This window comes from Pseudomonas sp. Yb2C2 (assembly GCF_052112325.1).
In the GTDB taxonomy this organism is placed as follows: domain Bacteria; phylum Pseudomonadota; class Gammaproteobacteria; order Pseudomonadales; family Pseudomonadaceae; genus Aquipseudomonas; species Aquipseudomonas marginalis.
The window spans coordinates 1-226,030 of sequence record NZ_JAVAJK010000009.1 but is presented as its reverse complement, the minus strand read 5'-3'; the positions used below and the strand labels follow the sequence as shown (position 1 = coordinate 226,030).

The 226,030-nt window shown below is 60.5% G+C and carries 217 protein-coding genes, 1 tRNA gene, 1 pseudogene and 1 riboswitch (1 of these 220 cut by a window edge); of the genes and pseudogenes, 115 read left to right on the top strand and 104 right to left on the bottom strand.

From position 1 onward, the window contains the following. The 6 genes from Q8X51_RS15195 to Q8X51_RS15170 form a co-directional block, all read right to left on the bottom strand. On the bottom strand, positions 1-420 hold the 5' portion of the coding sequence (locus Q8X51_RS15195; protein ID WP_074844417.1) for an urea amidolyase associated protein UAAP2. The gene continues 210 nt to the left of window position 1, outside the view; 420 of the gene's 630 nt are visible here — the first part of the coding sequence; its start codon is at positions 418-420; its stop codon lies off the left edge, out of view. Positions 421-429: 9 nt separating this feature from the next. After that, positions 430-1,155 carry an urea amidolyase associated protein UAAP1 gene (locus tag Q8X51_RS15190; protein WP_315871511.1) on the bottom strand — a complete coding sequence of 242 codons (726 nt, stop codon included), beginning with the start codon at positions 1,153-1,155 and terminating at the stop codon, positions 430-432. Further along, positions 1,152-1,916 carry an ABC transporter ATP-binding protein gene (locus Q8X51_RS15185; protein ID WP_065928225.1) on the bottom strand — a complete coding sequence of 255 codons (765 nt, stop codon included), beginning with the start codon at positions 1,914-1,916 and terminating at the stop codon, positions 1,152-1,154. Before Q8X51_RS15185 ends, Q8X51_RS15190 begins: the two co-directional genes overlap by 4 nt. Next, the gene (locus Q8X51_RS15180; RefSeq protein ID WP_065928224.1) at positions 1,913-2,728 is read right to left on the bottom strand and encodes an ABC transporter permease; all 816 of its coding nucleotides are present in this window, start codon (positions 2,726-2,728) and stop codon (positions 1,913-1,915) included. Before Q8X51_RS15180 ends, Q8X51_RS15185 begins: the two co-directional genes overlap by 4 nt. 12 nt (positions 2,729-2,740) lie before the next feature. Further along, positions 2,741-3,808, bottom strand: a complete 1,068-nt coding sequence (locus Q8X51_RS15175) for a putative urea ABC transporter substrate-binding protein (RefSeq protein ID WP_065928223.1) — start codon at positions 3,806-3,808, stop codon at positions 2,741-2,743. Positions 3,809-3,868: 60 nt separating this feature from the next. After that, a riboswitch (guanidine-I (ykkC/yxkD leader) is annotated at positions 3,869-3,970 on the bottom strand. A 168-nt stretch (positions 3,971-4,138) separates the two neighbouring features. Next, a complete protein-coding gene (locus Q8X51_RS15170) occupies positions 4,139-5,761 on the bottom strand; it encodes a methyl-accepting chemotaxis protein (RefSeq protein ID WP_074844420.1) in 1,623 nt (540 codons plus the stop codon). A 314-nt stretch (positions 5,762-6,075) separates the two neighbouring features. Here Q8X51_RS15170 and Q8X51_RS15165 point away from each other — a divergent pair, with 314 nt between their 5' ends. Further along, the gene (locus Q8X51_RS15165; RefSeq protein ID WP_074844425.1) at positions 6,076-6,447 is read left to right on the top strand and encodes a hypothetical protein; all 372 of its coding nucleotides are present in this window, start codon (positions 6,076-6,078) and stop codon (positions 6,445-6,447) included. A 55-nt stretch (positions 6,448-6,502) separates the two neighbouring features. Here Q8X51_RS15165 and Q8X51_RS15160 read toward each other — a convergent pair whose 3' ends face one another. Next, positions 6,503-7,615 carry an enoyl-CoA hydratase/isomerase family protein gene (locus Q8X51_RS15160; RefSeq protein WP_065928221.1) on the bottom strand — a complete coding sequence of 371 codons (1,113 nt, stop codon included), beginning with the start codon at positions 7,613-7,615 and terminating at the stop codon, positions 6,503-6,505. A gap of 136 nt (positions 7,616-7,751) precedes the next feature. On the opposite strand from Q8X51_RS15160, the gene ung reads away from it, so the two are divergent. Beyond that, positions 7,752-8,444, top strand: coding sequence for a uracil-DNA glycosylase (gene ung, locus Q8X51_RS15155; RefSeq protein WP_027604331.1), 693 nt, complete (start codon positions 7,752-7,754; stop codon positions 8,442-8,444). Positions 8,445-8,505: 61 nt separating this feature from the next. On the opposite strand, the gene Q8X51_RS15150 is transcribed toward ung, so the two are convergent. The 5 genes from Q8X51_RS15150 to Q8X51_RS15130 all read right to left on the bottom strand — a co-directional run bounded on the left by Q8X51_RS15150 (position 8,506) and on the right by Q8X51_RS15130 (position 13,965). Beyond that, positions 8,506-9,543 carry an AbrB family transcriptional regulator gene (locus Q8X51_RS15150; protein WP_065928293.1) on the bottom strand — a complete coding sequence of 346 codons (1,038 nt, stop codon included), beginning with the start codon at positions 9,541-9,543 and terminating at the stop codon, positions 8,506-8,508. Then, entirely contained in the window at positions 9,536-11,050 is a 1,515-nt protein-coding gene (locus Q8X51_RS15145; RefSeq protein WP_032888527.1) for a tripartite tricarboxylate transporter permease, read from the bottom strand. The genes Q8X51_RS15150 and Q8X51_RS15145 overlap by 8 nt, the downstream gene beginning before the upstream one ends. 1 nt (position 11,051) lies before the next feature. Then, positions 11,052-11,510 carry a tripartite tricarboxylate transporter TctB family protein gene (locus Q8X51_RS15140; protein WP_407693296.1) on the bottom strand — a complete coding sequence of 153 codons (459 nt, stop codon included), beginning with the start codon at positions 11,508-11,510 and terminating at the stop codon, positions 11,052-11,054. A 147-nt stretch (positions 11,511-11,657) separates the two neighbouring features. Further along, a complete protein-coding gene (locus tag Q8X51_RS15135) occupies positions 11,658-12,641 on the bottom strand; it encodes a Bug family tripartite tricarboxylate transporter substrate binding protein (protein WP_027604327.1) in 984 nt (327 codons plus the stop codon). 31 nt (positions 12,642-12,672) lie between these two features. Further along, positions 12,673-13,965, bottom strand: a complete 1,293-nt coding sequence (locus Q8X51_RS15130; RefSeq protein ID WP_407693297.1) for an OprD family porin — start codon at positions 13,963-13,965, stop codon at positions 12,673-12,675. A gap of 235 nt (positions 13,966-14,200) precedes the next feature. Here Q8X51_RS15130 and Q8X51_RS15125 point away from each other — a divergent pair, with 235 nt between their 5' ends. Then, a complete protein-coding gene (locus Q8X51_RS15125) occupies positions 14,201-14,872 on the top strand; it encodes a response regulator (RefSeq protein WP_027604325.1) in 672 nt (223 codons plus the stop codon). Further along, positions 14,865-16,250: a sensor histidine kinase gene (locus tag Q8X51_RS15120; protein WP_065928218.1), complete on the top strand. Its 1,386-nt coding sequence runs from the start codon at positions 14,865-14,867 to the stop codon at positions 16,248-16,250. Before Q8X51_RS15125 ends, Q8X51_RS15120 begins: the two co-directional genes overlap by 8 nt. Here the strand turns inward: Q8X51_RS15120 and Q8X51_RS15115 are convergent, their stop codons facing one another. Together Q8X51_RS15115 and ygfZ are read right to left on the bottom strand one after the other, a co-directional pair. Then, positions 16,251-17,072: an HDOD domain-containing protein gene (locus tag Q8X51_RS15115; RefSeq protein ID WP_065928217.1), complete on the bottom strand. Its 822-nt coding sequence runs from the start codon at positions 17,070-17,072 to the stop codon at positions 16,251-16,253. A gap of 36 nt (positions 17,073-17,108) precedes the next feature. Next, the gene (gene ygfZ, locus Q8X51_RS15110) at positions 17,109-18,050 is read right to left on the bottom strand and encodes a CAF17-like 4Fe-4S cluster assembly/insertion protein YgfZ (RefSeq protein WP_065928216.1); all 942 of its coding nucleotides are present in this window, start codon (positions 18,048-18,050) and stop codon (positions 17,109-17,111) included. A 139-nt stretch (positions 18,051-18,189) separates the two neighbouring features. Here ygfZ and Q8X51_RS15105 point away from each other — a divergent pair, with 139 nt between their 5' ends. Together Q8X51_RS15105 and Q8X51_RS15100 are read left to right on the top strand one after the other, a co-directional pair. After that, positions 18,190-18,444 (top strand): FAD assembly factor SdhE, encoded by a 255-nt coding sequence (locus tag Q8X51_RS15105; RefSeq protein ID WP_027604321.1) that lies wholly within the window; start codon positions 18,190-18,192, stop codon positions 18,442-18,444. Next, a complete protein-coding gene (locus tag Q8X51_RS15100) occupies positions 18,428-18,874 on the top strand; it encodes a protein YgfX (RefSeq protein WP_065928215.1) in 447 nt (148 codons plus the stop codon). Before Q8X51_RS15105 ends, Q8X51_RS15100 begins: the two co-directional genes overlap by 17 nt. On the opposite strand, the gene nadB is transcribed toward Q8X51_RS15100, so the two are convergent. Next, positions 18,843-20,459, bottom strand: coding sequence for an L-aspartate oxidase (gene nadB, locus Q8X51_RS15095; protein ID WP_065928214.1), 1,617 nt, complete (start codon positions 20,457-20,459; stop codon positions 18,843-18,845). The genes Q8X51_RS15100 and nadB overlap by 32 nt on opposite strands. Before the next feature lie 462 nt (positions 20,460-20,921). Between nadB and rpoE the strand changes: the two genes are divergently transcribed. The 4 genes from rpoE to Q8X51_RS15075 all read left to right on the top strand — a co-directional run bounded on the left by rpoE (position 20,922) and on the right by Q8X51_RS15075 (position 24,776). Continuing rightward, on the top strand, positions 20,922-21,503 hold the full coding sequence (gene rpoE / locus Q8X51_RS15090) for an RNA polymerase sigma factor RpoE (RefSeq protein WP_003172477.1): 582 nt from the start codon (positions 20,922-20,924) through the stop codon (positions 21,501-21,503). Between the two features lie 32 nt (positions 21,504-21,535). Continuing rightward, positions 21,536-22,123: a sigma-E factor negative regulatory protein gene (locus Q8X51_RS15085; RefSeq protein WP_003172479.1), complete on the top strand. Its 588-nt coding sequence runs from the start codon at positions 21,536-21,538 to the stop codon at positions 22,121-22,123. A gap of 16 nt (positions 22,124-22,139) precedes the next feature. Next, complete coding sequence (locus Q8X51_RS15080) at positions 22,140-23,102, top strand: MucB/RseB C-terminal domain-containing protein (RefSeq protein ID WP_065928213.1); 963 nt, start codon at positions 22,140-22,142, stop codon at positions 23,100-23,102. 234 nt (positions 23,103-23,336) lie between these two features. Continuing rightward, the gene (locus Q8X51_RS15075; RefSeq protein WP_027604316.1) at positions 23,337-24,776 is read left to right on the top strand and encodes a DegQ family serine endoprotease; all 1,440 of its coding nucleotides are present in this window, start codon (positions 23,337-23,339) and stop codon (positions 24,774-24,776) included. A gap of 68 nt (positions 24,777-24,844) precedes the next feature. On the opposite strand, the gene Q8X51_RS15070 is transcribed toward Q8X51_RS15075, so the two are convergent. Next, complete coding sequence (locus Q8X51_RS15070; protein WP_027604315.1) at positions 24,845-26,278, bottom strand: M48 family metalloprotease; 1,434 nt, start codon at positions 26,276-26,278, stop codon at positions 24,845-24,847. Positions 26,279-26,373: 95 nt separating this feature from the next. Here Q8X51_RS15070 and Q8X51_RS15065 point away from each other — a divergent pair, with 95 nt between their 5' ends. Then, positions 26,374-26,613: a sulfurtransferase TusA family protein gene (locus Q8X51_RS15065; RefSeq protein WP_010212198.1), complete on the top strand. Its 240-nt coding sequence runs from the start codon at positions 26,374-26,376 to the stop codon at positions 26,611-26,613. A gap of 31 nt (positions 26,614-26,644) precedes the next feature. Beyond that, entirely contained in the window at positions 26,645-27,715 is a 1,071-nt protein-coding gene (locus Q8X51_RS15060) for an AI-2E family transporter (RefSeq protein ID WP_032888556.1), read from the top strand. A 49-nt stretch (positions 27,716-27,764) separates the two neighbouring features. On the opposite strand, the gene Q8X51_RS15055 is transcribed toward Q8X51_RS15060, so the two are convergent. Then, positions 27,765-28,238: a peroxiredoxin gene (locus Q8X51_RS15055; RefSeq protein WP_122488020.1), complete on the bottom strand. Its 474-nt coding sequence runs from the start codon at positions 28,236-28,238 to the stop codon at positions 27,765-27,767. Positions 28,239-28,248: 10 nt separating this feature from the next. Next, entirely contained in the window at positions 28,249-28,809 is a 561-nt protein-coding gene (locus tag Q8X51_RS15050; RefSeq protein WP_003172487.1) for a glycine cleavage system protein R, read from the bottom strand. Between the two features lie 273 nt (positions 28,810-29,082). On the opposite strand from Q8X51_RS15050, the gene dapA reads away from it, so the two are divergent. From dapA to Q8X51_RS15025, 5 genes are all read left to right on the top strand, one after another. Continuing rightward, positions 29,083-29,961 carry a 4-hydroxy-tetrahydrodipicolinate synthase gene (gene dapA, locus Q8X51_RS15045; RefSeq protein WP_065928210.1) on the top strand — a complete coding sequence of 293 codons (879 nt, stop codon included), beginning with the start codon at positions 29,083-29,085 and terminating at the stop codon, positions 29,959-29,961. A gap of 17 nt (positions 29,962-29,978) precedes the next feature. Next, positions 29,979-31,094, top strand: coding sequence for an outer membrane protein assembly factor BamC (gene bamC, locus Q8X51_RS15040; RefSeq protein WP_027604311.1), 1,116 nt, complete (start codon positions 29,979-29,981; stop codon positions 31,092-31,094). A 4-nt stretch (positions 31,095-31,098) separates the two neighbouring features. After that, positions 31,099-31,857: an MBL fold metallo-hydrolase gene (locus tag Q8X51_RS15035; RefSeq protein WP_027604310.1), complete on the top strand. Its 759-nt coding sequence runs from the start codon at positions 31,099-31,101 to the stop codon at positions 31,855-31,857. 27 nt (positions 31,858-31,884) lie between these two features. After that, entirely contained in the window at positions 31,885-32,598 is a 714-nt protein-coding gene (gene purC / locus Q8X51_RS15030) for a phosphoribosylaminoimidazolesuccinocarboxamide synthase (RefSeq protein WP_065928209.1), read from the top strand. Between the two features lie 83 nt (positions 32,599-32,681). After that, positions 32,682-32,771, top strand: a tRNA-Ser gene (locus Q8X51_RS15025). 139 nt (positions 32,772-32,910) lie between these two features. Here Q8X51_RS15025 and Q8X51_RS15020 read toward each other — a convergent pair. Both Q8X51_RS15020 and Q8X51_RS15015 read right to left on the bottom strand, forming a co-directional pair. After that, positions 32,911-33,282 carry a helix-turn-helix domain-containing protein gene (locus tag Q8X51_RS15020; RefSeq protein WP_027604308.1) on the bottom strand — a complete coding sequence of 124 codons (372 nt, stop codon included), beginning with the start codon at positions 33,280-33,282 and terminating at the stop codon, positions 32,911-32,913. Between the two features lie 3 nt (positions 33,283-33,285). Then, positions 33,286-33,588, bottom strand: a complete 303-nt coding sequence (locus Q8X51_RS15015; RefSeq protein ID WP_065928208.1) for a type II toxin-antitoxin system HigB family toxin — start codon at positions 33,586-33,588, stop codon at positions 33,286-33,288. A gap of 568 nt (positions 33,589-34,156) precedes the next feature. Between Q8X51_RS15015 and Q8X51_RS15010 the strand changes: the two are divergent. Continuing rightward, positions 34,157-34,924 (top strand): annotated as a pseudogene (locus Q8X51_RS15010) (MCP four helix bundle domain-containing protein); the annotation flags it as partial. After that, positions 34,919-35,782, top strand: coding sequence for a methyl-accepting chemotaxis protein (locus Q8X51_RS15005; protein ID WP_407694971.1), 864 nt, complete (start codon positions 34,919-34,921; stop codon positions 35,780-35,782). The pseudogene Q8X51_RS15010 and the gene Q8X51_RS15005, both read left to right, overlap by 6 nt. 10 nt (positions 35,783-35,792) lie before the next feature. Here the strand turns inward: Q8X51_RS15005 and Q8X51_RS15000 are convergent, their stop codons facing one another. The 4 genes from Q8X51_RS15000 to Q8X51_RS14985 form a co-directional block, all read right to left on the bottom strand. After that, the gene (locus tag Q8X51_RS15000) at positions 35,793-36,683 is read right to left on the bottom strand and encodes a hypothetical protein (RefSeq protein WP_256098131.1); all 891 of its coding nucleotides are present in this window, start codon (positions 36,681-36,683) and stop codon (positions 35,793-35,795) included. Between the two features lie 44 nt (positions 36,684-36,727). Beyond that, positions 36,728-37,570 carry a DUF6216 family protein gene (locus Q8X51_RS14995; protein WP_065928206.1) on the bottom strand — a complete coding sequence of 281 codons (843 nt, stop codon included), beginning with the start codon at positions 37,568-37,570 and terminating at the stop codon, positions 36,728-36,730. 338 nt (positions 37,571-37,908) lie between these two features. Then, complete coding sequence (locus tag Q8X51_RS14990; RefSeq protein WP_065928205.1) at positions 37,909-38,667, bottom strand: substrate-binding domain-containing protein; 759 nt, start codon at positions 38,665-38,667, stop codon at positions 37,909-37,911. After that, on the bottom strand, positions 38,667-39,971 hold the full coding sequence (locus Q8X51_RS14985) for an MFS transporter (RefSeq protein WP_065928204.1): 1,305 nt from the start codon (positions 39,969-39,971) through the stop codon (positions 38,667-38,669). The genes Q8X51_RS14990 and Q8X51_RS14985 overlap by 1 nt, the downstream gene beginning before the upstream one ends. A gap of 195 nt (positions 39,972-40,166) precedes the next feature. Between Q8X51_RS14985 and Q8X51_RS14980 the strand changes: the two genes are divergently transcribed. The 9 genes from Q8X51_RS14980 to Q8X51_RS14940 all read left to right on the top strand — a co-directional run bounded on the left by Q8X51_RS14980 (position 40,167) and on the right by Q8X51_RS14940 (position 48,113). Beyond that, complete coding sequence (locus tag Q8X51_RS14980) at positions 40,167-40,310, top strand: hypothetical protein (protein ID WP_176719690.1); 144 nt, start codon at positions 40,167-40,169, stop codon at positions 40,308-40,310. Between the two features lie 155 nt (positions 40,311-40,465). After that, on the top strand, positions 40,466-41,188 hold the full coding sequence (locus Q8X51_RS14975; RefSeq protein WP_407693298.1) for a GntR family transcriptional regulator: 723 nt from the start codon (positions 40,466-40,468) through the stop codon (positions 41,186-41,188). Further along, positions 41,185-41,973: an SDR family oxidoreductase gene (locus tag Q8X51_RS14970; RefSeq protein ID WP_407693299.1), complete on the top strand. Its 789-nt coding sequence runs from the start codon at positions 41,185-41,187 to the stop codon at positions 41,971-41,973. The genes Q8X51_RS14975 and Q8X51_RS14970 overlap by 4 nt, the downstream gene beginning before the upstream one ends. A gap of 67 nt (positions 41,974-42,040) precedes the next feature. Beyond that, on the top strand, positions 42,041-42,973 hold the full coding sequence (locus tag Q8X51_RS14965) for a 3-keto-5-aminohexanoate cleavage protein (protein ID WP_407693300.1): 933 nt from the start codon (positions 42,041-42,043) through the stop codon (positions 42,971-42,973). A 64-nt stretch (positions 42,974-43,037) separates the two neighbouring features. Then, positions 43,038-43,916, top strand: a complete 879-nt coding sequence (locus tag Q8X51_RS14960; RefSeq protein ID WP_065947372.1) for an SMP-30/gluconolactonase/LRE family protein — start codon at positions 43,038-43,040, stop codon at positions 43,914-43,916. Between the two features lie 73 nt (positions 43,917-43,989). Further along, positions 43,990-45,312 (top strand): MFS transporter, encoded by a 1,323-nt coding sequence (locus Q8X51_RS14955; RefSeq protein WP_065947373.1) that lies wholly within the window; start codon positions 43,990-43,992, stop codon positions 45,310-45,312. 56 nt (positions 45,313-45,368) lie between these two features. Next, complete coding sequence (locus tag Q8X51_RS14950; protein WP_407693301.1) at positions 45,369-46,688, top strand: MFS transporter; 1,320 nt, start codon at positions 45,369-45,371, stop codon at positions 46,686-46,688. Positions 46,689-46,771: 83 nt separating this feature from the next. Beyond that, complete coding sequence (locus Q8X51_RS14945) at positions 46,772-47,695, top strand: LysR substrate-binding domain-containing protein (protein ID WP_065928200.1); 924 nt, start codon at positions 46,772-46,774, stop codon at positions 47,693-47,695. Between the two features lie 55 nt (positions 47,696-47,750). Further along, positions 47,751-48,113, top strand: a complete 363-nt coding sequence (locus tag Q8X51_RS14940; RefSeq protein ID WP_065928199.1) for a 5-carboxymethyl-2-hydroxymuconate Delta-isomerase — start codon at positions 47,751-47,753, stop codon at positions 48,111-48,113. 15 nt (positions 48,114-48,128) lie between these two features. Here Q8X51_RS14940 and Q8X51_RS14935 read toward each other — a convergent pair whose 3' ends face one another. The 4 genes from Q8X51_RS14935 to Q8X51_RS14920 form a co-directional block, all read right to left on the bottom strand. Beyond that, the gene (locus tag Q8X51_RS14935; RefSeq protein ID WP_074844456.1) at positions 48,129-49,064 is read right to left on the bottom strand and encodes a LysR family transcriptional regulator; all 936 of its coding nucleotides are present in this window, start codon (positions 49,062-49,064) and stop codon (positions 48,129-48,131) included. Positions 49,065-49,201: 137 nt separating this feature from the next. Next, positions 49,202-50,389: a cyanate transporter gene (locus Q8X51_RS14930; protein WP_407693302.1), complete on the bottom strand. Its 1,188-nt coding sequence runs from the start codon at positions 50,387-50,389 to the stop codon at positions 49,202-49,204. A 212-nt stretch (positions 50,390-50,601) separates the two neighbouring features. Then, the gene (locus tag Q8X51_RS14925; protein ID WP_407693303.1) at positions 50,602-52,044 is read right to left on the bottom strand and encodes an aldehyde dehydrogenase family protein; all 1,443 of its coding nucleotides are present in this window, start codon (positions 52,042-52,044) and stop codon (positions 50,602-50,604) included. Next, positions 52,041-53,666 carry a 5-guanidino-2-oxopentanoate decarboxylase gene (locus Q8X51_RS14920; RefSeq protein ID WP_065928195.1) on the bottom strand — a complete coding sequence of 542 codons (1,626 nt, stop codon included), beginning with the start codon at positions 53,664-53,666 and terminating at the stop codon, positions 52,041-52,043. Before Q8X51_RS14920 ends, Q8X51_RS14925 begins: the two co-directional genes overlap by 4 nt. 111 nt (positions 53,667-53,777) lie before the next feature. Here Q8X51_RS14920 and Q8X51_RS14915 point away from each other — a divergent pair, with 111 nt between their 5' ends. Beyond that, entirely contained in the window at positions 53,778-54,650 is an 873-nt protein-coding gene (locus Q8X51_RS14915; RefSeq protein WP_065928194.1) for a LysR substrate-binding domain-containing protein, read from the top strand. A gap of 109 nt (positions 54,651-54,759) precedes the next feature. On the opposite strand, the gene Q8X51_RS14910 is transcribed toward Q8X51_RS14915, so the two are convergent. Both Q8X51_RS14910 and Q8X51_RS14905 read right to left on the bottom strand, forming a co-directional pair. Continuing rightward, positions 54,760-55,374 carry an NAD(P)-dependent oxidoreductase gene (locus Q8X51_RS14910; RefSeq protein ID WP_407693304.1) on the bottom strand — a complete coding sequence of 205 codons (615 nt, stop codon included), beginning with the start codon at positions 55,372-55,374 and terminating at the stop codon, positions 54,760-54,762. A 34-nt stretch (positions 55,375-55,408) separates the two neighbouring features. Beyond that, positions 55,409-56,272 carry an MBL fold metallo-hydrolase gene (locus Q8X51_RS14905; RefSeq protein WP_407693305.1) on the bottom strand — a complete coding sequence of 288 codons (864 nt, stop codon included), beginning with the start codon at positions 56,270-56,272 and terminating at the stop codon, positions 55,409-55,411. 107 nt (positions 56,273-56,379) lie between these two features. Here Q8X51_RS14905 and Q8X51_RS14900 point away from each other — a divergent pair, with 107 nt between their 5' ends. Together Q8X51_RS14900 and Q8X51_RS14895 are read left to right on the top strand one after the other, a co-directional pair. Then, positions 56,380-57,285 carry a LysR family transcriptional regulator gene (locus Q8X51_RS14900; RefSeq protein ID WP_407693306.1) on the top strand — a complete coding sequence of 302 codons (906 nt, stop codon included), beginning with the start codon at positions 56,380-56,382 and terminating at the stop codon, positions 57,283-57,285. A 100-nt stretch (positions 57,286-57,385) separates the two neighbouring features. Next, positions 57,386-57,562, top strand: coding sequence for a hypothetical protein (locus tag Q8X51_RS14895; protein ID WP_162844255.1), 177 nt, complete (start codon positions 57,386-57,388; stop codon positions 57,560-57,562). Here the strand turns inward: Q8X51_RS14895 and Q8X51_RS14890 are convergent. Next, positions 57,555-58,433: a helix-turn-helix domain-containing protein gene (locus Q8X51_RS14890; protein ID WP_065947382.1), complete on the bottom strand. Its 879-nt coding sequence runs from the start codon at positions 58,431-58,433 to the stop codon at positions 57,555-57,557. The genes Q8X51_RS14895 and Q8X51_RS14890 overlap by 8 nt on opposite strands. Before the next feature lie 189 nt (positions 58,434-58,622). Here Q8X51_RS14890 and pobA point away from each other — a divergent pair, with 189 nt between their 5' ends. Next, positions 58,623-59,807, top strand: coding sequence for a 4-hydroxybenzoate 3-monooxygenase (pobA, locus tag Q8X51_RS14885; RefSeq protein ID WP_174562733.1), 1,185 nt, complete (start codon positions 58,623-58,625; stop codon positions 59,805-59,807). A gap of 66 nt (positions 59,808-59,873) precedes the next feature. Next, positions 59,874-61,391, top strand: coding sequence for an MDR family MFS transporter (locus tag Q8X51_RS14880; protein ID WP_407693307.1), 1,518 nt, complete (start codon positions 59,874-59,876; stop codon positions 61,389-61,391). A 374-nt stretch (positions 61,392-61,765) separates the two neighbouring features. Here Q8X51_RS14880 and Q8X51_RS14875 read toward each other — a convergent pair whose 3' ends face one another. Together Q8X51_RS14875 and Q8X51_RS14870 are read right to left on the bottom strand one after the other, a co-directional pair. Continuing rightward, positions 61,766-62,602, bottom strand: a complete 837-nt coding sequence (locus Q8X51_RS14875) for a cache domain-containing protein (RefSeq protein ID WP_407693308.1) — start codon at positions 62,600-62,602, stop codon at positions 61,766-61,768. A gap of 50 nt (positions 62,603-62,652) precedes the next feature. Then, on the bottom strand, positions 62,653-63,441 hold the full coding sequence (locus Q8X51_RS14870) for a transporter substrate-binding domain-containing protein (protein WP_407693309.1): 789 nt from the start codon (positions 63,439-63,441) through the stop codon (positions 62,653-62,655). Between the two features lie 348 nt (positions 63,442-63,789). Here Q8X51_RS14870 and Q8X51_RS14865 point away from each other — a divergent pair, with 348 nt between their 5' ends. The 5 genes from Q8X51_RS14865 (at position 63,790) to Q8X51_RS14845 (ending at position 68,447) form a co-directional block, all read left to right on the top strand. Beyond that, positions 63,790-65,160 (top strand): glutamine synthetase family protein, encoded by a 1,371-nt coding sequence (locus Q8X51_RS14865; protein ID WP_407693310.1) that lies wholly within the window; start codon positions 63,790-63,792, stop codon positions 65,158-65,160. A 101-nt stretch (positions 65,161-65,261) separates the two neighbouring features. Then, positions 65,262-65,861 carry a class I SAM-dependent methyltransferase gene (locus Q8X51_RS14860; protein ID WP_027604278.1) on the top strand — a complete coding sequence of 200 codons (600 nt, stop codon included), beginning with the start codon at positions 65,262-65,264 and terminating at the stop codon, positions 65,859-65,861. A 122-nt stretch (positions 65,862-65,983) separates the two neighbouring features. Further along, the gene (rnd, locus tag Q8X51_RS14855) at positions 65,984-67,117 is read left to right on the top strand and encodes a ribonuclease D (RefSeq protein WP_065928184.1); all 1,134 of its coding nucleotides are present in this window, start codon (positions 65,984-65,986) and stop codon (positions 67,115-67,117) included. Next, positions 67,114-67,407 (top strand): YcgL domain-containing protein, encoded by a 294-nt coding sequence (locus Q8X51_RS14850; protein ID WP_027604276.1) that lies wholly within the window; start codon positions 67,114-67,116, stop codon positions 67,405-67,407. Before rnd ends, Q8X51_RS14850 begins: the two co-directional genes overlap by 4 nt. Before the next feature lie 107 nt (positions 67,408-67,514). Continuing rightward, positions 67,515-68,447, top strand: a complete 933-nt coding sequence (locus Q8X51_RS14845) for a D-2-hydroxyacid dehydrogenase (RefSeq protein ID WP_027604275.1) — start codon at positions 67,515-67,517, stop codon at positions 68,445-68,447. 126 nt (positions 68,448-68,573) lie between these two features. On the opposite strand, the gene Q8X51_RS14840 is transcribed toward Q8X51_RS14845, so the two are convergent. Next, complete coding sequence (locus Q8X51_RS14840; protein ID WP_027604274.1) at positions 68,574-69,158, bottom strand: nitroreductase family protein; 585 nt, start codon at positions 69,156-69,158, stop codon at positions 68,574-68,576. A gap of 153 nt (positions 69,159-69,311) precedes the next feature. On the opposite strand from Q8X51_RS14840, the gene Q8X51_RS14835 reads away from it, so the two are divergent. After that, entirely contained in the window at positions 69,312-69,761 is a 450-nt protein-coding gene (locus tag Q8X51_RS14835) for a YcgN family cysteine cluster protein (protein ID WP_003172524.1), read from the top strand. A gap of 13 nt (positions 69,762-69,774) precedes the next feature. Beyond that, positions 69,775-70,995: a hypothetical protein gene (locus Q8X51_RS14830; protein WP_407693311.1), complete on the top strand. Its 1,221-nt coding sequence runs from the start codon at positions 69,775-69,777 to the stop codon at positions 70,993-70,995. An 81-nt stretch (positions 70,996-71,076) separates the two neighbouring features. Here Q8X51_RS14830 and Q8X51_RS14825 read toward each other — a convergent pair whose 3' ends face one another. The 3 genes from Q8X51_RS14825 to Q8X51_RS14815 all read right to left on the bottom strand — a co-directional run bounded on the left by Q8X51_RS14825 (position 71,077) and on the right by Q8X51_RS14815 (position 72,505). Further along, positions 71,077-71,427: a YgaP family membrane protein gene (locus Q8X51_RS14825; RefSeq protein WP_027604272.1), complete on the bottom strand. Its 351-nt coding sequence runs from the start codon at positions 71,425-71,427 to the stop codon at positions 71,077-71,079. A gap of 67 nt (positions 71,428-71,494) precedes the next feature. After that, positions 71,495-71,962: an RNA methyltransferase gene (locus Q8X51_RS14820; RefSeq protein ID WP_065928181.1), complete on the bottom strand. Its 468-nt coding sequence runs from the start codon at positions 71,960-71,962 to the stop codon at positions 71,495-71,497. Between the two features lie 168 nt (positions 71,963-72,130). Then, positions 72,131-72,505: a YajD family HNH nuclease gene (locus tag Q8X51_RS14815; protein ID WP_003210675.1), complete on the bottom strand. Its 375-nt coding sequence runs from the start codon at positions 72,503-72,505 to the stop codon at positions 72,131-72,133. Positions 72,506-72,611: 106 nt separating this feature from the next. Here Q8X51_RS14815 and Q8X51_RS14810 point away from each other — a divergent pair, with 106 nt between their 5' ends. After that, complete coding sequence (locus Q8X51_RS14810) at positions 72,612-73,532, top strand: ParB/Srx family N-terminal domain-containing protein (protein WP_065928180.1); 921 nt, start codon at positions 72,612-72,614, stop codon at positions 73,530-73,532. 40 nt (positions 73,533-73,572) lie between these two features. Here Q8X51_RS14810 and Q8X51_RS14805 read toward each other — a convergent pair whose 3' ends face one another. After that, positions 73,573-74,259, bottom strand: coding sequence for a spermidine synthase (locus Q8X51_RS14805; RefSeq protein WP_065928179.1), 687 nt, complete (start codon positions 74,257-74,259; stop codon positions 73,573-73,575). Between the two features lie 78 nt (positions 74,260-74,337). Here Q8X51_RS14805 and Q8X51_RS14800 point away from each other — a divergent pair, with 78 nt between their 5' ends. Next, positions 74,338-74,616, top strand: coding sequence for a hypothetical protein (locus Q8X51_RS14800; RefSeq protein WP_027604268.1), 279 nt, complete (start codon positions 74,338-74,340; stop codon positions 74,614-74,616). Here Q8X51_RS14800 and Q8X51_RS14795 read toward each other — a convergent pair. Together Q8X51_RS14795 and Q8X51_RS14790 are read right to left on the bottom strand one after the other, a co-directional pair. After that, on the bottom strand, positions 74,613-75,086 hold the full coding sequence (locus tag Q8X51_RS14795) for a cyclic nucleotide-binding domain-containing protein (protein WP_027604267.1): 474 nt from the start codon (positions 75,084-75,086) through the stop codon (positions 74,613-74,615). The genes Q8X51_RS14800 and Q8X51_RS14795 overlap by 4 nt on opposite strands. A gap of 69 nt (positions 75,087-75,155) precedes the next feature. Beyond that, complete coding sequence (locus Q8X51_RS14790; RefSeq protein WP_065928178.1) at positions 75,156-77,198, bottom strand: S9 family peptidase; 2,043 nt, start codon at positions 77,196-77,198, stop codon at positions 75,156-75,158. A gap of 24 nt (positions 77,199-77,222) precedes the next feature. Here Q8X51_RS14790 and Q8X51_RS14785 point away from each other — a divergent pair, with 24 nt between their 5' ends. The 3 genes from Q8X51_RS14785 to Q8X51_RS14775 are packed head-to-tail and all read left to right on the top strand — an operon-like array spanning position 77,223 to position 79,117. Beyond that, positions 77,223-77,756, top strand: coding sequence for an MFS transporter (locus Q8X51_RS14785; protein ID WP_407693312.1), 534 nt, complete (start codon positions 77,223-77,225; stop codon positions 77,754-77,756). Between the two features lie 30 nt (positions 77,757-77,786). Beyond that, complete coding sequence (locus tag Q8X51_RS14780) at positions 77,787-78,563, top strand: class II glutamine amidotransferase (protein WP_407693313.1); 777 nt, start codon at positions 77,787-77,789, stop codon at positions 78,561-78,563. An 11-nt stretch (positions 78,564-78,574) separates the two neighbouring features. Beyond that, a complete protein-coding gene (locus tag Q8X51_RS14775; RefSeq protein WP_027604263.1) occupies positions 78,575-79,117 on the top strand; it encodes a DUF2937 family protein in 543 nt (180 codons plus the stop codon). A 60-nt stretch (positions 79,118-79,177) separates the two neighbouring features. Here Q8X51_RS14775 and Q8X51_RS14770 read toward each other — a convergent pair whose 3' ends face one another. After that, complete coding sequence (locus Q8X51_RS14770) at positions 79,178-80,092, bottom strand: LysR family transcriptional regulator (RefSeq protein ID WP_065928174.1); 915 nt, start codon at positions 80,090-80,092, stop codon at positions 79,178-79,180. A gap of 174 nt (positions 80,093-80,266) precedes the next feature. On the opposite strand from Q8X51_RS14770, the gene Q8X51_RS14765 reads away from it, so the two are divergent. From Q8X51_RS14765 to Q8X51_RS14755, 3 genes are read left to right on the top strand one after another with little or no spacing between them, the layout of a single operon-like run. Then, positions 80,267-81,007, top strand: coding sequence for a 5-oxoprolinase subunit PxpA (locus tag Q8X51_RS14765; RefSeq protein ID WP_407693314.1), 741 nt, complete (start codon positions 80,267-80,269; stop codon positions 81,005-81,007). Beyond that, on the top strand, positions 81,004-81,708 hold the full coding sequence (gene pxpB, locus Q8X51_RS14760) for a 5-oxoprolinase subunit PxpB (RefSeq protein WP_407693315.1): 705 nt from the start codon (positions 81,004-81,006) through the stop codon (positions 81,706-81,708). Before Q8X51_RS14765 ends, pxpB begins: the two co-directional genes overlap by 4 nt. After that, entirely contained in the window at positions 81,705-82,613 is a 909-nt protein-coding gene (locus tag Q8X51_RS14755; protein ID WP_407693316.1) for a biotin-dependent carboxyltransferase family protein, read from the top strand. Before pxpB ends, Q8X51_RS14755 begins: the two co-directional genes overlap by 4 nt. 165 nt (positions 82,614-82,778) lie before the next feature. Here Q8X51_RS14755 and Q8X51_RS14750 read toward each other — a convergent pair whose 3' ends face one another. From Q8X51_RS14750 to Q8X51_RS14740, 3 genes are all read right to left on the bottom strand, one after another. Then, positions 82,779-83,957 (bottom strand): vWA domain-containing protein, encoded by a 1,179-nt coding sequence (locus tag Q8X51_RS14750; protein WP_024074064.1) that lies wholly within the window; start codon positions 83,955-83,957, stop codon positions 82,779-82,781. Further along, entirely contained in the window at positions 83,957-84,802 is an 846-nt protein-coding gene (locus Q8X51_RS14745) for an AAA family ATPase (protein WP_027604257.1), read from the bottom strand. The genes Q8X51_RS14750 and Q8X51_RS14745 overlap by 1 nt, the downstream gene beginning before the upstream one ends. 185 nt (positions 84,803-84,987) lie before the next feature. Next, a complete protein-coding gene (locus Q8X51_RS14740) occupies positions 84,988-86,064 on the bottom strand; it encodes a DUF748 domain-containing protein (protein WP_065928170.1) in 1,077 nt (358 codons plus the stop codon). 129 nt (positions 86,065-86,193) lie between these two features. On the opposite strand from Q8X51_RS14740, the gene cysK reads away from it, so the two are divergent. Continuing rightward, positions 86,194-87,168 carry a cysteine synthase A gene (gene cysK, locus Q8X51_RS14735; protein ID WP_065928169.1) on the top strand — a complete coding sequence of 325 codons (975 nt, stop codon included), beginning with the start codon at positions 86,194-86,196 and terminating at the stop codon, positions 87,166-87,168. Between the two features lie 127 nt (positions 87,169-87,295). Beyond that, on the top strand, positions 87,296-88,234 hold the full coding sequence (locus tag Q8X51_RS14730) for an aspartyl/asparaginyl beta-hydroxylase domain-containing protein (RefSeq protein ID WP_074844485.1): 939 nt from the start codon (positions 87,296-87,298) through the stop codon (positions 88,232-88,234). A gap of 132 nt (positions 88,235-88,366) precedes the next feature. Here Q8X51_RS14730 and acnA read toward each other — a convergent pair whose 3' ends face one another. Then, entirely contained in the window at positions 88,367-91,108 is a 2,742-nt protein-coding gene (acnA, locus tag Q8X51_RS14725) for an aconitate hydratase AcnA (RefSeq protein WP_407693317.1), read from the bottom strand. 196 nt (positions 91,109-91,304) lie between these two features. Between acnA and rlmM the strand changes: the two genes are divergently transcribed. Both rlmM and tusA read left to right on the top strand, forming a co-directional pair. Further along, positions 91,305-92,381: a 23S rRNA (cytidine(2498)-2'-O)-methyltransferase RlmM gene (gene rlmM / locus Q8X51_RS14720; RefSeq protein WP_046490414.1), complete on the top strand. Its 1,077-nt coding sequence runs from the start codon at positions 91,305-91,307 to the stop codon at positions 92,379-92,381. A 27-nt stretch (positions 92,382-92,408) separates the two neighbouring features. Beyond that, positions 92,409-92,660: a sulfurtransferase TusA gene (tusA, locus tag Q8X51_RS14715; RefSeq protein ID WP_065928166.1), complete on the top strand. Its 252-nt coding sequence runs from the start codon at positions 92,409-92,411 to the stop codon at positions 92,658-92,660. 29 nt (positions 92,661-92,689) lie between these two features. On the opposite strand, the gene Q8X51_RS14710 is transcribed toward tusA, so the two are convergent. Beyond that, on the bottom strand, positions 92,690-94,078 hold the full coding sequence (locus Q8X51_RS14710) for an MATE family efflux transporter (protein WP_407693318.1): 1,389 nt from the start codon (positions 94,076-94,078) through the stop codon (positions 92,690-92,692). Between the two features lie 161 nt (positions 94,079-94,239). Between Q8X51_RS14710 and pdxB the strand changes: the two genes are divergently transcribed. After that, positions 94,240-95,385: a 4-phosphoerythronate dehydrogenase PdxB gene (gene pdxB, locus Q8X51_RS14705; protein ID WP_407693319.1), complete on the top strand. Its 1,146-nt coding sequence runs from the start codon at positions 94,240-94,242 to the stop codon at positions 95,383-95,385. A 54-nt stretch (positions 95,386-95,439) separates the two neighbouring features. On the opposite strand, the gene Q8X51_RS14700 is transcribed toward pdxB, so the two are convergent. After that, the gene (locus Q8X51_RS14700) at positions 95,440-95,613 is read right to left on the bottom strand and encodes a PA1571 family protein (protein ID WP_027604248.1); all 174 of its coding nucleotides are present in this window, start codon (positions 95,611-95,613) and stop codon (positions 95,440-95,442) included. A gap of 246 nt (positions 95,614-95,859) precedes the next feature. Between Q8X51_RS14700 and Q8X51_RS14695 the strand changes: the two genes are divergently transcribed. Then, on the top strand, positions 95,860-97,647 hold the full coding sequence (locus Q8X51_RS14695) for an ABC transporter transmembrane domain-containing protein (protein WP_407693320.1): 1,788 nt from the start codon (positions 95,860-95,862) through the stop codon (positions 97,645-97,647). 144 nt (positions 97,648-97,791) lie between these two features. On the opposite strand, the gene Q8X51_RS14690 is transcribed toward Q8X51_RS14695, so the two are convergent. Further along, the gene (locus Q8X51_RS14690) at positions 97,792-99,720 is read right to left on the bottom strand and encodes a transglycosylase SLT domain-containing protein (RefSeq protein ID WP_065928162.1); all 1,929 of its coding nucleotides are present in this window, start codon (positions 99,718-99,720) and stop codon (positions 97,792-97,794) included. 213 nt (positions 99,721-99,933) lie between these two features. Between Q8X51_RS14690 and Q8X51_RS14685 the strand changes: the two genes are divergently transcribed. After that, the gene (locus Q8X51_RS14685) at positions 99,934-101,853 is read left to right on the top strand and encodes an ATP-binding cassette domain-containing protein (protein WP_065947396.1); all 1,920 of its coding nucleotides are present in this window, start codon (positions 99,934-99,936) and stop codon (positions 101,851-101,853) included. 82 nt (positions 101,854-101,935) lie between these two features. Here Q8X51_RS14685 and Q8X51_RS14680 read toward each other — a convergent pair whose 3' ends face one another. Continuing rightward, positions 101,936-102,376: a universal stress protein gene (locus Q8X51_RS14680; protein WP_027604244.1), complete on the bottom strand. Its 441-nt coding sequence runs from the start codon at positions 102,374-102,376 to the stop codon at positions 101,936-101,938. 105 nt (positions 102,377-102,481) lie between these two features. Between Q8X51_RS14680 and Q8X51_RS14675 the strand changes: the two genes are divergently transcribed. From Q8X51_RS14675 to Q8X51_RS14645, 7 genes are all read left to right on the top strand, one after another. Continuing rightward, entirely contained in the window at positions 102,482-102,919 is a 438-nt protein-coding gene (locus Q8X51_RS14675) for a hypothetical protein (RefSeq protein WP_027604243.1), read from the top strand. Positions 102,920-103,530: 611 nt separating this feature from the next. Beyond that, positions 103,531-105,678: a fatty acid oxidation complex subunit alpha FadB gene (fadB, locus tag Q8X51_RS14670; protein ID WP_065947397.1), complete on the top strand. Its 2,148-nt coding sequence runs from the start codon at positions 103,531-103,533 to the stop codon at positions 105,676-105,678. Positions 105,679-105,707: 29 nt separating this feature from the next. Further along, positions 105,708-106,883, top strand: coding sequence for an acetyl-CoA C-acyltransferase FadA (fadA, locus tag Q8X51_RS14665; protein ID WP_026136849.1), 1,176 nt, complete (start codon positions 105,708-105,710; stop codon positions 106,881-106,883). Between the two features lie 96 nt (positions 106,884-106,979). Continuing rightward, a complete protein-coding gene (locus Q8X51_RS14660) occupies positions 106,980-107,216 on the top strand; it encodes a DUF1653 domain-containing protein (RefSeq protein WP_027604241.1) in 237 nt (78 codons plus the stop codon). Positions 107,217-107,330: 114 nt separating this feature from the next. After that, a complete protein-coding gene (topA, locus tag Q8X51_RS14655; protein WP_065928159.1) occupies positions 107,331-109,952 on the top strand; it encodes a type I DNA topoisomerase in 2,622 nt (873 codons plus the stop codon). 205 nt (positions 109,953-110,157) lie between these two features. Next, positions 110,158-110,679 carry a DUF6586 family protein gene (locus Q8X51_RS14650; RefSeq protein ID WP_027604239.1) on the top strand — a complete coding sequence of 174 codons (522 nt, stop codon included), beginning with the start codon at positions 110,158-110,160 and terminating at the stop codon, positions 110,677-110,679. A gap of 118 nt (positions 110,680-110,797) precedes the next feature. Further along, positions 110,798-111,031: a hypothetical protein gene (locus tag Q8X51_RS14645; protein WP_010212068.1), complete on the top strand. Its 234-nt coding sequence runs from the start codon at positions 110,798-110,800 to the stop codon at positions 111,029-111,031. A gap of 83 nt (positions 111,032-111,114) precedes the next feature. On the opposite strand, the gene sulA is transcribed toward Q8X51_RS14645, so the two are convergent. Both sulA and lexA read right to left on the bottom strand, forming a co-directional pair. Further along, positions 111,115-111,588 carry an SOS-induced cell division inhibitor SulA gene (gene sulA, locus Q8X51_RS14640; RefSeq protein ID WP_027604238.1) on the bottom strand — a complete coding sequence of 158 codons (474 nt, stop codon included), beginning with the start codon at positions 111,586-111,588 and terminating at the stop codon, positions 111,115-111,117. A gap of 10 nt (positions 111,589-111,598) precedes the next feature. Beyond that, positions 111,599-112,207 carry a transcriptional repressor LexA gene (gene lexA, locus Q8X51_RS14635; RefSeq protein ID WP_003172575.1) on the bottom strand — a complete coding sequence of 203 codons (609 nt, stop codon included), beginning with the start codon at positions 112,205-112,207 and terminating at the stop codon, positions 111,599-111,601. A gap of 263 nt (positions 112,208-112,470) precedes the next feature. On the opposite strand from lexA, the gene Q8X51_RS14630 reads away from it, so the two are divergent. Both Q8X51_RS14630 and nagZ read left to right on the top strand, forming a co-directional pair. Further along, entirely contained in the window at positions 112,471-113,178 is a 708-nt protein-coding gene (locus Q8X51_RS14630; RefSeq protein WP_027604237.1) for a TetR/AcrR family transcriptional regulator, read from the top strand. 136 nt (positions 113,179-113,314) lie between these two features. After that, positions 113,315-114,325, top strand: a complete 1,011-nt coding sequence (gene nagZ / locus Q8X51_RS14625) for a beta-N-acetylhexosaminidase (protein ID WP_407693321.1) — start codon at positions 113,315-113,317, stop codon at positions 114,323-114,325. A 225-nt stretch (positions 114,326-114,550) separates the two neighbouring features. Here nagZ and Q8X51_RS14620 read toward each other — a convergent pair whose 3' ends face one another. From Q8X51_RS14620 to mfd, 3 genes are read right to left on the bottom strand one after another with little or no spacing between them, the layout of a single operon-like run. Continuing rightward, on the bottom strand, positions 114,551-117,244 hold the full coding sequence (locus tag Q8X51_RS14620; RefSeq protein WP_407693322.1) for a DEAD/DEAH box helicase: 2,694 nt from the start codon (positions 117,242-117,244) through the stop codon (positions 114,551-114,553). A gap of 9 nt (positions 117,245-117,253) precedes the next feature. Beyond that, on the bottom strand, positions 117,254-117,820 hold the full coding sequence (locus tag Q8X51_RS14615) for a CsiV family protein (RefSeq protein WP_065928156.1): 567 nt from the start codon (positions 117,818-117,820) through the stop codon (positions 117,254-117,256). An 11-nt stretch (positions 117,821-117,831) separates the two neighbouring features. Further along, complete coding sequence (gene mfd / locus Q8X51_RS14610) at positions 117,832-121,281, bottom strand: transcription-repair coupling factor (RefSeq protein ID WP_027604233.1); 3,450 nt, start codon at positions 121,279-121,281, stop codon at positions 117,832-117,834. A 340-nt stretch (positions 121,282-121,621) separates the two neighbouring features. On the opposite strand from mfd, the gene Q8X51_RS14605 reads away from it, so the two are divergent. Beyond that, on the top strand, positions 121,622-123,085 hold the full coding sequence (locus Q8X51_RS14605; protein ID WP_027604232.1) for a glyceraldehyde-3-phosphate dehydrogenase: 1,464 nt from the start codon (positions 121,622-121,624) through the stop codon (positions 123,083-123,085). Positions 123,086-123,422: 337 nt separating this feature from the next. Here Q8X51_RS14605 and Q8X51_RS14600 read toward each other — a convergent pair whose 3' ends face one another. Then, entirely contained in the window at positions 123,423-123,956 is a 534-nt protein-coding gene (locus Q8X51_RS14600) for a chalcone isomerase family protein (protein WP_065928154.1), read from the bottom strand. Between the two features lie 234 nt (positions 123,957-124,190). On the opposite strand from Q8X51_RS14600, the gene sthA reads away from it, so the two are divergent. Further along, positions 124,191-125,585, top strand: coding sequence for a Si-specific NAD(P)(+) transhydrogenase (sthA, locus tag Q8X51_RS14595; protein ID WP_005786183.1), 1,395 nt, complete (start codon positions 124,191-124,193; stop codon positions 125,583-125,585). A gap of 42 nt (positions 125,586-125,627) precedes the next feature. On the opposite strand, the gene Q8X51_RS14590 is transcribed toward sthA, so the two are convergent. Next, positions 125,628-126,350 carry a glycerophosphodiester phosphodiesterase gene (locus tag Q8X51_RS14590; RefSeq protein ID WP_027604230.1) on the bottom strand — a complete coding sequence of 241 codons (723 nt, stop codon included), beginning with the start codon at positions 126,348-126,350 and terminating at the stop codon, positions 125,628-125,630. A gap of 44 nt (positions 126,351-126,394) precedes the next feature. Then, positions 126,395-126,979, bottom strand: coding sequence for a PilZ domain-containing protein (locus Q8X51_RS14585; RefSeq protein ID WP_065928153.1), 585 nt, complete (start codon positions 126,977-126,979; stop codon positions 126,395-126,397). Positions 126,980-127,073: 94 nt separating this feature from the next. On the opposite strand from Q8X51_RS14585, the gene Q8X51_RS14580 reads away from it, so the two are divergent. Genes Q8X51_RS14580 through Q8X51_RS14570 form a run of 3 tightly spaced genes read left to right on the top strand, consistent with a single transcriptional unit; the run spans position 127,074 to position 130,318 of the window. After that, on the top strand, positions 127,074-128,324 hold the full coding sequence (locus Q8X51_RS14580) for a lipoprotein-releasing ABC transporter permease subunit (protein ID WP_027604228.1): 1,251 nt from the start codon (positions 127,074-127,076) through the stop codon (positions 128,322-128,324). Between the two features lie 7 nt (positions 128,325-128,331). After that, positions 128,332-129,015: a lipoprotein-releasing ABC transporter ATP-binding protein LolD gene (gene lolD, locus Q8X51_RS14575; protein WP_024074097.1), complete on the top strand. Its 684-nt coding sequence runs from the start codon at positions 128,332-128,334 to the stop codon at positions 129,013-129,015. Positions 129,016-129,073: 58 nt separating this feature from the next. Further along, positions 129,074-130,318, top strand: coding sequence for a lipoprotein-releasing ABC transporter permease subunit (locus tag Q8X51_RS14570; RefSeq protein WP_407693323.1), 1,245 nt, complete (start codon positions 129,074-129,076; stop codon positions 130,316-130,318). A gap of 104 nt (positions 130,319-130,422) precedes the next feature. On the opposite strand, the gene Q8X51_RS14565 is transcribed toward Q8X51_RS14570, so the two are convergent. After that, on the bottom strand, positions 130,423-131,778 hold the full coding sequence (locus tag Q8X51_RS14565; RefSeq protein ID WP_407693324.1) for a heavy metal sensor histidine kinase: 1,356 nt from the start codon (positions 131,776-131,778) through the stop codon (positions 130,423-130,425). After that, positions 131,775-132,455 (bottom strand): heavy metal response regulator transcription factor, encoded by a 681-nt coding sequence (locus Q8X51_RS14560; RefSeq protein WP_407693325.1) that lies wholly within the window; start codon positions 132,453-132,455, stop codon positions 131,775-131,777. The genes Q8X51_RS14565 and Q8X51_RS14560 overlap by 4 nt, the downstream gene beginning before the upstream one ends. 157 nt (positions 132,456-132,612) lie before the next feature. On the opposite strand from Q8X51_RS14560, the gene copI reads away from it, so the two are divergent. Continuing rightward, complete coding sequence (gene copI / locus Q8X51_RS14555; protein ID WP_065928149.1) at positions 132,613-133,134, top strand: copper-resistant cuproprotein CopI; 522 nt, start codon at positions 132,613-132,615, stop codon at positions 133,132-133,134. 66 nt (positions 133,135-133,200) lie between these two features. Further along, the gene (gene queF / locus Q8X51_RS14550; protein WP_407693326.1) at positions 133,201-134,031 is read left to right on the top strand and encodes an NADPH-dependent 7-cyano-7-deazaguanine reductase QueF; all 831 of its coding nucleotides are present in this window, start codon (positions 133,201-133,203) and stop codon (positions 134,029-134,031) included. Between the two features lie 63 nt (positions 134,032-134,094). Here the strand turns inward: queF and Q8X51_RS14545 are convergent, their stop codons facing one another. Then, positions 134,095-134,361 (bottom strand): DUF4404 family protein, encoded by a 267-nt coding sequence (locus tag Q8X51_RS14545; protein WP_065928147.1) that lies wholly within the window; start codon positions 134,359-134,361, stop codon positions 134,095-134,097. Positions 134,362-134,471: 110 nt separating this feature from the next. Beyond that, the gene (locus tag Q8X51_RS14540; protein ID WP_065928146.1) at positions 134,472-135,080 is read right to left on the bottom strand and encodes a phosphatase; all 609 of its coding nucleotides are present in this window, start codon (positions 135,078-135,080) and stop codon (positions 134,472-134,474) included. Positions 135,081-135,274: 194 nt separating this feature from the next. On the opposite strand from Q8X51_RS14540, the gene Q8X51_RS14535 reads away from it, so the two are divergent. Beyond that, positions 135,275-135,964 carry an MlaA family lipoprotein gene (locus Q8X51_RS14535; protein ID WP_027604219.1) on the top strand — a complete coding sequence of 230 codons (690 nt, stop codon included), beginning with the start codon at positions 135,275-135,277 and terminating at the stop codon, positions 135,962-135,964. A gap of 62 nt (positions 135,965-136,026) precedes the next feature. Here Q8X51_RS14535 and Q8X51_RS14530 read toward each other — a convergent pair whose 3' ends face one another. Next, on the bottom strand, positions 136,027-136,323 hold the full coding sequence (locus Q8X51_RS14530) for a PilZ domain-containing protein (RefSeq protein WP_407693327.1): 297 nt from the start codon (positions 136,321-136,323) through the stop codon (positions 136,027-136,029). Positions 136,324-136,599: 276 nt separating this feature from the next. Here Q8X51_RS14530 and rssB point away from each other — a divergent pair, with 276 nt between their 5' ends. Both rssB and rssC read left to right on the top strand, forming a co-directional pair. Further along, positions 136,600-137,781, top strand: coding sequence for a two-component system response regulator RssB (rssB, locus tag Q8X51_RS14525; protein WP_027604216.1), 1,182 nt, complete (start codon positions 136,600-136,602; stop codon positions 137,779-137,781). Further along, positions 137,781-138,263 carry an anti-sigma factor antagonist RssC gene (gene rssC / locus Q8X51_RS14520; protein ID WP_010212025.1) on the top strand — a complete coding sequence of 161 codons (483 nt, stop codon included), beginning with the start codon at positions 137,781-137,783 and terminating at the stop codon, positions 138,261-138,263. Before rssB ends, rssC begins: the two co-directional genes overlap by 1 nt. A gap of 177 nt (positions 138,264-138,440) precedes the next feature. Here rssC and tal read toward each other — a convergent pair whose 3' ends face one another. Together tal and dusA are read right to left on the bottom strand one after the other, a co-directional pair. Beyond that, a complete protein-coding gene (gene tal, locus Q8X51_RS14515) occupies positions 138,441-139,367 on the bottom strand; it encodes a transaldolase (RefSeq protein WP_027604215.1) in 927 nt (308 codons plus the stop codon). 312 nt (positions 139,368-139,679) lie between these two features. Beyond that, entirely contained in the window at positions 139,680-140,666 is a 987-nt protein-coding gene (gene dusA / locus Q8X51_RS14510; protein WP_407693328.1) for a tRNA dihydrouridine(20/20a) synthase DusA, read from the bottom strand. Between the two features lie 348 nt (positions 140,667-141,014). Here dusA and Q8X51_RS14505 point away from each other — a divergent pair, with 348 nt between their 5' ends. Beyond that, positions 141,015-141,236 (top strand): hypothetical protein, encoded by a 222-nt coding sequence (locus Q8X51_RS14505; protein WP_083221170.1) that lies wholly within the window; start codon positions 141,015-141,017, stop codon positions 141,234-141,236. A gap of 52 nt (positions 141,237-141,288) precedes the next feature. Here Q8X51_RS14505 and Q8X51_RS14500 read toward each other — a convergent pair whose 3' ends face one another. Together Q8X51_RS14500 and Q8X51_RS14495 are read right to left on the bottom strand one after the other, a co-directional pair. Continuing rightward, on the bottom strand, positions 141,289-142,128 hold the full coding sequence (locus Q8X51_RS14500) for a lipopolysaccharide kinase InaA family protein (RefSeq protein WP_407693329.1): 840 nt from the start codon (positions 142,126-142,128) through the stop codon (positions 141,289-141,291). A 162-nt stretch (positions 142,129-142,290) separates the two neighbouring features. Beyond that, positions 142,291-143,478, bottom strand: a complete 1,188-nt coding sequence (locus Q8X51_RS14495; protein ID WP_065928141.1) for an MFS transporter — start codon at positions 143,476-143,478, stop codon at positions 142,291-142,293. Positions 143,479-143,959: 481 nt separating this feature from the next. Between Q8X51_RS14495 and mqo the strand changes: the two genes are divergently transcribed. Continuing rightward, complete coding sequence (gene mqo, locus Q8X51_RS14490) at positions 143,960-145,606, top strand: malate dehydrogenase (quinone) (protein WP_065928140.1); 1,647 nt, start codon at positions 143,960-143,962, stop codon at positions 145,604-145,606. An 88-nt stretch (positions 145,607-145,694) separates the two neighbouring features. Here the strand turns inward: mqo and Q8X51_RS14485 are convergent, their stop codons facing one another. Then, positions 145,695-146,408 (bottom strand): NADPH-dependent F420 reductase, encoded by a 714-nt coding sequence (locus Q8X51_RS14485; protein ID WP_256097801.1) that lies wholly within the window; start codon positions 146,406-146,408, stop codon positions 145,695-145,697. A gap of 71 nt (positions 146,409-146,479) precedes the next feature. On the opposite strand from Q8X51_RS14485, the gene Q8X51_RS14480 reads away from it, so the two are divergent. Both Q8X51_RS14480 and Q8X51_RS14475 read left to right on the top strand, forming a co-directional pair. Then, positions 146,480-147,355: a LysR family transcriptional regulator gene (locus tag Q8X51_RS14480; protein ID WP_065947447.1), complete on the top strand. Its 876-nt coding sequence runs from the start codon at positions 146,480-146,482 to the stop codon at positions 147,353-147,355. Between the two features lie 131 nt (positions 147,356-147,486). Continuing rightward, positions 147,487-147,816 (top strand): YXWGXW repeat-containing protein, encoded by a 330-nt coding sequence (locus tag Q8X51_RS14475; RefSeq protein WP_065928138.1) that lies wholly within the window; start codon positions 147,487-147,489, stop codon positions 147,814-147,816. Between the two features lie 7 nt (positions 147,817-147,823). Here the strand turns inward: Q8X51_RS14475 and Q8X51_RS14470 are convergent, their stop codons facing one another. The 5 genes from Q8X51_RS14470 to Q8X51_RS14450 form a co-directional block, all read right to left on the bottom strand. After that, positions 147,824-148,195: a hypothetical protein gene (locus Q8X51_RS14470; protein ID WP_065928137.1), complete on the bottom strand. Its 372-nt coding sequence runs from the start codon at positions 148,193-148,195 to the stop codon at positions 147,824-147,826. Positions 148,196-148,264: 69 nt separating this feature from the next. Then, positions 148,265-148,660, bottom strand: a complete 396-nt coding sequence (locus Q8X51_RS14465) for a PIN domain-containing protein (protein WP_053132385.1) — start codon at positions 148,658-148,660, stop codon at positions 148,265-148,267. After that, positions 148,657-148,914: an AbrB/MazE/SpoVT family DNA-binding domain-containing protein gene (locus tag Q8X51_RS14460; RefSeq protein ID WP_074845160.1), complete on the bottom strand. Its 258-nt coding sequence runs from the start codon at positions 148,912-148,914 to the stop codon at positions 148,657-148,659. Before Q8X51_RS14460 ends, Q8X51_RS14465 begins: the two co-directional genes overlap by 4 nt. 207 nt (positions 148,915-149,121) lie before the next feature. Beyond that, positions 149,122-150,495 carry a nucleotide 5'-monophosphate nucleosidase PpnN gene (gene ppnN / locus Q8X51_RS14455; RefSeq protein WP_027604203.1) on the bottom strand — a complete coding sequence of 458 codons (1,374 nt, stop codon included), beginning with the start codon at positions 150,493-150,495 and terminating at the stop codon, positions 149,122-149,124. 147 nt (positions 150,496-150,642) lie between these two features. After that, the gene (locus Q8X51_RS14450) at positions 150,643-151,467 is read right to left on the bottom strand and encodes an aspartyl/asparaginyl beta-hydroxylase domain-containing protein (RefSeq protein ID WP_027604202.1); all 825 of its coding nucleotides are present in this window, start codon (positions 151,465-151,467) and stop codon (positions 150,643-150,645) included. Positions 151,468-151,776: 309 nt separating this feature from the next. Here Q8X51_RS14450 and fabV point away from each other — a divergent pair, with 309 nt between their 5' ends. Both fabV and Q8X51_RS14440 read left to right on the top strand, forming a co-directional pair. Continuing rightward, positions 151,777-152,973: an enoyl-ACP reductase FabV gene (gene fabV, locus Q8X51_RS14445; RefSeq protein WP_065928135.1), complete on the top strand. Its 1,197-nt coding sequence runs from the start codon at positions 151,777-151,779 to the stop codon at positions 152,971-152,973. A 149-nt stretch (positions 152,974-153,122) separates the two neighbouring features. Next, positions 153,123-153,746: an HAD family hydrolase gene (locus tag Q8X51_RS14440; RefSeq protein ID WP_065928134.1), complete on the top strand. Its 624-nt coding sequence runs from the start codon at positions 153,123-153,125 to the stop codon at positions 153,744-153,746. Here the strand turns inward: Q8X51_RS14440 and Q8X51_RS14435 are convergent. Continuing rightward, positions 153,743-154,648 (bottom strand): LysR family transcriptional regulator, encoded by a 906-nt coding sequence (locus Q8X51_RS14435; RefSeq protein ID WP_065928133.1) that lies wholly within the window; start codon positions 154,646-154,648, stop codon positions 153,743-153,745. The genes Q8X51_RS14440 and Q8X51_RS14435 overlap by 4 nt on opposite strands. A 103-nt stretch (positions 154,649-154,751) precedes the next feature. Between Q8X51_RS14435 and Q8X51_RS14430 the strand changes: the two genes are divergently transcribed. Next, positions 154,752-155,921: an aspartate aminotransferase family protein gene (locus Q8X51_RS14430; RefSeq protein WP_407693330.1), complete on the top strand. Its 1,170-nt coding sequence runs from the start codon at positions 154,752-154,754 to the stop codon at positions 155,919-155,921. A 61-nt stretch (positions 155,922-155,982) separates the two neighbouring features. Here the strand turns inward: Q8X51_RS14430 and punR are convergent, their stop codons facing one another. Further along, positions 155,983-156,912, bottom strand: coding sequence for a DNA-binding transcriptional activator PunR (punR, locus tag Q8X51_RS14425; RefSeq protein ID WP_074844525.1), 930 nt, complete (start codon positions 156,910-156,912; stop codon positions 155,983-155,985). A gap of 122 nt (positions 156,913-157,034) precedes the next feature. Between punR and punC the strand changes: the two genes are divergently transcribed. Then, positions 157,035-158,219, top strand: coding sequence for a purine nucleoside transporter PunC (punC, locus tag Q8X51_RS14420; RefSeq protein ID WP_065947413.1), 1,185 nt, complete (start codon positions 157,035-157,037; stop codon positions 158,217-158,219). On the opposite strand, the gene Q8X51_RS14415 is transcribed toward punC, so the two are convergent. Continuing rightward, positions 158,216-159,049, bottom strand: coding sequence for a nucleoside-binding protein (locus tag Q8X51_RS14415; protein WP_407693331.1), 834 nt, complete (start codon positions 159,047-159,049; stop codon positions 158,216-158,218). The genes punC and Q8X51_RS14415 overlap by 4 nt on opposite strands. A 159-nt stretch (positions 159,050-159,208) precedes the next feature. On the opposite strand from Q8X51_RS14415, the gene Q8X51_RS14410 reads away from it, so the two are divergent. Next, a complete protein-coding gene (locus tag Q8X51_RS14410) occupies positions 159,209-160,711 on the top strand; it encodes a nucleobase:cation symporter-2 family protein (RefSeq protein WP_074844531.1) in 1,503 nt (500 codons plus the stop codon). Positions 160,712-160,841: 130 nt separating this feature from the next. Here Q8X51_RS14410 and Q8X51_RS14405 read toward each other — a convergent pair whose 3' ends face one another. Next, entirely contained in the window at positions 160,842-161,774 is a 933-nt protein-coding gene (locus Q8X51_RS14405; protein WP_065939304.1) for a proline iminopeptidase-family hydrolase, read from the bottom strand. Positions 161,775-161,866: 92 nt separating this feature from the next. Further along, positions 161,867-162,631 carry a LuxR family transcriptional regulator gene (locus Q8X51_RS14400; RefSeq protein WP_407693372.1) on the bottom strand — a complete coding sequence of 255 codons (765 nt, stop codon included), beginning with the start codon at positions 162,629-162,631 and terminating at the stop codon, positions 161,867-161,869. A 183-nt stretch (positions 162,632-162,814) separates the two neighbouring features. Between Q8X51_RS14400 and Q8X51_RS14395 the strand changes: the two genes are divergently transcribed. The 6 genes from Q8X51_RS14395 to Q8X51_RS14370 are packed head-to-tail and all read left to right on the top strand — an operon-like array spanning position 162,815 to position 168,972. Continuing rightward, entirely contained in the window at positions 162,815-163,702 is an 888-nt protein-coding gene (locus Q8X51_RS14395) for a proline iminopeptidase-family hydrolase (RefSeq protein WP_027604191.1), read from the top strand. A 3-nt stretch (positions 163,703-163,705) separates the two neighbouring features. Beyond that, a complete protein-coding gene (locus tag Q8X51_RS14390; protein WP_027604190.1) occupies positions 163,706-164,653 on the top strand; it encodes an ABC transporter permease in 948 nt (315 codons plus the stop codon). Further along, on the top strand, positions 164,650-165,507 hold the full coding sequence (locus tag Q8X51_RS14385) for an ABC transporter permease (protein WP_065928124.1): 858 nt from the start codon (positions 164,650-164,652) through the stop codon (positions 165,505-165,507). The genes Q8X51_RS14390 and Q8X51_RS14385 overlap by 4 nt, the downstream gene beginning before the upstream one ends. Further along, on the top strand, positions 165,504-166,460 hold the full coding sequence (locus tag Q8X51_RS14380; protein WP_065947416.1) for an ABC transporter ATP-binding protein: 957 nt from the start codon (positions 165,504-165,506) through the stop codon (positions 166,458-166,460). Before Q8X51_RS14385 ends, Q8X51_RS14380 begins: the two co-directional genes overlap by 4 nt. Then, positions 166,457-167,476: an ABC transporter ATP-binding protein gene (locus Q8X51_RS14375; RefSeq protein ID WP_065928122.1), complete on the top strand. Its 1,020-nt coding sequence runs from the start codon at positions 166,457-166,459 to the stop codon at positions 167,474-167,476. Before Q8X51_RS14380 ends, Q8X51_RS14375 begins: the two co-directional genes overlap by 4 nt. Beyond that, positions 167,458-168,972, top strand: coding sequence for an ABC transporter substrate-binding protein (locus Q8X51_RS14370; RefSeq protein ID WP_407693332.1), 1,515 nt, complete (start codon positions 167,458-167,460; stop codon positions 168,970-168,972). Before Q8X51_RS14375 ends, Q8X51_RS14370 begins: the two co-directional genes overlap by 19 nt. Positions 168,973-169,171: 199 nt before the next feature. Here the strand turns inward: Q8X51_RS14370 and Q8X51_RS14365 are convergent, their stop codons facing one another. The 4 genes from Q8X51_RS14365 to Q8X51_RS14350 form a co-directional block, all read right to left on the bottom strand. After that, positions 169,172-169,912 (bottom strand): YciK family oxidoreductase, encoded by a 741-nt coding sequence (locus Q8X51_RS14365; RefSeq protein ID WP_407693333.1) that lies wholly within the window; start codon positions 169,910-169,912, stop codon positions 169,172-169,174. A gap of 104 nt (positions 169,913-170,016) precedes the next feature. After that, positions 170,017-170,688 carry an N-acetylmuramic acid 6-phosphate phosphatase MupP gene (gene mupP, locus Q8X51_RS14360; RefSeq protein WP_065928119.1) on the bottom strand — a complete coding sequence of 224 codons (672 nt, stop codon included), beginning with the start codon at positions 170,686-170,688 and terminating at the stop codon, positions 170,017-170,019. A 4-nt stretch (positions 170,689-170,692) separates the two neighbouring features. After that, positions 170,693-171,391, bottom strand: coding sequence for a bifunctional 2-polyprenyl-6-hydroxyphenol methylase/3-demethylubiquinol 3-O-methyltransferase UbiG (gene ubiG, locus Q8X51_RS14355; protein WP_003172645.1), 699 nt, complete (start codon positions 171,389-171,391; stop codon positions 170,693-170,695). Between the two features lie 64 nt (positions 171,392-171,455). Beyond that, positions 171,456-172,787 (bottom strand): TRZ/ATZ family hydrolase, encoded by a 1,332-nt coding sequence (locus tag Q8X51_RS14350; RefSeq protein WP_330214221.1) that lies wholly within the window; start codon positions 172,785-172,787, stop codon positions 171,456-171,458. Between the two features lie 109 nt (positions 172,788-172,896). Between Q8X51_RS14350 and mtnA the strand changes: the two genes are divergently transcribed. The 11 genes from mtnA to Q8X51_RS14295 all read left to right on the top strand — a co-directional run bounded on the left by mtnA (position 172,897) and on the right by Q8X51_RS14295 (position 186,409). Then, on the top strand, positions 172,897-173,967 hold the full coding sequence (gene mtnA / locus Q8X51_RS14345) for an S-methyl-5-thioribose-1-phosphate isomerase (RefSeq protein ID WP_407693334.1): 1,071 nt from the start codon (positions 172,897-172,899) through the stop codon (positions 173,965-173,967). 422 nt (positions 173,968-174,389) lie between these two features. Continuing rightward, a complete protein-coding gene (gene gyrA, locus Q8X51_RS14340; RefSeq protein ID WP_065928116.1) occupies positions 174,390-177,044 on the top strand; it encodes a DNA gyrase subunit A in 2,655 nt (884 codons plus the stop codon). Between the two features lie 212 nt (positions 177,045-177,256). After that, positions 177,257-178,342, top strand: coding sequence for a 3-phosphoserine/phosphohydroxythreonine transaminase (serC, locus tag Q8X51_RS14335; protein WP_065939348.1), 1,086 nt, complete (start codon positions 177,257-177,259; stop codon positions 178,340-178,342). Beyond that, positions 178,342-179,436, top strand: coding sequence for a prephenate dehydratase (gene pheA, locus Q8X51_RS14330; RefSeq protein ID WP_003172650.1), 1,095 nt, complete (start codon positions 178,342-178,344; stop codon positions 179,434-179,436). Before serC ends, pheA begins: the two co-directional genes overlap by 1 nt. Before the next feature lie 9 nt (positions 179,437-179,445). Beyond that, positions 179,446-180,558, top strand: coding sequence for a histidinol-phosphate transaminase (gene hisC / locus Q8X51_RS14325; RefSeq protein ID WP_092359025.1), 1,113 nt, complete (start codon positions 179,446-179,448; stop codon positions 180,556-180,558). 28 nt (positions 180,559-180,586) lie between these two features. After that, entirely contained in the window at positions 180,587-182,797 is a 2,211-nt protein-coding gene (locus Q8X51_RS14320; protein ID WP_065928289.1) for a bifunctional prephenate dehydrogenase/3-phosphoshikimate 1-carboxyvinyltransferase, read from the top strand. Next, positions 182,794-183,483 (top strand): (d)CMP kinase, encoded by a 690-nt coding sequence (cmk, locus tag Q8X51_RS14315; RefSeq protein ID WP_003172653.1) that lies wholly within the window; start codon positions 182,794-182,796, stop codon positions 183,481-183,483. Before Q8X51_RS14320 ends, cmk begins: the two co-directional genes overlap by 4 nt. A 120-nt stretch (positions 183,484-183,603) precedes the next feature. After that, positions 183,604-185,289: a 30S ribosomal protein S1 gene (gene rpsA, locus Q8X51_RS14310; protein ID WP_027604177.1), complete on the top strand. Its 1,686-nt coding sequence runs from the start codon at positions 183,604-183,606 to the stop codon at positions 185,287-185,289. Positions 185,290-185,440: 151 nt separating this feature from the next. Continuing rightward, positions 185,441-185,725, top strand: a complete 285-nt coding sequence (locus tag Q8X51_RS14305; RefSeq protein ID WP_407693373.1) for a hypothetical protein — start codon at positions 185,441-185,443, stop codon at positions 185,723-185,725. A gap of 130 nt (positions 185,726-185,855) precedes the next feature. Continuing rightward, on the top strand, positions 185,856-186,152 hold the full coding sequence (gene ihfB / locus Q8X51_RS14300; protein WP_017848846.1) for an integration host factor subunit beta: 297 nt from the start codon (positions 185,856-185,858) through the stop codon (positions 186,150-186,152). A 23-nt stretch (positions 186,153-186,175) separates the two neighbouring features. Continuing rightward, a complete protein-coding gene (locus Q8X51_RS14295; RefSeq protein WP_407693335.1) occupies positions 186,176-186,409 on the top strand; it encodes a lipopolysaccharide assembly protein LapA domain-containing protein in 234 nt (77 codons plus the stop codon). A gap of 104 nt (positions 186,410-186,513) precedes the next feature. On the opposite strand, the gene Q8X51_RS14290 is transcribed toward Q8X51_RS14295, so the two are convergent. From Q8X51_RS14290 to rfbF, 18 genes are all read right to left on the bottom strand, one after another. Continuing rightward, positions 186,514-187,281 carry a glycosyltransferase family 2 protein gene (locus Q8X51_RS14290; RefSeq protein ID WP_407693336.1) on the bottom strand — a complete coding sequence of 256 codons (768 nt, stop codon included), beginning with the start codon at positions 187,279-187,281 and terminating at the stop codon, positions 186,514-186,516. A 9-nt stretch (positions 187,282-187,290) separates the two neighbouring features. Then, positions 187,291-188,700, bottom strand: a complete 1,410-nt coding sequence (locus tag Q8X51_RS14285; protein WP_407693337.1) for a mannose-1-phosphate guanylyltransferase/mannose-6-phosphate isomerase — start codon at positions 188,698-188,700, stop codon at positions 187,291-187,293. Further along, positions 188,701-189,825 (bottom strand): glycosyl transferase family 1, encoded by a 1,125-nt coding sequence (locus Q8X51_RS14280; protein WP_407693338.1) that lies wholly within the window; start codon positions 189,823-189,825, stop codon positions 188,701-188,703. A 6-nt stretch (positions 189,826-189,831) separates the two neighbouring features. After that, positions 189,832-190,986 (bottom strand): glycosyltransferase family 4 protein, encoded by a 1,155-nt coding sequence (locus Q8X51_RS14275; RefSeq protein WP_407693339.1) that lies wholly within the window; start codon positions 190,984-190,986, stop codon positions 189,832-189,834. Beyond that, on the bottom strand, positions 190,983-191,945 hold the full coding sequence (locus Q8X51_RS14270; RefSeq protein WP_407693340.1) for a glycosyltransferase: 963 nt from the start codon (positions 191,943-191,945) through the stop codon (positions 190,983-190,985). Before Q8X51_RS14270 ends, Q8X51_RS14275 begins: the two co-directional genes overlap by 4 nt. A gap of 218 nt (positions 191,946-192,163) precedes the next feature. Next, the gene (locus Q8X51_RS14265; protein ID WP_407694970.1) at positions 192,164-192,559 is read right to left on the bottom strand and encodes a DapH/DapD/GlmU-related protein; all 396 of its coding nucleotides are present in this window, start codon (positions 192,557-192,559) and stop codon (positions 192,164-192,166) included. A gap of 222 nt (positions 192,560-192,781) precedes the next feature. Continuing rightward, positions 192,782-193,759 (bottom strand): GDP-L-fucose synthase, encoded by a 978-nt coding sequence (fcl, locus tag Q8X51_RS14260; RefSeq protein WP_407693342.1) that lies wholly within the window; start codon positions 193,757-193,759, stop codon positions 192,782-192,784. Position 193,760: 1 nt separating this feature from the next. Then, entirely contained in the window at positions 193,761-194,885 is a 1,125-nt protein-coding gene (gene gmd, locus Q8X51_RS14255; RefSeq protein WP_407693343.1) for a GDP-mannose 4,6-dehydratase, read from the bottom strand. Between the two features lie 9 nt (positions 194,886-194,894). Then, positions 194,895-195,875, bottom strand: a complete 981-nt coding sequence (locus Q8X51_RS14250) for a GDP-mannose 4,6-dehydratase (RefSeq protein ID WP_407693344.1) — start codon at positions 195,873-195,875, stop codon at positions 194,895-194,897. Positions 195,876-195,879: 4 nt separating this feature from the next. Then, entirely contained in the window at positions 195,880-196,980 is a 1,101-nt protein-coding gene (locus Q8X51_RS14245) for a glycosyltransferase family 4 protein (RefSeq protein WP_407693345.1), read from the bottom strand. A 1-nt stretch (position 196,981) separates the two neighbouring features. Next, positions 196,982-198,220, bottom strand: a complete 1,239-nt coding sequence (locus tag Q8X51_RS14240) for a glycosyltransferase family 2 protein (RefSeq protein WP_407693346.1) — start codon at positions 198,218-198,220, stop codon at positions 196,982-196,984. Further along, entirely contained in the window at positions 198,202-199,701 is a 1,500-nt protein-coding gene (locus Q8X51_RS14235) for a lipopolysaccharide biosynthesis protein (RefSeq protein ID WP_407693347.1), read from the bottom strand. The genes Q8X51_RS14240 and Q8X51_RS14235 overlap by 19 nt, the downstream gene beginning before the upstream one ends. Before the next feature lie 54 nt (positions 199,702-199,755). Continuing rightward, positions 199,756-200,409, bottom strand: coding sequence for a hypothetical protein (locus Q8X51_RS14230; protein WP_407693348.1), 654 nt, complete (start codon positions 200,407-200,409; stop codon positions 199,756-199,758). Beyond that, a complete protein-coding gene (locus tag Q8X51_RS14225; RefSeq protein ID WP_407693349.1) occupies positions 200,396-201,271 on the bottom strand; it encodes an NAD-dependent epimerase/dehydratase family protein in 876 nt (291 codons plus the stop codon). The genes Q8X51_RS14230 and Q8X51_RS14225 overlap by 14 nt, the downstream gene beginning before the upstream one ends. Beyond that, entirely contained in the window at positions 201,268-202,494 is a 1,227-nt protein-coding gene (locus Q8X51_RS14220) for a methyltransferase domain-containing protein (protein ID WP_407693350.1), read from the bottom strand. Before Q8X51_RS14220 ends, Q8X51_RS14225 begins: the two co-directional genes overlap by 4 nt. Then, the gene (rfbC, locus tag Q8X51_RS14215) at positions 202,491-203,042 is read right to left on the bottom strand and encodes a dTDP-4-dehydrorhamnose 3,5-epimerase (RefSeq protein WP_407693351.1); all 552 of its coding nucleotides are present in this window, start codon (positions 203,040-203,042) and stop codon (positions 202,491-202,493) included. The genes Q8X51_RS14220 and rfbC overlap by 4 nt, the downstream gene beginning before the upstream one ends. Continuing rightward, positions 203,039-204,118, bottom strand: a complete 1,080-nt coding sequence (gene rfbG, locus Q8X51_RS14210) for a CDP-glucose 4,6-dehydratase (RefSeq protein ID WP_407693352.1) — start codon at positions 204,116-204,118, stop codon at positions 203,039-203,041. Before rfbG ends, rfbC begins: the two co-directional genes overlap by 4 nt. After that, a complete protein-coding gene (rfbF, locus tag Q8X51_RS14205; protein WP_407693353.1) occupies positions 204,115-204,885 on the bottom strand; it encodes a glucose-1-phosphate cytidylyltransferase in 771 nt (256 codons plus the stop codon). Before rfbF ends, rfbG begins: the two co-directional genes overlap by 4 nt. 467 nt (positions 204,886-205,352) lie before the next feature. Between rfbF and Q8X51_RS14200 the strand changes: the two genes are divergently transcribed. From Q8X51_RS14200 to Q8X51_RS14185, 4 genes are all read left to right on the top strand, one after another. After that, a complete protein-coding gene (locus tag Q8X51_RS14200; protein ID WP_407693354.1) occupies positions 205,353-206,321 on the top strand; it encodes a UDP-glucose 4-epimerase family protein in 969 nt (322 codons plus the stop codon). A gap of 38 nt (positions 206,322-206,359) precedes the next feature. Continuing rightward, on the top strand, positions 206,360-207,406 hold the full coding sequence (locus tag Q8X51_RS14195) for an MraY family glycosyltransferase (protein ID WP_407693355.1): 1,047 nt from the start codon (positions 206,360-206,362) through the stop codon (positions 207,404-207,406). 84 nt (positions 207,407-207,490) lie between these two features. Continuing rightward, positions 207,491-209,485: a polysaccharide biosynthesis protein gene (locus Q8X51_RS14190; protein WP_407693374.1), complete on the top strand. Its 1,995-nt coding sequence runs from the start codon at positions 207,491-207,493 to the stop codon at positions 209,483-209,485. A gap of 109 nt (positions 209,486-209,594) precedes the next feature. After that, positions 209,595-209,927: a ComEA family DNA-binding protein gene (locus Q8X51_RS14185; RefSeq protein ID WP_027604151.1), complete on the top strand. Its 333-nt coding sequence runs from the start codon at positions 209,595-209,597 to the stop codon at positions 209,925-209,927. Between the two features lie 17 nt (positions 209,928-209,944). Here Q8X51_RS14185 and Q8X51_RS14180 read toward each other — a convergent pair whose 3' ends face one another. Then, the gene (locus Q8X51_RS14180) at positions 209,945-210,523 is read right to left on the bottom strand and encodes a TetR/AcrR family transcriptional regulator (RefSeq protein WP_407693356.1); all 579 of its coding nucleotides are present in this window, start codon (positions 210,521-210,523) and stop codon (positions 209,945-209,947) included. 132 nt (positions 210,524-210,655) lie between these two features. Here Q8X51_RS14180 and Q8X51_RS14175 point away from each other — a divergent pair, with 132 nt between their 5' ends. Together Q8X51_RS14175 and Q8X51_RS14170 are read left to right on the top strand one after the other, a co-directional pair. Further along, complete coding sequence (locus Q8X51_RS14175) at positions 210,656-211,300, top strand: GntR family transcriptional regulator (protein ID WP_407693357.1); 645 nt, start codon at positions 210,656-210,658, stop codon at positions 211,298-211,300. Positions 211,301-211,315: 15 nt separating this feature from the next. Beyond that, the gene (locus Q8X51_RS14170; protein ID WP_027604148.1) at positions 211,316-212,164 is read left to right on the top strand and encodes an urea carboxylase-associated family protein; all 849 of its coding nucleotides are present in this window, start codon (positions 211,316-211,318) and stop codon (positions 212,162-212,164) included. A gap of 6 nt (positions 212,165-212,170) precedes the next feature. Here Q8X51_RS14170 and Q8X51_RS14165 read toward each other — a convergent pair whose 3' ends face one another. Further along, the gene (locus tag Q8X51_RS14165) at positions 212,171-212,338 is read right to left on the bottom strand and encodes a DUF2897 family protein (protein ID WP_003172675.1); all 168 of its coding nucleotides are present in this window, start codon (positions 212,336-212,338) and stop codon (positions 212,171-212,173) included. 110 nt (positions 212,339-212,448) lie between these two features. Continuing rightward, on the bottom strand, positions 212,449-213,813 hold the full coding sequence (gene eat, locus Q8X51_RS14160) for an ethanolamine permease (protein WP_407693358.1): 1,365 nt from the start codon (positions 213,811-213,813) through the stop codon (positions 212,449-212,451). Positions 213,814-214,227: 414 nt separating this feature from the next. On the opposite strand from eat, the gene kdpF reads away from it, so the two are divergent. The 6 genes from kdpF to Q8X51_RS14130 all read left to right on the top strand — a co-directional run bounded on the left by kdpF (position 214,228) and on the right by Q8X51_RS14130 (position 222,113). Continuing rightward, complete coding sequence (gene kdpF / locus Q8X51_RS14155) at positions 214,228-214,317, top strand: K(+)-transporting ATPase subunit F (RefSeq protein ID WP_003218754.1); 90 nt, start codon at positions 214,228-214,230, stop codon at positions 214,315-214,317. Positions 214,318-214,326: 9 nt separating this feature from the next. Further along, positions 214,327-216,021 (top strand): potassium-transporting ATPase subunit KdpA, encoded by a 1,695-nt coding sequence (gene kdpA, locus Q8X51_RS14150; protein ID WP_065928096.1) that lies wholly within the window; start codon positions 214,327-214,329, stop codon positions 216,019-216,021. A 9-nt stretch (positions 216,022-216,030) separates the two neighbouring features. Beyond that, the gene (gene kdpB, locus Q8X51_RS14145; protein WP_407693359.1) at positions 216,031-218,094 is read left to right on the top strand and encodes a potassium-transporting ATPase subunit KdpB; all 2,064 of its coding nucleotides are present in this window, start codon (positions 216,031-216,033) and stop codon (positions 218,092-218,094) included. Between the two features lie 64 nt (positions 218,095-218,158). Continuing rightward, the gene (kdpC, locus tag Q8X51_RS14140; RefSeq protein ID WP_065928287.1) at positions 218,159-218,704 is read left to right on the top strand and encodes a potassium-transporting ATPase subunit KdpC; all 546 of its coding nucleotides are present in this window, start codon (positions 218,159-218,161) and stop codon (positions 218,702-218,704) included. A gap of 30 nt (positions 218,705-218,734) precedes the next feature. Continuing rightward, the gene (locus tag Q8X51_RS14135; protein ID WP_065928094.1) at positions 218,735-221,386 is read left to right on the top strand and encodes a sensor histidine kinase; all 2,652 of its coding nucleotides are present in this window, start codon (positions 218,735-218,737) and stop codon (positions 221,384-221,386) included. A gap of 37 nt (positions 221,387-221,423) precedes the next feature. Beyond that, positions 221,424-222,113 (top strand): response regulator, encoded by a 690-nt coding sequence (locus Q8X51_RS14130; protein WP_027604142.1) that lies wholly within the window; start codon positions 221,424-221,426, stop codon positions 222,111-222,113. A gap of 276 nt (positions 222,114-222,389) precedes the next feature. Here the strand turns inward: Q8X51_RS14130 and Q8X51_RS14125 are convergent, their stop codons facing one another. Beyond that, positions 222,390-223,427 (bottom strand): patatin-like phospholipase family protein, encoded by a 1,038-nt coding sequence (locus Q8X51_RS14125; RefSeq protein WP_065947440.1) that lies wholly within the window; start codon positions 223,425-223,427, stop codon positions 222,390-222,392. Positions 223,428-223,643: 216 nt separating this feature from the next. Between Q8X51_RS14125 and Q8X51_RS14120 the strand changes: the two genes are divergently transcribed. From Q8X51_RS14120 to Q8X51_RS14110, 3 genes are all read left to right on the top strand, one after another. Beyond that, positions 223,644-223,922, top strand: a complete 279-nt coding sequence (locus Q8X51_RS14120) for a hypothetical protein (protein ID WP_003172685.1) — start codon at positions 223,644-223,646, stop codon at positions 223,920-223,922. Positions 223,923-223,966: 44 nt separating this feature from the next. Beyond that, positions 223,967-224,728, top strand: coding sequence for a CHAD domain-containing protein (locus Q8X51_RS14115; protein ID WP_407693360.1), 762 nt, complete (start codon positions 223,967-223,969; stop codon positions 224,726-224,728). Positions 224,729-224,818: 90 nt separating this feature from the next. Next, positions 224,819-225,616: an acyl-CoA thioesterase gene (locus tag Q8X51_RS14110; protein WP_407693361.1), complete on the top strand. Its 798-nt coding sequence runs from the start codon at positions 224,819-224,821 to the stop codon at positions 225,614-225,616. Between the two features lie 3 nt (positions 225,617-225,619). Here Q8X51_RS14110 and Q8X51_RS14105 read toward each other — a convergent pair whose 3' ends face one another. Then, the gene (locus tag Q8X51_RS14105) at positions 225,620-225,982 is read right to left on the bottom strand and encodes an Mpo1-like protein (protein WP_027604139.1); all 363 of its coding nucleotides are present in this window, start codon (positions 225,980-225,982) and stop codon (positions 225,620-225,622) included. Between the last annotated feature and the right edge of the window lie 48 nt (positions 225,983-226,030).

Sequence of the window (226,030 nt, the reverse complement as noted above, 5' to 3'; positions counted from 1 at the left end):
GCCTTTGCCCAGGCGGCCGTCGTGGGCACAGGCGCGCAGGTAGTTGTCGCGGCAGCTGTGCATGTAGCGTTTTTCCAGGGCGTAGCGCACGGTGTTGCTCTCTTGGGCGCAGGCGCCGCCGAGGGTATCGTGGCGCCCGCAGGTGTCATCGACGATGGTCAGCATCGGCTGGCCGAGGTTGGAATACAGCACGCTGCCGGTGCCCAGGTACACGCTGTTCTGCCGGCGCAACGTGCGCTGCACGTCGTAGCGTTCACGCGGGTTTTTCACGCTGTAGAACAACGTGTCGACGGCCTGGTTGCCCTCCAGGTCGAGGATGCGCAGGGTCTGCCCGGCCTTGACCTCCATCAGCCACGGCTCGCCGGCGGGGATGGTTGCGCGGTACACGGCCGCGTCCGGTTGTTTCAGTGCGATAGACATGGCAGCTCCTCAGGCGAACAGGCGGTCGGTGTTGATAAAGCCGCGCTCGTTTTCCGGGCGCGAGGTGCGGCAGTGTTCGGCGACGCTTTTGTCGGCGTTCATCCAGCTCAGTTTCAGCGGTTGCGGCGCGTAGTGCGGGTTCGGGTCCATGGGGTGTTGCAGCGCGGTGAGCACCACCAGGGTGTCCATCGGCGCGTAGAGCTCGATGTAGTCGCCGGCCCTGGAATTACCAGCTACAAAGTGCAGGCCACCGTCGCCATCCACCGCGACTTTGCTGAACAGGTTGAGGGTCATCAGCAGGTCGGACAGGCCCAGCCCCCACTTGCCCAACTCCACAAGCAGGTTGTCGGTGCCGTTGCGGAAGAAGCCGTTGCGCAGTTCCTGATAGCGGCCCTGGCCGTACTTCTCGGCGACTTCGGCGGCGCACAGCACACCGCCGATGCTGTCGCTCCAGCCGCAGGTGTCGGCGGTGATCGCGGCCAGTACGCGGCCCATGTCCGAGTACAGGCAATGGCCGGTGGTGAGCTTGGCGGTGTGTTGGCATTTGAGGCTGTCGGGCAGGTTCAGGCGCTCGGTTTTTTCGTTGGCGTTGAGCAGGGTCAGGCTGACGTTGGCGCCGCCGCGCAGGTCGGTCAGGCGCAGCAGTTGGCCGCGCTTGAGCACGAACGAGCGGTGGCCGCCGCCGGGCAGCATTTCTTCGGCGAAGGGTGGGAACAGTTGGGTGGAATCGGTCATTTGGACGTGGCTCCAAGTTCGGCGGCGAGCGCCTTGCGGCGTTCGCTGTTCAAAGGGATGTCGTAGGTGATGCGCGCGCCATAGGCGCCGGGGGCGTGGGGATCGACGCGAACCTTGTCGAACACCAGCAGGCGCGTGCCGAGGCTGAAGCCTTCGCTCAGGTCATGGGTGACCATGAACACCGTCAGCCGGGTTTCGCGCCACAGTTCCAGCAGCAGCTGGTGCATGTCTTTGCGAATGCCCGGGTCGAGGGCGCCGAAGGGTTCGTCCAGCAGCAACACGCGGGGTTTCATGATCAGGGCCTGGGCGATGGCCAGGCGTTGTTGCATGCCGCCGGAGAGCTGCGCGGGGTACTTGTCCAGGGCGTGGCCGAGGCCGACCTTGTGCAGCAGCGCGGCAGCCTGTTCGCGGGCGTCCTTCCTGGCTTTACCGAACAGCCGGCCCAGCAGGCGAGAATGTGGCAGTTCCAGGCCGAGGGCGACGTTGTCGAGCACAGTCAGATGTGGGAACACCGAATAGCGCTGGAACACCACGCCACGGCTGGCATCCGGCTCGGCGGCGAGGGCCTGGCCGTCCAGCAGGATCTGGCCCTTGCTCGCAGTTTCCTGGCCCAGCAGCAGGCGCAGGAAGGTCGACTTGCCACACCCGGACGTACCCACCAGCGTGCAAAACTCACCCTCGGCGACGTGCAGGTTGAGGCCTTCGAGCACCACCTGATCGCCATAGCGCTGCCACACATTATTGACGCTGATAAAGCTCATGCCCGCGCTCCTTCGTACCAGGGGAACGCACGCCGGGTCAGGGCCTTGAGGCCCCAGTCCATCAGCCACGCCAGCAGCGTGATCCACACCACGTAAGGCAGGATCACGTCCATCGCCAGGTAGCGTCGTACCAGGAAGATCCGGTAGCCCAAACCGTCGGTGGAGGCGATGGCTTCGGCGGCGATCAAAAACAACCACGCCGAGCCGAGCATCAGCCGCAGCGAGATCAACAGGCGCGGCAGCAATTGCGGCAATACCACACGCAGCATCAGGGTCCAGGTGGAGGCGCCGAGGGTCTGCGCCTTCACCAGCAGCTCGAGCGGAATTTCCCGCGCGCGCTGTTCCAGGTCTCGGGCCAGGCAGGGGGTGACGCCGATGACGATCAGCATCACCTTGGACAATTCCCCCAGCCCGAACACGATGAACAGAATCGGCAGGATCGCCAGCGGCGGCACCATCGACAGCACCGTCAGCAACGGTGACAACGGCGCGCCAAACAGCGGCAGCGTGCCGGCGGCGATCCCCAGGCACAGGCCGGCGAGGGCGCTGATCCCCAGACCGATGGCGAGGCGCCGCAGGCTGGCAGCGCTGTCCTGCCACAGCACGTATTCGCCGGTGCGGGTGTCGGCGTTGAAGGCCAGGCGCTTTACCGCGTCAAGCATTTGCCCGGCACCGGGCAGCAGCTTGTCGTTGGGGTTGTCCGCCAGGCGCTCGGCCGAGCCCACGAAGTAGGCGAACAGCAGCAGGGCGAACGGCAGCAGCACCAGCAACAGGCGGCTGGAACGGTCCGGGTGACGGTTGATCAGGCGCATGGCCGGGTCCTCTTACAGCTTGCCGTCGGCGGCCATCTGTACGTAGCTGGGGTCGAACTGCAGCTTGAGGTTGGCCTTGTCGCCGCTGGTCACACCATTGGCGAAGCGCATGCCCACGGCGCTGCTGTCCTTGGCGCCTTCACCCAGCAGGCCGTGTTTAAACGAGAACTCGGCGACTTTGCCCATGGTGGCGGGCAACTGTGGGCTGGTGGCGAAGGCCAGGGCTTCCTGGGGCGTGGCGAACAACTGGGTGGTGTCCAGTTGCGACTGGAAGCCCGCAAGGTCAGTGCCCGAGGCCTTGGCCATATGTTCGAGGGCTGCGGTGCTGGCGGGGCCCTTGGCGTTCATCAGCGCGACCACTTCGAACCAGGCGCCGGTCAGCGCTTTGCCCAGCTTGGGGTTGTCTTTGAGGACCTGGGTGTTGACCACCATCATGTCCATGATTTCGCCGGGTACTTTGCTCGAGTCGAACACTTGGCTCACCCCAGGCTTGGCCTTGATCTCCGAGAGCATCGGGTTCCAGGTGGTGACGGCCTGGACCTGGTCGGTGTTGAAGGCCGCCGCGATGTCGGCATCGGAGGTGTTGACCACCTTCAGGTCTTTTTCCGTCAAGTCCGCCGACTCCAGCGCGCGGGCCAGCAGGTAGTGAGACACCGAGAGTTCCACCAGGTTGACGTTCATGCCCTTGAGGTCGGCCACGGTCTTGCCGGTGCCCTTGATTACCACGCCGTCGTTGCCGTTGGAGAAGTCGCTGACCACCAGCGCGGTGCTGTCCACGCCACCGGCGGCGGGGATGGTCAGGGCGTCCATGTTGGTCATGGTGCAGCCGTCGAACTGGCCGGCGGTGTACTGGTTGATGGATTCGACGTAGTCATTGAGCTGCACCATGTCGATGGTGATGCCGTACTTCTTCGCCCACTTGTCGAGGATGCCTTGGCTGCCGGCGTACTCCCATGGCATCCAGCCGGCGTAGATCGTCCAGCACACGCTGAAGTGGTTTTTCGTGGCGGCTTGGGCCTGGACGCTCAGCACGGCGGCAAAGACGGCGGCGAGCAGGGCGGGTAAACGGATTGAGGGCATGGGGCTTCTCCAGTTGATCAAGGGCGAGCAGGAGCAACGCGGCACCGTGAACGGTGGCTTGTCTCCCGGGCTTTTATCCCGCCGTGTAACCTCAACTGGAGGTCGCCAACTCTCGGACCAGCCACTCGCTTTCGGCGAGCCGGAACCCTAGTCGGCCATTGCAAATTGTGGTGCCGCGAACCTGTTATCAATCCTGCACGCAAGAGACAAAGCGAGAGTCGTGCCAAGTGGCTTCGATGCCCGGCGGTTCAGCCGGGCGAGCGGGAGAGGAGGGTGTAGACGAGGGCGGTGTGCGCCACGCAGGTGCGCCGGCGCACTGTGATGAGGCGCTTACAGCTGGAACTTGCTGACCAGCATAGTGAACGAGGTGGCCAGGCGCGACAGGTCCTGGCTGGAGGCGTTGGTCTGGTGGGCACCGGCGGCGGTCTGGGTCGACAGGTCCTGAATGTTGAGCAGGTTGCGATCCACTTCGCGGGCCACCTGGGCCTGTTCCTCGGACGCCGAGGCGATCACCAGGTTGCGCTCGTTGATACTGGCCACGCTGGCGGTGATGCGCTCCAGCGCCTGGCCGGCGTTTTGCGCCAGGGTCTGGGTGTTGTTGGCCCAGTTCAGGCTCTTGTTCATGGCGGCCACGGCGCCATCGGCGCCTGCCTGCACTTCACCGATCATTTTCTCGATGTCGACCGTGGAGGTCTGGGTGCGATGGGCCAGCGCGCGCACCTCATCGGCCACCACCGCAAAACCGCGACCTTGCTCACCGGCACGGGCGGCTTCGATGGCGGCATTGAGGGCCAGCAGGTTGGTCTGGTCGGCAATGCCGCGGATCACATCAATCACCTTGCCGATTTCGCGCACCTGGTTGGCGAGGTCAGCGACCGATTGGGTCGAATCGTTGATCTCCACCACCATCGACGACATGCCCGACACTGCCTGCTCCACCTGCTGGCGGCCGTCCTCGGCTTCGGCGGTGGCCTGGCGCGACGCCTCGGAGGTCGACACGGCGTTGCTCGCCACTTCGTCGACCGCTGCGGTCATCTGGTTGACGGCGGTGGCCGCTTGCTGGATTTCGTCGTTCTGGCGGGTCAGGCCACGGGTGCTTTCATCGGTGACGGCACTCAGCTCTTCGGCTGCCGACGCGAGCTGGTCGGAGGCATTGGCGATTTCCATCAGCGTGCTTTTCAGGCCGCCCTGCATATCGGACAACGCCATCAGCAGTTGCCCGGCTTCGTCGGTGCGGTCGGTCGTGATGGCTTGGGTCAGGTCACCCTTGGCAATGCGCTGTGCGTTCTCAACCGCTTGTGCGATAGGACGGGTGATCAGGCGCGTGATCAGCACACCGATGATAATCGCAATGATGAAGGCCAGGACAATGCCGCTGATCATCCAGGTCAATGCGCTGCTGCGAAGGTCCTCGGCGGCGAGGGCGCCTTCCTTGATCTGGCGGTTATTGGACTCGATCATCACACGGATCAACTCGCGCGCCTGGCGGAACAGTTCATTGTTGGTGCTGTTGAGCTGGGCGCGGGCCTGCTCGACCTGGCCACTGTCGAGCATCGACATGATGCGTTCGGAGCTGCTGGTGTAAGTTGGCCAGATCTGGTCGAGCTTGTCGCCTGCTGCCCGTTCGTCGTCTTCCAGGGGCGTGGCGCGGTAGGTGGCGTAGGCGCTCTGGCTGCGTTTGAGTTCGTTGGCGATGTCCTGGCGTACACGGTCGCGGTCTTGTTGGGATACGTCGCCGTTGCTCGCATCCATCAAACGGTACAAACCACGGTTGTGGGCGACCAGGCTGTTGAGGGTGGCGGCTGTGGTGCTGACGGACACCAGGTTATTGGAGAACGTCAGTTCCAATGCATTGGCGAGGCGGACCACGCTTTTGATACCCAGCAGGCCGACCCCGAGGGTGACCAGTGCACACAATAGAAATGAAAGCAGCAGTTTGGTTGAGATTTTCATGGCTCGGATCCGGCGAAAGTGGCGAAGGGCGCACGTTAGAGCCTCCCTGGCTTATGCGATGTCATAGTGACATCATCGCAATCGGGAAAGTTTCGAGCCAGAAAAATTTACTGAATCGATAAACCTGGGGGTTGTTAAGTGCTATACCGCAGTGCGTCTGACGGGATGTGGCTGCCCTTGGCATTGATGTATCAAGTTGTTACCAAAACGCACCAGATTCGGTTTTTGATGTCAGATGTTTCGTCATTCAGTGAAAGCTGAATGCCGCCCCCCAGCGTCGCTGGAGGTGCTCTTCCGCGGTCCAGGAGGCCGCCATGTATCGACGACTGCTGCTCAGCGCTTTACTCGGTCTGACCCTTTGCGCTTGTGTGCCCTACTACGATGGAGGCCAGAGCTACTACCGTTCCGAGGTCTACACCTCACCGGCGCCGGCTTATTACTATGGCGGCGGCACGGCGTATCAATATCGCCGTGATTACTACCCGTCGCCGCGTTACTACGCTCCGGCACCGCGTTACTACTCGGCACCGCGTTATTACCAGCCGGCGCCTCGCTATTACCCGTCAGGGCCAAGGGCCGGTTACCGGCCTTACCCGAACCAGGGCTGGGGGGATCGTTGGAACAATGGCGGGCATGGACGCGGTGGTGATCATGACCGTGGAGGTGGCCGTGGCGGTCACCGTTGACCGGCCTGTATGACAAGCGGCGCATGAAGCGCCGCTTTTTTATGGGCGCAAAACCTCAGTAATCGGACAAGTCCGCCAGCGGGTGCCGGCCTTCCCACGCCTTGGTGAAGTGCGCCTGCACCACGGCGTCCGGGACCGTATTGATGTCTGGCCAATGCCAATGGGGCTTCTGGTCCTTGTCGATCAACCGCGCGCGCACCCCCTCGCTGAATTCCGGATGGCGGCAGCAGTTCAGGCTCAGGGTGTATTCCATCTGGAACACCTCGGCCAGGGACAGGTGGCGGGCCCGCTGGATCTGTTCCCACACCAGGTGCGCGGTCAGCGGGCAGCCTTCGCTCAATGTCTTGCCGGCGCGATTGAACAGTGGGTCCGCGTGGTCACGCAGCGGGCTCAAGGCGCGCCAGGCGCTGCGCACATCGCCGACGTCCAGCCATTCGTCGATCTGTGCCCGGCGCGGCAGCCATTGCGCCTCGGGTTGCTGGGCCACGGCTTCCTGGGCCATGGCCTTGAGAAGGCTGTTGAGCTGTATCGCGGTCTGCTCCTGCCAGTTCAGTTGCAGCAAGCCATCGAGCAACTCGTCTTGTTGATCGTCACGCAGGAAACGGTCGGCCAGGCCCAGGTCCAGGGCGTCACGGCCGTTGATATGGGCGCCGGTGAGGCCAAGGAATAAGCCCAGCTTGCCGGGCAGGCGCGACAGGAACCAGCTGGCGCCCACGTCCGGGTACAGGCCGATGCTGATCTCGGGCATGGCCAGGCGGCTGCTCGGCGTGACAATCCGTATGGCCGCGCTTTGCAGCAGGCCCATGCCTCCGCCCAGCACGTAACCGTGGCCCCAGCAGATCAGCGGCTTAGGGTAAGTGTGCAAGCGGTAGTCGAGGCGGTATTCCGCGGCAAAAAACTGTGCGGCCAGGGCCGGCACTTCACCTGGCTGCTCGCGGCAGGCTTGGGCCAGGCTGCGCACTTCGCCCCCGGCGCAAAACGCCTTGGGCCCGTTGCCACGCAGCAGCACACAGACGATGGCCGGGTCTTTGGCCCAAGCCTCCAGGCGATCTGTCAGGGCCAGGATCATCGGCAAAGAGAGGGCGTTGAGGGACTTTTCAGCGTCGAGGCTGGCGATGCCGACGCGGGCGCCGCCACTGCCGGTCAGTTCTTCGAAGTGCAGATTCATCGTGACCTCAATCGAGAAGGTGAAGGATCAGTATGATCGCTTCGTGGGAAAGTGCCGGTGGTGTGTCAGATCAATTGACAAGCAGGGACGGCTTTCCTAGGGTTCGCCTCATTCTTTTCTACAAGACATTTCAACTATGACCGAAGGCGACCGTATCAAACTCGAACCCAGCTGGAAACACGCCCTGCGTGATGAGTTCGATAAGCCCTACATGGGCCAGTTGCGCGAGTTCCTGCGCCAGGAACATGCCGCCGGCAAAGAGATCTACCCGCCCGGCCCGCTGATCTTCAATGCGCTTAACTCAACGCCGCTGGACAAGGTCAAGGTGGTGATCCTCGGCCAGGACCCGTACCACGGCCCCGGCCAGGCCCACGGCCTGTGCTTCTCGGTACAACCGGGCGTGCCGGCGCCGCCGTCCCTGGTCAATATCTACAAAGAGCTCAAGCGCGACCTGAACATCGACATCCCCAACCACGGCTGCCTGCAGAGCTGGGCCGACCAGGGCGTATTGCTGCTCAACACCACCATGACCGTGGAACGCGCCAACGCCAATGCCCATGCGGGCAAGGGCTGGCAATTCTTTACCGATCGGATTATCGAAGTGGTCAGCGAACACCAGCCGCATTTGGTGTTCCTGTTGTGGGGCGCCCATGCCCAGGGCAAGCAGAAGCTGGTCGATGCCACCAAGCATTTGGTGCTGACGTCGGTGCATCCGTCGCCGTTGTCGGCGTATCGCGGGTTCCTGGGGTGCGGGCATTTCAGCCGCACCAACAAGTTTCTTGAGCAGAACGGCGAGACGCCGATTGAGTGGCGGTTGCCGCCGCTCTAAGGCCAGGCACATTCAAATGTGGGAGGGACAAGCCCCCCACAGGTTGAACTGTGCCGAAGGTTTAGATTTTTTCCGGCTGACGGTTCCAATGCCGAAACAACGGCTCCGCCAGAAACAGCACAAACAACAAGCGCATCACCTGCATCGCCGTCACCAACGGCACCGACAGTTGCAGGGTCTCGGCCGTAAGGCTCATCTCGGCAATCCCGCCGGGCATCATGCCCAGGGTCAGCGAGCGCAGGTCCAGGTGGGTGAGGGCGCTCAAGCCCACCGCCGCCAACGTTGCCAACGCCATGGTCAAGGCCGTGCCGATCAAGGTGCGGCCCATGAACGACGGTGCTCGACGAAAGAACTGCCGGTTGAAGTGGCAGCCCAACCCGCTGCCGATCAACCACTGGCCGATCTGGCTGCCGCCTTCGGGCAGGCCGATATGCAGGTCCCACACCACGCTGGCCGTCGCACTGACCAGCAAGGGGCCGAACAACCACGGGTTAGGCTGGCGCAAGCGCTGCCAGCCCCAGGCCACCAGTGCACCGAGTGGAAACAGCAGCGCCAGCCACGCCCAACTGACAGGCGCCGGATGAAACTGCGGCGCACCGCCGCCCAACAGATACTTGAAGATCGCCGGCACACACAGCACCACCACCAGCACGCGCAGACTTTGCCCAGCCGCGACACGGCTGAGTACCGCGCCATTGCGCGAGCCGAGGTTGACCATTTCCCCGGAACCGCCCGGCATGCTCGAGAAGAACGCGGTGGCGCGGTCTTCACCACTGCGGCGCATCAACCACACGCCCACCACGCTCGACAGGCTGGTGACCAGCGCCCCGAAGAAAATCAGGCCGAAGTGGCTCATCACCTGTTCGATCACCACCGGGGTGAAGTGCAGGCCGATGCCGATGCCCACCACCCATTGGCCGCATTTGCGCCCGCCGGGAATCTCCGCTAACTGCCAGGGCGTTAGGCAACGCACGAGGATGATCGCCAGTAAGGAGCCGACCATGTACGGCAAAGGCCAGCCAACCAGGCTGGCCAGGTAACCGCCGGCCAGGCCGACCAGCGGTGTTCCCCACCAATGTTTAAAGATGACCTCAGACATCGGCCACGGCACGACGCTGTTGGGCACGTTTACGCCAGATACGCAGCAACGGTACAAACAGCATGATGGCGGTCAGCACCCAGACGCCAAAGGTAATCGGGCTCGACCACAGGATTTCCAGCGCACCGTTGGAGATCGACAGCGCACGGCGCAGGTTTTGTTCCATCAGCCCACCGAGGATAAAGCCCAGCAGCACCGGCGACAGCGGGAAGTCCAGCTTGCGCAGGATGTAGCCGAAGATGCCGATACCGACCATCAGGAACAGGTCGAAGGTGGTGGCGTGCACCGCGTACACACCGATCGCGGTGATGATCGCGATCACCGGCACCAGCGCCCAGTTCGGCACGGCGAGGATGCGCGTGAAGATGCGGATCATCGGGATGTTGAGGATCACCAGCATGATGTTGGCGATAAACAACGAGGCGATCAGGCCCCAGACGATGTCCGGTTGCTGTTGGAACAGCAGCGGGCCGGGGGTGATGTTGTACAGCGACAGGGCGCCGATCATCACGGCGGTGGTGCCCGACCCGGGAACGCCGAGGGTCAGCATCGGTACCAGGGCACCGCAGGCGGACGCGCCGATGGCGGTTTCCGGTGCAGCCAGGCCGCGCATGTCGCCCTGGCCGAATTTGCCGCTGGCACCGGCCAGGCGTTTCTCGGTCATGTAGGCCACCGCCGAGGCCAGGGTCGCGCCCGCGCCGGGCAGCACGCCCATGATGAAACCGAGCAGGCCGCAACGAATGTTCACCACGAACACCGAACCTGCTTCTTTCAGGTTGAACATCATCCGCCCGGTGGCTTTTACCGCTTCCTGGCCACGGTGGGTTTTTTCCAGCAGCAACAGGATCTCGCTGATGGAGAACAAGCCCAGCACCAACACCACAAACTGGATGCCGTCGGTGAGGTGGATGTTATCGCCGGTGAACCGGTACACGCCGCTGTTGGCGTCGATGCCCACGGCGGAAAGGAACAGGCCGATCAGCGCCGCCACAAAGGTCTTCAACGGTTTGTCACCGGCCATGCCGCCCAGGCAGACAATCGCGAACACCATCAGCACGAAATATTCCGCCGGGCCGAAGGCAATCGCCCATTTGGCCAGCAGCGGCGCGAACAGCACCATGCCGCAGGTGGCGATAAACGCGCCGATGAACGAACTCCACGCGGACAACGACAGCGCCACACCGGCCAGGCCTTTGCGGGCCATCGGGTAGCCGTCGAGGGTGGTCATCACGGTGGAGGCTTCGCCCGGGATGTTCAGCAGGATCGAGCTGATACGCCCGCCGTATTCGCAGCCCAGGTACACGGCGGCCAGCAGGATCAGCGCCGATTCCGGCGGCAGGCCCAGGGCGAACGCGATGGGGATCAACAGCGCCACGCCGTTGATCGGGCCCAGGCCCGGCAACAGCCCGACCACGGTGCCGATCAAGGTGCCGCACAGGGCGGTCACCAGGTTGTAGGGGGACAGTGCAACGCCGAAGCCCTGGCCCAAATAGCCGAAAGTATCCATATCAGTTCTCCAGAACGTCGAGCAGGCCGAGGGGCAACGGAACATCCATGGCTTTATCGAACAGCAGATAAAGACCGATGGCCATCAGGCTGACGATCACCACACTGGGCACCCAGCGGCCGCCATACAGGCGCGCCATGGGGATGCCGATCAGCATGCTGCTGAGGATGAAACCCAGGGGCTCGAAGGTGCCGGCAAACACGATCAACAGCGCCACGCAGATGCTGATCTTGATCAGTGTCTGGCGGTCGAGCGCGGGTTCTTCTTCGGTGTGCTGGGTGGGTTGCGGGCGGAACAGCATGTAGATCAGCGCCAGGCTCATCAGCCCGAGCATCAGCAATGGGTAGGCCCGAGGCCCCACGGGCTCGTAGGAAAACGCCGCCTGATACGGCCAGGCCATCAGTGCCAGGCCGGCACAGGCCAGCAACAGCACAGCGGCAAAAATGCGTTGTAAGAGCATAGGAAACTCCAAGGCCCCTCTTGTAGGAGCGAGCTTGCTCGCGAAAAACGTCAACGATAACGCGTGCTGTCTGGATGCACGTGGATGTCCTTGGGTTCTTCGCGAGCAAGCTCGCTCCTACAGGGGCATTACACAAAAGAGGGGCGTTTACTGGATCAGGCCGAACTCTTTGGCCAGCACTTTGTAGTCAGCCACCTGTTTCTTCACGTAGGTGTCCAGCTCCGGGCCAGTCATGGCGAACGGGAACAGCTCGCGCTGGTCACGCAGCTTGGCGAACTCGTCGGAGGCCAGCAGTTTATCGAAGGCCTCCTTCCACCAGGCGTAGTCGGCATCGCTGACTTTTGGCCCGAGGTAGAAGCCACGCACCACCGGCCAGACGATGTCGTAGCCTTGCTCTTTGGCGGTCGGAATATTCTTCATTTCCGGCTCGTCCAGGCGCTCCTCGGAGAACACCGCCAGCAGGCGCATGTCACCGCTGAGGATGTGCGGCATGGAGTCGGAGATGTCGGTACTGCCGACCTGGATATGCCCGCCGAGCAGGGCGGTGGCGATTTCACCGCCGCCTTCGAGCGCCACATAGCGCAGCTCGCGCGGGTTGATCCCGGCGGCCTTGGCGATCAGGGCGGTTTGCATCCAGTCCTGGCTGCCCACGGTGCCGCCGGAACCGATCACCACGCTGCCCGGATCTTTCTTCAGGGCTTTAACCAGGTCGTCGAGGGTCTTGTAGGGCGAATCGGCTTTAACGGCGATGGCACCGTAGCTGGTACCCACGGCGGCCAGCCAGCGTACGGCGCTCTCATCGAAGCGTCCGAACTTGCCCTGGGCCAGGTTCAGCAGCGAACCGCTGGACCAGGCCACCAACGTACCGCCGTCCGCAGGACGCTGGGCCACCACGGCGTTATAGGCCACCGCGCCCACGCCGCCCGGCATGTAGGTCACGCGCATTGGTTTGCTCAGCAGTTTCTCGTTGACCAGCGCGCTTTGCGCCAGTTTGCAGGTCAGGTCAAAACCACCGCCGGGGGAGGCCGGGGCGATGCATTCCGGGCGCTTGGGTTCGTCGGCGGCCAGCAGTTGGCCGGCGAACAGCATGCAGCCGGCGGCGAGGGCCAATTTACGCAATGAAGGGGTCATGGTGATCTCCGTCTTTGTTGTTATGAGTGGCTTACCAGAGCGCAACGCTGTAGCTGACCAGCAGGCGCATTTCATCCGCATCACGGGCTGAATAGTTGGAACGGTAGATGGCATTGCGCAGACGCACGGCGACATCCTTGAATGTGCCGCTTTGCACCACGTACTTGATCTCGCTGTTGCGCTCCCATTCCTTGCCGGTGTCGCCGTTCCTGAGCTTGATATTGTCACCCGAGAGGTAACGGCTCATGAAACTCAGGCCGGGAATGCCCAGCTTGGCGAAGTCGTAGTCGTAGCGCGCCTGCCAGGAGCGCTCTTCGGCGCCGGCAAAGTCGTTGATCTGCACGAAGTTGACCAGGTACGGGTCGCTGCCATCCACATAGGGAAAGGCGCTGTCGCCGGACATATGCTGGTAGCCGGCGCTGAGCTTATGGCCATTGAGGGCATAGCTGAACAGGCCGTTGAGGGAGGTGTTGTCGATCTTGCCGCCACGGGCTGCGCCTGCGTCATCGCTGATCGCCAGGCGCAGGTCGGTGGCGAAGGTGCCGGGGCCCATCGGGCGTGCGGCGACCAGGCCGAGGAAGTGCTGGCGGTACACGTCGTCGAGTTGGGCGAAGTGGTAGCTGCCGGTGATCTTGTCGGCGAACTTGTAGTCGACGCCGCCGAAGTTGAAATGCTTGCCGGTGGCACCGCTGAGGAAGCGGCTGTTCTTGTTATTGAGGGCGATGTCTTCGTAGTTGCTGTCGTCGCGGTCCTTGGCTTTGTCGAGACGGCCGCCGGTGAAGACCAGGTTCTTGAATTCCTTGGAGGTGATCAGGCCACCGTTGAAGGTCTGCGGCAGGATACGACCGTCGTTGGGCTTGAGGATCGGCAGCTCGGGCATCAGCGAACCGATCTTCAGCTCGGTAGCGGAAATCTTCACTTTGCCGGTCAGGCCCAGCTTGGAGTACTCGTTGGCGGCGCGGCCATCGTCGTGGGTAGGCAGCAGGCCGGTGCCGGTGCGGTCGGGGCTGGAGTCGAGCTTGACCCCGAGCATGCCCAGCGCATCCACGCCAAAGCCGACGGTGCCGTCTGTGTAGCCCGATTGCAGGTTGAGCATGAAGCCCTGAGCCCACTCGTCGCGCTTGGACTGCTGGGCGCTGGTGCCGTCGCGAAAGTCGCGGTTGAAGTACATGTTGCGGGTTTCCAGGGTCGCGCTGCTGTCTTCGAAGAAGGCAGCCTGGCCAAGCGGCGAAAAGCCGGCAAGGGCAGCGGCACTGGCAAGGGCGGTGTGGGTCAGGCGGGAAATACGAACAGGCGGGCAAGCCTGGGGCTGTGTCGACAGCATCGTGGTGCACTCCGTTATTGTTCTTATTTTGGCGAAAACGCTTCGAGGCGTTTTTCGGGCGCGACCCATCAGGTCGCTCGGCAGGCATGACCTACCGTGGCTGGATGCTAAAGGGCGAAGCTTTCACTAACCTTTCAGCTGTCTTTCAATGTTTTCAGGCTTCACAGGGCAGTCGGCGCCTGTAAACTGCCCGGCAAAGCGTGGCGCCGACCACGTCCGAATAAGGTGGAAATCCATGCGTGTCCTTCTGGTTGAAGACCATCTGCAACTCGCCGAAAGCGTCGCCCAAGCGCTCAAGAGCACAGGTTTGACCGTCGACGTATTGCATGACGGTGTGGCCGCCGACCTGGCCTTGAGCAGCGAGGATTACGCGGTGGCCATCCTCGATGTGGGCCTGCCGCGCATGGACGGTTTCGAGGTACTGGCGCGCTTGCGGGCGCGTGGGAAAAACCTGCCGGTGCTGATGTTGACCGCGCGCAGCGATGTGAAGGACCGCGTGCATGGCCTGAACCTGGGCGCCGATGACTACCTGGCCAAACCGTTCGAACTGACCGAGCTGGAAGCCCGGGTCAAGGCGCTGCTGCGCCGCAGTGTGTTGGGCGGCGAGCGTCAGCAGGCGTGTGGTGTGCTGGTTTATGACCTCGACACCCGTCGTTTCACCGTGGGCGGCGAGTTGATGACGTTGACCTCCCGCGAGCAAGCCGTGCTTGAAGCGCTGATTGCCCGCCCAGGCCGGGTGATGAGCAAGGAGCAACTGGCTTCACAGGTGTTCGGCCTGGACGAAGAGGCCAGCCCCGACGCCATCGAAATCTACGTGCACCGCCTGCGCAAGAAGCTCGATGGCCAACCCATCGCCATCGTGACGTTCCGCGGTCTCGGCTACCTGCTGGAAGCCCGCGATGCATAAGCCCAGCAGCCTGCGCTGGCGCCTGCTGTGGAACCTGGCGCTGCTGCTGGTGCTGTTGATGCTCGCCAGTGGCATGAGCGCCTACTGGAACGGTCGCGAAGCGGCCGACACCGCCTATGACCGCACGTTGCTGGCCTCGGCGCGTACCATTGCCGCCGGCCTGACCCAGGTGGACGGCACCCTCAGCGCCAACGTGCCCTATGTCGCCCTCGACACCTTTGCCTACGACAGCGCCGGGCGCATCTATTACCAGGTCAATGACATTGATCAGAAGCTGATTTCCGGCTACGAAAACCTCCCCGGCCCGCCCCCCGGCACTCCGCGCACCGACGACTACCCGGCGCTGGCGCGCTTCTACAACGCCAAGTACCAGGGCCAGGAAGTGCGGGTGGTCAGCCTGCTCAAGGCGGTCTCCGAACCGAACATGAACGGCATGGCGGAAATCCGCGTGGCCGAAACCGATGAGGCACGGGTGAGCATGGCCCGCAGCCTGATGGCCGACACCTTGCTGCGCCTGGGCATGCTCGCCATCGGTGCCTTGTTGCTGGTGTGGTTTGCCGTCAGCGCCGCATTGCGCCCGCTGGAGCGCCTGCGCACCGCGGTGGAAGAGCGCCAGCCCGACGACTTGCGGCCGTTGCCGTTGGTGGAAGTGCAGCATGAGTTCGGCCCGCTGGTGCGTTCCCTCAACCACTTCACCGAACGCCTGCGCGGCCAGTTCGAGCGTCAGGCGCAGTTTATTGCCGATGCATCCCATGAACTGCGTACCCCGTTGGCGGCGCTCAAGGCACGCCTGGAGCTGGGCCTGCGTGCCGAAGACCCCGCGACCTGGCGCAGTACCCTGGAAACCGCCGCCCAAGGCACCGATCGGTTGACCCACCTGGCCAATCAGTTGCTGTCCCTGGCGCGCATCGAAAACGGTGCCCGGGCGATTGCCGAAGGCGGCGCGCAGTTGCTCGACCTCAGCCAATTGGCCCGTGAGCTGGGCATGGCCATGGCGCCGTTGGCCCATGCGCGTGGCGTGGCACTGGCGCTGGAGGCGGATGAACCGGTGTGGTTGCGTGGCGAGCCGACGCTGCTCAACGAACTGTTGAGCAACCTGGTGGACAACGCCCTGGCGCACACGCCACCGGGCGGCAACGTGATCCTGCGGGTCACGGCGCCGGCGGTACTGGAGGTGGAAGATGATGGCCCAGGTATTCCGCAGGAGGAGCGCGACCGGGTGTTCGAGCGCTTCTACCGCCGTAGCCAGCAAGGCATGGGCTCAGGCCTGGGGTTGGCGATCGTGGGCGAAATCTGTCGTGCGCATCTGGCCCAGATCAGCCTGCATGACGGCGAGCACGCGGGGTTGAAGGTGCGTGTGAGTTTTATCGCCGGTTGATCAATCGAACATGGCGCGCGCTTCATCCAGCTCTGCGCGCAGTTTTTCGCTGTAGGGATCAACCCGCAGTTTTTTCATCGCAGGCACGCTGGAGACGTCCACCTTGGCCAGGGGGTGATCGGTGCCGTGATGGCAATACAGCATGGCAATCTGCACCACGTCAATGTAGTCGAGGCAGGCTGAGTCCCGGTCCAGGTTCAGGTACTGGCCCGGCAGTTTCGCCAGCATTTCCGGGAAGTCCCAACCACTCAGCAACTTGTCGCCCAGCACCGGGTGGATGCTGTCGATCACGTGGTTGAGGCTGACCGGATCTGACAACAGCTCGTAGTGGTCTTCGGCGTAGGTCAGGATCGGCAGCACGCCGATCTGGTGCACCAGGCCGCCCAGCGCTGCCTGGTCCGGCTTGAGCTGGCTGTGGTTGCGGCACAGGGCGTAGCTGACGCCCGCCACTTCCAGGCTGCGGCGCCACACATCGCGCATTTTCTGTTCGACCACTTCGGAACGGGCGTGGAAGATCTGTTCCATCACCAGGCCGATGGCCAGGTTGCTGCTGTAGTTGGTGCCCAGCCGGGTGATGGCGGTGTGCAGGTCGGTGACTTCCTGGGTGGCGCGCAACAGCGGGCTGTTGACCACTTTGATCAGGCGCGCCGACAACGCAGTGTCGCGGCCGATCACTTTACTCAAGTGGCTGATGCTGATTTCCGGGTCTTCAGCGGCCTGACGGATGTTCAGGGCCACTTCCGGCAATGTCGGCAGAACCAGGTCATCGTTGTCGATGGCCTTAACCAACGCCTGTTGGACTTTTTCCGCCAGTTTGTTCATTCATGCTCTCTAGGGTGTTGCAGGAAAATACGGCGACTAACGCTGGATCTCACGATCGCGGTCAAGGGTGTAAGGCAGGTCAAGCAGTTGCAAACCGGGGCCTTCCAGCGTGCCTAGGTGCACATCGCCACTATCGGCAGCTTCGGCTTGCAATACCGCCAGAAGTTCAATCACCTGGTCAGCTTTTGCTGCAATCACCACTTCGCCGATCGAGCTGTTGTGGCTGGGGGAAAACAACGGGGTGCCTGGCTCGGGCATTTCAGCCGCGTTCAGGCTCAAGCGGTACAGGCGACGCTTGAGTTTGCCCAGGTACTGCATGCGCGCGACGATTTCCTGGCCGGTGTAGCAGCCTTTCTTGAAGCTGACGCCGCCCACGGCCTGCAGGTTGAGCATCTGCGGGATGAACAGTTCGCGGGTCTGGGGCATGACCTGGCCGATACCGGCGCGGATCTGGCCCAGTAGCCAGTGATTCAAGTCGGTTTGTGTCAACTGTGCGGCCAATTGGCCGCGCACGCCGTCGGCTTGCTCGGCAGGTACCCAGAGTTCGGCGCGGGCGGGAGACACGCGGACGGCGATCAGGTGTTCGGTACGGGCAACGCTGTCCGTTTCGGTGGGCAGCTCAAGGCCAAGGCCGGTCAGCGCCTGATCGCCATCGATCACACCGAAACGCACCCAGGCGGCGCTTTCGTCGGTGAGCTTGGACTTGGAGAACACTGCATATTTCTTCAGGTCCGCCAGTTGCGGTTCGAGCAGCTCGGTGGCCATGGCCAGGAGTACGCCGTCGCCCTGCAACAGGATGCGGAAGCTCGACTGCATGCGGCCTTTTTGTGTGCAGCGCGCACCGAGGCTGGCCTGGGTGTCGCTCAGGTAATTGAGGTTGCAGGTGAGTTGTCCCTGCAGGAACTTGGCAGCGTCGGAGCCGCGGACGGCGAGAACGCCTTCGTGGGACAGGGGGCAGAAGAAAGCAGAGTCAGCCATGGGTCATCGCAGGTCAAAAAGTCATGGGTGCATCATAGAGGGGCGCCCGGCAAATGGATAGTTTCCGTAGGGGCGACCAAAGCCGACTGTTCCGGTGCCGTCGGGCCTGTATACTTGCGCTCTATTTGAGGAGCGCTCCATGGTCGAAGATGTAGAAATCAATCGTCTCTACTGGCACAGCCGTCGTGGCATGCTTGAGCTTGATGTGTTGCTGGTGCCTTTTACCAAAGAGGTGTATGCGACGCTCAATAAGGAAGATCGCGATCTCTACGTCAGGCTGCTGACTTGCGAAGATCAGGACATGTTCGGCTGGTTCATGGAGCGGGCCGAATCCGAAGATCCTGAACTGCAGCGCATGGTCCGGATGATCCTGGATCGTGTCCAGCCCAAGTAATCGTTTCGAATGCCGCTGGCAGGCCTCACGGCTGCTGCTGGCGGCGTATCTCCTTGCCCAGCTGTTCGCGCTGGGTGCGCTGATGGTCCTCGACTCTCCCTTTGCTGTCCTCGGCGTGCTGGCGTGCCTGGCCCATGCTGCCTGGGTATTGCCGCGTTATGTCCTGCTGACTCACCGTTCGTCGATTCGTGGCCTGCGACGGGATGAAGAGGGCTGGCAATTATTCAGCAGTGAGCGCGGCTGGCATCGCGTGCAGCTGCGGCCCGACAGCCTGGCGTTGCCGCTGATTGTGGTGTTGCGCTATCGCGTACCGGGGGAATGGCGGGTGCGCTCGGTCTGCGTGCCGACGGATTCGCAGGCCGCCGATGTGCACCGGCGCCTGCGGGTTCGCTTGAAGTTCAGCCGCCGTAGGTGGTTGGCACCAGAATAGTGTCGCGGGCCTCGGGCAACATCTGCGGGTAGTCGAGGGTGTAGTGCAGGCCCCGGCTTTCCTTGCGTTCCATGGCTGAACGGATCATCAACTCCGCGACTTGGGCAAGGTTGCGCAGTTCGATCAGGTCACGGCTGACCTTATAGTTGCTGTAGAACTCATCAATCTCATCCAGCAGCAGTCGCACCCGGTGTTGCGCCCGTTGCAGGCGCTTGTTGGTGCGCACGATCCCCACGTAATCCCACATGAAGCGCCGCAGCTCGTCCCAGTTGTGGGCGATGATCACGTCTTCGTCCGAATCGGTAACCTGGCTGGCATCCCAGCGGGGCAGGGCGGCCGGCACCGGGATGCGCGGCAGTTGTTCGAGAATGTCGGCTGCGGCCGAGCGGGCGTAGACGAAGCATTCGAGCAGTGAGTTGCTGGCCATGCGGTTGGCGCCGTGCAGGCCGGTGAAGCTGGTTTCGCCAATCGCGTACAGGCCGGGTACATCGGTACGCCCATGTTGGTCGACCATCACACCGCCGCAGGTGTAGTGCGCCGCCGGTACCACCGGGATCGGGCCTTTGGTGATGTCGATGTTGAACGCCAGGCAGCGCTCGTAGACGGTCGGGAAGTGGGTCTTGATGAACGCTTCGGGCTTGTGGCTGATGTCCAGGTAGACGCAGTCGATGCCCAGGCGCTTCATTTCATGGTCGATGGCGCGGGCGACAATATCCCGTGGAGCCAGCTCGGCGCGCGGGTCGAAACGCTGCATGAAGCGCTCACCGTTCGGCAGCTTGAGGTGTGCACCTTCGCCGCGCAGGGCTTCGGTGATCAGGAAGCTCTTGGCCTGTGGGTGATACAGGCAGGTGGGGTGGAACTGGTTGAATTCCAGGTTGGCCACCCGGCAGCCCGAGCGCCATGCCATGGCAATGCCGTCGCCGCAGGCGCCGTCGGGGTTGCTGGTATAGAGGTAGACCTTGGCGGCGCCGCCTGAGGCGAGGATGGTGAAGCGCGCACCATAAGTATCCACTTCGCCGCTGGCGCGGTTGAGCACATAGGCGCCGAGGCAGCGTTCGCCCGGCAGGCCCAGGCGCTTTTCGGTGATCAGGTCGACAGCGACGCGTTGTTCCAGCAGTTCGATGTTGGGGCGTTGGCGGGCCTGGTCGAGCAAGGTCCTGAAGATCGCGGCACCGGTGGCATCGGCGGCGTGGATGATACGCCGATGGCTGTGGCCGCCTTCGCGGGTCAGATGGAACTCGAAGCCGCCGTCATCGCTGCCTGCGTGTTCGTCGCGGGTGAAGGGCACGCCCTGGTCGATCAGCCATTGGATCGCCTCGCGGCTATGCTCGACGGTGAAGCGCACCGCGTCTTCGTTGCACAGGCCACCGCCGGCGTTGAGGGTGTCTTCAACGTGGGATTGCACCGTATCGGTGTCGTCCAGCACCGCGGCGACACCGCCCTGGGCCCAGAATGTCGAACCGTTGGCCAGGTCGCCTTTGCTCAGGACGGCAATTCGCAGGTGGCTGGGAAGGGTCAGCGCAAGGCTCAAGCCGGCCGCGCCGCTACCGATCACCAGGACATCGTGTTGAAACTGTTGGCTCATTTGAAGGATTCCGCAAAAAGCGATCCACAGGGCTGGCGCAAACAGGACGCCTGGATCGGCGAATCAAAGGGTCACACGGGCCACTAGTATATAGAGGGGGGGAGCGGCACAATAGCCGGGCATTCGTGGCAATGTGAGATTACGGTGCACGGCTCGGGTAAAATCGGCAGGTTATTGAGGTGGGAACTTTTTGCATAAGCCTCGACTCAATAGCAGGTTGCCCGAAAGCTGGGAAACGTTGAGTTTATTGGCCCGTCGGGAGCATTGGACGCGTCAGAAAACCGACGACAAGATTATTCGCGCAGCCGGCGTTGCCCGCGCTGCGTTTTTCGTGTGTGCCAAATCAGTGCGTGCCGGAAACTTGCTTGAAGGGGGAGAACTTTTGCGAAAAGTCCGAGTCTATGTTTGCAAGCCTGATCGTTTAGTTATGCAAGCCTCCTTCAAGTACAACGAGGAGTGTTCATGCTAACCCAGGAAGAGGATCAGCAGCTGGTCGAGCGCGTTCAACGCGGTGACAAGCGAGCATTTGATCTGCTAGTGCTGAAATACCAGCACAAAATTCTCGGGTTGATCGTGCGGTTTGTGCACGACACCCATGAAGCGCAGGACGTTGCACAGGAAGCCTTTATCAAGGCGTACCGTGCACTGGGCAATTTCCGCGGTGATAGTGCGTTTTACACGTGGCTCTACCGCATCGCCATCAACACGGCGAAGAACTATCTGGTGTCTCGCGGACGCCGCCCGCCGGATAGTGATGTAAGTTCAGAAGATGCAGAATTTTACGATGGTGATCACGGCCTCAAAGATCTCGAGTCGCCGGAGCGTGCATTGCTGCGCGACGAGATCGAAGGCACCGTTCATCGCACAATTCAGCAACTGCCAGAAGATTTGCGTACGGCGTTAACTTTACGTGAATTCGATGGTCTGAGTTACGAAGACATTGCGAGCGTCATGCAGTGTCCGGTGGGGACTGTAAGGTCACGGATTTTCCGGGCCCGGGAAGCCATCGATAAAGCCTTGCAACCGTTGTTGCAGGAAAACTAAAGACAGCGGCGACAGCCAAGAGAGGAACCGCCATGAGTCGTGATGCCCTGCAGGAATCGCTGTCCGCAGTGATGGATAACGAAGCGGATGAACTGGAACTTCGTCGAGTGCTCAACGCATTTGATGATGCCGAAACCCGTGATACCTGGTCTCGTTACCAAGTCGCTCGGGCGGTGATGCACAAGGATCTTCTAATCCCTCGTCTGGATATTGCTGCGGCCGTTTCTGCCGCGCTGGCTGATGAAGCCGTTCCGGCAAAAGCTGCTCGTGGCCCTTGGCGCAGCCTGGGTCGCCTGGCAGTGGCTGCCTCGGTGACTGTTGCAGTGCTGGCCGGTGTTCGCCTGTACAACCAGGACGAAATCGCCGGGGCCGAACTGGCCCAGCAGACTCAGCAACCGGTCATGGCCGGTCCGCAAGTCAAAGGCCCAGCGGTACTGGCCGGCTACAAGGAAAGCTCCGACACCACCGGCCCTATGGCCAACGGTGTGCTGCAAGGGCAATCCGGCTGGCAGGACCAGCGTCTTCCAGGCTACCTGCGCCAACACGCACAGGAATCCGCCTTGAAAGGCACTGAAAGCGCTCTGCCATACGCTCGCGCTGCAAGCCTGGAAAACCGCTGATCCGTTAAGGAGCCCTATGCGCGCCATACCGCTCCTTACGTTATTGCTCAGTGGTTGGTTTGCACTCCCCGCCCATGCCGACGAAGCCCAAGACTGGCTGACTCGACTTGGGCGTGCAGAGCAGCAGCAAAGTTTCCAAGGTACGTTTGTCTACGAACGTAATGGCAGTTTTTCTACCCACGACATCTGGCATCGCGCCCAGAATGGCCAGGTCCGTGAGCGGCTCTTGCAGCTTGATGGTTCTGCCCAGGAAGTCGTTCGCGTAGATGGCCGCACTCAGTGCGTCAGCGGCACTCTTGTCGCCGGCCTGGGCAATTCGCGTGATGCGCCCTCGCGCGCCCTCGATCCGCAAAGACTCAATCAATTCTACGAACTGGCCGTTATCGGAAAGTCTCGCGTGGCCGGTCGTAATGCAGTGATTGTGTCGATTACACCCCGTGATCAATACCGCTACGGTTTTGAGCTGCACCTTGATCGTGAAACTGCGCTGCCGCTCAAGTCCTTGTTGCTGAATGATCAAGGGCAGTTGCTGGAGCGCTTTCAGTTCACTCGATTGGACACCTCCACCACGCCTAATGATCGCGACTTGCAGCCTAGCGGCGAATGCACCTCCATCGCCGTCGGCGATACCAAGGCAGCGGCCGTAGAGGCCACCGAGGCGTGGCACTTGGAGTGGTTGCCGCCAGGCTTTCAGCTGACCAATAGCAGTGCCCGCAAGGATCCCCATACCAAGGCCACGGTCGACAGCCTGATGTATGAAGATGGACTGGCGCGCTTCTCGGTGTTTCTCGAACCGATCAGCGATGTGAGCGTGACCGAGACTCGCACCCAATTAGGCCCTACGGTTGCTGTATCTCGTCGCTTGAATACGGTGGATGGCGAAATGATGGTGACTGTGGTCGGCGAAATACCTATTGGCACCGCCGAACGCATCGCACTGTCGGTGCGCGGTGAAAAAAAGGCCACCCCCAAGCCGTGAGTCGTTAATCCTATGTTCATCCAGATCTTTCACAGTACGTCCATGCCAGGTTGGCTGCCGAGAGCATGAAATGTCTGGATCAGCATTTTCACTTGCAAAAATCTCCCATGTTTTTTATAGGTCAGGGCTTGTTGGCCCTGGCCTTGTTTAGTTCGCGGAACAAAGATGTCGTTCGCAGTTTTCGGCGTTTCTTGAACCCTGTCGCTCAACCCTGCTCGTCGTAACGGGAGCTGTATGTCGATACCACGTTTGAAGTCTTACCTATCCATAGTCGCCACGGTATTGGTGCTGGGTCAGGCCGTGCCCGCGCAAGCGGTCGAGTTGCCTGACTTCACCCAATTGGTTGAGCAAGCCTCGCCTGCCGTGGTGAACATCAGTACCACCCAGAAGCTGCCGGATCGCAAAGTCTCCAACCAGCAGATGCCTGACCTGGAAGGCCTGCCGCCGATGCTGCGCGAGTTCTTCGAGCGTGGTATGCCACAACCGCGTGCGCCCCGTGGTGGCGGTGGTGGCCAGCGTGAAGCGCAGTCCCTGGGGTCGGGCTTCATCATCTCGCCAGATGGCTACATCCTCACCAATAACCATGTGATTGCCGACGCCGACGAGATCCTCGTGCGCCTGGCTGATCGCAGTGAGCTGAAAGCCAAATTGGTCGGCACCGATCCGCGTTCCGACGTGGCCTTGCTGAAGATCGAGGGCAAGGACCTGCCGGTGCTGAAGCTGGGCAAGTCCCAGGACCTGAAGGCGGGGCAGTGGGTGGTAGCCATAGGCTCGCCGTTTGGTTTTGACCATACCGTTACCCAGGGTATCGTCAGTGCCATTGGTCGCAGCCTGCCGAACGAGAACTATGTGCCGTTCATCCAGACCGACGTGCCGATCAACCCGGGCAACTCCGGTGGCCCGTTGTTCAACCTGGCGGGCGAAGTGGTGGGGATCAACTCGCAGATCTACACCCGTTCCGGTGGCTTCATGGGGGTCTCGTTCGCCATTCCTATCGACGTGGCCATGGATGTTTCCAATCAGCTGAAAAGTGGTGGCAAGGTCAGCCGTGGCTGGTTGGGTGTGGTCATCCAGGAAGTGAACAAGGACCTGGCTGAATCCTTCGGCCTCGACAAGCCGGCGGGCGCCCTGGTCGCGCAAATCCAGGATGACGGCCCGGCTGCCAAAGGCGGTCTGCAAGTGGGCGACGTGATCCTGAGCATGAACGGTCAACCGATCGTTATGTCGGCCGACCTGCCGCACCTGGTTGGCGCACTCAAGGCCGGCAGCAAGGCCAAGCTGGAAGTGATTCGTGATGGCAAGCGCCAGAATGTCGAGCTGACCGTGGGTGCGATCCCTGAAGAGGGCGCGACCCTGGATGCCCTGGGTAACACCAAGCCGGGCGCCGAGCGCAGCAGCAATCGCCTGGGCATTGCCGTGGCCGAGCTGACTGACGAGCAGAAGAAAGCCTTCGATCTCAAGAGCGGCGTGGTGATCAAGGAAGTGCAGGACGGCCCGGCAGCGTTGATCGGCCTGCAGCCTGGCGACGTGATCACTCACCTGAACAATCAGGCGATTGAGACTACCAAGCAGTTCACCGACATCGCCAAGGCGTTGCCGAAGAACCGCTCGGTATCGATGCGCGTGCTTCGCCAGGGGCGTGCCAGCTTCATTACCTTCAAGCTGGCCGAGTAACCCACCCGGCCAATAAAAAGCCCCCGCCTTCGTGTTACGAGGGCGGGGCTTTTTTGTGGGCGATGGGTTTAGCCCATCATGCCTTTAACCAGGCGCTCCTGTTCGATCAACTCACGCTGACGTGCATCGATGCGTGACGACAACGGGAAATTGCTGCCGGCGCGACGTTTGGCAAAGTCCAACTGCTGAATCGCCTGCTGGAAGTCGCCCACCAAAGCAAAGTATTCGGCGCGAGCCTGATGCAGGCCGATGATATTGCCCGACAAGCCACGAGTCTCGGCGACCTGGTACCACACATCCGGATCGTCCGGGCGAGACTTGAGCAAGCCATCCAGGGCCTTTTCCGCATCGGCGGTGCGATTCTGTTTAAGCAGCAGATCTACCCGAATCTGATTCAGCGGGTAGTTGCCGGGGTATTGGGTCAGCATCCGATCCGTGCGTTGCTGGGCATCGGGCAGGTGGTTGTTGTCGATGTCCAACTGGATTTGCGCCAGGTTGTAGGTGATGTCGTTGGGCGCCTTGGCCAGCAAGGGTTGCAGGCTTTCCCGTGCCTGCTTGAACTGGGAGGCTTTGATCTGGGCGATGGCCAGGCCATAGCGCGCCACGTCGTTTTTAGGATTTTCGTCCAGTTGCGCCTGGAAGCGCTTGGCGGCGAGTCCGGAGGTGTCTTCGTATTGCAGCTGTACCCGCGCGCGAATCAATTGGTAGCGCAGGCTGTCTTCCTTGCCGCCGGCCTTGGCTTGTTCCGCGCGGTTGCGGGTGTCGGCGATACGCGATTCGGTCACCGGGTGAGTCAGCAGGAATTCCGGCGGCTTGGCGTCGAAGCGATACTGACGCATCAGGCGTTCGAACATGGTTGGCATGGAGCGCGGGTCGTAGCCGGCTTTCTCCAGGTTGACGATGCCGATACGGTCCGCCTCCTGTTCATTCTGGCGAGAGAATCGTCGTTGTTCCTGGATGGCCGCGGCCTGTGTGCCGGCGATTGCGGCGATCCCGGCATCCCCGGCACCGGCGGCGGCCGCAATGATGCCGCCGAGGAGGGCGGCCATCATCGGGATCTGCATGCGCTGCTGCGCCTCGACACCACGGGCGAAGTGACGCTGGGACAAGTGAGCCAGTTCGTGGGCCAGCACCGACGCGTATTCCCCTTCGGTCTGGGCATTGAGAAACAGGCCGCCGTTCACGCCGACGATACCGCCGGGTGCGGCGAAGGCGTTCAGTTGCGGGCTGTTGATCAGGATGAATTCCAGGCGCCGGTCATTCACCTGGCTGGTTTCCACCAGCTTGTACACGCTGGTTTCGACGTAATCCTTGAGCTGCGGGTCGTTCAACTGCGAGACCTGGCCCCGTAGGTAGGCCAGCCAGGCGCGGCCCAGCTGATATTCCTGTTGCGGCGAGACAATGGCAGAACTGGCGTCGCCAAGTGACGGCAGGTCGTCAGCGAAGCCTGGGGAGGCCAGCAGGCAAGCCAGCGTCAGCAGGGTAGGGCGCAAAAAAGTCATGCACAGAGCCTTTCGACAAAGAGCTTACTGTAGCCGGACACTGAGCTTCGGACCAGATATTCTAAGCACCCCGAATGCGTGCCCGGAGTAAAACCATGACCGACGCTGTAGCCTTTGATGCCGAACTCGATGCCAGCGGCCTCAATTGCCCGTTGCCTCTGCTCAAGGCCAAGCTGGAACTCAATCGATTGGCCAGTGGCGCTGTGCTCAAGGTGATCGCCACCGACGCAGGTTCCCAGCGTGATTTTCGTACCTTCGCCAAGCTGGCCGGCCATACCCTGCTGCATGAAGAAGACGCCGCCGGTGTGTACCGTTACTGGTTGCGCAAGGCCTGAACCGTTTGCCCCTACCACCCGAGGTTGATTGATGTTCAAAGTGTTACGAGACTGGATCCAGCGCTACTTCTCCGATGAAGAAGCCGTGGTGCTGGCGGTCCTGCTGTTTCTGGCCTTTACGGCCGTACTCACCTTGGGAGGCATGCTGGCGCCGGTACTGGCGGGGATGGTGCTGGCTTACCTGATGCAGGGCCTGGTCACCACCCTGGAGCGTTTACGCTTGCCGGGCGGCGCAGCTGTGGGCCTGGTATTTGCCTTGTTCATGGGGCTGCTGGTGGTGTTTATTGTCGTGGTGTTACCGCTGCTGTGGCACCAACTGATCACGTTGTTCAACGAGTTGCCGGGCATGCTCGCCAAGTGGCAGTCGCTGTTGCTGCTGCTGCCGGAGCGCTACCCGCATCTGGTGTCGGACGAGCAAGTGCTGCAGGCGATAGAAGTGGCACGGGGCGAAATCGGAAAGTTCGGGCAATGGGCGCTGACCTTTTCCCTGTCCAGCCTGCCGCTGCTGGTCAACATCATGATCTACCTGGTGCTCGTACCGATCCTGGTGTTCTTCTTCCTCAAGGACCGCGCCATGATCGGGCGTTGGGTGAGCGGCTATCTGCCGCGCGAACGAGCGCTGATCACCCGGGTGGCCGAAGAAATGAACCGACAGATCGCCAACTACATTCGTGGCAAGGTCATCGAGATCATTATCTGCGGGGGCGTTACCTACATTGCGTTTATCGCACTGGACCTCAACTACGCCGCCTTGCTGGCACTGCTGGTGGGGATTTCGGTGGTGGTGCCGTATGTCGGTGCCGTGGTGGTGACGGTGCCGGTGACCTTGATCGCCTTGTTCCAGTGGGGCTGGAGCGACCAGTTCATCTACTTGATGGCGGTCTACGGCATCATCCAGACCCTGGATGGCAACGTGCTGGTGCCGCTGCTGTTCTCGGAGGCGGTCAACCTGCACCCAGTGGCGATCATCTGTGCAGTGCTGTTGTTTGGTGGACTGTGGGGATTCTGGGGGGTGTTCTTTGCGATTCCCCTGGCGACGCTGTTCAAGGCCGTGCTGGATGCGTGGCCGCGGCAGGAGCCGGTGGTGGCACCTTTGTTGTAAGGGTAGGCGCGAATCACTGCTTCATCGCTGCAGTGATCCGCGCTACAGATCAGGCCTTGTTCAATGCCTGGGCTGCGGCCAGAACGGCGTCCACATGGCCCGGCACTTTCACGCCGCGCCATTCCTGGCGCAGCACACCGTCCTTGTCGATCAGGAAGGTGCTGCGATCCACACCCAGGTATTCCTTGCCGTACAGCTTCTTCAGCTTGATGACGTCGAACAGTTGGCAGACCGCCTCATCCTTGTCGCTGATCAGCTCGAACGGGAATTCCTGCTTGCCCTTGAAGTTCTCATGGGACTTCACGCTGTCGCGCGACACGCCAAACACTTCGGTGTTGGCGGCCTTGAATGCTGCGTACTGGTCACGGAAACCCTGGCCTTCGGTGGTGCAGCCCGGGGTGCTGTCCTTCGGGTAGAAGTAGATCACCACTTGCTTGCCCTTGAGGGCGGCAAGGTTGAAGGTCTGGCCGCTGGTGGCCTGGGCTTCGAAATCGGCGACCGGTTTATCGATGACTACCGCCATGATGACTTCCTTACATTGGGTTCTGTGGGCGCCACGGCTCGATCAGCGCGTCGAGGTTCAGGGCATCGGCGAAATCCAGGAACTGGTCGCGCAGCCAACTGATCTGCACGCCGGCCGGCAGGGTCACGGTGAAGGTGGCATTGAGCATGGTTCCGCCGGTTTGCGGGGCCTGGTAGGTGTCGCAGGTCAGGTTCTCCAGTTCGACGTTATGGTCGATGAAGAACTGGCACAGCTCATTGACGATGTCCGAGCGGTAGGCCGAGCTGACATACGCCACATAAGGAAGCGCCTGCGGGCGATTTTCCAGGGCGGCGCTGCGCACCACGTTGACGGTGAAGTCGTGCTTCTTGGCCAGGCCCGGCAGGCCGGTCTCCAGGCGCGCCAGGGCATCCCAGGTGCCGGAAATCTGCAGGACCAGCGCACTGCACTCGCCATGGCGGGTCAGGCGGGAGGTCACCACGGCACAGCGGTTTTCATGGCTGGCGCGGCACAGGACGTTGGTCAGCTCCATGGGGTTGGCGCCGAGGGCACTGATAACAAGGAATTGTTCGCGAACTGTGGGGGTGGACATGCAGCCTTCCTAAAACGATGAGCGGTCGATACTGTGAGGGCTGTATCGATCAAAGCATGAAGGGTAGCGAAAAGCGTCGCCAAGGGATAGGAGGTGGCGTTTTCATTGCGTGATCCGCCTGATTTTGCCCAGCCTCAACCCGTGCTTTGGCCCAATGATGGCATTGCCCGTCGTTTAGTTGCGCCAGAACGCATCCTCAGGCGGTACTTCGCTTGTACAAGCATCTTGGCGCCAGTACCATTACGGCTCTCTTTTTCCGGCAGGAGCGGTTGCATGATTGCGGGCAGTATGGTGGCACTGGTCACACCCATGGATGCACAAGGTCATCTCGACTGGGACAGCCTGGGCAAACTGGTGGACTTCCACCTGCAAGAAGGCACCAACGCCATCGTGGCGGTCGGCACCACAGGTGAATCGGCCACCCTCGATGTGGAAGAACACATCCAAGTGATCGAATTCGTGGTCAAGCGTGTCGCGGGGCGTATTGCCGTGATCGCCGGCACGGGCGCCAACTCGACGCGCGAAGCCATCGAGCTGACCCGAAACGCCAAGAAAGCCGGCGCCGACGCTTGCCTGCTGGTGACCCCGTACTACAACAAGCCGACCCAGGAAGGCCTGTACCAGCACTTCCGCACCATTGCCGAAGCCGTCGACATCCCGCAGATCCTCTATAACGTGCCGGGTCGTACCGCGTGCGACATGAAGGCCGAGACCGTGATCCGCCTCTCTACCGTGCCGAACATCATCGGCATCAAGGAAGCCACCGGCGACCTGCAGCGCGCCAAGGACATCCTGGCTGGGGTGAGCAGCGACTTCCTGCTGTATTCCGGTGACGACGCCACGGCTGTCGAGCTGATCCTGCTGGGCGGCAAGGGCAATATCTCCGTGACCGCCAACGTGGCCCCGCGCGCCATGAGCGACCTGTGTGCCGCCGCCATCGCTGGCGACGCCGTGACCGCCCGTGCGATCCACGAGAAGCTGATGCCGCTCAACAAGACACTGTTTATCGAATCCAACCCTATTCCCGTGAAGTGGGCGCTGTTCGAGATGGGCCTGATGCCGGACGGTATCCGTCTGCCGCTCACCCGCCTCAGCGAAGCCTGTCACGAACCGCTGCGACAGGCCCTGCGCCAGTCCGGCGTCCTGGTTTAATTGAGGAAGCACTACGCATGAAGCGATTGGCCGGACTTTCCGCACTTGCCTTGATTATCTCCAGCACCAGTGGCTGCGGTTGGATCTGGGGCCCGGAAGGCTACTTCCGTGACCGCGGCAGCGATTACCTGGAAGCACAAGCAACCAAACCGATGCAACTGCCGCCGGACGTCAACGTCGCCAAGCGCCTTGACCCGTTGCTGCCGATTCCACGCAACGTTGCCGACGACACCACCAAGGGTGAATACGTCGTGCCACGTCCACAGCCGATCTCGGCCGTGGCGGATGCCAGCGACTACAGCCTGCAGAAGAGCGGTGATTCGCGTTGGATCGTGGCGCAGCGTCCACCTGCCGAAGTCTGGCCGGTAGCGGTGCAGTTCTTCCAGGACAACGGTTTCCGCATCGACGAGCAGCGCCCGCAGACCGGTGAATTCACCACGGCATGGCAGCAAGGCAGCGAGCTGTCCGCCACTATGGCCAAGCGCCTGCAGGCCGGCGGTGTCGCCGCCGACAGCGAAGCCCGTGTGCGTGTGCGCATCGAGCCGGGCGTGCAGCGCAACACCAGTGAAGTCTACGTGGTCAGCGCCGAGCGTCCTGCCGGCAGCACCGCCAACGTCGACTTCACCAACCGCTCGGTCAACACCGGTGTCGACTCGGCATTGGTCGACGAGATGCTGGCCAGCATGAGCCGTATCTCCGAGAAGGGCGGTTCCGTTTCCCTGCTCGCCGCCCGTGATTACGACACCCCGAGCCGCGTCAGCCTCACCGAGGACGGCAGCGGCAACGTGGTGCTGAACCTGGGTGAAGACCTGGATCGCGCCTGGGCCAGCGTCGGCCGCGCGTTGGAACAAGGCCCTTGGCGTGTTGAAGACATCAACCGCAGCCTGGGCCTGTACTACATCAACGTGGCTGAAAAGGCCGAGCGCAAAGACGAAGAGCCTGGTTTCTTCGGCAAACTGTTCGGCAGCAAGCCGACCAAGGAAGAAATCGAGACCCGCGCCGAGCGTTATCAGGTGCGTTTGAGCAAGGTTGGCGAGACTGTGCAGGTCACCGTCGAGAAGAACATCAACACCGTCGCGCCGGCTGAAACGGCGCGCAAAGTGTTGGGCGTGATTCAGGACAACCTGGGCTGATCCGATGCGTTTTGCCGTTCTCGGCAGCGGTAGCCAAGGGAACGGCACGCTGGTCGCCCATGACGACACGTACGTGCTGGTGGATTGTGGTTTCTCGTTAAAGGAAACCGAGCGGCGCCTGCTGCGCCTGGGGGTTCACCCCTCGCAGCTGAGCGCGATTCTGGTGACCCACGAACATGCCGACCACGTGCATGGCGTGGGTTTGCTGTCTCGGCGCTACAATCTTCCGGTGTACCTCAGTCGCGGCACACTGCGCGGGATGCGCAAACCTATAGAACCCGCAGGTTTCCTGGCCGGTGGCGAGCAGCTGCAAATCGGTGCCCTGAGCATCGATGTGATTGCCGTGGCGCACGACGCCCAGGAACCGACGCAGTATGTATTCAGTGACGGAGAGCGGCGTTTCGGCGTGCTCACCGACCTGGGCTCCTACTGCGCCAAGGTACTGGACGGATACCGGAACCTCGATGCCTTGATGATCGAGTCCAACCACTGCCGGGACCTGTTGGCTCGCGGTCACTATCCGTACTTTCTCAAGCAACGGGTCGGCGGCGAACTGGGACATTTGAACAACCATCAGGCGGCGTACCTGGTGTATGAGTTGGGCTGGCAAGACCTGCAACACCTGGTCCTGGCCCACTTGAGCAGCAAGAACAACCTGCCGACGCTTGCCCGGCAATGTTTTGTCGACACCCTCGGGTGCGACCCGGACTGGCTGCAACTGGCCGATCAAGATTCAGGGCTCGACTGGCGACATATCGCCTAGCCCACCTCACTCAAAGCGGAGCCCATCATGGAAAAACGTGAAGAACTCTACCGCGGCAAAGCCAAGTCGGTTTACAAGACCGACGACGCCAACCGCCTGATCCTGCTGTTTCGCAACGACACCTCGGCGTTCGACGGCAAGCGCATCGAACAACTTGATCGCAAGGGCATGGTGAACAACAAGTTCAACGCCTTCATCATGCAGAAACTAGAAGCGGCCGGTATTCCGACCCAATTCGACCAACTGCTGGGCGACAACGAGTGCCTGGTGAAGAAGCTGGACATGATCCCGGTGGAATGCGTCGTGCGTAACTACGCCGCCGGCAGCCTGGTCAAGCGCCTGGGCGTGGAAGAGGGCCTCAAGCTCAATCCTTACACGTTCGAACTGTTCCTGAAGGACGACGCCAAGGGCGACCCGTTCATCAACGAATCCCACGTCGTGGCATTCGGCTGGGGCACCGCCGAGCAACTGGCACGCATGAAGGAGTTGTCCCTCAAGGTCAACGACGTGCTGAGCAAGCTGTTCGACGACGCAGGCCTGCTGTTGGTGGACTTCAAGCTGGAATTCGGCGTGTTCCACGATGGCTCCATCGTCCTGGGCGACGAATTCAGCCCGGACGGTTGCCGCCTGTGGGACAAGGACACCAAGAAGAAGATGGACAAGGACCGCTTCCGCCAAGGCCTCGGTGATGTGATCGAAGCCTACGAAGAAGTCGCCAAGCGTCTCGGCGTACCGCTTTAATCGACGCAAGCATCTGATAGCACGGAAAAAAATCGCTTCTGCGCTTTGCTTCCACGAAACAGGCTGTTATGATGCGCGCCGTTGGAGAGATGCCAGAGTGGCCGAATGGGACGGATTCGAAATCCGTTGTACCTTCACCGGTACCTAGGGTTCGAATCCCTATCTCTCCGCCATTACATAGAAAAAGCCCCGTAGCTGAATAAGCTACGGGGCTTTTTCGTTTCTGAGATTTGGGGGCAAGCTACTCGTTCCGAGCAGCAAAAAGGGCCGCAGTGGTTGTTTCCAGCAGGCACAACCAACCGTATTCCGTCTTCAAGCATGCCTTACTGGCTTGATCAGGCTTTCTGCTGGAATTCCAAACATCTCATGCAGCTTCCAAATCATTGGCAAGGTCAGCGCTCGTTTTCCATTCAGCACTTCATAAACACGATTCTGGCGGCCAATGGCGGGAATAAGATCAGCCGCTGACAGGCCAGACTGTTCCATTCTGAAGCGAATGGCATCGATTGGGTTGGGCAGGTCCATGGGAAAGTGTTTGGCTTCATAGGCCTCGATCAGCGTGATCATTACGTCAAAGTAATCACCTTCCGGGGTGCCGGGTTCTGGTTCGTTGTCGAACAGCGCAGAGACAGACTTGAGTGCGTCCTTGTAATCCTGTTCGGTGTGGATAGGTCGGATGTTCATGGGTTACTCCGTTTCGACGGTATCGGCGTCAATTGCGTCGTACTGCTTATGTGTACCGACAAACTTGATGTAGACAGCGCCATAGCGATAGGCCACGGCGACCACGAGCCTGTAGTCGTTACCTTTGATGTTGAAGACGACCCTTCGACTTTTGAGAATGCTAGCGCTGCGAAAGTGTTCCTTGATGTCAGCCGGGTTTGACCAGTCGGCGTTTTTTACTTCGTCTATCCAGGCCAGGAACGGTTGCTCCGAATCCGGGTACTTGTGCCAAAAGGTTTTGAGTTGACTGAGTGCGACTATTCTCATGGGAAAATCCTAGTCCCGCCTTGGGACTTTTGCAAGTGGGCACATGGGAACAAGCAGTTTTCCAGACGGGTGTCATGGGCTCTCAAGGCATTTCTCCACATAAGGCATTCCCCTTGTAACCGTGCATGATCGGTCCCAGGAACATGAAAGGACCACAGGCATATAAGGGCGAGGGAGCGGGATGTGAGCGGCACACGGGGAGCTTCAGGGGTATTGGAACTACAGCCCAAAGCGTCACGCCGCACCATGCTCGTTCAGGCGGGTTCTGTTGAGGGGTGGTGCGTACGTTTTTCTGTTCAGGAAGTGAAAGTTGTGCGCCGATGCAGCCGTATAGGCAAGAAATCAGTGCCAGAGTAATGACGGCTTTTTCCATGTCAGACCTGCTGGTGGGGTAATCCTTTGATGTTCCCAGTATTGTCGTTGGTGGGCGCCGTGCTCGTCGATACTGCAAATAACTCACTGATATTTATAACTTCCCATTTCCTGGGTGTACGTCCCTCAAGTCTTTATCCAAACGGCCGAAACACTCTCGTACGACATCGTATCCCCAATAAGAGAGTCCCCCCTAATGTCCCTTCGCAGCCTGTCCATCGCCCGCCGTGCGGGTCTGGGTTTTGCCCTGATTGCTTTGCTCGTGGCCCTGCTGGGTTTTTTTGCACTGTCGAACATGGCAAGCATCCGCGCCAGCGCGGTGCAGGTGGAAAGCGGGCTGGTGCCGAAGATGCGACTGGTGGCGGACATTCGCGAAATCATGCTGCGCATTCGTACGATCTCTTTGCGCATGGCCCTGGACCCGAACCCGGCGAGCATCCCGCAATACCGTAGCCAGATGGACACCCGCAGCCAGGACCTGAGCAAACGGCTGGCCGACCTCGATGCAGTGATCGACACCCCCGAAGTACGCACGCTCTATGATCAGTTCCAGGTCTCGCTGCGCCAATACCAGCAAGGGCTGGCGCAATCATTCATCCTCGCCGACAAGCAGCAGGGCGCCGAACTCAACAAGCTGTTGCTGGTGGATATGAAAACCGTGGTCGATGGCTCCGGGGCCCAACTCAATGCCCTGGCCGACTACTACAACGCCCAGATCAACCAGCAAGGCCAGGCGGCCGAGTCGCAGTACGGCCGTTCGCGCACCATGGTGTTCGGCTTTGTGATCGTGGCCGGGTTGAGCACCGTGCTGCTGGCCTGGTTGCTCACGCGCAGCATTGTCGGCCCGCTCAGTCATGCCGTACGGGCTGCCGAGAACGTTGCCCAAGGTGACCTGACCCAAACGGTGGACGTGAGCGGCGACGACGAAGTGACGCGCCTGCTCGTGGCACTCAAGACCATGCAGGCCAACCTGCGCGGGACCTTGCAACTGATTCGCCAGTCGGCCGGGCAGATGGCGTCATCGGCCACCGACCTCAACGGCGTCACCGACCAGAGCAGCCGCAGCCTGCAAAAGCAGACCGCTGAAATCGAGCAGGCCGCCACCGCCGTCAACGAGATGACCTCGGCGGCGGATGAGGTAGCGCGCAATGCGGTGTCTACCTCCGAGTCCACTCGCCTTTCCAATGAAACCGCGCGCGAAGGCCAGCACCGTGTGGGTGAAACGGTCAGCGCCATTCAAGCCCTGAGCACCAACATCGGCGAAACCTCGACCCTGGTGCAGAACCTCGCCGAGCAATCGCGGGATATCGGCAAGGTGCTCGATGTGATCCGCTCCATCGCCGAGCAGACCAACTTGCTGGCACTCAACGCCGCGATCGAGGCGGCGCGGGCCGGTGAGTCCGGGCGCGGCTTTGCGGTGGTGGCTGACGAAGTCCGTGCACTGGCCCACCGTACCCAGCAATCGACCCTGGAAATCGACCAGATGGTGACCGCGATGCGCACGGGGTCCAACGAGGCGTTGAGCTCGATGCAGTCGAGTACCCAGCGTGCCACCGACACCCTGGCCCTGGCTGAGGGGGCGGGGGGCGCATTGAGCCAGATCACCGACTCCATCGACCAGATCCACCAGCGCAACCTGGTCATCGCCAGCGCCGCCGAGGAGCAGGCCCAGGTGGCCAAGGAAGTCGATCGCAATATCGTCAATATTCGCGACCTGTCTGCACAATCCTCTTCCGGCGCCGGGCAGATCAATGGATCAAGCCGCGAACTGGCGCAATTGGCGGTCTCGCTGAACGAGGCGGTTGCGCGGTTTCAGCTGTAGTGCAGCGCGCTTATTCCTGCGCGATAACGGGCTGGGGCGGGGTCAGCTCCAGCACGCGATCACGCCCACCTTCGGCCAGCAGATAAGTCCCACGCCCGGTCGGCACAATCGACTGTGGCGCCTTCAAGAACGACAAAATCGTCTGCTGGCGCCCCTGTTTATCGATCAGCAACAACCGCGCGCGGTGGGTGGCGTCTTCGTTGATCCATAACCCGCGCTCATCGCACATCAAAAAGGTCGGCTGGTTCAGCTTGGCCAGTACCACCGGGTCGCTGCCGTCTTCGGTCAGCTCACGGACCATGCCTTCTTTCTTCTTCGTGTAGAGCATGCGGCCATCGGTGCAGCGGATGATCGATTCGCCCTCGTCGAGGCCTTTGCGAACGACGCTTAAGGTCTGGTCGCTCCAGCGATAACGCAGGATGCGCCCCTCGTCGCGACGGTCCTCCATGGCATAGAGGTAGTCACCGTCGTCCCACAGGCCTTGCACGTTTTCGCCCCTGAACAATTCGGTGACGGTACCGTCCTTGAGGAAGCTGACGGGGGAGTCGAGTGCTTCTTGGCTGAACACCCAGCCGCCACGGGTGGCGAACATACCGTCGGGTTTGGACAGGTTGCCCACCACCACTTCGCGTGTTCCGTCCGGATGAATGCGCACGATGCTGCCCTTGGCGTCGTCGAGCTCCAGGCTGACCATCAGCGCGCCGTCCGGCAACGGCATCAGCGAGGCGGCTTTTGGCACGTCGCGGTGTACGACCTGAACGCTCCAGCCGGCAGCGGCGCTCACCGGGTAGAAGCTTTGCCAGGTGAAGAAACCCAGCGCGGCGAGGCAAGGCAGGCCCACCAGGCAGGCCGCCCATTTCAGCGCGCGGTGAAGCGTTTTTCTGTCAGATGCCTTGCTCATTGAACTCTCAGTCGAAAAGGGGCGGCTAGCAGGCACTTGTTTTTTCAAGGCTGGTTGGCCTGCCATTGTTTATAGAGTTTGCGGGCGACTTCCATTCGCGCGATCAGGATCACCAGGTAAATCATCCATGCCATCGACACGAGCACCAGCGAGAACAGCAGCCCGCGTTGTTGGCCCAGGCCTTCTCGTACGTATTTGTTGTAGGTCTTGTCGAGGAAGAATGAGCAAATGATGTCGAGTTTATCTTCCGGTAATCCTGGGCGCAGGAACGCCTGGAGCGACTCGGACGAGCGACAGTGCTCGACCTTGAGGACGGTGTCAGACCAGATACCGAACTTCACGTTATCTTCCGATAAATAGAACGAGGGGGCATCCGGGGCGTTTTTGAGGGACACCATCAGATACTTGGATTCAATCAGCGGAACCGCAATGGCTACGCCCGCCAGAAGCGCGATGGCAAGAAAGAAAAAGCAGTTGATACGCCACTGTGCGAACCGCTTGGTGATGAAGCTCAGTGCTGTAAAGTCGCTCCACTCGATGTAGCGCTTCACGCGACCGAAGTCGCGTGGGGTGAAGTCATTGCTGTACATCCAATCCTCAGCCAAGTCGGCCTCGCGCAGCGTATTGGCGGGGATGTTGAATTCATAGCGATAATATTCCAGCTCGCGCAAGTCCTTGCGCATGCGTTCAAAACGGTCTGTTTCGAAGCGCGTTTTGCCACCAAAAAACCGCCATATCCAATCCCGTAGAAACAGCAGCGATCCAGAGCGCCGGTAGATAAATATCAACAGCCCCGCGATAGCGAGAAAGGTGAAAGCCCCGCTGAAGACGGCGAAATGCTCCACATACCAGGTCAGCGGTGTGCTTTTTACGATCGGTTCGGCCATGCCTGGGTCCTTAGTCATAGAGTCGAACGCGGGATTCTAGGGAACCCGAGCAACCGTGTCTTTACGTCAGGAAAAACAAGAAGCAACTGACTGGCCTCTCGGAAACAGGCTAAGCCTCAGCGGCAGTTTTTCTGGCAGTTCTACTCCATAGCTTCCCACTGGCGCTTGTACGATATTGCTCTACATCCCGCTATTCACGATGGGCACCAGCAACGTCGCGTCCACGCATGGGCAACGTCACCATTGCGATGGGGGCTTGAAGGAACAAGCGCCGCGGGCGGACTTTGCCGCCAGCGGCGCTGGAATTGGAGTGGTGGGCGCGGGAGATACCGTTTCGGTCAGCGCGCCACCGAGTCCAGGCCGGTGGATTGCACCACCGGTTGTGCCTGGGGCGAGGCCAGGAACTGCAACAGCGCCCTGGCCTGCGCAGGGTGTTCGGCATTGACCGGAATGCCCGCCGCAAAGCGCGTCACCGATTGCACGTCTTCCGGGATCTTGCCGACGTACGTCACACCCGCCACCGGCAATAACTCCGCCACCTGCTGCAAGCCCACTTCGTAATCGCCCTTGGCGACCTGTTCGGCCACCGGCAGGCGTTCGATCATGGTGCCTTTGGCGGGCATGCCGAGCTTCTTGAACAGCTCTTTCTCGACATACACACCGCTGGCGCTGTCCGAATACGCCACGGACTTGGCCTTGCTCAGTACGGCCTTGAGTTCGGCATCGGTGCCGATCGCGGGTTTGGTCGCACCTGCCTTCACCACCAGGCCGATGCGCGAATCCGCCAGTTCCACGCGGGACGCCGGGTCGACCTTGCCTTGTTTGATCAAGTCATCCAGGGCATAACCGACCATGATCACCACGTCGGCATGTTCGCCACGGGCCAGACGGTTGGGAATCGCTTCCGGCGCCTTGCCCATGGAGGGGCCGAGGACGGTATCGAGGGTGTCGCCGCTGTACTGCGCGTATTGCGGGCCCAGCAGTTTATAGGCGGCGGTGAAGCCACCGGAGGTCATCACCTTGAGTTCCTCGGCCTGGGCCGTCAGCGCCAGGGCACCGAGGGCCAGGGCCGTCAGGGTCTTGAACAAAGGCCCCATCACGCCGCCCCCTGCATCACCTGCCCGCGTGCGTTGGCGCGACGATACAGCGCCAGGGTCGAACACAGCGCGCACAACGCAGCGAACATCATCCAGTAGGCCGGCGAGGCCTTGTCTTCGGTGATGTGGATGAACCAGGTGGAGATCGCCGGGGTAAACCCACCGAAGATCGCGGTCGCCAGGCTGTAGGCCAGGGAGAAGCCCGCCACGCGCACTTCCACCGGCATGATTTCCGTGAGCGCCGGGATCATCGCGCCGTTGTACATGCCGTACAGGAACGAGAACCACAGCAGCGTCTCCAGCATATGGGCGAAGCTCGGTGCATTCACCACGTAGGACAGTGCCGGATAAGCCGTGAGCACCGTCAACGCGGTCATGGCGATCAGCACCGGCTTGCGGCCGAAGCGGTCGCTCAGGGTGCCGCCGATCGGCAGCCAGACAAAGTTCGACACCGCCACCAGCAAGGTCACCAGCAGCGCGTCGGAGGTGCTCAGTTGCAGCACGGTCTTGCCGAAGGTCGGCGCGTACACGGTGATCAGGTAGAACGCGGTGGTGGTCATGGCCACCATCAGCATGCCGCCGATGACCACGGTCCAGTTTTTCACCAGTGTGGCCAGCACCTCGCGCATGGTCGGGCGATGCTTGCGGTTGGCGAATTCTTCGGTTTCCTGCAGGTTACGGCGCAGCACAAAGATGAACGGGATGATCACGCAACCAATGGCGAACGGAATGCGCCAGCCCCAGTCGGCAACCACCGCTGGTTCCATCCACACGTTCAAGCCATAGCCCAGGGCGGCGGCGACCACGATGGAGATCTGTTGGCTGCCGGATTGCCAGCTGGTGTAGAACCCCTTGCGGCCTGGGGTGGCCATTTCAGACAGGTATACCGACACACCGCCCAGCTCCGCGCCGGCCGAGAAACCTTGCAACAGGCGACCCAGCAGCACCAGCAGCGGCGCCCACAGGCCAATGGTGTGATAACCCGGCACCAGCACGATCAACAGCGTGCCGCTGGCCATGATCGACAAGGTCACGATCAACCCTTTGCGGCGACCGACGTCATCGATATAAGCGCCGAGGATGATGGCGCCCAGTGGGCGCATCAGGAAGCCCGCGCCGAACACGGCGAAGGTCATCATTAATGAGGCAAATTCATTGGCGGCAGGGAAGAACGCGGCAGCAATGTAGGTGGCGTAGAAGCCGAACAGAAAGAAGTCGAACTGTTCAAGGAAGTTGCCCGAAGTAACGCGGAATACCGCACCTACTTTCGAACGGGCAGAATCGGGCCGGGAAGGGCTAGTCATGGTTTTGTGTCTCCAGCGTTCTTTTAAGTGCTTGTTTCGCGTAAGACCGAGGATAGTGGCTGACACATTTAGAAATGATAAGTGAAAAATTTGGATTGATTAATTTTAATTGGCTATCACTCTCCGGGTCCGTCAAAAATCCTGCGCTGTTCTATTCTGGTAGATGTGACCAATTCTTACGGAGGGGAGGTGGCTATGGGCAACGAACAGAAGCGCCAGGATGAGCCGCAGCGCGAGCAGACCCGGCAACGGGAAGAGGAAAAACCGCAAACCTGGAAACACCCGGACGACGGTACGGAGCTTTCCGAACGAGATCAGGAGCGCCCGTTGAAGCCTTGATTCATGCCCGGGCTAAGTTTGGCCAAGGCGCGATCCCCGTGGGAGCTGTTGATGTGAGATTCGACAGCTCCCTTTTTTCACCGGGAAACTATTTGACATATTTGATTTGTGATCACATATTGGAGCCATAAGAACGACAACACAGGTTTTGACTCATGACAGACGGTCCGCTGCTCCTGCCCACCCTGCGCCAGGTCTCCCGCGATACTTTGCAAGACCAAGTCTATCGCCAGATCCGTGAAGCCTTGATGAGTGGCCGTTTCCAGCCCGGCCAGAAACTCACCATCCGTGGCCTCGCCGAAGCGCTCGGCTCCAGCCCCATGCCGGTACGCGAAGCGCTGCAACGCCTCAGCGCCGAAAATGCCTTTGAAGTCACCGAGACCTCCCGTCTGCGCGTACGCCTGATGACCGTCGAACGCCTGCGCGAAATTCGTGATGCGCGCGTCGCCCTCGAAGGGTTGCTGGCGGAAAAAGCCGTGTTGCTCCTGCAAAAAACCGACCTCGACGAAATCACCGACCTGTGCCAGCAGATGCAACACGCCGCCGATGAAGTCGACGTGTCCCGCTACCTGTGGACCAACTTCGCTTTTCACCGGCGAATCTACGCGGTGGCCCAGGCCGAATTGACCATGGCTGCCGTGGAAAACTTCTGGCTGCACATGGGCCCGTGCTTTGCCTTGGTCGCCCCGGATAAAGCTCACCTGCAACGCTCGATGGAAGCGCACACGCGCATCGTTGACGCCCTGGCCGCCCGCGATGGCGCCGGAGCGCGCGCGGCGGTGACCGACGACATCATGCAGGCCGCCGACTCCCTGGCGCGCCTGCTCGTCAAGAGCGACCGTGCGCGGTCGTCTGTTTCAGGAGGTAAACGTGCATGAGTTTCCTACAACGGCTGCAGCCCTATCCTGGGTTACGTGTGTTGATCTCCGGCGGGGCTGCCGGGATTGGTGAAGTGTTGGCGGCGGCGTATCTGGAAGCCGGCGCCCAGGTGCATGTGTGTGACGTGAGCGAACCGGCCCTGGCGGCGTTCCGTGACAAGTACCCGGGCAGCATCGCCACCCGTGCCGACGTCAGCGATGCCGCGCAGATCGAGGCGGTCTTCAAGGTACAGCACGAGCATTTCGGCGGCCTTGATGTGCTGGTCAACAACGCCGGGATCGCTGGGCCCACCGGCGGTATCGATGCGATCAGCGACGCCGAGTGGCAAGCCACCATCAATATCAACCTGACGGCGCAGTACCGATTTGCCCACCATGCAGTGCCGATGCTCAGGGAATCGTCCCACGGCCACTTGCTGCATATCGCCTCGGTGGCAGGACGCCTCGGCTACGCCTGGCGTACGCCGTATGCGGCGACCAAGTGGGCCATTGTCGGCCTGATGAAATCCCTGGCGTCGGAGCTGGGCGAGAGCGACATCCGCGTCAACGCCTTGCTGCCCGGTATCGTCGAAGGCCCGCGCATGGACGGGGTGATCCGTGCCCGTGCCGAACAGGTCGGCGTGCCCGAAGCCGAGATGCGCCAGGAATACCTCAACAAGATCTCCCTCAAGCGCATGGTCACCGCCGAAGACGTCGCGGCCATGGCCTTGTTCCTCTGTTCGCCCGCCGCCCGCAACGTGACCGGCCAGGCGATCAGCGTCGACGGTAACGTCGAGTACCTGTAAGCCACGGAAGAACACACAGCGCTGGACCCAGGATTTTTTTCATAAGAATAAAAGTCGGAGAATCGTCATGTCCAAAAAACGCCCCGTCATCATTACCTGCGCCGTCACCGGTGCGATTCATACACCGTCGATGTCGCCGCATTTGCCCATCACCGCCCAGGAAATTGCCGCTGCCGCCATTGGCGCCGCCGAAGCCGGCGCGGCCATTGTTCACCTGCACGCCCGTGACCCGATTGACGGCCGCCCCAGCCAGGCCCCGGCGTTGTTCGCCGAATTCCTGCCGCACATCAAGGCCGCCAGTGACGTGGTGATCAACATCACCACCGGCGGCGCACCCACGATGGGTGTGGAAGAACGCCTGCAACCGGTGATGCAGTTCAAGCCGGAACTGGCCTCGCTGAACATTGGCTCGATGAACTTCGGCCTGTACGAAATGCTTAACCGCTTTACCGAGTTCAAGCACGACTGGGAGCGCCCTTACCTGGAAGAGAGCGACGACCGGATCTTTCGCAATACCTTCCGCGACATCACCCACATCCTTAATGCCTGCGCCGAGAACCGCACCCGCTTTGAAATCGAGTGCTACGACATCGGCCACCTCTACACCGCGGCACATTTCCTGGAACGCGGCCTGCTCAAGCCGCCGTTGTTTATCCAGTCGGTGTTCGGCCTGCGCGGCGGCATCGGCAGCCACCCCGAAGACCTGGCGCACATGCGGCGCACCGCCGACCGCCTGTTTGGCGACGACTACGTGTGGTCGATCCTCGGTGCGGGGCGTGGGCAAATTCCGCTGGCGACCATGGGCTTGTCCATGGGCAGTAACGCCCGTGTCGGTCTGGAGGATTCATTGTGGGACGGCCCAGGCAAGCTGGCGGCCTCGAATGCCGACCAGGTGCGGCGCATTCGTACGGTGATCGAAGCCCTCGGCCATCGTGTCGCCACACCGGATGAGGCGCGGGAAATCCTCGGGCTTAAGGGGCGTGACCAGGTCAACTTCTAATCAGCGAAAGGTCGCGTGATCGCGCGGCCTGCATCCCGCACAACAACAATAAGGGGATCACACCATGCGTATCGAAGTGCTTGTGGACGTCAAGACCACCCTGGGCGAAGGCCCGGTGTGGGACGTCGAACAACAACGGTTGTACTGGATCGACAGTGCCGACGGCCGCATCCTGCGTTGCACCGACGACGGTCGCGAGCTGCGTGCCTGGGACGTGGGCCAGAAGATCGGCTCCATGGCCCTGCGCCATAACGGCGAGGCGGCCATCGTCGCCCTGCAAAACGGCGTGCACACCCTGGACCTGGCCAGCGGCGAACTGGCGCTGATCCAGGACCCGGAGCCGAACCTGCCAAGCAACCGCCTCAATGACGGTAAGGTCGACCGCCAGGGCCGCTTTGTGTTTGGCTCCATGGACACTCTGGAAGACAGCGCCAGCGCCAAACTCTACCGTCTCGACGCTGACTTGAGCCTGCACACCCTGGACGAAGGCATCATCGTCTCCAACGGGCCGTGCTGGAGCCCGTCGGGGGAGACCTTCTACTTTTGCGACACCTGGTCCGGCGAGATCTGGGCATATGACTACGACCTCACCACCGGCGCCGTGAGCAACCGACGCACTTTCGCCAAGGTTGATACCGCCAGTGGCGGCGCGGCGGACGGTTGCACCGTGGACGCCGAAGGTTGCCTGTGGCAGGCGCTGGTCTACGCCGGGAAACTGGTGCGCTACACGCCGGACGGCGACGTCGACCGCATCATTGAAATGCCGGTGAAAAAGGTCACCAGCCTGACCTTCGGCGGGCCGAACCTCGACACCCTGTTTGTGACCTCCATGGCCAAGCCGCCGCTGCCGCGTTTTCCGGCCGACGGCCAGCAGCGCGGGGCGCTGTTCGCCATTACCGGGTTGGGCGTGCAAGGAATAGCTGAGCGACGATTCGCCAGCTAGCGCGTTGGATTAATACGGCACCTTCCTTTGCAACCTTGTGTCAGTGCGCGCCCTCGCGCGCCTGGAGAGGCCCATGGCAACTTTAAAAAAAGCGTCGCTGCGCAGCATTCACCGGCATTCCTGGGTATCGCTGCTGGTCTGCTGGCTGATCTGGATCCTCAACGCCTACGACCGTGAGATCGTATTGCGCCTGGGGCCGACCATCTCCAAGCATTTCGATTTATCCGCCGATCAATGGGGCACCGTGGCCACGGTGGTCATGCTCGCGCTGGCCCTGCTGGATATTCCCGGTTCGATGTGGAGTGACCGCTACGGCGGCGGCTGGAAACGTGCACGGTTCCAGGTGCCATTGGTGCTCGGCTACACGGCGATCTCGTTTCTGTCCGGCTTCAAAGCCTTGAGCGGCAACCTCGCGACCTTTATCGCCCTGCGCGTCGGCGTCAACCTCGGTGCCGGCTGGGGCGAACCGGTGGGCGTGAGCAACACCGCCGAGTGGTGGCCGGTGGAGCGTCGCGGGTTCGCCTTGGGGGCGCACCATACCGGTTACCCGATTGGCGCAATGCTCAGCGGCATCGTCGCCAGTTTTGTCATCACCGTGTTCGGCGAGGACAACTGGCGCTATGTGTTCTTCTTCGCCTTCGTGGTGGCGCTGCCGCTGATGATCTTCTGGGCGCGTTACTCCACGGCCGAGCGCATCACCGCGCTGTACGTCGACATCGCCGCCAAGGGCATGACCCCACCGGACAACGCCCCGGCCAGCACCGTGAAGGGCGAGGCCTGGCGCACGTTTGTCGCCACCTTGCGCAACCGCAATATTGCCCTCACGGCGGGCAATACGATGCTCACCCAAGTGGTGTACATGGGCGTCAACATCGTGCTGCCGGCCTACCTCTACAACATCGCCGGGCTGTCGCTGGCGGAGTCGGCGGGGATGAGCGTGGTGTTCACCCTCACCGGCATTCTCGGGCAACTGGTGTGGCCGTCGCTGTCGGACATCATCGGCCGGCGCACCACCCTGATCATCTGCGGGCTGTGGATGGCGGTGAGTGTCGGCGCGTTCTACTTCGCCAACACCCTGACGTTGATCGTCGTCGTGCAACTGCTGTTCGGCCTGGTGGCCAACGCGGTGTGGCCGATCTACTACGCGGTGGCCTGCGACTCGGCCGAGCCGTCGGCGACGTCCACCGCCAACGGCATCATCACCACCGCGATGTTTATCGGCGGCGGCCTGGCGCCGGTACTGATGGGCAGCCTGATCGCCATGGGGGGCGGCTGGACCACCTTGCATGGCTACACCGTGTGTTTCTTCGTGATGGCCGGCTGCGCCCTGGGCGGCGCGCTGCTGCAACTGTTTTCCCATCGCCCGCAGGCCCTGGTTGTGCAACTCGAACCCTAGAACAACAGTGATGCGTCCCCCAGCCAGGCTGGCGGGGCGCCAAGAGGAATTGCCCGATGACTACCGCCACTTCGGCCCGCGATCCGCAGGCGCTGAATAAACTGATGTTCGCCAAGTTGATGCCCTTGCTGATCATCGCCTACATCCTGAGTTTTCTGGACCGTACCAACATCGCCCTGGCCAAGCATCACCTGGATGTCGACCTGGGCATTTCCGCTGCGGCCTACGGGCTGGGTGCGGGGCTGTTTTTCCTCACGTATGCACTGTCGGAAATCCCTAGCAACCTGATCATGCACAAGGTCGGCGCGCGGTTCTGGATCGCCCGCATCATGGTGACTTGGGGCCTGATCTCGGCGGCCATGGCGTTTGTGCAGGGCGATACGTCGTTCTACGTGTTGCGCCTGCTGCTGGGCATCGCCGAGGCTGGGTTGTTTCCCGGCGTCATGCTCTATCTGACTTATTGGTTCAACCGTGAACAGCGGGCGCGGGCCACTGGCTATTTCCTGCTCGGCGTGTGCTTTGCCAACATCATCGGCGGCCCGGTGGGCGCGGCCTTGATGCGCATGGACGGCATGCTCGGCTGGCACGGCTGGCAGTGGATGTTCCTGCTCGAAGGCCTGCCGGCCGTGGCGTTTGCCTGGGTGGTATGGCGCAAGTTGCCGGACCGCCCGAGCAAGGCGCCGTGGCTGACGGCTGAAGAGGCACGCGGCATCGAACAGCGCATCGCGGTGGAAACCGAGGAAGGTGCCGGGGAGGGCGGTCACGCGTTGAAAAACTGGCTGACCCCGCAAATCCTGCTGGCGATCTTTGTGTACTTTTGCCATCAGATCACCGTCTACACCGTGATTTTTTTCCTGCCGAGCATCATCAGCAAGTATGGCGAACTGAGCACCATGAGCGTCGGTTTGCTGACCTCATTGCCGTGGATCGCGGCGGCACTCGGTGCGGTACTGATCCCGCGTTTTGCCACGACGCCCGAGCGTTGTCGTCGACTGTTGGTCACGGGGTTGCTGACCATGGCGCTGGGCTTGGGCATTGCGTCGGTGTCGGGGCCGGTGTTCAGTCTGTTGGGCTTTTGCCTGTCGGCGGTGATGTTCTTTGTGGTGCAGTCGATCATTTTTCTGTACCCGGCCTCGCGCCTCAAAGGCGTGGCGCTGGCGGGTGGCTTGGGCTTCGTTAACGCCTGCGGGCTGTTGGGTGGGTTTGTCGGCCCTTCGGTGATGGGTGCGATTGAAATGAGCACCGGCAATGCCATGAACGGCTTGAAAGTCATCGCCGTGGTGCTGGTGGTCGCCGCGCTGGCGGCGTTGCGATTGCGTCAGGGCCAGGAGCAGGCACCTGCCACTCAGGGGGTGATGAAACCGGCGACGAAATAGGCAGCCCCATGCGTCCACCGGCATAGACGCAGCCCTATTGCCTTTCTAAACTGCGGCTTGTCTTGGGCTAGGGGCAGGCGCCGATGAATCGCAATGAATTACGCAAGGCCGACATCAACCTGATGGTGGTCTTCGAAGCACTGATGCTCGAGCGCAATGTGACGCGAGTGGCCGAGAAGCTGTTTCTCGGCCAGCCGACCATCAGTTCGGCCCTCAACCGTCTGCGTACCTTGTTCAACGACCCGCTGTTCATTCGCGTCGGCCATCGCATGGAACCTACCGCGCGCGCCGAGGAAATCATCCAGCACCTGTCGCCCGCCCTGGACTCACTGTCGTCGGCCTTGAGCCTGACCCACGATTTCGACCCGTCCGTCAGCACCATGACCTTTCGCATCGGACTGTCCGACGACGTCGAGTTCGGCCTGTTGCCACCGTTGCTGCGCGCCTTGCGCCAGGAAGCGCCGCAGGTGGTGTTCGTGGTGCAGCACGTGGACTATTGGCGGATTCCCGATCTGCTGGCGTCCGGCGATATTACCGTCGGCATCACCCAGACCCGTGGCCTGCCGGCGAATGCCAAGCGCAAGTTGCTGCGCCACATTCGTCCGCGACTGCTGCGCGCCGATGCCTCGGACACCCCGCTGACCCTCGATGAATATTGCTCGCGCCCCCATGTGCTGGTGTCCCACACCGCCAACGTGTCCGGGTTTGCCGATGAGTGGCTGGCGGAAATCGGCCGCAAGCGCCATGTGGTGTTGTCGGTGCCGCAATACAGCGCATTGCCCGCGCTGCTGGCCGGGACCGACTTGATTGCCAGCCTGCCGGACTACACGGCCGAGGCCATGGCGGTGTCGGGCAACCTGTTCTGCGAGCCGTTTCCGTTCGAGACGCCGACCCTGGATTTGTCCATGGTCTGGCTCAGTCATGTGGACACCGACCCGGCCGAACGCTGGGTGCGTTCGCGGCTGGAAGCGTTCATGAGCGATCGAGGTCAGGCGAACAAGGCCTGAGGCTTTTATCCGTGCTATATCTACAGACTTTCCTACGAATGACTCGGAGTCATCCATGCCACACCTGCACTTGGAATACACCGCCAACCTGACAAGCCTGGCCGTCGAGAAAACCCTGTTGCGGCTCAACAATGTGCTGATGGCGTCCGGGCAGTTCGGTTCCGAGTTCGATATCAAAAGCCGCGCTGTGAAGCTCGAGAGTTTTCAGGTGGGCACCTCCCTCAACCCACGCGGTTTCATCGCGGTGAAGCTGTCACTGCTCAGCGGGCGGTCGCCGCAGGTCAAGCAACAATTGTCGCAAAGTCTGCTGGCAGCGTTGCAGGATCTGGGCGACTGGCCGGCGGATCTACAGGTTCAGCTCAGCGTCCAGCTGGTCGACATGGATCGCGACTCCTACAGCAAAGTCGCCATCGGCTAATCCTCGCCACAGAAGTTAGAGTAATCCCTGATCCGCACACACCTTCACCACCTGTTCACGAAACCAGGTATTGGCACTGTCCTGTTCACTGCTTTCACTCCACTGCATATCCAGGGTGAACCCCGGCAATCCGTTGGGGGCCTCGCAGTGGCCGAACACCGTCGCCGGTGCCAGCAGTTTCTGCACGCGGCGCGGCAGGGTGACGATGAAGTCGGTGCCGGTGATCATCTTCAGCGCCGCGCTGTAGCTGTTGGCGCGGGCGATCACCTGGCGCTTGTGGGCCTGGCGCGCCAGCCAGCCGTCGATCATGTTGGTGTCGGAGGTCCATGGCGTGGGGAACACGTGGCGCCGCTCGACGAACGATTGCAGGCTGAATGCCGGCTCGCGCGGTGCCGAGCGTTTATCGAAGACGCACACCAGATCGTCCTCCAGCAGCATCTGGGTCTTGAAGTCTTTATGGGCGCGGTGAAAGTGCGGTCCGAAGCAGATCACCAGATCCAGACGGCCCTCGCGCAGGTCGTCGGCGGGGATGTCGGCTTCCAGTTTCTGCACATTGACGATCACCGGCAGGTCGGCGCGGTCGAAATGCTTCAACAGGCGCGGCAGGATCAGTTGTTCGAAGTACTCCGGCGCGCAGACATTGAAGGTCACGGCCTTCTGGGTCGGGTCGAAGGCCTGGCCACCGGCATGGCACAGGTTGATGCTTTCGAGGATCTTCTGCACATGGGCGTACATGGTGGTGGCCTTGTACGTAGGCCGCATGCCCGCCCGCGTGTTGATAAACAGCTCGTCTTCAAAACTGGTCCGCAGTTTCTTCAGGCTGTAGCTCACGGTGGACTGGCTGACGAACAGCGTTTCTGACACGTCGGTAACGCTGCTCTGGTCATAGACGGCGATAAACACCATCAAGTCCTGCATATCGAGTTTTCTGAGCAAGTTACTGTTTAACATCGGTTTCGTCCGTAAACCCCATGTACCGAAGTCAGTACAAGACAGCGCGAAAGCTTAACGGAACGGCCGTGCCAATAGAAAGCTCTGTAGGGCGTTTCAATGTTTTGCGTGGGACAAATACTGTTTGCAACACGACGTCAGCGAATATGTTGTGCGTAATGCCTTGGGTTGAAGCGCGTGACGATCAGCAGCATCACCACGATCACCGCCGTCAGCGACCACCAGGCCCATTCGAAGCTGCCCAGCTGGTCGCGGATCATCCCGGCGATCAGCGGCGACAGGCCGGCAATCAGGTAGCCGATGCCCTGCACGAATGCGGTAAGGCTCCCCGCGCGACGCGGGTTGTCGAGGTGGTCGAGGGACAGGATCAGGCTCATCGGGAACAACCCGCCGATACCCAGCCCCAGCAGGCACGGCCACAGCAAACTGAGGTATTGCGGGCTGAGGATCAGGCCGCAGAACCCGAGGATGATCAGCCCCAGCAACACCGCCACCACCCCGCGTTTATCCCGGCGGCGGTTGGCGATGGCCGGCGTGACCAGGCCGGACACCACCTCCATCGCGGTCAGGAAACCCAGCAACAAACCGGCATTCTGTTCGCTCCAGCCTTGCTCCACGTAGTACGGCGCCAGCCACGCCAGCACGCAGGTGTAGGACGCCGTACCGAGGCCGAAAAAGATCGCCAGCAACCAGGCGCGGCCGTTGCCGAAAAACGATTCCTGAGGGCCGGCGGCGGCTTGGGGCAACGGTGGCAACACCGAGCGCTGGGCGTACCAGAACACCAGGGCCAGCAGCGCCAGAAACGCCCAGATCGCCAGGCCGATGCGCCAGCTGCCGGTCTGCACCTGCACGAAGGGGGAGAACGCTGCCGCCAGCGCCGCGCCGCCCATGATAGCGGTGACGTAGAGGCCCATGAACAACGACACGTTTTCGCTGAACCGCGACTTGATCAGCGCCGGCATCAACGCCTGGATCATGGCGATGCCCACACCGGCGGCAATCGCGCTGACGATCAATTCCAGGGCCGAATCCAGGAACAGCCGCGACAACGTCGCCACGCCAATCACCAGCAGTGACAGCACAATGCTGCGGTGCTCGCCAAAACGCTTGGCCAGGCCCATGCCAAAGAACATCGCCAGGCCCATGGCCATGACCGGCAACATGGTCAGCAACGCCGCGCTGCTGAAACTCAACGGCACGTCGCCGCGAATCGACGACAACAACGGCCCCACGGCGGCCATCGACGGCCGCAGGTTAAGGGCGACCAGCACGACGCTGATCATCAGCCACACGGCGGTGGTGGGTTTTGCCTGAACGTTTTCCATGGGCCTGCCTTGAATGAACAAGGGCGAATCAGGCCACGCATGGGGGAGGGGGGCAAATGAGAAAGTCGCAGGGGCTATCTAAAAATTGCGGTTAACTGAAACACCGCAAGTCAAAGTGTGAGAGCGGGCAAGCCCGCTCACCACAGTTACAGTGTTCCTCCTTAACTGACTGGCATTAGGTGCAAGCTCCCTCCCATATTTGTTCTGCGTCGTCAGTTGGACCGGATCACGTGCTTGATTTCCTGAAACGCCGCCAGGCCCCACGGCCCCAGCTCACGGCCGATACTGCTCTGCTTGTAACCACCCCACGCCGTCTGCGGGAAGATCACCTGCGGGGCGTTGATCCACACCAACCCGGCCTGCAAGGCATTCGCCACGCGTTCGGTGGTCTCGACGCTACGGCTGACCACGCTGGCCACCAGGCCGAAATCGCTGTCGTTGGCCAGGGCAATGGCCTCTTCCTCAGTGGTAAAAGGTCGTACACACAGCACCGGGCCGAAGATTTCTTCGTTCCACAATGCACTGTCCAATGGCACGTCGGTAAACACGGTTGGGCGAATGAAGTAGCCCTTCGCCAGGTTCGCCGGGCGTTCGCCGCCACACACCAATCGCGCGCCAGCCTCAATGCCCCGTTGGATATGCCCCAGCACCCGCTGATACTGCACGCGGTTGATCAACGCGCCCATTTCCACGTCGTCGGCAAATGGGTCGGCGACGCGAATTGCTTCAGCCCGTGCCTGCAAGCGTTGCAGGAATTCATCCGCCAGGCTGTCGGCCACCAGCACGCGGCTGGTGGCGGAACACATTTGCCCGGCGTTGAAAAAACCACCGCCACACGCCAGCTCCACCGCCAGGTCGAGGTCGGCATCCGCCAGTACCAGCAGCGAAGATTTACCGCCTAATTCCAGGCTCACGCCCTTGATGGTTTCCGCTGCACGTTGCATCACCTGCACCCCCACGGCGTTGCTGCCGGTGAAGGAAATCTTCGCCACGCGACGGTCTGCCGCCAGCGGTGCACCAACGGCCAAGCCGGTGCCGCAGACCAGGTTGAACACCCCCGCCGGGCAGCCCGCGTCAGCGATGATTTGCGCCAACTGCAACTCCGCCAAGGGCGTGACTTCCGAGGGCTTGAGCACCACGCAGCAACCGGCGGCAAGGGCCGGGGCGAGTTTCCAGGCGGTGGTGACCATCGGGAAATTCCACGGCACGATCAACCCCACCACGCCGCACGGCTCACGGCGCAGGCGCGCGCTGAAGTCATCGCTGGGCAGCGCCACCGGGCGATCCTGTCCGGCGTCCATGTCGTCGGCGATACCGGCGTAGTACTCGAACGTGGCGATCACGTCGTCCACATCGATGCCGGCTTCAAACAGCGGCTTGCCGTTGTTGCTCGATTGCAGGTGCATCAACTGTTCGCGCTGCGCGCTGACGCCTTGGGCGATTTTGCGCAGCAGGCTGGCGCGATCACGGCCGCTACTTTTCGACCAGTCGATAAAGGCCGCGCTGGCTGCATCCACGGCCTGGGTCACGGCCTGCCCATCGCCGACGCTGACACGGGCCAGGGTCGCCTCGGTGGCCGGGTTGATCACCTCCAGCACGTCATGGCCGGCACGCCATGCGCCGTCGATATACACACCGTTCATTACTGCGCTCATACCGCTGGCTCCTGCATCCATAGGTCCTGGTCGATCTCAATCAGCGTCGGCCCCGGGCGATCGGCGGCGGCGCGCAAGGCGTTGCGCAGCTGTGCAACGCTGTGAGCGCTGTCGGCAGCACTGCCGAGGGCCTTGGCCACGCCGATAAAATCCGGGGTGTAGATGTCTACGCCGACCGGTTCGATGGCGCGGTTGAGCATGTATTTCTTGATCTCTTCATATCCCTGGTTATTCCACAGCAGCACGATGATCGGCGTGCGCGCTTCCACTGCGCTGGCCAGTTCCGGCAGGGTGAATTGCAGCCCGCCGTCGCCGATCAAACACACCACCGGTTGCCCATCGCCACGGCCCAACCAGGCGCCAATGGCGGCCGGCAGGGCGTAGCCCAAGGTGCCGTAGCCGGTGGAGGAGTTGAACCAGCGGCGCGGGTGGTCGAGGTTCAGGGTCAGGTTGCCGCTGTACACCGGTTGGGTCGAATCGCCCACCAGCACGGCGCCCGGCAGTGCCTCCAGCACCGTATTGAGGAACAGGGTTTGCGCGCGGGTGGCGGCGTCCCAGGTGGGGGCCAGTTCGGCCCACAACCGGGCGACGCGCTGAGCGCCCCAGTCGATGTGGCGGGGGCCCAGCGGCGTGCGGTTCAAGTCGGCCAGCAAGGCATCGGCGGCGATCCTTGCGTCGGCCACCAAGGCGAGATGCGGCGGGTAGTTGCGCACGGTCTGGTCGGGGTCGATATCAATGCGTAGCAGCGCACCGGGTATCTCGAAGCCACCGGCGAAGGTCACGTCGTAGTCGGTCTCGGCCAGCTCGGTGCCGATGGCCAGCACCACATCGGCCTCGGCCACCAGCGCGCGGGTAGCGACCAGGGACTGAGTCGAGCCGATCAGCAGCGGATGCTCGGAAGGCAGCATGCCCTTCGCATTGATGGTCAGGGCCACCGGCGCGCCGAGGGCTTCGGCCAGGCGGGTCAATTCGGCGGCCGCTTCAATCGCGCCGCCACCGGCCAGGATCAGCGGGCGTTTGGCGGCGGCGAGCAACTGGCTCATCTGCTTGACCGCCGCCGGTGCCGCACCGGCACGGGCGATGCTGACCGGTTGACTGCCGAGCAGTGCATCGGCGTTTTCCACCAGCACATCCAATGGAATCTCGATATGCACCGGGCGCGGCCTGCCGGCCTGGAACAACGCAAACGCCCGCGCCAGCACGGCGGGCAACTCCGCTGCCGACATCAAGGTATGGGAGAACGCCGCCACGCCGGCCATCATCGCGCCCTGGTTCGGCAGCTCATGCAGTTTGCCGCGCCCGCCGCCCAACTGGCTGCGCGATTGCACGCTGGAAATCACCAGCATCGGGATCGAGTCGGCGTAGGCCTGGCCCATGGCGGTGGTGATATTGGTCATGCCCGGGCCGGTGATGATGAAACACACGCCCGGTTTGCCACGGGTGCGCGCGTAGCCGTCGGCCATAAAGCCGGCGCCCTGTTCGTGGCGCGGGGTGACGTGGCGGATGCTCGAGCGGGCCAGGCCGCGATACAGCTCCACGGTGTGCACGCCGGGAATACCAAACACCTGGTCCACGCCGTAGCTTTCCAGGAGGTTGACCAATACTTCGCCACAGGTCGCCATAGGTGTCGCTCTTGTTATGGATTCGTGGCGGTATTGGAACGGCTGGCCCGTAGCGGCAACAATCGATAAAAAGTCATACTAGCCATGTCCTCACGTCATGGCTGCGCCCTTATGAAACGCCTTCCGCCCCTGCCCGCGCTGCATACCTTCTGGGTCACGGCCCAGTGCTGCAACTTCACCCGCGCCGCCGAGCAACTGCATATCACACAAGGTGCGGTGAGCCGGCAGATCGCCGGGCTGGAGAGCCATTTGGGCTACGCCTTGTTCCAGCGCCAGGCACGGGGGTTGAGCCTGACCGAAGAAGGTCGCGAGTGGTCGCAACGGGTGCAGCAGGTGTTTGGCCTGCTCGGTGACGCGGTGGAGCAGATCGGCAATCGCCGCCATACCCTGCAAATCAAGGCCTCCACCTGCGTAATGCGCTGGTTGTTGCCGCGCCTGATGCAATGGCAGCGGGAGCGCCCGGACGTTCCGGTGGAACTCACCACCACCGTGGCCTACAGCGTGGATTTTCGTCGCGAGCAATTCGACGCGGCGGTGATCTATGCGCCCATCGCCGAGCAATCGGCCGAGGCGCGGCATTTGTTCGATGAGCAACTCACCCCGGTCTGCGCACCGGCGCTGCTCGCCGGTTTGCACACCCCGGCGGACTTGCAGCAACAGGTGCTGTTGCACCCCACGCGGGATGAGCGCGATTGGGCGCGCTGGCTCCAGGCGGCGGATACGCGGTTGAGCAACGTGAGCCAGGGGCATCATTTCGAGACGTTGGACTTGGCGATGAACGTGGCCTCCCAGGGCTCCGGGGTGGCGATGGGCGACAGTGCGTTGATGGGCGAGGATCTCAAGGCGGGGCGCTTGGCGATGCCGTTTGAACTGCGGGTACCGACGGGGAAGGGGTACTACCTGGTGTATCCGCCGGGGACGGTGCCGTCGGCAGGGCTTGAAGCGCTGATGGATTGGTTAGTGAGCCAGGCGCAGCAGTCGTAGGCGCTGAAGATCCAAATGTGGGAGGGGGCTTGCTCCCGATAGCGGTGTGTCAGTCAAAGAGGCTCCAACTGAACTACCGCTATCGGGAGCAAGCCCCCTCCCACAGGTGTCAGTAACCGACGGTGAAGCGCTGGCGCGAGTGCTTCGGTGTTTCCACTTCATCGAGCATGGCGATGGCGTAGTCGGCAAAGCTGATCGAGCTGCTACCGTCACTGCTCACCAGCAAGTCATCCTGGCCCAGGCGGAATTTACCGGTGCGCTGGGTGCCATCGAACAAGGCCGACGGCGACAGGAACGTCCAATCCAGGTCCTTTTCCTGACGCAGCACGTCGAGAAACGCGGCCCCTGCACTGGCTTCGGCTTTGTATTCCGCCGGGAAGCCCTCGCTGTCGATTACACGCCCGCCACCGGGCAGCAGCAACGAACCGGCGCCGCCCACCACCAGCAGGCGTTTCACCCCGGCTTTTTTTACCGGGCCGATCACGGCGCTGGCGGGCAGGGTGGCGAAATGTGCCGCGCTGATCACCACATCGCTGCCGCTGATGGCTTGTTCCAGGGCATTGGCATCCAGTGCATCAACCTGCTTGACGGTGACGCCGGGGCGTACAGCCAGCTTGTCGGTGTTACGCGCGATAGCCACCACGCTATGCCCACGACGCAGGGCTTCTTCCAGCAATTGGCTGCCGACACGGCCGGTGGCCCCAATGATTGCGATCTTGCTCATGATGTTCTCCAGTACGGTCAGGGTTTAAAGGCATTCACCACTTCATTTCGCCCTTGGCGACTTTGGCGCTCAGTTCCAGCGAGCTTTCGTCGGCGAGGCTGGGGTAGCGCTTTTTCATGGCCGCGATCAGGGCGGCGGCGTCCTTGGCCTTGGCGGTTTCTACGTCGAAGGCCTTGATGTAGTCGGCAGTAAAGGCCACGGCTTGCGGTGACGGCGTGCCCAGGTAGTGGCCAGGAATCACCGTGCGTGGCTTCAACTGTTCGATGCGTTGCAGGGTCGCAAGCCAGTCTTTATGGGATTGCGCGCTTTGAGTGTCGGCCATCCACAGGTGAATGTTTTGCGCGACCACCACGCCCCCGACCACGGCCTTGATCGACGGGATCCACACGAAGCTGCGGTCCGGCTGCGGGCCATCCAGGCCGATCACCTCCAACTGCTGCCCTTCAAGGGTCAGGCTATGGCCTTGCAGCACCTGGGGCACGATGGTTTTGCCCGGTTTGTCGGCACCCATTTTCGGGCCCCAGAACTCAAGTTTGCCGGCCACGGTGGCGTTGATATGGTCGACCACCGGTTGTGGCGCCAGCACCTTGGCGTCGGGGAACGCGGCCGTCAGGGTGTCGAGGCCGAAGTAGTAATCCGGGTCGCCATGGCTGATGTAGATGGTGGTCAGGTGTTTGCCGCTGGCGCGGATCTTCTGCACCAGTTGCTCGGCCTGGCCCTTGCCGAATTGCGCGTCCACCAGGATCGCGTCTTTGGCACCGCTGACCAGCACCGAGCTGACCGGGAAGATCGCCGCCTCGCCCGGGTTGTAGACATCCAGAGTCAGGTCGGCCGCCGCTGCATGGCCGGCAAACGCCAAGGCAGCGGTGAAGGTCAAGCGCTTGAGGGTTGAGAACATCGGGCAGCTCCAGCAGTGGATTCAAAGGATGCACAGAGCTTAGTTGCACTAAACCGAACTAAAAATGCGATGCTGGGACATAGTTTGTTTCTGAAATCGGGCAAATCATGGATCGTCTTCAAGCAATGCGCGTGTTTGTCACGGTGGTGGACCTGGGCAGTCAGTCCGCCGCCGCCGACCATCTGGACCTGTCGCGCCCGGTGGTGTCGCGTTACCTGGCCGAGCTGGAAGACTGGGTCGGCGCGCGCCTGTTGCACCGCACCACCCGCAAGCTCAGCCTCACGGCGGCCGGTGGCGAAACCCTGCCACGCTGTCGGCAACTCCTGGAGTTGTGCGGTGATATGCAGGCCGCCGTCAGTGAGCCTGATAAGGCGCCCCGTGGCCTGTTGCGCCTGAGTGTCAGCACCTCGTTCGGCCAGGCGCAATTGGCCGAGGCCATTGCCGAGTACGTCAAGCGCTATCCCCTGGTGACCATTGACCTGCAAATGCTCGACCGCACGGTGAACCTGGTGGGCGAGCGCATCGACCTGGCCATCCGCACCAGCAACGACCTGGACCCCAACCTGATCGCCCGGCGCCTGACGGTCTGTCGCTCCGTGGTGTGCGCAACCCCGGCCTACCTGTTGGAGCACCCGGCGCCGCAGAAAGTCGAAGACTTGGCCCGGCACAACTGCCTGACCCATTCGTACTTCGGCAAAAGCCTGTGGCATTTCGAGGAGCACGGCGAGCACGTCTCGGTGCCGGTGCACGGCAATATCACCGCTAACGAAGCCAGTACGTTGTTACGCGTGACGCTGGCCGGCGCGGGTGTGGCGATGCTGCCCAGCTACCAGGCCGGCGATCACATCCGCCGTGGTGAACTGGTACGTCTGCTACCCGAGGCCGAACCCCGGCAGATGAACATCTACGCGGTCTATGCGTCACGCAAACACATGCCTTCGGCGCTGCGCAGCCTGCTGGATTTCCTGGTGGTGAGGTTCCCCGAGGAGCCGGTGTGGGATAGGTGTCTTTAGGGCGACATAACCCTGTTGAATGTCGCCCAATAATGGCAACTCGCCCTGGTTGACCTATGCTTTAAACAGCACCCTGTAGATCCGCTCAGAGGTCTGTGCCATGAGCATTAAAACCCGCAAATACCTGATGATTTTCTTCCTCTGCGCCTTGGCGACCGGCCTGTATGGCACCGCCGCCTACCGCGTGGAGCAGACCCGGATGCAGCCGACCTTTGCGATCAGCTGCCATCAGGACCAATGCGTTCCCCACACCGGCAGTTTCAGTGCACTCAGGTAGACGGCTGTTCGGCCTTGAGTTGCTCGCGAAACGCCTTGGGTGAGAACCCGACCCGTCGGCGGAACAGCCGAGAGAAGTTGGTCGGGTCGGAAAAACCCAGTACTTCCGACATTTCGTTGATGGTCATGCTGGTGTAGGTCAGCAGGCGCTTGGCCTCGAGTAATTGACGGTCATGCATGATCTGCAAGGCAGGCTGCCCGCCCAGTTCCCGACACGTCCCATTCAGGTGTGAGACCGAGATACCCAGTTTGTGGGCCAGATCCTCAATCTTCGGGTGTTCCCGATAGTGCTGTTCAACCAATTGCGTAAAGCGCCGGAAATACTCGCGGCCCCTTGGCGCGCGCGGGTGGCGACGCTGGATGGCCTGGCGGCTGATCCACACCAGCAGCACACTGACCAGCGCGTGCATCAGCATGTCCCGGGCCGGTTGGTCGTCGGCGTATTCGTCCTGCAGGCGGGCGAACTGGCTGTTGAGGTAATCACTGTCCTTGCCCGCCGGGTAGCTGCCCAGGGTCTGCAAACCGCCTGCCGTTGCGCCCAGTTGGGCTTGCAAGTGGCTGACCAGCGGTGCCGCCAGGGTGACTACATAGCCTTCCACATCTTCGGCAAAGCGAAACCCATGCACGCACAACGGCGGCAATACCTGCAGCGTGGCTTCGTTGAGGGTGGTGCGCTGGCCTTCGATTTCCAACTCGGCCTGGCCTTTGTGCACGTACAGCAGTTGGCACAGATCCGCGTGCCGGTGGGGCTGGATTTCCCACTGGTATTCCCGACTGCGCCGGGAAATGGTTTCGCAGTGCAACAAATCGGGGGTCGGCCATTGCTGGCTTTCTCCGTAAAGCTTGAAGACCGGAATCGCGGTGTTGGTCATGGTTTCAATCCGATACTCAGGACAGTGGTGCGGTAATCGCCCAAATTGGCAAAAAGCGCAGGTTTTGTCGCAGTTTTCACCTTCTTATACTGCGCACTCAAGTGAAAACTGTCAGCCACAAGATCAATGACAACTCTTTCACTCGATCCGTTCGGGTGGAACTTGCGGGCGATAAAAATAATGAAAACCCTGAAAACCCAAGTCGCCATTATCGGCGCCGGTCCCTCCGGACTCTTGCTCGGCCAGCTGTTGCACAACGCCGGTATCCAGACCCTGATCCTGGAGCGCCAGAGTGCCGACTACGTACAAGGCCGTATCCGCGCCGGGGTGCTGGAACAAGGCATGGTCAACCTGCTGCGCGAGGCGGGCGTGAGCCAGCGCATGGATGCCGAAGGCCTGGTACATGATGGCTTCGAGCTGGCGCTGGACGGTCAACTGACCCACATCGACCTCAAGGCGCTGACCGGCGGCCAATCGGTGATGATCTACGGCCAGACCGAAGTCACCCGCGACCTCATGGCCGCCCGCGCCGCCGCTGGCGCCACCACGCTGTATGAAGCGCGCGACGTGCAGCCCCATGATCTTAAAAGTGATCGACCCTGGCTGACGTTCGAGCATCAGGGCCAGGCGTTTCGCCTGGAGTGCGACTACATCGCCGGTTGTGATGGGTTCCACGGTGTGGCGCGCCAGTCGATCCCGGCTGAATCGCTGAAGGTGTTCGAGCGTGTCTACCCCTTCGGTTGGCTGGGCATCCTTGCCGACACCCCGCCGGTGCACGCGGAACTGGTGTACGCCAAGCATTCACGGGGCTTTGCGCTGTGCAGCATGCGTTCACCGACGCGCAGCCGCTATTACCTGCAAGTGCCGGCCGAGGAGCCGGTGGGCGAATGGTCGGACGAACGCTTCTGGGCGGAACTGAAAACCCGGCTGCCCAACGCTTTGGCTGAACAACTGGTCACCGGCCCCTCCATCGAAAAAAGCATCGCGCCCCTGCGCAGTTTTGTGGTGGAACCGATGCAGTACGGGCGCCTGTTCCTGCTCGGCGATGCGGCCCATATCGTGCCGCCCACCGGGGCCAAGGGCTTGAACCTGGCGGCCAGCGACGTGAGCACCCTGTTCCGGATTTTGCTCAAGGTGTATGGCGAGGGGCGCGTGGACTTGCTCGAACGTTATTCCGCCATCTGCCTGCGCCGGGTGTGGAAGGCCGAACGGTTTTCCTGGTGGATGACCTCGATGTTGCATCAATTCCCTGAGTCCGACGGATTCAGCCAGCGCATTGCCCAGAGCGAGCTGGAGTACTTCATCCACTCCGAAGCCGGGCGCCAGACCATCGCGGAAAATTACGTCGGACTTCCTTACGAGCCTATCGAATAGCCTGCTATCGTATCGAGCATTCCCGCGGGCTGCCTTTTCCCGCGGGCCCTGCTCGAAGGTTCTGCCGTGACTCAGCTCAATCAGCCCGCGCCACCGCTCCCCGCGGTGCGCAGTATTCTCGCCTCGTTGATGATGGCGATCTTCCTCGGTGCCCTGGACCAGACCATTGTCGCCGTGTCCATGCCCGCCATCTCCGCGCAATTCCACGACGTCAACCTGCTGGCCTGGGTCATCTCCGGTTATATGGTGGCGATGACGGTGGCGGTGCCGATCTACGGCAAGCTCGGCGACCTCTACGGGCGGCGGCCGATGATGCTGATCGGCATGGGCCTGTTCACCGTCGCTTCGTTGTTCTGCGGCATGGCCCAGAGCATGGAGCAACTGGTGCTGGCGCGGGTGCTGCAGGGCATCGGCGCCGGCGGAATGATCTCGGTGAGCCAGGCGATCATCGGCGACATCATCCCGCCCCGTGAGCGCGGGCGCTATCAGGGCTATTTCAGCAGCATGTACGCAGTGGCCAGCGTGGCCGGGCCGGTGTTGGGCGGCTACATGACCGAGTATTTATCCTGGCGCTGGGTGTTCCTGATCAACCTGCCGCTGGGCGCCGGTGCCTGGTACGTGGCCCATCGCACCCTGGTGGGGCTGCCGGCGCCGCAACGCAAGCCGATCATCGATTACCTCGGCACGGTGCTGATGATCATCGGCCTCACCGCCTTGCTGTTGGGCATTACCGAAATCGGCCAGGGCCATCATTGGCGTGACAGCCAGGTGTTGGGGCTGCTGGCCTGTGCCCTGGTGGCATTGACCCTGTTCGTCTGGCACGAGCGCCGCGCCCGCGAGCCCTTGCTGCCGATGCACCTGTTTGCCAACCGCAGCGCGGTGCTGTGCTGGTGCACGATTTTCTTCACCAGCTTCCAGGCGATCTCCCTGACGGTGCTGATGCCCCTGCGCTTTCAGACAGTGACCAGCGGCGGTGCCGACAGCGCCGCCTTGCATTTGCTGCCCCTGGCGATGGGCCTGCCCATCGGCGCCTATTGCGCCGGGCGCATGACCTCGGTGACCGGGCGTTACAAACCGATGATTCTCAGCGGCGCGCTGTTAAGCCCGCTGGCGATCCTGGGCATGGCCTACAGTGCGCCCCAGGATATGCTGCTGACCGGCGTATTCATGTTGCTGTGCGGGATCGCCGCGGGCATGCAGTTCCCCACCTCCCTGGTGGGGGCGCAGAACTCGGTGGAGCAACGGGACATCGGCGTTGCTACCAGCACCACCAACCTGTTCCGCTCCCTGGGCGGCGCGGTGGGGGTGGCGTGCATGTCGGCGTTGCTGCTGGCGTTGTTGCAGGACTCCAGCTTCGCCCATCTGGCCAGCGGTGCGCTGGTGGCCGAAGGCGGTTCCGGCAACGTGCTGCTTGACGGCCTGAACGCCGCGCCAGGCCCGGCGCAGGATGCCCTGCGCGGGGAGCTGGGGGTGACGTTCCGGCATTTGCTGCTGGTGAGTGCGGGGGTGTCGCTGCTGGGGTTGGCGGCGGCGATCGCGATGCCCAATCGCGTGCTGCGCGGGCGGGAAGACAAAACCCGCTGACTGACACAATAGAGACCTAATGTGGGAGGGGGCTTGCCCCCGGAGGCCATGGGTATCTACACAACTTTTCAGCCCCTGACAAATCTCCTTGTGGCGAGCGGGCTTGTCCCGCGTTGGGCTGCGTAGCAGCCCCAGTAAAGCAGAATGCGGTGTATCAGACACTCTGTAGAGGCTGGTTTTGGGGCTGCTTCGCAGCCCAACGCGGGACAAGCCCGCTCGCCACAGGGGAACTCGCCAGTCTCTGAAAATTGTGTAGATACCCATGCCCTGATGGCGGTGGTTCAGTTGGAACATCTTCGACTGACACACTGCCATCGGGGGCAAGTCGAATCGTCGCACCGCCCCTCCCACATTTGAATGCATTCCAGTTCAGATCAGGGGCTGTAGTAACCCACCGCAACCATGAAATGCCCGCTCTTGCGGATATACGCATGCTTGTTCTCGACCTTGCCCGTCACCGGGTTCTTCCAACGGTATTTGTATTCTCCCTGGTCCTGCTCGGCCATCAGCTTGAGGATCGGCTCGCCCACCGGCTTGCCGTCGGGGTCCTTGATCTTGCTGAAATCGGTGTTGATCAGTCGCAGGTTGGTGCCATGGGCCACGTAACGCTGGGTGTTCAAGTCCACCACAAACACATAGAGGTCATCCTGCAGGAAACCGCCCTGCAATGAGTTGATGGCCTTGAGCGTGCCGGCTTCATCCTTCACCAACGCGTTCACCGCCTTGTTGCGCAGGGCCCGGGCCTGTTCCGGGGTGGCGCGCGGCAGGTAATAACCCACAGCGAGGATGCGCTGGCCGACGCGCTGGTAAAACACATGCTTGTGCTCGACCTTGCCGTCGTTCCAGTTCTGCCAGCGGTAGTCGGCCTGTTGGATACCCTGGCCTTCCGGCACCTTGAGCGCGTCCTTGAATGACTGGCGCAACTCCGGCCCGAGTACCTCGGACACATCGCGGCCGATCAGGGCGGAGGAGGGCCCGCCACTGGCCAGCAGCACGCCCTGGGTATCGACCACGAACACATAGCGGTCGTGGTCGATGAACTCGCCCTGGCGGCTGAACGCCGCAAAGGCCTTGTCACCGTTGGTCTGGTAGTAGGCCAGGGCTTTTCCCAGCAAGGCCTTGGCGGCCTGGGCGTCCTCACCCGGCGTGTCGGCGTGCACCTGGCTGAAACACAACAGCAGCAGCCAGGTGATGCGGAGCAGTCCCTTCATGTTCCGTCCCTCGTTCTTATTGATGTGAGCACAGCGTAGACGGCTCTGGCTCAGGGCGCCGCCAACCATTGGCTGACGATGCCGTCGTAGACGCCGGTGGCCACGCTCAGGTGCAACCACTGGTCGACATAGCTCTTCCACGCCACATCATCGCGGGGCAGCAGGAAGGCTTTTTCGCTGTACTGCATCTGCCGCTCCGGGTTGACCGCGCACAACCCGGGCTTTTGCTTCTGCTGGTAACGCGCCTCGCTGGCGTCGGTGATCATCACGTCGGCCTTGCCGGCCAGCAGTTCGTCGAAGATGGTCACGTTGTCGTGCAGGCGGATTTGCGCCTGGCCCAGATGGGCGCGAGCGAAGACTTCGTTGGTGCCGCCCGCCGGTTCGATCACGCGCACCTGGGGCTGGTTGATCTGCTCCACGGTCTGGTAACGCTTGACGTCGGCGCAACGCACCAGCGGAATCTTGCCGTCGACCCCGAGGGACTGGCTGAAGAAGGCTTTTTTCTGGCGTTCCAGGGACACCGAAATCCCGCCCACGGCAATGTCGCAGCGCTGGGCGAGGAAGTCCGGCATCAGGGTTTTCCAGGTGGTGGGCACCCACTGGATCCTGGCATTAAGGCTCTTGGCCAGGGACTCGGCCATGGCAATGTCGATGCCTTCATAGCCGCCATCGGCGCGCAACGAGGTGTAGGGCTTGTAGTCGCCGGTGGTGCAGACGCTGAGGGTGCCGCGCTCAAGCACCTGGTCAAGGCGCGAGGGGGCGGTGTCGGCCAGGGCGGAGGTGGCCAGGGCGGAGGTGGCCAGGCTTACCAGTACGCACAGGGTTATCGTTGTTTTCATGCGATCGAGTCCTTGGGGCATGCTCGCGGGCGGTCATTATTTCCAGCAGCAAGGCCAGGTAGCAAGGGGGCGTTGAATGTTTAGCCAAGTCGCAACCAAACTCCATCAACCCTGAATTTAAACACCTATGCGGGCGTGTGACGCTGGGCGCATCTCTATCATTGTGATCCACCCATGGGCGGCTCTTCCGACACTCACCCTGCGACACTGCCCTCCGAGCTCGCCTTCTGGGCCCTGTTCCACTGCCGCCACGCGCGCCCGCCAGACTCCCTTCTTCTACGCTGATTTACCCCACGGATGACGCACCCTTGCGCGCGCCTGCCTGAAACAAACGTACGAGAACCCCCCATGAGTGTTTTTGCCAGCCTGCACGAAGCCCACGCCTTCCTTGAACAGCATCCGGACATCGAGATGTTCGAGCTGTTTATCCTCGACAACAACGGCGTGCCGCGCGGCAAGTTGCTGCACCGCGACGAATTGCTGGCGGTGTATGAAAGCGGGCGGCCGCTGCCCAGCACCATCCTCGGCCTGACCATCAATGGCGACGATGTGGAAAATTCCGGGCTGGTGTGGGAAGTGGGCGATATCGACTGCCGCGCCTACCCGATCAGCGGCAGTTTGCAGCGCATGCCGTGGCGGCTGATCCCGACCGCTGCGGTGCAGGTCAGCATGCACCCCACCGAAGGCCTGCCCGCCACCGTGGCCGACCCCCGGCATTTGCTGGCCAAGGTGATCGAGGGTCTGAACGCCGACGGTTATTACCCGGTAATGGCGGCGGAGCTGGAGTTCTACCTGCTCGACCAGAAGCCCGACGGCAATGGCCGCCCGCAACCCGCACGGGACGTGGACGGCGGGCGCCCACGCGCAAACCAGGTCTACGGCCTGCGTGAGCTGGAGCAGATCGAACCGTTCCTCGCCGACCTTTACAGCGCCTGCAAACTGCAAGGCATTCCGGCGCGCACGGCGATCTCCGAATACGCCCCGGGCCAGGTGGAAATCACCCTGGAACACCGCGCCGACGCCCTGCAAGCCATGGACGAAGCGGTGCGCTACAAGCGCCTGGTCAAGGGCGTGGCGCACAAACACGGCATGGCTGCGTGCTTCATGGCCAAGCCGTTCGATGACCTGGCGGGCACCGGCATGCACATGCACGTCAGCCTGGCCGACGCCGAGGGCAACAACCTGTTCGCCAGTGAAGCCGCCGACGGCACGCCACTGCTGCGCCACGCAGTGGGGGGCATGCTCAGCACCCTGCTCGATTCACTGCTGATGTTCTGCCCCAACGCCAACTCCTATCGCCGTTTCCAAACCAACAGCTATGCGCCGCTGGCCGCCACCTGGGGCGTGGACAACCGCACCGTCAGCCTGCGGGTGCCGGGTGGTCCGGCCCATTCCCGGCATATCGAACACCGCATTTGCGGCGCCGATGCCAACCCTTACCTGGCGGCGGCCGCGATCCTGGCGGGCATCCACCGTGGCCTTCGCGAACAACTCGACCCCGGTGCCCCGGTGGAAGGCAACGGCTACGCCCAGGCCAAGGAATTGCTGCCCACCGATTGGCTTACCACCCTGCGCGCACTGGAGGCTTCAAGCTGGGCGCGGGAGGCGTTCGGCAGCGAGTTCCTGGGCGTGTACCTGGCGGTGAAACATGCTGAATACCGCCAGTTCATGGGCGAGGTGGGCGAGCAGGACTGGCGTTGGTATCTGCATCAGGCGTGATGGTTTTTACGCTGGTGAGGGCTTCGACCTTTTTTTCACGTTGCAAGGGTTAAGCTGCGAATCAAGGTCGTTCACTACCGTTTCAGTCACATGAGCCTGCGATGTCGCCACAACCTCCTTCTTCCATCGAGATCGAATACGCCGAACGCTGTGGCCTTGAGCACGCCAGGGTCTGCGGTGACACGCGCCCGCCCGGTCTGCGCCAGCGCCTGGCGTCATGGCGCGACGAGTGGTTGGTGCGCCAGGCGCTCAAGGTCGCTGGCGAGCCGGGGCTTATCCTGGACCTGGCCTGCGGCTCGGGGCGCTTCTGGCCGGTGTTGGCCGAGCACGTCAACCGCGTGATCCTGGCCTCGGACAATTCCCAGGACATGCTCGACCACGCCCGTAGCCACCATCCGCCGTCATTGCTCAAGCGCGTCAAGACCTTTCAGGGCTCGGCATTTTCCATCGGTTTGTCGGCGAATGCGGTGGATTGCATTTTCTGCCTGGAGTTGTTTCGTCATGTGCCCAGCAGCGAGGGGCGCATGGCGTTGCTGCGCGAGTTTCACCGGGTCAGCCGCGACACGGTGATTGTGTCGGTACCCTCGCGTACCGCCGTGGAAGAGGAATTTCGCCAGGCCGGGTTCAAGGTCTTGAGTCAGCAGGAATTCATGCCGGGCTCCAGCCTGTGGCGGGTCTACGTTCTTCGTAAGAAAGGATAACTCCCACTTGTCGGACTATTCTTCATCTCCTGTCTGAGTTTTCATGGTTGCCTGTGCACTGCGGATGCTCGCTAGCTCCGTTCGCGATATATACTGCGCGCCATTCTTCAAGGGAGAGCCGTGTGGCCATCGATATTCACTGGATCTGCGACAACGATAGCCTCGGCCAGCATTGCGCCGAATGGCAGCAGTTGCCATTCGTCGCCCTCGACACCGAATTCATGCGGGTCGACACCTTTTATCCCATTGCCGGGCTGATCCAGATCGGTGATGGCGTACGCGCTTACCTGATCGATCCCCTGACCATCGACAACTGGCAACCCCTGGCCGCGTTGCTGGAGAACCCGGCGGTGATCAAGGTGGTGCACGCCTGCAGCGAAGACCTTGAGGTGTTGCTGCGCCTGACCGGCAGCCTGCCGGTGCCGTTGTTCGACACCCAATTGGCCGCCGCCTACCTGAACCTCGGCTTCTCCATGGGCTACTCGCGCCTGGTGCAAGCCGTGCTCGATATCGAGTTGCCCAAGGGCGAGACCCGCTCGGACTGGCTGCAGCGGCCGTTGTCCGAGACCCAGGTGAGCTACGCCGCCGAAGACGCCGTGCACCTGGCCGAGGTCTACATTCGCCTGCGCCCGCGCTTGTCGGATGATAAATACGCCTGGGTCCTGGAAGACGGTGCCGAACTGGTTGCCAACCTGCGCCGCGAAGTCGACCCGTACGAGGTCTACCGTGACGCCAAGCTGGCGTGGAAACTCTCCCGTGCCCAGCTTGCCGTATTGCGTGAACTCTGCGCCTGGCGCGAGCAGCAGGCCCGCGCCCGCGACCTGCCGCGCAACCGCATCATTCGCGAACACTCGCTGTGGCCCCTGGCCAAGTCCCAGCCGGACAACCTCGCCGCCCTGGGCAAGATCGAAGACATGCACCCGCGTACCGTGCGCCAGGATGGCCAGTTCCTGTTGGACCTGATCAAGCGTGCCGGCAGCGTGTCCATGGACCAGTGGCCGCCGGCCGTGGCTGAACCGCTGCCGGTGGACGCCGCCACGTTGATCAAGCAACTGCGCGCCCTCGGCCAGACATTTGCCGAGCGCCTGGAGATGGCGCCGGAACTGATGCTGCGCAAGAAAACCCTCGAAGCCCTGGTTAAAAGTGGCTTCCCCGATGGGCCTTACCAATTGCCAGACTCGCTGCGTGGCTGGCGCCGCGAGTTGATGGGCCAGGCGCTGCTCGACAGCCTGGCCCCTGCCGGAGAACAGCCTTGAAACGTATTTGCTCGATCTATCGCAGCCTGAAAAAAGACGGCATGTACCTCTACGTGCTCAAAAGCGACGCCCTGGAGCGCGTGCCGGAGCCCTTGATGGCGGCGTTCGGCAAACCGCACCACGCCTTCGACATGGTGCTGACGCCGGAGCGCAAGTTGTCCCGCGAAGACATCATCGTGGTGCTGGAAAACCTCGACAAGCAGGGCTATCACCTGCAAATGCCGCCGGCCGAGGACGAGTACATCGAGCACCTGCCCGAAGAGCTGCTGCGTCGCAACGACCCGATGTGATCGGGCAGTGCCCCGCCCGGGGCACAGGTTTCAATGGAATCGTATTAGTGGGCGGTGGCCGTAGGGAAGCGGGCGGCCGTCTGCACTGTTTTTGAAAGGTTTGAACCATGCGTGTTCTGATTGCTGAACAGGATCACCCGCTCTACGCCCAATTGCTCAATGACGCGGCGCCGGACCTGGAGGTGCTCACCAGCGGCGACTCGGCCGAGCTGTCGCGCCTGGCCGCCGATTGCCCGGTATGGCTGGGCCAGCCGGACCTGTTGGCGACGCTGTTGCGCCAGGGACACCAGCCGCAGTGGCTGCAATCGACCTGGGCCGGCATTACGCCGCTGCTGGCCGAAGGCTTGCCCCGCGACTATCGCCTGACCCGCGCCGTCGGTATTTTTGGCCAGGTCATGGCCGAATTTGTCCTCACCTACATGCTGGGCCACGAGCGCGAAGTACTGGCGCGACTGGTCAGCCAGGTCGAGCGCAAGTGGGACAGCCGCACCGGCCAGAGCCTGGCGGGGCGCAAGGCGTTGATCGTGGGTACCGGTGACATCGGCCAGCGTGTCGCCGAGTTTCTCGTGCCGTTCGGCGTCAAGCTGTACGGCATCGCCAGCACTGCGCGAGAACAAGCGCCGTTTATCGAAGTGGCCGGGCTCGACCAACTGGGCCGGTTGGTGGGGGAGGTGGACTACGTGATCAACCTGCTGCCCAACACACCGAACACCCATGACCTGTACGACGCAGCGCTGTTCAAGCAGTTCAAGCCGACCGGTTTGTTCATCAACGTCGGGCGCGGGGTGGCGGTGGTGGATGCCGATCTGGTCGAGGCCCTGAAAGAAGGGCACCTGGCCGGCGCGGTGATCGACGTGTGCCGCCAGGAACCGTTGCCGCAGCGCCACCCGTTCTGGACCGCCTGGGGCCTGCTGTTGACCGGGCACAGCTCCGCGCCGACCTCGCCGCCGATGATGGTGGAGCTGTTCCTGGAAAACCTGCGCGCGTACAAGGCCAAGCAAGCCTTGCGCGGGGAAGTGGATTTCGAGCGCGGTTACTGAGGCGGCGCGGGGAGAAAGTGTGGGAGGGGGCTTGCTCCCGATAGCAGAGTGTCAGTCACTGTATCTATTGACTGAACCACCGCTATCGGGGCAAGCCCCCTCCCACATTTTGAGATTGCGTCAGTTTCAGAGGCTGAAATCACCTTCTGACACCAGCTCGCTCAGCGGCTTGCGCGGGCTTGGCGCTTCACGGCCTTGCAGGTACTCCGGCAAGGTCGATTTGTCGCCCAGCTTGCCCACCGCAACGGCGGCATGCAGCGCATAACCCTGTGGAATCTTCAGCTCCTTGCGCGTCAGTTCCTGATCGAAGCCGGCCATGCCGTGGGTGTGCCAGCCGCTGAGGCTGGCTTGCAGCGCCAGGTGGCCCCAGGCCGAGCCGGTGTCGAAGGTGTGCCACAGTGCCGGGGTTTCTTCCGTGGCACCGGGGGCGATGAAGTCGGTTTTCGAGGCAATGATCACCAGGGCCGACGCATGCTGTGCCCAACCACGGTTGAATTCATTCAGCAGGCCCAGGAAGCGCTCCCAGTCCGGCGTGTCACGGCGTGCGTAGAGAAAACGCCAAGGCTGCGAGTTGTAGGCCGACGGTGCCCAGCGTGCGGCTTCGAAGAAGCTCAGCAGGGTTTCCTGCGGGATGCTCTCGCCGGTAAAGGCACGGGGCGACCAGCGTTCGGTGAACTGGGTATGGATCGGGTAATCGGCAACGCGTGTCATGGGCAGCTCCTGATCGTCAATTCGGCGCTCAAAGCTACTGCGCCCCCGCTAGACTGACAAGTCTTGTCATACCGACAGTCGTAAGCGCTTGGCCCCAGGGGCCTTGGGCACTAGACTGGCGGCCTTTTCACCTACCGATACCGATGTAGAGCCATGGCCGCCAAAGTCGAACCTTTCTGGATACGCAAAACCCTTGAACACCTCGACCAGGAGGAGTGGGAGTCGTTGTGCGACGGCTGTGGCCTGTGCTGCCTGCAAAAGCTTGAGGATGAAGACGATAACAGCGTCTATTACACGCGCATCGCCTGCAAGCTGCTGGACCTGAAAACCTGCCAGTGCACCGACTACCCCAACCGCCGTGCCTCGGTACCCGACTGCATCCAGCTCACCCCGGGCCAGGCCGACCAGTTCAAATGGCTGCCGCCCACCTGCGGCTACCGCCTGGTCAGCGAGCGCAAGGACCTGCCGTTGTGGCACCACCTGGTCTGCGGCGACCGCGATGCCGTGCACCACGAACGCATTTCCCAGTCCGGGCGCATGCTCAGCGAAGGCAGCGTGCCCGAGGACGACTGGGAGGATTACCTGATCTTCCGCGCGGGCTGAACAAGGAGTGTGTATGAGGGCGGGAACCAAGCTGGCGGCAAGCCTGGTGTTGCTGGCGTTGAGCATGCCTGCGTGGTGCGCGAAGAAAGTCGACCTGGATTATCACGTCAAGCTGCTGCCCCAGGACGATCAGGCCGAGGTGCGGGTGAGCCTGTCCCAGGGTTCGGCGGTGCGCAGCCTTAACTTCGACCTGGGCCGCGCCGGCGACTACAGCGACTTCAAGGCCGATGGCCAGTGGAGTGTCAATGACCACCGTGGCCTGTGGCAACCCAGCGCCAACAAGGCCAGCCTGACCTATCGGGTGCGCCTGAGCCACGCGCGCAAACCGGGTATTTACGAAGCTCGGATGACCCCGAGCTGGGCGCTGTTTCGCGGCGAAGACCTGGTGCCGCCCGCACGCCTCGACCAGCAGGACGGTGTCGAACTGGTCTCGCGCCTGGTGTTCGAACTGCCGGCCGGCTGGAAAAGCATCGAAACCGCCTGGCCGCGCATCGGCAAGAACAAGTTCCGCATCGACAACGTCTCGCGCCTGTTTGACCGGCCCACCGGCTGGATGCTCGCCGGCACCCTGGGCAGCCGCCGCGTGCGCCTGGGCGAGACCGAAGTGACCATCGCCTCGCCCAAGGGGCAAGCCATGCGGCGGATGGATGTGCTGACACTGCTGACCTTTGTCTGGCCGCAGGTCGAAGCGGCGTTCCCACGTCATCCGGCCAAGCTGCTGGTGGTGGGCGCCAGCGATCCGATGCGCCGTGGTGCGGTCTCGTCGCGCGACTCGATCTACCTCAACAGCCGCACGCCGCTGGTCAGCGAGAACGGCAGCAGCCCGTTGATCCGTGAAGTGGTGCAGGCGATTGGCCGCTTCAACGACCACGACACCAGCGACTGGATCAGCGAGGGACTGGCGGAGTACTACGCCATTGAGCTGGTGCGCCGTGCCGGCGGGGTGACCGATGAGCGCTATCAGGCGATACAGGCGCGCTTGGCCAAGGAAGGCAAGGACGTGACCAGCCTGCGCGGCGACCACGTCAGCGGTGCGACGGTGTCACGGGCGGTGGTGGTGTTGCAGGAGCTGGATCGCGAGATCCGCGTAAAGACTCACAACAAGCGCTCCCTGGATGATCTCGCGCAGGCGGTGATGCGCGCCAACAGCATCACCACCGCCGAGTTTGTGCAGTTGGCCGAGAGCATCATCGGCGAATCGTCGGTGGTGCTCGACAGCAAGTTGTTACGCTGAGTCTTCGCCATACACAAAACAAAAGGTGGGAGGGGGCAAGCTCTAATGCCATGTAGGACTTGCCCCCTCCCACATTTGAATCTAACCAGTGGTCTTAACGGCCTTCTCAGCCGCCACTTCCGCCTTGGTCTTCAGGTTTTTCAGCTCTGCACCGGCACGCTCGATCTTCGTGCGTACGCTGTTCATTTCCTGGCGGCCCTGTTCCAGCTTGTCTTTAAGCGCACTGTGCCCGGTAAACCCGCGCGCCAGTGCCACGCCGCCGATCGCCACCTGAATCAGGCCGAAAATCCCGCCACGGCGCAGGCCTTTGCCCACCATCATCACGCCACCGGCCACTGAGCCGATACGTTCCCAGCCGTGCACGTTCTGGGTGGGCTGATTCTGGAAGGGGGTGTGTTCGATGATAGGTCGCAAGGTTGTGCTGTCGCTCATGATCTGTCTCCAACAAGGTCAAGTGTATGCAGCTGACTGCGTGCAGGCGCCGGATGTTCCCAAAAGATCAGTACTTGGGGCCCGAACGGGTGTTGTTGCCCTTGGCCATTCGGTCGTAGAGCACCACGTTGACGGTGGCGGCCAGGTTCATGCAGCCGGTAGTGGGGATGTACACGACGTCTTCGCACCAATCGCGGATGTCTTTATCCAGCGACCCGTCTTCAGGGCCGAAGATGTACAGCGCGCGGTCGGGGTGAGTGTATTCGGGCAGCGGGCGGGCACCGTCCACCAGCTCCACGGCGACCGGGATGCAGCCCAGGGGCAGGATCTTCTTCAGGTCATCGATGCCGATCAGCGGAATGTCGTGGTGGACCTTCTTGGTGTCGGTGATGAAGTCCCGGGCGCGCTCGTAGCGCACGCCGGTGTAGAACACCGAGGCCACGCCGTAGCAGCCGGCGGCACGCATGACCGAGCCAACGTTTTCGGGGGATTTGGGGTTATACAGACCGATGCAGCTGTAGCGTTTATTGGCCACGGGGAAGGGTGCCTTGGAGAAAAGCGGCGATTATACGGCCTCAAGGCGGTGTATTGCTTGGGCTAACGCTATCGGGAGCAAGCCCCCTCCCACATTTGAAAGTGTTCACAACTCAAAATGTGGGAGGGGGCTTGCTCCCGATGAGGCCAGGACAGGCGACGACACTCTTCAGTCGTCTTTCTTCATCAACCCCGCCAACGCCGCAAACGGGTTATGCGTGGCCTTGGCGATCGTCGGGCTGCTGGTGGAGCCTTCGCCGAAGTACTGCTGGTCGGTGTAGCGCGAGTGTTCGTTGTCGTGGCAGTACAGGCACAGCAACTCCCAGTTCGAGCCGTCCTGGGGATTGTCATCATGATTGTGGTTACGGTGGTGTACGGTGAGTTCGCTCAAGCGCTTGCCGGCGAACTCACGGGCGCAGCGGCCGCACACGTGGGGGTACATCTTCAGGGCTTTGTCGCGGTAGCCCATTTCCCGGTCGCGCTGGGCATCGGCAAGGATGCGGTCCAGCTTGGCGGTGTGGGAGGGCGGGTTGGTCGAGCTCATCATGGCTCCTGGCTGTTTGGTGGTCACGGATAGCGTTGATTCTAGCCGCTTGCGCCGCAAATGACTGCTGGGATCGATTTACTTTACTCATAAGGATCTGAAAAACATGCGTCTGCTTTCATGGACTGTTGCACTGCTGCTGTGTGTCGTTACCCTTCAGGCCCAGGCGTTCTCGACGCCCAAGCCCGGGCAGGTGATCGAGGTTGCCCTTGAACAGTTGCATCCGACCCAGGCGGTGGTGGGCTTCGACCAGATCTACTACAGCCTGGGCCTGTTCGCCGACAAACCCGCCAAGGTCTTCGATGAATACTGCGAAACCAACGGCCAGGGTGAGGCCGGCAAAGTGCCCGACAAGGCTGACCTGCACCAGCCCGACAGCTTCACCTGCAAGGACCCGGTGGGCACCCATCCCGAGGACATGAAAACCGTGGTGGTCGGCCCTGCCGGCCAGCTGTACCTGACCGACGGTCACCACAGTTTCACCACCTTGTGGGAAGTGCCCGGCGGCGGCCCGCGCTTGAAGATGTGGGTCAAGGTCACCGACGACTTCAGCAACAGCCCGAACATGGCGAGCTTCTGGCAGCGCATGGAAGCGGCCCGCAAGGTCTGGCTCAAGGACAACCAGGGCCAGGCCCTGCCGCCGGAACAACTGCCGGCGCACCTGGGCTTCAAGAACCTGCAGGACGACACCTTCCGCAGCCTGGTGTACTTCACCCGCAAGGCCGCCTATGGCAAGCCGAATGACGGGCAGATCGCCCCGGAGTTCCTGGAGTTCTATTGGGGTAACTGGCTGCGCACGCAGATTGATCTGGGCCAGTACAACCTGAACAAGAAAGGCGGCTACAAGGATGCTATCGAAGCGGTCGCCAAGCGCATGGTCAGCCTGGCGCCGGGCTCGCAGGTGGGGGACAGCGGTTTTACCGCCCATCAACTGGGCGGCATGACCCGGCTGGACCGCGATGAGCTGGAGAAGACCTTCGACAAAAAAGTGCCGTACGTGATCGACTACCGCAAATCCCACAACTGACAGGGATCAACATGTGGGAGGGGCGTCTTGGGAAGCGTGCTCAGCCCTTGAGCTTCTCCGCTATCCAGATGGTATGCCGGGTGCCCTTGTTGCCATGGGCAAACACCTGCACTTCCTCGGCTTTGAAACCGGCCTTGCGCAGTTTGTCGCTGAACAGTTTGTCGGCGCTGGCGGACCACACCGCCAGCACGCCCTTGGGCCGCAAGGCCTTGGCGCAGGCAGCCAGGCCACCGGCGGAATAGAGCCAGCTGTTGGCCTTCTGCGTCAGGCCTTCGGGGCCGTTGTCGACGTCGAGCATGATCGCGTCAAAGCCCTGGGGCTCGGCCTGCAGCACCTTGGCCACGTCTTCCATGCGGATCACCGTGCGTGGGTCCAGCAGTGGGCGGCCGGACTTTTCCCCCAGGGGCCCACGGTTCCATTCCACGACACCGGGCACCAGTTCCGCCACCACCACTTCGGCGCTCTTGCCCAGGTGCTTGAGCGCCGACGCCAGGGTAAAGCCCATGCCCAACCCACCGATCAATACCCGTGAGCCCGGGCGCCCCGCGACCTTGCGGCAAGGGATTTGCGCCAGCGCGTCTTCGGAGCCGTGCATGCGCGTGTTCATCAACTGGCCGCCGTCACCGCCCTGGATCTTGATGACAAAGTCTTCACCGTATTCGAACAGGCACAAGGCACCGCCGTTGTCGGGGATCGGGGTGGTGTCCAGCAGAACGAAACGTTTCATGGAAATCTCATTGGGAAGGGCATTCTTGCGCGGTTGGGAGTAGCCTTACGACATTCCGGTCAGGCCATGGAGCCATCGATGAAGTGCAGCATTCTAACGGTCATTGTGTTGAGCGCGCTCGCATTGGGTGCGGCGCAGGCTCAGGAGTTGCAAACCGTACCGGTGGCGCCGGCACCTAGCCCCGGCGCACCGGGCACGCCAACGCCGACGCTGTATCCGCAGATCACCCCGCCGGCCGTGCCGAAGACGAACGGTTCACCGCCGTTGGTGCCCATCGTATTGCCGACGCCGCCGAAGGACCAGACGGTGCCTGGCCTGCAGCAGAACGACAGCAAGCCGAAGACGCCCGGCGGTTAAAACTGTTGGGAGAGTAATTGCCCATCGGCCATGCGCAGGCGCTTGGACAACGCGATGGCGATTGCGCGGATGATCTTCGCCGCCACACGCGGCGTTTCATTGAGCATCTTTTCCAGGGCGTCCTTGCCCAGGTTCAACAACACACAGTCGCTGGCGGCCACGCAACTGGCGGAGCGTCGCTCGCCGTCAAGCACGGCCATCTCCCCAAAGGCCCGGCCGCTGCGCAGGGTGGCGATGGTCAGGCGCTGGCCGGTGTGGTTGGTTTTCTGCACCGCCACCTGGCCGCTGTGGATGATGCACATGAAGGTGCCGGCATCGCCCTCGAGGAAAATCACCTCGCCCTCGGCAATGCTGCTGATATTGAAGTAGCCGGCGGCGACGTAAAAGTCTTCCGGCAACAACGGGTCGAACAGGCCGCAGTCCATGAGCATGTCGCGGATTTCGGTATTCATTAAAGTCGGGAGTGCCATGGCTGCAATCTTGGTCCATCAATCAGGAGGCGGTCTGAATGTTCAGACAGGACCGCCCCGCTAAGTTCCTTAAACCAGCCCCAGCGCCTTGAACACAAATGCATATTCGAGTGCTACGTCACGTAATCCCTGGTAGCGACCGCTCATCCCGCCGTGGCCGGCACCCAGTTCGGTCTTGAGCAACAGCAGGTTGTCGTCCGTCTTGGTTGCGCGCAACTTGGCCACCCACTTGGCCGCTTCCCAGTACTGCACGCGGCTGTCGTTGTAGCCGGCGATCACCAGGGTGGCCGGGTAGGCCTGGGCGCTGACGTTTTCGTACGGTGCGTAGGCCTTGATGCGTTCATACACCGCGGGCTCTTCGGGGTTGCCCCACTCGTCGTACTCGGTGATGGTCAGCGGCAATTCCGGGTCGAGCATGGTGTTGAGCACGTCGACAAACGGCACTTCGGCAATCGCCGCCTGGAACAACTCCGGACGCTGGTTGAGCACCGCGCCGATCAACAGGCCGCCGGCACTGCCGCCGCTGATGACCAGTTGCCTGGAGGTGGTCAGGCCCTCGGCGATCAGGTGTTCGGCACACGCGATAAAGTCGCTGAAGGTGTTCTGCTTGTGTTCCTGCTTGCCATTGCGATACCAGGCTTCACCCAGTTCGCCACCGCCGCGCACATGCGCAATGGCGAAGGCCACGCCACGGTCCAGCAGGCTCAGGCGTGCATGGGAGAACCACGGGTCGAGGCTTGAGCCATAGGCGCCGTAGCCATACAGGTACAACGGTGTTGGCTTGCCGAGCTGGTCGCGTTTGACCACCAGGCTGATCGGCACCTGGGTGCCATCGGCGGAGGTGGCCCACAGGCGCTGGCTGACGTAGTCATCGGCATTGAACACGCCGAGTACCGGGGTTTCCTTGAGCACCTGTTGCGCGCCGCTGGCCAGTTCCAGCTGGCGCACCTGGGCCGGGCGGTTCAGGGCTTCATAGCGCAGGCGGATCTTGTCGCTGACGAATTCCAGGCTGTTTTGCACGTAGAGGCTGTAGGCGGCATCGGGCAGCTCCACGCGATACGGCGGCAAGCCCTGGGGGTGTACTTCGATCACCGGCAGGCCGCCGATGCGCAGGCTCAGGGTCATGGCACCGGTGTTCAGGCTGACGCCGTCGAGCATCACGTCATCGCTGTGGGGGATCAGGTTCTGCCACTCATCCTCGGTTGGCACGTCGCCAATGTCGGTCGCCACAAACAGGGCGTAGTTGATGCCATCACGGTTGCTACGGATAAACCAGGTCCACGCGCCATTCAGTTGGCCGTGGTCGACATCGTATTCATGGTCCTCGACCCGTGGCGCCAGGCAGGTGAAGTCCAGGTGCGGCTGGTCGGCATCCAGCGCCCAGACCTCGCTGGTGGTCTTGCTGCCGAGCGAGAGCAGCAACTGGCGCTCGGAGCTGGAGCGGTAGCAGTGCAGGAAGAAACGCCCGTCGGGCTCGTGGAACACTTCCTGCGCCGCCGTGCCATCCAGGCGGTAGCGATACAGCTTGTGCGGGCGGTGGGTGTCGTCCAGCTCGCCGAAGAACAGGGTCAGGCTGTCATTGGCCCAGGTCATGCTGCCGTCGCAGTTCTCGAACGCCAGTTCGCTGACTTTGTCGGTGGCCAATTCCTTCACGAACAAGGTATAGATCTCTTCGCCACTGGTATCGAGGCTGTAGGCCAGGCGCTGGTGGTCGGGGCTGATGCTGAATGCGCCGAGGGAAAAGAAGCCGCCGTTGGCCAGCACGTTCGGGTCCAGCAACAGCTCTTCGCTGCTGTCGTCCACCTGGTTGCCGTCGTCGGCCGGGCGGCGGCAGCGGTAGTGGCGGGCGTATTCGTCACCGGCGGTGGTGCGCGTGTAATACAGATACGGGCCCCAGGGAGAGGGCAGGGACAGGTCGGTTTCGAGGATGCGGCCCTTGATCTCCTCGAACAGGGTTTCGCGCAGGGCCTGCTGGTCGGCGAGCTGGGCTTCCTGGAAGGCATTTTCGGCCTTCAGGTAATCAAGGACTTCAACGCTGTCGCGCTCTTGCAGCCAGGCGTACGGGTCCTGGCCTGGGGCTTTACGGGCAATCGGGGCGGTCGATGAAGGCATGGAGCACTCTCTGTCTGGCGGAAGGTGGCAGGCATTGCAGCCGCGACACGCAAAAGCCGTTATCATAGCCGCCTGTTTGCCTACCTTGCCATGGACACCATGACCGAGAACGACTATCTGACCGCTTGGGGCCTTTACGCCTTCGCTGCCTTGGGCTGCCTGTTGGTGTGGTGGCGCATGACCCGCTGGATCTGGCGCTGGCTGCGCGAACCGCTGCAATTGCTGATGGCCGTGCTGTTGTTGAGCCCGACCATCGTCGACCCGGTCAAGACTCAGTTCGCGCCGGCCGTGGCCATCACGGCCCTGGACCTGGTGCTCAAGGTCGGCAATAACGCCTGGCGGGCGATTTCCGATTTGTTCATGTACACCCTGATCGCCTTTGGTGTGTACCTCGTGTTTGTGCTGATCCGCTGGCCCATCGAGCGCGCCGCCAACGCCCGCCGTGAGCGCAAGGCCGCCACCGACGCCGCCTTGGCCGCCGAGCCTGTGGATGAAGGCGACGAGCCGTTCCGTCGTCCTGCACCGGTGAGCGGTATGCGGGTCGAACCGCGCCTTTAACGTTGTCCGCCCTGCAGCGAGAGCCCTGGCATGTGTGAATTATTGGGCATGAGTGCCAACGTCCCCACCGATATCGTGTTCAGCTTTACCGGGCTGATGCAGCGCGGTGGACGTACGGGCCCCCACCGCGACGGTTGGGGCATCGCTTTCTACGAAGGTCGTGGCCTGCGCCTGTTCCAGGACCCGGCCGCCAGCAGTGAGTCGGAAGTCGCCCTGCTGGTGCAGCGTTACCCCATCAAGAGTGAAGTGGTGATCGGCCATATCCGCCAGGCCAACGTCGGCAAGGTGAGCCTGGCCAACACCCACCCGTTCGTGCGCGAACTGTGGGGCCGCAACTGGTGTTTCGCCCACAACGGCCAGTTGGCAGACTTCCACACCCGCGCCACGTTCTATCGGCCAGTCGGCGATACCGACAGCGAAGCGGCCTTCTGCGACCTGCTCAACCGCGTGCGCGAGGCCTTCCCCGAGCCGGTGGACATCGAACAGATGCTGCCGGACCTGATCGCCGCCTGTGCCGAATACCGCAGCAAAGGTGTGTTCAACTGCCTGCTCAGCGACGGTGACTGGCTGTTTTGCTATTGCTCGACCAAACTGGCGCAGATCACCCGGCGTGCGCCGTTTGGTCCGGCGCGCCTGAAGGATGTCGACGTGATCGTCGATTTTCAGGCCGAAACCACCCCCAACGATGTGGTGACGGTGATCGCCACCGAGCCGTTGACCGACAACGAAAACTGGACCCGCTACGAACCGGGCCAATGGAGCCTGTGGCGACGCGGTGAATGCGTCAGCCAGGGCGTTACCGAGTAAGGATATCGACCATGTTGCTCAGCTATCTGCGGTTGGTGCTGTTTGCCATTGGCCTGTTGGTCGGCGTGCAAGTGCCGGGGTTTATCAACGACTACGCCAAGCGCGTCGAAGCCCACCTGATCGAGGCGCAGACCGGCCTGAGCGGGTTTGAAACCACCGCACGACAGTTCTTCAACGGTGACTTGAAGGCCTTGGTGGCGCATTACCGCGCCAGCGACGACCCGGTGTTCCAGAGCGACGCCAACAGCCTGGGCGCCATGCTTGACCGCCAGGTGGCGTTGGACAAGCAATTCCAGGCCATGCAAGGCCCGTGGTACATCCGTGCCCTGCAAGTGGCGGTGGCCGCCGACCCGGATATCCGCCTGGAGACCTGGAACGGCTACAGCTACCAGATCCTGCTGACCCCCGAAGCCATGGGCTGGGGCCTGGGCGGGGCGATGCTGCTGTCGTTTGGCCTGGAGTGTCTGTTCCGCCTGATCGACTGGGTGGTGCTGGGTGGCAAGCGCTTGCGCCAGAGCCGGCCAATCGAAGAGCGGGACCTGAAAGGTCTCTAACCCACACCTCGGTCTAATGTGGGAGGGGGCTTGCCTCCTCCCACATTTGTACCGGTTTATTCAGTTGCTCAGCACCATCCGCTCTTCGCCGACTTCCTCGGCATAGCGGGCAACGACCTGTTGGCACAACCCCACGATCTCCTCCACCAATTCCACCCCCACGCGCCACGACACCACCACCTGCAGGTTCGGCAGTTTCTGCGCCATCGGCAACATCACCAATTCGCCCCGCGCCAGTTCTTCCCTGACCAGCACCGGCGGCAACGCACCAATCCCGAAGCCATCGCGCAACAACCGGGTAATCGCCGACACCGAGTTCACGCAGTTCATCCGTGGCGCGGCCACGCCGTTGGCCTGCATCAGGCTGATGACGTCCTGGTGCGGGTGGGAGTTTTTCGAGTAGGTGATGATGCGCTCCTGGGCCAGTTCGGCGAGGGAGGCGTAGTCGCGGTTGTAGATCGACTGGCTGGCGACGATCCAGGCCATGGGGTGGCTGGCCAGCTCCAGGCTGCGCACGGTTTCCAGGCGCAGCAGGTCGGTTTGCAGGATCAGGTCGAGAAAGCCTTTTTGCAGCTGATCGCTGAGGTTAAGCGCGGTGTCGGCGATCAATTCGATTTCCACCAGGGGGAAATGATCCATCAGTTCCGCCACCAACGGGCTGAGCCAGGTATGGATCACCGTGTCCATCGCACCGATGCGAATGCGCCCGACCTTGCTGCTGGTGGTTTCCAGGGACTGTTTCAGGCCCTGCATGGTCACCATCATCTGCTCGGCGTAATCGAGCACCTTCAAGCCTTCCGGGGTCAGGCTGACGCCCCGGGAGTCGCGCAGGAACAGCTTTACCCCCAGCTCGCTTTCCAGCACGGCGATGCGGCTGGAAATCGAGGCCTGGGTGGTGAACAGCTTCTCCGCAGTCAGGCGGAAGCTCTTGAGCTTGGCCACCCAGACGAAGGTTTCGAGGAACTTCAAATTCATGGGATCAACTTTTTCTTATGCATGGATCGGTTTTTATTAGTTGGACGCCGCACCGGGCAAACGCCAAAAATCAGGCTATTCCACGATAAGCGCCGTTGGGGTATCAGGACAAGTTGCGAGTTCTGCGTAAAAAATCCCACACTACAAAAAACAAAGCCTACAGGAGCAACCACCGTGAGCCGTCTGCTATTGAATTGCGACATCGGCGAGAGCTTTGGCAACTGGACCATGGGTCTGGACGCCGAGGTGATGCCGTTCATCGATTGCGCCAACGTGGCCTGCGGCTTTCATGCCGGCGATCCGAGCATCATGCGCAAGACCGTCAGCCTGGCCCTCAAGCACGGTGTACAGGTGGGCGCACACCCGGCGTACCAGGACCTGCAAGGCTTCGGCCGCCGCTCCATGGCCTACACCCCCCAGGAAATCCAGGACCTGCTGCATTACCAGATCGGCGCCCTCGACGGCATCTGCCGTGCCCAGGGCGGACGTGTCAGTTACGTCAAGCCCCATGGCGCGATGTACAACGACATGATGGCCAACCCGGCGCAACTGCGTGCGGTGATCGAGGCCGTGGCCGCGTATGGCGACCTGCCGCTGATGCTGTTGGCGACCCGCGACAACAGCGCGGCCCAGGCACTGGGCGACGAATACGGGGTGATCCTGTGGTTCGAGGCCTTTGCCGACCGTGCCTACGACGCCAACGGCCATCTGGTTTCCCGTCAATTGCCAGGGGCGGTGCACCATGATCCAGAGGTCATCGTCCAACAGTCCTTGACCCTTTCCCGTGGTCAACCCCTGACCGCCAGCGATGGCAGCTCGTTGTTATTGCGCGCCAATACCCTGTGCGTGCATGGCGACAATGCCAGCTCGGTCGCCGCCGTAAAGCGTATCCGCGAGGCATTGAAGCCAGCATGAAGCCACGGATTGAAGTGGTGGCGATCGACTGCCTGATGGTGCGTCTGTTCGAGGTGATCGCCGAAGCCAATATGCCGTGGATGCTCGCCGCCACCCAGCGCCTGCGCAGCGGTTTTGGCGCAGCCCTGGTGGATCTGGTGCCTTCCTACACCACCTTGATGGTGCATTACGACCTCACGGCGTTGAGCCCGGCCCAGGCGCGGGAATTGATCGACCAGGCCCTGACCGACCTGCAACCCCAGGCCCAGGGCAGCGGCCAGTGCCATGTGCTGCCGGTGTGGTACGACCTGAGTGTCGGCCCTGAACTGACATTGCTCGCCCAGCGCAGTGGCCTGGCCGTCGACGACGTGATCCGCCGCCACAGCGCCCACGAATACCAGGTATTCGCCCTCGGCTTCGCCCCCGGTTTTGCCTTTATGGGGCTGGTGGATGAAATCCTCGCCACACCGCGCCTGAGCACCCCGCGCCAGCGCGTGGCGGCCGGCAGTGTCGGTATCGCCGAGCGACAGACCGCTGCCTATCCGGTGGTGTCCCCCGGTGGCTGGAATCTCATTGGCCGTACCCCGGCCAAGCTGTTTGATCGCGAGCGCGACGGCTACAGCCTGATGCAGCCTGGCGACACGGTACGCTTTGAGTCAGTCAGCCACGCCGAATTTATCAATCTGGGTGGCGATGACACGCCGTTGGAGGCGCAGGCATGAGCCGCTTGATCATCGAGGCCAGCACGCCGCTGTGCCTGTTGCAGGACGCCGGTCGTTTTGGCGTGCGTCACCTGGGCGTGACCCAGGGCGGCGCGCTGGATTGGGTGTCGATGTCCTGGGCCAACTGGCTGCTGGGCAATGCGCTGGACGCGCCGGTGGTGGAAATCACCCTCGGCGGCTTTACTGTGCAGGCCGAGGCGTATTGCCTGCTGGCGTTGGCCGGTGCGGATCTGGGCGCGTATATCGACGAGCGCGCCCTCAGCCCCGGGCGCAGTTTTATCCTGCAAAAGGGCCAGCGCCTGCGCTTCACCCAGCCGTTCAGCGGCGCGCGGGCTTACCTGGCGGCGCCCGGCGGGTTTGATGCGCCGGATGTGCTGGGCAGCTGCGCCACGGTGGTACGTGAGGCGCTGGGCGGGCCGGACGGTTTCGGCAAGGCCTTGGCCGAAAACGGGCGCTTGGCCTATTCCGGTACCGGCGGTGCGATGAAAGTGCTGAGCGAACAGGCGTTGCCGGCCAAGGTGCCGCTGGAGGTGATCGTCGGCGCCCAAATTGGTCGGTTCAGCGGCCAGAGCCTGTTCGATGCCTTCAACACCGACTGGGCCCTGGACAGCCGCGCCGACCGTATGGGCATGCGCTTGCTCGGTACGCCGTTGCAGTACCAGGGGCCCTCGCTGATTTCCGAAGGGACCCCGTTGGGTGGCATCCAAGTGCCGCCGGATGGGCAGCCGATTGTGTTGCTCAATGATCGCCAGACCATTGGCGGGTACCCGCGTCTAGGGGCGTTGACGCCATTGGCGCTGGCGCGGCTGGCGCAGTGTTTGCCGGGAGAAAAGGTGAGGTTGGCGCCGGTGGTACAGGAAACGGCGCATCGGCAGCATGTCGAGTATTTGCGCCGCTTTACATAACACCGCAATTTAAAATGTGGGAGGGGGCGGTGCGACGATTCGACTTGCTCCCGATAGCAGTGTGTCAGCCAACACATCAGTGACTGAACCACCGCCATCGGGAGCAAGTCGAATCGTCGCACCGCCCCTCCCACATTAGATTTCCTACATGATTGGGACCGGCGTTTATTTCGAAAGGAAGCGCATCCCTTCCTCAAGCCCGCGCAACGTCAGCGGGTACATCTGATCCTCCACCAACTCCCGCACAATCCCCGTCGAGGCCGTATAACCCCAGGTATCCTTGGGATACGGGTTAATCCAGATCAGTTTCTTGTACTTGGCCATGAAGCGCTGCATCCACACATACCCCGGCTCTTCATTCCAATGCTCGACGCTGCCGCCGGCCTGGGTGATTTCATAGGGCGCCATCGACGCATCGCCGATAAAGATCACTTTGTAATCGGCACCGTACTTGTGCAGCAGGTCCTGGGTGGAGGTGCGCTCGGAGGTGCGGCGCTGGTTGTTCTTCCACACCGACTCGTACACGAAGTTGTGGAAGTAGAAGTACTCCAGGTGCTTGAACTCGGTCTTGCAGGCCGAGAACAGTTCTTCGCAGATCTTCACGTGGGCATCCATCGAGCCGCCGATATCGAACAGCAACAGCAGCTTGATGGTGTTGCGCCGTTCCGGGCGCATCTGGATATTCAGCAGCCCGGCATCGCGAGCGGTGTGGTCGATGGTGCCGTCGATGTCCAACTCTTCGGCCGCACCCTGGCGGGCGAACTTGCGCAGGCGGCGCAGGGCGATCTTGATATTGCGGGTGCCCAGTTCCACCTGGTCATCGAGGTTCTTGTATTCGCGCTGGTCCCAGACTTTTACCGCCTTGCCCTGGCGTTTGCCGGCGTCGCCGACGCGAATGCCTTCGGGGTTGTAGCCGCCGGAGCCAAACGGGCTGGTACCGCCGGTGCCGATCCATTTGTTGCCGCCGGCGTGGCGTTCCTTCTGTTCTTCCAGGCGTTTCTTGAATGCCTCGATCAGCTTGTCGAGGCCGCCCAGGGACTGGATCTGTGCGCGCTCTTCATCGCTCAGCGAGCGCTCGAACTCCTTGCGCAGCCAGTCTTCGGGGATCAGCGCCTGCAGGTGATCGTCGAGCTTTTCCAGGCCATTGAAGTAGGCGCTGAAGGCGCGGTCGAACTTGTCGAAATGCCGTTCGTCCTTGACCAGGATCGCCCGGGCCAAGTAGTAGAACTCGTCCATGTCGGCAAAGGTCACGCGCTGTTTCAGCGCGTTGATCAGGTCGAGCAGCTCGCGCACCGACACCGGGACCTTGGCTGCGCGCATTTCATTGAACAGGTTGAGCAACATTATCGATTACCGCGACGGCTCATGAATGCCAGGCGTTCGAGCAACTGCACGTCTTGCTCGTTCTTGACCAAGGCACCGGCCAGAGGCGGGATGGCCTTGGTGGGGTCGCGCTCGCGCAGCACCGCTTCGCCGATATTGTCGGCCATCAGCAACTTGAGCCAGTCAACCAGCTCGGAGGTGGACGGTTTTTTCTTCAGGCCGGGGACTTTGCGCACGTCGAAAAACACGTCCAGCGCCTCGCTGACCAGCTCCTTCTTGATGTCCGGGTAGTGCACGTCGACGATTTTTTGCAGGGTGGTGCGGTCGGGGAAGGCGATGTAGTGGAAGAAGCAGCGGCGCAGGAACGCGTCCGGCAGCTCTTTTTCGTTGTTGGAGGTAATGATGATGATCGGGCGCTTCCTGGCCTTGATGGTCTCGTCGATTTCGTAGACGTAGAACTCCATCTTGTCGAGCTCTTGCAGCAGGTCGTTGGGGAACTCGATGTCGGCCTTGTCGATTTCATCGATCAGCAGGATCACCCGCTCCTCGGACTCGAATGCTTCCCAGAGCTTGCCCTTCTTCAGGTAGTTGCGCACGTCGTGCACCTTGTCCACTCCCAGTTGCGAGTCGCGCAGGCGGCTGACCGCGTCGTACTCGTACAGGCCCTGGTGGGCCTTGGTAGTGGACTTGATGTGCCAGGTAATCAGCCTGGCGCCGAAGGACTCGGCCAGTTGTTCGGCGAGCATGGTCTTGCCGGTGCCGGGCTCACCCTTGACCAGCAGCGGACGCTCCAGGGTGATGGCAGCGTTGACGGCCAGTTTCAGGTCATCAGTGGCAACGTAGGCCTGGGTGCCTTCGAACTTCATCGGTCATTCCTCGAATTCATCAATGCCCTGACTATACCTCGCGGCCCCGGCGACTGTGAACGCAGACGGGTTATTCAGTCCCTGAATGACCAATGTGGGAGGGGGCTTGCTCCCGATGACGGCGGATCAGCCAATGAATCTGTTGGCTGAAACATTGCCATCGGGAGCAAGCCCCCTCCCACATTTTAATCTGCGCTGGGCTTGGGCTGCTCATAGCGCGCATTGAACGCCTGGATAAAACCATTACGCAAAATCGCCAAAAATGCGGAGAACGCGCTGACATTTTGCTGGTGCACGCTGCCACTGAGTTCCACGCGGGTGGCGAACTGGTTCTTTGCCTGGTTCTTCAATACGGTCTCGCTGGCGCCCACCACGGCCTCCCAGATCGAACGAAAGATGTTCTTGTCCTTGTTCTCCACGTCCTGCTGCCAGTCGAAGACTTCCACGTCGCGCAGCAGCGGCTTGATGTACCCGGTCAATTGACCTTTTTCCGCCTGGGCTTCGATCACCACGTCCCCGGTGCCGGCCTTGAAGTCGAACTTGCCATAGGCGGCGGCGAAGTCGTTCATGCGCTTGAGCTGCAAGTCCCTGGCGCGGAAGCGAAACTCGAAGTTCTCGAAATTGCTCAGCGGGTCGAAGGTGGCGGTGGCTTCCAGCGGGGCCTGGCCTTGCAGCAGGGCCTTGCCGTCGAAGCGCGCGTCGCGCCGGCCTTTGACGTCGACCACATTGGTCAGGTTGTAGAAGCTGGCGTTGACGTCGGTCGCGTCGATCTTCACCACGGGCTTGGAGCTGAAGTTGTGGAAGGCGATCTTGCCGTCTTCGATGCGTACTTCGTCGAGGGTGATGGGGGCCAACTTACTCAACTGCTCGCGCCAGTCGGTACCCTTACCGGTCTGGGAGGCTTGTTTGTTGGCGCCGCCGTCGACGAAGTTAACCTCGGGCTGGATAAACAGCACTTTGGCCACCACCGCGTGGTCGTACCAAAGAGAGTGCCAGCTCACCGCCAGGTCGATCAGCGGCGCCTTGACGAACGGGACGGGCACCTTGCCGTCGACCTTGACGATCTCCAGGCCGTTGATCCGGTACGCACCCCGCCACAGCGCGAGGTCCACGTCGGTCACCTGGCCGCGGTAATCGCCCATGTCGGCGAGCTTGTCATTCAGGTAGTTACGCACCAGGTAAGGGAGCGCGATGCTCACGGCGACCAGGACCACCAGCAATCCGGCAATGGTCCATAGTGGCCAGCTGTAGCGACGTTTCATGGGGAGAGTCCTCTGTCCATACTGGTGCGGTGGACCCCTGCGGCAGGTGCAACGTTCCTTCGACTGGACGCTTTGCAGCACGAGGCATACCCTTGGAGCCTTTCTGAAAACCGCCTAATAGGACCCGCCATGAGCCGCATTTTTGCAGACAACGCGCACTCCATCGGTAACACGCCCCTGGTTCAGATCAACCGTATCGCACCGCGTGGCGTGACCATCCTGGCCAAGATCGAGGGGCGTAACCCGGGTTATTCGGTGAAGTGCCGCATTGGCGCAAACATGATCTGGGACGCCGAAAGCACCGGCAAGCTCAAGCCGGGCATGACCATCGTGGAACCGACTTCCGGCAATACCGGTATCGGCCTGGCCTTTGTCGCCGCCGCCCGTGGCTACAAGTTGCTGCTGACCATGCCGGCGTCCATGAGTATCGAACGCCGCAAGGTGCTCAAGGCCCTCGGCGCCGAATTGGTCCTGACCGAGCCGGCCAAGGGCATGAAGGGTGCCATCGACAAGGCCGGCGAAATCGTTGCCAGTGACCCGGCCACCTACTTTATGCCGGCCCAGTTCGAAAACCCGGCCAACCCGGCCATCCACGAAAAAACCACCGGCCCGGAAATCTGGAACGACACCGATGGCGCCGTGGACGTGCTGGTGGCGGGCGTGGGCACGGGGGGCACCATCACCGGTGTGTCGCGCTACATCAAGAACACTGCAGGCAAGCCGATCCTGTCGGTGGCTGTCGAGCCGATGGTGTCGCCGGTGATCACCCAGGCCCTGGCCGGTGCAGAGATCAAGCCCAGCCCCCACAAGATCCAGGGGATTGGCGCCGGGTTCGTGCCGAAAAACCTCGACCTGTCGATGGTCGACCGCGTGGAACTGGTGACCGACGAGGAATCCAAGGCCATGGCCCTGCGCCTGATGCAGGAAGAGGGCATCCTGTGCGGTATCTCCTGCGGTGCCGCCATGGCCGTGGCCGTACGCCTGGCCGAGAAGCCGGAAATGCAGGGCAAGACCATTGTGGTGATCCTGCCGGACTCCGGTGAACGCTACCTGTCGAGCATGCTGTTCAGCGATTTGTTTACCGAGCAGGAAAACCAGGCTTGATTTATGTCAGCCGGTCAGCCTGGGCCTTCTGCATAATGGCCCAACTGTTTATCATGGCCGGCTGTCACGTCTGGTCTCCCGTCTCCGGGAGGCTGTTGGCCAGGCGCTTATTTCCAGGAGTTGCTGCATGACCTTTTCTTTGGCCGCCAAACTGTCGGTGTTGTTGCTGTTTATCGGCAGCACGCTGTATGTGCACCTGCGCGGCAAGGCCCGTTTGCCGATGTTGCGCCAGTTCGTCAACCATTCGGCGCTGTTCGCCCCCTATAACGCCTTGATGTACCTGTTTTCGGCCGTGCCGTCCAAGCCGTACCTGGACCGCAGCAAGTTCCCGGAACTGGACGTGCTCAAGGACAACTGGGAGGTGATCCGCGAAGAGGCCATGCACCTGTTCGACGAGGGTTACATCCGCGCCGCCGAAAAGAACAACGACGCCGGTTTCGGTTCGTTCTTCAAGAAGGGCTGGAAGCGTTTCTACCTCAAGTGGTACGACAAACCCCTGCCATCGGCCGAGGCGCTGTGCCCGAAAACCGTGGCCTTGGTGAGCAGCATCCCCAACGTCAAGGGCGCGATGTTCGCGCTGTTGCCGGGCGGCAGCCACCTCAACCCGCACCGTGACCCGTTTGCCGGTTCCCTGCGTTATCACCTGGGCTTGTCCACGCCGAACTCCGACGACTGCCGCATCTTCGTCGACGGCCAGGTGTATGCCTGGCGCGACGGTGAAGACGTGATGTTCGACGAAACCTATGTGCACTGGGTGAAGAACGAAACCGAGAAGACCCGCGTGATCCTGTTCTGCGACATCGAGCGTCCGCTGAGCAACCGCCTGATGACCCGGGTCAATCGCTGGGTCAGCAAGCAGTTGGGCCGCGCCACCGCACCGCAGAACCTGGATGACGAGCGCGTCGGCGGCATCAACCAGGCGTATGCCTGGAGCAAGACCTTCAGCGACAAGTTCAGCGGCGTGGTCAAGCAGTGGAAGCGCAAGCATCCGAAGGCTTACCGCATTGCGCGGCCGGTGCTGGCGGTAGTGGTGCTGGTACTGCTGTGGAAGTGGTTGTTCGGCTGATCTGAAGCGTTAAACGCGATCAAAATGTGGGAGGGGGCTTTCTCCCGATGGCAGTGGATCAGTCATAGATGTTTTGACTGACATACCGTCATCGGGAGCAAGCCCCCTCCCACATTTGATCTCCAGCGACCCTTAGCTGGCAATCAACTGCCGCAGCACATAGTGCAGAATCCCCCCCGACTTGAAGTACTCCACTTCATTCAAGGTATCGATCCGGCACAGCACCTCGACCTTCTCGCTGCTGCCATCCTCGCGGGTAATCACCAGCGTCAGGTTCATCCGCGGCACGATCTCTACCTCGGTCAGGCCGAGAATATCGATCTTCTCCTTGCCCGTAAGCTTCAGCGCCTTGCGGTTCTGATCCAGCTTGAACTGCAGCGGCAGCACGCCCATGCCCACCAGGTTGGAACGGTGAATCCGCTCGAAACTCTCGGCGATCACCGCCTTGACCCCCAGCAGGTTGGTGCCCTTGGCGGCCCAGTCGCGGCTGGAGCCGGTGCCGTACTCCTGACCGGCGATCACCACCAGCGGTGTGCCCGAGGCCTGGTACTTCATGGCCGCATCGTAGATCGGCATTTTCTCGCCGGTGGGGATGTACAGCGTATTGCCGCCTTCCTCGCCGCCAAGCATTTCGTTGCGAATGCGTATATTGGCGAAGGTGCCGCGCATCATCACTTCATGGTTGCCCCGACGTGAGCCGTAGGAGTTGAAGTCACGCGGCTCCACGCCTTGCTCGCGCAGGTAGCGGCCGGCGGGGCTGTCGGTCTTGATGTTGCCGGCGGGGGAAATGTGGTCGGTGGTCACCGAGTCCCCCAGCAACGCCAGTACGTGGGCGCCCTTGACGTCTTTGATCACCGGCAGAGGCCCGGCGATGTCGTCGAAGAATGGCGGGTGCTGGATGTAGGTGGAGTCTTTCTGCCACACATAGGTCGCGGCCTGTGGCACTTCAATGGCTTGCCACTGTTCGTCACCGGCAAACACCTCGGCGTATTCCTTGTGGAACATTCCGGTGCTGACCTGCGCAACGGCGTCGGCGATCTCCTGGCTGCTCGGCCAGATGTCCTTCAAATACACCGGATTACCCTGTTGATCGTTACCCAGCGGTTCGCTGCTGATATCGATGCGTACGGTCCCCGCCAAAGCGTAGGCCACCACCAGCGGCGGCGAGGCCAGCCAGTTGGTTTTCACCAGGGGGTGCACGCGGCCTTCAAAGTTGCGGTTGCCGGACAGCACCGACGCTACGGCGAGGTCGGCCTTCTGGATGGCTTTTTCAATCGGCTCGGGCAACGGCCCGGAGTTGCCGATGCAGGTGGTGCAGCCATAGCCCACGAGGTCGAAGCCAATTTTATCCAGATACTGGGTGAGGCCCGCGGCCTTGTAGTAGTCGGTGACCACTTTGGAGCCAGGCGCCAGGGAGGTTTTCACCCAGGGTTTGCGCGTGAGGCCTTTCTCCACGGCTTTTTTCGCCACCAGCCCGGCGGCCATCATCACGCTGGGGTTGGACGTGTTGGTACAGGAGGTGATGGCGGCGATCACCACGGCGCCGTTTTTCAGGCGATAGGTCTGGCCTTCGTATTCATAGTCGGTTTCGCCCACCAGGTCGGCGTTGCCCACGGCCACACCGCCGCCGCCTTCACTTTCCAGGCGGCCTTCTTCCTTGGTGGTGGGTTTGAACTGCAGGTCGAGGAAGTCGCTGAACGCCTGGCCGACGTTGGGCAGGGACACACGGTCCTGTGGGCGTTTCGGCCCGGCGAGGCTGGCTTCGACGCTGCCCATGTCGAGGGCCAGGCTGTCGGTGAACACTGGCTCCTGACCAGCGTTGCGCCACAGGCCCTGGGCCTTGGTGTAGGCCTCGACCAGCTTCACAGTGGCAGCCGGGCGACCGGAGAGGCGCAGGTAGTCCAGGGTCACCTCATCCACCGGGAAAAAGCCGCAGGTGGCGCCGTATTCCGGGGCCATGTTGGCGATGGTCGCGCGGTCCGCCAGGGGCAGGTCGGCCAGGCCGTCGCCGTAGAACTCGACGAACTTACCCACCACGCCTTTTTTACGCAGCATCTGGGTGACGGTCAGCACCAGGTCGGTGGCGGTGATGCCTTCTTTCAATTTGCCGGTGAGCTTGAAGCCGATCACTTCCGGGATCAGCATCGACACCGGTTGGCCGAGCATCGCCGCTTCCGCTTCGATCCCGCCCACGCCCCAGCCGAGCACGCCGAGGCCGTTGATCATGGTGGTGTGGGAGTCGGTGCCCACCAGGGTGTCTGGGAAGGCGTAGGTGCGGCCGTCCTCGTCCTTGGTCCACACGGTGCGGCCCAGGTATTCGAGGTTGACCTGGTGGCAGATGCCGGTGCCCGGCGGTACCACACTGAAGTTGTCGAAGGCGCTCTGTCCCCAGCGCAGGAAGGCGTAGCGTTCGCCGTTGCGCTGCATTTCGATGTCGACGTTCTGCTCGAAGGCGTCGGCGTTGCCGAACTTGTCGACCATCACCGAGTGGTCGATTACCAGGTCCACGGGCGAGAGCGGGTTGATGCGCTGCGGGTCGCCGCCGGCCTTGGCCACGGCGGCGCGCATGGCGGCCAGGTCGACCACGGCGGGTACGCCGGTAAAGTCCTGCATCAGGACGCGGGCGGGGCGGTACTGGATCTCGCGGTCGGACTGGCGCTCTTTGAGCCAGGCGGCAATGGCCTTGAGGTCGGCGCCGGTGACGGTCTTGTTGTCTTCCCAGCGCAGCAGGTTCTCCAGCAGCACCTTGAGGGACATCGGCAGCTTATCCAGGTCACCCAGGCTCTTGGCGGCCTCGGGCAGGCTGAAATAGTGGTAGGTCTTGTCGTCGATTTCTAAAGTTTTAAGGGTTCTCAGGCTATCAAGGGATGACATTACATGACTCCTTATGGTCCGCACGGCTACGGACCTGACGGGACGAACAGAGCTTTCAAACTAGCGCTGTTTTCAGTAGCTGGCTAATTACTGGACTCTATGGACAGAACCAAGGTTCCGAACTCGGCTATCATGCGCGCGTTTTCATGACAGGCATTGCGATAGCGCAACTTCAGTTGAGTCACCAGGAGAGTCGATGAACACCCTTTTTATGCACTGCCGCCCGGGGTTTGAGGGCGAAGTCTGTTCCGAGATCGCGGAACACGCCGCGCGCCTGAACGTTTCCGGCTACGCCAAGGCCAAGACCGGCAGCGCCTGCGCCGAATTTGTCTGCACCGAAGAAGACGGCGCCCAGCGCCTGATGCACGGCCAGCGCTTTGCCGAGCTGATCTTCCCGCGGCAGTGGGCGCGCGGGGTGTTTATCGACCTGCCGGAAACCGACCGTATCAGCGTGATCCTCGCTCACCTGCGTGAATTCCCGGTGTGCGGCAGCCTGTGGCTGGAGATGGTCGACACCAATGACGGCAAGGAACTCTCGAACTTCTGCAAGAAATTCGAAGTGCACCTGCGCAAAGCCTTGTTGAACGCCGGCAAGCTGGTGGACGACCCGAGCAAGCCGCGCCTGCTGCTGACCTTCAAAAGCGGCCGCGAAGTGTTCATGGGCCTGGCCGAGTCGAATAACTCGGCGATGTGGCCGATGGGCATCCCGCGGTTGAAATTCCCCCGGGACGCGCCCAGCCGCTCGACCCTGAAGCTGGAAGAGGCCTGGCACCACTTTATCCCCCGCGACCAGTGGGACGAGCGCCTGCATGGCGACATGACCGGCGTCGATCTGGGCGCGGCCCCTGGTGGCTGGACCTGGCAACTGGTCAACCGTGGCATGTTGGTGACCGCCATCGACAACGGTCCCATGGCCGAAAGCCTGATGGACACCGGCCTGGTGCAGCACCTGATGGCCGACGGCTTTACTTTCGTGCCCAAGCAGCCGGTGGACTGGATGGTGTGCGACATCGTCGAAAAGCCGGCGCGCAACGCGGCGCTGCTTGAGACCTGGATCGGCGAAGGGTATTGCCGCGAGGCGGTGGTGAACCTGAAGTTGCCGATGAAACAGCGTTACGCCGAGGTCAAGCGCCTGCTGGAACGTATCGAGGACGGTTTCAAGGCGCGCGGCATTCGGGTGGAGATCGGCTGCAAGCAGCTGTATCACGACCGTGAAGAAGTGACCTGCCACCTGCGTCGGCTGGTGGATGTGAAGAAAACCAAGGCCCGCTAAACTGAGCGCCGGTTTCAGGAGTAGACAATGAGCGATATTTTCGACACCGCCGTGGATGGCACCCTCGACGCAACGGGCCTCAACTGCCCTGAGCCGGTGATGATGCTGCACCAGCACATCCGCGACCTGCCGCCCGGCGGCTTGCTCAAGGTGATCGCGACCGACCCGTCGACGCGCCGCGATATCCCCAAGTTCTGCGTGTTCCTTGACCATGAACTGGTGGATCAACAGGAGCAGGCCGGTACCTATCTGTACTGGATCCGCAAAAAACTCGACTAACACCGCTCCTACAGGGGTACGCGTTGTGCTTATGCCTTGTTGGCGCGAATGCGCCGGCGTGCACTGCGCGCCAGGCGCACCAGCAGCATCCCCGCCGCACAGCTCAAGCCCACGATCAGCCCTTGCCACAAACCGCTCGGGCCGCTGGGTTCGCCCAGCCAGTTGCTCAGCCCCAGGGCGTACCCCACCGGCAGCCCCACGCCCCAATAGGCAAACAGGGTCAGCACCATGGTGACACGGGTGTCCTGGTAGCCACGCAGGGCGCCAGCGGCGGTGACCTGGATCGAGTCACTGAACTGAAACAGCGCTGAAAACACGATCAGCGTCGAGGCCAGGTGTATGACGATGGGGTCCGGGGTGTAGATCGCCGCAATCTGCTCGCGAAACACCAGCATCAGGCTGCACGACAGACAGGCGTACGCCAGCGCCGTGCCCATGCCGACCCCGGCGGCGAAGCGTGCTTCACGCGCCTCGCCACGCCCCAGGGCCTGGCCGACGCGCACGGTGACGGCCATGCTCAGGGAGTAGGGGATCATGAACACCAGTGAGCTGACGTTCAGCGCGATCTGGTGCCCCGACACAACGGTGGCGCCCAGGCTGCCGAGCAGCAGGGCGATGACGGCAAAGATGCTCGATTCGGCAAAGATCGCGATGCCGATCGGCAGGCCAATCCCCAGTACGCGCTTGATCACCGACCACTGCGGCCAGTCGAAGCGCTTGAACAGTTCGCTGCTCTGGTAGGCCGCCCCCCAGCGGGTCCAGGCGGCCATGCCGAGCATCATCACCCACATCGCAATGGCCGTGGCCCAGCCGCAGCCTACGCCGCCCATGGCCGGCACGCCCAGGTGGCCGTAGATGAAGATGTAGTTCAGTGGAATATTCAGCGCCAGCCCGCACAGGCCCATGGCCATGCTGGGCAGGGTGCGGCCCAGGCCATCACTGAAACAGCGCAGCACGTAGTAGAGGGCGATGGCCGGCATCCCGGCGGCGATGCCATGCAGGTAGCCCATGGTGGGGGCGATAAGGTCCGGCTCGACCTTCATGGCATGCAGGATCGGCTCGGCGCAAAGCAACAGCAGTGCGCCGATGATGCCGACCACCACCGCCAGCCACAGTGACTGACGCACCAATGGCCCGATTTCGCCGTAGTGGCCCGCACCGTAGCGCTGGGCGACTTTCGGCGTGGTGGCCAGCAGCGTACCGGTCATCAGCAGGTACACCGGAATCCAGATCGAATTGCCCAGGCCCACCGCCGCCAGGTCCTGGGGGCTGACGCGCCCGGCCATCACCGCATCGACGAAGCTCATGGCCGTGGTTGCCAGTTGGCCGATCATGATCGGCAGCGCGAGCGTCAGCAGGCCACCCACTTCCCGGCTGATGCGGGTGGGGCGGGTGAGGGGGGCAGTGGCAGTGTTCACGTACGCAAGTCCAGTCAAGAGGGTGCAAGGCCGCGGATTCTACGCCTTGACGTAACGGTCAGGAAAAAACCTGTGTTAGGGATTTGTAAGCGACCTGCCAGCCCCCTCCCACATTGAAGATCGCATCCCTGTACACTGCTGATCCGCCAAAGGAGCCTGCCATGCTGATTGTTGCCGACGAAAATATCCCGCTGCTCGATGAGTTCTTCCAAGGATTTGGCGAGATTCGCCGAGTGTCCGGCCGTTCCATCGACCGCGCCACCGTCGAACAGGCCGATGTGCTGCTGGTGCGCTCGGTGACCAACGTCAACCGCGCCCTGCTGGACGGCACGCAGGTGCGTTTTGTCGGCACCTGCACCATCGGCACCGACCACCTCGACCTCGATTACTTCAAGCAGGCCGGTATCCAGTGGTCCAGCGCCCCAGGCTGCAATGCGCGTGGCGTGGTGGACTATGTGCTGGGCAGCCTGCAAACCCTGGCCGAGATCGAAGGCGCCGACCTCAATCAGCGTACCTATGGCGTGGTCGGCGCCGGTGAAGTGGGCGGGCGGCTGATCAAAGTGCTCAAGGGCCTGGGCTGGAACGTGCTGGTCTGCGACCCGCCGCGGCAGATCGCCGAAGACGGCGATTACGTCAGCCTCGAGCAGATCATCGAGCAATGCGATGTGATCAGCCTGCACACGCCGCTGACCAAGTCCGGCCATGGTTCCACCTGGCACCTGTTTGATCGCGACCGCCTCAACCGCCTCAAGCCCGGCGCCTGGCTGATCAACGCCAGCCGTGGCCCGGTGGTGGACAACGCGGCCCTGCGCGATGTGCTGCTGGCGCGTGAAGACCTGCAAGCGGTGCTGGACGTTTGGGAAGGCGAGCCCGAGGTGGACGTCGACCTGGCCGACCTGTGTGTGTTGGCCACCCCGCATATCGCCGGTTACAGCCTGGACGGCAAGCAGCGCGGTACGGCGCAGATCTATCAGGCGTTCTGCGGGCACCTGGGCCAGGAGCCGAGCATTCAGTTGGGCGACTTGTTGCCGCAACCGTGGCTGGCCGAAGTGCACTTGAACGCATCGACCGATCCGGCCTGGGCGCTGGCGACGTTGTGCCGCAGCGTGTACGACCCGCGCCGTGATGATGCGGATTTCCGCCGCAGCCTGGTGGGTACCGTCGAAGAACAACGCAAGGCGTTCGACGTGCTGCGCAAGCATTATCCGGAGCGTCGTGAAATCGACGGCTTGAAGGTGCGCATTGTGAATGGGGAGTCAGCGGTGTTGGCGCGCATCGTGTCCGCATTGGGCGCGGCAACCGTTTAAACACCGAATAAAAAACCCGGCCACCGGGGCCGGGTTTGAAAGAGCGTAGGCCCTTCAGCCTTGCTGGGCAGGCTTGACCAGTCGCTGTTCCAGCTCGCGGCACGCTTGCTGGATCATCTCTTCGGTAATCTGCACTTCGCGGCCCTGGGCGTCGATCACGGAGCAAGGCAAGTGCTGCGGTTGGCGGATCACTTCAATCTTGGCATCGCTGCTGTTTTGCAAGGTCATGGCCTGTCTCCTCATCAGGTTGTGTACCTACTGTATAACCCCCGAGTGACCGCGCTGTTACAACTCCTTACGAGATCACCGGTTCGAACACCCAGTCCACCAGAAACCGCTGTGGATTTCCAGCCGGGTGTTAGACCGATAGCCTCTAGGGGCCAGCATCGGCGGGCATAATTAACCTGACTCATTGTTATTCGCGCAAGTTCCCCCCATGTAAGCAGGCAGGTACCAACCCTTTCCGATCAGGTGATGCCCTCCATGCTCTCAGTCCGTCAACGCCGTGCAATTCGCCTGGCCAGTCGTTTCATCGCGCCCTACCGCTGGCAGGCCCTCGGTGCTCTGGTCGCGCTGATCGTCACCGCCGGCATCACCTTGTCCATGGGGCAGGGCATTCGCCTGCTGGTGGACCAGGGCTTCATGACCCAATCGCCGCACCTGCTCAACCAGTCCATCGGCCTGTTCATGGTGCTGGTGCTGGGCTTGGCCGTGGGCACGTTTGCGCGGTTTTACCTGGTGTCGTGGATCGGTGAGCGGGTGGTGGCGGATATTCGCCGGCAGGTCTTCAACCACCTGATCTACCTGCACCCAGGTTTCTACGAGAACAACCGCAGCTCGGAAATCCAATCGCGGCTGACCACCGACACCACCTTGCTGCAATCGGTGATCGGTTCGTCGCTGTCGCTGTTCCTGCGCAATGCCTTGATGGTGATCGGCGGCATCGTACTGCTGTTCATCACCAACCCCAAGCTCACCAGCATCGTGGTGGTGGCGCTGCCGCTGGTGCTGGCGCCGATCCTGATCTTCGGCCGTCGCGTGCGCAGCCTGTCGCGCCTGAGCCAGGACCGTATTGCTGATGTGGGCAGCTACGTGTCCGAGACCCTTGGCCAGATCAAGACCGTGCAAGCCTATAACCACCAGGTCCAGGACGAGCAACGCTTTGCCGTGACCGTGGAAGAGGCGTTCACCACCGCACGCAAACGCATCGCCCAGCGCGCCTGGTTGATTACCCTGGTGATCATGCTGGTGCTGGGTGCGGTGGGCGTGATGCTGTGGGTCGGCGGCATGGATGTGATCAGCGGGCGCATTTCCGGCGGCGAGCTGGCTGCGTTCGTGTTCTACAGCCTGATCGTCGGCAGCGCCGTCGGTACCCTGAGCGAAGTCCTCGGTGAACTGCAACGTGCCGCCGGTGCAGCGGAGCGCATTGGTGAGCTGTTGCAGTCGAGCAACGAGATCCAGGCGCCGGCCACGGGTAAAGTGCAGTTGCCCGAGCGCGTCAGCGGCCGTATGGAGCTGCAGGACCTGCGTTTTTCCTACCCTTCGCGGCCGGACAGCTACGCCATCGACGGCCTGAACCTGACCATCAACCCCGGCGAAACCCTGGCACTGGTGGGGCCGTCCGGCGCGGGCAAATCGACGCTTTTCGACCTGCTGCTGCGCTTCTACGATCCCCAGCAAGGCCGCATCCTGATTGAAGGCCAGGCGCTGACCGATCTGGACCCCCTGGACCTGCGTCGCCACTTCGCCCTGGTGTCCCAGAGCCCGGCGCTGTTCTTCGGCAGCGTCGAGGAGAACATCCGCTACGGCAACCCAGCGGCCACGCGCGAGCAAGTCGAAGCCGCCGCCCGCATCGCCCACGCCCACGATTTCATCCTGCAAATGCCCGACGGCTACCAGACCCACCTCGGCGACGGCGGCATGGGCCTCTCCGGCGGCCAGCGCCAACGATTGGCGATTGCTCGTGCGTTGCTGGTGGACGCGCCGATCCTGCTGCTGGACGAAGCCACCAGTGCCCTGGATGCCCAGAGTGAACACCTGATCCAGCAAGCGTTGCCGCAATTGATGCAAGGGCGTACCACGCTGGTTATCGCCCATCGACTGGCGACGGTGAAGAACGCTGACCGTATCGCGGTGATGGATCAGGGCAGGCTGGTGGCGGTGGGGACGCACCAGCAACTGATTGCGAGCAACCCGCTGTATGCGCGGTTGGCGGCGTTGCAGTTCAGCGACGCCGCAGAGGTTGCAAAAAACCAGGCCTAGCACGAGATATGTGGCGAGCGGGCTTGCCCCGCGTTGGGCTGCGTAGCAGCCCCCAAAAACTATCAGTTGCACCGCAACGACTGGCTCAGGAGCGCTTCGCACTCCAACGCGGGGCAAGCCCGCTCGCCACAGGGATGTGGTGCGTCATTGGTCGTCAAAATACCGCTCATGCCAGTCCACCAACGGCTGTGGCGAGTTGAGCTTCTGCCCGTAGATCACCGAATAAGACAGCACGTTCTGCACATACTGGCGGGTTTCGTCGAACGGGATGCTTTCCACCCATACGTCGAAACTCAGGTGGTCGGCGCCACGTAGCCACTGGCGCACGCGGCCGGGACCGGCGTTGTAGGCGGCGGAGGCGAGGACACGGTTGCCGTTGAACTGACTGTGCACCTGGCTCAGGTAAGCCGCGCCGAGCTGGATGTTTTTGTCCGGGTCCAGCACCTGGGCGGGTGAGGCCAGGGGGATGCTGAACTTGCGCGCAGTGTCCTTGGCGGTGCCGGGCATCAGTTGCATCAGGCCGCTGGCGCCGACCCCGGAGCGGGCGTCGTCCATGAATGCGCTTTCCTGGCGGGTGATGGCGAATACCCAGCTGGAATGCAGGCCACGGACCTTGGCTTCGCGCACCAGGGTGTCGCGGTGGGCCATCGGGAAGCGGATGTCCAGGTCATCCCAGTACTGGGCCTGGCTGATGGTGCGGATCGCTGGGAAGTACCACTTCATGTCGTAGGCCAGCTTGGCCTGGGCGACCATTTCGTCACGGTTGAAATGGCGGCTGACGTGGTACCACTCGCGGCGGCCATCCACGATCTGGCCACGGGCGTAGAACTCAAGGGCACGGCGCACCCCCGGGGTGTTACGCACTTTGTTGACCAGCGCCTGGCTCATCAGCAGCGGCTTGTTCTTCAACTGGTACGGAGCCTTGGAGCGATCGGCGGCCAGGAAGCCATAGAAGTCACGTTCCTGCGCGAGATTCTTGTACAGCACCAGGGCTTGCGGGTTTTTCGGCTCGGCCAGTTCCAGGCTCCGGGCCTGCCAGTAGCGCCAGCGGTTGGTGGTGGCCAAATCCTGCGGGAGTTTGCGCGTCAGTTGGTAGGCATCTTCCCAGCGGGCCAGGCGCAACAGCAGGCGCAGGCGCCATTCGGACACGGTGTTGTCGCGCAACTCGGGGTCGTACTTGGTCATCACCTCAAGCGCTCGCGGGTCGAAGCGCTTGGCCAGGGTCAGGCCGATTTCACGGGCGATTGCCACTTTTTCGTCACGGGAGAAGTGCATGCTGCTGGCGTAACCGTCGAGCAGGGCCATGGCCTTGTCCGGATCCTGGCGTGCCAGGCGGCGCAGGCCCAGGCCGACGGCGTCAGACATCGCCTCGGTGGCCGGCAGGAAGCGCGACGGGTCGCCGAGCATGTCGGGCTTCTGTGCTACGTCCACCATCAGGCGGCCCTGGGCGCCCAGGGTCGGCAGGGTTTTTACCAGGCTGTTGGCCAGCGGGTAATTGCGTGCTTCGGCGGCGAGTTTGGCGCGGTCCCAGATTTTTTGTTCAGTGAGTTGGCCGTCGGCGGCCCATTGGCTGAAGGTGGCATCACAGGCGGCCGGCTGGGATTTGCCGGTCATCCAGAGTTTTTCGGTGGTTTTGTAGCCTTCAGCCTTCAAGTTGTGGGTCAGTTGGAACTGGCCATGCAGGCAGTCCAGCTCGACGAAATTGAGCTTGGGGTCGTAGTACTTTTCAAAGGTCTGCCAGTCGCCACGCTCGGCCAACCAGCGCAACCAACGCAGTTTCATCCAGTTGGCCTGGGGCAGGTCGCCGTTTTTGGCAAGGAATTGTTCGATTTCCTCGTTGCTGGCGGTCTTCAGCCGGGCGGTCAGTTCGTCGTAGGCCAGGTAAGGCGTCAGCGGGTAGTCGGCCAGGGCCTGGCTGTATTGCATGTAGGGGCCGGTATCGCCCTTGGCCAGGGCACGTTTGGCTTCATCGTAATATTGACGTTGGGTGGTGAGGTCCACGGCCTGGGCGGATTGAACGGCGGTGGCGGAAAAAAGCAGACAAGATAAAAAGTTGAAAAGGCGACTGCGCATGAGACGTCCGTGCAGAGAAATCACGACTAGCACCGGCACCGCCGACACTGATTGCCCCTAGCTTAGCCTTTTGCCAGCGACCGGCGAAAGCTTTGCCGGGTGGTTCGTTCAAGTTCTCCGGAAATGTCCTACAGAACGTGTCGGTAGCGAAAATGCTGGCCGCATCCCACCCTCAAGTCAGGTAGAATGCGCGCCCAGTTTTTGGAGAAGCGTATGACCCTGCTCAAATTCAGCGATGTGTCCCTTGCTTTCGGCGCTATGCCGTTGTTGGACAAGGTGTCCTGGCAGATCGCCCGTGGTGAGCGGGTGTGCATCATCGGCCGCAACGGCACCGGCAAGTCCAGCATGATGAAGCTGGTAAAGGGCGACCAGAAGCCCGATGACGGCTCTGTCTGGCGCGCCCCAGGCCTCAAGATTGGCGAATTGCCGCAGGAATTGCCGGTTGCCGACGGACGGACTGTGTTCGACGTGGTTGCCGAAGGCCTGGACGGTGTCGGTGAGTTGCTTGCGCAATACCATCACCTGGCCCAGAACTGCGTCACCGAAGCCGACCTGGACAAGCTGATGCACGTCCAGCAGGACCTCGAAGCCCGTGACGGCTGGCGCCTGCAGCAACTGGTGGACAGCACCTTGAGCCGCCTGCAGCTGCCGGCCGACAAGACCCTCGCCGAGTTGTCCGGCGGCTGGCGTCGTCGTGTGCTGCTGGCCCAGGCCCTGGTGTCCGAGCCCGACCTGCTGCTGCTTGACGAGCCAACCAACCACCTGGACATCGGCGCCATCGCCTGGCTGGAAGAAGCCCTCAAGGATTTCCAGGGCGCCGTGCTGTTTATCACGCACGACCGTTCCTTCCTGCAAAACCTGGCGACGCGGATCCTTGAGCTGGATCGTGGCGGCCTGATCGACTGGAACGGCGACTACGCCAGCTTCCTGGTGCACAAGGAAGCTGCGCTGTCCGCCGAAGAAACCGCCAACGCCCTGTTCGACAAGAAACTGGCCCAGGAAGAAGTCTGGATCCGCCAGGGCATCAAGGCGCGCCGTACCCGTAACGAAGGCCGCGTGCGTGCCCTCAAGGCCCTGCGCGTCGAGCGCAGCGAACGTCGCGAGCGCACCGGCAAGGCCAATATCCAGCTGGATACCGCCGATAAGTCGGGCAAGCAGGTCATGGTGCTCGAGAACGTCAGCTTCCATCACCCGGATGGCCCGTTCCTGATCAAGGACTTCTCCATGGTCCTGCAACGCGGCGACCGTATCGGCCTGTTGGGTGCCAACGGTACCGGCAAGACCACCTTGCTCAAGCTGATGCTCAATGGTCTGCAACCGACCAGCGGCACGGTGGAAGAGGGCACGCGCATCGACGTGGCCTACTTCGACCAGTTGCGCCATCAGTTGGACCTGGAAAAGACCGTGATCGACAACGTCGCCGAAGGCCGCGACTTTATCGATATCGACGGCCAGAGCCGCCACGTACTCAGCTACCTGGGTGATTTCCTGTTCAGCCCGCAACGTGCGCGTACGCCCGTGAAGGCCTTGTCCGGTGGCGAGCGTGCGCGCCTGCTGCTGGCCAAGTTGTTCAGCAAGCCGGCCAACCTGCTGGTGCTCGACGAACCGACCAACGACCTCGACGTGGAAACCCTCGAGCTGCTGGAAGAGGTCCTGCTGACCTTCAACGGCACTGTGCTGATGGTCAGCCACGACCGGGCATTCCTCGACAACGTGGTCACCAGCACCCTGGTCTTCGAAGGTGAAGGCAAGGTGCGCGAATACGTCGGTGGTTACCAGGACTGGCTGCGTCAGGGCGGCTCGCCGCGCCTGTTGGGCGTGACCGAGAGCAAGTCCGGCAAGGCCGACCTGACCTCCGCTGTGGTGGCTCCGGTGGAAGCGGCTGCACCGGCCCAGGAAGCGGCACCGGCGGCCAAGAAGAAACTCAGCTACAAGCTGCAGCGTGAGCTGGAAGCCTTGCCGGGTGATATCGACGCCAAGGAACAGCAGATCGCCGCAGTAGAAGCGGAAATGGCTGACGCGGGTTTCTACCTGCGTCCGGCAGCGGAAACCGCCAAGGTCATCGCCTCCCTGGAGACGTTGAACCAGGAGCTGGAAGTGCTGGTCGAGCGTTGGGCCGAGCTGGATGCCTGAGTGACCTTCGTGCAATAAAAAAGCCCGGCGCCCTAATATGGGCGCCGGGCTTTTTCATATGAAATGCGGTTCAAATGTGGCCTTAAGAGGTTTTTACCAGTCTGACGGCCAATACATCGCACGGCGCACCGTGCAGCACATCATTGGCAGTAGAACCCAGCAGCAACGCCAAACCATGACGGCCATGGCTGCCGACCACGATCAGGTCGCAATGCTGCTCCTTGGCCAGGTGGTGGATTTCCTGGCGCGGTTGGCCGTAGGTGAGGTGGGAGTTTTCCTTGGTCACTTCGGGGTATTTGACGATCAGGCGGTCAAGGCGCTCCTTGGCCTGGTCGAACTGTTGTTGCTGCAATTGGGAAAGGTCCATGGGCACGTCGCCGCCAAAGGCCATCGCCATGGGCTCGACGATATGCACCAGTGACAGTTTTGCGCCACTGGCAACGGCAAACGCTCGGGCGCGCTTGATCACTGGATCGCACTCTTCGGTCAGGTCTACGGCGACCAGAATATGTTCGTAGGACATGGGGCGTTCCTCCAGGGGACTGCAATAGATTCAGTATGGCTGCTTTCAAGCGGATAGGGTTGCGTCAGGTCAAATCCGCTCATCAGAAAAATCGGGAGTACACATATGACGGTCTGGATAGTGGTGTCAATCCTTGTCGTGGTTCTGAGCCCCCTGGCATGGCTGCGCCCATCACGCCATCAGAGCGGGCGCATGGCCCTGCGCATGGAGGCACGCCGCATCGGCCTGGCCATGCAACTGGCGCCCCAGGAGTGGCCGCACTGGCTCAAGCAAGAGCCGCCGAGCCCCTGTGCGCAGTACTGCCGACCCCGGCGCGGCAGTATGCCGGCCGTTTGGAGCTACTGGCAGCTGGAGCCTGGCGTGTGGGTCAATCAGTGGCGCGAAGTGTGTGTGGACGAGAAGTTGTTGCCGCATTTTGCAACGCTGCCGGCGAATGTCTACAAGGTCGAGGCCGACAAGCAAATGATCGCCCTTTACTGGGGCGAGAAGGGCGAGGCGAGCGACCTGCTCGCCATTGATACATTGCTCAAGGCCCTGGCCTGATGCTGCCCTCTGCCGCTCTCTGTAGGAGCGAGCTTGCTCGCGAAAATCGTCAACGATAACGCGGGTATTCAGGTTATACGCGGCGCCCTTGAATTTTTCGCGAGCAAGCTCGCTCCTACAAAAATACCAAACGCCAGGCAATAAAAAGCCCGAAAGCATCATCGGGCTGGAGTTGGCCAGGCAGGCCGGTAAATCTGGGTTTTCCGCGTCGGATGTTCATCCAGGCGCGTTACGGTTGTCGCTAGCCTAGCGGCATATCCGGTTCTGTACAGCGGTTTTCCCTATCTTTTTCATTATTGATTTCGTGAATAGTTGAATATTGACGAATCGCGGGCCTGGCCCCGGGGTTCTGAAATGACTGGAAAGTCGCGTTTTTCCTAGCCTTTCGAGCGATTGACAATTGCTCGGAATTGGATGAAGGTGGCGTACCCAAATCAAACGGGCGTATGAATTGAGCGTTTGTCTGTCAGACCGCTCATACAGAAACCCGACTATCGCATTGGCGGGTGTGCCTGGCGGATTGGCCTGAGCATTGACGAAATTATCAATGTCCAAGCATAGGCCAGCGTCCAATGTGTACTGTTCAGCTTCCATATCGTGGAGATCAGTTGATGATTTACGAAGGTAAAGCCATCACGGTTAAGGCTCTTGAAAGTGGCATCGTCGAACTGAAGTTCGACCTCAAGGGTGAGTCCGTCAACAAGTTCAACCGTCTAACCCTGAACGAACTGCGTCAGGCCGTAGACACCATCAAGGCTGATGCATCGATCAAAGGCGTGATCGTCTCCAGCGGCAAGGACGTGTTTATCGTCGGCGCTGACATCACCGAATTCGTCGACAACTTCAAGCTGCCCGATGCCGAGCTGGTGGCTGGCAACCTCGAAGCCAACAAGATTTTCAGCGATTTCGAAGACCTCAACGTACCGACCGTTGCCGCGATCAATGGCATCGCGCTGGGCGGCGGCCTGGAAATGTGCCTGGCGGCGGACTTCCGCGTCATGGCGGCCACCGCCAAGATCGGCCTGCCTGAAGTCAAGCTGGGCATCTACCCGGGCTTCGGCGGCACCGTGCGCCTGCCGCGCATCATTGGTGCCGACAACGCCATCGAGTGGATTGCCGCCGGCAAGGAAAACCGTGCCGAAGACGCACTGAAAGTCGGTGCCGTCGACGCCGTGGTGGCTCCGGACAAGCTGGCCGAAGCCGCGTTGAACCTGATCAAGGGCGCCATCAGCGGCGAATTTGACTACAAGGCCAAGCGTCAGCCGAAGCTGGAAAAACTCAAGCTCAACGCCATCGAACAAATGATGTCGTTCGAAACCGCCAAGGGTTTCGTGGCTGGCCAGGCCGGCCCGAACTACCCGGCGCCGGTTGAAGCGATCAAGACCATCCAGAAGGCCGCGAACTTCGGTCGCGACAAAGCCCTGGAAGTGGAAGCAGCAGGCTTCGTCAAGCTGGCCAAGACCTCGGCGGCCCAGAGCCTGATCGGCCTGTTCCTGAACGACCAGGAACTGAAGAAAAAGGCCAAGGCCTACGACGAAATCGCCAAGGACGTGAAACAGGCTGCCGTGCTCGGCGCCGGTATCATGGGCGGCGGTATCGCCTATCAGTCGGCGTCCAAAGGCACGCCGATCCTGATGAAGGACATCAACGAACACGGTATCGAGCAGGGCCTGGCCGAAGCCGCCAAACTGCTGGTCGGCCGCGTTGATAAAGGTCGTATGACTGCGGCGAAGATGGCTGAAGTGCTTAACGGTATTCGTCCTACGCTGTCCTACGGCGATTTCGGCCATGTCGACCTGGTGGTCGAAGCGGTTGTCGAGAATCCGAAGGTCAAGCAGGCGGTACTGGCTGAAGTTGAAGGCCACGTCAAAGACGACACCATCCTGGCCTCGAACACCTCGACCATTTCCATTTCGCTGCTGGCCAAGGCCCTCAAGCGTCCGGAAAACTTCGTCGGCATGCACTTCTTCAACCCGGTGCACATGATGCCGCTGGTGGAAGTGATCCGTGGCGAGAAGTCCAGCGAGCTGGCGATTGCCACCACCGTTGCCTACGCCAAGAAAATGGGCAAGAACCCGATCGTGGTCAACGACTGCCCGGGCTTCCTGGTCAACCGCGTGCTGTTCCCGTACTTCGGTGGTTTCGCCAAGCTGGTGAGTGCCGGTGTGGACTTCGTGCGCATCGACAAGGTCATGGAAAAATTCGGCTGGCCAATGGGCCCTGCGTACCTGATGGACGTGGTCGGCATCGACACCGGCCACCACGGTCGTGACGTGATGGCTGAAGGCTTCCCGGACCGCATGAAAGACGACCGCCGCTCGGCGATCGACGCGCTCTACGAGGCCAAGCGCCTGGGCCAGAAGAACGGCAAGGGTTTCTACGCCTACGAGGCGGACAAGAAGGGCAAGCAGAAGAAAGTGGCCGACCCGTCGGTGCACGAAGTGCTGGCTCCGGTCATCTACGAACAGCGTGAGGTGTCGGATGAGGACATCATCAACTGGATGATGATCGCCCTGTGCCTGGAAACCGTGCGTTGCCTGGAAGACGGCATCGTTGAAACCGCCGCCGAGGCCGATATGGGCCTGGTGTACGGTATTGGCTTCCCTCCATTCCGTGGTGGTGCGCTGCGTTACATCGACTCGATCGGTGTGGCCGAGTTCGTTGCCCTGGCTGATCAATACGCTGATCTGGGCCCGCTGTACCACCCGACCGCGAAGCTGCGTGAGATGGCCAAGAACGGCCAGCGCTTCTTCGGTTAAGTGCCCAGACGACTAGAGCGAGAATATTTATGAGCTTGAATCCAAGAGACGTCGTGATTGTCGACTTCGGTCGTACGCCGATGGGCCGCTCCAAGGGCGGCATGCACCGCAACACCCGCGCTGAAGACATGTCGGCGCACCTGATCAGCAAGCTGCTGGAACGCAACGTCAAGGTCGACCCGAACGAAGTCGAGGACGTGATCTGGGGCTGCGTCAACCAGACCCTGGAGCAGGGCTGGAACATCGCGCGCATGGCGTCGCTGATGACGCAGATCCCGCACACGGCAGCCGGCCAGACCGTCAGCCGCCTGTGTGGCTCGTCCATGAGTGCGCTGCATACCGCCGCCCAGGCGATCATGACCGGCAACGGTGATGTATTCGTGGTTGGTGGCGTGGAGCACATGGGCCACGTCAGCATGATGCACGGCGTCGATCCTAACCCGCACATGTCGCTGTACGCGGCAAAAGCCTCGGGCATGATGGGCCTGACCGCGGAAATGCTCGGCAAGATGCACGGCATTACCCGTGAAGCCCAGGACGCGTTCGGCGTGCGTTCCCACCAGCTCGCCCACAAGGCGACCGTGGAAGGCAAGTTCAAGGATGAAATCATCCCGATGAACGGCTACGACGAGAACGGTTTCCTCAAGCTGTTCGACTACGACGAAACCATTCGTCCGGATACCACCCTGGAAAGCCTGGCGGCCCTCAAGCCTGCCTTCAATCCGAAGGGCGGCACCGTGACGGCGGGTACTTCGTCGCAAATCACCGACGGCGCCTCGTGCATGATCGTGATGTCGGCGCAGCGTGCCCAGGACCTCGGCATCCAGCCGCTGGCAGTGATTCGTTCGATGGCGGTGGCGGGTGTGGACCCGGCAATCATGGGCTATGGTCCAGTACCGGCGACACAAAAAGCCTTGAAGCGCGCGGGCCTGACCATCTCCGATATCGACTTCTTCGAACTCAACGAAGCTTTCGCTGCACAGGCCCTGCCGGTGCTGAAAGATTTGAAAGTGCTCGACAAGATGAACGAGAAGGTTAACCTGCACGGCGGTGCGATTGCCCTGGGCCACCCATTCGGTTGCTCCGGTGCGCGTATTTCCGGCACTTTGCTTAACGTGATGAAGCAAAATGGCGGTAACCTTGGGGTTGCAACCATGTGCATTGGTCTCGGCCAAGGCATCTCCACCGTCTTCGAACGCGTCTAAGCGTTGAGTCGACGGAAGCCGGGGCCCAGTGCCCCGGTTTTTGTTTTTTGGAATTTTTAATTTTTTTTTCAACAAATTTTGTAAGGGGGCCAGAGCATGAAAGTCGAACCAGGGCTCTACCAACATTATAAAGGTCCGCAGTACCGCGTTTTCAGCGTGGCACGGCATTCCGAGACCGAAGAAGAAGTGGTGTTCTACCAAGCACTGTATGGCGATTACGGCTTTTGGGTGCGCCCCTTGAGCATGTTCCTGGAGACCGTCGAAGTTGACGGCGAGCAGGTCCCGCGCTTTGCTTTGGTCCAGGTCGAACCCAGTCTTTTTTCAGGGCAATAACGGCAGGTCGCGCAGAATGCTGCGCTTGACCTCACCTTGTTGCCACTATATATAGCGTTGCCGCGTCAGGCGCCAACTGCCTTTCACTTCTCGAATTCAGGAATTTTCCGATCCATGGGCAAATCGCTGGTCATTGTGGAATCCCCGGCTAAGGCCAAGACCATCAACAAGTACTTGGGCAACGAGTACGTGGTGAAGTCGAGTATCGGCCATATCCGAGACCTGCCCACCAGCGGTTCGGCTAGCGCCAGCAAGGAGCCTGCCGCCAAGCGCGGCAAGGCGGCTGCGGGCGAAGGTCCGGTGCTCACGCCTAAAGAGAAAGCGCGCAAGCAGCTGGTCTCGCGCATGGGTGTGGACCCGGATCATGGCTGGAAGGCCAAGTACGAAATCCTTCCGGGCAAGGAAAAGGTCATCGAAGAGCTGCGCCGGCTCGCCAAGGATGCCGACACCATCTATCTCGCAACGGACTTGGACCGCGAAGGGGAAGCCATTGCCTGGCACCTGCGGGAAGCCATCGGCGGTGATGACAGCCGCTACAAGCGTGTGGTGTTTAACGAAATCACCAAGAAAGCCATCCAGGAAGCCTTCTCCAAGCCGGGCGAGCTGGACATCGATCGTGTCAACGCCCAGCAGGCCCGTCGTTTCCTCGACCGCGTGGTGGGTTACATGGTCTCGCCGCTGCTGTGGGCCAAGATCGCCCGTGGCCTGTCCGCCGGCCGTGTGCAATCGGTAGCGGTCAAGCTGGTGGTGGAGCGCGAGCGTGAGATCCGTGCGTTCAACCCCGAGGAATACTGGGAAGTCCACGCCGACCTGGGCACCGCCAAGGGCGCCAACGTGCGCTTCGAAGTGGCCCGTGAGAAAGGCGAGGCGTTCAAGCCGCTGAACGAAGCCCAGGCCATGGCCGCGCTGGAGAAGCTCAAGGCCTCCAGCTACAGCATCGTCAAGCGTGAAGACAAACCGACCAGCAGCAAGCCGTCGGCGCCGTTCATCACCTCCACCCTGCAACAGGCCGCAAGTAACCGCCTGGGCTTCGGGGTGAAGAAAACCATGATGATGGCCCAGCGTCTGTACGAAGCCGGCTACATCACTTATATGCGTACCGACTCCACCAACCTGTCGCAAGACGCGGTGGCGATGGCGCGTACCTATATTGAAAGCGAATTCGGCAAGAAGTACCTGCCGGAGAAGCCGAACGTCTACAGCAGCAAAGAAGGCGCCCAGGAGGCTCACGAAGCGATTCGTCCTTCCGATGCCAACACCGAGCCAAGCAAGCTGAGTGGCATGGAGCGCGACGCTGAGCGCCTCTACGAGCTGATCTGGCGCCAGTTCCTGGCTTGCCAGATGCTGCCGGCGCAATACCTGTCCACTACTGTCAGCGTGGGTGCGGGCGATTTCGAGTTGCGTGCCAAGGGCCGTATCCTCAAGTTCGACGGCTACACCCGTGTGATGCCGCAGATCGCCAAGCCTGGCGATGACGATGTGCTGCCGGACATGGCCCAGGGCGACACGCTGAAGCTGATCAAGCTCGACCCGTCCCAGCACTTCACCAAGCCGCCGGCGCGTTATTCGGAAGCCAGCCTGGTGAAAGAGATGGAGAAGCGCGGTATCGGTCGTCCGTCGACCTACGCGGCGATCATCTCCACCATCCAGGACCGTGGCTACGTCGCGCTGCACAACCGTCGTTTCTATTCGGAAAAGATGGGCGATATCGTTACCGAGCGCCTGTCCGAGAGCTTCTCCAACCTGATGGACTACGGCTTTACCGCCGGTATGGAAGAGAACCTCGATGACGTGGCCCAGGGCGAGCGCGACTGGAAAAACGTGCTCGACGAGTTCTACGGCGACTTCAAGAAAAAACTCGAAGTGGCTGAAAGCCCCGAGAGCGGCATGCGTGCCAACCAGCCGGTGATGACCGACATCCCGTGCCTGACCTGTGGCCGTCCGATGCAGATTCGTACCGCATCCACCGGCGTGTTCCTCGGTTGCTCGGGCTACAGCCTGCCGCCGAAAGAACGCTGCAAGGCCACCGTCAACCTGGTGCCGGGTGATGAAATCGCCGCCGACGACGAGGGTGAATCCGAGTCGCTGGTACTGCGTGGCAAGCACCGCTGCCCCATCTGCAGCACGGCGATGGACGCCTACCTGCTGGACGAGAAGCACAAGCTGCACATCTGCGGTAACAACCCGGATTGCGACGGCTACGAGATCGAAGAGGGCAGCTACCGCATCAAGGGCTATGAAGGCCCGAGCCTGGAATGCGACAAGTGCGGCAGCGAGATGCAGCTCAAGACCGGTCGCTTCGGCAAGTTTTTCGGTTGCACCAACCCGACCTGCAAGAACACGCGCAAACTGCTGAAAAGCGGTGACGCGGCGCCGCCGAAGATGGACCCGGTGAAGATGCCGGAACTCAAGTGCGAGAAGGTCAACGACACCTACATCCTGCGTGACGGCGCCTCGGGCCTGTTCCTGGCGGCCAGCCAGTTCCCGAAAAATCGCGAGACCCGAGCGCCGTTGGTGCTGGAGATCGTGCCGCACAAGGACGAGATCGATCCGAAGTACCACTTCCTGTGTGACGCGCCGAAGAAGGACCCGGATGGTCGCCCAGCCGTGATCCGCTACAGCCGCAAGACCAAGGAGCAGTACGTGCAGACCGAAGTGGACGGCAAGCCAACCGGCTGGAAAGCGTTCTACGACGGTGGCAAGTGGAAGGTCGAGGACAAGCGCCAGGGCGCTTGACCCGCTAGTCTGTTAACGTTAGAAGCCGTCTGTATAGACGGCTTTTGCTTGCTGTGGGAACGAGGAGGACGCCTGGTCCTCGCTCGCGAAGGTTGTTAACGATTACGCGAAAAACCTGGCACCGAACGGTGCTCTGAAGTTTTTCGCGAGCAAGCTCGCTCCTACATAGCCAGCATCACGCTTATTCGTTGTGGAGATTGCCGTTATGGCCAACGAGCTCTATACCCGTACCAATCAGAAAATTTATTTTGCGGGTTTGTCCCTGGAAGCCCTTGGCCGTGCCGAGGAGGGGAAGGAGATGAACGCGATTGCGCTGGTCCAGGCCGGGCGTGAAGCCGCGTTGTTCCACCTGTATGGTGCGTTACTGGGCTTGTGTCATGAGATCGCCGGGTTCTACCGCTTGCCCCAGGCCGGTTCGCCCCGTGCGGAAATGATCATGAATCGTGAGGTGCTGGAAAGCATGGCGATCCCTGAGCTGGCCGAGTTGGTGGAAATGGCGCAGAGCCCTGACAGCTGGGTCGCGCGTCTGCTTAAGGCCCATGCGGATATGTTTCAGCCGCCCCGTGTTCCCCATGTGCCCAAGGGCGATGTGACCCAGCCCTTGATCGTGGCGGTGGCGCTGGAAGAGGAAGAGCCCGAGCCACTGAGTCGCGAAGAGTTGGAAGGCTGGCGTCAGGCGCTGAAAAAGATGGCATTGCGCTTTCGTGAAGGTTTGAACGAGTGCTGAACGTTGGTCGGATTCACATGGCACCGTTCATCAAGCCGTAAAGAAACCTCTTCAGATCCTCAGCGAGGCCGGGCGGATGACTGATATAATCCCGGCCTTTCGTGGAGAACAGACTTTTATGCCGACGTCCTTTCTGGAAATTGTTGAGTTGCCTGACGGCCGAATCGAGCTGCGCCGGGCCGAGGACGAAGGTTCTCTGGTTATCCTGGATTTTTCCGAGGACGCCAAGGTGTTCCTGCAGGGCCAGCACGTGGAAGTGGCAAAAGCCATGTTGAGCGTTGGTGTGCAGATGGCCGGTCGCCTGGCAGAAGGCGAGCCCGAGAAAGAAGACGGCCCGCGCGTTCTTCACTGAGTGTGGCAAGTGGGTTCGCTGTTGTGGCAAGCCCGCTCACCACAACAGGCCCCCTCCACAGGGATAGCCTGCGGCACACAGAATTAACCCAATCGAATATTCAAGCTCTGTGCATCGCCGGTACGCGCTGCGCTGATCAGCTGTGCCTTGGCAGTGGCATTCAGCGGGTTGAGCCAGCTCACCACGGTGTGGCTACGGCCCAGGCGCAAGGCTTCACAGGTCAACTGCTGAGCACTTTGCGCACCGCGCGGTTGCAGCAGCAGGATGCGCTCGCGATTAAGGCCGGCATCCCGCAGCCAGGCCTGGGTCAGGCTGGCGGGCGGGGCGATCAGCGTCAACCAGCGTGCATCCTGTTCCTCGCTCAGTTCACGAAGGATCGGCGCCAGCAGGCTCAGGCAGCTCCCGGCCGCACCGCGCAACGACAGTTCACTGAACGCCTCAGGTTCGGCGCTCCAGGGCGCCTCGACCGTTTCCTTGAGGATGGGCGCAAGGGGTTGGGCCATAAAGGCCTCGAACAGCGACAGTTGTGTGTGTTGGGGGGTGTGCACGAGCTGCATGATGCCTCCTTTAGCGGCGAATGACGCCGACGCTCAGGCCTTCGATCACCAGGTCCTGATCTTTCAGGTTCACTTCAATCGGGGCGAACTCAGGGTTCTCGGCCAGGAGCCAGACCTTGCTGCCTTCGCGCTTGAAGCGTTTGACGGTGACTTCATCGCCGATACGGGCGACGACGATCTGGCCGTTACGGGCTTCTCGGGTGGTGTGGACGGCCAGCAGGTCGCCATCGAAGATACCCACGTCCTTCATGCTCATGCCATGTACCCGCAACAGGTAGTCGGCGCGAGGGTGGAAGAAGGTCGGGTTGATGTTGCAGGATTCCTCGACGTGCTGCTGCGCCAGGATGGGCGCGCCGGCGGCGACGCGACCGATGATCGGCAGTGTCGATTCGTCGGCCTTGGCTTCGAAGCCAGGGATGCGAATACCCCGTGAAGCACCGGGGGTCATCTCGATCGCGCCTTTGCGAGCGAGGGCCTTGAGGTGTTCTTCGGCGGCGTTGGGGGACTTGAACCCCAGTTCCAGCGCAATTTCGGCTCGTGTCGGCGGGTAGCCGTTGTCATCGAGGCAGCGCTTGATAAAAGCCAGAATCTCAGCTTGGCGTGGCGTCAGTTTTAGCATGTTGATCGCTCTGTCTTTTTATACAGTGACTGGTATTATATACAGTGGACTGCGCTTGGCAATCATCCTTTTCTACGCCTCCGCTGGACGGTCATTCGTTAACTGTCCTACAAGGCAGAGATAGCGCTGCCTACAGACCTGGGAGTATGTGATTAAATAGCGATGAAATAGATGACTGCCCGGCCGGAAAGCGAACTTGCAGGCTTGACAAGACACACCCTGAAACGTATGTTTCAAACAAGTGTTTGTCAGGCGGAGTATCCATGGCCCAGTCGGAAACCGTTGAACGCATTCTCGATGCTGCCGAGCAATTGTTCGCGGAAAAAGGATTTGCTGAAACTTCATTGCGGCTGATCACCAGCAAGGCCGGGGTCAACCTCGCCGCGGTGAACTACCATTTCGGCTCGAAAAAGGCCCTGATCCAGGCGGTATTCTCGCGCTTCCTGGGGCCGTTCTGTGCCAGCCTCGACCGTGAACTCGAGCGCCGCCAGGCCAAGGCCGACCACAAGCCGACCCTGGAAGACCTGCTGGAAATGCTCGTGGAGCAGGCGCTGGTGGTTCAGCCACGCAGCGGCAATGACCTGTCGATCTTCATGCGCCTGTTGGGCCTGGCATTCAGCCAGAGCCAGGGCCACTTGCGCCGTTACCTGGAAGACATGTACGGCAAGGTATTCCGCCGCTATATGTTGCTGGTCAACGAAGCCGCCCCGCGTATTCCGCCGATCGAACTGTTCTGGCGCGTGCACTTCATGCTCGGTGCAGCCGCATTCAGCATGTCCGGGATCAAGGCGTTGCGTGCGATTGCCGAGACCGATTTCGGCGTGAACACTTCCATTGAGCAGGTCATGCGCCTGATGGTGCCATTCCTTGCCGCCGGTATGCGCGCTGAAACCGGCGTGACCGACTCGGCCATGGCTGCCGCCCAGTTGCGCCCACGCAGCAAATCCACGCCAGCTGCCGCCAAGGTTTGACCGCTCCGGGTGTGCGCGGCCGCTTGCATCCGCTAAGCTAGCCGCCCATGCCGAATTCAGCTATTTACTCGCAACCTGTTGTCCTCACTGCGCCTGGTGAGGACAACGGGTTGCGTGCGTTATTTAAGGAAGGTTTATGACTGCTGCCCTGCAAGGTTCTTTGATGGTCGACGTGGCCGGTACTTGGCTGACGGCCGAGGATCGCCACCTGTTGCGCCAGCCTGAGGTCGGTGGCCTGATCATTTTTGCGCGCAATATCGAGCATCCGCGCCAGGTGCGGGAATTGAGCGCGGCGATTCGTGCGGTGCGCCCGGACCTGCTGCTGGCGGTCGACCAGGAAGGCGGTCGCGTACAGCGCCTGCGCCAAGGCTTTGTGCGCCTGCCGGCCATGCGCGCGTTGGCGGACAACCCCAACGCCGAGTACCTGGCCGAGCAGTGCGGCTGGATCATGGCCACTGAAGTGCTGGCGGTCGGCCTCGACCTGAGCTTCGCCCCGGTACTGGACCTGGACTACCAGCGCAGCGCCGTGGTCGGCACCCGTTCCTTCGAGGGCGATCCCGAGCGCGCCGCCGTGCTTGCCGGTGCCTTTATCCGTGGCATGAACAGCGCCGGCATGGCCGCCACCGGTAAGCACTTCCCGGGCCATGGCTGGGCCGAGGCCGACTCTCACGTCGCGATTCCCAATGACGAACGCAGCCTGGAACAGATTCGCGCCAATGACCTGGTGCCTTTCGCACGCCTGAGCAAGCAGTTGGCGGCAGTGATGCCGGCGCATGTTATCTACCCGCAGGTGGATGCGCATCCTGCCGGCTTCTCACGCCGCTGGTTGCAGGACATCCTGCGCGGCGAGTTGCAGTTCGATGGGGTGATTTTCAGCGATGACCTGTCGATGGCCGGTGCCCATGTGGTCGGCGACGCGGCCAGTCGGATCGAGGCGGCGCTGACCGCAGGTTGCGACATGGGGCTGGTGTGCAACGACCGCGCGGCGGCTGAGCTGGCGCTGAGTGCGGCGCAGCGCATGAAGGTCACGCCGTCGGCCCGCATCGCGCGTATGCGTGGGCAGGCGATTGCTTCGACTGACTATAAACAGGACCCACGTTGGTTAACGGCCCTGGCTGCTCTGAGAGCCGCTCAACTCATCGACTAATGCGTAGCAGCTGTCGAGCGCAAGCGAGGCTGCGTAGGCCGCGCTGATGATCCAGGACCGAGTCGCGGCCTACGCAGCCTCGCCGGGGCTCGACAGCTGCTACGAATGCCATGGCCTCACCCCCCCCGTAGCAGCTGCCGAGCGCAAGCGAGGCTCGACAGCTGCTACGGATTTGCGTGGTGTTGGATAAGGCGGTATCTACGGGGGCGCGTCAGGTATGTTTTTTCAGCGCTTTTCCTGCTTATTGGGCAACGGCGCAAACAACGCCTCGATATCGTCGTTGCCCAACTGCCAATCCCCCGTGGTACGCCCATCCAGCACACCCGCTGCCAGGTCGGATTTTTCCTTTTGCAGGTGCTGGATTTTCTCCTCCACCGTGCCCCGCGCGATCATCTTGTACACGAACACCGGCTTCTCCTGGCCAATGCGGTATGCGCGGTCGGTGGCCTGGTTTTCCGTGGCCGGGTTCCACCAAGGGTCGTAGTGAATCACGGTATCGGCTTCGGTCAGGTTCAGCCCTACACCGCCGGCCTTCAGGCTGATAAGGAAAATCTGCAACTTGCCGCTCTGGAAATCCTTCACCGGTGTGCGCCGGTCGCGGGTCTGGCCCGTCAACAGGGCGTAGGCGACACCGCGCTTTTTCAGCTCCACTTCGATCAGGCTCAACATCGAGGTGAACTGGGAAAACAACAGGATCCGGCGACCTTCCTCAAACAGCTCTTCGAGCATTTCCATCAGGCTGTCGAGCTTGCCCGAGCTGCTGCCACGGGTGGGCAGGGTCGCATCGTTGACCAGGCGCAGATCGCAGCACACCTGGCGTAGCTTCAGCAGTGCTTCAAGGATGATGATCTGGCTGCGCGCCACGCCTTTGCGGGTGATTTCGTCGCGGACCTTTTTGTCCATGGCCAGGCGCATGGTCTCGTACACATCGCGCTGGGCCTCATTGAGGTCGACCCAGTGAATGATCTCGGTCTTGGGCGGCAGCTCCGTGGCCACCTGCTCCTTGGTGCGGCGCAGCAGGAAGGGTTTGATCCGACCGTTGAGGTGCTGCAGTCGTACTTCGCTGGCGCGCTTTTCGATGGGGACGCGGTAGTCGCGGTTGAAGCTTTTGACGTCGCCCAGCCAGCCCGGCAGCAGGAAGTGGAACAGCGACCACAACTCGCCCAGGTGATTTTCCAGCGGTGTGCCGCTCAGGCACAGGCGCTGCCGGGCATTCAGCTCGCGCGCGGCCTGGGCAGCCTTGCTGGAAGGGTTCTTGATGTACTGGGCTTCATCGAGGATCAGCACATGCAAGGGCAGGGCGGCCAGGTGCTCGATGTCCTTGGGCAGCAGCGCGTAGGTGGTCAACAGCAGGTCGTAGTCCTGCAGGCTGGCGAAGTGTTTTTTGCGCGTGGCCCCGTACAGCGCCAGCACCTTGAGTTGCGGGGTGAAGTGCGCCGCTTCGTCCAACCAGTTGGGGATCAGGCTGGTGGGCATCACCACCATGCACGGCCGGTCCAGGCGTCCGGCGATCTTTTCACTGAGGATATGCGCCAGGGTCTGCAGGGTTTTGCCCAGGCCCATGTCATCCGCAAGAATGCCGCCCACCTCCAGCTGGCGCAGCGACTGCATCCAGCTCAACCCTTCCAGTTGATAAGGCCGCAAGGTCGCGTTCAGGCCTTCGGGTGCCACACAGGTGAAGTCCTTGATGTCCCGCAGGCGCTGGGCAAAGTTGCGGATCTCCTCGCCGCCCTCCCATTGCAGGGGCAGGTCTTCCAGCGGGTTGAGGCGAATCGCATCGGCCTTGGCCAGGCGCAGCGCGGTGGTGCCCGGCTCCTGCAGGTAAAACTCACCGAGGGTGGCCAGTACCGGTTTCAGGCGGCCGTAGGGCAGGGCCACTTGCAGCGGGCCATGACCGCCATTGGGCAGGCCGGGGATATTCACCAGGATCAGCTCGTCATCGCGGCGCCGCGCGAGTTTTTCCGGGTTGAGGATCTCGGTGTGGGAGCGCATCAGGTTGAGCAGGATCGGCAGCAGGCTCAGGCGCTCACCGTTGACGATAATCCCCAGTTCCAGGTCGAACCAGTCGCGCTCGGGGCCTTCATCGACAGTGGCGTACCAGTCGTCGACCGCGCTCAGGTCAAACCCGAAGTCTTCGTCGATCTGCAACTCCCAACCCTCGGCCCGCAGGGTCGGCGAGGCATTGAGTGTGAAGTTCAGCCAGGCACTGTCATTAACCATCTCGAACAGCTCGCCGGCGCTTTCCGGCAAGGCCTTGCTCTGGCGCGTGGCGATCTTGAAACCGAGCAGGCGCAGTTGCTCGCGATAGGGCTGCTCCAGCTCGGGATGACGCTTGATGCGCAGGCTCTGGGTTTCCTGGCGCACGATGATGTCGGCGTTTTTCTGCCCGCTGACATAGTTGCCCAAATAGTTGAACGACAGCGCCGCACGGTGCTGGATATAGCGCTGCATCTTGCCGTTGCGCGGTTCAAATGCGCTGAACTCGACGCTGGCCAGCCACAGGCGCGGCACGGGCACCACATCCTCCATCACCACCTGCGGCAACACCGCACGGTTATCCAGCACGGCCTGGAGTTTTTCCAGCAACTCGGCATCCTGGGCGGCCGCCGGGTAGGCCAGGGTTTCCTGGACCTTGAGCAGCACCGCCGCGATGTGTTTGCAGTTGGTGTGCACCGGGCAGGTACAGCGGCTGTCCACCAGGATCAGCGCGCCCTTGGCCGATTCGCGCAAGGAGATGGTCTGCCGGTAAACGTTGCCCCCCGAGCCTTCGCAACTGGCGACGATGGTGCTGTCGCCGGATTCGACGATGCGCACGCGGTTCTCCAGGGCATAGCGCCGCCCGCGCTCCAGGCTTTGCTCTTTGAAGCGATTGGCCCATGAAGGGGCCAGGGGTTTGGTCAACGGCGACGTCAGGGGCATGGCGCTGGATCAGTCCTGAATGTCGGGCGGGGGTGCGCTGGGTGGCTTGGCGGTCAGCGAAGTGATCTTGATCAGCAGTGCCAGATGGCCGCCATCCAGGTAGTTGAGCTGGTTGTTCTTGGTGCGCACGTCTTTCTGGCTCAGGTGTTCGCTGGCCACCACGCTGCCGTTGCTGTCGAACGTGTTGAGCCAGAAGTCCGCATCGATATCCGTGAAACGCCCCAGTTGCAGGCTTAACACGCCCTCGATGGGGAACTGGCCGAACTGCTCCTGGCCGTCGGTGATCGCGATCCTGACCGGCTGCTCGCCGAGGTTCTGTTCCCAGGCCTTGTGCGCCAGCACGGTGAAGCTGTTATCGGCGTTGAGTTTGTCGACGATATTGTTCAGGCGCGGCGGGCTCAGCCTGTCGCCCAACCGCTGCGCGCCCGCATCCCAGTTTTCCGGCGCCGCGCGGCTGTTGAGCGCCGGCTCCGCGTTCTGGCGTACCAGGATCATTTCCACCTGGTACGGACTGTCGGCAAATGCCGAAGGCGCGAGTACCACCAACAACAGGCTCAGAATGCGGAACAGGCGCATTGGGGCGTCCTTCAAGCAGATTTCGGGATGAGGCGCTCGAACAACGCCTCCAATGTATTAAAGCGTTCTTCGGCACGTTCCATCGGCACCATGAACTTGAACAGCGTAGCCCCTTCGAACTTGTAGCGATTGGGCTGGCCCTGGATCAGCTTGATCAGCACCAGTGGGTCCACCGGTGTCTGCGCTTCGAACTCGATACGCCCGCCTTGCGGCCCGGCGTCGACTTTCTTGATCCCAAGCTGCTCGGCCTGCAATTTGAGCAGGGTCAGGCGCACCAGGTTCTTGGTCGGCTCGGGCAGCAGGCCGAAGCGGTCGATCATCTCCACCTGCAGGTCCTTGAGGCCCTCTTCGTCGGTGGCCGAGGCGATGCGTTTGTACAGGATCAACCGTGCATGCACATCCGGCAGGTAGTCTTCGGGGATCAACGCCGGCAAGCGCAGGTTGATTTCCGGACCGCCGCCCAGGGGCTGGTCGAGGTTTGGCTGCTCGCCCTTGCGGATGGCTTTCACCGCGCGTTCGAGCATCTCCATATACAGGGTGAAGCCGACGGCCTGGATCTGCCCGCTCTGGCCATCGCCCAGCAGTTCGCCGGCACCGCGGATTTCCAGGTCGTTGGTGGCCAGCACAAAACCGGCGCCCAGGTCCTGGGTGTTGGCGATCGCTTCCAGGCGCTTTTCGGCGTCCCCGGTGATCTGCTGGCGGGGCGGCGTCAGCAGGTAGGCATACGCCTGGTGGTGACTGCGCCCAACCCGGCCGCGCAGCTGATGCAGCTGGGCCAGGCCGAACTTGTCCGCCCGCTCGATGATGATGGTGTTGGCGCTAGGCACGTCGATGCCGGTCTCGATGATGGTCGAGGCGATCAGCACGTTGAAGCGCTTGTGATAGAAGTCGCTCATCACCTGTTCGAGATCGCGTTCGCGCATCTGCCCGTGGCCGATGGCGATGCGTGCTTCCGGCACCAGTTCGGCGAGGTCGGCGGCGCATTTCTCGATGGTTTTTACGTCGTTGTGCAGGTAGTACACCTGGCCGCCGCGCAGCAATTCCCGCAGCAGCGCTTCCTTGACTGTGCTTTTGTTCTGCTCCATCACGAACGTGCGCACCGACAGGCGCCGCGCCGGCGGCGTGGCGATGATCGACAGGTCGCGCATGCCCGACACCGCCATGTTCAGCGTGCGCGGAATCGGCGTGGCGGTGAGGGTAAGAATGTCGACTTCACTGCGCAGGGCCTTGAGCTGTTCTTTCTGACGCACACCGAAGCGGTGTTCTTCGTCGATGATCACCAGGCCCAGGTTCTTGATCTTTACATCGTCCGACAGCAGCTTGTGCGTGCCGATCACGATGTCGATCTTGCCTTCGGCGAGGTCGGCGACGGCGGCATTCACTTCCTTGGCGGACTTGAAGCGGCTCATCACTTCCACGGTCACCGGCCAGTCGGCAAAGCGGTCGCGGAAGCTGTTGTAGTGTTGTTGGGCGAGCAGGGTAGTCGGCACCAGGATCGCCACTTGCTTGCCGCCGTGTACCGCAATAAAGGCCGCGCGCATGGCCACTTCGGTCTTGCCGAAGCCCACGTCGCCGCACACCAGGCGGTCCATCGGCTTGGGCGCGAGCATGTCGGCGCGCACCGCTTCGATGGTGGTTTGCTGGTCCGGGGTTTCTTCGAAGGCGAAGCCGGCACTGAAGGTGGCGTAGTCGGCTTTCGGGTCGGCGAAGGCATACCCTTCGCGCGCCGCACGACGGGCATAGATGTCGAGCAGTTCGGCGGCGACATCGCGCACCTGTTCGGCGGCCTTGCGCTTGGCTTTCTGCCAGGTCTCGGAGCCCAGGCGGTGCAACGGCGCCAGGGCGTCGTCGCTGCCGGTGTAGCGGGCGATCAGGTGCAGGTTGGCCACCGGCACGTAGAGCTTGGCGCCCTCGGCGTATTCCATGGTGAGGAATTCGGCGGCCTGGTTGTCGATCTCCAGGGTCTGCAGGCCCAGGTAGCGGCCGACACCGTGGTCGATATGCACCACCGGCGCGCCTTCGCGCAGTTCCGTGAGGTTTTTGATCACCGCATCGTTGTTGGCGTCGGCGCGTTTTTCACGGCGGCGACGCTGCATCACGCGCTGGCCGAACAGCGGGCTTTCGGCGATCAGCGCGAGCGCCGGGTCATCCAGCAGCAGGCCTTCGTCCAGTGGCGCGATGGTGATCGCCAGGCGCTCTTTGCTGGCGACAAAATCCGGCCAGCTGTCGACGGTTTTCGGCCGCAGCTTCAGGCGTTCCAGCAGCTCCAGCAGCACTTCACGGCGCCCGGCGGACTCTGCGGTGAACAGCACGCGGCCGGGGAAGTCGCCGAGGAAGTTCGAGAGTGCTTCCAGGGGTTGCGTGGCTTTGGCCTGGATCGCCAGGTCCGGCAGCGTCGCCGCCGGGAAACGCTCGCGACCGCTGCCGGTATCCACATCCTGTTGGCTGGCGACCACGCGCGGCCAGTTTTTCAGGCGGGCGAAGCAGTCTTCCACCGGCAGGAACAGCTCGGCGGGCGGCAATAAAGGCCGGGAAGGATCGACGCGGCGCTCTTCATAGCGGTTGCGCACGTCGTTCCAGAAGTTTTCCGCCGCCTGTTCGATGCCCGGCAACGAGAACACCTGGGTGTCCTGGGGCAGGTAGTCGAACAGGGTCGAGGTTTCGTCGAAGAACAGCGGCAGGTAGTACTCGATACCGGCCGGGGTAATCCCGCTGCTCAAGTCCTGGAAGATCGGGCAGCGGCGGAAGTCCACATCAAAGCGTTCACGGAAGCGCGCCTTGAAGCGCGTGACCGCGTCCTTTTGCAGCGGGAACTCCCGCGCCGGCAGCAGCTTGATCGACTCGACCTTGTCGATGGACCGCTGGTTTTCCGGATCGAAGGTGCGCAGGGTCTCGATTTCGTCATCGAACAGGTCGATGCGGTACGGCAACTTGCTGCCCATGGGGAACAGGTCGATCAGCGCACCACGCACGGCGAATTCACCGTGCTCATACACCGTGTCGACACAGCGGTAGCCGCTGGCTTCGAGGCGCGTGCGCATCTGTTCCACGTCGAGTTTCTGGCCGATATCCAGCACCAGGCTGCTGCCCAGCAGGAACTTGGTCGGCGCCAGGCGGTGCAGGGCGGTGGTGATCGGCACCACCAATACACCGTGGGCCAGTTCCGGCAGGCGGTACAGGCTGGCGATGCGCTGGGAGATGATGTCCTGGTGCGGCGAGAACAGGTCGTAGGGCAGGGTTTCCCAGTCGGGAAAATGCAGCACCGGCAAATCGGGGGCGAAGAAGCTCAGCTCCTGCTCCAACCGTTCGGCGCTTTGGCTGTCGGCGGTAAGCAGCAGGGTAAAGCGCTTGGCTGCGCTGGCAGCCTCGGCAATGGCCAGGCTCAGGGCGGCACCGGGCAGGTTGCCCCAGTGCTGTTTACCTGCCGCGGCAGGGAGAAGCGGTAGACGCAGAACGGGCACGGAAGGTTGAGCTCCAAGCGTTGCGACAAAGTCGGTAATTGTAACGGCCCGAGGTGCCGCCTGTCAGTTGCTGACTGAGCCTATTACGGTTTGTAGGAAATGTAGTGGCTAAGACAAACAAAGCAGCCTTTTGACTCATTATGTAGTGCCGTTTTGCACGGATGTTTCGGAGAGTTACGGACAAGTTGGCGGCACTGCGCCATTGGTGGCCTTCTGAAACCCGCGTGTTTCCTGGCCTGTAGCGGGGTGGTATTTTTTTGCAAGGGCTTTTTGTTGTGGTTGGCGCATTGCTCAACGGGCGGTCGGACGACATAATGTAGCCCCTTTTTTCAGCCCCTACATGTGGAAGGTTCCCGTGACTCAGAAGCCCGACCAGTGTCTTGGTGAATGGATCGACCGTGAAGCACTCGCAGAAGCGATGATCCCGCTTATCGGTCAGCTGTACCGCAATAACAATGTGGTGAGCTCGATCTATGGCCGCAGCCTGATCAACCAATCAGTCATCGCGATTCTCAAGGCGCATCGCTTTGCTCGCCATCGTTCCGCCGACGACAGCGAACTCTCCGTCCACGAAACATTCCCCCTGCTCAAGGCCATGAGCGAGCTCAAGCTCGGCGCGGCTTCGGTAGACCTGGGCAAGCTGGCCTACAAATTCCGCAAGGAAGGTGCCGGCCGCAGCGCCGAGCAGTTCGTGCGTGAAGAAATGGCCGATGTGGTGGGCCAGCAAAACGCCGCTGCCCGCAAAGGCACCGACGTTGTCCTGTACGGTTTCGGTCGTATCGGCCGCCTGCTGGCGCGCATCCTGATCGAAAAAACCGGTGGCGGCGACGGCCTGCGCCTGCGTGCCATCGTGGTGCGCAAAGGCGCCGAGAACGACCTGACCAAACGCGCCAGCCTGCTGCGTCGCGATTCGGTACACGGTTCGTTCAACGGCACCATCACCATCGACGAAGAAAACAACACCATCACCGCCAACGGTAACCTGATCCAGGTGATCTACGCGAAGAACCCGACCGAGGTGGATTACACCCAGTACGGCATCAAGGACGCCCTGCTGGTGGACAACACCGGCGTATGGCGTGATGCCGAAGGCCTGGGCCAGCACCTGGCCTGCCCGGGTATCGACCGCGTCGTGCTGACCGCGCCTGGCAAAGGCAAGCTCAAGAACATCGTGCACGGCATCAACCACGGTGAAATCACCGCTGACGACAAGATCGTGTCCGCCGCCTCCTGCACCACCAACGCCATCGTGCCGGTGCTCAAGGCTGTGAATGACAAGTTCGGCATCGTCAACGGCCACGTTGAAACCGTTCACTCGTACACCAACGACCAGAACCTGATCGACAACTTCCACAAGGGCGATCGCCGTGGTCGCAGCGCTGCGCTGAATATGGTCATCACCGAGACCGGTGCCGCCACCGCCGCTGCCAAGGCCCTGCCGGAGCTGGCCGGCAAGCTGACCGGTAACGCGATCCGTGTGCCGACGCCGAACGTGTCGATGGCCATTCTCAACCTGAACCTTGAGAAAGCCGCTACCCGCGAAGAGATGAACGAGTACCTGCGCTACATGGCGCTGCACTCCGACCTGCATAAGCAAATCGACTTCGTCAATTCCCAGGAAGTGGTGTCCACCGACTTCGTTGGCTCGCGCCACGCCGGTGTGGTGGACGCGGAAGCGACCATTACCCAGGACAACCGCGTTGTGCTGTACGTCTGGTACGACAACGAGTTCGGCTACAGCTGCCAGGTGGTTCGCGTGATGGAAGACATGGCCGGGGTCAACCCGCCTGCGTTCCCGCGCTAAGCCTTAGCACTGAATGAAAAAGCCCCGACTGGTTCGGGGCTTTTTCATGGCAGCGGGTTTTGTGTTGTCGAGCTGGGCCTCATCGGCAGCAGGCTCCCTCCCACATTTGAATGTATTCACAAGTCGACATGTGGGAGGGGGCTAATGCCAGTCAGTTACGGCTTTTTGTAGGAGCGAGCTTGCTCGCGAAAAACTCACAGGCGCCGCGTTCATTCAGGAAGCACGCGTTATCGTTGGCGTTTTTCGCGAGCAAGCTCGCTCCTACAGGAGGCGATGTACGCTTAACTGACTGGCATTAGGGCTTGCCCCCGATAGCGATCGTTCAGAGGATGCATACTCATTTCAGCAGTTTGCCGCGCAAATCATCGGACAAACCCTTGGGCGCCAGCCAAATACCCAGGTAGGCCCTTGCCAGCGCGTCATTGCGGCTGCTGAACACCACCTGCCCATTGATCTCCAGATTCAGGCCACGGCCGGGGCGAAAGTCCAGGGCGTAGCGATCACCGCTGCGGATGTTACGAAAGCTGGCGTGCAACTGGTCGACTTCAATCCTCAGGCGAGGGCTGGCTTGCTGGCGCTCCAAGGTGGCCGTCGCCGCCTTGATCACATCGTTGCGGTCGATGTCGCGAAAGTAATACAGCACAAGGCGCAGCGGCTGTTGCGAGTCCCATGCCTGCCTGGCGCTCACAGTCTGCGGGGCATACAGCGCAGCCGCGTACACATCCGCCCAGAGGTAGGTGAACACCGTCTGGTTTTTCAGCGCCAGTCCATGGGCTTGCGCAGGAAAATCGGCTTGCCGGAGCCGGTCTGCCTCACTTGCATGCACCACAACCGAAAAAATCATCATTAAACAGAAAACGACATGCCGCATAATGGCCCGTCCTGCAAAGGTGCGTGTCAGCAGTGTAATGCCCGTTTCCTGTTCCTGTAGTAAAGGCAAAACTGGCCTACGACGCGACCAAGGGTTAATGTGCGCGGCGTTGAGCCTTATATAGACTGTGCCCCGGTTCACACACTTGAGCCAAATTGTCCTTCATGACCGCTGGCCGCGGCATGATTTAGCCAGGCGTCCAACCGTGCGCCTGGCCTGTTCTGAGGAGTACGCATGGCTGTCTACAACTACGACGTGGTGGTACTGGGTTCCGGCCCGGCTGGAGAAGGTGCGGCGATGAACGCCGCGAAGGCAGGGCGCAAGGTGGCGATGGTCGATAGCCGTCGCCAGGTCGGCGGTAACTGCACCCACCTGGGTACCATCCCGTCCAAGGCTTTGCGTCACTCGGTGCGCCAGATCATGCAGTTCAACACCAACCCGATGTTCCGGGCCATTGGTGAGCCGCGCTGGTTCTCGTTCCCGGACGTGTTGAAAAGCGCCGAGAAGGTCATCTCCAAGCAAGTCGCTTCGCGCACCGGGTACTACGCCCGTAACCGTGTCGACCTGTTCTTCGGCACCGGCAGCTTCGCCGACGAGCAAACCGTCGAAGTGGTGTGCGCCAACGGCGTGGTCGAGAAGCTGGTGGCCAAGCACATCATCATCGCCACCGGTTCGCGCCCGTATCGCCCGGCGGATATCGATTTCCACCACCCGCGTATCTACGATAGCGACACCATCCTCAGCCTGGGCCATACCCCGCGCAAGTTGATCATCTACGGCGCCGGCGTGATCGGCTGTGAATACGCCTCGATCTTCAGCGGCCTGGGCGTGCTGGTGGAGCTGGTGGACAACCGCGACCAGTTGCTGAGCTTCCTCGACTCGGAAATTTCCCAGGCGTTGAGCTACCACTTCAGCAACAACAACATCACCGTGCGTCACAACGAAGAATACGAGCGGGTCGAAGGCCTGGACAACGGCGTGATCCTGCACCTCAAGTCCGGCAAGAAGATCAAGGCCGATGCCTTGCTGTGGTGCAACGGCCGTACCGGCAACACCGACAAGCTCGGCATGGAAAACATCGGGGTCAAGGTCAACAGCCGTGGCCAGATCGAAGTGGACGAGAACTATCGCACCTGCGTGACCAACATCTACGGTGCCGGTGACGTGATCGGCTGGCCAAGCCTGGCCAGTGCGGCGCATGACCAGGGCCGTTCGGCCGCTGGCAGCATTGTCGACAACGGCAGCTGGCGTTATGTGAACGACGTGCCGACCGGGATCTACACGATTCCCGAGATCAGCTCGATCGGCAAGAACGAGCACGAACTGACCAAGGCCAAGGTGCCTTACGAAGTGGGCAAGGCGTTCTTCAAGAGCATGGCGCGTGCGCAGATCGCCGGTGAGCCGCAAGGCATGCTCAAGATCCTGTTCCACCGCGAAACCCTGGAAGTCCTCGGCGTGCATTGCTTCGGCTACCAGGCTTCGGAGATCGTGCACATCGGCCAGGCGATCATGAACCAGCCGGGTGAGCAAAATACCCTCAAGTATTTCGTCAACACCACGTTCAACTACCCGACCATGGCCGAAGCCTATCGGGTAGCGGCCTACGACGGCCTCAACCGGCTTTTTTGAGCGGCTCCGGCCGGTGGCCTGAGCCGGCCGGGGAGACCGATTTCAGTAATTCTCGAGGGTGGCAGTGGCCAAACCGGGAAAGTCTGTAATCAGGCTATCTACGCCGAAGTCGGCGAGCCTGCGCATCAGCGCAGGTTCGTTGACTGTCCACACGGACACGTGCAGGCCCTGGCGCTGGGCTTTTTCCAGGCGTTCGGGGGTGCACAACGTCCAGTTCAACGCCAGCATCTCACAGCCGTAGTTTTGCGCGACCTTCAGCGGGTCGAGCCACGCATATTCGGCGACCAGCCCGCGTGACAGGTCGGGGGTGAGTTCAACCGCCGCCTTCAACACTTCCCGCGAGCTTGAGGTCACGGTGACCTTGTCCATCAGGCCGAAACGCACGGCCATCTCACGAATGGCCAGCACGGTGGTCGCGGCGCGGGTGCGCGAGGCGCTTTTGACTTCCAGTTGCCAGTGATCGAAGTCGCACTGTTCGAACAGCTCTTCCAGGCGCGGAATCGGGCAAGGCTTGACCCAGCCCGGGCCGCCTTTGCGCGCGTCCATCTTCACCAGGTCTGCCGCCGAATACTCGACGACTTTGCCGCGCCGGTCGGTGGTGCGCTTGAGGGTCGGGTCGTGGATGACCATCAGTTCGCCGTCCATGGACAGGTGCAAATCCAGTTCGCAGCGGCGTACACCGTGCTTGAGACACGCCTGGAAGCTGGTCAGGGTGTTTTCCGGTGCTTCGCCTTTGGCACCGCGGTGGCCGTAGATCAGGGTCACAGTTGCTCCTTTACGCCAGGTTGTCTGGCAGGGTAAATACGAATTCAGGTGTCTTGGGCGTCGCTCTGTTCCCGTGCCAGGCGCCGTTCCTGCGCCTGTTTCTGCAGGATGTAGCGCGCCAGGAGCTGGCGTTGGGCATCGGTCATGGCTTCGAATTCCGTGCCGACGTCGAAGCCTGTGCCCTTGGAATCGCAATGGGTGACCCGCGCGCGCAGCAGCAGGCCGAGCGCCTGGGGCATCAGCACCAGCTTGACCGCCAGGTGCGCACCCACCGTCAGGGGGGAGGGGTGTTGGAAATCGATGCCGCCTTCGGAAATGATCACCGGCTGCGGGGCGCCGACCTCATCCAGCAGGCCGCGGGCCATGATTTGGCTGAGCAAATCCAGGCGTTTGTTCTGCACGCGGAGAAAGGCGACGAGGGTGCGATCCTTCTCGCTGAGCTGGCGCAGCAGGTGCTGGGCTTCAAATTCGCTCAGGTGCAGTTCACTGAGCAGATTGAACAGCGGTGAATCATCCAGCAACACTTCCTTGCTCGCCGCTTCGGGGGCAGACAGGCTTTTGATTTGGAGTGCGATCATGTCGTCGATACGGTAGTATTCGCGGCGCTCTTCTTCATCTAATGTCGACATGGCGAACCCCAGGTAACGGTAATGGTCTGAGTGTAAAGCTGCTTACCAGACCCCGCCACCGGGACGTCTTCTTTTCCTCCGAACAAGCCCCGACATGTTCAGACCTCTCTTCGTATTTATTGGCACGCGTTATACCCGTGCAAAGCGTCGCAATCATTTTGTGTCGTTCATTTCCTTGACCTCGATGATCGGTCTCGCCCTTGGTGTGGTCGTGATGATCGTGGTGCTGTCGGTGATGAACGGCTTCGATCATGAAATGCGCACCCGCGTGCTGGGCATGGTGCCCCACGCGACCATCGAGGGCGATGCGCCCATCAGCGACTGGCAAAGCCTGGCCGCCAAGGTCAAGCAGAACCCCAAGGTAGTGGCCGTGGCGCCGTTTACCCAGATGCAGGGGCTGCTGACCAACGACGGCAAGGTGCAGAAAATCCTGCTCAATGCCATCGATCCGGCCCAGGAACGCAACGTCTCGATCATCGACAAGTTCATGTTGCAGGGCAAGCTCGACGATCTGGCCCCCGGCAGTTTTGGCATTGTCATCGGTGACAAGGCGGCGGCCAAGCTCGGCGTAGGCATCGGCGACAAACTGACCTTCGTCGCGCCGGAAGTCACCGTGACGCCGGCCGGCATGTTCCCGCGCATGAAGCGCTTTACCGTGGTCGGCACCTTCCACGTCGGCGCCGGCGAGATCGACGGCTACCTCGGCCTGACCAACCTCACCGACCTGGCCCGCCTGCATCGCTGGCAGCCGGACCAGGTGCAAGGCCTGCGCCTGAAGTTCAACGACCTGTTCGATGCCCCGCGTGGCGCCTGGGAAATCGCCCAGCACCTGGGTGAAAGCCAGTACTACGCCCGCGACTGGACCCGCACCCACGGCAACCTGTACCAGGCCATCCGCATGGAAAAAGCCATGATCGGCCTGCTGTTGCTGCTGATCGTCGCGGTCGCGGCCTTCAACATCATCTCCACGCTGGTGATGGTGGTGAATGACAAGAAGGGCGACATCGCCATCCTGCGCACCCTCGGCGCCACGCCGGGGCAGATCATGGCGATCTTCATGGTGCAGGGCACCGTGATCGGCGTGGTCGGCACCTTGATCGGCACCGCGGTAGGCATTTTGGCCGCGCTGAACGTCAGTGCCGCCATCGCCTTGCTTGAAAAGGTGATCGGCCACAAGTTCCTCAACGCCGACGTCTACTTCATCGATTACCTGCCGTCCCAGGTGCAAGCCCAGGACGTGCTGATGGTGGGCGGCGCCGCGTTGGTCCTGAGTTTTCTTGCCACCCTGTATCCAGCCTGGCGCGCGGCACGTACCCAGCCAGCACAGGCCTTACGTTATGAGTGAATCGGGCATGAGTGAAAAAGCAATCCTGAGCTGCCGCAACCTGGGCAAATCCTACGAGGAAGGCCCGGAGTCGGTCGTGGTGCTGTCCAACCTGCAACTGGAACTGCATCCCGGCGAGCGCGTGGCGATCGTCGGCAGTTCCGGTTCCGGCAAAAGTACCTTGCTCAACCTGTTGGGCGGCCTCGATACGCCGTCCCAGGGCAGCGTATGGCTGGCCGGTGAAGAACTGTCGGCCCTGAATGAAAAGGCCCGTGGCCAGTTGCGCAACCGCTCGTTGGGCTTTGTGTACCAGTTCCACCACCTGTTGCCGGAATTCACCGCCCTGGAAAACGTGTGCATGCCGCTGTTGATCGGCAAGACCGCGATCCCGGAAGCGCGCCAGCGTGCCAAGGCGTTGCTCGAGCGCGTCGGCCTCGGCCATCGCCTGGAACACAAGCCGGCCGAACTGTCCGGCGGTGAGCGCCAGCGTGTGGCGATTGCCCGTGCCCTGGTGAACAACCCGGGCCTGGTGATGCTCGACGAGCCCACCGGCAACCTCGACTCCCACACCGCCCAGGGCATCAAGGACTTGATGCTGGAACTGAGCACCCAGATGCGCACCGCGTTCCTGGTGGTGACCCATGACATGAGCATGGCCCGCCAGATGGACCGCGTGCTGCACCTGCAGGAAGGTCATCTGGTCGCCATCTGACCTGTTTCAAGCCCGGTGCCTGACGCCGGGTTTTCTATTTTTCCAACGGTGCCCGCGAATGTTCAGACCGTTATCGATTTTCATCGGCACGCGCTATACCCGCGCCAAGCGCCGCAACCGTTTTGTTTCGTTCATCTCGATGACCTCGATGATTGGCCTCGCCTTGGGCGTGCTGGCGATGATCGTGGTGCTGTCGGTGATGAACGGCTTCCAGCGTGAAATGAGCTCGCGCATCCTTGGCATGGTGCCCCACGCCACTATCGTCGGGGTGAACCCGATCGACGATTGGCAGCCGCTGGCCGCTGCGGCGATGAAAAATCCGCAAGTGACTGCCGCCGTACCGTTCACGCAGATGGACGGCATGTTCTCCTACAAGGGCGCGATGCAGCCGATTGAGATCAGCGGTGTTGACCCGGCCCAGGAAGGCAAGGTGTCGATCGTGGCCCAGCATATCGTGCAGGGCAAACTGGAAGACCTGAAGCCCGGTGAGTTCGGCGTGGTGGTCGGCGAAATCACCGCCCGGCGTTTTCGCCTGAATGTGGGCGACAAATTGACCCTGATCGTCCCGGAGATCAGCAGTGCACCCGGTGGTATCACCCCGCGCATGCAGCGTCTGAACGTAGTGGGTATCTTCAAGGTCGGCGCCGAGCTGGATGGCTCCATGGCCTTGATCCACATGGCTGACGCCGCCGAGATACAGCATTGGCAGCCGAACCAGGTGCAGAGCGTGCGCCTGGCGTTGAAAGACCTGTACGCAGCGCCCAAGGTCTCGGCGGACATCGCCGCCAGCCTCGGCAGCGGCTACAAGCCCGATGACTGGACCCACACCCAGGGCAGCCTGTTCAGCGCGATGAAGATGGAAAAGACCATGATCGGCCTGTTGTTGCTGATGATCGTCGCCGTCGCGGCGTTCAACATCATCGCCACGCTGATCATGGTGGTGAACGACAAGGGCGCGGACATCGCGATCCTGCGTACCATCGGCGCCACGCCACGGCAGATCATGGCGATCTTCATGGTGCAGGGCACGGTGATCGGCATTGTCGGCACCTTGATCGGCGGTGTGCTGGGGGTGATTGCGGCGCTGAACGTGAGTGAGCTGGTGGGCTGGCTGGAACGGGTGAGCGGGCAGCATATCTTCAGTTCGGATGTGTACTTCGTCAGCAACCTGCCTTCCGAGCTGCAAAGTGGCGATGTGGTGCTGATTTGTACGGCCGGGTTTGTGTTGAGCTTCATGGCGACGATTTACCCGGCGTATCGGGCGGCGAAGATTGAGCCGGCGCATGCCCTTAGGTATTCGTAGTCTTTAAGACCGCTATCGGGGGCAAGCCCCTCCCACATGTGAATGTATTCACGGATCAAAGTGTGGGAGGGGGCTTGCCCCCGATAGGGCCGGCCCGGCTTGCATCAATTTCCCCTGGGCAACTCAATCACAAACCTTGTCCACCCCGCCGCGGATTCACAAAAAATCCTCCCCCCATGGGCTCGCACAATCGACTGGGTAATCGCCAATCCCAGCCCCGCATGCTCGCTGCTGCCCTCATGGCGCGCCGGGTCGGCTCGGTAGAACCGGTCGAACAGCCTCGGCAACACGTGCGCTGGAATACCTTCCCCGCTGTTTTCTACCGTCAGTGTCACGCCCCGTGCGCCTTCAACCATCCGCACGCGCACTTGGCCGCCGGCCGGGGTGAACCTGAGGGCGTTATCCAGCAGGTTCGACAGGGCCCGGCGCAGCATGCCGCGATCGCCGGCGGTTTGCGCGCCGCCTTCGCGTACCAGCGAGACCTGTGCGTCTTCTGCCAGCAACGCGAAAAACTCCAGCAACGTCTCCACTTCATCCGCCAGTACCAACGGCTCGCGCTTGGGCACCAGCAAGCCGTGGTCCGCCTTGGCCAGGTACAGCATGTCATTCACCAACTGCGCCATCCATTGCAGCTCTTCCAGGTTGCTGTGCAGCGCTTCGCGGTAATCCTCCAGGGGGCGCGGTTGGGTCAGGATGACCTGGGTCTGGGTCAGCAGGTTCGACAGGGGCGTGCGCAGTTCATGGGCAATGTCGGCGGAGAAGGCCGACAGGCGTTGGAAGGCGTCGTCCAATCGCCCGAGCATGGCATTGAAGGCCTGGGCCAGTTCGGCCAATTCCGCCGGCATTTGCTGGTGAGGCAGGCGCTGGGTCAAGGAGTGGGCCGACACGCTGGCAGCCACTTCGCCCATGCGCCGCAACGGCCGCAAGCCACTGCGTGCAGCCCAGGCGCCCAGCAGCGCGGTGGCCAGGGCCGACAGGCCGACGGTGAGCCAGATCAAATGTTGCATGCGTTGCAGGAAGTGCTGGTGATGGGTGATGTCGAGCATCAGGGTCAGTTGCGGTGAGGCGGGCTGGCCGGGCCTCAAGGGGGCGTTGTAGACGCGGTAGTCGGTGCCGGCGTTCTGCAGGGTGTGCAGGCCAGGCGCCTCGGGCAGGCTGACGCTTGGTGCATCGTCCAGCCAGCGCTGGCCGGCGGCGGTGATGCGCAATGTCAGGTCAGGCTGGCGATTGAGTTCGGCTCGCAGTTGCGCTTCGCGTTGGGCGAATGAGTCCAGTGATTCGACGCCCTGCAAGGTGCTGCGCAGCGCCACCAGCTTGCTGTCGAGTTGCTGTTGGTCCAGCTCAATGAAGTGCGCCTCGCTGGCACGGTTGAACAGCACGCCGGCGAACAACGAGACCACCGCGGTGCACGCCGCAAACAGCAGGGCCAGGCGGCTGGCCAGGGACAGACGCTGGATCAATGGCTGCGCTCCTCCAGCACATAACCCATGCCGCGCACGGTATGGATCAGCTTGGTGGGGAAAGGATCGTCGACTTTCAGGCGCAGGCGTCGGATCGCGACTTCGATGATGTTGGTGTCACTGTCGAAATTCATGTCCCACACCTGGGAGGCAATCAGCGACTTGGGCAGGACTTCGCCCTGGCGGCGCAGCAGCAGTTCCAGCAGGGAGAACTCCTTGGCGGTGAGGTCGATGCGCTGGCCGTCCCGTTCGACGCGGCGGCGGAGCAGGTCCAGGCGCAGGTCGGCCAGTTGCAGGGCGGTTTCCTGCGGCGTGCTGCTGCCACGGCGCAACAGGCTGCGTACCCGCGCCATCAGTTCGGAGAAGGCAAAGGGCTTGACCAGGTAATCGTCGGCACCCAGTTCCAGGCCGTGCACTCGGTCTTCCACGGCATCCCGGGCGGTCAGAAACAGCACCGGGATCTCCAGGCCGGCACTGCGCACTGCTTGCAGGATTTGCCAACCGTCGCGACCGGGCAGCATCACATCCAGGATCAACAGGTCATAATCGCCGGTCAGCGCCAGGTGCTGGCCGCTGGTGCCGTCGGCCACCAGTTCGGTGGTAAAGCCCGCCTCGGCCAGGCCTTGGCGCAGATAGTGGCCGGTTTTCGGTTGGTCTTCGACGATCAGCAATTTCATGGGCGGCTCTTGGCAACAGTTCACGAGGGGCTTTATACCCTGGGTGCCAGGGGAAGGGCGCAACCTGACAAAGTTGTAATCTAGCAGTCAGCTGGCTGGCAGCGGCGCACTCTTAGAGTGCTGTCCAAGCAGGTTGCACACTTTTTGGAGAATCGAGATGGCATTGCGTACACCCCTCTTGTTGGCGGGCTGCCTGTTGGCGTTGAGTTTCAATGCAATGGCGGATGCGGCCCATACCTACGCGTTCGGCCAGCCGGCACCGGCGGATAAGGCCACACGCACCGTGGAAGTGACGCTGCAGGACATTTCCTTTTCGCCCAAGTCCCTGGACGTCAAGGCCGGTGAGACGGTGCGCTTTGTACTGGTCAACAAAGGCCAGTTGCTGCATGAATTCAACCTCGGTGACGCGGCGATGCACGCCGAACACCAGAAGGAAATGCTGCAGATGCAGGCCAGCGGCATGCTCACCTCCACGGGTATGGGCAAGATGGATCACAGCGCCATGGGCCACGGTGAAATGGGCGGCATGAAACACGACGATCCCAACAGCGTGCTGGTGGAACCCGGCAAGACTGCTGAGCTGACCTGGACGTTCACCAAGGCCACCGGCCTGGAGTTTGCCTGCAACCTCCCCGGGCATTACCAGGCGGGCATGGTCGGCAAGCTGACCGTTGAGTAAGGCGTTTCTTAAGGGCGGGGGCAAAGGCTGGTAGACTGGCGCGGTTTATTTAGCCAGGTTTCCGCCATGCATCCCGCAGCCGAACATTCGCCGCTGGGCAAGTCCAGTGAATACATTTCCACCTACACCCCTTCGTTGCTGTTCCCGATTCCACGCGCCGCCAAGTGGGCCGAGCTGGGCCTGAGCGCCGAGACCCTGCCGTACAAGGGCGTGGACTTCTGGAACTGCTTCGAGTTGTCCTGGCTGCTGCCGTCGGGCAAGCCGGTGGTAGCCATCGGTGAGTTCAGCATCCCCGCCGACTCGCCGAACATCATCGAGTCCAAGTCGTTCAAGCTGTACCTCAACTCGCTGAACCAGACCGCGTTCACCGATACACCAAGCCTGGAAGCGACCCTGCGCACCGACCTCAGCGCCGCCGCCGGCAAGCCTGTTACCGTGCGTATCCGCAGCTTGGCCGACATTGAGGCCGAAGGCGTGATGGCGTTGCCGGGCACGTGTGTTGACGATCTGGATATCAGTGTCAGCAACTACGAACACCCGCGCCCGGAGCTGCTGCGTTGCGATGACTCGCGCATTGTCGAGGAGAGCGTGCACAGCCACCTGCTCAAGTCCAACTGCCCGGTGACCAGCCAGCCCGACTGGGGCAGCGTGGTGGTGGCGTACCGTGGTTCGGCGTTGGATCACGGGAGTTTGCTGGAATACCTGGTGAGCTTTCGCCAGCACTCGGATTTCCATGAACAGTGCGTGGAGCGCATCTTCCTTGACCTGCAGCGTTTGCTGAAGCCGGAAAAGTTGACGGTGTATGCGCGCTATGTGCGGCGCGGCGGGTTGGATATCAACCCTTACCGCAGCACTGAAGATGTGGCGTTCCAGAACGTGCGCCTGGCCCGTCAGTAAACAAAGATGGGAGGGGGCGAGCCCTCTCCTACCTTTTGGTTCTGCGCCTGGCTTGGGCTCGGGTCAGATCCCCATATTGCCCAAGGTGATCATGATATTGCGCAGTGTCCCGGAAATCACCGGGTGCTCAGCGTCGAACTCTATGGCTGCTTGGCTCACATCGTCGGAAATACTCGGCGTCTGAGTGGCCGGTTCAAGTTCAAGTTGCAATTCAAACTTGGCAATCAAGGCTTGCAGCGCTTCACGTTTTTCTTCCGACAGCGGCGGTTCCTGTTCCAGCTGCCCGCGCAGGATCTCGACCTGTTCTTCCAGTTTTTTGCGATCAGGCATGACGTTCTTCCTTTTATCGATAGGCACTGGCATAGACCACGGCACGCCGTGAAAGGTCTACGGACTGACCTGTAGATTAATCCACGGGCGCCGACTGTGCATGATCTCGATCAGGGCTTCTCGCCTTTGAGCTGACGCAGGCTGATGTCGGCCAGGCAGGTGCCGAGTTCACCGAGGTGATCGATCACCGAGTGGACCCCCAGGCCATAGAGCTCAACGGTGGCTTTGCCGCGCTTGTGCTCGCGTTCCTTGTCGCTCAGCGCCTGCCACTGCTCAGGCGCCAGGCCGCACAGCGAACCACAGGAGGCCAGGCCAATGGTCCACAAGCCGGCATTCAGGCCCGATTGCAACAGGCGCGGCTCGCCGCTGACCAGTACGCAACCTTCCAGGCGTTCAATGTTGAGTTCCATCAAGGCTTGCCAGCAGGCATGAGGGGCGGGCCAGCGGATGGAGGAGGGGGATGCGGCCTTGAGCCAGTTGGGCAGTACGGCGGCCAGTGGTGTGGTTACCGAAGGCGGCAGTTCATCCAGCCAGGCACAGGGGACGCCTTGTTCCTTGAGGCTGCGCAGGATTTTCAGGGCGCCGGGTGTGGCTTGGGAGTCCGGGGAGGGGGAATCGGTGCGCGCCCGGGAACCAAAGTCCACCAGGCAACCACTCAGGCCAAACAGAACAGCAGTCAAGGCGGGCGCGTTGGCGATGGCTATCTCGGCGTGAGGCATGTCGACATCCCTGAAATAGCTGTGACGCTATCGGGGCAGGATGACAAGCAGATGACAGCGGGGTAATTGTAGGAAAATTGTCCATTTGTGTTAGGACGATTCCTGGCAGCTGCCTAATTGGGTACTTCCGTCATATACTGACGGCCTTATTCAGGGCATAGCGCCCATGACAGACCATTCAAGGAGCAAAAGCTATGCGCTGGAGCCACTACTTCGCTCAGCTATCGGTGTGTGCCACTGTCCTGCTGGCGCCTTTCGCTGCACAGGCTGCATCGGAAGATGATCCATGGGAAAGCGTCAACCGCCCGATCTTCACCTTCAACGACACCGTTGATACCTATGCCCTCAAGCCATTGGCCCAAGGCTATCAGTGGATCACTCCGCAATTTGTCGAAGACGGTATCCACAACTTCTTCCGCAATATCGGCGATGTCGGCAACCTGGCCAACAACGTGCTGCAGCTCAAACCCCACAATGCCGGGGTCGACACTGCGCGCTTGCTGGTTAACACCACGTTCGGCGTGCTGGGCTTTATCGACGTCGGCACCAAAATGGGGCTGCAACGCAGTGATGAAGACTTTGGCCAGACCCTCGGTTACTGGGGCGTGGGCAGCGGTCCCTACGTGATGATCCCGCTGCTGGGCCCGAGCACCTTGCGTGATGCACCGTCCAAATACGTGGACAGCTACACCCAACCGTACCGCTATATGAACGATATCGGCTGGCGCAACAGCACCATGGGCCTGAACATCGTTGACACCCGTGCCAGCCTGCTCGACAGCGAGAAACTGATCACCGGCGACAAGTACACCTTTATCCGCAATGCCTACCTGCAGAACCGCGAGTTCAAGGTCAAGGATGGCAAGGTCGTCGACGACTTTTAGGCTGTGATGTTTTGAAATGAAAAAAAGGCGACCCTGGCGGTCGCCTTTTTTATGCGCGGGTTTCAGCGCATTTTCAGGATCCTAAGCCCGAGTTGTTGCTCGTCGCCCGTGGTTTTGGTCCAGACCACTTCCGTGTCAGCCTCCAGGCCCTTGAGCGCCGCGTGCTCTGAATCAATGCGCACGGTGAGCAGGTCTCCCACGGCGAACTGGCGCGGTGCCTGCACCTGCATCCCGGAGCTGGAAAGGTCCACGCAAACGCCGGCAAACTCCTGGCCTTCGTGGAGCAAAGATACTTCGGCATCCACCCGCATGCGGATGAAATCGCGTTTTTCGGCGTAGTCGCGCTCGTGTTCGCCCATCGGTTCCATCCTTACTTTGTGTTGTGGTCTTGGCTGTTCTTATAACTCCCGGTGATTTGCGATGTAAAGACGCCCGGCGACCATCGGCATGAGCTTGAAACCCCCGGCGGATGGGAGTACCGTCTGCGCCTTAGAAGGGCACCTCTGCTTTACAGTTGTGCATGGGAAAAATCCCATTGCGTTGTAGTACAGAGAGGCTAGAAAGCGAATCCAGTACGTGAGCCCGGCCATTGCCGAGCCACCTACGCCAACCTAATTCTGGCGCCGTTTGCCCACATGCAAAAAACCAGTGCCACGCTGCTGATAATCGATGACGACGAAGTAGTGCGCGCGAGCCTTGCGGCCTATTTGGAAGACAGTGGCTTCAGCGTCCTGCAGGCCAGTAATGGCCAACAGGGTCTCCAGGTATTCGAGCGCGACCAGCCCGACCTCGTGATCTGCGACCTGCGCATGCCCCAGATGGGCGGCCTGGAGCTGATTCGCCAGGTGACCGAGCTTGCCCCGCAGACGCCGGTGATTGTCGTGTCCGGTGCCGGCGTCATGAACGATGCCGTCGAGGCCTTGCGTCTGGGCGCTGCCGACTACCTGATCAAGCCCCTCGAAGACCTGGCGGTACTGGAGCACTCTGTGCGCCGCGCCTTGGATCGTGCGCGCCTGCTGGTCGAGAACCAGCGCTACCGCGAAAAGCTCGAAACCGCCAACCGCGAACTCGAAGCCAGCCTTAACCTGCTCCAGGAAGACCAGAACGCCGGTCGCCAGGTGCAGATGAACATGCTGCCGGTCAGCCCCTGGACCATCGACGAATTCCAGTTTGCCCACCAAATCATCCCGTCGCTGTACCTGTCGGGTGATTTTGTCGACTATTTCCGCGTAGACGAGCGGCGTGTCGCGTTCTACCTGGCCGATGTCTCCGGCCATGGTGCTTCCTCTGCTTTTGTCACCGTGTTGTTGAAGTTCATGACCACACGGCTGTTGTTCGAATCCAAGCGCAATGGCACCTTGCCGGAGTTCACCCCCTCCGAGGTGCTGGGTCACATCAACCGTGGCTTGATCAGCTGCAAGCTGGGCAAGCACGTGACGATGGTGGGTGGCGTGATTGATGAAGAAACCGGTCTTTTGACCTACAGCATCGGCGGCCACCTGCCGATGCCTGTTTTATACACTCCCGACAGTGTGCGTTACCTGGAAGGGCGTGGCCTACCCGTAGGCTTGTTCAATGAAGCCACCTACGAAGACCACATCCTGGAGCTGCCGCCGACGTTCAGCCTGACGCTGATGTCCGACGGCATCCTGGACCTTCTTCCAGAGCCTACACTCAAAGAGAAAGAAGCCGCCTTGCCCCAGAAGGTCAAGTCGGCGGGCGGCAGCCTGGATGGCCTGCGGCAGGTTTTTGGATTGGCCACGCTAGGGGAGATGCCGGATGATATCGCCCTATTGGTGTTGAGCAGGAATCTTTGATGAGTACCGGAAGAATCCAATTCGCCGAGCAAGACGGGACCTTCGTCCTGAAGTTTGTCGGTGAAGTGCGCCTGACCTTGTGTTCGGCGCTGGATGCGACGATTGAGCGGATTTTCACGGCGTTGAATTTCTCGGCGATCGTGATCGATCTGACCGAAACCCGCAGCATCGATAGCACCACCCTTGGGCTGTTGGCCAAGTTGTCCATTCTGTCCCGGCAGAAGGTCGGCCTGTTGCCGACCGTCGTCACCACCCACGAAGACATCACCCGTCTGTTGCAGTCCATGGGCTTCGACCAGGTGTTCAACATCGTTGATCGCCCGATCCCGTGCCCGGAATGCCTCACCGACCTGCCGTCCCAGGACCAGTCCGAGGAAATCGTACGGGTCAAGGTGCTGGAAGCGCACAAGATCCTGATGGGCCTCAACGAGTCCAACCGCGAAGCCTTCCACGACCTCGTCAACGCCCTCGAGCGTCACTGATCCCAGGGATCGCCTGCACGTAGCAGCTGCCGAGCGCAAGCGAGGCTGCGTCAGCGGCCTGCCTGACACATCGCAGACGCAGCTTCGCTTGCGCTCGGCAGCTGCTACTTAGGGGACAAACAGAGCAAAAAAGGGCGGTACCCTCACAGGTACCGCCCTTTTTGCCGCCTGCGCCGTTTACAGCTTGGCGGACAACAGTGCCTCAAGCTTCTCCTGGTCCCGGGCAAACTGACGAATCCCCTCCGCCAGCTTCTCAGTCGCCATCGCATCCTCGTTGGACTCCCAACGGAACTGCGCTTCAGTCAGATGCACTCGCGCTTCTCCGGCGTGCCCTGGCGACAACTTGCGTTCCAGCTTGCCGTCATCCGCCGCCAGCTTCTCCAGCAGGTCCGGGCTGATGGTCAGGCGATCACAGCCGGCCAGCTCTTCAATCTGGCTCAGGTTGCGGAAACTCGCACCCATCACCACGGTCTTGTAGCCATTAGCCTTGTAGTAGTTGTAGATGCGCGTCACCGACTGCACGCCGGGATCATCAGCGCCGGTGTAGTCGTTGCCATTGGCTTTCTTGTACCAGTCGTAGATACGGCCTACGAACGGTGAAATCAGGAACACGCCGGCTTCTGCGCACGCCACCGCCTGGGCAAACGAGAACAGCAGGGTCAGGTTGGTCTGGATGCCTTCTTTTTCCAGCTTCTCCGCCGCGCGGATGCCTTCCCAGGTGGACGCGATCTTGATCAGCACGCGGTCACGGCTAACCCCAGCTTTGTCGTACAGGTCGATCAGACGGTGCGCGCGCTTGAGTACGGCATCAGTGTCGAACGACAGGCGGGCATCCACCTCGGTGGAGATGCGTCCTGGCACGACCTTAAGGATCTCCTGGCCCACGGCCACTGCGAAACGGTCGCTGGCCAGGCCGACATCACCGTTGCAATCCTGCACGCACTCATCCAGCAGCTTGGCATAGCCTGGAATCGACGCGGCCTTGAGCAGGAGGGAAGGGTTGGTCGTGGCGTCTTGGGGCTTGAGCTTGGCGAGGGTAGAAAAATCGCCGGTATCGGCTACGACAGTAGTGAATTGCTTGAGTTGTTCCAGCTTGGAAGTCATGGGCGTGCTCTGTCCTATGGGTCTGATGACATTACCCGAGCGCTGGCAGGCGCTCAAGGGCGCAAATGCGTTCGATCGTTTGCGAGGGCAACAACCTGAAAACAGCCGTTTGAATGCCCGGCGGTACTGCTGAATAGGAGGCCAGAACGGCCGACAGGTTCAACCCGACTGCCCGATGACACTTGGATAGCGCCTTCATGCCAACTGACTCCTTCCCTGGCAGACACCGCACCAAATGTGGGAGGGGGCTTGCCCCCGATGGTAGTGTGTCGGCTCATCCAATAACCAACTGACCCCCTGCAAGCTATCCAATCAACGCCCTTCCAACAAAGCCCCAGCCTGATCCAGCAATGCCAATGGATCCGCAGCCTTATGAATATCCACCGACAACAACTGCCTGAATCTGCGCGCCCCAGGGAAACCGGTGCCCAACCCCAACACATGCCGCGTAATGTGATGCATCGTCCCGCCAGTCGCCAAATGCTCAGCAATATAAGGCCGCAACTGCGCCAACGCCGCAGCCCGACTGATCACCGGCGCTTCACTGCCAAACAACTGCTGATCCACCTCCGCCAGCAGATACGGATTGTGATAAGCCTCGCGGCCCAGCATCACCCCGTCAAACGTCTGCAAATGCTCATGGCATTGCTCCAACGTCTTGATCCCGCCATTGAGAATAAACTCCAGCTCAGGGAAATCCTGCTTCAACTGCGCCGCCACGTCATACCGCAACGGCGGAATGTCGCGGTTTTCCTTCGGCGACAAGCCCTCAAGAATCGCAATCCGCGCATGCACGGTGAAACTGGTGCAGCCGGCGTCCTTCACCGTCCCGACGAAATCACACAACTGGGCATAACTGTCCCTGCCGTTGATGCCGATACGGTGCTTCACCGTTACCGGAATCGACACCGCATCACGCATCGCCTTCACACAATCGGCCACCAGGGCCGGGTGAGCCATCAGGATCGCGCCGATCATGTTGTTCTGGACGCGGTCGCTCGGGCAGCCGACGTTCAGGTTCACTTCGTCGTAACCGGCAGCCTCGGCCATACGGGCGCAGGCGGCCAGGTCTGCGGGGACACTGCCGCCGAGCTGGAGCGCGAGCGGGTGCTCGGCTTCGTTGTGGCGCAGGAAGCGGTCATGGTCGCCGTGGAGGATTGCGCCGGTGGTGACCATCTCGGTGTAGAGCAGGGCGCGTTTGGAGAGCAGGCGCAGGAAGAACCGGCAGTGGCGGTCGGTCCAATCCATCATCGGGGCGACGGAGAAGCGGCGGGAGAAAGTAGCAGTGTGTAGGGACATTGGGGATCTGAGTCAACGAGGCGAATTGGGCGCAGTTTATCAGGGATGGATCTAGGCTGTGGGAGACGCTTGTTTTGCGGTATTCACCACTTCGAACGCGGACATTGCCGTGTATGGAATATGCCGAGGATTTACAGGCGATCACTGCGAGCCCGACATGCGATCAGGTAGGACCAGTTGGCTACTGCCCATTCGCGGTTGTGTTTGACCCGGCCTCCGTCGATCAACCAGCCGGCAACCTGAACCCTCCCTGTCCCCCAGCAAAGTTTCATAATTCCTTCCGCCGTTGAGGTCTACGATCTTTCTCAAGAGAAGCCCCCACGGTCCAGTCCACAGGGAACTGAAAAAATGATTTCGAACCTCGTCAAAGTCGTGATGATTACGAGCACGTTGCTGTTGGGCGCTTGTTCTTCGGGTGCGCCGGGCATGAGTGGCGACCCTTGCTTTTCAGGCGGATGCCAGGCGTTTGGTGACCACAGCTCCAGCAAGGCTGCCAAAACCAATTTTGGCGGCAGTGGCCTGGGGAGTAGTTATGGGGAATATGGGACGGGGTTGTTGCATGATGATTGATGGCGCATATGGCCCGGCGGGGGGCAGGCGCCCTTGTCGCCGGGGAGGTGAGTCAGCTCGTTACCACAACCCCATTATGGAAAATCTCGCGCCTGGCGCGGCGGCTGATGTTCTCATGTTTGCTTGAGGTGTAGATTTCGTCAAAACGACGGCGATCAATGCCGTCGTAGTTGCCAAGTTCTTGCAGCACCCTCCGGTCGTAATCCTCTTCGATCATGAACCGGAAAATTTCCCGCCGATAATAGAACCCAAATTGAAACGCCAGTACCTCGGTCAAGTAGTCCGTTGGCGTGAGAAAGCAGTTTTCCAGGTCGATGGCCTTGGCGTGCGTCGGCTGCTCCAGGTTGATCATCACATTGTTTGCCCAGAAGTCCATATGCACCACGCCTTTGCTGTGCAGGCAGTGCAACAGTTTGAACGACGCGGTGATCAGGCTCTGGATGTCACGCTCCTGCTTGAGCCATTCCAGGCCATTGAGGTGGCCCTCCAGCATCTCGGTAAAGATGAAGAATTCCTGGATCAGGCCAAGCGCTGACTTTCGATAACCGAACCCATATATGCCAGCAACCGGCGCACCGCGTTTCTGGGCGCCGAGGGTGTTGATGACTTCTTCGACCGGCCAGTCAAACGCACCGTCCCGCTTGGCGCGCCCGAAGGTCACGCGCAATTTGGGCCTGAGGCTGTCCAGCGGCTGGGATTTAGCGAACAGGTTGGCTTCCATCCCTTTGAGCGGTGCGCTGATGCGATCTGTCAGTTGGTGGCGCGTGTCGATCAGGTCCTGAATCGCCTGTTGCGTTTTGTGGTCGGCGGTGTCGGTGGTGAAGATCGTTGCATTGCGATGAGTGAGGGTCGTCGGAAAACTTTGCAATACACCTGTGTCAGGAAAGCTCAAAACACGTCCTTGTCATTGGGAATAAATATGACGGATATGTTACAGCTTGTGCTTATTGGATCCAACCTGAACTTTACCTGAACGGAAATGAAATAGTCTCATTGCGCCGATTCTTAACTGTTCATGGCGATTGAAATGTGCTGGTAGCCCTGGGGCTTGAGCTTAATGCCCTCCCTGCATCCGCCGTGCTATCAGGTAAATGCCCAGCCCGACCAGTGCCGTCGCCGCGCCGATGTAGCCGGTGCTGGTCCAGCCAAACCCAGCCGTAATCGCCATCCCGCCAAACCATGGTCCCAGCGCATTGGCCAGGTTGAACGCCGCATGGTTGGACGCTGCCGCCAGGCTCGGTGCTTCGTGGGCGATGTCCATCAGGCGGATCTGCAGCGGTGCGGCCAACGAGACCATGGTGCCGACCAGGCCCATGCTCAGCAGCACGCCCCATAGCGAGGCCGCCGCGAAGGGGAAGAACAGCAACACGGCCATCGACCACACCAATATCCAGCCCACGGCGCGAAACTGCATGCGATCAAACAGCTTGCCGCCGGCGATGTTGCCGATAATCCCGCCCACGCCGAATGCTGCCAGCCCAAATGGAATCCACTGGGGGGATACCTTGGTTACTTCCAGCATGGTCGGTGCCAGGTAACTGAACACGCAGAACATACCGGCAAAGCCGATGGCGCCAATGGACAGCGCCATCCACACCTGGGGTTTGGTGAAGGCGCGCAGTTCCTTGCGCGGGTCGCTGCGTTGTTCGTCGTGGCGATGGGGCACAAATTGCCAGACCAGGGCGATGGTGCACAGGGCGATCACGCTCACCAGTGCAAACGCCGAGCGCCAGCCCAGGTGCTGGCCGAGGAAGGTGGCGATAGGATTGCCGAGCAGCATCGCGAGGGTCAGGCCCATCATTACCCGCGCCACGGCGCCGGCGCGTTTGTCGTTGGGCACCATGCTCGAGGCGACCACGGCAGCAATGCCGAAGTAGGCGCCGTGGGGCAGGCCGCTGATAAAGCGGAACGCCACCAACGAGCCGAAGGTCGGGGTGAACGCAGTGGCGAGGTTGCCCAGGGCATACAGGCCCATCAGCAACAGCAGCATGTGTTTGCGCAGCAGCTTGGCGCCGAGGATGGCCAGCAGTGGGGCGCCGACCATGACGCCGAGGGCATAGGCGCTGATGGCGTGGCCAACCTGGGGTTCGCTTAAACCCAGGTTTTGCGCGATGTCGGGCATCAGGCCCATGATGGCGAATTCGCCGGTACCGATCGCGAAGGCGCCCACGGCCATGGCGGCTTCCATTTTGGCGGCGCTGCGCGCGGGCAGTACGTGCCCGGGAGTTTGGTGGATAGACATGGATCGCTCTGTGATGAAAGGTGGTACGAGGGAGTGCGTCGATGCTACGCAAGCAGCGACGAAGGAGTCTAGAACAGCCTTTTGCCCGAGAGTTCCTGCCCTGTGACCTCAGGTCGCGCTTGCCACACTTGACACTCGCGCGTTAAAACCGGCGATTTAGAGTTGTCAATTGGTCAAACGACGCATAAACGCCGTGTGGCGTGATATTCTGCGCGCCGTCTTGGTCTGGTCTTTCCCCGGTACGTACACCCGTATACGTCCCGGCGTTTGGCTGTCGCCCAGGTAGCTGAAGCCAATAATGATAAGAAGTCAGCGCAGAAGGGACATAAAAGTGAGGTCGATACGTCGGCCTTGTGTGCCCACCCTGCGGTCCCCGAGTGAATGTGCAAACCCCGCGGTGCGTTGCCTGGCGCAGCGTGATTGAGGGTTGCCCATGATCAGGGGCGGTGGGGCGGATGGCGTTTTATCATAGGTGCTACTGATGTTTAAAAAAGTAAACACTGCCCTGCTGGGGCTGGCTTTGTCGATGGGGATCACGTCCGTTCACGCGGAAGAGACAAAGAAAGTCGATGTGCTGCTGATCGGCGGCGGCATCATGAGTGCAACCCTGGGTGTCTGGCTCAATGAGCTGGAGCCGGGCTGGTCGATGGAAATGGTCGAGCGCCTCGATGGCGTCGCCGAAGAAAGCTCCAACGGCTGGAACAACGCCGGTACCGGTCACTCGGCCCTGGCTGAGCTGAACTACACCCCGGAAGACAAGAACGGCAACGTTGAGATCCCGAAAGCGGTCGAGATCAACGAAGCGTTCCAGATCTCCCGTCAGTTCTGGTCCTGGCAGGTCCAGCAGGGCGTGCTGAAGAACCCGCGTTCGTTCATCAACTCCACGCCGCACATGAGCTTTGTGTGGGGCGATGACAACATCAAGTTCCTCAAGAAGCGCTACGAAGCCCTGCAAGCGAGCCCGCTGTTCGCCGGCATGCAGTACTCCGAAGACCCGGCGCAGATCGCCAAGTGGGTTCCGCTGATGATGGAAGGGCGTGACCCGAACCAGAAAATCGCGGCCACCTGGAGCCCGCTGGGTACCGACATGAACTTCGGCGAGATCACCCGCCAGTTCGTCGCTCACCTGCAAACCACGCCTAAGTTCGACCTGAAACTGTCGAGCGAAGTGCAGGACATCACCAAGAACGCCGACGGTTCGTGGCGTGTCAGCTACAAAAACCTGAAAGACGGCACCAAGACTGAAACCGACGCCAAGTTCGTGTTCATCGGCGCGGGCGGCGGTGCACTGCACCTGCTGCAAAAGTCGGGCATTCCTGAAGCCAAGGAATACGCTGGCTTCCCGGTCGGCGGCTCGTTCCTGGTGACCGATAACCCAACCGTCGCCGAGCAGCACCTGGCCAAGGCCTACGGCAAGGCTTCGGTTGGCGCGCCACCGATGTCGGTTCCGCACCTGGACACCCGCGTGCTGGATGGCAAGCGCGTGATTCTGTTTGGCCCATTCGCCACCTTCTCGACCAAGTTCCTGAAAGAAGGCTCGTACCTGGACCTGCTGACCAGCACCACCACCCACAACATCTGGCCAATGACCAAAGTCGGTATTCGTGAATACCCACTGGTCGAGTACCTCGCCGGCCAACTGATGCTGTCGGATGACGACCGCTTCAAGGCGCTGCAGGAGTACTTCCCGAACGCCAAGCAATCCGACTGGCGCCTGTGGCAGGCCGGCCAGCGCGTGCAGATCATCAAGCGTGACGAAGAGCAGGGCGGCGTCCTGAAACTCGGTACCGAGGTGGTCAGCTCCGCCGACAACACCATTGCAGGCCTGTTGGGTGCATCGCCAGGCGCGTCCACCGCGGCTCCGATCATGCTGACCGTGCTGCAGAAAGTGTTCAAGGACAAGGTTGCGACCCCTGAGTGGCAGGCAAAACTGCACCAGATCGTGCCTAGCTACGGCACCAAGCTGAACGACAGTCCTGAGGCTGTTGCCAAGGAATGGGCCTACACCGCCAATATCCTGCAACTGCCTGCACCGCCTGTGATTCCGCAAAAGGCTGCTGTCAAGGCGCCCGAGGCTGCCAAGCCTGCGGCTGAGCCGAGCAAGCCGGCGTCTGACCTGGCGCTGTAAGCCGCTGGGGAGGTCCTGGGTCAGGACCTTGCCGGTAACAAAAAGCCCGCTGAACCGGTAACGGTCAGCGGGCTTTTTCGATGCGTGTCTAACGGCGGGTGCGTTCGACAGGCGGCAGTTCAACCGTACGCTCGGCGGCGGCCAGCGCTGCTTTCAAGCCAGCCTGGTCCAGCGGGACGCAATAGGCAGGCTTGCCGCGTTCCAGCCGCCAGCTGTCATCCAGGCTGCCGGCATCCACGGCGTCGAAACCCAATTCGTCGAGTAGCGTGATGACGCGTGCCTTCGCTGCGGCGTCATCCGCTGCCACCGGCAACGCCCGGCGGTCGGGGGCACCGTGGGGGCGCGCGTCCTGCGTCAGGTCGGGAGCGAAGATCGCGTTGAACACTTTCACCACATGTGAATGGGGCAGATGCTCGGCGAGCAACCGGCTGGTGGTGGATTCGAAGCGATCCAGTACCGGGATATGGCCGTCGCGGTTCGGGTAGTAATTATTCGCATCCATCACAGTCTTGCCCTCCAGCCATTGCGCCGGGACGCTGCGGTAATGCTCCAGGGGGATCGCCACGAGCACCACATCGCCGAATTTGGCGGCGTCGTCGGCACTGCCCACCTGCACGCCGAGTATGCCGCTCACTACGCTGCTCATGGTGTGGGGGCCACGGGAGTTGCTCAACATCACTTCGTGCCCGGCCGCCAGCGCCAGTTGGGCCACGGCGCGGCCGATAAAGCCTGCTCCAATAACACCAATCTTCATGGTCTTGCTCCAATGAATGGGGGAGCGGTTATGATGATTGGCAACCAATCGGCGATAAATCGTCGTTTTAGTGTGGATGTTGTTACTGGGAGTAGGGAGTGATGGATCGCCTGTCGAGCATGAATGCCTTTGTGATAGCTGCTGAGTTGGGCTCGTACGCGCGGGCTGCCGAACGCTTGGGCATGTCGCCGCAGATGGTGGCCAAACATGTCACCGCGCTGGAGCAGCGCCTGGGCGCTCGCTTGCTTAACCGCACCACACGAAGGCAAAGCCTGACGGAGCTGGGGAGCGCGTACTACGAGCGTTGCAAACATATCCTGGTAGAAGCCGAGGCTGCCGATTCACTGGCGCAGATCATGAACGACACGCCGCGCGGCAAGCTGAAAATCACCGCGCCCGTCACCTTCGGATCCTACAGCCTGATGCCGTTGATTACCGGGTTCCTGCGCGACAACCCGGATGTGGAAATCGACCTGCACTTGACCGACCGTTTCGTGGACCTGGTGGAGGAGGGCTATGAAGCCGCTTTTCGTATCGGCCCCCTGGCGACCACCGGCCTGACAGCCAGGCCACTGGCACCTTACCGCCTGGTGGTCTGCGCGTCGCCGGAGTACCTGGCGGCACGCGGTACCCCGCAGGCCCCGGCGGACCTTGAACATCACGAATGTCTCGGCTACGCCTTCTGGTCGCGGCCGGCGGATCGCGAGTGGGTGTTCTACCAGGCTTCGACGCCTTATAAGGTGCAGGTTGCCAGTCGCTTGCAGATCAATGAAAGCAGGGCCTTGATGTCCGCCGCGCTGGATGGTTTTGGCATCGTGCTCGGTCCGGAAGACTTCTTGCGCCGGGCATTGGCCGGGGGCGAATTGGTGAGAGTGCTGCCGAACTTTGAAGCGCCGAGCCGGCCGATGCACCTTGTCTACACGGCGAACCGCCAGCGTACGGCCAAGTTGAGACGCTTTGTCGAAGCGGTGTTGGGACGCTTCGGTCACCCTTGATGCGTGCTGCTTCAGCAATCCGACAGACACAACCTGTTAAAAAAGTACCCAGGCCTGAGCAGGAGCACGGCTGAAACACGGGGGCATTTTTACCGGTGCAGGTGTTGGGCGATAACGCCCGAGGGGGTTGTATGTTGTTACGTTACGCGGCATTAGCGGCCGTTGTGGTCGCGGCGTCCGGGTGTGTGCAGGAGCGCGTGGTGCATGAGCGCCGGCCTGTACAGCGTGAATATGTCGAGGTGGTCGCGCCACAACCGCCGCCGACCCAGATCATCGAAGTCGAGCCTGCCGTACGTGAAGGTTACATATGGTCACGTGGTTACTGGCGCTGGGAAGGCGGGCGCTACGTTGCCGTACACGGCCATTGGGAGCCGGTGCGAGAAGGCTATCGTTATGTGCATCCGCATTGGGTGCAGCGCAATGATGGCTATCACTGGCAGGTGGGGGGCTGGGTTCGTTGAGCCCCGACTAGGAGGGCTTTTTTGTACCCAGGAGCCGTACTTCCCGCAGCAGCGCGGCACCGAGTTGATCGGTGCCCAGTTCCTTGTATCCCACGGCCTTGACCTCTCCGTTCTCTTCGGCCTGGATGATGATCACCGGTGTCTCTTTGCCGCTGGCTTCGTCGATGTGAAAAGCATATTGGGGAATATCCACCTTGATCGGCGTACCTGCGGCCTTGCCTTGCACATTGATCAGGAACGCTGCGCAGCCGGCGTCCACATCCACACTAGTGGCAGAACGCCCGCTGACGAAGCAGCTCTTTGGCAGGTCGGGCCAGATGATCTCGGCCAGGGCGAGGGACGGCGTCAGGGCCAGGGCAGCAAGAAGAAGCGTGCGCACGTGGGGCGTTCTCTCGTTCAGGGATTAGCGACTTTTACCAAAGCCTGCCCCTTGCCGCAATGTTGCCGCTCAGCCCAGACGCTTCATACCCGCTGCCTTGGCCGCACCGAGGTCAAAGGTAGCGGTGTATTCGCACCCGGCCGCGTGGGCGCAGCGCTCTATCAGGCAATCGGCAAAATCGGCGTTGTTGGCCGTGAACCGTCGAAGCGCCTGCCAGATGACCTCGGCATGTTCGACGGTCAATTCACGGGTGCGCAGCAGTGTTTCCAGAACGACGACAATGTCATTTTTGGCACATTGGTAGCAGCTCTGTAATACCCATACCAACTCCACCACGGACACCAGGCTGACAAACCCTGGCGAAAGCGTGGTGAGGGATTCGATCAATTCGCAGGCCTTGGGGGATTGAACGGGATCATCCTGGGTGACGTAGCGCACCAGTACATTGGTATCCAGTCCGATCATCCAGCCTTCGCTCCCTGTGCTGCGATGGCGCGGTTCATGTCGTCAATGGACACGACCCTTGCAGGCTTCCGGACCAGCCCCTTGAGGTCATGGACAGTCTTGCTCGCTGCAATGATGGAAAACTTGCCATCTTCCGTTTCGACGAACTCGACGCGGTCGCCTGTTTCCAGGCCAAGTGCGGTCCTGACTTGGACGGGGATGGTGATTTGCCCTTTTGAGGTAAGTGTGGCGGTCGCCATGGTAAAGATCTCCAACATGATGCTCCTTACCTTAGGGTAAGGAGTGGTGGAGGACAATATCCGTTGGTCCATAGGTCGCTCTTCAGGTGGAGGATGAGTCGGGGTCATGAAAACCTAGTCCGAACTCAGCCCGCCCGCACGCTTACCCATGGCGCAAAGAGATACAAACTATGACCGACCGCCAGTAAAGCCTGGCGGCTGTAAGCAAATTACCTGGCGAGCTCACTGCACTACGCGATAACACGGCACATACGCCGCGCCACCCGGCAACTTCATGCGATGCTGGGCAACGAACGCCTGCAACAGCTCATCCAGTGGCTTCATGATGGCCGGATCGCCGTGGATCTCGTACGGGCCATGTTCTTCGATCAGGCGAATGCCCTTGTCCTTCACGTTACCCGCCACGATTCCCGAAAACGCACGGCGCAGGTTAGCTGCCAGTTCATGGGGCGGCAGTGCGTGGCTCAGTTGCAGGCTGGCCATGTTTTCGTGGGTCGGGTCGAACGGGCGCTGGAAGCCTTCGTCGATCTTCAGCAGCCAGTTGAAGTGAAACGCGTCGTTGCGCTCACGGCGGAACTGCTTCACCGCCTTGAGGCCGGCAGTCATCTGGCGGGCCACCTCGGCCGGGTCGTCGATGATGATCTGGTAGTGCGCCTGCGCGGCTTCGCCGAGGGTGGCGCCGACGAAGGCATGCAATTGTTGCAGGTACGGCGCGGCTTGTTTCGGCCCGGTGAGAATGACCGGGAAGGGCACGTCGCGGTTGTCCGGGTGCATCAGGATGCCCAGCAGGTACAGGAACTCTTCGGCCGTACCGGCGCCGCCGGGGAAGATGATGATGCCGTGGCCCACGCGCACGAAGGCTTCAAGGCGTTTTTCGATGTCCGGCAGGATCACCAGTTCGTTGACGATCGGGTTCGGCGCTTCGGCGGCGATGATGCCCGGCTCGGTCAGGCCCAGGTAGCGCCCGCCGGTAATGCGTTGTTTGGCGTGGGAAATGGTCGCGCCCTTCATCGGGCCTTTCATCACGCCCGGGCCGCAACCGGTGCACACGTCGAGGCTGCGCAGGCCGAGTTCGTGGCCGACTTTCTTGGTGTATTTGTACTCTTCGGTATTGATCGAATGCCCGCCCCAGCACACCACGATCTTCGGTTCCACGCCCGGACGCAGGGTGCGGGCATTGCGCAGCAGGTGGAATACGTAGTCGGTGATGCCCTGGGAGTTGCTCAGGTCGATGCGCTGGCTGTCCAGCTCGTTCTCGGTGTAGACGATGTCCCGCAGGGCGCTGAACAGCATTTCGCGGGTGCTGGCAATCATTTCGCCATCGACGAAAGCATCGGCGGGGGCGTTCAACAGCTCCAGGCGCACGCCGCGGTCCTGCTGGTGGATGCGCACTTCAAAGTTCTTGTAGGCGTCGAGGATGGTCTTGGCGTTATCGATATGGGCGCCGGTGTTGAGGATCGCCAGGGCGCACTGGCGAAACAGGGTGTAGATGCTGCCGGTACCGGCTTCGCTCAGTTGCTGGACTTCACGTTGGGACAGGGTTTCGAGGCTGCCCTTGGGGCTGACGGAGGCATTGATGACTTGGCGTTGGGGCATTCTGATTCCTTGAAAACGCAGCCACCGCACCTGTCGAGGTGCGATGACGTGAGAATGGTGGGCGCAGGTTAGGGCGCACGAGCCGGATATTTACCTCAGGCGCAGGGCCGAGCGCAAATACCGTCCAACACCATCATGCCGCAGAACTTACTCAATCAGCTTCCAGTTTTTGTAGAAAACCCGACGCAGGGTAAAGACCAGCCCGGCAAAACCCGCGATGACGGCGTTAAGCACCGACGGCAGCGGCGTTGGCCGTACGATGTCGATAAACAGGCAGTAGCGCTTGGCGTCGTTCTTGTTGAAGGACGCATGCATCAGCGTGTCATCAAAGATAAACAGCGGGTCGTCGTGCCAGTAGTGCTTGTGCTTGCCGACCTGGATGTACACGCCATCGTGATGGGGCGCCGGTGCCATGTTGTAGAGCACGCGGAACATCATGCGCAGGGGGCCGAAGTGAAAGGACGTCGAGCGGTTCTCGTTGAACACCGACACGCCGATGGTTTTCACGAACGGCAGTTTTTTGCGCAGTTCAGGAATATCCAGGGTGGTTTCGATCGGTCGCCCGTACCACTGGAAAAACAACATGCCGCGCTTCTTCTCGGCCATGCGTTCATCCAGGTAGCCGATGATTTCATCCTTGTGGGCCATGGCGTCATCGAGCACCTGTTGCAGGTCTGTGCGCCAGGCCGGTGGCAGGTCGCCCATCGTGTAGACGTGACGGTTACGCGCGCTCAACAGGTCGAAGAGGGTGTTGAACGGGGCCAGCAGCCAAGTGTTGCGACCGCTGCCGATAAAGTATTTCTTGACGGTCGGCTTGTCATACAGGCCGTTACGCAGGAAGTCGTAAACGCCGCACACCAGTACCAGGCAGAGGAACACCAGCGTGGTTTCGGGGAACACATCGATAATCAGCAACACGCCGAGTACCCAGGCGACCGATACCGCTTTCTTACGCAAAGCAGACTTGTTCATGCAACTCAGCTCCAGAAGGACGCCATTCGACAGGTCCGGATCCGTGGCCGCGAGTGGTGGGGTTTTGAAACATAATGAAACATCTTCGTCATGATAAGGCGTCCAGCAGCGGATTGGCGTTTTAAATAGTGCAAAATTGTGAAGGCTCGACACAGTCTTTAAACCTGGTGGGCTCGTGTGGATTGGATTTTGTAAACAGAAGATTTGCGACTATCGTGACGCTTCGGTTTTTCGGACGTCATAGACCGGTACGATTGAAGTTGAATGGCCACCATTGGCCTTCGGCACCTTGGAAGAGGCAGAAATTTTATGATCATCAAACCGCGGGTTCGTGGCTTTATCTGTGTGACCGCTCACCCTGTTGGCTGTGAAGCGAACGTCAAGGAACAGATCGACTACGTAACTGAGCACGGCGCCATCAAAGACGGCCCGAAGAAGGTGCTGGTCCTTGGCGCTTCCACCGGCTACGGCCTGGCCGCGCGCATCAGTGCAGCGTTTGGCTGCGGCGCCGACACCCTGGGCGTGTTTTTTGAGAAAGAAGGCGAAGAAGGCAAGCTGAGCTCCGCCGGCTGGTACAACAGCGCTGCGTTCGAGAAGTTTGCCGTTGAAAAAGGCCTGTACGCCAAGAGCATCAACGGCGACGCGTTTTCCGACGAGATCAAGCGCCTGACGATCGAAACCATCAAGAAAGACCTGGGCAAGATCGACCTGGTCGTCTACAGCCTGGCCGCGCCACGGCGTACTGATCCAAAAACCGGTGAAGTCTACAACTCCACCCTCAAGCCAATCGGCAAGGCTGTGACCCTGCGCGGTATCAATACCGACAAAGGCGTTGTGGTCGACACTACCCTCGAGCCTGCAACCCAGGAAGAAATCGACGGCACCGTCAATGTCATGGGCGGCGCCGACTGGCAGCTGTGGATCGACGCCCTGCGTGATGCCGACGTACTGGCCGAAGGCGCCAAGACTACCGCGTTCACCTACCTCGGTGAGAAGCTGACCCAGGACATCTACTGGAATGGCTCCATCGGCGAAGCCAAGAAAGACCTGGACAAGAAAGTCCTGACCCTGCGCGACAACCTCGCTGCACTGAAGGGCGACGCCCGCGTATCGGTTCTCAAGGCGGTGGTCACCCAGGCCAGCTCCGCGATCCCGATCATGCCGCTGTACTTGTCGTTGCTGTTCAAAGTGATGAAAGAGCAGGGCACCCACGAAGGCTGCATCGAGCAGGTCTACGGCCTGTTCAAGGACAGCCTGTACGGCAGCGAACCGAAGCTTGACGCCGACGGCCGCCTGCGCGCCGACCTGGCCGAACTGGAACCGAAGGTCCAGGACGCCGTGGCGGCACTGTGGAACCAGGTCACCGACGAGAACGTCGACGAGATCAGTGATTTCGCCGGCTACAAGGCTGAGTTCCTGCGCTTGTTCGGCTTTGAAATCGATGGTGTGGACTACGAGGCTGATGTGAACCCGACCGTGAAGATCAAGGGTCTGGTCCAAGCCTAAACGCGGTTAAAAATGTGGGAGGAGGCGTGTCCCCCTCCCATATTTGTTTTTTTGGTTTTTCAGATCCGTCTTACGCTCCGGCGCGCACCTCCCTCCTTGTAAATCTGCCAGACTCCCTCAGCTCTCAAACCATGCTAACGGAGGATCTGATGACGATTCGTGCAGTCGTTTTTGATTTCGGCGGTGTTCTCTTCGATTGGAACCCGCAGCACCTCTATCGCAAACTGATTGCCGACGATCAAGAGCGGCAATGGTTCCTCGATAACATCTGTACCCAGGCCTGGAACACCGAGCAGGATGCGGGGCGGCCGCTGGCCGAAGCCACACAGATCCTGATCGATCAATACCCCGAGCATGAACCCTTGATCACGGCCTATTACGGCCGCTGGCACGAAATGCTGCGTGGCCCGTTGCCCGAAGGCGTGGCGATTCTCAACGCGCTGCATCAGGCCAACATGCCACTGTTCGGGCTCACAAACTGGTCGGCCGAGACCTTTCCCTATGCGCTCGCCAATTACCCCTTCCTTCGGAAATTTCGCAACATCGTGGTGTCTGGCGAGTTGAAGCTGATCAAGCCCGACGCGGCGATCTACCACGCGAGCCTCAGCCAGGTACGGGTGTACCTGCCGGATATCCAGCCGGGGGAGGTGGTGTTTATCGATGATGTCGCCGGCAATATCGAAGCGGCCGTCGCCCTCGGCTGGCAAGGCATTCACCACGTGTCTGCCGAGCAGACGGCGGCGCGATTGCGCGAGTTGGGCGTGGGCTTCTAGCGCGCCCACTTTTCCATGGCGAAGTCCACAAAGGCGCGCAGCTTCGGCAAGCGATAACGGTCCTGGCCGTACAGCAAATGCATGGGCCGGCTGGGCAGTTGATAGGTGGTCAGCAAGGCCACCAGCTTGCCGGTTTGCAGGTCGGGCTGCACCAGGGCATCCGGCAGCATGACGATCCCCATGCCTTGCACGGCGGCCTGGCGCAAGGCCTGGGAGCTATTGATGGTCAGCGAGCCGGACACCGGGATTTCCACTTCGCCTTCTGCGCCGGTCATGCGCCACAGCTTGTCGGCGTTGCGCCAGTCATCGGTGGAAGGGTAGGCGAATGCCAGGCAGTCGTGCTGTTGCAGGTCCTCGGGTGTCTGGGGTGTACCACGTCGGGCCAGGTAGTCCGGTGAGGCGCACAGGGTGATGGTGTAGTCCTGCATTGGTCGGGCGATCAGGCTTGAGGGTTCCAGCTCGCCCAGGCGGATAGCCACGTCAAAGCCGCTGTCGACCATGTCCATGCGCTGGTTGCTGAGCACCACGTACAGCTTGATCAGCGGGTAGCGTTGGGAAAACTCGCTCAAGGCCGGCGCCAGGCGTTCAGTGCCGAACGCCGGTGGCGCGGTGATGCGCAGGGTACCTTTGGGGATGTCGCCGTGGGCCTGTTCGGCCCATTGCTCGGAGTCTGCCACCAGCCCGAGTACTTCCAGGCAACGCTGGTAATACTGGCCGCCGAACTCCGTGAGGCTCTGTTTGCGGGTGGTGCGCTTGAGCAGGCTGACGCCCAGGCGTTGTTCGAGGGCGCGCAGGTGGTTGCCGACCATGGTGGTCGACATCCCGCAGGCGTGGGCGGCGGCGGTCATGCTGCCGCTCTCCACCACTTTCACGTACACCGACATCGCTTGGAACAGGTCCATTATCAAGTCCTGGTTTAAAGTCATTGCAGGAGGGCGCAGTTTATCCAGCTGGGATGGCTAACGATACTGTTGCTATCTCAACGATGCACTGGAGTCCGCCACCATGACCGCCGCCTGCCTGATGACCACCTATCAACCCCTGGCCCTGAGCTTCACCCGTGGCCTCGGCACGCGCCTGTGGGACCAGCAGGGGCGCGAATACCTGGACGCAGTGGCGGGTGTGGCGGTGACTAACGTCGGGCATTCCCACCCGAAACTGGTGACGGCCATCAGCGAGCAGGCCGGCCTGTTGTTGCACACCTCCAACCTCTACAGCATCGACTGGCAACAACGTCTGGGCCAGCGCCTGACGCGGCTGTCCGGCCTGGACCGTGCCTTCTTCAATAATTCCGGCGCCGAAGCCAACGAGACGGCGCTGAAACTGGCGCGGTTGCATGGCTGGAAAAAAGGCATCGAAGAGCCCTTGGTGGTGGTGATGGAGAATGCCTTTCATGGTCGTACGCTGGGTACCATGGCGGCCAGCGATGGCCCCTCGGTGCGCTTGGGTTTCCAACGTTTGCCGGGGGATTTTCTCAAGGTCAGGTTTGGTGATCTGGCGGCGATCGAGGCAATCACCCAGACGTTTGGCACACGTATCGCGGCGGTCTTGTTGGAGCCCATCCAGGGCGAAAGTGGTGTACTGCCAGCGCCGCCGGGTTACCTGCAAGCCCTGCGTGACCACTGCACACGGCACGGCTGGCTGATGATGCTCGACGAAATCCAGACCGGCATCGGCCGCACCGGCGCCTGGTTTGCCTTCCAGCATGAAGGCATTGTCCCGGATGTGATGACCCTGGCCAAAGGCCTCGGCAATGGCGTGCCCATCGGTGCGTGCCTGGCCAGGGCAGCGGTAGCCGCACTTTTCACGCCGGGCAGTCATGGCAGCACCTTTGGCGGCAACCCGCTGGCGTGCCGGGTGGGCTGCACGGTGTTGGACATTATCGAAGAGCAAGGCTTGTTGCAGAACGCTGCACAACAGGGCGAGCGCTTGCTGGCGCGGTTACGCATGGAATTGGAAGAGCATCCGCAGGTGCTGGCGATTCGGGGGCAGGGCCTGATGATCGGTGTTGAGTTGGCCAGCCCCTATCGCGACCTGGCCCAGCGTGCTGCCCAGGAGCATGGGCTGCTGATCAACGTGACGCGGGGCAAGGTCATTCGCCTGCTGCCGCCGTTGACCCTGGATGCCAAGGAGGTGGAGATGATCGTGCGGGCCCTCACTCGGCTATTGAACTAGATTCCTGACCGCAACTGTCGAGCCTCGGGCTTGAATCGGCAGTGCGTCTGACGCAGCCTCGCTAGGGCTCGACAGCTGCTACGGCAGGACCGTTGAGCCACTCCTGGTTCATGGTTTCGGTATCCCCCAGGTATTCCAGCAACCACGCCATGGCCGGGGACAGTTTGCTCTGTGCCCAGGCCACGCACGATGGGCTGGCCGGGAACGGGCGCGTCAGTTGCAGCGCCACCAATTCACCGCGTTCGATCCACGGCAATACCTGATGCGCCGGTGCCATGCCGACGCACAGGCCATCGCGCAGGCAATCGATGGCAGAGGCCCAGTTGGGGACTACCAACCGGCGTTGGTTATCCAGGGTCCAGGTGTCGCGCTTGGGCAGGTTGCGCGAGGTGTCGGTCATGCACAGCGAGGCGAAGGGGCGCAGTTGGTCGTCATTGAGCAACCCTTCCATGGCCGCCAACGGGTGCCGTGCGCTGACCACGCACAGCCAATTCAATAAGCCCATATCGCGAAAGGTGAAGTGACTGGCCACTGGCACGGCGCTGGTGGCACCGATGACAATATCGGTGCGCTCATCCGCCAGGGCATCCCACACACCGTTGTACACCTCGTATTCCAGCAGCAATTCCACCTCGGGAAACTGTCGATAGAAATCCAGCACCAACTGTCGGCAGCGCTGGGGTTTGACGATGGAATCCACGGCCACCTTCAACTGGCCACTCCAGCCATTGGCCACCTGCTGGCACAGGCGCCGTGTGCCGAGCATTTTTTTCATTACCCCGCGGGCCTCGTCGATAAACAGACGGCCGGCGGGTGTCAGCTCCACATCACGATGCCGGCGCACAAACAACGGCACCGCCAGCCACTCTTCAAGTTGACGTACGGTATAACTGATGGCTGACGGCACGCGGTGCAATTCCTGGGCGGCGGCGCTGAAGCTGCCATGGCGCGCTACCGCATCGACGACATCCAGGGAGTATTCGGACCACATGAGGGTTGCCTTCAAAATTATTGATAACAGCCGCCAATTATTATCGCTTCACAGCAAAACTGTCAGCTTCATAATGGGCGGCAGTCAGCAAATAGTTTGATGGCAGGATTAACAAGGTTTCAATGAAAAATTCTTTTGGTTTCACCTGGTATCTGGCGGGGCTGAGCATGCTCGGTTACCTTGCCATGGACATGTATTTGCCGGCGTTCGGCGCCATGGGCGAGCAGTTGCAGATTGGTGCGGGCGCGGTGGGCGCCAGCCTGAGTATCTTCCTCGCGGGTTTTGCCGTGGGGCAGTTGCTGTGGGGGCCGTTGTCCGACCGCCTGGGGCGCAAGCCGATCCTGCTCGCAGGCTTGAGCCTGTTTGTGGTGGGTTGCGCGGGGATGTTTTGGGTCGAGACCGCGCCGCAGTTGCTGGCCTTGCGCTTTATGCAGGCGATTGGCGTGTGTTCTGCGGCCGTGAGCTGGCAGGCGCTGGTGATCGACCGCTACCCGGCCGACAAGGCCCACCGCGTGTTCGCCAGCATCATGCCGTTGATGTCGTTGTCACCGGCGCTGGCGCCGCTGCTGGGTGCGATGGTGCTGAACCACTTCGGTTGGCAAGCCATCTTTGGCGTATTGCTGGGGGTGTCGTTGCTGTTGTTGCTGCCGACGTTGTTCCTGCGCTCCGTGTCGAAACCTCAGACGCGGGAAGACGAACCTTCGCGCCTTGGCTATTGGCAGTTGCTCACCTCCCGGGTGTTTACCGGCAATGTGATGATCTTCGCCGCCTGCTCGGCCAGTTTCTTCGCTTGGCTGACCGCTTCACCCTTCATCCTCGGCGACATGGGCTATAGCCCGAATGACATCGGCCTGAGCTACGTGCTGCCGACATTGGCGTTTCTGGTGGGTGGCTACAGTTGCCGTAGCGCTTTGCAGCGTTTCCAGGGCAAGACGCTGTTGCCGTGGTTGCTGCTGGCCTATTGCATCAGCATGGTGGCGCTGTACCTGGTCGCCACCTTGACCGTGCCGACGCTCACCACCTTGCTGATTCCGTTCTGCCTGATGGCGCTGGTCAACGGCGCCAGCTACCCGATCGTGGTGGCGAATGCGCTGATGCCGTTTGCAGAACATTCCGGCAAGGCGGCGGCACTGCAAAACACCCTGCAATTGGGCCTGTGCTTTCTCAGCAGCCTGTTGGTGTCATCGATGATCGAGCAACCGTTGCTGATCACGGCGATCGTGATGCTGGCGACCGCGCCCTTGGCCGTCTTGGGCTATTGGCTGGCGCGGCCGAAAGCAGACAAGTCGGAACTGGCCGCCGCCTAGAACGTCACTTCCATGTTCACCGTCGGCGTTGACGTACGGCTGCCCAGGCCGCCGTCCACGCCGAACTTGTTGTGCCAGTACTCGTAACCCACCCCGAGGTACAGGTTCGGCTTCACGCTCTTGCCCGGTCGCACCGCGACCATCAGCGCGCTGCGCATCAGGGTTTCCGGTGCCGTGTCACGGCCATGGTAGTCCGCGCCTTTTTCCCCGACGTAGTTCACAAAGCCCTGGAATTTCGCCGCATGGTTGGCGATCTCGAAAGGGCGCATCCACGTCAGGTTGAGCATGTAGGTGTCGTCAAACGTGTGGTTCGACTCCCGTGCACCGGGGATGCCGGTGTGGTTGCGCTCCTTGTAGTACAGAAGGCTCAGGTCCAGCACGCCCACGGTGTTGAACTTCAATGTCGGGCCGAGCACCAGTGCGCGTTTTTTCGCCGACGCGACGTTGTTGTTGCGGTTCGCATCAAAGCCCAGGGTCAGCGCGTAATCCTTGATCAGCCCGGTGCCCAGTGGCACATCCAGCACCCGTGACGCATACAACTGATGCCGGTACACCGCGTACACCTCGCTGCCACCGTGGTCGGTGCCCTTGCGCGGGTCGCGGCTGTCGGACAGGAACACGTCCAGGTTCAGGAAGTTGCTGCCATACCGGTAGCCGCTGGCGTGGGTAACGCTGTAGATGCGCTTGCTGAATTCGTCGGGGTTATTCGGATTGGTGAATTGCTGGCCGTAGCGAAAACCTACGCTGTTGTTCATCCATTCCACCGCGACGGCCTCCCCGCCGCCGAGGAGGGTGAGTGCAACGGTGGCTCCCTGTAATGCCTTTTTCATGGTTTCTGTGTCCTTTGGCGTTCTGGCTCATCACGGCCAGATTGTTTTTGTAACGCCGATGGAGGGTATCTTGTTCGATTGATTGTATACAACTCTATGGACATCCAGTCTAAACATTGCATACAGTGTCACCACAACAAAAACAGAGAACCCCTCACCATGACTATCCCGAAGGCGTCACCGCAACGGCCGGAAGATGAGAATCTAGGCGTCGCCGCCAACATGGCTTACGGCCTGCAGCATGTGCTCACCATGTACGGCGGCATCGTCGCGGTACCGTTGATCGTGGGCCAGGCGGCCGGGTTGTCACCGGCGGATATCGGCCTGTTGATCGCCGCGTCGCTGTTTGCCGGTGGCCTTGCCACCCTGTTGCAAACCCTTGGCCTGCCGTTCTTTGGCTGTCAGTTGCCGCTGGTGCAGGGCGTGTCGTTTGCCGGTGTGGCAACCATGGTGGCGATTGTAGGCAGCGATGGCGCCGGCGGGGTACCGGCGATTCTCGGCGCGGTGATGGCCGCGTCGTTTATCGGGCTGTTGATCACCCCGGTGTTCTCGCGGATCACCCAGTTTTTCCCGCCGTTGGTGACCGGTATTGTGATCACCACAATCGGCCTGACCCTGATGCCCGTGGCGGCGCGCTGGGCCATGGGCGGTAACAGCCGCGCGGCGGATTTCGGCAGCATGCCCAATATCGGCCTGGCGGCGTTGACCCTGGTGCTGGTGCTGCTATTGAGCAAGATCGGCAGCGCGACCATCTCGCGCCTGTCGATCCTGCTGGCGATGGTGATCGGCACGGTGATCGCGGTGTTCCTCGGCATGGCGGATTTTTCCGGGGTCAGCCAGGGGCCCATGTTCGGTTTCCCTGCGCCGTTCCATTTCGGTATGCCGACCTTTCACATCGCGGCGATCATTTCCATGTGCATCGTGGTGATGGTGACACTGGTGGAAACCTCGGCCGACATCCTGGCGGTGGGGGAAATCATCGATACCAAGGTCGACTCCAAGCGCCTGGGTAACGGCCTGCGCGCCGATATGCTGTCGAGCATGTTCGCGCCGATCTTCGGTTCGTTCACCCAGAGTGCCTTCGCCCAGAACGTTGGCCTGGTGGCGGTGACCGGAGTGAAGAGTCGTTTTGTGGTGGCAACCGGCGGCTTGTTCCTGGTAATCCTCGGATTGCTGCCATTTATGGGGCGGGTGATCGCGGCGGTGCCGACCTCGGTACTGGGCGGTGCCGGGATTGTGCTGTTCGGTACCGTGGCGGCCAGTGGTATTCGCACCTTGTCCAAGGTGGATTACCGCAACAACATGAACCTGATCATCGTCGCCACGTCCATCGGGTTTGGCATGATCCCGATTGCCGCACCGAGTTTCTACGACCAGTTCCCCAGCTGGTTCGCGACCATTTTCCATTCGGGTATCAGTTCGTCGGCGATCATGGCGATCCTGCTGAACCTGGCGTTCAACCATTTCACCGTAGGCAATTCGGACCAGCAGTCGGTGTTTGTAGCGGGGACTGAGCGCAGTTTGTGTTTCCACGACGTAGCGGCGTTGCGTGATGGGGACTATTTCAGGGGTGGCAAGTTATTTGATGCCGAGGGCAAGGAAATTCCATTGGTGGCGCAGGAGCCAAGGAAAGCCGCACACGCTGAAACCACAGAGGTCTGAAAATGTGGGAGGGGCGGTGCGACGATTCGACTTGCTCCCGATAGCGGTGGGTCAGTCACAAATACAGTGGCTGAAACTCTGCTATCGGGAGCAAGTCGAATCGTCGCACCGCCCCTCCCACATTAGGAACTCAACCAGCCTTGCGGACTGTGTGCGGAACAGAGCACGCCTCATCCAGAAACTTCACCACGGTGCCCATGCACGCCTGGCGTTCTTCCACGTGGGGCATGTGGCTGGAGTCTTCGAACAGCGCCCAGCGCACATCCGCGATCTCATCCAGGAACGGCTTGACCACCAGTGGCGTGGCCTCGTCATGCCGGCCGGAAATCACCAGGGTCGGCACCTTGATCGCCGACAGGCGGCCAATGGATTTCCAGTCTTTCAGGCTGCCGATCACGTGAAACTCGGTCGGGCCGCTCATGGCGTGATACACCGTGGGGTCCGAGTCGACCTGGGCGAAGGTGCGCGCCACTTCTTCCGGCCATGGGTTCACCCGGCACACATGCTGGTCATAGAACACCCGCGAGGCGGCGAGGTATTCCGGGTCGAGGTAGGTGCCGGCGGCTTCATGCTTGAGCAGGGTTTCATGCACGCCTTGGGGCAGCAGCTTGCGCAGGCGGTTGGCTTCGCTGACCCAGGTGCGCATGCAGGTCGGTGAATTGGCCGGGATAAACGCACGCAGGCCCTTGGGTTGCAGGATTGCGTGCTCGCTGCCGAGCATGCCGCCCCAGGACTGACCAAGGATCGCGTAGTTATCGCTGATCTGCAGGTGGTCCAGTAGGTTGTCCAGTTCTTTAAGGAACAGATCGACGGTCCAGAAGGATGGGGCTTTCTCAGGCAAGTGCGTGGAGCGGCCGTTGCCCAGTTGGTCGTAGTGGATGACCGCATGACCGCTGGCCGCGACGTCCTTGAACGCGTCGACATAATCATGGGTACAGCCCGGGCCACCGTGGATGACCACCAGCGGCGTGCGGCCGCTGGCCAGGTCGCCAGTGACGCGGTACCAGGTCTGGTAGTCGCCAAACGCGGCATACCCTTCGCGGATTTTTTCGATGAAGTCCATTTCCTGCCCTGCCCTGAAAAAATGATCAGGGACACGATAGTCTGCGGACGAGATTTAGGTAACTAGCAAAACAGCTAGGTTTTGCCGGGGGATCAGTCTTCCAGCAGGCGGTAATGGGTGGCGCGGACCACCGCCTGCACACGGTTCTTGGCGCCCAGTTTGTGCATCGCCGAGGCCAGGTGCAGGGTGACGACGGCCAGTGAGCGGCTCAGTTGCGTGGCGATTTCGGCGGCGGTCAGGCCGTCGGCGGCCCATTTGAGGCATTCGCGTTCACGTTTGGTCAGGTGAATGTGCGGGTAGGTGCGCAGCTCCTTGCCGAACAGCGGGTAGGCCGCTTCCTGCAACGCGTGGGAAATCAGGCTGAAGTCCGACAAGGTCTGCTGCGCGTCCTGCAGCACGGCAGGCGTTTTGCCAGTGCGCAAGCCGGTCAGTGACGCGAAGCCGCCACGGGGCAGATGCATCGGCACGCTGACGCCGCAGGTCAGTTGCTGGTCGTGCAGGTAGGACGAAACGGGGGCGTGGCAGGGGTCGATGATGGTTTGCAGGGCCGTGTCAGCCTTGGCTTCGTAGGACCACACGAACGGCGATACCGTGCGCAGAGCCAGGTGTTGCACCGGGTCGATCTGGTAGAAACCCTTGCTGCACCACAGCGCATGCCAATCGGTCGGCGTGTTGCGCAGCTCCAGCACCGAGGGGGTGATCAATGCACCATCCTGGTCGATCGGCACCGGGGTGTAGTCGTATACCAGTGCATCGAAGCCCAATTGCTGGGCGAGGATAAAAGTGTTGTCCATCTGCTCATCCAGGCTCCTGCCCGGCATCAGACGTTGATTGAAGGCAGTTAGCTTGGCCAGCATCCGTTCTGCTCCCGAATTCATTTGAATCTCCACTTCCTGCAAGTAGAATGCCACGCCCCGGCGAAGGACTGCCAGGCCAAACCTATAAGAAATACCAGGTTATGGACGCGCGGCATCCTCGGTAGTGTTGGCCTGATAAACGGCCGCTGCCCGCCAGGCCGATACAACACAAGGAATGTATGCATGTGGCGTGAAATTGCCCCCGACCAGCAGTACAACGTGCAAGTCGATGGCCACAACCTCGTGGTCTACAGCTTCGGCGAAGGCGATGAGGTGCTCTTGTGTCTCAACGGCGGGCCGGGCCTGCCGTGTGACTACTTGCGCGACGCCCATGGCTGGCTCAAGGACCATGACCTGCGAGTGGTTGCATTCGACCAGCTTGGCACAGGCGCATCAGCCAGACCGACCGATGTTTCCCTGTGGGAAATCCGCCGTTATGTCGAAGAAGTCGAAACCGTACGCCAAGCCCTTGGCCTCGGCCGCGTGCACCTGCTCGGGCATTCCTGGGGCGGCTGGCTGGGCATCGAATACGCCATCCATTACCCCGACAGGCTGAAAAGCCTGATCCTCGAGAACACCGTCGGCGACATCCCGCATCTTTCTCAAGAACTCGAACGCCTGCGCGGCGCGCTGGGCAGTGAGACCGTGGCGATGATGCAACGCCACGAAGCCATGGGTACCCTGGATCACCCGCAGTACCAGGCCGCGATCACCTTGCTCAACTATCGCCACGTCTGCCGCCTGGACGAATGGCCCGAACCGGTCAAGCGCTCCCTCGGCGACTGGAACATGGGCCCCTACGAAACCATGCAGGGTCCCAACGAATTCCTCTACGTCGGCAACCTCAAGGACTGGAACCGCATCCCCGAGATGGCCGCTTTCAACATGCCGATCCTGATCACCACCGGCCAGCACGACGAACTCACCCCAGCCTGCGCCATGCGCATGAAGATGGCGGCCAGACACGCCGAACTGCATGTATTTCCCAACAGTAGCCATATGCCGTTCTATGAAGAGCCACAGGCTTATTTTCCGGTACTGTTGGACTTTCTCGCTCGCCACCGAGGCTGACAGATGAACCTGGCGCGCTACCGTTTTGTACTGTCCCGGCCACTGCAATTGCTGCCGGTACTGTTTGGCATCAGCCTGATCACGTTTGTGCTGGTGCGCTCGATTCCTGGCGACCCGGCGCGGGCCCTGCTGGGCTCGCGCAGCACGCCGGATGCCTTGCTGAAAATCCGCGCCCAGTACGGCCTCGACCAGCCTTTGTGGCAGCAGTATTTCTATTTCCTGAAGAACCTGCTCAAGGGCGATCTCGGCCAATCACTGCTGTACAAAGTCGACGCCTTGAAATTGATCGTCACCCGCATCGAACCCACCCTGGTGCTGGTGCTTGGCAGTGTGGTGCTGGCACTGCTGATTGCGGTGCCGCTGGCGACGTGGGCGGCGCGCAATAAAGGCGGGTGGGCGGACAACCTGATCCGCGTGTTCACCACCGTGGGCCTGGGCATGCCGGCGTTCTGGCTGGGCCTGATGCTGATCCTGCTGCTCAGTGTGCAATGGGGCCTGTTCCCGGTGTCCGGCTACGGCCGTACCTGGCTGGACAAGGCGCACCATATGGTCTTGCCGTGCCTGACCATCGCCCTGGCGCTGTCGGCGGTGCTGGTCCGCAACCTGCGGGCGAGCATGTTGATGGAGCTGCAGGCCGACCACGTCACTGCCGCGCGGGCCCGTGGGCTGTCGGAAGCTGCGGTGTTCCGTCGCCATGTGTTGCCCAATTCCCTGGTGCCGGCGGTCAACCTGCTGGCGGTGAATATTGGCTGGCTGATCAGCGGCACCGTCGTGATCGAAAGCCTGTTCGCCATTCCCGGCATCGGCCAGTTGCTGGTGCGCGGCATTTTTACCCGCGACTACATGGTGGTGCAGGGCGTGGCGATGGTGCTGGCGTGCGCGACGGTGGTGGTCAACTTTATCGCCGACGTGGTCACGGTGGCCCTCGACCCTCGGGTGAAAATGCAATGAGCAGCCGTCCACTGATTGCCCCATGGCGCCTGCGTCTGCGGTTTGGCTTTCGCAATGGCCGCCTGACGGCCGCGTGGGGGCTGTTGATCCTGCTGGTATGGTTGGTCCTGGCGCTATGTGCGCCGTGGATCGCGCCCTATGACCCGATCGCGCAGAACACCGACATCAGCTTGCTGGGGCCGAGCCTGGCCCATCCATTCGGTACGGATAACTACGGTCGAGACATCCTTTCGAGGGTGATCTGGGGCGCGCGCGTCGATCTGCAACTGGCCATTATCGGGGTGATTTTCCCGTTCATGATCGGCACGTTTGTCGGCGCGGTTTCCGGCTATATCGGCGGGCGCTTCGACAGTTTCTGCATGCGCGTGATCGATGTGATCCTGGCGTTCCCGTTCCTGGTGTTGATGCTGGCGATCATGGCTATCCTCGGTCCGGGCCTGAAGAGTTTTTATATCGCCATGGCGCTGGTGGGCTGGGTGTCGTATGCGCGGCTGATCCGCTCACAGATCCTGGTGCTCAAGGAAAGCGACTTCGCCCTGGCGGCCAAGAGCCTGGGCTTTGGCCATGGGCGCATTCTGTTCCGACATTTGCTGCCGAATGCGATGTTTGGCTCGATTGTGTTTTCCATGTCTGACGCGGTGCTGGTACTGCTCAACGGTGCCGCCGTGAGCTACCTGGGCCTGGGCGTGCAACCGCCGACGGCGGAGTGGGGGACGATGATTGCCGAAGGGCAGGCGTTTATCACCACGGCCTGGTGGATCTGCACCTTTCCGGGGCTGGCCATCGTGACCCTGGCCATGGGCTTCAGCCTGCTGGCCGATGGTGTGGCGCAAGTGCTGGGGGATCGCTCATGAGCCTGCTGCAGGTGCAAGACCTCAGCGTGATCGCCAACAACGCCGGGCGCGATGTGACCTTGGTCGACCGCGTGTCCTTTGACCTGGCCGAAGGCGAGATCCTCGGCCTGGTGGGTGAAAGCGGCTCGGGCAAGACCATGGCCTGCCGTGGCTTGATGCGCCTGTTGCCGTCGCCCAACCTGCGCGTGCAGGGCGGTGCGGTACGCCTGGCGGGCCAGGACCTGCTGCAACTGGATGACGCCGGCATGCGGGCGGTGCGTGGCGGGCAGTTGGGCATGATCTTCCAGAACCCCAGCAGCCACCTCGACCCCTTGATGCGCATCGGCGATCAGATCGCCGAAGGCATCCGCCTGCATCAGGGCGCGTCGAAAAAAGACGCGCGCCGACAAGCCATCGAAGTGTTGCGCCAGGTGGGCATTCCCGATCCCCAGGCACGGGTCGACAACTATCCCCATGAATTTTCCGGTGGCATGCGCCAGCGCGCGATGATCGCCGTGGCCCTGGGCTGCAACCCGAACGTATTGATTGCCGACGAGCCGACCACGGCGTTGGACGTGACCGTGCAGGCGCAGATCCTGCGCCTGCTGCTGGACCTGCGTGACCAGCGCGGCCTGTCGCTCATCATGATCACCCACGACCTCGGCGTGGTTGCGCAAACCTGTGATTCCATCGCCGTGATGTACGCCGGGCGCCTGTGCGAGCACGGCAGCAAGTACGACGTGCTCGCCCATCCGCAACACCCCTACACAGCCGGCCTGATTGATTGCCAGCCGACCCACGGCAGTGGTCCTGGGTTGCTGCGTACCATCCCCGGCCAGCCGCCCTTGCTCGATGCGTTACCCGACGGCTGCCGCTTCAACCCGCGTTGCCCGCAGGTCGGCGCGTTGTGCACCGAACGGTTGCCCGAAGGCGCGCGCGTGGCCTGTCACTACCCGTTGGGAGCACGCCCATGAGCCTGTTGCAGATCAAGAACCTCGAGGTGCGGTTCGCCGCGTCCGGCACGGGGGTGTTCGGCCTGAACAAGCAGTGGGTGAAGGCGGTGAACGGTGTGTCGCTGAACCTTGCAGCCGGTGAAACCCTGGGGTTGGTGGGGGAGTCCGGCAGCGGCAAAAGCACCCTGGGCCGCGCGATCCTGCACCTCAACCCGATCAGTGCCGGGCAGGTGCTATTCGATGGCATCGACATGGCCCATGGCAGCGCGATCGACATCGTGCGCCTGCGCCAGGAAACGGCGATGATCTTCCAGGATCCCTACGCCGCGTTGAACCCGCGCCACACCATCGGCGAAACCATCGCCGAGGTGCTGCGGGTGCAGCGCAAAGTCCCGGCAGAGCGTATCCCGGCTCGCGTCAACGAACTGCTTGACCTGGTCGGCCTGCGCCCCGAACTGGCCAGTCGCAAACCCGGCGCCCTCAGTGGTGGCCAATGCCAGCGTGTCGGTATTGCCCGGGCGCTGGCGGTGGAGCCGCGCTTGATCATCGCCGATGAATGCGTGGCGGCCCTGGATGTATCGATCCAGGGCCAGATCATCAACCTGCTGTTGGAACTGCAACAGCGCATGAACCTGGCGATCCTGTTTATCGCCCACGATTTGGCCATCGTGCGGCGCCTGTGCGACCGCGTGGCGGTGATGTACTTGGGCAAGATCGTCGAGGAAGGGCCGGTGGAAGCGGTCTTCACCTCGCCGCGCCATCCGTATACGGCGGCGTTGATCGAGGCGATTCCGGAGATCGATCCGCACCGGCCCTTGCCGACGCAGCCGTTGCCTGGCGAGCCGCCGAGCCCGCTGAATTTGCCTACGGGCTGTGCCTTCCACCCGCGTTGCCGGTACGCCCGGACGATGTGTTCCGTGGTATTGCCGCCTACCCATTCCCTGCACGAGCATCGATACAGTTGCGTGCTTGAAGAACCGTTGACCCTACCTGCCCATCATGAACAAGGAGTTATGACATGCAATCGCGCCACTTGAAGTTGCTCGCCGCTGCTACGTTGACCGCGTGGTCCCTCACTGCCGGATTGGCGCAAGCCGCCGGCGTCCTGACCATCGGCTGCCGTGAAGACAGCACCACGTTCGACCCGATCAAAAGCGCGCAAAACCGCGATACCTGGGTATTTGCCAACGTCTACGACACCCTGGTACGCGTGGACAACCTGGGCACCAAGATGGAGCCGGGCCTGGCTGAAAGCTGGGATATTTCCAAGGACGGCCTGACCTACACCTTCAAGCTGCGCGATGCGAAGTTCTCCGACGGTTCGGCGATCACCGCCGAGGATGCAGCGTTCAGCCTGTTGCGCATCCGCGATAACAAGGCTTCGTTGTGGGCTGACCCCTTCAACCTGATCAACACAGCCAAGGCATCAGACCCGCACACCCTGGTCGTCACGCTGAAGACTCCGGCGGTGGCTTTCCTCTCGCAACTGGCCTCGCCGACGGTCTCGATCCTGTCGGAAAAAGCCATGACCAAAATGGGTGAAGACGCCTACTCGGAAAATCCGGTGACCTCCGGCGCGTTTACCGTGGACGAATGGCGCAAGGGCGACCGGGTCATCCTGAAGAAGAACCCGAACTTCTGGCAGGCCAAGAAGGTCAGCCTGGATGGCGTGGAGTGGGTCTCCGTGACCGACGACAATACGCGGATGCGCATGGTGCAGAACAACGAGCTGGACACGGCGATCTTCGTACCGTTTTCCCGGGTTGAAGAGCTGAAGAAAGACAAGAACGTGGTGATCCACTCCGACCCGTCCACCCGTGAAGATCACCTGCTGATCAATCACGCCCACGGTCTGCTGGCCAAGCAGGAAGTACGCGAGGCGCTGGACATGGCCATCGACAAGCAGTCGCTGGTGAAAACCGCGACCTACGGTCAGGGCACGGTGGCCTATTCCTACATTCCGAAAGGCTCGTTGTTCCACTACGCCAACAACCTGCAACGCCCGTATGACCCGACCGCCGCCAAGAAACTGTTGGAAAAGGCTGGCGCGAAGGACTTGAAGCTCAACTATGTGGTCAACGCCGGCAACGAAGCCGACGAGCAGATCGCGGTGATCATCAAGGACCAGTTGGCCAAGGTCGGCGTGACCGCCAACCTGCAGAAGGTCGATCCGACCCAAAGCTGGCAGATGCTGGTGGACGGTGAGTACGATATTTCGGTGATGTACTGGACCAACGACATCCTCGACCCGGACCAGAAGACCACCTTCGTGCTGGGCCATGACACCAACCAGAACTACATGACCCGTTACAAGAACGACAAGGTCAAGGCACTGGTGGCGCAAGCGCGCATCGAGGCGGACCCGGTCAAGCGTGAGCAGATGTATGTGGAACTGCAGAAGCTGGCGAAACAGGACGTAAACTGGATCGACTTGTACTACAGCCCGTACATCAACATCTCACGCAAGAACGTGAGCAACTTCCTGCAAAACCCGCTGGGCCGTTTCACCCTCGAAGAAGTGGTGAAAAACTAACCCTGCGCACCTGATGTGGGACGGGACCTGTGGTGAGCGGGCTTGCCCCGCGTTGGGCTGCGAAGCGGCCCCATAGAGTCACCGCGATCTAACAGAAAGACCGCGGTGTCAGATTTTAGGGCCGCTTCGCAGCCCAGCGCGGGGCAAGCCCGCTCACCACAAAAGCCCGCTTCCACAGCGGCTTCGCGGTGTTCAGGGCCTATTGCGCGTCGAACGCCTGGCCGTTGATGCCCGTACTGTCCGGCCCCATCAGGTACAGGTACACCGGCATGATCTCTTCCGGAGCAGGCCGCTCCATCGGGTTTTCCCCGGGATACGCCTGGGCGCGCATGCTGGTGCGCGTGCCACCTGGATTGATGCTGTTGGAGCGAACCGCTGCCACATCCTCAAGCTCATCGGCCAAGGTTTGCATCAAGCCTTCGGTCGCAAACTTCGACACGCCATAAGCGCCCCAGTAAGCCCGACCCTTGCGCCCGACGCTGCTGGAGGTGAACACCACCGACGCATCCTGGGACAGCTTGAGCAGCGGCAACAACGTGCTGGTGAGCATGAACATCGCATTGACGTTGATGTGCATCACCCGCATGAAGTTCTCGCCGGACAACTGCTCGATCGGCGTACGTGGGCCGATGATCGAGGCGTTGTGCAGCAGGCCGTCGAGGTGGCCGAATTCCTTTTCGATCATCGCGGCCAGCTCATCGTATTGATGAGGCAGGGCGGTCTCCAGGTTGAACGGAATCACCACCGGTTGCGGCTGGCCGGCCGCTTCGATTTCGTCATACACCTTGGCCAGGTTGGCTTCGGTCTTGCCCAGCAACAGCACGGTGGCGCCATGGGCGGCGTAGGTTTTCGCCGCCGCCGCGCCAATGCCGCGACCGGCGCCGGTCACCAGGATCACCCGGCCTTTGAGCAGTTCTGGACGTGCAGAGTAATCAAACATAAAAAGCCTCGACAGAGTTCAACATGTTTCAGCACCAAACTTGAGACCGGTGGAGATCCCCTGTGGGAGGGGGATCTTCATAGGTCAACTGGGTTGGCGAACCATCAGCAACTGCACAGCGCGTTATCCAGCACCTTGCGCAGTTCCAGTGGATGATCCACCACCACATCCGCGCCCCAGTGGCGCGGGTTGTCGTCCGGGTGGATGTAGCCATAGGTGACCGCCGCCGTGCGGGTGCCGGCGTCGCGGCCGGACTCGATGTCGCGCAGGTCATCGCCCACGAACAGCACGCTGGCCGGGTCCAGGCCGAGCATCTTGCACGCCAGGATCATCGGCTCCGGATCCGGCTTGCTGTTTTTCACGTGGTCCGGGCAGATCAGCAGCGCCGAACGCTCGGCCAGGCCCAGTTGCTGCATGATCGGCTCGGCAAAGCGCAGTGGCTTGTTGGTGACCACGCCCCAGATCAGCTTGGATTTCTCGATGTCTTCCAGCAGTTCGGCCATGCCGTCGAACAGTGTGCTGTGGACCGCACAACCCTTCAGGTAACGCTCGAGGAATTCCAGGCGCAACTCTTCAAAGCCGGGGGATTCCGGGTCCATCGAGAAGGTCACGGCCACCATCGCCCGCGCACCGCCGGAGATTTCATCGCGGATATGCTGTGGGTTGATCGGTGGCAGGTCGCGGTCGGCGCGCATCGCCTGGCAGATGGCGATAAAGTCCGGCGCAGTGTCCAGCAGGGTACCGTCCATGTCGAAGAGAACCGCTCGCAACTTCACAGGCTTACTCCTCGCGCAGGGTCTGGATCATGTAGTTGACGTCAACGTCGCTGGCCAGTTTGTAGTGCTTGGTCAGCGGGTTGTAGGTCAGGCCGATGATGTCCTTGACGGTCAGCCCGGCCTGGCGGCTCCACGCACCCAGTTCGGACGGGCGGATGAATTTCTTGAAATCGTGGGTGCCGCGCGGCAGCAGCTTCATGATGTATTCGGCGCCGATGATCGCGAACAGGTAGGCCTTGGGGTTGCGGTTGATGGTGGAGAAGAACACCTGGCCGCCCGGCTTGACCATGCGGAAGCAGGCGCGGATCACCGACGATGGGTCTGGCACGTGCTCCAGCATTTCCAGGCAGGTGACCACGTCGAACTGCTCAGGCATTTCCTCGGCCAGGGCTTCGGCGGTGATCTGGCGATATTCCACGCTCACGCCGGATTCCAGCTGGTGCAACTGGGCCACGGCCAGCGGCGCTTCGCCCATGTCGATCCCCATCACGGTGGCGCCGCGCTGGGCCATGGCTTCGCTGAGGATGCCGCCGCCGCAACCAACGTCCAGCACCTTCTTGCCGGCCAGGTTGACGCGTTCGTCAATCCAGTTGACCCGCAGCGGGTTGATGTCGTGCAGGGGTTTGAACTCGCTTTCGCGGTCCCACCAGCGGTGGGCCAGGGCTTCAAACTTGGCGATTTCGGCGTGGTCGACGTTGCTCATGGTGAATCCTCTAAATCTGATAAATCGGTTTGTCGGTCCTGAACACGCAGGTTCAGAGCCAGCGTTATTCGGTGTGCCCGCCGATGCGTTTTCCCCAGGCAATGGCCGTGGTGGTCAACTGTTGCTCATCCATGCGGGTGAGTTGCCGGTCGTCGAGCAACTGCTTGCCGGCGACCCAAAGGTGTTTCACGCAATCGCGTCCGGTGGCATATATAAGCTGTGAGACCGGATCGTAGATCGGTTGTTGCGCCAGCCCCGTCAGATCGAAGGCGACCATATCCGCCGCCTTGCCCACTTCCAGGGAGCCGATTTCACTTTCCAGGCCCATGGCACGCGCACCGTTGAGCGTAGCCATGCGCAGCGCACGGTGGGCGTCCAGGGCGGTGGCCGAACCCGCGACGGCCTTGGCCAGCATCGCGGCGGTACGGGTTTCACCCAGCAGGTCCAGGTCGTTGTTACTGGCGGCGCCGTCGGTGCCGATGGCCACATTGACGCCCGCCTGCCATAGACGCTCCACCGGGCAGAAGCCACTGGCCAGTTTCAGGTTCGATTCCGGGCAATGGATCACGCTGGTGTTGCTTTCTACCAGCAAAGCCAGGTCGTCCTCGCTGATTTGGGTCATATGAACGGCCTGGAAGCGCGGGCCCAGCAAGCCGAGGCGTCCCAGGCGCGCCAACGGCCGCTCGCCGGTCTGTTCGACGGCCTGTTGTACCTCGAAAGCGGTTTCATGCACATGCATATGGATCGCGGCGTCCAGCTCTTCGGCGATGACCCGGATCTTTTCCAGGTTGGCATCGCACACCGTGTAGGGCGCGTGGGGGCCGAAGGTGATCTTGATGCGCGGATGGTGCTTGAGGTCGCCGAACAGCTCGATGCCCTGGCGGATCGCCTCATCGGCGGTGCCGGCGCCGGGAATCGGGAAGTCGAGGATCGGAATCGCGATCTGCGCACGCATGCCGCTGTTGTGCACGCAATCGCTGGCGACCTTGGGGTAGAAGTACATGTCCGAGAAGCAGGTGATACCGCCCTTGAGCTGCTCGGCAATGGCCAGGTCGGTGCCGTCACGCACGAAGGCCTCGTCGACCCACTTGGCTTCGGCGGGCCAGATGTGTTTTTCCAGCCAGGTCATCAAGGGCAGGTCATCGGCCAGGCCGCGAAACAGGCTCATCGCCGCATGCCCGTGGGCGTTGATCAGGCCGGGACTGAGCAGCATGCCCGGCAGTTCGCGCACTTCAGCGGCCGACAGCTTCAACGCCGCAGCCCGTGGACCGATAAAGGCGATACGCCCATTGCGGATGCCCACGCCATGGTCCTTGAGCACCACGCCGGCGGGTTCGACAGGTACCAGCCAGGTTGGCAGTAGCAATAAGTCGAGCGGGGCGGCAGTGGAGGTCATCGCAGGCTTCTTCCCGGGCAGCTATAAAAGAAGCGCGAAGTATACCCGAGCGTCCTGGCTGGCGGATCGCTATAATCGGCGGCTTTTGTTGATGAGTACGGGGTGACGGATGCGCGATCGACTGTTGGCAGCGGAGAAAGTGAAGGCCATCGATTGGCGTGATGGCACGCTGCACCTGCTCGATCAACGCGCCCTGCCGTCCCAGGAGCGCTGGGTGGCCTGCTCCACGGTCGATGCAGTGGCTGCGGCCATTCGCGCCATGGTGGTGCGTGGCGCATCGGCGATCGGCATCAGCGCGGCCTATGGCCTGGTGCTCGCCGCTCGCGAGCGTATCGCCGAGGGCGGTGACTGGCAGGCCGCCTGGGAAGAGGACTACGCACTACTGGCCGATACCCGTCCGACCGCCTCGAACCTGTTCTGGGCGCTCAAGCGCATGCGCGATCGCCTGGATCGCGTCAAGAAGCACGCCGATCCGCTGGCGGTGCTGGAGGCCGAAGCGATCGCTATCCATGAAAGCGACCGGGAAGCCAACCTCGTCATGGCCCAGTTGGGCGTTGAGCGGATTCGCAAGCATCAGGGCAATGCCCAGGCGATCTTGACCCATGGCAACTCCGGCGCCTTGGCAACCGGCGGTGTCGGCACGGCCCTCGGGGTGATTCGCGCGGCGTTCCTGGAAGGCTTGGTCGAGCACGTCTACGCCAATGAAACCCGCCCATGGCTGCAAGGCTCGCGGCTGACCGCCTGGGAACTGGCGGGCGAGGGGATCCCGGTCACCGTGAATGCCGACTCCGCCGGCGCGCATCTCCTCAAGACCAAGGGCATCACCTGGGTGATCGTCGGCGCCGATTGCATTGCCGCCAATGGCGATGTGATCAGCAAGATCGGCACCTATCAATTGGCGGTGTGCGCCATGCACCACGGCGTGCGTTTCATGGTGGTGGCGCCGAGTTCGAGCCTGGACCTGATGATGGCCACGGGTGACGATGTGGCCTTGGAGGAGCGCGATCCCGGTGAACTGCTGGAGGTCATGGGGCAGCGCTTGGAGGTCAATGCGTTTAATCCGGTATTTGATGTGACCCCGGCCGACCTGATCGATGTGATCGTGACTGAGAAGGGCGTGGTTGAGCGGCCGGATACGGCGAAATTGGCCAAGCTGATGTGCCGTAAGCGGCTGCATTGAGGGCTGTGGTGTCTGTGAAATGGCTATCGTGGGCAAGCCCCCTGCCACATTTTGACTGTTCACAATTAAAGTGTGGGAGGGGGCTTGCCCCCGATTGGCCCGGAAAGTCAATAAAACCCTCGGATCCGCCCTCAAAAAAAAGCACCACCCCATCTCTGAGCCCCTCTGGTCCTCTTCAAGCCTGTCATCCGTCAAATTACTAGTCTCCATGCGCATCAGGGGGATAGGTGCGTGGCGGCGATTGTGATAACATCCGGCGGTTTCCAGGGCCGCCCCCAGGGGTTGTCCATAACGTGCAGATCCGTGTCATAACTCGTTGATTTGTCGTAAGTCGTTGTCAGGCAGTGTGCCGGCGACGGCGAGCTTCGTTCGTCCCATATGGATGCGACGAGGTTTCACCCGAAAAAGGAATCAGGCTTCTCATGGGCGAACTGGCCAAAGAAATCCTCCCGGTCAATATCGAAGACGAGCTGAAACAGTCCTACCTCGACTACGCGATGAGCGTAATTGTCGGTCGGGCACTGCCTGATGCGCGCGATGGCTTGAAGCCCGTGCACCGGCGTGTGCTGTTCGCAATGAGCGAGCTGGGTAACGACTGGAACAAGCCGTACAAGAAATCTGCCCGTGTTGTCGGTGACGTGATCGGTAAGTATCACCCTCACGGCGACACTGCGGTGTACGACACCATCGTTCGGATGGCCCAGCCGTTTTCCCTGCGCTACCTGCTGGTAGACGGCCAGGGCAACTTCGGTTCGGTCGACGGCGACAACGCCGCGGCCATGCGATACACCGAAGTGCGCATGACCAAGCTGGCGCACGAGCTGCTGGCCGACCTGCATAAAGAAACCGTGGACTGGGTGCCGAACTACGACGGCACCGAAATGATCCCGGCGGTCATGCCGACCCGGATCCCCAACCTGCTGGTCAACGGTTCCAGCGGTATCGCCGTGGGCATGGCCACCAACATCCCGCCGCACAACCTCGGTGAAGTCATCGACGGTTGCCTGGCCCTTATCGACAACCCTGAGCTGACCGTCGATGAGCTGATGCAATACATCCCGGGCCCGGACTTCCCGACCGCCGCGATCATCAACGGTCGCGCCGGCATCATCGAAGCCTACCGCACCGGTCGCGGCCGCATTTACATGCGCGCCCGCTCGATCATCGAGGACATCGACAAGGTCGGTGGCCGCCAGCAGATCGTCATCACCGAACTCCCGTACCAGTTGAACAAGGCGCGTCTGATCGAGAAGATCGCCGAGCTGGTTAAAGAGAAGAAACTCGAAGGCATCACCGAACTGCGCGACGAATCCGACAAAGACGGTATGCGCGTGGTGATCGAGCTGCGTCGTGGCGAAGTGCCTGAGGTGATCCTCAACAACCTCTACGCCCAGACCCAGCTGCAAAGCGTGTTTGGTATCAACGTGGTTGCACTGATCGACGGCCGCCCACGCATCCTGAACCTCAAGGACCTGCTGGAAGCCTTCGTGCGTCACCGTCGCGAAGTGGTGACCCGCCGTACCGTGTTCGAATTGCGCAAGGCCCGTGAACGCGGTCACATCCTGGAAGGCCAGGCTGTAGCGCTGTCGAACATCGACCCGGTCATCGCCCTGATCAAGGCCTCGCCGACCCCGTCGGAAGCCAAGGAAGCCCTGATCAAGATGCCATGGGAATCCAGCGCCGTCGTGGCGATGGTTGAACGTGCCGGTGCCGACTCGTGCCGCCCGGAGACCCTGGACCCGCAATACGGCCTGCGTGACGGCAAGTACTTCCTGTCGCCGGAACAGGCTCAGGCCATCCTGGAACTGCGCCTGCACCGCCTGACCGGCCTGGAACACGAGAAGCTGCTGGCCGAGTACCAGGAGATCCTCAACCAGATCGGCGAGCTGATCCGCATCCTCAACAGCGCCGTGCGCCTGATGGAAGTGATCCGCGAAGAACTGGAAGTGATCCGCGCCGAATACGGCGACGTGCGCCGCACCGAAATCCTCGATGCGCGCCTCGACCTGACCCTGGGTGACATGATCCCGGAAGAAGAGCGCGTGGTGACCATCTCCCACGGTGGCTATGCCAAGACCCAGCCATTGGCTGCGTACCAGGCCCAGCGTCGTGGCGGTAAAGGTAAATCGGCTACCGGCGTGAAGGATGAGGACTACATCGCCCACCTGCTGGTCGCCAACAGCCACACCACGCTGCTGCTGTTCTCCAGCAAGGGCAAGGTGTACTGGCTCAAGACCTACGAAATCCCGGAAGCCTCCCGCGCTGCCCGTGGTCGTCCGTTGGTCAACCTGCTGCCGCTGGACAGTGATGAATACATCACCACCATGCTGCCGGTCGAGGAATACACAGAAGGTCACTTCATCTTCATGGCCACCGCCAAAGGCACCGTGAAGAAGACCCCGCTGGAATCCTTCAGCCGCCAGCGCAGCGTGGGCCTGATCGCCCTGGAGCTGGACGAAGGCGACGTGCTGATCAGCGCGGCCATTACCGATGGCGAGCGTGAAGTCATGCTGTTCTCCGACGGCGGCAAGGTCACTCGCTTCAAGGAATCCGACGTTCGCGCCATGGGCCGTACCGCCCGCGGTGTGCGCGGCATGCGCCTGCCGGAAGGGCAGAAGCTGATTTCGATGCTGATCCCGGAAGAAGGCAGCCAGATCCTCACCGCTTCCGAGCGTGGTTATGGCAAACGCACCGCCATCAGCGAGTTCCCGGAGTACAAGCGTGGCGGCCAGGGCGTTATCGCCATGGTCAGCAACGACCGCAACGGCCGTCTGGTCGGCGCGGTCCAGGTGCTCGATGGCGAGGAAATCATGCTGATTTCCGACCAGGGCACCCTGGTGCGTACCCGTGTGGCCGAAGTGTCGAGCCTGGGCCGTAACACCCAGGGTGTGACCTTGATCAAGCTGGCCAAGGACGAAAAACTGGTCGGCCTGGAGCGTGTCCAGGAACCATCGGAAGTCGAAGGCGAAGAGCTGGAAGGTGAGGAGTTCGAAGGCGAGGTGATCGCAACCGGCGATGACAGCGTCGACGAGCCAACCCTCGATGCTGCCGCAGACGAAGAAGAACCGCAGGAATAAGCGGACACACAGGGGGCGGATGAAGATTCGCCCCCTTGTTGTTTGTCCCCTTTGAAAGAACAACGCCGCCCCCTGTAGGAGCGAGCTTGCTCGCGAAAATCGTCAACGATAACGCGAGCTGCCTGATGCGCCCTTGCGCTCTCGGGTTTTTCGCGAGCAAGCTCGCTCCTACCGTGTTTGATTTCAGTCCCACCAGATCAGAGAGATTGGATGTGAGCAAGAGAGCCTATAACTTCTGTGCCGGTCCCGCGGCGCTTCCTGAAGCAGTCCTGCAGCGTGCGCAGGGTGAACTCCTCGACTGGCATGGAAAAGGCCTCTCCGTGATGGAAATGAGCCATCGCAGCGATGAGTTCGTGTCCATTGCCACCAAGGCCGAGCAGGATCTGCGCGACTTGCTCGACATCCCATCCAACTACAAAGTGCTGTTCCTGCAAGGCGGTGCGAGCCAGCAGTTCGCCCAGATCCCGCTGAACCTGCTGCCGGAAGACGGCACTGCCGACTACATCGACACCGGTATCTGGGGGCAGAAGGCTATTGAAGAGGCTTCGCGCTACGGTCATGTCAATGTGGCCGGCACCGCCAAGCCCTACGACTACTTCGCCATTCCCGGTCAGAACGAATGGAAGCTGTCCAAGGACGCGGCCTACGTGCACTACGTCGCGAACGAAACCATTGGCGGCCTGGAGTTCGACTGGGTGCCGGAAGTCGGCGACGTTCCGCTGGTGTGCGACATGTCCTCGGACATCCTCTCGCGGCCTATCGATGTGTCGCGCTACGGCATGATCTACGCCGGCGCGCAGAAGAACATCGGCCCGAGCGGCATCCTGGTCAATATCGTGCGTGAGGACCTGCTGGGTCGCGCCCGTTCACTGTGCCCGACCATGCTCAACTACAAGGTCGCGGCCGACAACGGCTCGATGTACAACACCCCGCCGGCCTTCGCCTGGTACCTGTCGGGCCTGGTGTTCGAGTGGTTGAAGGAGCAAGGCGGTGTCGCCGCCATGGGCAAGCTCAACGAAGAGAAGAAGCGCACCCTGTACGACTTCATCGACGCCAGCGGTCTGTACAGCAACCCGATCAACCTCACCGACCGCTCGTGGATGAACGTGCCGTTCCGCCTGGCCGATGACCGCCTGGACAAGCCATTCCTGGCCGGTGCCGACGCCCGTGGCCTGCTGAACCTCAAGGGTCACCGTTCGGTAGGTGGCATGCGCGCCTCCATCTATAACGCTGTGGACATTCACGCGATCAACGCGCTGGTTGCCTACATGGCAGAGTTCGAAAAGGAACACGGCTAATGTCTGAACAAGAACTCAAGGCCCTGCGTGTACGCATTGACAGCCTGGACGAGAAAGTCCTGGAGCTGATCAGTGAGCGTGCGCGCTGCGCCCAGGAAGTGGCACGGGTGAAGATGGCGTCCCTGGCGGAGGGCGAAGTGCCGGTGTTCTACCGGCCGGAGCGTGAAGCCCAGGTGCTCAAGCGCGTCATGGAGCGTAACAAGGGCCCGCTGGGCAACGAAGAGATGGCGCGGTTGTTCCGTGAAATCATGTCGTCGTGCCTGGCGCTCGAGCAGCCGCTGAAAGTGGCCTACCTCGGCCCGGAAGGCACCTTCACCCAGGCGGCGGCCATGAAGCACTTCGGCCACGCGGTGATCAGCAAGCCCATGGCGGCCATCGACGAGGTGTTCCGTGAAGTGGCGGCCGGCGCGGTGAACTTTGGCGTGGTGCCGGTGGAAAACTCCACCGAAGGCGCGGTCAACCACACGCTGGACAGCTTCCTTGAGCACGACATGGTGATCTGCGGCGAAGTCGAGCTGCGCATCCACCATCACCTGCTGGTGGGTGAAAACACCAAGACCGACAGCATCAGCCGCATCTATTCCCACGCGCAGTCCCTGGCCCAGTGCCGCAAGTGGCTGGATGCGCATTACCCGAATGTGGAGCGCGTGGCGGTGTCCAGCAACGCCGAAGCGGCCAAGCGGGTCAAGGGTGAATGGAATTCGGCGGCGATCGCCGGTGATATGGCGGCAGGCCTGTATGGCCTGACGCGCCTGGCCGAGAAAATCGAGGATCGCCCGGACAACTCCACGCGCTTCCTGATGATCGGCAGCCAGGAAGTGCCGCCGACCGGCGACGACAAGACTTCGATCATCGTCTCCATGAGCAACAAGCCCGGCGCGCTGCATGAGCTGCTGGTGCCGTTCCACGACAACGGGATTGACCTGACGCGCATCGAGACGCGTCCTTCGCGCAGCGGTAAATGGACTTACGTGTTCTTTATCGACTTCATTGGCCACCACCGCGATCCGCTGGTCAAGGGCGTGCTGGAGAAGATCAGTCAGGAAGCCGTGGCACTCAAGGTGCTGGGCTCTTACCCGAAAGCGGTTTTGTGAGGCTTTAACATGAGTGGCAACTTCCTCGCCCTGGCCCAGCCGGGCGTGCAACAACTGTCGCCTTACGTTCCGGGCAAGCCTGTGGACGAGCTGGCGCGTGAGTTGAACCTGGATCCTTCCAAAATCGTCAAGCTGGCGAGTAACGAGAATCCACTGGGCCCAAGCCCCAAGGTATTGGCGGCGATTCGCGAAGAATTGGCCGAGTTGACGCGTTACCCGGACGGCAATGGCTTCGCCCTCAAGTCCCTGTTGGCAGAAACATGCCGGGTCGAGCTGAACCAGGTCACCCTGGGCAACGGTTCCAATGACATACTCGAGCTGGTCGGGCGTGCCTACCTGGCGCCGGGCCTGAACGCCGTGTTCAGCGAGCACGCGTTTGCGGTCTACCCGATCGTCACCCAGGCGGTCGGTGCCGACGCCCGTGTGATTCCTGCCAAGGACTGGGGCCATGACCTGCCGGCCATGCTGGCCGCCATCGACGCCCAGACCCGCGTCGTGTTTATCGCCAACCCGAACAACCCGACCGGCACCTGGTTCGATGCGCAGGCGCTCAACGACTTCCTGCAGGACGTGCCTGAGCATGTACTGGTGGTGTTGGACGAGGCCTACATCGAGTACGCCGAAGGCAGCGACCTGCCGAACGGCCTGGATTTCCTGGCGGCCTACCCGAACCTGCTGGTGTCGCGCACCTTCTCCAAGGCCTATGGCCTGGCCTCGCTGCGGGTCGGCTATGGCTTGTCGACAGCGGTGGTGGCCGATGTGCTGAACCGCGTACGCCAGCCGTTCAACGTCAACAGCCTCGCCCTGGCGGCAGCCTGTGCGGCGGTGAAGGATGCCGAGTACCTGGAAGAAGGTCGCCGCATCAACGCAAGCGGCATGCTGCAGTTGCAGGATGGCTTCCGTGCGTTGGGCCTGGGCTGGATTCCCTCCAAGGGCAACTTCATCTGTGTCGACCTTGGTCAAGTGGCCGCCCCGGTATTCCAGGGGCTGCTGCGCGAAGGTGTGATCGTGCGGCCGGTGGCCAACTACGGCATGCCGAACCACCTGCGGATCACCATCGGCTTGCCGGCTGAAAACAGCCGCTTCCTGGAGGCGCTGGCCAAGGTCCTGGCTCGTGGTTGATGTCACTGCATTGCAACCTGCCGTGCCTATGATCGGTCGCCTGGTGGTGGTCGGCCTGGGCTTGATCGGTGGCTCCTTCGCCAAAGGCCTGCGCGAAAGCGGGCTGTGCGGCGAAGTAGTCGGTGTGGACCTGGACCCGCAATCGCGCAAGCTGGCGGTGGAGTTGGGTGTGGTGGATCGCTGCGAGGCGGACTTGGCGCTGGCGTGCCAGGGGGCTGACGTCATCCAGCTCGCTGTGCCGATCCTGGCCATGGAGAAACTGCTGGCGGTATTGGCCGGCATGGACCTGGGCCAGGCGATCCTGACCGACGTCGGCAGTGCCAAGGGCAATGTGGTGCGGGCCGCGCAACAGGCTTTTGGCGGCATGCCGTCGCGTTTTGTGCCGGGCCATCCGATTGCCGGTTCCGAGCAGAGCGGGGTGGAAGCGTCCAATGCGCAGCTGTTCCGCCGCCATAAAGTGATCCTGACGCCGCTGGAACAAACCGATCCGGCCGCGCTGGCGGTGGTGGATCGTCTTTGGCGTGAGCTGGGGGCGGACGTGGAGCATATGCAGGTCGAACGCCACGACGAAGTGCTGGCGGCGACCAGCCATTTGCCCCATCTGTTGGCATTCGGCCTGGTGGACTCCCTGGCCAAGCGCAACGAAAACCTCGAGATTTTCCGTTACGCCGCCGGTGGCTTCCGCGATTTCACGCGGATTGCCGGCAGCGATCCGGTGATGTGGCACGACATCTTTCTCGCCAATCGCGAAGCGGTGTTGCGCACCCTGGACACCTTCCGCAGTGACCTCGACGCCTTGCGCGACGCGGTCGATGCCGGGGATGGCCATCAATTATTGGGCGTGTTCACCCGTGCGCGTGTGGCGCGTGAGCATTTCAGCAAGATCCTGGCTCGCCGGGCCTATATGGAAACCGCTGTGAACGCCGATGACCTGACTTTCCTCGCCAACCCGGGCGGCCGCTTGAGCGGGCGTATCCGGGTGCCGGGTGACAAGTCGATCTCCCATCGCTCGATCATGCTCGGCTCGTTGGCCGAGGGCGTGACGGAGGTGGAAGGGTTCCTTGAGGGTGAAGACGCCCTGGCGACCCTGCAGGCGTTTCGCGACATGGGCGTGGTGATTGAAGGGCCGCACCATGGGCGCGTGACCATTCATGGTGTGGGCTTGCACGGCTTGAAGCCGGCGCCGGGGCCGATCTACCTGGGTAATTCCGGTACGTCCATGCGCCTGCTGTCCGGTTTGTTGGCGGCACAACGCTTTGACAGCGTGTTGACCGGCGATGCTTCCCTGTCCAAGCGCCCGATGAACCGCGTGGCCAAGCCATTGCGGGACATGGGTGCGGTGATCGAGACCGGGCCGGAAGGGCGTCCGCCGCTGACCATTCGTGGCGGCCAGGCGCTCAAAGGCATGAGCTATGCAATGCCGATGGCCAGTGCCCAGGTCAAATCCTGTCTGTTGCTGGCGGGGCTGTATGCCGAAGGTCAAACCGCAGTGACCGAGCCTGCGCCGACCCGTGACCATACCGAGCGTATGTTGCGCGGTTTTGGTTACCCGGTTGCGGTGGAGGGCGCTACCGCATCGGTGGAATCGGGTCATGTACTGACGGCTGCCCATATTGAAGTGCCGGGGGACATCTCCTCTTCGGCATTCTTCCTGGTGGCGGCTTCGATTGCCGCGGGCTCCGAGTTGTTGCTGGAGCATGTCGGCATCAACCCGACCCGCACCGGGGTGATCGATATCCTGCGGTTGATGGGGGCCGATATCACCTTGGAAAACCCGCGCGAAGTGGGTGGCGAGCCTGTCGCTGACCTGCGGGTGCGGGCAGCTGTATTGAAGGGTATCGAGATTCCAGAAGCGCTGGTGCCCCTGGCTATTGATGAATTCCCGGTGTTGTTCGTCGCGGCCGCCTGCGCTGAAGGCCGGACCATTTTGCGGGGCGCCGAAGAGTTGCGTGTTAAGGAGTCCGACCGTATCCAGGTCATGGCCGACGGTCTGCAGGTGTTGGGAGTGAAGTGTGAACCGACCGCCGATGGGATTATCATTGACGGTGGCCTGATGGGCGGTGGTGAAGTCCATGCCCATGGCGATCACCGGATTGCCATGGCCTTCAGCGTGGCTTCCCTGCGGGCGGCTGCGCCGATTCGTATCCATGACTGCGCCAATGTTGCTACGTCTTTTCCGAACTTTCTTACACTGTGTGCCCAAGTCGGCATCCGTGTTGCCCAAGAGGCTCAATTGTGAATATCAAAGCACCGGTGATTACCATCGACGGGCCAAGCGGCTCGGGCAAAGGCACGATCGCCGGCATCCTGGCCAAGCGCCTGGGCTGGTGCCTGCTGGATTCCGGCGCGTTGTACCGCCTGCTGGCGTTTGCCGCACGCAACCATGGCGTCGACCTGACCAACGAAGAATCCCTGAAGCTGCTGGCCGCGCACCTCGATGTGCAGTTCGTCGGCGCGACGGAAGGTCATCCCCAGCGCATCATCCTGGAAGGGGACGATGTGACCGATGACCTGCGTAACGAGCAGGTCGGCTCCTGGGCCTCCCAGGTTGCCGCGCTGCCGGCGGTGCGTGATGCGCTGTTGCAGCGCCAGCGGGCTTTTCAGGAGCCGCCGGGCCTTGTAGCCGATGGTCGCGACATGGGCACGGTGGTGTTTCCCGAGGCGCCTCTGAAGATTTTCCTGACCGCCAGCGCCGAGGAGCGGGCTCGTCGCCGCTACTTGCAGTTGAAGGGCAAAGTCGATGGTGTTAGTCTGTCGAGTCTGCTAGATGAGATCCGTGCACGCGATGAGCGTGATACCCAGCGCGCAGTAGCCCCGCTCAAGCCGGCGGCTGATGCTATACAGCTGGATTCCACGGAGTTGTCCATCGAGCAGGTGCTGGAACGCATCTTGAGTGAAATCGCCATTCGCGATATCGCCGGGTGATCAAGAAGGCCGCAGGGGACCAGTCATAGTCCTGCGGTGGCTTCTTTTAACTGAAACTGACCCACACCGTCTGGGGTGTGGAGATGGGCGTATTCTTCGCCCTTATCAACAGGAATTAAAATGAGCGAAAGCTTTGCGGAACTCTTTGAAGAAAGCCTAAAAACCCTGAACCTTCAGGCAGGCTCCATCATCACCGGTGTTATCGTTGATATCGATTACCAAGCTCGCTGGGTAACCGTTCACGCTGGTCTGAAGTCTGAAGCTCTGATCCCGCTGGAACAGTTCTACAACGATGCTGGTGATCTGACAATCAATGTCGGTGACGAAGTTCACGTTGCTCTGGACTCGGTTGAAGACGGTTTCGGTGAAACCAAGCTGTCCCGTGAAAAAGCCAAGCGCGCTGAATGCTGGATTGTTCTCGAAGCAGCCTTCGCAGCTGAAGAAGTGGTCAAGGGCGTTATCAACGGTAAGGTTAAAGGCGGCTTCACTGTCGACGTTAACGGCATCCGTGCGTTCCTGCCAGGTTCTTTGGTCGACGTTCGTCCTGTGCGCGACACCACGCACCTGGAAGGCAAGGAACTCGAATTCAAGGTCATCAAGCTCGACCAGAAGCGCAACAACGTTGTCGTTTCCCGTCGCAGCGTCCTGGAAGCAGAGAACTCCGCCGAGCGTGAAGCTCTGCTGGAATCCCTGCAGGAAGGCCAACAAGTCAAAGGTATCGTCAAGAACCTCACCGATTACGGCGCATTCGTCGATCTGGGTGGCGTCGATGGCCTGCTGCACATTACCGACATGGCTTGGAAGCGTATCAAGCATCCTTCCGAAATCGTCAATGTTGGCGACGAGATCGATGTCAAGGTTCTGAAATACGATCGCGAGCGCAACCGTGTTTCCCTGGGCCTGAAGCAACTGGGTGAAGATCCATGGGTCGCTATCAAAGCCCGTTACCCAGAAAGCACTCGCGTCACCGCGCGTGTTACCAACCTGACCGACTACGGCTGCTTCGCTGAGCTGGAAGAAGGCGTTGAAGGCCTGGTACACGTTTCCGAAATGGACTGGACCAACAAGAACATCCACCCTTCGAAAGTCGTACAAGTCGGCGACGAAGTGGAAGTCATGGTTCTGGACATCGACGAAGAGCGTCGTCGTATCTCCTTGGGCATCAAGCAGTGCAAATCTAACCCATGGGAAGATTTCTCTGGCCAGTTCAACAAGGGCGATAAAATCTCCGGCACCATCAAGTCGATCACCGATTTCGGTATCTTCATTGGTCTGGACGGCGGCATCGACGGCCTGGTTCACCTGTCCGACATCTCCTGGAACGAAGTTGGCGAAGAAGCTGTTCGTCGTTTCAAGAAGGGCGACGAGCTGGACACCGTTATCCTGTCGGTTGACCCAGAGCGCGAGCGCATCTCCCTGGGTATCAAGCAACTGGAAAGCGATCCGTTCTCCGAGTACGTTCAAGAGAACGACAAAGGCGCAATCGTTAAAGGCACTGTGAAAGAAGTTGACGCCAAAGGCGCCATCATCGTTCTGGCCGACGATATCGAAGCGACTCTGAAAGCCTCCGAAATCAGCCGTGACCGCGTTGAAGACGCGCGCAACGTTCTGAAAGAAGGCCAGGAAGTAGAAGCCAAGATCATCAGCGTCGATCGCAAGAGCCGCGTGATCCAACTCTCCATCAAGTCGAAAGACGAAGTGGAAGAGAAAGAAGCCATCCAGAGCCTGAAATCGGCTCCGGAAGCTGCAACAGGCGAGACCACCATGGCCTCCCTGCTGCGCGAAGCAATGGCTAAACAGAACTAAGTTCTGTAAGGCTGTAAAAAAGGGCGACTTCGGTCGCCCTTTTTTGCGCCTGAAATTCGCTGAATCAACACGCAAGAACCAAGGCAGACGCCTTGGTGTCAGAGCTGAATAGAGTATTGATAAAGGCGCTCCCGTGTTTTTAAGGATTTCGATTAACAGGCTTGTCGTGGTGTTCGCAGTGGTAATGCTTGCAGGCTGTTCCGTTACCAGCGCCAAAACTCACGCGAGGCGCGGTGTCAGCGGCATTGAGGTCGATTGCTCGGGGTTGGGCAACAACTGGGATAAGTGCGAGAAACGCGCCGCCCGCGAATGCAGGATGCAGGGCTATAAGGTCATCACCAAGTCCAGCGACGCCAAGGACGAAGAGGGTGATTACTTGTTCGGTTGGAACCCTGCAGGAGCGGTCACTCGTACCATGCTCGTGATCTGCAATTGAGAGTGTGGGTCGCTCATGGCGGCGTTATTCAAACGGCAGATAAGTTGGTAGATGGGCTGTTCAAATTCATCAAGTCATGCTAAAACCTTCGAAGCGCTTTTCCTAGCTGCTTGAAAAAGAAGGGAAAAATATGACGAAGTCGGAGTTGATCGAACGAATTGTCACCCATCAAGGGCTGCTTTCATCCAAGGATGTGGAGCTGGCTATCAAGACCATGCTTGAGCAAATGTCCCAGTGCCTCGCGACCGGGGATCGAATAGAGATCCGTGGGTTTGGCAGTTTTTCGCTGCACTACCGCGCGCCAAGGGTAGGGCGGAATCCTAAGACTGGGCAGTCGGTGAGCCTGGATGGGAAATTTGTGCCTCACTTTAAGCCAGGCAAGGAGCTGCGCGATAGAGTGAACGAAGACGAAGAAGAAAACGTCTGATTGGTTTTGGGTAGGAGAAGGTTATGCGTGGGGTTAAGCGCGTTTCACTGGTGTTGGTCATTCTGGCATTGGTTTTGGTGACTTTGGCGTTTGTGCTGGAAAATCAGCAGGGCGTTACGTTGTCGTTTCTGGGGTGGAGCACTGCGCAACTCCCTGTGGCGGTGTTTATTACGCTTGCACTGATCTTGGGAATGCTCATTAGTCCATTACTTGGAGGAGTGATCAGGCTCGCTGGGCGCCGTAAACCAAACCTATAGATTACGCCGCCTCCGATTTCTATTCCCCCTCCAAATAAAACAACTGGCCTGGCCCGTAACCATTCTTACTGATCGTTATGCCGTTACGTTCGGGTTGTGCCGATTCATGATGCCTCTGTCGGCCGCTTGCGTAATTCGTAGAGTTTGAACGGTAACTTAAGTGCGAGCATGAGTATGTTGGTGTAGACGCCGTTCGTTCGGCAAGCCTTAACGATTTCCAAGTTCAGCTTTAAGCTACTCCTTAGCCCTGCCGTACTGGCGCCTCCCGATCGCATGCGTACTAACACCTGATCAAGGTACGAATACTTGAGTCGATGCACCATAAATAGCCGCACAAAAAACTCATAATCAGCAGAAATTCTGTACTTCAAGGAGTACATGCCCACGGTATCGTAGGCCAATTTTCGAACGAATGTCGCCGGATGAGGAGGCATCCACCCGAAGCGTAACTTCCATGGGGCGAACCGGTTCCCACGATAAAAGCGTGTCACTTTACGCAAGTCAGCAGGGTTAACAAAAACAACGTCGCCAAATACCGCATCACTTTCCGGGCAATGCTTAAATGCTTTCACCACAGAAGAGAGGCTGGTAGTGCTCTCATAGAAGTCATCGGAGTTTAGAATTCCGATCACTGCACCCGTTGCTAAGGCGACACCCTTATTCATCGCATCGTAGAGGCCCTTGTCCGGTTCGCTGACAAACCGGTTGATACGCGCTCCGTACGATTCCACAATGGCCTGTGTCCCATCTTTCGAGCCTCCATCCACAATGATGTATTCAATGTCGGTATGGTCTTGCGATAGAACTGACTCAATCGTGTCGCGAATGGTGCTTGCGCTGTTAAAGCAGACCGTGATAATTGATAACTTCAAATCAACCCCTTAAGTACGCCCATACAAGTCTTCGAATCGTACGATATCGTCTTCACCCAAATAGGACCCGGACTGTACTTCAATCAATTCCAGCGGGATTACTCCTGGATTCTCCAAGGTGTGGACTTGGCCGATAGGGATGTACGTCGACTGGTTTTCGGTGACCAGATACGTTTTTTCACCATTGGTAACCCGCGCGGTACCACTCACGACGATCCAGTGTTCGGCTCGGTGATGGTGCATCTGCAATGACAGTTTCGCACCAGGGTTAACGGTTATTCGCTTCACTTGGTAGCGGCTGCCATTATCAATCGAGTCATACATGCCCCAGGGCCGATAGACTTCGCGATGATCCCGCGACTCGCCACGGCCTTCCATTTTCAAGCGATCAACGATTTTCTTTACGTTCTGTACTTGGCTTTTATGGGCTACGAGTACTGCATCCTTGGTTTCCACTATCACCAGATCCTCAACACCCACGGTGGTCACCAGGCGACTATGGGAGTGCACAAACGTATTGCTGGTCTGTTCGACCAAGACGTCACCGTGGCATACATTACCTTGTGCATCCTTGTCGCCGACTTCCCATAGTGCGGCCCATGAGCCTATATCGCTCCAGCCAGCATCGAGTGGTACGACTACGGCATCAGCGGTTTTTTCCATCACCGCATAGTCTATCGACTCGGCGGGACAGTCTGAGAAAGCCTCTTTACCGACACGGGTGAAGTGCATGTCTTGAGTGCCCGCCGCGATCGCATTGCGACAGGCGTCGAGGATGTCTGGACGGAATTTCCCTAACTCTTCCAGGTAGCGGCCGGCGCGGAACATGAACATGCCACTGTTCCAAAGGTACTTTCCGCTGGCCAAGTAGGCGAGGGCCGTATCTTCATTAGGTTTTTCGACAAACCGGGCAACTTCAAATCCGCCGTCTTTGAGGTCCTCACCCTTTTCGATATAGCCATAACCGGTTTCCGGCTGGGTCGCGACAATACCAAAGGTGACCAGCTTGCCAGCAAGTGCCATGGGAAGCGCTTTGTGGATAGACTCTTGGAAGGCGGTTACATTCTGGATCAGGTGATCAGCTGCCAGTACCAGCAGGAGTGGGTCCTGCTCGTCGACGCACGCTTGCAGGGCGGTCAGCGCCACGGCGGGGGCGGTATTGCGGCCCACCGGCTCCAGCAGGATGTTGGCACTTTCCAGGCCCAGTTGTCGAAGTTGTTCGGCAGCCAGAAATCGATGTTCTTCGTTGCAAATCAAGCGCGGTACAGCGACGTCAAGCCCGTTCAGGCGCTTTATCGTGGCCTGTAACATGGAAAACTCGCTGTCAGCCAGGCAGAGAAACTGCTTGGGGTTGAGCTGACGCGAAAGCGGCCAGAGGCGTGATCCAGAACCGCCGGCCATAATTACCGGAATCAACATTTAATCTTCCCTTGCATTCAATTCGTTGGTCGCGCCAGCAGGTGGCTGAGCGGCGATATCCAGCATGGTTTTCGCGACGGTCTCCCAATCCTTGGGGATCGCTTTCAACTGTTCGCCCCAGTCGGGCCAATAGCCACCGGCGAGCCTTTCATGCAGTTCGTTTACGGCGATTCTCAGCGAGTCGGTACTACCCACATCAAAGTATATCGCCTGGTCCCCGCATAGAACTCGAGCATAAGGCAGGTCCGGACAAATGATCGGCAAACCTACAAACATGGCTTCTACAAGCGGAAATCCGTAACTCTCGTCTGTGGAGAGAAAAAGCATCGCATCCATCTCACGATAGGCATCCAGCATCTCTTGAGAAGAAAGAATGCCTCGGCATTGCAGCCATGGAAGATCGGGAGCAGGATTGCTTTCTTCGTCGAGGGTCAGGTCCAAGCTCGCAATGGGCCATTGTGTCATATCGCTATTATTAATGGCTGCCAACAATTTGTGATTTTTGTGCGGATAGCCAGCTGCGGGGTAGACCAGCCGTAAAAGTTCGCTTGCGGTTGCGACGCGGCCTGTACGTCGAATTCCGGAGTTCAATAGCCAGGCGGGAACTGGCTGCGGCACAACTTGTACGCGCGACTGCAATGAAGGGTATGACTCGATCAGCGCGTCACGCATGAGTGTGGTTTGAACAATGTACGTTTGTGCATATCGCAGGTTTGAGCGGAATACATATCTAAGCAGCGCCAGCTTAAGGCTGGCTCTATCCCATGCGCGCTTTGATGGGCGCAACAGGTGAGAATTCTGAACAAAGACTGTTTGCCGTGTAGTGCAACGAATGGGCAGGTCTCCCATGACCAATAAAGGTACTTCTCCACTGAAGCGCCGGCCCAGGTAAAGGCATTCCATCAAGCGCGAAAGGGCGTTAGATACTTGACGTCGATAGATCGTTACTTTTATAGACTGATCCGCACTTCGGTAGGATGAAAGCTCACCTTTGTCGGGTAGGTAAACTTCAACAACACGTACGGATTTGTTTTGCTCCAGGGCCGGCAGCAATGACTTGAGTAGCTGCACGGCACCCAGGCCAGCAATGTTGGTCAGGTGGAGGCGGACAGAGTTTGAGGTCATGGGCGGTTATTCCGAATACCACGGAGAGACAACGCTGGCCTTGTCCTCGGGTTTTGCACGAAGCACCGCCAACATGTATCTTGCGGCAACCTCGGGCTGGATGGCTGCGGCAGCAGGCTGCGCCGCAGCACGCATAGCTAACAGGTGCTCTGGCTCGGAAGATAGTCTATTGAGGAGCGACTCAAGTGCATTCGGATCCGCCGAGTCGTAGACCGCACCGGCACCAAATTTCTCGATCAATACGCTTGCACCGACCTGGTCACTGCAAACTACCGGAACTCCGGCGCACAATGCTTCATTCACCACCACTCCCCAACCGTCATAACGACTGGGTAGAACAAGCAGATCATACGTAGCGACAGTTTTTTGCGTGCTGCCGAACGGTAGGGGCCCGCGGAAACAGACGTTGTCGCTGTCAGTATCAAATGGCGCAGGGTCGCCAGGCCCATAAACATCTAATGTCATTGACGTTTTTGAGCGAGTGACAGCCTCTATCAGTAGATCTAGGCCTTTGCGGGCAATCAGCGCGCCGACAAAAATAATCCTTAAAGAGTCGCGAGGCTCCTGTCTTGCTGAAGGGAGTCGCGAGTGGCTATCGACGGTGGGGACAAAGTAGCCGAATGGAAAAAGCTTGGCGATGTCTACGCCAGAGTCTGAAAATTGCGAGATCGCTTTAGAAGAAATAGAAAACATACCGGACATACGTCGCTTGAGTAGCGTCATATAAAGTCTGTAAAGAATAGGGCGCAATATCGCCTTGAGTCTTTGGCGCGTTAACTTGCCATCGCTGAAGTAACCTTCGGCAATCGGTGAGTAGGGTTCAGAAACGATATAGAACTCGACACGAAATACCGTCGCCAACAACAGGCAATAGAGCATCGTTGAATTCTGAAAAGCGCTACCGAATAAATGTGTATCACCTCGGTGTTCTCGCATTTTTTTGTAGCAATACAGCAGTCCCCCCCTCCCTGGAATAAGCCTGCGCTCTATCGACGCTACCTGGGTATCTTTCCAACCCTGAGCGCGGCGGGTCGCATCCTCCAGTGTCATTACGTAGGCTAGAACAGGTGTTTGAGCCTCTTGAGACAGTGCTTCATACGTAAATGCCTGATGGTCCGTCAGTACGGGCTGCCAGGTAATAAACAATGGCTGTTTTGTCATGGACGCTCACCAAATATAAAGCCACATACTGCCTGGCCGGCCATTTTTGGAGCGCATTGCGCAATGACAGCTTGCTGACCTTGCCGGGCGCAAGCCAGTATTTCTTCAGGCTCCTCGACGACTCTCTGGAGCAGGCTTGCCAACTCCTGCGGGGCGCTACTTGTCAGATACAAGGCGCCTGAGCCCAATACAGCCCTTACATCGCTGATATCCGTACTCAGGACCAGCAGGCCAGCCTCTGCAAACTCAATGACCTTGGAGGGAAACGTCGTGTCAGCCAAAGGTCCGCCCGCCGGTTTCAGCGCTAGACCAACAGTACATCGGTTGAGTACCTCTGCGTACTGAGCATCCGTGGTGCGCCCATGTACTATCACTTTTGGTATTCCGTCTTCATTTGCCAGCGCCTGCAGGGTGTTGAGCGATTCGCCTTTCCCGGTCACTTCAAACTGCAAGTTATGCAGCCAATTGCAGGATTTCTGGCGAAGCAGGCGGATTGTTGCAGCCAGCAGATCTGCACCGGTATCTGCATTGAGTGTTCCAGCCATCAAGACTGAAAGGGGTGCTGTATTTGGCTTGACGTCAAAGACCTTTGTAGAGGTGGCTCCGTAGTAACAATGCACAGGACGAATACTGGTCATATTTGCCAGTGCACTGCATGCGAGCAAAGCCCCATCTGGGCACATCCGGTCATATATCCAGGTTATTGAACGGCCCAACAATGCTTTCAGCGAGCCGCTGTTTTGCCCCGCGACCTCTCCGTCCTCAAGGTCCAGGAAGCGCTTGTAGCCAGTAATGGATGCTGTGAACAGCAAAGGCAAGTAGGCACTCATGCGATTGTAAAAAATCACCGCTTTTTTCGGCCGGGATGAAAGACGAAGCAGCGCCCCTATTAAAAAGAACAATGAGAGAAACTGAGAAAAAAAACGAACATGTGAAAAGGGCGCGTACACGATCGGCACGCCCCCCACACGCCTGACTGTACGGGGAAAATAGCTGAAGGAGCCGTTAGCACGTCCTCGCCCCAGGCTCAGGATGCAGGGGCGCGCACCCGCTTCGCGTAGCGCCTGGCACAACATGAGGACCTTGCGAGAGGCTGCTGGGCTATCGCTGACAATTCCCCTCTCGAGGCGAGTCTTGTCGTCCAGTGCATTACACACTACCAGGACTAGTGGCCTCGTCATGGAAGTTGTCTCTTCACGACTGCCGGTACGCCAGCGACCAGCGTATGGGCGGGAACATCACGAGTGACTACGGCACCCGAAGCAACTACGGCGCCATCGCCAATGCTAACGCCGGCCAGGATGACACTTTTGGCTCCAATCCAGCAGCCGTCCCCGACCACGATGGAGCGCGCTGTTCCTTTACCTGCGCGTCGCTCCTGCGGGCCAAGCTCGTGGCTGCCTACGATGAATTCAATACCAGGTCCCAAGTCACAGCGGCAGCCGATCCGGATATCCGCCTCTTGATGGGTATGAAAGACCACCCCGGGGCTGAGCCAGGTGCCTTCACCGATGATCAGGCGTCCTCGGCCGTAGATCCATCCGCGCCCGCAAAACTTGACGTCCGGCTGCATCTCTATACCCGCTGCGCGCAGGAGAGCCGATCTGGCAGCAAACAATCGGGAGGGTGGGAGGAGAGACAGAATAATGTTGATTAGGTGTCTGATCATAAATACCGACTAAGCCTCAACCGGGGACGCCCCGGCGGGGTGAGGTTGCTTCCTGCAGCGTAGGAATTGAAATGAGAAGGGCGCACAGAATGGTCTCCGGGTGGAGCCATTCCATGCGCCTTGTCGCTAGCGCGAACGCGCGTGCAAGGCATTCTCAGAAAACCAGGAGTAGGCGTCCCGCAGCCCATCCTCGAGGCTGATGGTCGCTCGCCAGCCTAACTGCTGCAACCGGGAGACGTTCATCAGCTTTCTCGGCGCCCCGTCTGGTTTACTCGCATCAAAGCCCAGGCGACCTTTGAATCCGGTGACCTTTGCGATGGTTTGAGCCAGTTCCCGGATAGTGCAATCTTCCCCGGTACCTACGTTGATGTGAGAGAGCATCGGCTGGGTATGGGCGCCATACTGCTCGGGGCTCAGTTCCATTATATGCACTGAGGCGCTGGCCATATCATCGACATGCAGGAATTCACGCATCGGCGAGCCGCTGCCCCAGATCACAACCTCCTCGACATTCTGTTCGACTGCATCATGGAATCGACGCAAGAGGGCTGGAATGACGTGGGAATTCTCCGGATGGAAGTTGTCATTAGGCCCATACAAGTTGGTGGGCATGGCACTACGGTAATCACGACCATACTGACGGTTATAACTCTCGCACAACTTGATCCCTGCGATCTTTGCAATTGCGTAAGGCTCATTGGTTGGCTCGAGCACGCCGGTCAGCAAAGCCTCCTCAGCCATCGGCTGTTGGACCTTGATCGGGTAAATACAAGAAGACCCCAGAAACAACATCTTCTGCACATCATGTTGATGTGCCGCGTGGACGATGTTTGCCTGCATCATCAGGTTTTCGTAAATGAACTCTGCCGGATAGGTGTTATTGGCGTGAATACCACCCACCTTGGCGGCGGCCATATACACCTGCTCAATCTTGGTTTCGGCAAAAAACGCCGTAACCGAATGTTGATCCAGCAGGTTCAATTGAGCCCTGTCTCGAGTCACAATATTCGTGTAACCCAACGCTTGCAGGCGACGGACGATGGCAGATCCGACCATTCCCTTATGGCCAGCAACAAACACACACTCGCTCAAGTGGCGTGACATCCTAGTTCTCCAGCGATACCGGCAAGTCGTAACCATGGTTCTTCAGCAGCGCATGACGCTGAGCGACTTTCAGGTCTTCGCGAACCATTTCAGCGCACATTTCCTGCGCGGTGATTTCCGGTACCCAGCCCAGCTTGGTTTTTGCTTTAGTCGGGTCGCCAAGAAGGGTTTCAACCTCGGCAGGACGGAAGTAGCGGGGGTCGACACGAACCAGCGTATCGCCAACCTTAAGCGCAGGGGCCTTGTCGCCAACAATGGATTCAATGATGCCGCGCTCTTCCACGCCAGCGCCTTCAAAATGCAGGGTGAGGCCGAGCTCAGCAGCAGACCAGCGAATGAAGTCTCGAACGGAATACTGTACGCCGGTTGCGATTACGAAATCTTCAGGGACGTCTTGTTGCAGCATCATCCACTGCATGCGAACGTAATCCTTGGCGTGCCCCCAATCGCGCAACGCATCCATGTTGCCCATGTAGAGGCACTGTTCCAGCCCCTGCGCGATGTTGGCCAGCCCACGAGTAATCTTGCGCGTCACGAATGTCTCGCCACGTCGTGGAGATTCGTGGTTGAACAGAATTCCGTTGCAGGCATGCATGCCATAGGCTTCACGGTAGTTGACTACGATCCAATAGGCGTAAAGCTTTGCCACCGCGTACGGCGAGCGCGGATAAAACGGCGTAGTTTCTTTTTGAGGGGTTTCCTGAACCAGGCCGTAGAGCTCGGAAGTGGAAGCCTGGTAGAACCGGGTCTTTTTCTCAAGTCCGAGCAGGCGGATAGCTTCAAGAATGCGCAAGGTGCCCATTGCATCGACATCGGCCGTGTACTCAGGCGACTCGAAGCTTACGGCCACGTGAGACTGCGCACCGAGGTTGTAGACCTCGTCAGGCTGGACTTCCTGAATAATACGGGTCAGGTTGGACGAGTCGGACAAGTCGCCATAATGAAGGATGAAACGCTGGTTATCTACATGTGGATCCTGGTAGATGTGATCGACACGCTGGGTGTTGAAAGACGATGCACGTCGCTTGATACCGTGGACCTCATAGCCCTTTTCCAGCAGCAGTTCAGCCAAATAGGAGCCGTCCTGGCCGGTGATCCCGGTAATTAGCGCTTTTTTCAGGGTCATGTCTACGTCCTAGAATTCTTTGAATATGTAGTTAGATTGATTCAGCATGCTGGTGATGACGTCTGTCATCGTAGATTGAGCTTTCCATCCCAGAACACGTTCGGCCTTGGCTGGGTCCGCGCGGCTGATCAACAGATCTGTGGGGCGGAAGAACTCTTGCGATTGGTCGACATGCACCTTCCAGTCCAGGCCTAACTGTGTAAACGTTTCATCGACGAATGCTTCCAGTGTATGTGTCTGGCCAGTTGCGATCACGAAATCACTCGGTTCCTCGCACTGCAGCATCCGCCACATCGCATCGACATACTCTGGCGCGGAGCCCCAATCACGAGCAATATCCAGACGCCCGAGCGTCAACCGCTCGCCCGAACCAGCAGCGATACGTTTGGCTGTAGTCACAATTTTTTGTGTCACAAACCTGGAAGGGCGCAATGCGGATTCATGATTGAACAGAATGCCGGTACAAGCGAAAAGATTATAAGCCTCACGATAATTATCGACCAGCCAGAAAGCGGAGGATTTAGCCACTGCATAAGGGCTGCGAGGGTGAAAATTCGTGCTCTCGGAGGCCGGTTCGCCATTGGTATCACCGAAGCACTCGCTGGAACCTGCTTGATAAAATCTAATCGGCCGCTCGGTCATGCGGCAGGCCTCAAGCATGTTCAGTGTCCCAAGCGTGATGCTTTGGATTGTTTCGGCGGGTTGCTCGAATGACAGCCCGACAGAAGATTGTCCAGCGAGGAAATACACTTCATCTGGTTGACTGCGTTTGAGTGCCATGAAAACGCTGCGAAAGTCCTCAGGCACCATCGATAGCAATTTAACTTTCGAGAGAATGTCCAGTCGTTTCAGATTGGTGAACGAGGAGCCTTGAGCATCCCTCGACGTGCCCCATACGGTGTAGCCTTTATCGAGTAGGAGCTTGGCGAGATAGGCCCCGTCCTGGCCGCTTACACCGCAAATCAGGGCTGTTTTTTCTGAATATTCCAAAACATTACCTTTGTAGGGACTGGTAGATCGATAGTGTTTCCTGAGTGCAGCGCTGCCATGAGAAATTTTTCAGGCGATCATGGCCGAGCCCAACCAGTCGTGCGGTTTCATTGTCAGAGTAAACCACTCTTTCTATCGCTCCGGTCATTTCCTCGTCATTGGTTGGATCGAAAAGGATGCCCGCATCGCCGATAACCTCTGGCATTGAGCTGGTACCGCTGCTGATGACAGGGCAGGAGTGCGCCATGGCCTCTAGGGGAGGGAGGCCGAACCCTTCATAAAGAGAGGGATAGATGAATGCCTTGGCGCCGTCGTAGAGTTGGCCAAGAACGGCATCATCACCACCGATTTGACGCACCTGATCTACAGAAAAGCCAAGTTGTTTGACCTTCTCCAGCTCGCTGTCAGAAAAGGCACCGCCTCCAAAAGCGACAATGTCAACGTCAGCTTTCAATCGACGTGAACTTGATACGGCCTTCAGCAACCCGAAAAAGTTTTTGTAGCCATGTCGGCTTCCGACATACAGCAAGTAAGGCTTGGACGATGCTGTGCCACGTTGCTCTGAAGTTGGTTGGAACTGTTCGAAACCGAGATGTACAACGGACAGTTTACTTTCGGGTACGCCAAACAAATTCATGAGGTCTCGGCGGGTGCTCTCCGAGATACAAATGACGTGGTCCGCGCGCTCGACCGCACGCCGTTTTAATGAGGTGGTTTGATCCTTGGGTGAAAAGTTTTCCGGGAAGAGCTCGTGGATCATATCGTAGACGGTCAGGACAACCGGGCACCCTTTAGGCGTGGCACTGAAGCGCGAGAAGTAGGTTTCATGCGCAACTTGAGGTTTCCAACCTCGCATCGCCTGTTGGCCCAAGAGGTGGTTGTATATTAACGCCAGCCTTGTCGTACGCGGAGGATACGTCTGCACCGCGCGACCATGGACGATGCCTTCGGACATGGACTTCAAATAAACGTTGCGATGGAGGGGGGCGAAGATGCCGACCTCATGACCTGTGGCGAACATCTGCTCGGCAATGCACGAAAAATAGCGAGAGATGCCACCGTAGTTTTGCAGGCAAAATATTTGGTGATCAAAGGCAATACGCATATTATTTTCCGACTCGAGAGATGTAAGAGTTCAGTCGGTTGAAAAATTGACTCTGCACGGTCTCAAATTTAACACCATTATTTATTTGAACAAAAAGGCCCAGTACGGTGCTGGCTTCGCTGATATCATTAATATATATATCCTGAGATTTTCTAATTCCAACATAGTCCGAAAAGCCCGATGCCATAACTTTTAAGTGGGGAATTATTTTCCTTGCTTTTAATATTAATCCATCTCTTTGCAATTGAGTGGCCATCGGTAGGGAAAGTTTATGCTGCGCCGCCATCTGCTCAACGGCGCGGAGTACCTCTTCCTTGGTTTTAGAGTTTATGCTCGAGAGCGCCTTCTTCAACATCAACTCATAGTTCACGCGCAGCTGTTCTGTTTTTTCTGGGAAGGCATCTGAAAATTGAGAAAACGCCTCCGCAATAATGACTTCCAGAGAGGGACAGTAAACAATGTCTTTGTGAATGGGTAATGTGTTCTCAGCTGAGAATTTTTGAGACTCGTCGGCTTTCGATTTTTCATGAAAAGCCGATGCGCCATTACTCTTTCCGGAAGCACCGCAAATGCAAAAGGGCCTATAGGAGAAAGCATAGGAGTCTAAGTTCGATGTGGTTGCAAAGGCAGCGTAGGCATCAGGCGTTACAGATCTGAAGTAAATACCATCTTTGATCGATTTATTGATGATGCTTCTATGAACAAAACCATAGTACAAATTGGCAAGTTCGTAAATGTAATGAGTGTTAAAATCGAGTGTTTTACGAAGCCACTCCGCCGGCTCTCTCATCTCAATGCCACCGTTCAGGTGAGTATTGTGACCAAAGCCACAGACTTTGATGCTTCCGCTGAGTTCTGCGTCCGGAAAATTTGGCCAGATATAATGAGACCAGCGACCTGAAACTGCTTTGGCTCCCGTTCGGGTGACGATGTCGTTCACATACTCGATTGCGCCGGGCATCAAGCCATCATCGCCGCCGATAAACATTATATAGCCATCTTCGACATGCGATAATGCAAAGTCAAAATTTTCAGACATGCTGACCCTGCGGCCCGTATTTATATACCTGATTCGGTGATCTTTTACTGATTCTATAATCGAGCGCGTATCGTCTGAGCTAAAATTGTCGCTAACAACAATTTCGAAATTTTCATAGTTCTGACGAAGGCATGTTTCAAGCGTGTACCTTATTGTTTCAGCACTGTCGCGAACTGGTATTATTACAGTGTATTTCTCCACTGGAGCCTCCGAGCATCAAAACGAAAAACAAATAAGCGAAGCGCGACAAAAAGATAGCTGACCCCGAGGGATAAAGTCATCGTGAAAATATTGCTGAAGTTAAAAGTTTCAAAAAAAACCTTTAATGTGAGTAATGAAGTCAATGCGATAGCCGTTGGTATAAGTATTGCTTCAGCATACCATGTTCTCGCGGGCTTAATTTTAAGCTTGAAAAAAATGATTGGTGAGCATAGCGCAACGTACCCCAGATTCAGAATTAACCAAGGCCAGGCACTTCCATTCAGTCCATAGTGAGTTGCCAAGTAGTACGTCAGAGGTACCAAAAAAACAGCGGCTGTCGCATTTTGCCACACGCTAAACCGAGTCCAGCCGTGCGCCAGTTGCAGTGCATAGGGCATATGCATAAAAGAGTGGACCATCGTTCCGAGAGCTAAAATCATTAGTGGTCCACTCGCCACGGCCGCAATGTTCTCGTCCCGAGTCCAGAGCAGTAGCAGTTTGTCGCTGTACAGCGCGACCCATAGAGAGAAGGGTATAATCAGCATCGAGAGCAACTGGCTTGCATTGATGTACACCCGGAACGTGTCAGCGGTATTTTTAGAGGCAACAAGTGAAACAATTTTTGGATAGAATGCATTGAATACTGGCGAGATCAAGCGAAATGCAATTGTCCCGATTGTCCAGGCAAGCATGTAAAAGCCAAAGTCTTTGAGTGGTAAGACTTTTGACAAAATAACTTTATCAATTTGCATCAGTAAAAACGCAAGAACATTAGTGATTCCGACGCCTGCCGCAAAACCGCCAAGACGTTGAAGTGCGCTCATGGAAAATCTCTTAGCCTCTCTCCAGTCTGGAAGGCCTTCAATCAGTTTTATGCGTAGAACGAGCACGGTGGCAAGACTGATTATGCATTGCCAAATAAAGAATCCTTCAACGGTCGGTGAAATGAGCCATAGCACCATGACGGCACCCGCCGAGCGAACGGTAGCAAAAGCTGAACTCACAATATTGAGGGTGACTTGTCGTTGAAGTCCAATCAAGCCGCCGTAATAGAACGCGATAGGGAACTGCATGAGCAATGCGATGCCCATGATTCTAATTGATCGAGTGGCTGATTCGATTTTTTCTGGTTGAACCGTGAGCCAATAATTTGATATTAAGGGCGCTAAAAATATTACGGCTACACCGACCGTTATTGCGACGCCCCAGAAGAGCCATTCAATGCTTTTTAATAGGATAATTATATTTGGCTTTTCCTCCTTCGAGGAACTCTCATATATTGATGCTTCTCTGGTTGCTACTGCGCCAAAGCCACCGTCAAACATCGCCATTGCTGAGGAGAGAATTACGAAAAAACCAACTAATCCATATCCTTCGATGCCGATGAATTTAAGATATAGTGGGACAAAGCAAACTCCCATCAAGGCGATCCAGCCTTGTCCAACAAAATTGGCTGAGATGTTTTTAAGCAAACCACTCATGCGCTTCAACCCTCAATGCACTCGCCAGGAAAGCGTGATGCATTTGAAAAATTACTAAAATCTAAAAAAATCTTCGATTATATTCCGCGTCAGCTGTTTATGAGTGATCGCCCCGTCGCGGCCATTGAATGCCATGCATTTTCCTGGAGTGTCATTGTTTACGACACTCACCCCCTGAGCTATTATTGAATAATCACCGACAATGCTCCTGCCTATGATTGCCGAGTTAGGATACATGATCACACCTTCGCCAAGGCTAGGTGCGATGCCGTGATTTTTTCCAACGGTTGAGTTCTGGTAAATGACGAAGTAGTTGCCGTAATCGGCTTTCGCCAAAACGATGCCGGTGGAGTGCCCGATGAAAAAAATATCCGGCATTTTTATCTCATAGAACATATCGATGCCATTCAGCATTTTATTCAACAGAAATAATTTTGTGGCAGTATCGGTTTCTTGAGTATTACGCCAGATGGTGTTAGCTAAAAAATAAAGATACGTACAGTATTGAGATGAGTGCAAATAGTTGAAGCTATTCTTTTCCCAAGTTTTAACCGCGTTCACACACACCATTAAGCGGCTCAAGGCCTCGTCAATGTGTTGTTCAATCGTGTGTTTTATAGGTGCGCTTTTTCCGTCGGGGAAAAAAGCACTCAACTGCGCGGTTGTATAGTCAATTAATTCGCTGCGACTAAAGTTAACGAGGTTCATGGTCAGTTTCACCACCGGCATGAAGTCCTAGTGCCTGGTCGAGTTTTTTCGGCGAACCCCAAAAGGCTAGGGGTTCGAGTGGAGAGTAGGGGTGGTGGCCAAGCTTCAATTTGATCGCACCACCTCTTTTTAGTGCGTGCTCTTCAACCAGGCGCCTCACGGAGATGGGATTGCCGCTGCAAATATTGAAGACGCCTTGGCATTGTGGGTTCTCAATCAAGGCGACAAGGCGTTCAGCCACGGCCTCTACAGGTAAATAATCTCTCAACTGCTCGCCCTGTGACATGGGGAACTCTGCATCACCCGCCAACAACGCACGGTCGAGGAGCGCTAGAAGGCTTCCCGGATTCTGCCCTTCACCGTAGGTATAAAACAGTCGGGCCCATTGCAAGGTAAACGGCGATTCGGCCATTAACGACTGCAGGTTGCGGCGCAGGGTGTCCTTGGCTAAGGCGTATGCGTTGTTGGGGGAGGTCACCGTCGCTTCCTCTAGGCTTCCCGACTGCATGCCGTACTCGAAACACGTGCCGGTGATCAGAAGGTGCTTATAACCTGCGGCCACAAGCGCTTTCAGGAATCCATAATCCGCGGGGAGTGTTTGCTCGAAATGGTAGAGCGCTTTGTAGTTCGGCAGGCCCGGCCATGCTAAGTGAATGACTGCATCAATTTCACCAAACACAGTTACATCAAGAAGCGGGTTGTGAATATCGCAGGCCACAAAGCGCACCGTGTCCGGCCAGTTCAGGGGCTCGGCCCGCGCGGCATTGCGAGCGACTGCCGTCACGCTATGGCCTCGCTCCAGCAAACGAGCTACAACGTGGCGGCCGATAAATCCGCTGGCACCGGTTACGAGAACCTTCAAGATAAGCTCCGTATTTGGGGGATGGCCACAACAAAAGTCGTTCCGCTTTCCTGAAGCGCGCGATTTTGTTCCAGTACTTCTTTTGCGATATTCCACGGCAGGATGAGCACAGTATCCGGCTGGGTTTGCGCTAGCTTTTGTGGTGAGAAAATAGGGATATGGCTACCAGGCAGGTATTTGCCTTGTTTCGATGGTGCCGCATCACAGACATAACTCAACAGGTCGGGCTTGATGCCCGCATAATTCAATAGAGTGTTGCCCTTGGCAGCAGCGCCATATGCAACAACCTGCTTGCCTGCGCGCTTCTGTTCTATCAGGAAGCTGACCAAGCCATTCTTGACTTCATCGGCTCGCTGCTGAAAGCCACGATACACATCAAGATCCTGCAGGCCGAATCGCAGTTCGTCCGCTAATACGCGTTCGACATTCGCACTGTCTTCACGACGGTCGTCCATATGGCAACCGAAGATCCTCAGGCTGCCACCATGTGTCGGCAGTTCCTCTACATCGCAGATCCGTAGGCCGGCTGCGGCGAAGACCCCTTTTACCGTATAGAGGGAGAGGTAGGAAAAGTGCTCGTGATAAACAGTATCGAACTGTATGTGTTCAATCAGTTGCTTGAGATGCGGGAACTCGAGCGTAATAGTGCCGCCGGGTTTCAATGCTGCCTTAAGGCCCAGGGTGAAATCATTGATATCCGGAACATGGGCGAAGACATTGTTGCCGGCAATGAGGTCGGCTTGCCGCCCCTCTTCGGTCAATCGGCGCCCCAGCGTCTCACCAAAGAACTCTCCTACTACCGGGATGCCTAGCTTCTCCGCTGCCGCCGCGGTACTCGCAGTGGGTTCGATCCCCAAACAAGGGATGTTGGCCGCCACAAAGTTCTTCAGCAAGTAGCCGTCATTCGAGGCAACCTCAATAACAAAGCTGTTACTTCCCAGCGCGAGACGCGTGATCATGTCCTTCGAATAAGCCGCTGCGTGTTCCAGCCAGCTCGTTGAAGTCGACGAGAAATAGGCATAGTCCTTGGAGAAAAAAAGGTCTGCCTGAGCGTAGTCTTCGGTCTGCACAAGCCAGCAGTGGTCACACACTTTCAACTTGAGCGGAAAATAGACTTCCGGCGCGCTCAGATCTGACTCGTTCAGATATGAGTTGGAAGGAGGGGCAAACCCGAGGTCAAGAAATGTGTGTTGCAGTGGCTTGCAGCAGTGGCGACAGTTCATACATGAAGTCCGGCGAATTCGTTGGAAAGCAAAGCGTGATTCTTGTCGCGCTCTGAAAGATCGATAACGGGAAGTGGCCAGGTAATCCCAATTCGGGGGTCATCGTAACGCACTGCGCCCTCCGCGCCGGGTTCGTAAAAGGCGGTATGGAGGTAAAGTAGCTCACTCTCGGCTTCCAATACCTGAAAACCATGGGCGCAGCCTTGAGGAATAACCAGCATGCGGCCGGTTTCCGGGCTCAGTTCTTCCGCGTGCCACTGCAGAAACGTCTTGGAGTGCGCGCGCAAATCAACGACTACGTCCCATACTCGACCTGTGAGGCAGCGCACAAGCTTCATTTCCGCGTGCGGGGCATACTGGAAATGCAGCCCGCGGACGGCGCCGAGGGTGGTTGTGCGGGAGTGATTGATCTGTACGATTCGTTGCTCGCCAATAATGTCCGAAAGGCTTCTCTCGCAGAATAGTCGACTGAATGCCCCACGATGATCCTGAAAAGGTTGCGTTTCTACCACTACAGCGCCGACGATGGGCGTATTTCTGATATTCATTCTTGAATCCAGACACAGCCTGCACGGGACGCGGCATCGATGTATCGGGTCAATTGCTCAAGTGTGATGGCCTGTCCAGTGGAGGCTTGATGGCGATACCAATCAGCCGTCATCTTCAGGCCTTCTTCCAGGCTCCATACCGGCTGCCAATTCAATCGGCTTCTCGCTTGGGCGCAATCGAGATAGAGCAGGTTGGCTTCATGGGGTTGGGCCGTGGCGGTAGTGTGCCAGGCCAGCTCAGGCCAGTACGTCTGCAAGCCGCATAACACCTGAGCAACGGTGCGATTATCTTGTGCCGCCGGGCCAAAATTCCAGGCAGTTGCCACGGCTTTATCGGCTTGCAGAAGGTGCTGGCCCAGTAACAGGTATCCAGACAAGCATTCGAGTACGTGTTGCCAAGGGCGAGTGGACTCGGGAGAGCGGATCTCCAGCGGGCTGCTTGCCGTTATCGACCTCACCAGATCCGGCACCAGACGATCCTCGGACCAGTCGCCGCCGCCAATTACGTTTCCTGCACGTGCTGAAGCGATCAAAGGTCCATTTGTGCCACTGCAGAAAGATTTTCGATAGCTTTCGACGACCAGCTCACTGGCTGCTTTTGAGGCGCTATAGGGGTCATGACCACCGAGGGGGTCATTTTCACGATAGCCCCAAGGCCACTCTTTGTTGGCGTAGACCTTGTCCGTGGTAATGACGACAACTGCTTGCACGCTGGGTGTCAGGCGACAAGCCTCAAGTACGTTGGCAGTGCCCATCACATTGGTGGACCAGCTTTCAAGGGGGGAGCGATAGGAGCGGCGGACAAGGGCTTGGGCGGCTAGGTGGAAAACGATCTCAGGCTGCGACTGATCAAAGGCTGCCCGCACGCACGCGGCATCGCGAATATCGCCGCGCAGGTCAAGGGCGGGGGTATTTAACAGGCTCCAGTGGTCTGGTGAACTCTCGGGGTTCAGGCCCAGGCCGGTAACTTCTGCGCCGAGTTCTGCAAGCCATGCAGCCATCCAGCTGCCTTTGAATCCCGTGTGTCCGGTGAGCAGGATCCTGCGACCTCTGTATACATCACCAAACTGTTTCATGCCCAGTGCTTCCAGGGCGGATTGCCCTTGGCCCAAAGATCTTCGAGATGATTTTTATCGCGCAGCGTATCCATCGCCTGCCAGAAACCACGATGCTCGTAGGACATGAGGTCCCCCTCACGCGCAAGGCGCATCAATGGTTCTGCCTCCCAGATGGACTGGTCTCCATCAATGTAGTCAATCACTTTGGGATCGAGTACAAAATATCCACCGTTGATCCATGCGCCGTCACCGGCTGGCTTTTCTTGAAAACTGCCAACCTGGTTGCCCTGTATGTTCAAGGCACCATAGCGACCAGGGGGCTGGATTGCCGTCACCGTTGCGAGTTTGCCGTGTGTCTTATGGAAATCGATCAGCTGGCGGATATTCAGGTCCGCAACACCATCGCCATAGGTAAAGCAAAACGGTTCGTCACCCAAGTGCTCTCGTACACGCTTGAGGCGTCCACCGGTCATGGTTTCTTCACCGGTATTGACCAGAGTGACCCGCCAAGGCTCTACATAGCGTTGGTGAACTTCCATGGTGTTGTTGGACATGTCGAAGGTGACATCTGACATGTGCAGGAAGTAGTTGGCGAAGTATTCCTTGATGACATACCCCTTATAGCCACAGCAAATGACGAAATCGTTGATTCCGTAATAAGAGTAGATTTTCATGATATGCCAGAGAATGGGCTTACCGCCTATCTCGATCATCGGTTTGGGACGTAAATGAGATTCTTCAGAAATACGCGTGCCCAGCCCGCCCGCCAAAATTACCGCCTTCATGGGAAACCTTACCTGTTAACGCCTATGAAAACCGCTCAATCAATCTGATGGTCACGGTTGTGACCCATAATACACGAGCGCTATAGATGGATTGGCAGACTGACGGATTTTAGCATGGCCTTGAGTCATTAAATAGTCCTTGACATGTGCAGGCTCTTGAATTTACACGTAAAAAGTTGAGCTGGTTTAGTGAGCTTGCACACCTGTGTTGATTGTGGTTATGCAGCCCTAATCGCAGTTCGGCTGTATGATTCAGGAGGGGGAGTCTAAAACGGTGCTGTAACATTCAGAACGAGGCTGCCAAAATGACGGCAATTGCACGACCCGTTTGCATTGCCCAGCGATGACCCGCTATTGCATTTCTCAGGGTGCGACGGGTGCGACCGGGTCGCGGGCGTTTCATATATCACAAACACAACGATGATGTCGAGATATTTGGATGTTTTTATGCGGTTGGAGAGTGTGGATTGAGTGATAAGAAAACAGTCCTCGTGACCGGTGCAAGCGGCTTCGTGGGCGCTGCTGTGATAGAGCATCTGGTGTCAACTGGTAGTTGTCAGGTACTGGCGCTTGTCCGTCGCGACGGTATGGTTCTGCCTGCAACCGCCATTCCGGTACGAGTAAGTGAAGACTATCTCGCCGGAGAGGCCCTTCCTCTTGCTGGGGTGGACACACTTGTTCATTGCGGCGCGCGCGTTCACGTCATGTCTGATACCGCGAGTGATCCGCTGGCGGAGTATCGCAAAGTCAACGTACGCGGGACTCTGAGGCTGGCTGCGCAAGCCGCGCACGCGGGTGTCAAACGCTTTATTTTTATCAGTTCAATCAAAGTCAACGGAGAAGCCACTCAATTGGGCCAGCCTTACACGGCGGACGATCTTCCTGCTCCTTGTGATCCCTACGGGATTTCCAAGATGGAGGCCGAGCAGCAGCTTCGGCTACTTTCACAGGAAACCGGTATGGAGGTCGTTATTATTCGTCCTGTTCTGGTTTATGGGCCAGGCGTCAAGGCGAACTTTCGCAGAATGATGGCGTGGCTGAACAAAGGGGTTGCCCTGCCATTGGGGGCAATTCACAACCGACGTAGTCTGGTAGCGCTGGATAATCTGGTTGATCTGATTGTTACGTGCATACACCATCCCGCTGCAGCCAATCAGACGTTCCTGGTCAGCGATGATGATGATATGTCTACGTCGGAACTATTGACTCGTATCGGGGAGGTATTAGCCAAGCCGGCTCGACTTATCCCTGTCCCCACCGCCTTGCTGCAATGGTGCATGATACTGATTGGGCGCAGGGGGGCTGGTCAGCGTTTGTGTGGGTCTTTACAGGTTGATATCAAGAAAACCCGTGATCTTCTTGGGTGGACGCCGCCTTCCACGGTGGCTGTTGCTTTACGCAAGACCGTTGAACGTTTTAAGGGGAATTTGAAGTAGTTGGTTCGTTTGAATATGAGCCTGAATTGGAGCCGTTGATGAACCACTTACTTTGGCTTGCGCCTATCGTCGCAGCCCTTGCACTTGTATTGACTTGGTTTTTGCGGCGCTATGCGCTATCCCGAAGTTTGATCGATATACCTAACATGCGCAGCTCTCACTCGATTCCAACTCCCAGGGGAGGTGGTGTTGCTATTGTTGTGAGCTTTCTAGTAGCGCTGCCGGTTTTGTTTACAAACGGTACGGCCGCCCCATCGGTCATCTGGGCGCTTCTGGGTGGAGGCGTCGCGGTCGCGGTCCTCGGGTTTCTAGACGATCATGGCCACATTGCAGCTCGTTGGCGCTTATTGGGGCATTTCAGTGCCGCGTTGTGGGCACTTTTCTGGATCGACGGCCTGCCCGCTATCACTTTTCCGGGGGGAATGATCAATCTCAGTTGGTTTGGTCATGTCGCTGCTGTTTTTTATCTGGTATGGCTACTCAATCTTTACAATTTCATGGACGGAATTGACGGTTTGGCCAGTGTTGAGGCGATGTGTGTATGTCTGGGAGCCTGTCTAGTCTATCTATTGGGTGGTTATTCAATGCTAATTTGGTTACCGCTATTGTTAAGCATGGCAGTGCTTGGATTTCTCTACTGGAATTTTCCGCCCGCGAGGATATTCATGGGCGATGCCGGTAGTGGTTTCCTTGGGTTCATCCTTGGTGTGCTGTCCTTGGTGGCGGCATGGAAAAACTCAGATCTGCTGTGGGTATGGTTGATTCTTCTAGGCGTTTTTATTGTCGATGCAACCTTCACGTTAGTCCGTCGACTGGTGCGAGGTGACAAGATATATGAGGCGCATCGCAGTCATGCCTATCAGTTTGCATCCCGTAAAGTAGGGGGGCATCTGCCAGTGACGCTTTCGATCCTGGCGATCAACCTATTGTGGTTGACACCCATCGCAATCGGCGTAGGTGTATTAGGTCTAAATGGACTGCTGGCATTGGTCATAGCGTATACGCCGTTGATCGCTCTAGCCATCAAGTACAAAGCCGGCGAACTAGAAAAACGCGATGTTATTTTTCCAGTGAGTGAGCTATAGAAGCAGTAAGCCGTGCAAGTTATTTAAGTTACGTATTGCAGAGTTGGGACAGGTATAGGAGCGGCAGAGGTGTCTGAAGGGTTTGTGGGTAGCATTCGGTCGTATCTGGTAGGCCTTCCTCGGCGAAGGAAGCGTTTCCTGCAAGTGATTACAGACGTTTTTCTCGTCTGGTTAGCCTTGTGGCTGGCGTTTGTCGTTCGTTTGGGCTTGGACGATTTGATCAACCCTGTAGCGCAACATTTTTGGCTGTTTCTGAGCGCACCAGTAGTGGCTATCCCACTCTTCGTTCGTTTTGGAATGTATCGCGCTGTTATGCGTTACTTCGGTAACGACGCCTTGATCGTGATTATCAAAGCGGTCAGCCTTTCAGCGCTGATACTCGGTGTGGTGGTTTATTTATACAGCAATCATCAGGCCGTGGTACCTCGCTCCATCATTTTCAACTATTGGTGGCTCAGCCTGGTAATGGTCGGCGGATTGCGGCTGGCTATGCGGCAGTATTTTTTGGGCGATTGGTTCACGGCGGCGCAGCATGTGCCTTTTACCAGTAGAGAAGACGGTCTGCCGCGCGTTGCCATTTATGGCGCGGGGGCTGCAGGAAATCAGTTGGTAGCGGCTTTGCGCATGGGGCGTCTCATGAGGCCAGTGGCCTTCATCGACGATGACGATGGTATATCTGATCGCGTCATTTCAGGTCTGCAAGTTTACAAACCTAAACATATTCAGCGGATGATCGGTGCGACAGGAGCCCAGGAAATCCTGTTGGCCATTCCCTCGTCCAACAGAGGTCGGCGTCGGGAAATTTTAGGGTTCCTTGAAGGTTTTCCGTTGCATGTACGTAGTGTGCCCGGCTTCATGGACCTTGCCAGCGGGCGGGTAAAGGTAGATGACATTCAGGAGGTCGATATCGCTGACTTGCTGGGGCGGGATGCGGTTCCGGCGCAAGCACAGCTCCTGGAACGTTGCATTATGCGGCAGAGCGTCCTCGTGACGGGGGCCGGCGGCTCTATAGGCTCTGAGTTATGTCGTCAGATTCTGACATTGAATCCGACGACATTGTTATTACTGGAACATAGCGAATTCAATCTCTACAGCATTATGTCTGAGCTTGAGCAGCGTATCGCTCGCGAGTCGCTCTCCGTTCGACTGTTACCGATCCTAGGCTCGGTACGTAACCAGAAAAAGTTACTGGATGTAATGAAAACTTGGCACGTCGATACTGTCTATCACGCAGCGGCGTATAAACATGTGCCCATGGTCGAGCACAACATCGCAGAGGGTGTATTGAACAATGTGATCGGTACGTTGAACACTGCTCAAGCTGCTCTACAATCCGGTGTTTCTAACTTCGTACTTATTTCAACCGACAAGGCCGTACGCCCCACGAACGTCATGGGTAGCACCAAGCGTCTTGCAGAATTGACTCTTCAAGCCCTCAGCCGAGAACTGGCGCCTGTGTTGTTCGGCGAAAAAACCAATATTTCTCACGTCAACAAAACCCGTTTCACTATGGTTCGCTTCGGTAATGTGCTGGGTTCTTCCGGTTCCGTAATCCCACTTTTTCACAAACAGATCAAGTCGGGAGGGCCTATCACGGTTACTCATCCGAAAATCACCCGCTACTTCATGACGATCCCCGAAGCCGCACAGTTGGTGATTCAGGCCGGTTCCATGGGCCAGGGGGGGGATGTTTTCGTGTTGGACATGGGTGAACCAGTAAAAATCGTCGAACTCGCCGAGAGGCTGATCCACCTCTCCGGTTTAAGCGTGCGCTCTGATAGAAATCCCCAGGGCGATATTGCCATCGAGTTCACCGGCTTACGCCCTGGTGAAAAGCTTTACGAAGAGCTACTGATTGGCGATCACGTTGTCGCTACTCAGCACCCGATGATCATGAGCGCCAACGAAGACTACCTGTCTTGGGATGTGCTCAAAGGCAAGTTGACAGAGTTGTTGACTGCTGTGGATCAGGACGACTACACCCGCGTCCGCCAACTCCTGCGCGACACCGTCAGCGGCTACTCCCCCGATGGCGAAATCGTCGATTGGATCTATCAGCAGCGCCGGCTCGAGCCTTGATTTAACACTCTGTTACTCAAGCATTTTTGACGAATCTCCAACATCACCTAAGTTAGAAAAGCAGCCTCGGAAAGCTGCTTTTCTCTCACACTGTCATGGAGCGTCACCAATGCAAAACACCTACCTCACCTCCCTAATCTTCGCCTTCCTCACGACCCTCTCAGTCACCACCACCGCAGCCCCGTCCATCAAACCCGAAGCTCCAACCCCTATCACCGCCCAGATGACCAAGGTCGAGCAGTCCACCAAGGTCAACCTGAACACCGCCGACGCCGAAACCCTGCGTCGTGACCTCTTCGGTATCGGTGCCGCTAAAGCCCAGGCGATCATCGCCTATCGCGAAAGCAATGGTCCGTTCACGGCGGTGGATGAGTTGTTGGAAGTGAAGGGGATTGGCAAGGCGCTGCTGGAGAAGAATCGCGATAGGCTGGCCATCAACTGATTCATCCAGGAGGCCGGTCATTGATCGGCCTTTTTGCCCTCCGGGTTCTGCGTTTTCAGGCGTTCGCGCACCACGGCCATGATCTGTCTTGCCAATTGAGGGGCTTCAGCACTCCTGGCCAGTACCAATGCGCCCACCAGTGTCGACATCATCACCAGGCTCTTTGCATCGCAACGCTCATCTCCCAATGCCGTTTCTATTTGCTTGAGCCTTGCGTTGAGTACCTGGTCTGTAGTCGCACTGGGCTGGCCTCGGAGCCCCAGTTCTGAACACATCGTTGGCAGCGGGCAGCCTTGGTCCGGGGAGGCCAGGTGCCATTCCGACAGGTAACTGTCGATAAACGCGCCCAGCGGCTGCTCCTGGCTGAACAGCATGTCGCAATGGGCGTCCAGGTCTGCGGCGGCCGCCTGCAGGGCTGTCTCCACCAGTTCGTCCTTGGATTTGAAATGCGCGTAAAAGCCGCCATGGGTCAGGTTCAACGCTTTCATCAGTGGCTGTAGGCCGGTGGCGTCGATGCCATCGCGGCGAAAGCGCGCAGAGGCTTCCGTGATGATGCGTTGGTGGGTCTGGGCTTTGTGGTTTTGTGAATAACGCATGGGGCATGCCTCGGTTACAGGCGGGCATTTTAACCAACTTGACCTTTTTTACACACTCGTCGGCATGCAAGGCGTTGGCATGAAATGTGATTACATCTAGACGGAGGATTGTTCAACAATCGTGAGGTGGTCATGACGCTCAGTTTGTCTTTAGCCGACCAGATTGCCCTGGAGCTGCGTGCCGACATCATTGCGGGGCGGTTATTGCCAGGCATGGCTTTGGTCGAGGTGGATCTGGTCAAGGCCTACAGTGCGTCGCGCAATACGATTCGCGAAGCCTTGCACCGTTTGGGGCAGGAGGGGTTGACCCGTTATGTGCGTAACAAGGGCGTTATGGTGCGGCGGTTGGAGCGGGAGGAAGTCCGCGATCTGTTTGTCGTCCGCCGTACCCTGGAGTTGCAGGCCATCGCCGGAAGCGATGCCTTGACGCACGAGCAATCCGAACGCCTGCAAAACGCCATTGACGCCACCACCCTGGCCCGTGAGCGCGAGGATTGGCGTGCGGTGGCCACCCACAGTTTGCTGTTCCATCAGCACATCGTCGGGTTGATGGGCAGCCCGTTGTTCGATGAGTTTTTTGCCCAGGTCATCGCCCAGTTGCGCCTGGTGTTTTGCGCCGCGCCTGATGAGCAACGTTTCCAGTCGCCCTGGCTGGAGCGTGACCGTGAGATTTATCAATGGCTGGTCGAGCAGGACAAACCGGCGGCAGGGGAGGCGATGAACCTGTACCTGGATGATTCGGAACGCCTGTCCTTGGCCCTGTTTACCCACCCCTGATCGAGGATCTGCATCATGTACAAAGACTATCCGGCCGCTTATCAGGTCAGCAAGGGTTCGGCGTTGCAGGTCGACGCGGCATTTTACGAGCGCATTCGTGACCGAAAAGATCAGCGCAGCTTGATCGAGCAGTTCGAGGTACCGATTCGCACGGGCAGGGCGTGGAAGGTGCCCGCCGGGCATGTGTTTCGTGTTACCACGCCCGTGGGCCCGCAGGTGGGGGACTTCAATGTGTGGAACGCCAATGACCCCCGCGAACGTCTTTGGGCAGCACGTACCCGTCAGTTGCAGGGGGCGCATGTGAGCACTCATGACCGGCTATGGTCGAATCTGCCATTTCTAAGGCCACTGGTGACCATCACCGATGACAGCCTGGCCAGTTACGGCATCGATGAGCACGGCGGGCGTCTGCATGACTTGCTGGGGACACGGTGCGATCCCTATGTGAACCGCATGCTCACCGGCGAGGACTTCCATCACCATTGCCACTCCAACCTGACCCGCGCGGTATTACCCCACGGTCTGACGGAATTCGACGTGCATGACGTGCTGAATATTTTCCAGTGTACGGGCCTCAATCACGACGACATGTATTTCATGAAAGCCTGCCCGGCGCAGAAGGGCGATTACCTGGAGTTCTTTGCCGAGATTGATTTGCTCTGCGCGCTGTCGACGTGCCCGGGCGGGGATTTGTCGCTGCCGATGTGGGGGCCGGATGCGCAGGATCCGCTGACGGTGTGCCGTCCGTTGGGGGTTGAGATCTATCGGCTGGAGGACGAGTTGCTGGACGGCTGGAGCCAGCCGGAGCGTGCTGCCTATAAAGGGCAGCACGGGTTGCAAATTGCCAAAGCGGATTGGGAGTAAGCGGTCCTAGCGGTCCTGCGCGTCCTTGGCGTCCGCCTGGGCGTTGCGTTCGGCCACGCGTTTGCGTTGTTCGTCGGTGAGTTCCACCTTGTTGGCGCTGTCACGCAGCATCATCAGCCCTCCGACGATCGACCCGATCGCAACCACCATAATCAACCACGCATACCACGGCATAAGGCTCTCCTTGAGGCAGATTACCGTCGGAGAATTTTCCCACGGCAATAACTACTTTGAGTGACGGGCTTTCTGAGTAGTTCAGTGTAGGCCCGTTCTGCCTCGAAACCTTAGAGCCCGGTCAACATTGCGTCTGCCGGTGCATCGGCACGATCCTGTGCGGTCATCTGGAAGTAGATGAAACCCACGGCCATAAAGCCGAGGAAGATCAGCCCGATCAGCGTGTTGAACCACGCCATGGCCACCAGGCACACCACGGCCAGCGCCAGCGCAATGCCGGGCACGATCGGATAACCCGGCGCGCGGAAGGTACGTTCCAGCAGCGGCTCGGTCTTACGCAGTTTGAACAGGCTGAGCATGCTCATGATGTACATCACGATGGCACCGAACACCGCCATGGTGATCATCGCCGCGGTCAATGTCATGCCACCCAGGTTGATCAGGCCATCGCTGTAGATGGCGGCGATGCCGACCACGCCACCGGCGATGATTGCCCGGTGTGGTGTCTGAAAGCGCGATAATTTGGCGAGGAAGGAGGGCAGGTAACCGGCGCGGGCCAGGGCAAAGAACTGGCGCGAGTAGCCCAGGATAATGCCGTGGAAGCTCGCCACCAGGCCGAACAGGCCGATCCAGACCAGCATGTGCAGCCAGCCGGAGTTGTCGCCCACCACGGTTTTCATCGCCTGCGGCAGTGGATCGTTGATGTTCGACAGGGTGCGCCAGTCGCCCACGCCGCCGGCGAAGAACATCACGCCCATGGCCAGGATCACCAGGGTCAGGATGCCGCTGATGTAGGCCTTTGGAATGGTGCGCTTAGGATCTTTCGCTTCCTCGGCCGCCATGGCCGCGCCTTCGATGGCCAGGAAAAACCAGATGGCAAACGGAATCGCCGCAAACATCCCGGCAACCGCCGGGGCGCCGAAGGTATCGGAACCGGCCCAACCGTTCAGGGCAAACTTGCTGAAGCTGAACGCGGGCGCGACCACGCCCATGAACACCAGCAGCTCGGCGACGGCGAGCACGCACACCACCAGCTCGAAGGTCGCGGCCAGTTTCACGCCGAGAATATTCAGCCCCATGAATACGATGTAGGCACCGACGGCCGCATGCTTGGGGTCCAGGGCCGGGAACTGCACATTCAGATACGCGCCGATCGCCAGGGCGATGGCAGGCGGGGCGAAGACAAATTCGATCAGGGTGGCGAGGCCTGCGATCAAGCCGCCTTTCTCCCCAAAGGCGCGACGACTGTAGGCAAACGGCCCGCCTGCGTGAGGAATGGCGGTAGTCAGCTCGGTGAAACTGAAGATAAAGCAGGTGTACATCGCGGCGACCATCAGCGAGGTCACCAGGAAGCCCAAGGTCCCGGCCACGCCCCAGCCGTAGCTCCAGCCGAAGTATTCCCCGGAAATCACCAGCCCGACGGCAATGCCCCATAAATGCAGGGTGCCCAAGGTGGGTTTGAGTTGTGTGTTCATCGTGCTGCGCTCCCTGAACGGTTTGGAATGATTCAAGGTGTTGCAGCGGCCATGCCAGCCTGAGAATCATTGTCGTAAAGCGGCGCAACTGTCGTGTGGGGGATGGTTTGGCGTTTGAAATTTGCCGGCGTCGCACCAGATAGGTGCGGCGGTGACGGTGCCGGCGCTATCGGGAGCAAGCCCCCTCCCACAGAAGCCTAATTGCCATAGATTCCGTATTCACTGGAAGTTGTGTAGATACCCATGCCCCGATAGCGCCCGCCCAGACGCTGGAACCCCCAGTGTAAACCCCGCATAAACCCACTCTTTACGCCATCTTTACGCCCCGTCCACCCCCTCGCTCTCGTTCCTTTACGCCACTCCTGCGGACAATTGCCCCACACGCGGCACTCGCCGCTAAACGGAGAGACTTCCATGAGCGTTCTGGACGGGGTGTCACTGCTATTGGCCGTGGCGCTGTTCATTTATCTGCTGGTTGCGCTGTTACGCGCGGATCGGAACTAGGAGCTGGCCATGCACAGTTATGACTATTGGCTGATCATTGCCTTCTTTGCCGTGGTACTGGTGCCGGCGCCGTTCCTGGGGCGGTTCTACTACAAGGTGATGGAAGGCCAGCGCACGTGGCTGAGCCCGGTGCTGGGGCCTGTCGAAAAAGCCTGTTATCGCCTGTCGGGGGTGGATGAACATCAGGAACAAAGCTGGCAGAAATACATGCTGGCCTTGCTCGCGTTCAACCTCGCGGGCTTTTTGCTGTTGTTCGCGATCCTGCTGTTCCAGGACTATCTCCCACTGAACCCGCAGAAATTGCCGGGCCAGGAATGGACCCTGGCCTTCAATACCGCGGTCAGTTTCATGACCAACACCAACTGGCAGTCCTACAGCGGTGAGGCGTCCCTGAGCTACCTCAGCCAGATGGCTGGCCTGACCGTGCAGAACTTCGTCAGTGCGGCCACCGGCCTGGCCGTCCTGGTCGCGCTGTGCCGTGGGATCGGGCGCAAATCCGCCAGGACCCTGGGTAACTTCTGGGTCGACATGACCCGCGCCACGCTCTACGGCCTGCTGCCGTTGTGCCTGGTGCTGGCGCTGTTCCTGGTGTGGCAGGGCGTACCGCAAACCTTCGCGCACTATGTGGATGCCGTGACCCTGCAAGGCGTGGATCAAGTGATCCCCTTGGGCCCGGCAGCCAGCCAGATTGCGATCAAACAACTGGGCACCAACGGCGGCGGCTTCTTCGGCGTCAATTCGGCGCACCCGTTTGAAGACCCGACCGCCTGGGCCAACCTGTTCGAAGTGGCTTCGATCATCCTGATCCCGGTGGCGTTGGTATTCACCTTCGGCCACTACGTGAAAGACCTGCGCCAGAGCCGCGCGATCCTTGGCTGCATGCTGGCGCTGTTCCTGATCGGCGGCGCCACTTCCCTGTGGTCCGAATACCAGCCCAACCCGACCTTGAACAACCCGGCCGTCGAGCAGACCGCACCGCTGGAAGGCAAGGAAGCGCGCTTCGGCACCACCGGCACGGTGTTGTGGTCGGTGACCACCACGGCGGCGTCCAACGGTTCGGTCAACGGCATGCAAGACAGCCTCAACCCCCTCAGTGGGATGGTGGCGCTGGTCAACATGATGGTCGGCGAAGTGATCTTCGGCGGCGTCGGCGCCGGTATGTACGGCATGTTGCTCAACGTGTTGATCGCGGTGTTCCTGGCCGGCCTGATGATCGGGCGCACCCCGGAATACCTGGGCAAGAAACTCCAGGCCAAGGAAGTGCAGCTGCTGGTCGTGACCCTGTTGGTGATGCCGGTGGGCGTGCTGGTACTGGGTGCCATCGCCGCGAGCCTGCCCGGCCCAGCCGGCGCGATCAGTAACCCTGGCCCTCATGGTTTCAGCCAGTTGCTGTACGCCTACACCTCGGCCAGCGCCAACAACGGCTCGGCGTTCGGCGGTTTCAGTGCCAACACGCCGTTCCACAACCTGATGCTGGGCCTGGGCATGTTGATCGGCCGCTTCGGCTACATCCTCCCGGTACTGGCCCTGGCCGGCAGCCTGGCGATGAAGAAGACCGCACCGATTGGCCAGAACAGCTTCCCGACCCATGGTCCGCTGTTCGTGACCCTGTTGACCGTGACTATTTTGCTGGTGGGCGGCCTGACTTTCCTGCCGACGCTGGCGCTGGGGCCCATCGCTGAACACTTGAGCATGGGCTTCTAAAAAGGGGATATGAACATGAATATGCCTGCAAAAAACGCGGCCCCGGTCAAAACCCAGGAACCCGCCAAAACCGCCGTCTCTGCCCTGTGGCGCCCGGCGCTGGTCCAGGCGTTCGTCAAGCTGGACCCGCGCCAGCTGCAACGCTCGCCGGTGATGCTGGTGGTCGAGCTGACCGCCATCCTCACCACCGTGCTGTGCTTTGTGCCCGACACCGCCGTACCGACGTATGTGGCCGTGCAAATCGCCGTGTGGCTGTGGTTCACCGTGCTGTTCGCCAACTTCGCCGAAGCCTTGGCCGAAGGACGCGGCAAGGCCCGTGCCGACAGCCTCAAGGCCGGCAGCGAAGGCCTGAGCGCGCGGCGTAAGGAAGCCGATGGCAGCTTCAAGGTCGTGCCGGCCACCAGTCTGCGTAAAGGTGATGTGGTGCGTGTGGCCGCCGGGGAAATGATTCCCGGCGACGGCGAGGTCGTCGAAGGCATCGCAGCGGTCAACGAAGCGGCGATCACCGGTGAGTCCGCGCCGGTGATCCGCGAGTCCGGCGGCGATCGCTCGGCCGTCACCGGCAACACGCGGCTGGTGTCGGACTGGCTGCTGATCCGCATCACCGCCAACCCCGGCGAGTCCACCCTGGACCGCATGATCGCCCTGGTCGAAGGCGCCAAGCGTCAGAAAACTCCCAACGAAGTCGCGCTGGATATCCTGCTGATCGGCCTGACCCTGATCTTCCTGATGGTGGTCGTGACCTTGCAGCCCTTCGCCCACTTCGCCAACGGCAGCTTGCCGCTGGTGTTTTTGGTCGCACTGCTGGTGACGCTGATTCCTACCACCATCGGTGGCTTGTTGTCGGCCATCGGTATTGCCGGTATGGACCGTCTGGTGCGCCTTAATGTGATCGCGAAGTCCGGTCGTGCCGTGGAGGCGGCCGGTGACGTGCATGTGTTGCTGCTGGACAAGACCGGCACCATCACCTTCGGTAACCGTCGGTGCGCGGCGGTGGTTGCGGCGCCTGGCGTCAGCGGCAAGGAAGTGGCCGAAGGTGCGTTGTTTGCTTCTTTGGCCGATGACACGGCAGAAGGCAAATCCATCGTCGAATACCTGCGGGCTCTGCACCCGCAGGCCGAGCCATCCCTGGATGAACTGACCGCGGTACCGTTCAGCGCCGAGACCCGCTTGTCCGGTGTCGACTACCAGGGCCGCGTGTTCCGCAAAGGCGCAGTGGATTCGTTGCTGGCGTTTATCGGCCAGCCACGCGGCGACCTGCAACCGGCATTGGCGCGGGAAATCGACAAGATCGCCCAGAGCGGCGGCACGCCCTTGCTGGTGTGTGCCGACGGCAAATTGCTCGGTGCGATCCACCTCAAGGACGTGGTCAAGCCTGGTATCCGCGAACGTTTCGCCGAGCTGCGCAAGCTGGGCATTCGCACGGTGATGGTCACCGGTGACAACCCGCTGACGGCCGCTGCGATTGCTGCCGAAGCCGGTGTGGATGACGTGCTGGCCGAAGCGACCCCGGAGAAAAAACTCGCGCGCATCCGTCACGAGCAAAACGACGGCCGCCTGGTGGCGATGTGCGGCGACGGTGCCAACGACGCCCCGGCACTGGCCCAGGCGGACGTCGGCATGGCGATGAACGACGGCACCCAGGCCGCCCGCGAGGCCGCCAACATGGTCGACCTCGACAGCGACCCTACCAAGCTGCTGGACGTGGTGCAGATCGGCAAGGAGTTGCTGGTGACCCGTGGTGCGTTGACCACCTTTTCCATCGCCAACGACGTGGCCAAGTACTTCGCGATCCTGCCGGCGTTGTTCGCCTCGATCTATCCGCAGTTGGGCGTGCTTAACGTGATGCACTTACAGAGCCCCCAGAGCGCGATTCTCTCGGCCATCGTGTTCAACGCGCTGATCATCGTGGTGCTGATTCCCCTGGCGCTGCGCGGTGTGCGTGTGCAGGCCGCGAGTGCGGCGGCGTTGCTGCGGCGCAACCTGCTGATCTATGGCCTGGGCGGGTTGCTGGTGCCGTTCGTGGGCATCAAGGCGATCGACATGCTGCTGACCGCGCTGCACCTGGTGTGACCCGATGCCTGTGGGCGCCACCCCGGTGCCCACAGGTTGCAAAGACCGAATTGAGGAATTTGAAATGTCCAACATAATCCGCCCGGCCCTGAGCCTGCTGGTGCTCATGACCCTGATCACCGGCGTGGCCTACCCACTGGTGGTGACCGGTGTCGCCCAAGTCGCCTTCCCGGACCAGGCCAACGGCAGCCTGGTGCGCGATGCCGGCGGCAAAGTGCGTGGCTCCAGCCTGATCGCCCAGGACTTTACCGGTGACAGCTGGTTCCATCCGCGCCCTTCGGCGGGTGCCTTTGCGACGGTTTCCAGCAGCGCCAGTAACCTCGGCCCCAGCAACCCGGCCTTGGCCACCCGCGTGTTCGATGACGCGAACAAACAGTTGGTGCCCGGCCAGGGCCCGGTGCCTTTGGTGTCGCTGACTACCTCCGGCAGCGGTCTTGATCCACACTTGCCACCCCAGGCGATTGCCTATCAACTCGCACGGGTGGCTGCCGCGCGAAATGTGCCGGTATCGACCCTGCAACGGTTGATGGATGAACATATCGAAAGCCCGCTGGTGGGGCCGCCAGTGGTGAATGTGCTGGCGCTGAACATGGCGTTGGAAAAGCTGTAACCCGATCAATATCTGAAGGACACTGCCCGCATGAGCGACTCCGGCCGCGCCGATGCCCTGCTAGCCGATCTACCCCGGGACGGCCGTGGCCGGCTCAAAGTTTTCCTCGGCGCTGCGCCGGGTGTGGGCAAGACCTACGCCATGCTCCAGGCTGCCCACACCCAATTGCGCCAGGGCGTCAAACTGATCGCCGGCGTGGTTGAAACCCACGGCCGAGCCGAGACCGAAGCCTTGCTCAGCGGCCTGCCGCAACAACCGCTGTTGCGCAGTGAATACCGTGGCGTGATGCTCGAAGAAATGGACCTCGACGGCCTGCTCGCCGCCAAGCCCAAGCTGGTGCTGGTGGACGAACTGGCCCACAGCAACGCCCCCGGCAGCCGCCATGAAAAGCGTTGGCAAGACATTCAGGAACTGCTCGCCGCCGGCATCGACGTGTTTACCACGGTCAACGTCCAGCACCTGGAAAGCCTGAATGACCAGGTCCGCGGCATCACCGGTGTGCAGGTTCGCGAAACCTTGCCGGATTGGGTGTTGCAGGAGGCCGACGAACTGCTGTTGATCGACCTGCCGTCCCGCGAACTGCTCGAGCGTCTGCGCGACGGCAAGGTGTATGTGCCGGAGCAGGCCCGCGCCGCCATCGATGCGTTCTTTACCCAGACCAACCTGATGGCCCTGCGCGAGCTGGCGATGCAGACCGCCGCCGCCCATGTCGACGACGATTTGGCCCAGGGTTATCGCCAGCTCGGCCAGGCGGCGCCGGCGGTGCGTGGGCGTTTGTTGGTGGGCGTGGATGGCGATGCGCAGGCCGAACGCCTGGTGCGCCATGCCAGTCGCGTCGCCCAGCGTCGGCATTTGCCGTGGAGCCTGGTGCATATCGACAACGGCCGTGCGCGGGATGAGCAGGCCCGCCTGCGCCTGCAAAACGCCCAGCAACTGGCCGAGCGCCTTGGCGGCGAAGTGGTGCTGCTGCGGGCGGGGGAGGTGGCCAAGACCTTGATCCAGCATGCCGCCGAACGCCGTGCCAGCCTGCTGTTGGTGGGGCAGTCGCGAATGCGTTGGCGGCGTCGCCTGTTCGGTGGCGGTTTGGCGGCGCGCCTGTTGCGTAATGCCCGGGGCTTGGAAATCAACGTCCTCGACAGTGACGATGTGCCCGCAGCCCCACGCCTGCCGGATGTGCGCGGCCTGGTGTGGTTCGATTACGCCTTGGCCGTGGTTGCGACCATCGTCGCCGCCGCTGTGGCCTGGGCAGTGGCAAGCGCGCTGCCGTTGCCCAATATCTCGCTGGTGTTTCTTGCCGCCGTGTTGCTGGTGGCGGTGCGCAGCAGCCTGGGGCCGTCCCTGGTGTGTGCGGCGTTGTCGTTCCTGACCTATGACTTCCTGTTTATCCCGCCGAATTTCTCCTTCGCCATCCAGCGCGAGGAGGACGTGCTGACGCTGTTGTTCTTCCTGCTGATGGCGGCGCTCACCGGCAATCTTGCCGCACGCCAGCGCCGTCAGTTGCAGGCATTGCGCGACACCCAGGAAGAAACCGGCGAACTGCTCGACCTGTCGCGCAAACTCACCGCCGCCACCGACCGCCAGGCGGTGATCAGTGCCGCCGCCCACCATCTGGAAGGTTGGAGCGACCTGGATCTGTGCCTGGTCAATCGCGACGGCCAGGGTGGCTGGAAGGTCGAGACCGGCGGCCCGCTGACCTTCACCGAAGCCGAGCGTGCTGCGGCCGATTGGGCCTGGCAGCATGACCAGCCGGCAGGCATGGGCACCGGCACCTTGCCGTTCGGGCGCTGGTGGTGGTGGCCGTTGTCGGGCGAAGAAGGCCCGCTCGGGTTGCTCGGCGTCAGTGCCAAGCCGGGCCTGGAATTGAGCGGCCAACGCCGTCGCTTGCTGACCGCCTTGAGCCAGCCCCTGGCCCAGGCCCTGGCGCGGGCACAGTTGGCCCAGGAGCTGGAGTCCGCCCGTTTGCATGGCGAAACCGAGCAACTGCGCAGCGCCTTGCTGGCGTCGGTGTCCCACGATTTGCGCACACCGTTGACCTCCATGCGCGGCAGTATCGACAGCCTGCTGGCGCTCGGCGAAGCCATCCCCCTGGAGGATCGTCGCGAGCTGCTCGAAGGCACCCGCGATGAGGCCGAGCGCCTGGACCGCTATATCCAGAACCTGCTGGACATGACGCGACTGGGCCATGGCGCGCTGAAGCTGGCGCGGGACTGGGTGTCGCCCGGCGATATTGTCGGCAGTGCGCTCGGGCGTTTGCGCGCGGTGTTGGCACCTCTGCAGGTGAGCACCAATGTGCCGGCGGAGTTGCCGTTGCTCTATGTCCATGCTGCGTTGATCGAACAGGCACTGGTCAATGTGCTGGAAAATGCCGCGCGCTTTTCACCGCCCCACGGTCGATTGCAACTGAGCGCCGGCGTCTCGGATAACCGATTGTTTTTCGCCGTGGCGGATGAGGGGCCCGGTATTCCTGAGGATGAGCGGGCGAAGATCTTCGACATGTTCTACACCGCCGCACGCGGTGATCGAGGCGGGCAGGGAACCGGCCTCGGCCTGGCGATCTGCCAGGGCATGGTCGGCGCCCATGGTGGGCATATCAGCGTGGCCGATGGCATTGAGGGGCGCGGTACCTGTATCACGCTGTTCCTGCCATTGCCGACACAGCCTGGTCTGGAAGGCGAGGCGTGAGCTACCCTGTTTTCTCTACGGATGTTGATTGGACGCCATGAGCCAGACCGCGACGATTTTAGTCATTGATGACGAACCGCAGATCCGCAAATTCCTGCGCATCAGCCTGGCCTCCCAGGGCTACAAAGTGATCGAGGCCGGTACCGGCAACGAAGGCCTGGCCCAGGCTGCGTTGAGCAAACCCGACTTGCTGGTGCTCGACCTGGGCCTGCCGGACATGGACGGCCAGCAGGTGTTGCGCGAGTTTCGTGAGTGGTCGACGGTGCCGGTACTGGTGCTGTCGGTGCGGGCCAGCGAAGGACAGAAGGTCGAAGCCCTAGACGGTGGCGCCAATGATTATGTCACCAAGCCCTTCGGCATCCAGGAGTTCCTGGCCCGCGTGCGCGCCTTGTTGCGCCAGGCGCCGGTGGGCGAGACCCAGGAAGCGGCGTTGCAGTTTGGCCCGTTGACGGTGGACCTGGCCTATCGCCGCGTGCTGCTGGACGGCGCCGAGGTGGCACTGACCCGCAAGGAATACGCGGTGCTGGCACAACTGGCGCGGCATCCGGGACGGGTGATCACCCAACAGCAACTGCTCAAGGACATCTGGGGCCCGACCCACACCGACGACAGTCACTACCTGCGGATTGTGGTGGGGCATCTGCGCCAGAAGCTGGCGGATGATCCGACCCAGCCGAGGTTTATCGTGACCGAGGCGGGAGTGGGGTATCGGTTGTTGAGCGCCTGAGGCGATCTGTCAGCCTCTCTGTGGTTCTGTGGTTCTGTGGTTCTGTGGTTCTGTGGTTCTGTGGGTTCTGTGGGTTCTGTGGTTCTGTGGTTCTGTGGGTTCTGTGGGTTATGTGGATTCTGTGGTGAGCGGGCTTGCCCCGCGCTGGGCTGCGTAGCAGCCCCAAAACCAGGCCCAAAGGAGTACCTGACACTGCGCGTTCCTCATCGAGTGGGGCCGCTGCGCAGCCCAACGCGGGGCAAGCCCGCTCACCACGGCTCTAGCGACACGGCTGTCTCAGCGCTGCTCACTCTCATAGCGATCCAGGGTATCACTGGCAATTTCCCGCCCAAGTGCGATCAACTCCGGCGCCTTGTAGAACTCGAAAAACCGGCACACCCGCTTCGGCACGTTGATCAGTACATCCGGCGGGTAGCCAGCGATCTTGTATTGCGCCAGCGAAGTCTGCATCACCTCGAAACTCTGGTTGATCAGATCCAGCAATGACGCCGGCCCGACGTTATCGATGATGAATGAACCGGTGGCCGACTTTGGCGCCCCCGGCTTTTCCGGTGCGGCGGCAGGTTGCTGGGATTCGGGTTCGGCCGACTCCAGCCACGGATTGATCTCGGCCGCCTGGGCCTGCAAGGCTTCCTGCTCAAGTTTCATCAACTGCTCGGCCTGCTTGCGGCGAAACGGCAGGTGCGAACCCAGTGATTTCGCCAGGCTGTTGAAGCGGCTCTTGAACGCCGGCGGGCGCTGGATCACAGGCAACTGGTAGTGTTTCTGGTTGGTGGCGTTGAGGTTGACCGCGATGATCAAGTCACAATGGCTCGACACCACCGGCACGATCGGCAGCGGGTTGAGCAGGCCGCCGTCCACCAGCATGCGGTTGCCTTGCATCACCGGGGTGAACAGGCTGGGAATCGCTGCCGAGGCGCGCATGGCCTGGTGCAGGCAGCCTTCCTGGAACCAGATTTCCTGTTGGTTGGTCAGGTCGGTGGCAACGGCGGTGTAGGGGATGCGCAGCTCTTCGATATTGATCTCGCCGACGATCTTGCGGATCTGCCCGAAGACCTTTTCGCCACGAATCGCCCCAAGGCGGAAACTCACGTCCACCAGGCGCAGCACGTCGAGGTAGTCGAGGCTTTCAATCCAGTTTCGATACTCGTCCAGTTTGCCGGCGGCGTAGATCCCGCCCACCACGGCACCCATGGAGCAACCGGCGATACAGGCGATGTCGTAGCCGCGCCGTTCGATTTCCTCGATCACCCCGATATGGGCGTAGCCCCGGGCCCCGCCGGAACCCAACACCAAGGCAACACGTTTCTTCATGGCCGATGTCCTTCATAAACGGGGGCCCACAATGCGCCTATTTTGGGGGCCGCTTCAATCTTCGTTGCGCCTGGCAATATTTTTCAAGAATAGCGCCCAGGCTCGGGTATGCTCTGGCAATAGGTACTACCGATTTCAGGCTAAGGACAAGGCACTTTTTCTTGTAGGCAACGTCTACAGCGTACGACTGTTTTTCTTTATTTTGAGGTGTCATCGATGAAAGCCTGGATGTGTGTGCCTGTGATCATGTTGGCCCTGGCGGGTTGTGCCGGGAAAACCGCATACCGCGACAGCTGTGGCTCGCAATTGGATGCCGCCTGGAAAGAACTCGACCTGGCCAAGGCCGAAGGTTTTGCCGGCACCGTCAGCTACTCCAAGGCTTTGTCGTTACTGACGGGCGCCAAGACCCAGCAGCAATTCGAGGCGTTTGAAGGCTGCTCCAACAAGGCCGAAAAAGCTCGGTTCTATATTCGTGAGTCGCGCGCCGGGCGTTAACGTGCAGCGCAGAGTGGGATTTTTCATCTGAGAGTGAGGGCAGGATGTCAGCTTTGGTCGATCAGTTAGTCGCTCAGGTCATTGGCCTGGAAGTAGGGTTACTGAGCTGCCAGGCTCGCCTCGCTGCCGTTACCGATGATGAAGCCCTGCATGATCTGCGCACCACCGTGCGCCGCCTGCGCAGTCTGTTGCGTCCTTTGCGCGGGCTGCCGGGTGTGGAACAGCTTGAATTGGCCGCCGGCACGGTCGGCCAGTTGACGACGCCGCTGCGCGACCGAGAGGTGCTGGCGGCGTATTTGCATCAGCATGGTTATCACGAGGCCGCAGATCGACGCCTGCGCCTGCAACCCGACGCCTATCGCCAGGTGGCGCAAGGCCCGGAAGTTGCGCATCTGCTGCTGATCCTTGATGCATTCCCGCGCTTTATCCGCGCCTCGGAGCACCAGAAATTGCTCAAGGGTTTGCGACCGCGCATTGAGAAGCGCCTGGCCAAGCAATGGCAGAAACTCGATCAAGCGCTGAAAGATCCAGACCATGATCGCCACCGTTTGCGCTTGTTGATCAAGCGTGTGCGCTATGCCGCCGAGGCTTACCCCCAGCTGGATAAGTTGCCCGCCAATGCCCTGCCACGCCTGAAGAAAGCCCAAGCGGCACTGGGTGATTGGCATGACTGCTGGCAATGGTTGGCCCAGGCCGAACATCAAGTCGATCTGCAGCCCTGTGTTGCGATATGGCATCGCACCATGGCCAAGGCCGAAGGGCAGGCGGATCGCGTGCTGGACAAACTCAGCGCGGATTTTTTCTAAATCGGTCCGGCTTTTGGCCGGAATAAGCGCTGTACCTTGGCTGCTCGCTGGTTAAGATCGCACATCCGTTTTTTTTGATGTGAGGTCGCCATGCGCTTTAGTGATTTGCTCGACGCTGCCCGAAGCAACCCGCTGGATGTCACCATTCCCGCTGAATGGGCCCAGGGCCGTGCCACGTTCGGTGGCCTGGTTGCTGCGTTGCAATACGAAGCCTTGCGCGCCCAGGTGCCGACGGACCGCCCATTGCGCTCGCTCGCGATCACCTTCGTTGGCCCGGTCGCGCCCGATGTACCCGCCAGCTATCAAGTCGAAGTGTTGCGTGAAGGCAAGGCGGTCAGCCAGTTGCTCGGCCGTGTCGTGCAGAACGGTGAGGTCGCGACCCTGGTACAGGCCAGTTTTGGCGCATCCCGCGAGTCGGAAATCGATGTGGCCAGCGAGCCGCCGCCGACGTTCAAGCACTGGGATGAGTGCCAGGAACTGCCCTATATCAAAGGCGTCACGCCTGAATTCATGCGCCACCTGGCGATGCGTTGGAGTGTTGGCGGTTTGCCGTTTACCGGTAATAAATCCCGCGAGATGGGCGGGTGGGTTCGCTTGCGCGGGGATGTGAAGGAGGAACCGCTGAGCGAAGCGCATATCCTCGCCCTGGTCGACGCCTGGCCCCCGGCGTTGCTGCCGCACCTGAAAAAGCCCGCTCCGGGCAGCACCCTGACCTGGACCATCGAATTCATCCAACCGTTGCAGGAATTGACGACCCTGGACTGGTGCCAGTACCACGTCAGCATCGAACATGCGCGCGACGGCTACGGTCACGCCGCCGCCGCGCTGTGGAGCCCAACCGGCGCGTTGATCGCCCTTAGCCGCCAGACCGTGGTGGTCTTCGCCTGATCGTCAGTGACGGTGGCGCAGCCGCCAGGCACGCCACCAGCCACCGCTCAACACAAAGCGCGGGAACGTCAGGAACTGCTCGACCACCAGGCGCTGTACTGCGTCTTTACGATCACTGAACGGCTCACCGGCCTCGGCTTCCAGGCTATGGCCATGACGCTGCAACGCCAGGCCAGCGAGGATGCCGACTACGCCAATGGCGAAACTGGCCAGGCTCAGGCTGAACACTCCGGACACAATCAACAGAAACCCGATGATAAACAGCGGCACGGCAATCAGGTGCAACGCCAGGTTGGTCGGGTGCTGATGGTTTTGCGGGTAGTTACGCCATTGCCAGGCGGGGAGATTGGGATGACGTTTGCCCATGATGGTGAACCCTCTGTCCGTTGAAATAACATGGGGAGAGTTTAGGTG

Bases quoted from the DNA above. Each gene is read 5' to 3' on its own strand.
- Q8X51_RS15190 (WP_315871511.1), bottom strand. From the start codon at position 1,155: ATGACCGATTCCACCCAACTGTTCCCACCCTTCGCCGAAGAAATGCTG.
- Q8X51_RS15185 (WP_065928225.1), bottom strand. From the start codon at position 1,916: ATGAGCTTTATCAGCGTCAATAATGTGTGGCAGCGCTATGGCGATCAG.
- Q8X51_RS15180 (WP_065928224.1), bottom strand. From the start codon at position 2,728: ATGCGCCTGATCAACCGTCACCCGGACCGTTCCAGCCGCCTGTTGCTG.
- Q8X51_RS15175 (WP_065928223.1), bottom strand. From the start codon at position 3,808: ATGCCCTCAATCCGTTTACCCGCCCTGCTCGCCGCCGTCTTTGCCGCC.
- Q8X51_RS15170 (WP_074844420.1), bottom strand. From the start codon at position 5,761: ATGAAAATCTCAACCAAACTGCTGCTTTCATTTCTATTGTGTGCACTG.
- Q8X51_RS15165 (WP_074844425.1), top strand. From the start codon at position 6,076: ATGTATCGACGACTGCTGCTCAGCGCTTTACTCGGTCTGACCCTTTGC.
- Q8X51_RS15160 (WP_065928221.1), bottom strand. From the start codon at position 7,615: ATGAATCTGCACTTCGAAGAACTGACCGGCAGTGGCGGCGCCCGCGTC.
- ung (WP_027604331.1), top strand. From the start codon at position 7,752: ATGACCGAAGGCGACCGTATCAAACTCGAACCCAGCTGGAAACACGCC.
- Q8X51_RS15150 (WP_065928293.1), bottom strand. From the start codon at position 9,543: ATGTCTGAGGTCATCTTTAAACATTGGTGGGGAACACCGCTGGTCGGC.
- Q8X51_RS15145 (WP_032888527.1), bottom strand. From the start codon at position 11,050: ATGGATACTTTCGGCTATTTGGGCCAGGGCTTCGGCGTTGCACTGTCC.
- Q8X51_RS15140 (WP_407693296.1), bottom strand. From the start codon at position 11,510: ATGCTCTTACAACGCATTTTTGCCGCTGTGCTGTTGCTGGCCTGTGCC.
- Q8X51_RS15135 (WP_027604327.1), bottom strand. From the start codon at position 12,641: ATGACCCCTTCATTGCGTAAATTGGCCCTCGCCGCCGGCTGCATGCTG.
- Q8X51_RS15130 (WP_407693297.1), bottom strand. From the start codon at position 13,965: ATGCTGTCGACACAGCCCCAGGCTTGCCCGCCTGTTCGTATTTCCCGC.
- Q8X51_RS15125 (WP_027604325.1), top strand. From the start codon at position 14,201: ATGCGTGTCCTTCTGGTTGAAGACCATCTGCAACTCGCCGAAAGCGTC.
- Q8X51_RS15120 (WP_065928218.1), top strand. From the start codon at position 14,865: ATGCATAAGCCCAGCAGCCTGCGCTGGCGCCTGCTGTGGAACCTGGCG.
- Q8X51_RS15115 (WP_065928217.1), bottom strand. From the start codon at position 17,072: ATGAACAAACTGGCGGAAAAAGTCCAACAGGCGTTGGTTAAGGCCATC.
- ygfZ (WP_065928216.1), bottom strand. From the start codon at position 18,050: ATGGCTGACTCTGCTTTCTTCTGCCCCCTGTCCCACGAAGGCGTTCTC.
- Q8X51_RS15105 (WP_027604321.1), top strand. From the start codon at position 18,190: ATGGTCGAAGATGTAGAAATCAATCGTCTCTACTGGCACAGCCGTCGT.
- nadB (WP_065928214.1), bottom strand. From the start codon at position 20,459: ATGAGCCAACAGTTTCAACACGATGTCCTGGTGATCGGTAGCGGCGCG.
- rpoE (WP_003172477.1), top strand. From the start codon at position 20,922: ATGCTAACCCAGGAAGAGGATCAGCAGCTGGTCGAGCGCGTTCAACGC.
- Q8X51_RS15085 (WP_003172479.1), top strand. From the start codon at position 21,536: ATGAGTCGTGATGCCCTGCAGGAATCGCTGTCCGCAGTGATGGATAAC.
- Q8X51_RS15080 (WP_065928213.1), top strand. From the start codon at position 22,140: ATGCGCGCCATACCGCTCCTTACGTTATTGCTCAGTGGTTGGTTTGCA.
- Q8X51_RS15075 (WP_027604316.1), top strand. From the start codon at position 23,337: ATGTCGATACCACGTTTGAAGTCTTACCTATCCATAGTCGCCACGGTA.
- Q8X51_RS15070 (WP_027604315.1), bottom strand. From the start codon at position 26,278: ATGACTTTTTTGCGCCCTACCCTGCTGACGCTGGCTTGCCTGCTGGCC.
- Q8X51_RS15065 (WP_010212198.1), top strand. From the start codon at position 26,374: ATGACCGACGCTGTAGCCTTTGATGCCGAACTCGATGCCAGCGGCCTC.
- Q8X51_RS15060 (WP_032888556.1), top strand. From the start codon at position 26,645: ATGTTCAAAGTGTTACGAGACTGGATCCAGCGCTACTTCTCCGATGAA.
- Q8X51_RS15055 (WP_122488020.1), bottom strand. From the start codon at position 28,238: ATGGCGGTAGTCATCGATAAACCGGTCGCCGATTTCGAAGCCCAGGCC.
- Q8X51_RS15050 (WP_003172487.1), bottom strand. From the start codon at position 28,809: ATGTCCACCCCCACAGTTCGCGAACAATTCCTTGTTATCAGTGCCCTC.
- dapA (WP_065928210.1), top strand. From the start codon at position 29,083: ATGATTGCGGGCAGTATGGTGGCACTGGTCACACCCATGGATGCACAA.
- bamC (WP_027604311.1), top strand. From the start codon at position 29,979: ATGAAGCGATTGGCCGGACTTTCCGCACTTGCCTTGATTATCTCCAGC.
- Q8X51_RS15035 (WP_027604310.1), top strand. From the start codon at position 31,099: ATGCGTTTTGCCGTTCTCGGCAGCGGTAGCCAAGGGAACGGCACGCTG.
- purC (WP_065928209.1), top strand. From the start codon at position 31,885: ATGGAAAAACGTGAAGAACTCTACCGCGGCAAAGCCAAGTCGGTTTAC.
- Q8X51_RS15020 (WP_027604308.1), bottom strand. From the start codon at position 33,282: ATGAACATCCGACCTATCCACACCGAACAGGATTACAAGGACGCACTC.
- Q8X51_RS15015 (WP_065928208.1), bottom strand. From the start codon at position 33,588: ATGAGAATAGTCGCACTCAGTCAACTCAAAACCTTTTGGCACAAGTAC.
- Q8X51_RS15005 (WP_407694971.1), top strand. From the start codon at position 34,919: ATGCAGGCCAACCTGCGCGGGACCTTGCAACTGATTCGCCAGTCGGCC.
- Q8X51_RS15000 (WP_256098131.1), bottom strand. From the start codon at position 36,683: ATGAGCAAGGCATCTGACAGAAAAACGCTTCACCGCGCGCTGAAATGG.
- Q8X51_RS14995 (WP_065928206.1), bottom strand. From the start codon at position 37,570: ATGGCCGAACCGATCGTAAAAAGCACACCGCTGACCTGGTATGTGGAG.
- Q8X51_RS14990 (WP_065928205.1), bottom strand. From the start codon at position 38,667: ATGGGGCCTTTGTTCAAGACCCTGACGGCCCTGGCCCTCGGTGCCCTG.
- Q8X51_RS14985 (WP_065928204.1), bottom strand. From the start codon at position 39,971: ATGACTAGCCCTTCCCGGCCCGATTCTGCCCGTTCGAAAGTAGGTGCG.
- Q8X51_RS14980 (WP_176719690.1), top strand. From the start codon at position 40,167: ATGGGCAACGAACAGAAGCGCCAGGATGAGCCGCAGCGCGAGCAGACC.
- Q8X51_RS14975 (WP_407693298.1), top strand. From the start codon at position 40,466: ATGACAGACGGTCCGCTGCTCCTGCCCACCCTGCGCCAGGTCTCCCGC.
- Q8X51_RS14970 (WP_407693299.1), top strand. From the start codon at position 41,185: ATGAGTTTCCTACAACGGCTGCAGCCCTATCCTGGGTTACGTGTGTTG.
- Q8X51_RS14965 (WP_407693300.1), top strand. From the start codon at position 42,041: ATGTCCAAAAAACGCCCCGTCATCATTACCTGCGCCGTCACCGGTGCG.
- Q8X51_RS14960 (WP_065947372.1), top strand. From the start codon at position 43,038: ATGCGTATCGAAGTGCTTGTGGACGTCAAGACCACCCTGGGCGAAGGC.
- Q8X51_RS14955 (WP_065947373.1), top strand. From the start codon at position 43,990: ATGGCAACTTTAAAAAAAGCGTCGCTGCGCAGCATTCACCGGCATTCC.
- Q8X51_RS14950 (WP_407693301.1), top strand. From the start codon at position 45,369: ATGACTACCGCCACTTCGGCCCGCGATCCGCAGGCGCTGAATAAACTG.
- Q8X51_RS14945 (WP_065928200.1), top strand. From the start codon at position 46,772: ATGAATCGCAATGAATTACGCAAGGCCGACATCAACCTGATGGTGGTC.
- Q8X51_RS14940 (WP_065928199.1), top strand. From the start codon at position 47,751: ATGCCACACCTGCACTTGGAATACACCGCCAACCTGACAAGCCTGGCC.
- Q8X51_RS14935 (WP_074844456.1), bottom strand. From the start codon at position 49,064: ATGTTAAACAGTAACTTGCTCAGAAAACTCGATATGCAGGACTTGATG.
- Q8X51_RS14930 (WP_407693302.1), bottom strand. From the start codon at position 50,389: ATGGAAAACGTTCAGGCAAAACCCACCACCGCCGTGTGGCTGATGATC.
- Q8X51_RS14925 (WP_407693303.1), bottom strand. From the start codon at position 52,044: ATGAGCGCAGTAATGAACGGTGTGTATATCGACGGCGCATGGCGTGCC.
- Q8X51_RS14920 (WP_065928195.1), bottom strand. From the start codon at position 53,666: ATGGCGACCTGTGGCGAAGTATTGGTCAACCTCCTGGAAAGCTACGGC.
- Q8X51_RS14915 (WP_065928194.1), top strand. From the start codon at position 53,778: ATGAAACGCCTTCCGCCCCTGCCCGCGCTGCATACCTTCTGGGTCACG.
- Q8X51_RS14910 (WP_407693304.1), bottom strand. From the start codon at position 55,374: ATGAGCAAGATCGCAATCATTGGGGCCACCGGCCGTGTCGGCAGCCAA.
- Q8X51_RS14905 (WP_407693305.1), bottom strand. From the start codon at position 56,272: ATGTTCTCAACCCTCAAGCGCTTGACCTTCACCGCTGCCTTGGCGTTT.
- Q8X51_RS14900 (WP_407693306.1), top strand. From the start codon at position 56,380: ATGGATCGTCTTCAAGCAATGCGCGTGTTTGTCACGGTGGTGGACCTG.
- Q8X51_RS14895 (WP_162844255.1), top strand. From the start codon at position 57,386: ATGAGCATTAAAACCCGCAAATACCTGATGATTTTCTTCCTCTGCGCC.
- Q8X51_RS14890 (WP_065947382.1), bottom strand. From the start codon at position 58,433: ATGACCAACACCGCGATTCCGGTCTTCAAGCTTTACGGAGAAAGCCAG.
- Q8X51_RS14875 (WP_407693308.1), bottom strand. From the start codon at position 62,602: ATGAAGGGACTGCTCCGCATCACCTGGCTGCTGCTGTTGTGTTTCAGC.
- Q8X51_RS14870 (WP_407693309.1), bottom strand. From the start codon at position 63,441: ATGAAAACAACGATAACCCTGTGCGTACTGGTAAGCCTGGCCACCTCC.
- Q8X51_RS14865 (WP_407693310.1), top strand. From the start codon at position 63,790: ATGAGTGTTTTTGCCAGCCTGCACGAAGCCCACGCCTTCCTTGAACAG.
- Q8X51_RS14860 (WP_027604278.1), top strand. From the start codon at position 65,262: ATGTCGCCACAACCTCCTTCTTCCATCGAGATCGAATACGCCGAACGC.
- Q8X51_RS14845 (WP_027604275.1), top strand. From the start codon at position 67,515: ATGCGTGTTCTGATTGCTGAACAGGATCACCCGCTCTACGCCCAATTG.
- Q8X51_RS14840 (WP_027604274.1), bottom strand. From the start codon at position 69,158: ATGACACGCGTTGCCGATTACCCGATCCATACCCAGTTCACCGAACGC.
- Q8X51_RS14835 (WP_003172524.1), top strand. From the start codon at position 69,312: ATGGCCGCCAAAGTCGAACCTTTCTGGATACGCAAAACCCTTGAACAC.
- Q8X51_RS14830 (WP_407693311.1), top strand. From the start codon at position 69,775: ATGAGGGCGGGAACCAAGCTGGCGGCAAGCCTGGTGTTGCTGGCGTTG.
- Q8X51_RS14825 (WP_027604272.1), bottom strand. From the start codon at position 71,427: ATGAGCGACAGCACAACCTTGCGACCTATCATCGAACACACCCCCTTC.
- Q8X51_RS14815 (WP_003210675.1), bottom strand. From the start codon at position 72,505: ATGAGCTCGACCAACCCGCCCTCCCACACCGCCAAGCTGGACCGCATC.
- Q8X51_RS14810 (WP_065928180.1), top strand. From the start codon at position 72,612: ATGCGTCTGCTTTCATGGACTGTTGCACTGCTGCTGTGTGTCGTTACC.
- Q8X51_RS14805 (WP_065928179.1), bottom strand. From the start codon at position 74,259: ATGAAACGTTTCGTTCTGCTGGACACCACCCCGATCCCCGACAACGGC.
- Q8X51_RS14800 (WP_027604268.1), top strand. From the start codon at position 74,338: ATGAAGTGCAGCATTCTAACGGTCATTGTGTTGAGCGCGCTCGCATTG.
- Q8X51_RS14795 (WP_027604267.1), bottom strand. From the start codon at position 75,086: ATGGCACTCCCGACTTTAATGAATACCGAAATCCGCGACATGCTCATG.
- Q8X51_RS14790 (WP_065928178.1), bottom strand. From the start codon at position 77,198: ATGCCTTCATCGACCGCCCCGATTGCCCGTAAAGCCCCAGGCCAGGAC.
- Q8X51_RS14780 (WP_407693313.1), top strand. From the start codon at position 77,787: ATGTGTGAATTATTGGGCATGAGTGCCAACGTCCCCACCGATATCGTG.
- Q8X51_RS14775 (WP_027604263.1), top strand. From the start codon at position 78,575: ATGTTGCTCAGCTATCTGCGGTTGGTGCTGTTTGCCATTGGCCTGTTG.
- Q8X51_RS14770 (WP_065928174.1), bottom strand. From the start codon at position 80,092: ATGAATTTGAAGTTCCTCGAAACCTTCGTCTGGGTGGCCAAGCTCAAG.
- pxpB (WP_407693315.1), top strand. From the start codon at position 81,004: ATGAAGCCACGGATTGAAGTGGTGGCGATCGACTGCCTGATGGTGCGT.
- Q8X51_RS14755 (WP_407693316.1), top strand. From the start codon at position 81,705: ATGAGCCGCTTGATCATCGAGGCCAGCACGCCGCTGTGCCTGTTGCAG.
- Q8X51_RS14750 (WP_024074064.1), bottom strand. From the start codon at position 83,957: ATGTTGCTCAACCTGTTCAATGAAATGCGCGCAGCCAAGGTCCCGGTG.
- Q8X51_RS14745 (WP_027604257.1), bottom strand. From the start codon at position 84,802: ATGAAGTTCGAAGGCACCCAGGCCTACGTTGCCACTGATGACCTGAAA.
- Q8X51_RS14740 (WP_065928170.1), bottom strand. From the start codon at position 86,064: ATGAAACGTCGCTACAGCTGGCCACTATGGACCATTGCCGGATTGCTG.
- cysK (WP_065928169.1), top strand. From the start codon at position 86,194: ATGAGCCGCATTTTTGCAGACAACGCGCACTCCATCGGTAACACGCCC.
- Q8X51_RS14730 (WP_074844485.1), top strand. From the start codon at position 87,296: ATGACCTTTTCTTTGGCCGCCAAACTGTCGGTGTTGTTGCTGTTTATC.
- acnA (WP_407693317.1), bottom strand. From the start codon at position 91,108: ATGTCATCCCTTGATAGCCTGAGAACCCTTAAAACTTTAGAAATCGAC.
- rlmM (WP_046490414.1), top strand. From the start codon at position 91,305: ATGAACACCCTTTTTATGCACTGCCGCCCGGGGTTTGAGGGCGAAGTC.
- tusA (WP_065928166.1), top strand. From the start codon at position 92,409: ATGAGCGATATTTTCGACACCGCCGTGGATGGCACCCTCGACGCAACG.
- pdxB (WP_407693319.1), top strand. From the start codon at position 94,240: ATGCTGATTGTTGCCGACGAAAATATCCCGCTGCTCGATGAGTTCTTC.
- Q8X51_RS14700 (WP_027604248.1), bottom strand. From the start codon at position 95,613: ATGACCTTGCAAAACAGCAGCGATGCCAAGATTGAAGTGATCCGCCAA.
- Q8X51_RS14695 (WP_407693320.1), top strand. From the start codon at position 95,860: ATGCCCTCCATGCTCTCAGTCCGTCAACGCCGTGCAATTCGCCTGGCC.
- Q8X51_RS14690 (WP_065928162.1), bottom strand. From the start codon at position 99,720: ATGCGCAGTCGCCTTTTCAACTTTTTATCTTGTCTGCTTTTTTCCGCC.
- Q8X51_RS14685 (WP_065947396.1), top strand. From the start codon at position 99,934: ATGACCCTGCTCAAATTCAGCGATGTGTCCCTTGCTTTCGGCGCTATG.
- Q8X51_RS14680 (WP_027604244.1), bottom strand. From the start codon at position 102,376: ATGTCCTACGAACATATTCTGGTCGCCGTAGACCTGACCGAAGAGTGC.
- Q8X51_RS14675 (WP_027604243.1), top strand. From the start codon at position 102,482: ATGACGGTCTGGATAGTGGTGTCAATCCTTGTCGTGGTTCTGAGCCCC.
- fadB (WP_065947397.1), top strand. From the start codon at position 103,531: ATGATTTACGAAGGTAAAGCCATCACGGTTAAGGCTCTTGAAAGTGGC.
- fadA (WP_026136849.1), top strand. From the start codon at position 105,708: ATGAGCTTGAATCCAAGAGACGTCGTGATTGTCGACTTCGGTCGTACG.
- Q8X51_RS14660 (WP_027604241.1), top strand. From the start codon at position 106,980: ATGAAAGTCGAACCAGGGCTCTACCAACATTATAAAGGTCCGCAGTAC.
- topA (WP_065928159.1), top strand. From the start codon at position 107,331: ATGGGCAAATCGCTGGTCATTGTGGAATCCCCGGCTAAGGCCAAGACC.
- Q8X51_RS14650 (WP_027604239.1), top strand. From the start codon at position 110,158: ATGGCCAACGAGCTCTATACCCGTACCAATCAGAAAATTTATTTTGCG.
- Q8X51_RS14645 (WP_010212068.1), top strand. From the start codon at position 110,798: ATGCCGACGTCCTTTCTGGAAATTGTTGAGTTGCCTGACGGCCGAATC.
- sulA (WP_027604238.1), bottom strand. From the start codon at position 111,588: ATGCAGCTCGTGCACACCCCCCAACACACACAACTGTCGCTGTTCGAG.
- lexA (WP_003172575.1), bottom strand. From the start codon at position 112,207: ATGCTAAAACTGACGCCACGCCAAGCTGAGATTCTGGCTTTTATCAAG.
- Q8X51_RS14630 (WP_027604237.1), top strand. From the start codon at position 112,471: ATGGCCCAGTCGGAAACCGTTGAACGCATTCTCGATGCTGCCGAGCAA.
- nagZ (WP_407693321.1), top strand. From the start codon at position 113,315: ATGACTGCTGCCCTGCAAGGTTCTTTGATGGTCGACGTGGCCGGTACT.
- Q8X51_RS14620 (WP_407693322.1), bottom strand. From the start codon at position 117,244: ATGCCCCTGACGTCGCCGTTGACCAAACCCCTGGCCCCTTCATGGGCC.
- Q8X51_RS14615 (WP_065928156.1), bottom strand. From the start codon at position 117,820: ATGCGCCTGTTCCGCATTCTGAGCCTGTTGTTGGTGGTACTCGCGCCT.
- Q8X51_RS14605 (WP_027604232.1), top strand. From the start codon at position 121,622: ATGTGGAAGGTTCCCGTGACTCAGAAGCCCGACCAGTGTCTTGGTGAA.
- Q8X51_RS14600 (WP_065928154.1), bottom strand. From the start codon at position 123,956: ATGCGGCATGTCGTTTTCTGTTTAATGATGATTTTTTCGGTTGTGGTG.
- sthA (WP_005786183.1), top strand. From the start codon at position 124,191: ATGGCTGTCTACAACTACGACGTGGTGGTACTGGGTTCCGGCCCGGCT.
- Q8X51_RS14585 (WP_065928153.1), bottom strand. From the start codon at position 126,979: ATGTCGACATTAGATGAAGAAGAGCGCCGCGAATACTACCGTATCGAC.
- Q8X51_RS14580 (WP_027604228.1), top strand. From the start codon at position 127,074: ATGTTCAGACCTCTCTTCGTATTTATTGGCACGCGTTATACCCGTGCA.
- lolD (WP_024074097.1), top strand. From the start codon at position 128,332: ATGAGTGAAAAAGCAATCCTGAGCTGCCGCAACCTGGGCAAATCCTAC.
- Q8X51_RS14570 (WP_407693323.1), top strand. From the start codon at position 129,074: ATGTTCAGACCGTTATCGATTTTCATCGGCACGCGCTATACCCGCGCC.
- Q8X51_RS14560 (WP_407693325.1), bottom strand. From the start codon at position 132,455: ATGAAATTGCTGATCGTCGAAGACCAACCGAAAACCGGCCACTATCTG.
- copI (WP_065928149.1), top strand. From the start codon at position 132,613: ATGGCATTGCGTACACCCCTCTTGTTGGCGGGCTGCCTGTTGGCGTTG.
- queF (WP_407693326.1), top strand. From the start codon at position 133,201: ATGCATCCCGCAGCCGAACATTCGCCGCTGGGCAAGTCCAGTGAATAC.
- Q8X51_RS14545 (WP_065928147.1), bottom strand. From the start codon at position 134,361: ATGCCTGATCGCAAAAAACTGGAAGAACAGGTCGAGATCCTGCGCGGG.
- Q8X51_RS14540 (WP_065928146.1), bottom strand. From the start codon at position 135,080: ATGCCTCACGCCGAGATAGCCATCGCCAACGCGCCCGCCTTGACTGCT.
- Q8X51_RS14535 (WP_027604219.1), top strand. From the start codon at position 135,275: ATGCGCTGGAGCCACTACTTCGCTCAGCTATCGGTGTGTGCCACTGTC.
- Q8X51_RS14530 (WP_407693327.1), bottom strand. From the start codon at position 136,323: ATGGGCGAACACGAGCGCGACTACGCCGAAAAACGCGATTTCATCCGC.
- rssB (WP_027604216.1), top strand. From the start codon at position 136,600: ATGCAAAAAACCAGTGCCACGCTGCTGATAATCGATGACGACGAAGTA.
- rssC (WP_010212025.1), top strand. From the start codon at position 137,781: ATGAGTACCGGAAGAATCCAATTCGCCGAGCAAGACGGGACCTTCGTC.
- tal (WP_027604215.1), bottom strand. From the start codon at position 139,367: ATGACTTCCAAGCTGGAACAACTCAAGCAATTCACTACTGTCGTAGCC.
- dusA (WP_407693328.1), bottom strand. From the start codon at position 140,666: ATGTCCCTACACACTGCTACTTTCTCCCGCCGCTTCTCCGTCGCCCCG.
- Q8X51_RS14505 (WP_083221170.1), top strand. From the start codon at position 141,015: ATGATTTCGAACCTCGTCAAAGTCGTGATGATTACGAGCACGTTGCTG.
- Q8X51_RS14495 (WP_065928141.1), bottom strand. From the start codon at position 143,478: ATGTCTATCCACCAAACTCCCGGGCACGTACTGCCCGCGCGCAGCGCC.
- mqo (WP_065928140.1), top strand. From the start codon at position 143,960: ATGTTTAAAAAAGTAAACACTGCCCTGCTGGGGCTGGCTTTGTCGATG.
- Q8X51_RS14480 (WP_065947447.1), top strand. From the start codon at position 146,480: ATGAATGCCTTTGTGATAGCTGCTGAGTTGGGCTCGTACGCGCGGGCT.
- Q8X51_RS14475 (WP_065928138.1), top strand. From the start codon at position 147,487: ATGTTGTTACGTTACGCGGCATTAGCGGCCGTTGTGGTCGCGGCGTCC.
- Q8X51_RS14465 (WP_053132385.1), bottom strand. From the start codon at position 148,660: ATGATCGGACTGGATACCAATGTACTGGTGCGCTACGTCACCCAGGAT.
- ppnN (WP_027604203.1), bottom strand. From the start codon at position 150,495: ATGCCCCAACGCCAAGTCATCAATGCCTCCGTCAGCCCCAAGGGCAGC.
- Q8X51_RS14450 (WP_027604202.1), bottom strand. From the start codon at position 151,467: ATGAACAAGTCTGCTTTGCGTAAGAAAGCGGTATCGGTCGCCTGGGTA.
- fabV (WP_065928135.1), top strand. From the start codon at position 151,777: ATGATCATCAAACCGCGGGTTCGTGGCTTTATCTGTGTGACCGCTCAC.
- Q8X51_RS14440 (WP_065928134.1), top strand. From the start codon at position 153,123: ATGACGATTCGTGCAGTCGTTTTTGATTTCGGCGGTGTTCTCTTCGAT.
- Q8X51_RS14435 (WP_065928133.1), bottom strand. From the start codon at position 154,648: ATGGACCTGTTCCAAGCGATGTCGGTGTACGTGAAAGTGGTGGAGAGC.
- Q8X51_RS14430 (WP_407693330.1), top strand. From the start codon at position 154,752: ATGACCGCCGCCTGCCTGATGACCACCTATCAACCCCTGGCCCTGAGC.
- punR (WP_074844525.1), bottom strand. From the start codon at position 156,912: ATGTGGTCCGAATACTCCCTGGATGTCGTCGATGCGGTAGCGCGCCAT.
- punC (WP_065947413.1), top strand. From the start codon at position 157,035: ATGAAAAATTCTTTTGGTTTCACCTGGTATCTGGCGGGGCTGAGCATG.
- Q8X51_RS14415 (WP_407693331.1), bottom strand. From the start codon at position 159,049: ATGAAAAAGGCATTACAGGGAGCCACCGTTGCACTCACCCTCCTCGGC.
- Q8X51_RS14410 (WP_074844531.1), top strand. From the start codon at position 159,209: ATGACTATCCCGAAGGCGTCACCGCAACGGCCGGAAGATGAGAATCTA.
- Q8X51_RS14405 (WP_065939304.1), bottom strand. From the start codon at position 161,774: ATGGACTTCATCGAAAAAATCCGCGAAGGGTATGCCGCGTTTGGCGAC.
- Q8X51_RS14400 (WP_407693372.1), bottom strand. From the start codon at position 162,631: ATGCTGGCCAAGCTAACTGCCTTCAATCAACGTCTGATGCCGGGCAGG.
- Q8X51_RS14395 (WP_027604191.1), top strand. From the start codon at position 162,815: ATGTGGCGTGAAATTGCCCCCGACCAGCAGTACAACGTGCAAGTCGAT.
- Q8X51_RS14390 (WP_027604190.1), top strand. From the start codon at position 163,706: ATGAACCTGGCGCGCTACCGTTTTGTACTGTCCCGGCCACTGCAATTG.
- Q8X51_RS14385 (WP_065928124.1), top strand. From the start codon at position 164,650: ATGAGCAGCCGTCCACTGATTGCCCCATGGCGCCTGCGTCTGCGGTTT.
- Q8X51_RS14380 (WP_065947416.1), top strand. From the start codon at position 165,504: ATGAGCCTGCTGCAGGTGCAAGACCTCAGCGTGATCGCCAACAACGCC.
- Q8X51_RS14375 (WP_065928122.1), top strand. From the start codon at position 166,457: ATGAGCCTGTTGCAGATCAAGAACCTCGAGGTGCGGTTCGCCGCGTCC.
- Q8X51_RS14370 (WP_407693332.1), top strand. From the start codon at position 167,458: ATGCAATCGCGCCACTTGAAGTTGCTCGCCGCTGCTACGTTGACCGCG.
- Q8X51_RS14365 (WP_407693333.1), bottom strand. From the start codon at position 169,912: ATGTTTGATTACTCTGCACGTCCAGAACTGCTCAAAGGCCGGGTGATC.
- ubiG (WP_003172645.1), bottom strand. From the start codon at position 171,391: ATGAGCAACGTCGACCACGCCGAAATCGCCAAGTTTGAAGCCCTGGCC.
- Q8X51_RS14350 (WP_330214221.1), bottom strand. From the start codon at position 172,787: ATGACCTCCACTGCCGCCCCGCTCGACTTATTGCTACTGCCAACCTGG.
- mtnA (WP_407693334.1), top strand. From the start codon at position 172,897: ATGCGCGATCGACTGTTGGCAGCGGAGAAAGTGAAGGCCATCGATTGG.
- gyrA (WP_065928116.1), top strand. From the start codon at position 174,390: ATGGGCGAACTGGCCAAAGAAATCCTCCCGGTCAATATCGAAGACGAG.
- pheA (WP_003172650.1), top strand. From the start codon at position 178,342: ATGTCTGAACAAGAACTCAAGGCCCTGCGTGTACGCATTGACAGCCTG.
- hisC (WP_092359025.1), top strand. From the start codon at position 179,446: ATGAGTGGCAACTTCCTCGCCCTGGCCCAGCCGGGCGTGCAACAACTG.
- Q8X51_RS14320 (WP_065928289.1), top strand. From the start codon at position 180,587: ATGATCGGTCGCCTGGTGGTGGTCGGCCTGGGCTTGATCGGTGGCTCC.
- rpsA (WP_027604177.1), top strand. From the start codon at position 183,604: ATGAGCGAAAGCTTTGCGGAACTCTTTGAAGAAAGCCTAAAAACCCTG.
- ihfB (WP_017848846.1), top strand. From the start codon at position 185,856: ATGACGAAGTCGGAGTTGATCGAACGAATTGTCACCCATCAAGGGCTG.
- Q8X51_RS14295 (WP_407693335.1), top strand. From the start codon at position 186,176: ATGCGTGGGGTTAAGCGCGTTTCACTGGTGTTGGTCATTCTGGCATTG.
- Q8X51_RS14285 (WP_407693337.1), bottom strand. From the start codon at position 188,700: ATGTTGATTCCGGTAATTATGGCCGGCGGTTCTGGATCACGCCTCTGG.
- Q8X51_RS14280 (WP_407693338.1), bottom strand. From the start codon at position 189,825: ATGACCTCAAACTCTGTCCGCCTCCACCTGACCAACATTGCTGGCCTG.
- Q8X51_RS14275 (WP_407693339.1), bottom strand. From the start codon at position 190,986: ATGACAAAACAGCCATTGTTTATTACCTGGCAGCCCGTACTGACGGAC.
- Q8X51_RS14265 (WP_407694970.1), bottom strand. From the start codon at position 192,559: ATGCAGCCGGACGTCAAGTTTTGCGGGCGCGGATGGATCTACGGCCGA.
- fcl (WP_407693342.1), bottom strand. From the start codon at position 193,759: ATGTCACGCCACTTGAGCGAGTGTGTGTTTGTTGCTGGCCATAAGGGA.
- gmd (WP_407693343.1), bottom strand. From the start codon at position 194,885: ATGACCCTGAAAAAAGCGCTAATTACCGGGATCACCGGCCAGGACGGC.
- Q8X51_RS14245 (WP_407693345.1), bottom strand. From the start codon at position 196,980: ATGCGTATTGCCTTTGATCACCAAATATTTTGCCTGCAAAACTACGGT.
- Q8X51_RS14235 (WP_407693347.1), bottom strand. From the start codon at position 199,701: ATGAGTGGTTTGCTTAAAAACATCTCAGCCAATTTTGTTGGACAAGGC.
- Q8X51_RS14230 (WP_407693348.1), bottom strand. From the start codon at position 200,409: ATGAACCTCGTTAACTTTAGTCGCAGCGAATTAATTGACTATACAACC.
- Q8X51_RS14220 (WP_407693350.1), bottom strand. From the start codon at position 202,494: ATGAACTGTCGCCACTGCTGCAAGCCACTGCAACACACATTTCTTGAC.
- rfbC (WP_407693351.1), bottom strand. From the start codon at position 203,042: ATGAATATCAGAAATACGCCCATCGTCGGCGCTGTAGTGGTAGAAACG.
- rfbG (WP_407693352.1), bottom strand. From the start codon at position 204,118: ATGAAACAGTTTGGTGATGTATACAGAGGTCGCAGGATCCTGCTCACC.
- rfbF (WP_407693353.1), bottom strand. From the start codon at position 204,885: ATGAAGGCGGTAATTTTGGCGGGCGGGCTGGGCACGCGTATTTCTGAA.
- Q8X51_RS14195 (WP_407693355.1), top strand. From the start codon at position 206,360: ATGAACCACTTACTTTGGCTTGCGCCTATCGTCGCAGCCCTTGCACTT.
- Q8X51_RS14185 (WP_027604151.1), top strand. From the start codon at position 209,595: ATGCAAAACACCTACCTCACCTCCCTAATCTTCGCCTTCCTCACGACC.
- Q8X51_RS14180 (WP_407693356.1), bottom strand. From the start codon at position 210,523: ATGCGTTATTCACAAAACCACAAAGCCCAGACCCACCAACGCATCATC.
- Q8X51_RS14175 (WP_407693357.1), top strand. From the start codon at position 210,656: ATGACGCTCAGTTTGTCTTTAGCCGACCAGATTGCCCTGGAGCTGCGT.
- Q8X51_RS14170 (WP_027604148.1), top strand. From the start codon at position 211,316: ATGTACAAAGACTATCCGGCCGCTTATCAGGTCAGCAAGGGTTCGGCG.
- Q8X51_RS14165 (WP_003172675.1), bottom strand. From the start codon at position 212,338: ATGCCGTGGTATGCGTGGTTGATTATGGTGGTTGCGATCGGGTCGATC.
- eat (WP_407693358.1), bottom strand. From the start codon at position 213,813: ATGAACACACAACTCAAACCCACCTTGGGCACCCTGCATTTATGGGGC.
- kdpF (WP_003218754.1), top strand. From the start codon at position 214,228: ATGAGCGTTCTGGACGGGGTGTCACTGCTATTGGCCGTGGCGCTGTTC.
- kdpA (WP_065928096.1), top strand. From the start codon at position 214,327: ATGCACAGTTATGACTATTGGCTGATCATTGCCTTCTTTGCCGTGGTA.
- kdpB (WP_407693359.1), top strand. From the start codon at position 216,031: ATGAACATGAATATGCCTGCAAAAAACGCGGCCCCGGTCAAAACCCAG.
- kdpC (WP_065928287.1), top strand. From the start codon at position 218,159: ATGTCCAACATAATCCGCCCGGCCCTGAGCCTGCTGGTGCTCATGACC.
- Q8X51_RS14135 (WP_065928094.1), top strand. From the start codon at position 218,735: ATGAGCGACTCCGGCCGCGCCGATGCCCTGCTAGCCGATCTACCCCGG.
- Q8X51_RS14130 (WP_027604142.1), top strand. From the start codon at position 221,424: ATGAGCCAGACCGCGACGATTTTAGTCATTGATGACGAACCGCAGATC.
- Q8X51_RS14125 (WP_065947440.1), bottom strand. From the start codon at position 223,427: ATGAAGAAACGTGTTGCCTTGGTGTTGGGTTCCGGCGGGGCCCGGGGC.
- Q8X51_RS14120 (WP_003172685.1), top strand. From the start codon at position 223,644: ATGAAAGCCTGGATGTGTGTGCCTGTGATCATGTTGGCCCTGGCGGGT.
- Q8X51_RS14115 (WP_407693360.1), top strand. From the start codon at position 223,967: ATGTCAGCTTTGGTCGATCAGTTAGTCGCTCAGGTCATTGGCCTGGAA.
- Q8X51_RS14110 (WP_407693361.1), top strand. From the start codon at position 224,819: ATGCGCTTTAGTGATTTGCTCGACGCTGCCCGAAGCAACCCGCTGGAT.
- Q8X51_RS14105 (WP_027604139.1), bottom strand. From the start codon at position 225,982: ATGGGCAAACGTCATCCCAATCTCCCCGCCTGGCAATGGCGTAACTAC.